209 protein-coding genes, 7 tRNA genes and 4 pseudogenes (2 of these 220 running past the window's edge) are annotated in these 227,596 nt (G+C 66.7%); 107 read left to right on the forward strand and 113 right to left on the reverse strand.

Annotated elements, in window-relative coordinates; translation table 11 throughout:
* A protein-coding gene (locus tag ACW7G2_RS02320) for an efflux RND transporter periplasmic adaptor subunit (protein WP_456972329.1) crosses the window boundary here: on the reverse strand, positions 1-506 show its start. The gene continues 625 nt to the left of window position 1, outside the view; the window shows 506 of its 1,131 coding nt (coding positions 1-506); the start codon lies at positions 504-506; its stop codon lies off the left edge, out of view.
* 274 nt (positions 507-780) lie between these two features.
* Here ACW7G2_RS02320 and ACW7G2_RS02325 point away from each other — a divergent pair, with 274 nt between their 5' ends.
* Positions 781-1,125: a c-type cytochrome gene (locus ACW7G2_RS02325; protein WP_456972820.1), complete on the forward strand. Its 345-nt coding sequence runs from the start codon at positions 781-783 to the stop codon at positions 1,123-1,125.
* 8 nt (positions 1,126-1,133) lie between these two features.
* Positions 1,134-1,538, forward strand: a complete 405-nt coding sequence (locus ACW7G2_RS02330; RefSeq protein ID WP_456972331.1) for a c-type cytochrome — start codon at positions 1,134-1,136, stop codon at positions 1,536-1,538.
* Between the two features lie 232 nt (positions 1,539-1,770).
* Here ACW7G2_RS02330 and ACW7G2_RS02335 read toward each other — a convergent pair whose 3' ends face one another.
* Together ACW7G2_RS02335 and ACW7G2_RS02340 are read right to left on the reverse strand one after the other, a co-directional pair.
* The gene (locus ACW7G2_RS02335; RefSeq protein WP_456972333.1) at positions 1,771-3,348 is read right to left on the reverse strand and encodes a hypothetical protein; all 1,578 of its coding nucleotides are present in this window, start codon (positions 3,346-3,348) and stop codon (positions 1,771-1,773) included.
* A gap of 16 nt (positions 3,349-3,364) precedes the next feature.
* Positions 3,365-3,958 (reverse strand): NfuA family Fe-S biogenesis protein, encoded by a 594-nt coding sequence (locus ACW7G2_RS02340; protein ID WP_456972335.1) that lies wholly within the window; start codon positions 3,956-3,958, stop codon positions 3,365-3,367.
* An 84-nt stretch (positions 3,959-4,042) separates the two neighbouring features.
* Between ACW7G2_RS02340 and ACW7G2_RS02345 the strand changes: the two genes are divergently transcribed.
* Positions 4,043-4,384 carry a 4a-hydroxytetrahydrobiopterin dehydratase gene (locus ACW7G2_RS02345; RefSeq protein ID WP_456972337.1) on the forward strand — a complete coding sequence of 114 codons (342 nt, stop codon included), beginning with the start codon at positions 4,043-4,045 and terminating at the stop codon, positions 4,382-4,384.
* A 59-nt stretch (positions 4,385-4,443) separates the two neighbouring features.
* Here ACW7G2_RS02345 and ACW7G2_RS02350 read toward each other — a convergent pair whose 3' ends face one another.
* Complete coding sequence (locus ACW7G2_RS02350; protein ID WP_456972339.1) at positions 4,444-5,421, reverse strand: RluA family pseudouridine synthase; 978 nt, start codon at positions 5,419-5,421, stop codon at positions 4,444-4,446.
* A 499-nt stretch (positions 5,422-5,920) separates the two neighbouring features.
* On the opposite strand from ACW7G2_RS02350, the gene ACW7G2_RS02355 reads away from it, so the two are divergent.
* Positions 5,921-9,040, forward strand: a complete 3,120-nt coding sequence (locus ACW7G2_RS02355) for an Rne/Rng family ribonuclease (protein ID WP_456972341.1) — start codon at positions 5,921-5,923, stop codon at positions 9,038-9,040.
* 33 nt (positions 9,041-9,073) lie between these two features.
* On the opposite strand, the gene ACW7G2_RS02360 is transcribed toward ACW7G2_RS02355, so the two are convergent.
* From ACW7G2_RS02360 to serS, 5 genes are all read right to left on the reverse strand, one after another.
* The gene (locus ACW7G2_RS02360) at positions 9,074-9,721 is read right to left on the reverse strand and encodes a response regulator (RefSeq protein WP_456972343.1); all 648 of its coding nucleotides are present in this window, start codon (positions 9,719-9,721) and stop codon (positions 9,074-9,076) included.
* A gap of 85 nt (positions 9,722-9,806) precedes the next feature.
* Positions 9,807-10,673, reverse strand: a complete 867-nt coding sequence (locus ACW7G2_RS02365; protein ID WP_456972345.1) for a universal stress protein — start codon at positions 10,671-10,673, stop codon at positions 9,807-9,809.
* Positions 10,674-10,748: 75 nt separating this feature from the next.
* A tRNA-Ser gene (locus ACW7G2_RS02370) sits at positions 10,749-10,836 on the reverse strand.
* A gap of 92 nt (positions 10,837-10,928) precedes the next feature.
* Positions 10,929-11,870, reverse strand: a complete 942-nt coding sequence (locus tag ACW7G2_RS02375) for a LysR family transcriptional regulator (RefSeq protein WP_456972347.1) — start codon at positions 11,868-11,870, stop codon at positions 10,929-10,931.
* 89 nt (positions 11,871-11,959) lie between these two features.
* A complete protein-coding gene (gene serS / locus ACW7G2_RS02380; RefSeq protein ID WP_456972349.1) occupies positions 11,960-13,240 on the reverse strand; it encodes a serine--tRNA ligase in 1,281 nt (426 codons plus the stop codon).
* Positions 13,241-13,353: 113 nt separating this feature from the next.
* On the opposite strand from serS, the gene ACW7G2_RS02385 reads away from it, so the two are divergent.
* Both ACW7G2_RS02385 and ACW7G2_RS02390 read left to right on the forward strand, forming a co-directional pair.
* The gene (locus tag ACW7G2_RS02385) at positions 13,354-14,004 is read left to right on the forward strand and encodes an energy transducer TonB (RefSeq protein WP_456972351.1); all 651 of its coding nucleotides are present in this window, start codon (positions 13,354-13,356) and stop codon (positions 14,002-14,004) included.
* A gap of 101 nt (positions 14,005-14,105) precedes the next feature.
* Positions 14,106-14,675: a TonB family protein gene (locus ACW7G2_RS02390; protein WP_456972353.1), complete on the forward strand. Its 570-nt coding sequence runs from the start codon at positions 14,106-14,108 to the stop codon at positions 14,673-14,675.
* Here the strand turns inward: ACW7G2_RS02390 and aroA are convergent.
* From aroA to serC, 3 genes are read right to left on the reverse strand one after another with little or no spacing between them, the layout of a single operon-like run.
* The gene (aroA, locus tag ACW7G2_RS02395) at positions 14,656-15,984 is read right to left on the reverse strand and encodes a 3-phosphoshikimate 1-carboxyvinyltransferase (RefSeq protein WP_456972355.1); all 1,329 of its coding nucleotides are present in this window, start codon (positions 15,982-15,984) and stop codon (positions 14,656-14,658) included. The two genes, ACW7G2_RS02390 and aroA, sit on opposite strands and share 20 nt — an antisense overlap.
* Positions 15,981-17,099, reverse strand: coding sequence for a prephenate dehydratase (pheA, locus tag ACW7G2_RS02400; protein ID WP_456972357.1), 1,119 nt, complete (start codon positions 17,097-17,099; stop codon positions 15,981-15,983). Before pheA ends, aroA begins: the two co-directional genes overlap by 4 nt.
* A gap of 9 nt (positions 17,100-17,108) precedes the next feature.
* On the reverse strand, positions 17,109-18,194 hold the full coding sequence (serC, locus tag ACW7G2_RS02405) for a phosphoserine transaminase (RefSeq protein ID WP_456972359.1): 1,086 nt from the start codon (positions 18,192-18,194) through the stop codon (positions 17,109-17,111).
* A gap of 126 nt (positions 18,195-18,320) precedes the next feature.
* Here serC and msrP point away from each other — a divergent pair, with 126 nt between their 5' ends.
* Together msrP and ACW7G2_RS02415 are read left to right on the forward strand one after the other, a co-directional pair.
* Positions 18,321-19,289, forward strand: coding sequence for a protein-methionine-sulfoxide reductase catalytic subunit MsrP (msrP, locus tag ACW7G2_RS02410; RefSeq protein WP_456972361.1), 969 nt, complete (start codon positions 18,321-18,323; stop codon positions 19,287-19,289).
* Positions 19,286-19,948 carry a protein-methionine-sulfoxide reductase heme-binding subunit MsrQ gene (locus ACW7G2_RS02415; protein WP_456972822.1) on the forward strand — a complete coding sequence of 221 codons (663 nt, stop codon included), beginning with the start codon at positions 19,286-19,288 and terminating at the stop codon, positions 19,946-19,948. The genes msrP and ACW7G2_RS02415 overlap by 4 nt, the downstream gene beginning before the upstream one ends.
* Here the strand turns inward: ACW7G2_RS02415 and ACW7G2_RS02420 are convergent.
* On the reverse strand, positions 19,933-20,733 hold the full coding sequence (locus ACW7G2_RS02420; RefSeq protein WP_456972363.1) for an FHA domain-containing protein: 801 nt from the start codon (positions 20,731-20,733) through the stop codon (positions 19,933-19,935). The genes ACW7G2_RS02415 and ACW7G2_RS02420 overlap by 16 nt on opposite strands.
* Positions 20,734-20,810: 77 nt before the next feature.
* On the opposite strand from ACW7G2_RS02420, the gene ACW7G2_RS02425 reads away from it, so the two are divergent.
* From ACW7G2_RS02425 to ACW7G2_RS02435, 3 genes are all read left to right on the forward strand, one after another.
* Complete coding sequence (locus ACW7G2_RS02425; protein WP_456972365.1) at positions 20,811-21,089, forward strand: polyhydroxyalkanoic acid system family protein; 279 nt, start codon at positions 20,811-20,813, stop codon at positions 21,087-21,089.
* A 29-nt stretch (positions 21,090-21,118) separates the two neighbouring features.
* Positions 21,119-21,709 (forward strand): phasin family protein, encoded by a 591-nt coding sequence (locus ACW7G2_RS02430; RefSeq protein WP_456972367.1) that lies wholly within the window; start codon positions 21,119-21,121, stop codon positions 21,707-21,709.
* A gap of 154 nt (positions 21,710-21,863) precedes the next feature.
* Positions 21,864-22,760 carry a restriction endonuclease gene (locus ACW7G2_RS02435; protein ID WP_456972369.1) on the forward strand — a complete coding sequence of 299 codons (897 nt, stop codon included), beginning with the start codon at positions 21,864-21,866 and terminating at the stop codon, positions 22,758-22,760.
* A 46-nt stretch (positions 22,761-22,806) separates the two neighbouring features.
* Here the strand turns inward: ACW7G2_RS02435 and ACW7G2_RS02440 are convergent, their stop codons facing one another.
* Complete coding sequence (locus ACW7G2_RS02440; RefSeq protein ID WP_456972371.1) at positions 22,807-25,053, reverse strand: TonB-dependent receptor; 2,247 nt, start codon at positions 25,051-25,053, stop codon at positions 22,807-22,809.
* A gap of 179 nt (positions 25,054-25,232) precedes the next feature.
* Here ACW7G2_RS02440 and ACW7G2_RS02445 point away from each other — a divergent pair, with 179 nt between their 5' ends.
* Entirely contained in the window at positions 25,233-26,630 is a 1,398-nt protein-coding gene (locus tag ACW7G2_RS02445) for a GntP family permease (RefSeq protein WP_456972373.1), read from the forward strand.
* A gap of 21 nt (positions 26,631-26,651) precedes the next feature.
* On the opposite strand, the gene ACW7G2_RS02450 is transcribed toward ACW7G2_RS02445, so the two are convergent.
* The 6 genes from ACW7G2_RS02450 to truB form a co-directional block, all read right to left on the reverse strand.
* On the reverse strand, positions 26,652-27,269 hold the full coding sequence (locus tag ACW7G2_RS02450; RefSeq protein WP_456972375.1) for a hypothetical protein: 618 nt from the start codon (positions 27,267-27,269) through the stop codon (positions 26,652-26,654).
* Between the two features lie 454 nt (positions 27,270-27,723).
* A complete protein-coding gene (locus ACW7G2_RS02455; RefSeq protein ID WP_456972377.1) occupies positions 27,724-27,882 on the reverse strand; it encodes a YadA-like family protein in 159 nt (52 codons plus the stop codon).
* Positions 27,842-31,192 carry a hypothetical protein gene (locus tag ACW7G2_RS02460; RefSeq protein WP_456972379.1) on the reverse strand — a complete coding sequence of 1,117 codons (3,351 nt, stop codon included), beginning with the start codon at positions 31,190-31,192 and terminating at the stop codon, positions 27,842-27,844. Before ACW7G2_RS02460 ends, ACW7G2_RS02455 begins: the two co-directional genes overlap by 41 nt.
* 18 nt (positions 31,193-31,210) lie before the next feature.
* Complete coding sequence (pnp, locus tag ACW7G2_RS02465; protein ID WP_456972381.1) at positions 31,211-33,316, reverse strand: polyribonucleotide nucleotidyltransferase; 2,106 nt, start codon at positions 33,314-33,316, stop codon at positions 31,211-31,213.
* A 141-nt stretch (positions 33,317-33,457) separates the two neighbouring features.
* Complete coding sequence (gene rpsO, locus ACW7G2_RS02470; RefSeq protein ID WP_456972382.1) at positions 33,458-33,718, reverse strand: 30S ribosomal protein S15; 261 nt, start codon at positions 33,716-33,718, stop codon at positions 33,458-33,460.
* Between the two features lie 173 nt (positions 33,719-33,891).
* On the reverse strand, positions 33,892-34,851 hold the full coding sequence (truB, locus tag ACW7G2_RS02475) for a tRNA pseudouridine(55) synthase TruB (RefSeq protein WP_456972384.1): 960 nt from the start codon (positions 34,849-34,851) through the stop codon (positions 33,892-33,894).
* A 97-nt stretch (positions 34,852-34,948) separates the two neighbouring features.
* On the opposite strand from truB, the gene ACW7G2_RS02480 reads away from it, so the two are divergent.
* Positions 34,949-35,302 carry a hexameric tyrosine-coordinated heme protein gene (locus tag ACW7G2_RS02480; protein WP_456972386.1) on the forward strand — a complete coding sequence of 118 codons (354 nt, stop codon included), beginning with the start codon at positions 34,949-34,951 and terminating at the stop codon, positions 35,300-35,302.
* Between the two features lie 9 nt (positions 35,303-35,311).
* Here ACW7G2_RS02480 and rbfA read toward each other — a convergent pair whose 3' ends face one another.
* The 33 genes from rbfA to prmB all read right to left on the reverse strand — a co-directional run bounded on the left by rbfA (position 35,312) and on the right by prmB (position 69,273).
* Positions 35,312-35,680, reverse strand: a complete 369-nt coding sequence (rbfA, locus tag ACW7G2_RS02485) for a 30S ribosome-binding factor RbfA (protein WP_456972824.1) — start codon at positions 35,678-35,680, stop codon at positions 35,312-35,314.
* 11 nt (positions 35,681-35,691) lie between these two features.
* Entirely contained in the window at positions 35,692-38,274 is a 2,583-nt protein-coding gene (gene infB / locus ACW7G2_RS02490; RefSeq protein WP_456972388.1) for a translation initiation factor IF-2, read from the reverse strand.
* Positions 38,275-38,410: 136 nt separating this feature from the next.
* Positions 38,411-39,922, reverse strand: coding sequence for a transcription termination factor NusA (gene nusA, locus ACW7G2_RS02495; RefSeq protein WP_456972390.1), 1,512 nt, complete (start codon positions 39,920-39,922; stop codon positions 38,411-38,413).
* 28 nt (positions 39,923-39,950) lie between these two features.
* A complete protein-coding gene (rimP, locus tag ACW7G2_RS02500) occupies positions 39,951-40,508 on the reverse strand; it encodes a ribosome maturation factor RimP (RefSeq protein ID WP_456972392.1) in 558 nt (185 codons plus the stop codon).
* A gap of 181 nt (positions 40,509-40,689) precedes the next feature.
* Positions 40,690-40,766 (reverse strand) — tRNA-Met (locus ACW7G2_RS02505).
* Between the two features lie 83 nt (positions 40,767-40,849).
* Entirely contained in the window at positions 40,850-42,307 is a 1,458-nt protein-coding gene (gene nuoN / locus ACW7G2_RS02510; RefSeq protein WP_456972394.1) for an NADH-quinone oxidoreductase subunit NuoN, read from the reverse strand.
* A gap of 13 nt (positions 42,308-42,320) precedes the next feature.
* A complete protein-coding gene (locus tag ACW7G2_RS02515) occupies positions 42,321-43,829 on the reverse strand; it encodes an NADH-quinone oxidoreductase subunit M (RefSeq protein ID WP_456972396.1) in 1,509 nt (502 codons plus the stop codon).
* Between the two features lie 13 nt (positions 43,830-43,842).
* Positions 43,843-45,888 (reverse strand): NADH-quinone oxidoreductase subunit L, encoded by a 2,046-nt coding sequence (nuoL, locus tag ACW7G2_RS02520; RefSeq protein WP_456972398.1) that lies wholly within the window; start codon positions 45,886-45,888, stop codon positions 43,843-43,845.
* Between the two features lie 7 nt (positions 45,889-45,895).
* The gene (nuoK, locus tag ACW7G2_RS02525; RefSeq protein ID WP_343256860.1) at positions 45,896-46,219 is read right to left on the reverse strand and encodes an NADH-quinone oxidoreductase subunit NuoK; all 324 of its coding nucleotides are present in this window, start codon (positions 46,217-46,219) and stop codon (positions 45,896-45,898) included.
* Positions 46,216-46,869 (reverse strand): NADH-quinone oxidoreductase subunit J, encoded by a 654-nt coding sequence (locus ACW7G2_RS02530; protein WP_456972400.1) that lies wholly within the window; start codon positions 46,867-46,869, stop codon positions 46,216-46,218. Before ACW7G2_RS02530 ends, nuoK begins: the two co-directional genes overlap by 4 nt.
* 4 nt (positions 46,870-46,873) lie before the next feature.
* A complete protein-coding gene (gene nuoI, locus ACW7G2_RS02535; protein ID WP_456972402.1) occupies positions 46,874-47,362 on the reverse strand; it encodes an NADH-quinone oxidoreductase subunit NuoI in 489 nt (162 codons plus the stop codon).
* Complete coding sequence (gene nuoH / locus ACW7G2_RS02540) at positions 47,359-48,456, reverse strand: NADH-quinone oxidoreductase subunit NuoH (RefSeq protein ID WP_456972404.1); 1,098 nt, start codon at positions 48,454-48,456, stop codon at positions 47,359-47,361. Before nuoH ends, nuoI begins: the two co-directional genes overlap by 4 nt.
* Complete coding sequence (gene nuoG, locus ACW7G2_RS02545; RefSeq protein ID WP_456972406.1) at positions 48,453-50,699, reverse strand: NADH-quinone oxidoreductase subunit NuoG; 2,247 nt, start codon at positions 50,697-50,699, stop codon at positions 48,453-48,455. Before nuoG ends, nuoH begins: the two co-directional genes overlap by 4 nt.
* A complete protein-coding gene (gene nuoF, locus ACW7G2_RS02550) occupies positions 50,696-52,066 on the reverse strand; it encodes an NADH-quinone oxidoreductase subunit NuoF (protein WP_456972826.1) in 1,371 nt (456 codons plus the stop codon). The genes nuoG and nuoF overlap by 4 nt, the downstream gene beginning before the upstream one ends.
* Before the next feature lie 11 nt (positions 52,067-52,077).
* Positions 52,078-52,605 (reverse strand): NADH-quinone oxidoreductase subunit NuoE, encoded by a 528-nt coding sequence (gene nuoE, locus ACW7G2_RS02555; RefSeq protein WP_456972408.1) that lies wholly within the window; start codon positions 52,603-52,605, stop codon positions 52,078-52,080.
* Positions 52,606-52,610: 5 nt separating this feature from the next.
* Entirely contained in the window at positions 52,611-53,840 is a 1,230-nt protein-coding gene (locus tag ACW7G2_RS02560; RefSeq protein ID WP_456972828.1) for an NADH-quinone oxidoreductase subunit D, read from the reverse strand.
* 77 nt (positions 53,841-53,917) lie between these two features.
* Positions 53,918-54,706 carry an NADH-quinone oxidoreductase subunit C gene (locus ACW7G2_RS02565; RefSeq protein ID WP_456972410.1) on the reverse strand — a complete coding sequence of 263 codons (789 nt, stop codon included), beginning with the start codon at positions 54,704-54,706 and terminating at the stop codon, positions 53,918-53,920.
* Positions 54,699-55,286 carry a NuoB/complex I 20 kDa subunit family protein gene (locus ACW7G2_RS02570; protein ID WP_456972412.1) on the reverse strand — a complete coding sequence of 196 codons (588 nt, stop codon included), beginning with the start codon at positions 55,284-55,286 and terminating at the stop codon, positions 54,699-54,701. The genes ACW7G2_RS02565 and ACW7G2_RS02570 overlap by 8 nt, the downstream gene beginning before the upstream one ends.
* Positions 55,277-55,633: an NADH-quinone oxidoreductase subunit A gene (locus ACW7G2_RS02575; protein WP_456972415.1), complete on the reverse strand. Its 357-nt coding sequence runs from the start codon at positions 55,631-55,633 to the stop codon at positions 55,277-55,279. The genes ACW7G2_RS02570 and ACW7G2_RS02575 overlap by 10 nt, the downstream gene beginning before the upstream one ends.
* Positions 55,634-55,877: 244 nt before the next feature.
* Positions 55,878-55,962, reverse strand: a tRNA-Leu gene (locus tag ACW7G2_RS02580).
* Positions 55,963-56,010: 48 nt separating this feature from the next.
* The gene (secG, locus tag ACW7G2_RS02585) at positions 56,011-56,433 is read right to left on the reverse strand and encodes a preprotein translocase subunit SecG (RefSeq protein ID WP_456972417.1); all 423 of its coding nucleotides are present in this window, start codon (positions 56,431-56,433) and stop codon (positions 56,011-56,013) included.
* A 17-nt stretch (positions 56,434-56,450) separates the two neighbouring features.
* Positions 56,451-57,203, reverse strand: coding sequence for a triose-phosphate isomerase (gene tpiA / locus ACW7G2_RS02590; protein ID WP_456972831.1), 753 nt, complete (start codon positions 57,201-57,203; stop codon positions 56,451-56,453).
* 78 nt (positions 57,204-57,281) lie between these two features.
* The gene (locus ACW7G2_RS02595; protein ID WP_456972419.1) at positions 57,282-58,220 is read right to left on the reverse strand and encodes an isopenicillin N synthase family dioxygenase; all 939 of its coding nucleotides are present in this window, start codon (positions 58,218-58,220) and stop codon (positions 57,282-57,284) included.
* Positions 58,221-58,239: 19 nt separating this feature from the next.
* A complete protein-coding gene (glmM, locus tag ACW7G2_RS02600; protein ID WP_456972421.1) occupies positions 58,240-59,589 on the reverse strand; it encodes a phosphoglucosamine mutase in 1,350 nt (449 codons plus the stop codon).
* The gene (gene accD, locus ACW7G2_RS02605; RefSeq protein WP_456972423.1) at positions 59,586-60,476 is read right to left on the reverse strand and encodes an acetyl-CoA carboxylase, carboxyltransferase subunit beta; all 891 of its coding nucleotides are present in this window, start codon (positions 60,474-60,476) and stop codon (positions 59,586-59,588) included. Before accD ends, glmM begins: the two co-directional genes overlap by 4 nt.
* Positions 60,477-60,622: 146 nt before the next feature.
* A complete protein-coding gene (trpA, locus tag ACW7G2_RS02610) occupies positions 60,623-61,426 on the reverse strand; it encodes a tryptophan synthase subunit alpha (RefSeq protein ID WP_456972425.1) in 804 nt (267 codons plus the stop codon).
* On the reverse strand, positions 61,423-62,634 hold the full coding sequence (trpB, locus tag ACW7G2_RS02615; protein WP_456972427.1) for a tryptophan synthase subunit beta: 1,212 nt from the start codon (positions 62,632-62,634) through the stop codon (positions 61,423-61,425). Before trpB ends, trpA begins: the two co-directional genes overlap by 4 nt.
* The gene (locus ACW7G2_RS02620; protein ID WP_456972429.1) at positions 62,627-63,310 is read right to left on the reverse strand and encodes a phosphoribosylanthranilate isomerase; all 684 of its coding nucleotides are present in this window, start codon (positions 63,308-63,310) and stop codon (positions 62,627-62,629) included. Before ACW7G2_RS02620 ends, trpB begins: the two co-directional genes overlap by 8 nt.
* Positions 63,307-64,089 (reverse strand): tRNA pseudouridine(38-40) synthase TruA, encoded by a 783-nt coding sequence (gene truA, locus ACW7G2_RS02625; protein WP_456972431.1) that lies wholly within the window; start codon positions 64,087-64,089, stop codon positions 63,307-63,309. Before truA ends, ACW7G2_RS02620 begins: the two co-directional genes overlap by 4 nt.
* Positions 64,090-64,124: 35 nt before the next feature.
* The gene (locus ACW7G2_RS02630) at positions 64,125-66,086 is read right to left on the reverse strand and encodes a FimV/HubP family polar landmark protein (protein ID WP_456972433.1); all 1,962 of its coding nucleotides are present in this window, start codon (positions 66,084-66,086) and stop codon (positions 64,125-64,127) included.
* A gap of 65 nt (positions 66,087-66,151) precedes the next feature.
* Entirely contained in the window at positions 66,152-67,198 is a 1,047-nt protein-coding gene (locus ACW7G2_RS02635) for an aspartate-semialdehyde dehydrogenase (protein ID WP_456972435.1), read from the reverse strand.
* Positions 67,191-68,306, reverse strand: coding sequence for a chorismate synthase (gene aroC / locus ACW7G2_RS02640; RefSeq protein WP_456972437.1), 1,116 nt, complete (start codon positions 68,304-68,306; stop codon positions 67,191-67,193). The genes ACW7G2_RS02635 and aroC overlap by 8 nt, the downstream gene beginning before the upstream one ends.
* Positions 68,307-68,310: 4 nt before the next feature.
* Positions 68,311-69,273, reverse strand: a complete 963-nt coding sequence (prmB, locus tag ACW7G2_RS02645) for a 50S ribosomal protein L3 N(5)-glutamine methyltransferase (RefSeq protein WP_456972439.1) — start codon at positions 69,271-69,273, stop codon at positions 68,311-68,313.
* 84 nt (positions 69,274-69,357) lie between these two features.
* On the opposite strand from prmB, the gene ACW7G2_RS02650 reads away from it, so the two are divergent.
* The gene (locus ACW7G2_RS02650) at positions 69,358-70,008 is read left to right on the forward strand and encodes an SCO family protein (protein WP_456972442.1); all 651 of its coding nucleotides are present in this window, start codon (positions 69,358-69,360) and stop codon (positions 70,006-70,008) included.
* A 14-nt stretch (positions 70,009-70,022) separates the two neighbouring features.
* Complete coding sequence (gene asd, locus ACW7G2_RS02655) at positions 70,023-70,880, forward strand: archaetidylserine decarboxylase (RefSeq protein WP_456972444.1); 858 nt, start codon at positions 70,023-70,025, stop codon at positions 70,878-70,880.
* Between the two features lie 120 nt (positions 70,881-71,000).
* On the opposite strand, the gene ACW7G2_RS02660 is transcribed toward asd, so the two are convergent.
* On the reverse strand, positions 71,001-72,503 hold the full coding sequence (locus tag ACW7G2_RS02660; RefSeq protein WP_456972446.1) for a transglycosylase SLT domain-containing protein: 1,503 nt from the start codon (positions 72,501-72,503) through the stop codon (positions 71,001-71,003).
* A gap of 166 nt (positions 72,504-72,669) precedes the next feature.
* Here ACW7G2_RS02660 and ACW7G2_RS02665 point away from each other — a divergent pair, with 166 nt between their 5' ends.
* From ACW7G2_RS02665 to phoU, 10 genes are all read left to right on the forward strand, one after another.
* Entirely contained in the window at positions 72,670-74,178 is a 1,509-nt protein-coding gene (locus ACW7G2_RS02665) for a helicase HerA-like domain-containing protein (RefSeq protein WP_456972448.1), read from the forward strand.
* Between the two features lie 13 nt (positions 74,179-74,191).
* Positions 74,192-74,698 carry a transcription elongation factor GreB gene (gene greB, locus ACW7G2_RS02670; RefSeq protein ID WP_456972450.1) on the forward strand — a complete coding sequence of 169 codons (507 nt, stop codon included), beginning with the start codon at positions 74,192-74,194 and terminating at the stop codon, positions 74,696-74,698.
* Positions 74,699-74,769: 71 nt separating this feature from the next.
* A complete protein-coding gene (locus ACW7G2_RS02675; RefSeq protein WP_456972452.1) occupies positions 74,770-76,224 on the forward strand; it encodes a cytochrome ubiquinol oxidase subunit I in 1,455 nt (484 codons plus the stop codon).
* A 4-nt stretch (positions 76,225-76,228) separates the two neighbouring features.
* Positions 76,229-77,230 carry a cytochrome d ubiquinol oxidase subunit II gene (gene cydB / locus ACW7G2_RS02680; protein WP_456972454.1) on the forward strand — a complete coding sequence of 334 codons (1,002 nt, stop codon included), beginning with the start codon at positions 76,229-76,231 and terminating at the stop codon, positions 77,228-77,230.
* A complete protein-coding gene (locus ACW7G2_RS02685; RefSeq protein WP_456972456.1) occupies positions 77,227-77,346 on the forward strand; it encodes a DUF2474 family protein in 120 nt (39 codons plus the stop codon). The genes cydB and ACW7G2_RS02685 overlap by 4 nt, the downstream gene beginning before the upstream one ends.
* Positions 77,347-77,494: 148 nt before the next feature.
* Positions 77,495-78,565, forward strand: a complete 1,071-nt coding sequence (pstS, locus tag ACW7G2_RS02690) for a phosphate ABC transporter substrate-binding protein PstS (RefSeq protein ID WP_456972458.1) — start codon at positions 77,495-77,497, stop codon at positions 78,563-78,565.
* A 22-nt stretch (positions 78,566-78,587) separates the two neighbouring features.
* Positions 78,588-79,556, forward strand: coding sequence for a phosphate ABC transporter permease subunit PstC (gene pstC, locus ACW7G2_RS02695; RefSeq protein WP_456972460.1), 969 nt, complete (start codon positions 78,588-78,590; stop codon positions 79,554-79,556).
* Positions 79,556-80,455 carry a phosphate ABC transporter permease PstA gene (pstA, locus tag ACW7G2_RS02700; protein WP_456972462.1) on the forward strand — a complete coding sequence of 300 codons (900 nt, stop codon included), beginning with the start codon at positions 79,556-79,558 and terminating at the stop codon, positions 80,453-80,455. Before pstC ends, pstA begins: the two co-directional genes overlap by 1 nt.
* Complete coding sequence (gene pstB / locus ACW7G2_RS02705) at positions 80,448-81,305, forward strand: phosphate ABC transporter ATP-binding protein PstB (RefSeq protein ID WP_456972464.1); 858 nt, start codon at positions 80,448-80,450, stop codon at positions 81,303-81,305. The genes pstA and pstB overlap by 8 nt, the downstream gene beginning before the upstream one ends.
* A 1-nt stretch (position 81,306) precedes the next feature.
* Positions 81,307-82,014, forward strand: coding sequence for a phosphate signaling complex protein PhoU (phoU, locus tag ACW7G2_RS02710; RefSeq protein ID WP_456972466.1), 708 nt, complete (start codon positions 81,307-81,309; stop codon positions 82,012-82,014).
* A 4-nt stretch (positions 82,015-82,018) separates the two neighbouring features.
* On the opposite strand, the gene ACW7G2_RS02715 is transcribed toward phoU, so the two are convergent.
* Positions 82,019-82,609 carry an NUDIX hydrolase gene (locus tag ACW7G2_RS02715; RefSeq protein WP_456972468.1) on the reverse strand — a complete coding sequence of 197 codons (591 nt, stop codon included), beginning with the start codon at positions 82,607-82,609 and terminating at the stop codon, positions 82,019-82,021.
* A 170-nt stretch (positions 82,610-82,779) separates the two neighbouring features.
* On the opposite strand from ACW7G2_RS02715, the gene nhaC reads away from it, so the two are divergent.
* The 5 genes from nhaC to ACW7G2_RS02740 are packed head-to-tail and all read left to right on the forward strand — an operon-like array spanning position 82,780 to position 87,220.
* On the forward strand, positions 82,780-84,318 hold the full coding sequence (nhaC, locus tag ACW7G2_RS02720) for a Na+/H+ antiporter NhaC (protein WP_456972470.1): 1,539 nt from the start codon (positions 82,780-82,782) through the stop codon (positions 84,316-84,318).
* A gap of 48 nt (positions 84,319-84,366) precedes the next feature.
* Positions 84,367-85,038 (forward strand): methylthioribulose 1-phosphate dehydratase, encoded by a 672-nt coding sequence (locus ACW7G2_RS02725; RefSeq protein ID WP_456972472.1) that lies wholly within the window; start codon positions 84,367-84,369, stop codon positions 85,036-85,038.
* Between the two features lie 36 nt (positions 85,039-85,074).
* Positions 85,075-85,623: a 1,2-dihydroxy-3-keto-5-methylthiopentene dioxygenase gene (locus tag ACW7G2_RS02730; protein ID WP_456972475.1), complete on the forward strand. Its 549-nt coding sequence runs from the start codon at positions 85,075-85,077 to the stop codon at positions 85,621-85,623.
* Positions 85,624-85,641: 18 nt separating this feature from the next.
* Entirely contained in the window at positions 85,642-86,334 is a 693-nt protein-coding gene (gene mtnC, locus ACW7G2_RS02735) for an acireductone synthase (RefSeq protein WP_456972477.1), read from the forward strand.
* Between the two features lie 19 nt (positions 86,335-86,353).
* Positions 86,354-87,220, forward strand: a complete 867-nt coding sequence (locus tag ACW7G2_RS02740) for a C13 family peptidase (protein WP_456972479.1) — start codon at positions 86,354-86,356, stop codon at positions 87,218-87,220.
* A gap of 33 nt (positions 87,221-87,253) precedes the next feature.
* On the opposite strand, the gene ACW7G2_RS02745 is transcribed toward ACW7G2_RS02740, so the two are convergent.
* Complete coding sequence (locus tag ACW7G2_RS02745) at positions 87,254-88,798, reverse strand: calcineurin-like phosphoesterase C-terminal domain-containing protein (protein ID WP_456972481.1); 1,545 nt, start codon at positions 88,796-88,798, stop codon at positions 87,254-87,256.
* A gap of 105 nt (positions 88,799-88,903) precedes the next feature.
* Here ACW7G2_RS02745 and ACW7G2_RS02750 point away from each other — a divergent pair, with 105 nt between their 5' ends.
* Complete coding sequence (locus tag ACW7G2_RS02750; protein WP_456972483.1) at positions 88,904-90,739, forward strand: sensor domain-containing diguanylate cyclase; 1,836 nt, start codon at positions 88,904-88,906, stop codon at positions 90,737-90,739.
* 27 nt (positions 90,740-90,766) lie between these two features.
* On the opposite strand, the gene hisIE is transcribed toward ACW7G2_RS02750, so the two are convergent.
* The 8 genes from hisIE to ACW7G2_RS02790 all read right to left on the reverse strand — a co-directional run bounded on the left by hisIE (position 90,767) and on the right by ACW7G2_RS02790 (position 97,711).
* Positions 90,767-91,387, reverse strand: a complete 621-nt coding sequence (gene hisIE, locus ACW7G2_RS02755; protein WP_456972485.1) for a bifunctional phosphoribosyl-AMP cyclohydrolase/phosphoribosyl-ATP diphosphatase HisIE — start codon at positions 91,385-91,387, stop codon at positions 90,767-90,769.
* Between the two features lie 4 nt (positions 91,388-91,391).
* On the reverse strand, positions 91,392-92,165 hold the full coding sequence (hisF, locus tag ACW7G2_RS02760) for an imidazole glycerol phosphate synthase subunit HisF (protein ID WP_456972487.1): 774 nt from the start codon (positions 92,163-92,165) through the stop codon (positions 91,392-91,394).
* Complete coding sequence (gene hisA, locus ACW7G2_RS02765; RefSeq protein WP_456972489.1) at positions 92,159-92,908, reverse strand: 1-(5-phosphoribosyl)-5-[(5-phosphoribosylamino)methylideneamino]imidazole-4-carboxamide isomerase; 750 nt, start codon at positions 92,906-92,908, stop codon at positions 92,159-92,161. Before hisA ends, hisF begins: the two co-directional genes overlap by 7 nt.
* 85 nt (positions 92,909-92,993) lie before the next feature.
* Entirely contained in the window at positions 92,994-94,070 is a 1,077-nt protein-coding gene (gene hisB / locus ACW7G2_RS02770) for a bifunctional histidinol-phosphatase/imidazoleglycerol-phosphate dehydratase HisB (RefSeq protein ID WP_456972491.1), read from the reverse strand.
* Positions 94,067-95,155 carry a histidinol-phosphate transaminase gene (hisC, locus tag ACW7G2_RS02775; RefSeq protein ID WP_456972493.1) on the reverse strand — a complete coding sequence of 363 codons (1,089 nt, stop codon included), beginning with the start codon at positions 95,153-95,155 and terminating at the stop codon, positions 94,067-94,069. Before hisC ends, hisB begins: the two co-directional genes overlap by 4 nt.
* A complete protein-coding gene (gene hisD, locus ACW7G2_RS02780; RefSeq protein ID WP_456972833.1) occupies positions 95,152-96,447 on the reverse strand; it encodes a histidinol dehydrogenase in 1,296 nt (431 codons plus the stop codon). The genes hisC and hisD overlap by 4 nt, the downstream gene beginning before the upstream one ends.
* A gap of 11 nt (positions 96,448-96,458) precedes the next feature.
* Positions 96,459-97,373: an ATP phosphoribosyltransferase gene (gene hisG / locus ACW7G2_RS02785; RefSeq protein WP_456972495.1), complete on the reverse strand. Its 915-nt coding sequence runs from the start codon at positions 97,371-97,373 to the stop codon at positions 96,459-96,461.
* Positions 97,374-97,384: 11 nt separating this feature from the next.
* Positions 97,385-97,711, reverse strand: a complete 327-nt coding sequence (locus ACW7G2_RS02790) for a YerC/YecD family TrpR-related protein (RefSeq protein ID WP_456972497.1) — start codon at positions 97,709-97,711, stop codon at positions 97,385-97,387.
* 114 nt (positions 97,712-97,825) lie between these two features.
* Here ACW7G2_RS02790 and ACW7G2_RS02795 point away from each other — a divergent pair, with 114 nt between their 5' ends.
* Positions 97,826-99,058, forward strand: coding sequence for a hypothetical protein (locus tag ACW7G2_RS02795; protein ID WP_456972499.1), 1,233 nt, complete (start codon positions 97,826-97,828; stop codon positions 99,056-99,058).
* 48 nt (positions 99,059-99,106) lie between these two features.
* Here the strand turns inward: ACW7G2_RS02795 and ACW7G2_RS02800 are convergent, their stop codons facing one another.
* The 10 genes from ACW7G2_RS02800 to ACW7G2_RS02845 form a co-directional block, all read right to left on the reverse strand.
* Entirely contained in the window at positions 99,107-101,011 is a 1,905-nt protein-coding gene (locus tag ACW7G2_RS02800; protein ID WP_456972501.1) for an HAL/PAL/TAL family ammonia-lyase, read from the reverse strand.
* Entirely contained in the window at positions 101,008-102,405 is a 1,398-nt protein-coding gene (hisS, locus tag ACW7G2_RS02805) for a histidine--tRNA ligase (protein ID WP_456972503.1), read from the reverse strand. The genes ACW7G2_RS02800 and hisS overlap by 4 nt, the downstream gene beginning before the upstream one ends.
* 129 nt (positions 102,406-102,534) lie before the next feature.
* Positions 102,535-102,611: transfer RNA gene (locus tag ACW7G2_RS02810), tRNA-Pro, on the reverse strand.
* 94 nt (positions 102,612-102,705) lie between these two features.
* Positions 102,706-104,004: an argininosuccinate lyase gene (argH, locus tag ACW7G2_RS02815; RefSeq protein ID WP_456972505.1), complete on the reverse strand. Its 1,299-nt coding sequence runs from the start codon at positions 104,002-104,004 to the stop codon at positions 102,706-102,708.
* Between the two features lie 58 nt (positions 104,005-104,062).
* Positions 104,063-105,010, reverse strand: a complete 948-nt coding sequence (gene argC / locus ACW7G2_RS02820; protein ID WP_456972507.1) for an N-acetyl-gamma-glutamyl-phosphate reductase — start codon at positions 105,008-105,010, stop codon at positions 104,063-104,065.
* Positions 105,007-106,332 carry an acetylglutamate kinase gene (locus ACW7G2_RS02825; RefSeq protein ID WP_456972509.1) on the reverse strand — a complete coding sequence of 442 codons (1,326 nt, stop codon included), beginning with the start codon at positions 106,330-106,332 and terminating at the stop codon, positions 105,007-105,009. Before ACW7G2_RS02825 ends, argC begins: the two co-directional genes overlap by 4 nt.
* Before the next feature lie 15 nt (positions 106,333-106,347).
* Positions 106,348-107,448, reverse strand: coding sequence for an acetylornithine deacetylase (locus tag ACW7G2_RS02830; protein WP_456972835.1), 1,101 nt, complete (start codon positions 107,446-107,448; stop codon positions 106,348-106,350).
* Positions 107,449-107,456: 8 nt separating this feature from the next.
* Positions 107,457-108,659 carry an argininosuccinate synthase gene (locus tag ACW7G2_RS02835; RefSeq protein ID WP_456972511.1) on the reverse strand — a complete coding sequence of 401 codons (1,203 nt, stop codon included), beginning with the start codon at positions 108,657-108,659 and terminating at the stop codon, positions 107,457-107,459.
* Positions 108,660-108,717: 58 nt separating this feature from the next.
* Complete coding sequence (locus ACW7G2_RS02840; RefSeq protein WP_456972513.1) at positions 108,718-109,737, reverse strand: N-acetylornithine carbamoyltransferase; 1,020 nt, start codon at positions 109,735-109,737, stop codon at positions 108,718-108,720.
* Positions 109,738-110,007: 270 nt separating this feature from the next.
* The gene (locus ACW7G2_RS02845) at positions 110,008-110,520 is read right to left on the reverse strand and encodes a hypothetical protein (protein ID WP_456972515.1); all 513 of its coding nucleotides are present in this window, start codon (positions 110,518-110,520) and stop codon (positions 110,008-110,010) included.
* A gap of 135 nt (positions 110,521-110,655) precedes the next feature.
* Between ACW7G2_RS02845 and cysS the strand changes: the two genes are divergently transcribed.
* The 3 genes from cysS to ACW7G2_RS02860 all read left to right on the forward strand — a co-directional run bounded on the left by cysS (position 110,656) and on the right by ACW7G2_RS02860 (position 113,828).
* On the forward strand, positions 110,656-112,029 hold the full coding sequence (gene cysS / locus ACW7G2_RS02850) for a cysteine--tRNA ligase (protein WP_456972517.1): 1,374 nt from the start codon (positions 110,656-110,658) through the stop codon (positions 112,027-112,029).
* A gap of 114 nt (positions 112,030-112,143) precedes the next feature.
* Positions 112,144-112,587, forward strand: coding sequence for a SufE family protein (locus tag ACW7G2_RS02855; RefSeq protein WP_456972519.1), 444 nt, complete (start codon positions 112,144-112,146; stop codon positions 112,585-112,587).
* A gap of 65 nt (positions 112,588-112,652) precedes the next feature.
* Entirely contained in the window at positions 112,653-113,828 is a 1,176-nt protein-coding gene (locus ACW7G2_RS02860; RefSeq protein WP_456972837.1) for an MFS transporter, read from the forward strand.
* 89 nt (positions 113,829-113,917) lie between these two features.
* Here the strand turns inward: ACW7G2_RS02860 and dksA are convergent, their stop codons facing one another.
* Positions 113,918-114,844, reverse strand: a complete 927-nt coding sequence (dksA, locus tag ACW7G2_RS02865; protein WP_456972521.1) for an RNA polymerase-binding protein DksA — start codon at positions 114,842-114,844, stop codon at positions 113,918-113,920.
* Positions 114,845-114,953: 109 nt separating this feature from the next.
* Here dksA and yidD point away from each other — a divergent pair, with 109 nt between their 5' ends.
* From yidD to ACW7G2_RS02880, 3 genes and pseudogenes are all read left to right on the forward strand, one after another.
* Positions 114,954-115,199 (forward strand): membrane protein insertion efficiency factor YidD, encoded by a 246-nt coding sequence (gene yidD / locus ACW7G2_RS02870; protein ID WP_456972523.1) that lies wholly within the window; start codon positions 114,954-114,956, stop codon positions 115,197-115,199.
* Positions 115,196-116,545 (forward strand): dihydroorotase, encoded by a 1,350-nt coding sequence (locus ACW7G2_RS02875; RefSeq protein ID WP_456972525.1) that lies wholly within the window; start codon positions 115,196-115,198, stop codon positions 116,543-116,545. The genes yidD and ACW7G2_RS02875 overlap by 4 nt, the downstream gene beginning before the upstream one ends.
* Positions 116,545-117,368 (forward strand): annotated as a pseudogene (locus ACW7G2_RS02880) (M23 family metallopeptidase). Before ACW7G2_RS02875 ends, ACW7G2_RS02880 begins: the two are co-directional and overlap by 1 nt.
* Before the next feature lie 39 nt (positions 117,369-117,407).
* Here ACW7G2_RS02880 and folE2 read toward each other — a convergent pair.
* From folE2 to efp, 6 genes are all read right to left on the reverse strand, one after another.
* Entirely contained in the window at positions 117,408-118,319 is a 912-nt protein-coding gene (gene folE2, locus ACW7G2_RS02885; protein ID WP_456972527.1) for a GTP cyclohydrolase FolE2, read from the reverse strand.
* Between the two features lie 120 nt (positions 118,320-118,439).
* Positions 118,440-119,108, reverse strand: coding sequence for a phytoene/squalene synthase family protein (locus ACW7G2_RS02890; protein WP_456972529.1), 669 nt, complete (start codon positions 119,106-119,108; stop codon positions 118,440-118,442).
* Between the two features lie 2 nt (positions 119,109-119,110).
* Complete coding sequence (locus tag ACW7G2_RS02895; RefSeq protein ID WP_456972531.1) at positions 119,111-119,797, reverse strand: phosphoglycolate phosphatase; 687 nt, start codon at positions 119,795-119,797, stop codon at positions 119,111-119,113.
* On the reverse strand, positions 119,790-120,545 hold the full coding sequence (gene ubiG / locus ACW7G2_RS02900; protein ID WP_456972534.1) for a bifunctional 2-polyprenyl-6-hydroxyphenol methylase/3-demethylubiquinol 3-O-methyltransferase UbiG: 756 nt from the start codon (positions 120,543-120,545) through the stop codon (positions 119,790-119,792). The genes ACW7G2_RS02895 and ubiG overlap by 8 nt, the downstream gene beginning before the upstream one ends.
* Positions 120,503-121,849: a TRZ/ATZ family hydrolase gene (locus tag ACW7G2_RS02905; protein WP_456972536.1), complete on the reverse strand. Its 1,347-nt coding sequence runs from the start codon at positions 121,847-121,849 to the stop codon at positions 120,503-120,505. The genes ubiG and ACW7G2_RS02905 overlap by 43 nt, the downstream gene beginning before the upstream one ends.
* 16 nt (positions 121,850-121,865) lie before the next feature.
* Positions 121,866-122,432: an elongation factor P gene (efp, locus tag ACW7G2_RS02910; RefSeq protein WP_456972538.1), complete on the reverse strand. Its 567-nt coding sequence runs from the start codon at positions 122,430-122,432 to the stop codon at positions 121,866-121,868.
* 89 nt (positions 122,433-122,521) lie between these two features.
* Here efp and epmB point away from each other — a divergent pair, with 89 nt between their 5' ends.
* Together epmB and ACW7G2_RS02920 are read left to right on the forward strand one after the other, a co-directional pair.
* On the forward strand, positions 122,522-123,526 hold the full coding sequence (gene epmB, locus ACW7G2_RS02915) for an EF-P beta-lysylation protein EpmB (RefSeq protein ID WP_456972540.1): 1,005 nt from the start codon (positions 122,522-122,524) through the stop codon (positions 123,524-123,526).
* 65 nt (positions 123,527-123,591) lie between these two features.
* Entirely contained in the window at positions 123,592-125,670 is a 2,079-nt protein-coding gene (locus ACW7G2_RS02920) for an EAL domain-containing protein (protein WP_456972542.1), read from the forward strand.
* Positions 125,671-125,739: 69 nt separating this feature from the next.
* Here ACW7G2_RS02920 and htpX read toward each other — a convergent pair whose 3' ends face one another.
* Entirely contained in the window at positions 125,740-126,636 is an 897-nt protein-coding gene (gene htpX / locus ACW7G2_RS02925) for a protease HtpX (protein ID WP_456972544.1), read from the reverse strand.
* Between the two features lie 232 nt (positions 126,637-126,868).
* Between htpX and phbB (ACW7G2_RS02930) the strand changes: the two genes are divergently transcribed.
* From phbB (ACW7G2_RS02930) to phbB (ACW7G2_RS02940), 3 genes are all read left to right on the forward strand, one after another.
* The gene (gene phbB, locus ACW7G2_RS02930) at positions 126,869-127,609 is read left to right on the forward strand and encodes an acetoacetyl-CoA reductase (RefSeq protein WP_456972546.1); all 741 of its coding nucleotides are present in this window, start codon (positions 126,869-126,871) and stop codon (positions 127,607-127,609) included.
* A gap of 120 nt (positions 127,610-127,729) precedes the next feature.
* Positions 127,730-128,221, forward strand: coding sequence for a polyhydroxyalkanoate synthesis repressor PhaR (phaR, locus tag ACW7G2_RS02935; RefSeq protein ID WP_456972548.1), 492 nt, complete (start codon positions 127,730-127,732; stop codon positions 128,219-128,221).
* Positions 128,222-128,233: 12 nt separating this feature from the next.
* Positions 128,234-128,974, forward strand: coding sequence for an acetoacetyl-CoA reductase (phbB, locus tag ACW7G2_RS02940; RefSeq protein ID WP_456972550.1), 741 nt, complete (start codon positions 128,234-128,236; stop codon positions 128,972-128,974).
* On the opposite strand, the gene ACW7G2_RS02945 is transcribed toward phbB (ACW7G2_RS02940), so the two are convergent.
* Together ACW7G2_RS02945 and ACW7G2_RS02950 are read right to left on the reverse strand one after the other, a co-directional pair.
* Positions 128,971-129,921 carry a M48 family metallopeptidase gene (locus ACW7G2_RS02945; RefSeq protein ID WP_456972552.1) on the reverse strand — a complete coding sequence of 317 codons (951 nt, stop codon included), beginning with the start codon at positions 129,919-129,921 and terminating at the stop codon, positions 128,971-128,973. The two genes, phbB (ACW7G2_RS02940) and ACW7G2_RS02945, sit on opposite strands and share 4 nt — an antisense overlap.
* 45 nt (positions 129,922-129,966) lie before the next feature.
* Positions 129,967-131,784, reverse strand: a complete 1,818-nt coding sequence (locus tag ACW7G2_RS02950) for an SUMF1/EgtB/PvdO family nonheme iron enzyme (protein ID WP_456972839.1) — start codon at positions 131,782-131,784, stop codon at positions 129,967-129,969.
* 139 nt (positions 131,785-131,923) lie between these two features.
* Here ACW7G2_RS02950 and rnd point away from each other — a divergent pair, with 139 nt between their 5' ends.
* The 8 genes from rnd to ACW7G2_RS02990 all read left to right on the forward strand — a co-directional run bounded on the left by rnd (position 131,924) and on the right by ACW7G2_RS02990 (position 138,418).
* Positions 131,924-133,036 carry a ribonuclease D gene (rnd, locus tag ACW7G2_RS02955; protein ID WP_456972554.1) on the forward strand — a complete coding sequence of 371 codons (1,113 nt, stop codon included), beginning with the start codon at positions 131,924-131,926 and terminating at the stop codon, positions 133,034-133,036.
* Positions 133,037-133,061: 25 nt separating this feature from the next.
* Positions 133,062-133,137, forward strand: a tRNA-Ala gene (locus ACW7G2_RS02960).
* A gap of 197 nt (positions 133,138-133,334) precedes the next feature.
* Positions 133,335-133,411, forward strand: a tRNA-Arg gene (locus tag ACW7G2_RS02965).
* A 107-nt stretch (positions 133,412-133,518) separates the two neighbouring features.
* On the forward strand, positions 133,519-135,054 hold the full coding sequence (amaB, locus tag ACW7G2_RS02970) for an L-piperidine-6-carboxylate dehydrogenase (protein WP_456972556.1): 1,536 nt from the start codon (positions 133,519-133,521) through the stop codon (positions 135,052-135,054).
* A 63-nt stretch (positions 135,055-135,117) separates the two neighbouring features.
* A complete protein-coding gene (locus ACW7G2_RS02975; protein WP_456972558.1) occupies positions 135,118-135,399 on the forward strand; it encodes a DUF4190 domain-containing protein in 282 nt (93 codons plus the stop codon).
* A gap of 1 nt (position 135,400) precedes the next feature.
* The gene (locus ACW7G2_RS02980; RefSeq protein ID WP_456972560.1) at positions 135,401-136,459 is read left to right on the forward strand and encodes a quinone-dependent dihydroorotate dehydrogenase; all 1,059 of its coding nucleotides are present in this window, start codon (positions 135,401-135,403) and stop codon (positions 136,457-136,459) included.
* 7 nt (positions 136,460-136,466) lie between these two features.
* Entirely contained in the window at positions 136,467-137,507 is a 1,041-nt protein-coding gene (gene murB / locus ACW7G2_RS02985; protein WP_456972562.1) for a UDP-N-acetylmuramate dehydrogenase, read from the forward strand.
* Positions 137,501-138,418, forward strand: coding sequence for a DMT family transporter (locus tag ACW7G2_RS02990; RefSeq protein ID WP_456972841.1), 918 nt, complete (start codon positions 137,501-137,503; stop codon positions 138,416-138,418). Before murB ends, ACW7G2_RS02990 begins: the two co-directional genes overlap by 7 nt.
* A 58-nt stretch (positions 138,419-138,476) precedes the next feature.
* Here ACW7G2_RS02990 and ispG read toward each other — a convergent pair whose 3' ends face one another.
* Positions 138,477-139,769, reverse strand: coding sequence for a flavodoxin-dependent (E)-4-hydroxy-3-methylbut-2-enyl-diphosphate synthase (gene ispG, locus ACW7G2_RS02995; protein WP_456972564.1), 1,293 nt, complete (start codon positions 139,767-139,769; stop codon positions 138,477-138,479).
* 89 nt (positions 139,770-139,858) lie between these two features.
* Complete coding sequence (locus ACW7G2_RS03000) at positions 139,859-140,416, reverse strand: copper chaperone PCu(A)C (RefSeq protein ID WP_456972566.1); 558 nt, start codon at positions 140,414-140,416, stop codon at positions 139,859-139,861.
* Between the two features lie 91 nt (positions 140,417-140,507).
* Between ACW7G2_RS03000 and xseA the strand changes: the two genes are divergently transcribed.
* From xseA to ACW7G2_RS03020, 4 genes are all read left to right on the forward strand, one after another.
* A complete protein-coding gene (xseA, locus tag ACW7G2_RS03005) occupies positions 140,508-141,839 on the forward strand; it encodes an exodeoxyribonuclease VII large subunit (protein ID WP_456972568.1) in 1,332 nt (443 codons plus the stop codon).
* Between the two features lie 194 nt (positions 141,840-142,033).
* A complete protein-coding gene (locus ACW7G2_RS03010; protein ID WP_456972570.1) occupies positions 142,034-143,680 on the forward strand; it encodes an acetolactate synthase large subunit in 1,647 nt (548 codons plus the stop codon).
* Between the two features lie 175 nt (positions 143,681-143,855).
* On the forward strand, positions 143,856-145,322 hold the full coding sequence (locus tag ACW7G2_RS03015; RefSeq protein ID WP_456972572.1) for an aldehyde dehydrogenase family protein: 1,467 nt from the start codon (positions 143,856-143,858) through the stop codon (positions 145,320-145,322).
* Between the two features lie 96 nt (positions 145,323-145,418).
* Complete coding sequence (locus ACW7G2_RS03020) at positions 145,419-147,119, forward strand: vWA domain-containing protein (RefSeq protein ID WP_456972574.1); 1,701 nt, start codon at positions 145,419-145,421, stop codon at positions 147,117-147,119.
* Between the two features lie 15 nt (positions 147,120-147,134).
* On the opposite strand, the gene ACW7G2_RS03025 is transcribed toward ACW7G2_RS03020, so the two are convergent.
* Positions 147,135-149,999, reverse strand: a complete 2,865-nt coding sequence (locus ACW7G2_RS03025; RefSeq protein ID WP_456972576.1) for a bifunctional diguanylate cyclase/phosphodiesterase — start codon at positions 149,997-149,999, stop codon at positions 147,135-147,137.
* A gap of 183 nt (positions 150,000-150,182) precedes the next feature.
* Between ACW7G2_RS03025 and ACW7G2_RS03030 the strand changes: the two genes are divergently transcribed.
* The 4 genes from ACW7G2_RS03030 (at position 150,183) to ACW7G2_RS03045 (ending at position 154,109) form a co-directional block, all read left to right on the forward strand.
* Entirely contained in the window at positions 150,183-150,701 is a 519-nt protein-coding gene (locus tag ACW7G2_RS03030; protein WP_456972843.1) for an RNA polymerase sigma factor, read from the forward strand.
* A complete protein-coding gene (locus ACW7G2_RS03035; protein WP_456972579.1) occupies positions 150,698-151,672 on the forward strand; it encodes a hypothetical protein in 975 nt (324 codons plus the stop codon). The genes ACW7G2_RS03030 and ACW7G2_RS03035 overlap by 4 nt, the downstream gene beginning before the upstream one ends.
* The gene (locus ACW7G2_RS03040; protein ID WP_456972581.1) at positions 151,669-152,256 is read left to right on the forward strand and encodes an IMPACT family protein; all 588 of its coding nucleotides are present in this window, start codon (positions 151,669-151,671) and stop codon (positions 152,254-152,256) included. Before ACW7G2_RS03035 ends, ACW7G2_RS03040 begins: the two co-directional genes overlap by 4 nt.
* A 62-nt stretch (positions 152,257-152,318) precedes the next feature.
* Positions 152,319-154,109 carry an ABC transporter transmembrane domain-containing protein gene (locus ACW7G2_RS03045; RefSeq protein WP_456972583.1) on the forward strand — a complete coding sequence of 597 codons (1,791 nt, stop codon included), beginning with the start codon at positions 152,319-152,321 and terminating at the stop codon, positions 154,107-154,109.
* A gap of 239 nt (positions 154,110-154,348) precedes the next feature.
* Here the strand turns inward: ACW7G2_RS03045 and ACW7G2_RS03050 are convergent, their stop codons facing one another.
* Positions 154,349-155,866, reverse strand: coding sequence for a fumarate hydratase (locus ACW7G2_RS03050; RefSeq protein WP_456972845.1), 1,518 nt, complete (start codon positions 155,864-155,866; stop codon positions 154,349-154,351).
* A 130-nt stretch (positions 155,867-155,996) separates the two neighbouring features.
* On the opposite strand from ACW7G2_RS03050, the gene zwf reads away from it, so the two are divergent.
* From zwf to ACW7G2_RS03070, 4 genes are all read left to right on the forward strand, one after another.
* The gene (gene zwf / locus ACW7G2_RS03055) at positions 155,997-157,418 is read left to right on the forward strand and encodes a glucose-6-phosphate dehydrogenase (protein ID WP_456972585.1); all 1,422 of its coding nucleotides are present in this window, start codon (positions 155,997-155,999) and stop codon (positions 157,416-157,418) included.
* Positions 157,415-158,422: a glucokinase gene (gene glk, locus ACW7G2_RS03060; RefSeq protein WP_456972587.1), complete on the forward strand. Its 1,008-nt coding sequence runs from the start codon at positions 157,415-157,417 to the stop codon at positions 158,420-158,422. Before zwf ends, glk begins: the two co-directional genes overlap by 4 nt.
* 44 nt (positions 158,423-158,466) lie before the next feature.
* The gene (gene pgl / locus ACW7G2_RS03065) at positions 158,467-159,159 is read left to right on the forward strand and encodes a 6-phosphogluconolactonase (RefSeq protein ID WP_456972848.1); all 693 of its coding nucleotides are present in this window, start codon (positions 158,467-158,469) and stop codon (positions 159,157-159,159) included.
* Positions 159,160-159,281: 122 nt separating this feature from the next.
* Positions 159,282-160,172, forward strand: a complete 891-nt coding sequence (locus tag ACW7G2_RS03070; protein WP_456972589.1) for a cation diffusion facilitator family transporter — start codon at positions 159,282-159,284, stop codon at positions 160,170-160,172.
* A gap of 12 nt (positions 160,173-160,184) precedes the next feature.
* Here the strand turns inward: ACW7G2_RS03070 and ACW7G2_RS03075 are convergent, their stop codons facing one another.
* Positions 160,185-160,484 carry a YciI family protein gene (locus tag ACW7G2_RS03075; protein ID WP_456972591.1) on the reverse strand — a complete coding sequence of 100 codons (300 nt, stop codon included), beginning with the start codon at positions 160,482-160,484 and terminating at the stop codon, positions 160,185-160,187.
* A gap of 393 nt (positions 160,485-160,877) precedes the next feature.
* On the opposite strand from ACW7G2_RS03075, the gene ACW7G2_RS03080 reads away from it, so the two are divergent.
* From ACW7G2_RS03080 to ACW7G2_RS03090, 3 genes and pseudogenes are all read left to right on the forward strand, one after another.
* Complete coding sequence (locus ACW7G2_RS03080; protein ID WP_456972850.1) at positions 160,878-161,786, forward strand: segregation and condensation protein A; 909 nt, start codon at positions 160,878-160,880, stop codon at positions 161,784-161,786.
* 49 nt (positions 161,787-161,835) lie between these two features.
* Positions 161,836-162,618 (forward strand): annotated as a pseudogene (gene scpB, locus ACW7G2_RS03085) (SMC-Scp complex subunit ScpB); the annotation flags it as partial.
* The gene (locus ACW7G2_RS03090) at positions 162,618-164,075 is read left to right on the forward strand and encodes a pseudouridine synthase (RefSeq protein ID WP_456972593.1); all 1,458 of its coding nucleotides are present in this window, start codon (positions 162,618-162,620) and stop codon (positions 164,073-164,075) included. The pseudogene scpB and the gene ACW7G2_RS03090, both read left to right, overlap by 1 nt.
* Positions 164,076-164,102: 27 nt before the next feature.
* Here the strand turns inward: ACW7G2_RS03090 and ACW7G2_RS03095 are convergent, their stop codons facing one another.
* The 5 genes from ACW7G2_RS03095 to ACW7G2_RS03115 all read right to left on the reverse strand — a co-directional run bounded on the left by ACW7G2_RS03095 (position 164,103) and on the right by ACW7G2_RS03115 (position 168,771).
* The gene (locus ACW7G2_RS03095) at positions 164,103-164,432 is read right to left on the reverse strand and encodes a DUF3247 family protein (RefSeq protein ID WP_456972595.1); all 330 of its coding nucleotides are present in this window, start codon (positions 164,430-164,432) and stop codon (positions 164,103-164,105) included.
* Positions 164,433-164,434: 2 nt separating this feature from the next.
* Positions 164,435-165,211, reverse strand: coding sequence for a slipin family protein (locus ACW7G2_RS03100; protein ID WP_456972597.1), 777 nt, complete (start codon positions 165,209-165,211; stop codon positions 164,435-164,437).
* Positions 165,208-166,659: an NfeD family protein gene (locus ACW7G2_RS03105; RefSeq protein ID WP_456972599.1), complete on the reverse strand. Its 1,452-nt coding sequence runs from the start codon at positions 166,657-166,659 to the stop codon at positions 165,208-165,210. Before ACW7G2_RS03105 ends, ACW7G2_RS03100 begins: the two co-directional genes overlap by 4 nt.
* A gap of 70 nt (positions 166,660-166,729) precedes the next feature.
* Positions 166,730-167,527 (reverse strand): amidohydrolase, encoded by a 798-nt coding sequence (locus ACW7G2_RS03110; protein ID WP_456972601.1) that lies wholly within the window; start codon positions 167,525-167,527, stop codon positions 166,730-166,732.
* A 95-nt stretch (positions 167,528-167,622) separates the two neighbouring features.
* Positions 167,623-168,771 (reverse strand): pyridoxal phosphate-dependent aminotransferase, encoded by a 1,149-nt coding sequence (locus ACW7G2_RS03115; RefSeq protein WP_456972603.1) that lies wholly within the window; start codon positions 168,769-168,771, stop codon positions 167,623-167,625.
* A gap of 226 nt (positions 168,772-168,997) precedes the next feature.
* Here ACW7G2_RS03115 and ccmA point away from each other — a divergent pair, with 226 nt between their 5' ends.
* The 10 genes from ccmA to metX are packed head-to-tail and all read left to right on the forward strand — an operon-like array spanning position 168,998 to position 176,975.
* Complete coding sequence (gene ccmA / locus ACW7G2_RS03120) at positions 168,998-169,657, forward strand: heme ABC exporter ATP-binding protein CcmA (RefSeq protein WP_456972605.1); 660 nt, start codon at positions 168,998-169,000, stop codon at positions 169,655-169,657.
* Positions 169,654-170,337: a heme exporter protein CcmB gene (gene ccmB / locus ACW7G2_RS03125; protein ID WP_456972607.1), complete on the forward strand. Its 684-nt coding sequence runs from the start codon at positions 169,654-169,656 to the stop codon at positions 170,335-170,337. The genes ccmA and ccmB overlap by 4 nt, the downstream gene beginning before the upstream one ends.
* A gap of 60 nt (positions 170,338-170,397) precedes the next feature.
* Entirely contained in the window at positions 170,398-171,147 is a 750-nt protein-coding gene (locus ACW7G2_RS03130) for a heme ABC transporter permease (protein ID WP_456972609.1), read from the forward strand.
* On the forward strand, positions 171,144-171,308 hold the full coding sequence (gene ccmD, locus ACW7G2_RS03135) for a heme exporter protein CcmD (protein ID WP_456972611.1): 165 nt from the start codon (positions 171,144-171,146) through the stop codon (positions 171,306-171,308). Before ACW7G2_RS03130 ends, ccmD begins: the two co-directional genes overlap by 4 nt.
* The gene (gene ccmE, locus ACW7G2_RS03140; RefSeq protein ID WP_456972613.1) at positions 171,305-171,787 is read left to right on the forward strand and encodes a cytochrome c maturation protein CcmE; all 483 of its coding nucleotides are present in this window, start codon (positions 171,305-171,307) and stop codon (positions 171,785-171,787) included. The genes ccmD and ccmE overlap by 4 nt, the downstream gene beginning before the upstream one ends.
* Positions 171,788-171,835: 48 nt before the next feature.
* A complete protein-coding gene (locus ACW7G2_RS03145) occupies positions 171,836-173,791 on the forward strand; it encodes a heme lyase CcmF/NrfE family subunit (protein ID WP_456972615.1) in 1,956 nt (651 codons plus the stop codon).
* Entirely contained in the window at positions 173,788-174,342 is a 555-nt protein-coding gene (locus ACW7G2_RS03150; RefSeq protein ID WP_456972617.1) for a DsbE family thiol:disulfide interchange protein, read from the forward strand. The genes ACW7G2_RS03145 and ACW7G2_RS03150 overlap by 4 nt, the downstream gene beginning before the upstream one ends.
* Positions 174,339-174,785 (forward strand): cytochrome c-type biogenesis protein, encoded by a 447-nt coding sequence (locus ACW7G2_RS03155; protein WP_456972619.1) that lies wholly within the window; start codon positions 174,339-174,341, stop codon positions 174,783-174,785. The genes ACW7G2_RS03150 and ACW7G2_RS03155 overlap by 4 nt, the downstream gene beginning before the upstream one ends.
* Complete coding sequence (locus ACW7G2_RS03160; protein WP_456972621.1) at positions 174,785-175,801, forward strand: tetratricopeptide repeat protein; 1,017 nt, start codon at positions 174,785-174,787, stop codon at positions 175,799-175,801. The genes ACW7G2_RS03155 and ACW7G2_RS03160 overlap by 1 nt, the downstream gene beginning before the upstream one ends.
* Before the next feature lie 58 nt (positions 175,802-175,859).
* A complete protein-coding gene (gene metX, locus ACW7G2_RS03165) occupies positions 175,860-176,975 on the forward strand; it encodes a homoserine O-acetyltransferase MetX (protein ID WP_456972623.1) in 1,116 nt (371 codons plus the stop codon).
* A 267-nt stretch (positions 176,976-177,242) separates the two neighbouring features.
* Here metX and ACW7G2_RS03170 read toward each other — a convergent pair whose 3' ends face one another.
* The 5 genes from ACW7G2_RS03170 to ACW7G2_RS03190 form a co-directional block, all read right to left on the reverse strand.
* Positions 177,243-177,995, reverse strand: a complete 753-nt coding sequence (locus tag ACW7G2_RS03170) for an OmpA family protein (protein WP_456972625.1) — start codon at positions 177,993-177,995, stop codon at positions 177,243-177,245.
* Positions 177,996-177,998: 3 nt separating this feature from the next.
* Complete coding sequence (gene tagF, locus ACW7G2_RS03175; protein WP_456972627.1) at positions 177,999-178,982, reverse strand: type VI secretion system-associated protein TagF; 984 nt, start codon at positions 178,980-178,982, stop codon at positions 177,999-178,001.
* A complete protein-coding gene (gene tssM / locus ACW7G2_RS03180; protein ID WP_456972629.1) occupies positions 178,979-182,689 on the reverse strand; it encodes a type VI secretion system membrane subunit TssM in 3,711 nt (1,236 codons plus the stop codon). The genes tagF and tssM overlap by 4 nt, the downstream gene beginning before the upstream one ends.
* A 26-nt stretch (positions 182,690-182,715) precedes the next feature.
* A complete protein-coding gene (locus ACW7G2_RS03185; protein ID WP_456972631.1) occupies positions 182,716-184,167 on the reverse strand; it encodes a hypothetical protein in 1,452 nt (483 codons plus the stop codon).
* Between the two features lie 144 nt (positions 184,168-184,311).
* Positions 184,312-185,172 (reverse strand): M15 family metallopeptidase, encoded by an 861-nt coding sequence (locus ACW7G2_RS03190; RefSeq protein ID WP_456972633.1) that lies wholly within the window; start codon positions 185,170-185,172, stop codon positions 184,312-184,314.
* A 447-nt stretch (positions 185,173-185,619) separates the two neighbouring features.
* Here ACW7G2_RS03190 and ACW7G2_RS03195 point away from each other — a divergent pair, with 447 nt between their 5' ends.
* Positions 185,620-186,180, forward strand: a complete 561-nt coding sequence (locus ACW7G2_RS03195; protein ID WP_456972635.1) for a hypothetical protein — start codon at positions 185,620-185,622, stop codon at positions 186,178-186,180.
* 3 nt (positions 186,181-186,183) lie between these two features.
* Here the strand turns inward: ACW7G2_RS03195 and ACW7G2_RS03200 are convergent, their stop codons facing one another.
* Complete coding sequence (locus ACW7G2_RS03200) at positions 186,184-186,990, reverse strand: fused MFS/spermidine synthase (RefSeq protein ID WP_456972637.1); 807 nt, start codon at positions 186,988-186,990, stop codon at positions 186,184-186,186.
* A gap of 152 nt (positions 186,991-187,142) precedes the next feature.
* On the opposite strand from ACW7G2_RS03200, the gene ACW7G2_RS03205 reads away from it, so the two are divergent.
* Both ACW7G2_RS03205 and ACW7G2_RS03210 read left to right on the forward strand, forming a co-directional pair.
* Positions 187,143-187,886 carry a creatininase family protein gene (locus ACW7G2_RS03205; protein ID WP_456972639.1) on the forward strand — a complete coding sequence of 248 codons (744 nt, stop codon included), beginning with the start codon at positions 187,143-187,145 and terminating at the stop codon, positions 187,884-187,886.
* Positions 187,887-188,010: 124 nt separating this feature from the next.
* On the forward strand, positions 188,011-189,384 hold the full coding sequence (locus ACW7G2_RS03210) for an alanine/glycine:cation symporter family protein (protein ID WP_456972641.1): 1,374 nt from the start codon (positions 188,011-188,013) through the stop codon (positions 189,382-189,384).
* A gap of 64 nt (positions 189,385-189,448) precedes the next feature.
* Here ACW7G2_RS03210 and ACW7G2_RS03215 read toward each other — a convergent pair whose 3' ends face one another.
* Entirely contained in the window at positions 189,449-189,715 is a 267-nt protein-coding gene (locus tag ACW7G2_RS03215) for a DksA/TraR family C4-type zinc finger protein (RefSeq protein ID WP_456972643.1), read from the reverse strand.
* A 168-nt stretch (positions 189,716-189,883) separates the two neighbouring features.
* Between ACW7G2_RS03215 and ACW7G2_RS03220 the strand changes: the two genes are divergently transcribed.
* From ACW7G2_RS03220 to ACW7G2_RS03295, 16 genes are all read left to right on the forward strand, one after another.
* Positions 189,884-190,204, forward strand: coding sequence for a DUF2388 domain-containing protein (locus ACW7G2_RS03220; protein ID WP_456972645.1), 321 nt, complete (start codon positions 189,884-189,886; stop codon positions 190,202-190,204).
* Between the two features lie 10 nt (positions 190,205-190,214).
* On the forward strand, positions 190,215-192,041 hold the full coding sequence (locus tag ACW7G2_RS03225) for a DUF7844 domain-containing protein (RefSeq protein ID WP_456972647.1): 1,827 nt from the start codon (positions 190,215-190,217) through the stop codon (positions 192,039-192,041).
* 70 nt (positions 192,042-192,111) lie between these two features.
* Positions 192,112-193,161, forward strand: a complete 1,050-nt coding sequence (gene tssA, locus ACW7G2_RS03230; protein ID WP_456972649.1) for a type VI secretion system protein TssA — start codon at positions 192,112-192,114, stop codon at positions 193,159-193,161.
* Between the two features lie 87 nt (positions 193,162-193,248).
* Complete coding sequence (locus ACW7G2_RS03235) at positions 193,249-193,842, forward strand: cysteine dioxygenase (RefSeq protein WP_456972651.1); 594 nt, start codon at positions 193,249-193,251, stop codon at positions 193,840-193,842.
* Positions 193,843-193,874: 32 nt separating this feature from the next.
* Positions 193,875-193,961 (forward strand) — tRNA-Leu (locus ACW7G2_RS03240).
* Positions 193,962-194,122: 161 nt separating this feature from the next.
* Positions 194,123-195,361 (forward strand): tyrosine-type recombinase/integrase, encoded by a 1,239-nt coding sequence (locus ACW7G2_RS03245; RefSeq protein ID WP_456972653.1) that lies wholly within the window; start codon positions 194,123-194,125, stop codon positions 195,359-195,361.
* Positions 195,358-195,609: a hypothetical protein gene (locus tag ACW7G2_RS03250; RefSeq protein ID WP_456972655.1), complete on the forward strand. Its 252-nt coding sequence runs from the start codon at positions 195,358-195,360 to the stop codon at positions 195,607-195,609. The genes ACW7G2_RS03245 and ACW7G2_RS03250 overlap by 4 nt, the downstream gene beginning before the upstream one ends.
* A gap of 130 nt (positions 195,610-195,739) precedes the next feature.
* Positions 195,740-196,024 (forward strand): helix-turn-helix transcriptional regulator, encoded by a 285-nt coding sequence (locus ACW7G2_RS03255; protein ID WP_456972657.1) that lies wholly within the window; start codon positions 195,740-195,742, stop codon positions 196,022-196,024.
* Positions 196,021-196,458, forward strand: coding sequence for a hypothetical protein (locus tag ACW7G2_RS03260; RefSeq protein WP_456972659.1), 438 nt, complete (start codon positions 196,021-196,023; stop codon positions 196,456-196,458). The genes ACW7G2_RS03255 and ACW7G2_RS03260 overlap by 4 nt, the downstream gene beginning before the upstream one ends.
* Entirely contained in the window at positions 196,448-196,831 is a 384-nt protein-coding gene (locus ACW7G2_RS03265) for a hypothetical protein (protein ID WP_456972661.1), read from the forward strand. Before ACW7G2_RS03260 ends, ACW7G2_RS03265 begins: the two co-directional genes overlap by 11 nt.
* Positions 196,831-198,750, forward strand: coding sequence for an AAA family ATPase (locus ACW7G2_RS03270; RefSeq protein ID WP_456972663.1), 1,920 nt, complete (start codon positions 196,831-196,833; stop codon positions 198,748-198,750). Before ACW7G2_RS03265 ends, ACW7G2_RS03270 begins: the two co-directional genes overlap by 1 nt.
* The gene (locus ACW7G2_RS03275; RefSeq protein WP_456972665.1) at positions 198,731-198,964 is read left to right on the forward strand and encodes a hypothetical protein; all 234 of its coding nucleotides are present in this window, start codon (positions 198,731-198,733) and stop codon (positions 198,962-198,964) included. Before ACW7G2_RS03270 ends, ACW7G2_RS03275 begins: the two co-directional genes overlap by 20 nt.
* Before the next feature lie 2 nt (positions 198,965-198,966).
* Entirely contained in the window at positions 198,967-199,533 is a 567-nt protein-coding gene (locus ACW7G2_RS03280) for a hypothetical protein (RefSeq protein WP_456972667.1), read from the forward strand.
* Positions 199,534-199,681: 148 nt separating this feature from the next.
* Positions 199,682-200,668, forward strand: a complete 987-nt coding sequence (locus ACW7G2_RS03285) for a major capsid protein (protein WP_456972669.1) — start codon at positions 199,682-199,684, stop codon at positions 200,666-200,668.
* 50 nt (positions 200,669-200,718) lie between these two features.
* Positions 200,719-201,207 (forward strand): hypothetical protein, encoded by a 489-nt coding sequence (locus ACW7G2_RS03290; protein WP_456972671.1) that lies wholly within the window; start codon positions 200,719-200,721, stop codon positions 201,205-201,207.
* Positions 201,200-202,570, forward strand: a complete 1,371-nt coding sequence (locus ACW7G2_RS03295) for a phage terminase large subunit (RefSeq protein WP_456972673.1) — start codon at positions 201,200-201,202, stop codon at positions 202,568-202,570. The genes ACW7G2_RS03290 and ACW7G2_RS03295 overlap by 8 nt, the downstream gene beginning before the upstream one ends.
* 147 nt (positions 202,571-202,717) lie before the next feature.
* On the opposite strand, the gene ACW7G2_RS03300 is transcribed toward ACW7G2_RS03295, so the two are convergent.
* Positions 202,718-203,029, reverse strand: coding sequence for a hypothetical protein (locus ACW7G2_RS03300; RefSeq protein WP_456972675.1), 312 nt, complete (start codon positions 203,027-203,029; stop codon positions 202,718-202,720).
* Between the two features lie 1,077 nt (positions 203,030-204,106).
* On the reverse strand, positions 204,107-204,811 hold the full coding sequence (locus ACW7G2_RS03305) for a winged helix-turn-helix transcriptional regulator (protein ID WP_456972677.1): 705 nt from the start codon (positions 204,809-204,811) through the stop codon (positions 204,107-204,109).
* A 119-nt stretch (positions 204,812-204,930) separates the two neighbouring features.
* On the opposite strand from ACW7G2_RS03305, the pseudogene ACW7G2_RS03310 reads away from it, so the two are divergent.
* The 6 genes and pseudogenes from ACW7G2_RS03310 to ACW7G2_RS03335 form a co-directional block, all read left to right on the forward strand.
* Positions 204,931-205,281: pseudogene (locus ACW7G2_RS03310) on the forward strand (DUF1428 domain-containing protein); the annotation flags it as partial.
* Complete coding sequence (locus tag ACW7G2_RS03315) at positions 205,267-205,641, forward strand: DUF1428 domain-containing protein (protein ID WP_456972852.1); 375 nt, start codon at positions 205,267-205,269, stop codon at positions 205,639-205,641. The pseudogene ACW7G2_RS03310 and the gene ACW7G2_RS03315, both read left to right, overlap by 15 nt.
* Positions 205,642-205,651: 10 nt before the next feature.
* Positions 205,652-206,143 carry a VOC family protein gene (locus ACW7G2_RS03320; RefSeq protein ID WP_456972679.1) on the forward strand — a complete coding sequence of 164 codons (492 nt, stop codon included), beginning with the start codon at positions 205,652-205,654 and terminating at the stop codon, positions 206,141-206,143.
* Entirely contained in the window at positions 206,140-206,601 is a 462-nt protein-coding gene (locus tag ACW7G2_RS03325) for an SRPBCC family protein (RefSeq protein ID WP_456972681.1), read from the forward strand. Before ACW7G2_RS03320 ends, ACW7G2_RS03325 begins: the two co-directional genes overlap by 4 nt.
* A gap of 60 nt (positions 206,602-206,661) precedes the next feature.
* Entirely contained in the window at positions 206,662-207,462 is an 801-nt protein-coding gene (locus ACW7G2_RS03330) for an NRDE family protein (protein ID WP_456972683.1), read from the forward strand.
* Positions 207,459-208,907, forward strand: coding sequence for an alpha/beta hydrolase family protein (locus ACW7G2_RS03335; RefSeq protein WP_456972685.1), 1,449 nt, complete (start codon positions 207,459-207,461; stop codon positions 208,905-208,907). The genes ACW7G2_RS03330 and ACW7G2_RS03335 overlap by 4 nt, the downstream gene beginning before the upstream one ends.
* 170 nt (positions 208,908-209,077) lie before the next feature.
* On the opposite strand, the gene ACW7G2_RS03340 is transcribed toward ACW7G2_RS03335, so the two are convergent.
* The 5 genes from ACW7G2_RS03340 to ACW7G2_RS03360 form a co-directional block, all read right to left on the reverse strand.
* Complete coding sequence (locus ACW7G2_RS03340; RefSeq protein WP_456972687.1) at positions 209,078-209,518, reverse strand: hypothetical protein; 441 nt, start codon at positions 209,516-209,518, stop codon at positions 209,078-209,080.
* 8 nt (positions 209,519-209,526) lie between these two features.
* Positions 209,527-209,721, reverse strand: a complete 195-nt coding sequence (locus ACW7G2_RS03345) for a PspC domain-containing protein (protein WP_456972689.1) — start codon at positions 209,719-209,721, stop codon at positions 209,527-209,529.
* 17 nt (positions 209,722-209,738) lie between these two features.
* The gene (locus tag ACW7G2_RS03350) at positions 209,739-210,806 is read right to left on the reverse strand and encodes a class III poly(R)-hydroxyalkanoic acid synthase subunit PhaC (RefSeq protein ID WP_456972691.1); all 1,068 of its coding nucleotides are present in this window, start codon (positions 210,804-210,806) and stop codon (positions 209,739-209,741) included.
* Between the two features lies 1 nt (position 210,807).
* Complete coding sequence (gene phaE, locus ACW7G2_RS03355) at positions 210,808-211,887, reverse strand: class III poly(R)-hydroxyalkanoic acid synthase subunit PhaE (RefSeq protein ID WP_456972693.1); 1,080 nt, start codon at positions 211,885-211,887, stop codon at positions 210,808-210,810.
* A 78-nt stretch (positions 211,888-211,965) separates the two neighbouring features.
* Positions 211,966-213,786, reverse strand: a complete 1,821-nt coding sequence (locus ACW7G2_RS03360; RefSeq protein WP_456972695.1) for a 3-hydroxybutyrate oligomer hydrolase family protein — start codon at positions 213,784-213,786, stop codon at positions 211,966-211,968.
* Positions 213,787-213,871: 85 nt separating this feature from the next.
* On the opposite strand from ACW7G2_RS03360, the gene ACW7G2_RS03365 reads away from it, so the two are divergent.
* Positions 213,872-214,537: a response regulator transcription factor gene (locus ACW7G2_RS03365; protein WP_456972697.1), complete on the forward strand. Its 666-nt coding sequence runs from the start codon at positions 213,872-213,874 to the stop codon at positions 214,535-214,537.
* 66 nt (positions 214,538-214,603) lie between these two features.
* Here the strand turns inward: ACW7G2_RS03365 and ACW7G2_RS03370 are convergent, their stop codons facing one another.
* The 3 genes from ACW7G2_RS03370 to ACW7G2_RS03380 all read right to left on the reverse strand — a co-directional run bounded on the left by ACW7G2_RS03370 (position 214,604) and on the right by ACW7G2_RS03380 (position 219,099).
* A complete protein-coding gene (locus tag ACW7G2_RS03370; protein WP_456972699.1) occupies positions 214,604-215,104 on the reverse strand; it encodes a hypothetical protein in 501 nt (166 codons plus the stop codon).
* Positions 215,105-215,228: 124 nt separating this feature from the next.
* Entirely contained in the window at positions 215,229-215,717 is a 489-nt protein-coding gene (locus ACW7G2_RS03375; RefSeq protein WP_456972701.1) for an NUDIX hydrolase, read from the reverse strand.
* Between the two features lie 55 nt (positions 215,718-215,772).
* A complete protein-coding gene (locus tag ACW7G2_RS03380; protein ID WP_456972703.1) occupies positions 215,773-219,099 on the reverse strand; it encodes a hybrid sensor histidine kinase/response regulator in 3,327 nt (1,108 codons plus the stop codon).
* Positions 219,100-219,252: 153 nt separating this feature from the next.
* Between ACW7G2_RS03380 and ACW7G2_RS03385 the strand changes: the two genes are divergently transcribed.
* Complete coding sequence (locus ACW7G2_RS03385; RefSeq protein ID WP_456972705.1) at positions 219,253-219,681, forward strand: HIT domain-containing protein; 429 nt, start codon at positions 219,253-219,255, stop codon at positions 219,679-219,681.
* 9 nt (positions 219,682-219,690) lie between these two features.
* Here the strand turns inward: ACW7G2_RS03385 and dcd are convergent, their stop codons facing one another.
* Positions 219,691-220,269 (reverse strand): dCTP deaminase, encoded by a 579-nt coding sequence (gene dcd, locus ACW7G2_RS03390; RefSeq protein ID WP_456972707.1) that lies wholly within the window; start codon positions 220,267-220,269, stop codon positions 219,691-219,693.
* An 80-nt stretch (positions 220,270-220,349) separates the two neighbouring features.
* On the reverse strand, positions 220,350-221,285 hold the full coding sequence (gene apbC / locus ACW7G2_RS03395; RefSeq protein WP_456972709.1) for an iron-sulfur cluster carrier protein ApbC: 936 nt from the start codon (positions 221,283-221,285) through the stop codon (positions 220,350-220,352).
* Between the two features lie 93 nt (positions 221,286-221,378).
* Here apbC and ACW7G2_RS03400 point away from each other — a divergent pair, with 93 nt between their 5' ends.
* From ACW7G2_RS03400 to metG, 4 genes and pseudogenes are all read left to right on the forward strand, one after another.
* Positions 221,379-224,249, forward strand: coding sequence for a TonB-dependent receptor domain-containing protein (locus ACW7G2_RS03400; RefSeq protein ID WP_456972711.1), 2,871 nt, complete (start codon positions 221,379-221,381; stop codon positions 224,247-224,249).
* A gap of 96 nt (positions 224,250-224,345) precedes the next feature.
* Positions 224,346-226,301 (forward strand): S9 family peptidase, encoded by a 1,956-nt coding sequence (locus ACW7G2_RS03405; RefSeq protein ID WP_456972713.1) that lies wholly within the window; start codon positions 224,346-224,348, stop codon positions 226,299-226,301.
* A 20-nt stretch (positions 226,302-226,321) separates the two neighbouring features.
* Positions 226,322-226,751, forward strand: a pseudogene (locus ACW7G2_RS03410) (DUF2147 domain-containing protein).
* A gap of 127 nt (positions 226,752-226,878) precedes the next feature.
* Positions 226,879-227,596 carry the start of a methionine--tRNA ligase gene (gene metG / locus ACW7G2_RS03415; protein ID WP_456972715.1) on the forward strand. Its footprint extends 1,343 nt past the window's final position, so the window shows 718 of its 2,061 coding nt (coding positions 1-718); its start codon is at positions 226,879-226,881; the stop codon falls past the right edge of the window.

The raw sequence follows: 227,596 nt of genomic DNA on the forward strand, positions 1-227,596 counted from the left end.
ACCGTGGTGTATGACAGTTCCAGGCGCGCGAGGTTGTAGGACGCGCGCGCATTTTCCAGGTCATAGCGCATCTGGTCGTGTTCGCCGGCGCTGATCAGCTGCTGCGCCGCCAGCTGTTCGGCACGGCGGTAGTTGCTTTCCAGCTTGCGCATCTGGGCCTCGATCTGCGCCACCGCGAGGCGCGCGCGATCCGGGTCCAGACGCACCAGTGCCTGGCCTGCCTTCACTGCCTGGCCTTCTTCCACCAGCACCTGAAGCGCCACCCCGGAGGTCTTGGCCACCACTTGGGCTTCTGCCAGCGGCTCCAGTGAAGCGGTGCCGGTATAGCTCGCGGCGATGGTGCGCGGAGCAGCCTCCACCACCTCCACCGGCACGGCCTGTTCCTGTTCGCTGTTGCCGGCCTGGGCATCGCCCTGCGGCCGGCTGCAGGCAGCCAGTACCGTCAGCGCGGCAATCAACAACAGCGACCACAGGCGGTGGCCACTCCTGGAAGAAGTTGCAAGCATGGGAGGTGACTCTGTTTGGTGTTGTAGTTATGTATATCACCGGACCGGTAAGCGCAAATCCGCCAAAGGTCATGGTGGTCCTGGCAAAGCCTGCAATTGCGCGGGAAAAGCGCTCCCCATCCGCATCCAGCCGCCTCCTTGCAGGGAGCTGGGGCAGCGATTGTACGGCAGGCTATACTGCGCCGATGGAGCGCCGAGGGGGATGATGTCAGCGGCGCCCATATGGCAGTCAGTCACGCTACATCCAGCCAACAAAAACGCGGGAAAATACATGATGCGACCGCTGCACCTTGCCGCTTGCCTTGCTCTCGCCGCGCTTCCTTTCGCGGCTTTCACCCAGGAACTGGACGCTACTGCACCGACGGAAGGCTCCGTCGAGGAAGGCCGCATGCTGGGCTATACCTGCATGGGCTGCCACGGCATCCCGGAGTACCGGAATGCCTATCCCGCCTACCGGGTGCCGAAGATCGGCGGGCAGTCGAAGGAATACCTCACCAACGCGCTGACCGAATACAAGCGTGGCACGCGGCGCCATCCGACCATGGAAGCCCAGGCCAAGAGCTTTTCCGATCAGGACATCGCCGCCCTGGCAGCCTTCCTGTCCAGCGTGAACAAGTGAGGGACGCCATGATCAAGTCGAAAAACGCCGTGTTCGTTTCCCTCTTCGTCGCCGCCGCGGCGCTGACCGCCTGCGCTCCGGCCGACGGTGAAAGCTCGTCGGCGGGACTGCCGAAGGGTCGCGTCGAGGCCGGTGAGCTGCAGGCCAGCGTCAAGGGTGAGGCTACCGGCCAGACCTGCGTGGACTGCCATGGCGCGGACGGCAACCAGCCGCTGGATCCGACCTATCCGAAGATCGGTGGTCAATACGAGGATTACCTGGGCCATGCCCTGCAGCAGTACCGCAGCGGCCGGCGCGACCATTCGCTGATGTCCAACCAGGCCCAGGGGCTGACCGACCAGCAGATTGCGGACCTGGCGGCGTTCTTCGCCTCCCAGCCCTCCCAGCTGACCGACCTCAGCGGCGCGTACTGACCGCCCCGGCCGGCCCAGCGGGCCGGCCTGTCCTGCTGCCCGCACGCCGCCATGCGGCGATCGTCGGTGCCTCCACCTCTCCGATGCAGGAGCGCGCCATGCGCGCGAAGCCGCGTGAATCATGGCTTGCGGAGGAGCTTCGGTGAGTGCCTTGGGGTCGAAACTGCGCGGCGCCGATTAACGTCACGCGGTTTCGCGCGCGCGGCGCGCTCCTACTGTAGAGGCCGGGAGCTCAATTCCACACGTCGTCGCTGAGGCCTTCCTGGTCCTCGTGCAGCTCCGGACGGAAAGGCACATCCGGCGGAGGCCGCGCAGAAGCCGGCTTGTCCTGCAGGTTCGGATCGACAATGCTGCAGCCACCGGCCAGGGCCAGGGTGACGATATCGCAGCGGATTGATTTGCTGGTGCCCGGGATCGGGATCAGCACCGTGCGTACGCTGCGCCGCACCCATTCCTCCAGCAGGTTTTCATCGGGTACCCAGAAGCGGTCCAGGCTGGTCGGTTCGTAATCGGTGGGCGGCCGCTTGAGCCAGGTTCCCATGCGGTCGATGCGTTCGTAATCCTCGGTAATGGTGCCCGGAGGGAGCCCTCCTCCCACGCGCCCATCGCCCGGCAGCCGCGGGCTGCCATCGGGGTTGAACAGGCTGGCCGTTCCTTCCTGGCCACCCGCGCGCTCCTGGCTGGAGTCGCCCCAGTCATCATCCCGCCGCGGGCTGGACCAGGCCCCTTCCTGCACCGCGGGAGCCGGTCCGCGCCCCGGGTCGGCCTGCTCGGTGGAAGTCGTGGACGCACTCTCCGACGCGGTCGGTTCCGCGACAGCATCGCCGGCAACTGCCGGTGCCGGTGCCGGCTCAGGCGCCGGCGGCATGGGTACGTCGCGGATCCGGGCTGAGCGGACTGGCTGTTCCAGCGTGGGCGTAGCGATCTGCGGCGCGGCAATATCCGGGACCGGCAGTGCCTGTGTCTGCGGCGGCAGAACGACCTCCCGCTCACGGATCCTGACCTCCGGCTGCGCAAGTTCGCGCGGCGGGACATCAACCGTGGCGATCACCGGCGCGGCCAGCTCCCGCGGCTGCGCCAGCTCGATATCGCGGCTGCGCGGCGCGATCTCCACCGCACGCACAGGGGGCGCCTCGATATCAACGGGTGGAATGGGCGGCAGCAGGAACGGGCCGTCCGGCTGGTCTGTTTCGGTGACTGCCAGCGGCTGTTCCGCCACCGGCGGGAGCTCGATCGGGGGCGATGGCTCGGGAACGCTCTCCGCCACGTCAGGCGGTGCAGGTTCCTGCGGTTGAGGCGGAGGCGACACAGGATCGGCTTCCGGCTCCGGGACGGCATCGGCCTGCGCGGGCTCTGCGCCTCCGCCCTCCTCTTCCGGCGTGCCACTGCCGATGAACTGGACTTCGATCACGTGCTCACCGCGCTGGGTGTCCGCATCCGGCGCCAGCACGAACCGGGCGTGCATCAGCCAGGCCAGCGCCAGCACCAATACCAGGTGCAACAGGAAGGAAAACGTGCGCGCCAGTATGCGCAGGCCCCGCTCATCGCGTCGGGGCGGCTCCCAGCCCCTCAGCCAGCCTGGCGTGAGTGACCACCACAACCCTCCGGTTTCCACCGACGGCAGCCGGCCGCGCGCGACTGCAGCCGCAATGAGTTCACGCGACTTGCGGCCGTCATTGGGGTCGAGGCGCCCTCGCGCCTGGTCCAGCCATTCCTGCCAGCCGGGTGGCAGGCCATCTCCGCCCCGCCGGGGACGGATGGAGCGGAGCTGCCGCCGCCGCAGCGCATCGATGAATTCCGCCGGGGTCAACACCCGCGGCGTCCGCTCAGCCCGAGCTGCGTTTGATGTAGGGCGCCGTCCCGGTGTCGTGATCGGTGGCGTCACGCACCGCGGTCACGCCCGGAACCTTCTGCACCAGGGTCTTCTCGATCCCCTGTTTAAGGGTCACGTCGGCCATGCCGCAGCCGTGGCAGCCGCCGCCAAAGCGCAGGACCACCACGCCTTCAGCGGTGACTTCCTGCAGGGACACGTGGCCACCGTGGCTGGCGAGCTGCGGATTGATTTCGTGCTCGATCAGCCAGCGCACGCGTTCCACCAGAGAAGCACCAGCTTCCGGCGCCTCTCCCTTGATCTTCGGCGCGCGAATCTGCAGCTGGCCACCGGTGGCCTGCGTGGTGTAGTCGATGTCCGCACCGTCGAGGAACTTCACGCTGTCGGCATCCAGCCACAAGGTGAAGCCTTCGCAGTCCACCGCCCACTCATCGCCTTTCAGGTCGGAGGGTTCGGTGAACTCCAGGCGCACGTCAGCCTGGGCGGTGCCGGGATGGACAGCCGCAAGGCGCACGCCAAGGCCGGGCAGGTCCTCGCGTTCGATCAGCTTGCGGAAGTGGGTTTGGGCGTTCTCTGAGATCTGGATCATGCGGGTATTCTATCCGTCCTGCTCCCGGTATTCCGAACACCAGTCGACCGGGGGCCCTGCCGTCGACGTCCCAGGAGTCCTGCCATGCCAGACCTCACCCCTCTTGCCCAGGCCGATTGCGTGCCCCGCAGCGGACCGGAACACCGCCTCAGCGAGGCCCGGGTGCGCGAACTCCTGCCGCAGCTGGCGGATTGGGAGCTGGCCGAACAAGGCCAGGCCCTGGTGCGGACCTTCCGCTTCAAGGACTACTACCGGACCATGGCCTTCGTGAACGCGCTGGCATTCATGGCCCACGCCCAGGACCACCACCCTGACCTCGGCGTGCACTACGATCGCTGCGTGGTCCGCTATTCCACCCACGACGTGGGCGGCCTGTCCGAGAATGATTTCATCTGCGCAGCCAAGGCTGACGCGCTGGCCGGATAATCCTGGCCCTGGCAGCGCTGACCACATTGCCATGCGCTGCGGGTTCGGGCCGGGGCTGTTCAGGCCAGGGCGTCCAGCACCTGTGAAAGCTCCGGCGCCAGCGGCGCGTGCAGTAGATAGGGGGCTTTCCCCCCATCGAGCGAAAACTCCAGCGATGCCGCGTGCAGGAACAGGCGCCTGAGTCCAACCTTGTCGCGCAGGCGCCGGTTGATCACCGGGTCGCCGTATTTGTCGTCGCCGGCCACCGGGTAGCCGATGTGCTGCGCGTGCACCCGGATCTGGTGGGTACGGCCGGTTTCAATCTGGATTTCGCAGTAAGAATGCCCTCCGCGCCGCTCCAGCAGGCGGAAATGGCTCAGCGACTGCTTGCCGGCCTCGTTGACCTGTACGTGGCGTTCTCCGCCCTGGCGCAGGCCCACGTGCAACGGCGCGTCCACGCTCATGGTGCCATCGGGCATCCGCCCCGCCAGCAGGGCCAGATAGCGTTTGGAAATGCCGCTGCGCGCATCACCATCAGCTTCGCGCAGCAGCGCCTGCAGCTGGGTCAGCGCGGAGCGCTTTTTGGCGAACAACAAAATACCGGAGGTGTCGCGGTCGAGCCGGTGCACCAGTTCAAGTGACTGGTCCGGCCGCAGCGCCCGCAGGGTCTCGATGGCACCAAATCCGATCCCGCTGCCTCCGTGGCTGGCCACTCCAGTCGGCTTGTTGAGCGCCAGCAGCCGCTCGTCTTCGAATACGATTCCCTCCTCCAGTGCCTTCATCAGCCCTTTCGGCGGCGTTCCGCGGTCACCTGATTCCTCCAGCCGCACCGGCGGAATCCGCACCTCGTCGCCCTCCACCAGGCGACGGTCGGCTTTGACCCTGCCCCCGTTCACCCGGACCTGTCCGGAACGCACCAGTTTGTAGACCAGGCTGCGTGGCGCACCCTTGAGCTGGCCCAGCAGGAAATTGTCCAACCGCTGGCCATCGCGGTCCTCTGAAACCCGCACCATGTGGGCGCCGCGGGAGGGTGGAACGGTACTGTCCGGATGGCTCATGCGTGCCTCTTGATCTGCTACACTCGCGGCGCGATATAAGGGTTTGATTTCGCAGGGAGTTGCGCTGGTATCGCCTCGGCGATGCCAGAACAGGAAAACCGGGCCGAAAACCCGCTCCCTTGATCCCGATTGCAGTACGCGGCCACCGCCCTCGGGGCGGACATGTTAGCGGCTCATCGGCAAGCCCGGCCATCGTCCGTTCCAACGGGACATCCTATCGGTCATCCCCTGGAATGGTGCTGAACATGCCCCGTGCGGCGCCTCCCGGCTCAGCTGGAAGTCGCCGCCGGTCCTGTAACGACGAACAGTAAAACAACAAGCGCTCCCGCGGCTTGCCGTGGTGTCGTAGCGCTGGAACAACCTGACGGCCGCGCCGCGGCGCGGGACGATTATCGTCCCGGCAAGCGGATCCACAGCTCCCGCTGGCGCAGCCTGAAGCCACACCAGACGAAACGCTCCACGGCGTTCCGCGCGGTAGCAGCGCGCGAGGAACGCAACAATGAAACGCATGTTGATCAATGCCACGCAGGCCGAAGAACTGCGCGTGGCGATCGTGGATGGACAGACCCTGTACGACATCGATATCGAGCAGCCGTCCCAGGAACAGAAAAAATCCAACATCTACAAAGGCCGCATCACCCGTCTGGAGCCCTCGCTCGAGGCTGCCTTCGTTGAATACGGCGGCAACCGTCACGGCTTCCTGCCGCTGAAAGAAATTTCCCGCGACTACTACCAGGCGGGTGTCGACCACAAGGCTGGTATCCGCGAGCTGCTGCGTGAGGGCCAGGAAGTCGTGGTCCAGGTGGACAAGGAAGAGCGCGGCACCAAGGGTGCGGCCCTGACCACGTTCATCTCCCTGGCCGGCCGCTACATGGTGCTGATGCCGAACTCGCCCACCGCGGGCGGCGTTTCGCGCCGCATCGAGGGTGATGACCGCGTCGCGCTCAAGCAGGCCATGGATTCGCTCGCCATCCCTGACGAAATGGGCGTGATCATCCGCACCGCCGGCGTCGGCCGCGATGCCGAAGAGCTGCAGTGGGACCTGGACTATCTGCTGGGCATCTGGAAGGCGATTTGTGACGCGGCGCTGAGCAAGCCTGCCCCGTTCCTGATCTACCAGGAGTCGCAGCTGATCACCCGTGCGCTGCGCGATTACATGCGTGCAGACATCGGCGAGATCCTGGTCGATACCCCGGAAATGTTTGAAGAGGCGAAGGAGTTCGTCGAGCAGGTGATGCCGCACAACCTGCGCAAGCTCAAGCATTACACCGACGACACTCCCCTGTTCAACCGCTACCAGATCGAGTCGCAGATCGAGAACGCCTACGAGCGCACCATCCGCCTGCCCTCCGGTGGCGCGCTGGTGATCGACCAGACCGAGGCCCTGACCGCGATCGACGTGAACTCGGCCCGCGCCACCCGCGGCGGCGATATCGAGGAAACTGCGTTCCACACCAATCTGGAAGCCGCCGATGAAGTGGCCCGCCAGCTGCGCCTGCGTGACCTGGGCGGCCTGGTGGTGATCGACTTCATCGACATGTCCTCCAACAAGAACCAGAGGGAGGTGGAGAACCGCCTGCAGGGCGCGCTCAAGTACGACCGCGCGCGCGTGCAGCTGGGCCGCATCTCCAAGTTCGGCCTGCTGGAAATGAGCCGCCAGCGGCTGCGCGCCTCACTGGGCGAATCCAGCCAGATCGTGTGTCCGCGCTGCGAAGGCCACGGCCGCATGCGCAGCGTCGAGTCGTTGAGCCTGTCGATCATCCGCGTGGCCGAAGAGCACGCGATGAAAGACAACACCGGGCAGATCCTGGTGCATGCACCGCTGGATATCGCCAACTACCTGCTCAACGAGAAGCGCGCCGCACTGGCCGAAATCGAAGGCCGGCACACCGCCCCGATCGTGATCGTTGCCGACCGCTACCTGCAGACCCCGCACTACGAGGTCTCCCGGATCCGCGACAACGAGCTGGGTGAGGAAACCAGCCGCCCAAGCTATCAGCGTGGTACGCCCCGCAAGCTCTCCACCATTGCGCTGAGCAAGGCCAATCTGAACGTGCCGCCGGCCGCCGCGATCAAGAATGTCCGCCCGGCGCAGCCTGCCCCGGTGCGCGAACCGCGCGAGGAAACACCGGCTCCAGCTCCCGCTCCCGCAGCGGCTCCAGCACCAACGCCCGCCGCGCCTGCAGCTGGCGGACTGGTCGCCTGGGTCAAGAGCCTGTTCGGTCCGGCTCCCGCTCCAGAGCCGGAGCAGCCTGCGCGCCGCGAGCGTGATCGTGATTCCGCCGGCAAGGGTTCCGAGCGCGGCGGCCAGCAGCGCCGCTCCAGCGGCCGCCAGGGTCGCAACGGCGAGCGCCGCGGCGGCAACAACGAGCGTCGCGAAGACCAGCAGCAGCGTAGGGGCCGCAAACAGGCCCAGGCGAAAGAAGACGGAAACCAGCAGGGACGCGGGCAGCCGGACGCGGAGCAGTCGGATCGGGAGCAGCAGGGTCGCGGCAACCGCGCCCAGAAGCAGTCCCAGTCCAGCCGCGGACAGCGCCAGAGGCAGGGTGCTGAAAAGCAGACCCCTGAAAACCAGGGTCGCGAAGGCGGCCTGACCCAGGCGGGCGAAGAAACCGCCGCAGCGGTAGTCGCAGCCGGTGCAGTTGCTGCGACCCAGGCTGATACACCTGTCCCGCTCACGCAACCCGAGGCTGACAACGCTCCGGCCGTGATCGCCAGCCAAGCGGCTGAAGGCGCCGCCAGTGCCCAGGCATCCGCTGAACACAACGATGAGACCACCCCGGCCGACGACGGGACGCCGCGCAGGCGCCGGGGCCGTCGTGGCGGCCGGCGTCGTCGCAGGGGCGGTGCGAACGCCGAAACTTCGGTAGACGCGCTGGACGACTCTTCGGAAGATGTTGAGGCGGCGGCCGAGGTCATTGCCGCCCAGGCAAGCCAGCCGGAATTCGATTTCGAGGACGCTTCGAGCGCAGCCGATCCGTCTGAGCCGGAACGGGAAAAGGCTCCCCGCCCCCAACGCCGGAGCCGCAAGGCTTCCGCGCCTGTCGTTGCAGCAACGGCAGACGCAGTGGATCAGTCGCAGAAGACCGACGAGCCGACCACAGCGGCCACTGGCATGGAGGAAAAATCTTCCACCCCGGCCCCTGTGGAGCCCGAAACTGACCGTGATCCAGCCCCAGTAGCCGCTCTTTCGCAGCCTGAGGCGGCGGCTACCGCTGCCGACAGCAACGCCGCGACGGAGGCCAGCCAGGCTGTCGTTGCCGAAGCGAACGTGGAAGCGCCGGCACCGGTCGGGCGAGAAAGCCCCGGTCCGGTCACCCCAGCTCCTGCGACCGTTGCCCAGACTGAAATGCCGGTCACGGAGCCAGCGACGGAAGCTGCGGACGCAGTGACGGCGGATGCGCAGGAAGTCGCAGCAGCTCCAGCCCCGGCACCGGAGCAGGAGCAGGAGCACGGGACGCAGGTCTCCGCGGCTGCGGAACACCCTGCTCCGGCACCTGTGGACGCGCCGGCACCCGAACCTGCGCCGCTTGCCGCCACCGAAGACGAGCCTGAGGAACAGGCTGCCGACGGCGACGTTGCAGCGACCAAGGACGAAGACCAGCCGCGCAGCGCCTGACCGGCCTGCGCACGACCAGCGCGGACGCTGTTGCTACAGCGTCTGCGCTGGATCGATCACTCCGTACTGGCTGGCCAGGCGCGCCAGCGAAATCATGTCGGTGATCTGCAGCTTTTCAAACAGCCGCGACTTGTGGGTGTTGATGGTCTTCGCACTCAGGCTCAGGTGCCTGGCCACCTGTTCCTGGCGCAGGCCCTGGATCAGGAGCATCGCGATTTCCATCTCCCGCGGTGTCAGCGCATCGAAGGGGCTCTCTCCCCCGGTCAGGCCGGCCAGCGCCAGGTTCTGGGCGATGCTGCTGGCCAGGTAGCGCTTGCCACCGGCCACCGTGCGCACCGCCCGGATCAGCTCGCTGGCGTCGCCACCCTTGCCCACGTAGCCGGAAGCACCGGCTTCGATCAGGCGCTTTGGCATCGGACCATCTTCAAGCACGGACACCACGATCACGCGCGAACCGTAGTCTCCACGGACGATCCGTTCGGTGACTTCCAATCCACTGACCCCGGGCAGGTGCAGGTCGCACAGGACCACGTCCGGTTTCAGCTTGCGGATCAACGGCAGGGCATCTTCGCCGCAGTCCGCTTCTCCAACGACTTCGATATCACTTTCAGTGGCAAGAATCATGCGCAATCCAGTGCGCACCAGAGCATGGTCATCGACCATGAAAACCCTGATCATCATCCCTGTATCCCCCTCTCAATTCCCCCCTCGGGGCTCAGGCTATCGCTGCCATCCCGGCGGCGCAAGCAAACCCGGTTGCCGCAGCTCATCGTCCAACCAGTACATCGCAACCTGCTTCCGACAGCAGTCGGCGGGTCACGTGTCCCAATAACGCGCCGCGCACTGCGCCGCGTCCATCTGCTCCAACCGCCATCAGGTCGGCCCTCGGGCCCTTGCTCATCTTGAGCAGGGCCGCGCCCGGCTCGTTCTTCATCACCCGCGTGACCACCCTGCCCTGCAACTCCAGCGTCACGACCAGGGCTGCAAGATCGGCTCGCGCCTTGTTGTAAAGGCCAGTGCGGAAGGACTCCATATCAGCGTGGGAAGCCCCCGCCCGCAGCATGGCCTGCTGGAACGGATCGGGCACATGCACCACGTTCACCAGGCGCAGCGCGGCTGACGGCGCCAGCCTGCGTGCGGCCTGCAACGCCGCCGTCGACTGCGGGGAAAAGTCCACCGCAACGGTCAGCCGCCGGTAGGGCAGCTCGGGCAGGCTGCGCACCACCAGCAGCGACACCGGAAGGCTGCGCACCACACGATCGACGGTGGTGCCCAGCGCCCGGCCCTTGAGCATGCGCGCCCGCGCGCCCGGCCCCATGACCACCAAGTCGGCGCCAATCGCTTCGGCCACGTCCACGATGACCACGTGTGCAGGACCGAACTCCACCTGCAGTTCCGGATCGGCAATGCCATCAAGCAGGTTGCCGAGCGCCTCGCGCCCCTGGCGCTGCAGCAGCCCGCGCAGGCCATCCTCGGCGCAGCCGTAGGCTGCGGCAGCTTCCCCAAGGGCATCGGCTTCCAGCACGTGCAACAGCACCAGGCGTGCCGAATGCGCCTGCGCAAGCTGCAGCGCGCGCATCAACACCGCTTCGCTGTCACCTTCCAGGTCCAGCGCAGCCAGGATCGTATCCATGCTTGGAAATCCCCATGCCCCTGAGCGGGTCAGGGGATCATTGTGGCACTGGCCGATCGGGGCGGACGGTGGAACTGGCGGAGAGAGTGGGATTCGAACCCACGAACGGTTTCCCGTTGCCGGTTTTCAAGACCGGTGCCTTCAACCACTCGGCCATCTCTCCGATTGTCCTGCCCCTGCCCCTGTCCCAACGGCCCGTGCCATGCCGGTTGCCGACGCTGAGCGCGGCTATTGTCGCACGACAGCGCAGTTTTTCTACGCGGCTTTTTCCTGCTCGCCCTTGCAGTTGAGACTGGACTGCTCGATCAGGCCCGGCATGTATTCGGCGAGGTGATCAATGAACACGCGCACCGCCGGCAGCAGGCCCCGGCGCGAAGCGAACACCGCGTGGGCGATGCCCTGGGGAAGGCGCCACTCGGGCAGCACCACTTCCAGCTCGCCGCTGTGGACCGCGTCCGCGCACACCGTTTCCGGCAGCATGGTGACTCCCAGGCCCTGCTTGGCCAGGCTCATAAGCATGGGAAAGTCGAAGCCGGAGATGCGCGGCTTGAGGTCGATCCGCCGGGTCTCGCCGTTGCGCTGCAGTTCCCAGCGCTGGCGCACTTCATCCTCGGCCATGGTCATGGTGGTGTGCTCGGCAAGGTCTTCCGGCTCGTCCGGTCGCCCTGCCCCGTCCAGATAGCGGGGGCTGGCCACCAGCAGCTCCTGGATCGGGCCGAAGCTGCGCATGATCAGGCTGCCGTCGTCGTCGAACTTCGTGCGCACCCGGATGGCTATGTCAAAGCCCTCGTTGATCAGGTCCACGCGCCGGTTGTTCACGTGCATCTGCACGCGCACCTGCGGATTGCGTGCCAGGAAGTCCGGCAGCACCTTGGGCATCAGCTGCTGGGCGATATTGACCGGAACGCTGGCGCGAACCACGCCGCGGGGCTCGGCGCTGAGCCGGTCGACCACTTCGCGCGCGGCCTGGGCCTCGGCCAGCATCGACTGGGTATGGCGATAGACGCTCTGGCCCACGTCGGTGACCGCAAAGCGGCGGGTGGAGCGCTGCAGCAGGCGGACACCCAGCTCGCTTTCGAGCTGGCTGATCCGCCGGCTCAGACGCGATTTTGGAATGCCCGTGGCGCGCTCGGCGGCGGCGAAGCCGCCATGGTCCACCACGACGGAGAAGTAATAAAGATCATTCAGATCCTGCATGGCGAGCCCTTTAATAGAACGATGCGCCTACTTTAAAGGTTTTTGTCCCGCTTTTACAGCACGCGGCGGCCTTGAGCGCTTTGCCGCCTTCAGGCAATGCGTTCCTGCCCGCCCATGTAGGGACGCAACGCTTCCGGCACCTCGATGCTGCCGTCAGCCTGCTGATAGTTTTCCATTACTGCCACCAGGGCGCGGCCCACGGCGACGCCGGAGCCATTGAGCGTATGCACAGGCTCGGGGCGCCCGGTATCCGGGTTGCGCCAGCGCGCCTGCATGCGCCGGGCCTGGAAGTCACCGCAGTTGGAAACCGACGAGATCTCGCGGTACTTCTCCTGCGAAGGCAGCCAGACTTCCAGATCCCAGGTCTTGCGCGCGGAAAAGCCCATGTCGCCGCTGCACAGCAGCATCCGGCGGTACGGCAGGCCCAGCTTCTCCAGCACCACTTCGGCGCAGCGCACCATGTGTTCGTGTTCGGCCTGGCTCGTTTCCGGCGTTGAAATCGCCACCAGTTCCACCTTCTCGAACTGGTGCTGGCGGATCATCCCGCGCACGTCGCGCCCGTGGCTACCGGCTTCGGCGCGAAAGCACATGGAGTGGGCGGTCATGCGCAGTGGCAGGCGGTCCGCTTCCACGATGTCATCGCGCACGATATTGGTCAGCGGCACCTCGGCGGTAGGCACCAGGTAGCGTTTGGCCTCCCCCACCGAGGTAGCGAACAGGTCATCCTCGAACTTGGGCAGCTGGCCGGTTCCGGTCATGGACTCGGCATTGACGATCACCGGCACGTTGGTTTCTTCGTAACCGTGTTCGCCGGTGTGCAGGTCAAGCATGAACTGCGACAGGGCCCGGTGCAGGCGCGCCAGCTGGCCGCGCAGCACGGTGAAGCGCGCGCCGGAAAGCTTGGCTGCGGTATCGCCGTCCAGCCAGCCATTCCGCGCGCCGAGATCAACATGGTCGCGGACCGGGAAGTCGAACTGGCGCGGGGTCCCCCAGCAATGCTCTTCAACGTTGCCGTCTTCGTCGGCACCCTCGGGCACGTCGTCGGCGGGCAGATTGGGGATTTCCAGGGCGATCCGTTCGATCGCATCGCGCTTGGCCTGCAGCGCCTGCTCGTTGGCTTTCAGCTCCTCGCCGAAGCCTGCGACCTCGGCCATCAGGGCAGCAACGTCGCCGCCCTGCGCCTTGACCTTGCCAATCTCCTTGCTGCGGGTGTTGCGCTGGTTCTGCAGCTCCTGGGTCCGGACCTGCAGCTGCTTGCGCTCCGCCTCCAGTGACTCGAGTGCACCCGCGTCAAGAGTGAAGCCGCGCGAGCGCTGCAGGCGTTCGGCAAGTGCGGGGAGGTCGTTGCGCAGCAGGTTGGGATCGAGCATGGCGTTGAGGTATTGATGCAGGGCCGGGCATTATCGCCCGAGAGCGGCCGCGGTGCCGAACGGCCCACACGGCCTGTGCCAGAATCGCGGCATCATCCGATTGCGATCTGCCCATGCCCGATCCAGCAACCAGTTCTTCCTCTGCACCGCGCCGACGACCGAGCCCGTGGCTGATCGTGCCTGCAGCGGTAGTGGCCGGGCTGATGCTGTTTGTTCTGGTGTGGCTGGTCCAGCGCGAACCGACGGATACCGATGATCCGGCCCTGGCGGCGGACACCGCGGGCGAACAGGCCGCCGCCGGCCCTACCCTTCCGGCGCCGCAAATTCCGGAAGAGATGTCTGCAGATACTGGCGATGGCGACGGCGATGGCGGCGTGTTCATCCTGCCTCCCGCACCAGCGGAGCCGCCCCGCGGCATCGCCGGTGAGCCGCCCCCGTTGCCTGCACCCCAGCTGGAACAACAGGATGTTGTCCCTCCAGTTGCGGGCGATGCCCGCGTCAGTGGCCCCCGCCCAATCCACAGTCCTGCGCCAACCTATCCGCGGTCGGCGCTGCGCAGGGGGCACTCCGGAGAAGTGCTGGTACGGGCACTGGTAGGCGTGGATGGTCGGCCAAGGCAGGTAGAGGTGATAGGCAGCAGCTCCCATCGGGCCCTGGACCAGGCCGCACTGCGGGCGGTGCGCAACTGGCGCTTCCAGCCGGCCATGCAGGACGGACAGCCGGTGGCGGAACCGGTGGAGATTCCGGTCGAGTTCAATCCCTGAGCCGACCTGGAGCAACACCTGCCACCCGGCCGGCGTCGTGACACGATCACGACATCTGCTGTGAAAAGCTGCGGCGATGTGCGCTCAACTGCAATCACGCCGTGCCCCAGCCGCCTGAGCCCGCCCCGGAAGCCCCGGGACCACAGCGCGCTGGCCAGACATCCAGCAGCACCCGCTCACTGGTCTGGCTATTGCTGCTGATCGCGGTGCTTGCCGCGCTCTGGTATGTCTACGGCCGCTCGGAACAGGAGCCGGAAGTGCTTCCGGCCGAAACCGTCCTGACGACTCCCGACACCGGCGAGGACAGCAGCGAAGCTGAAGAGACTCCTGCGGACGAGCCGGCTGCTCCATCGGTTCCCCAACCAACCGCTGCCCCGTCCGCGCCATCTTTGCCCGATCGCCCCGCCCAGCCCACCCTGCAGGTACAGCCGGCCTATCCGCCGGCGGCGCTGCGCGTGCGCGAGGAAGGCACGGTACTGCTGCGGGTTGAGGTGGATGCGCAAGGACGGCCCACGGCGGTGGAGATCCAGCGCAGCAGCCGCTCTCGCGACCTGGACCGCGCGGCCCGGGAGGCCGTGGGCCAGTGGACCTTCCAGCCCGCTGTCGAGAACGGCCAGCCGGTGGCATCCACGGTTACCGTGCCCGTGGATTTCAGGATCGGGGATCGGTAACGAGGCCGAATCCGGAGGCCGTGGCCATCCGGACAAAGCCGGGGAAAGACGTCGCCACGTTGGCGGTATCGCTGATGTGCACCGGTCCCTTCGCAACCTGCCCGGCCACTGCGAACGCCATCGCCACACGATGATCGCCGTGGGCGTCCACGCTCCCACCGCTGATGGGCCCACCGTGGATGCTGGCCCCATCGGGGGTTTCATCCACCTGGATGCCAAGCGTACGCAGCCCCTCCGCCATCACCGCGATGCGGTCGGATTCCTTGACCCGCAGCTCCGTCGCATCGCGCACCGTGGTGCGACCGCTGGCACTGGCAGCGGCGATGAACAGCACCGGGAACTCATCGATCATGTCGGCCACGTGCTCGGGCGGCACCTCGATGCCGTGCAGCGGCGCATGACGGATCTGCAGATCAGCCACCGGCTCCCCGCCCTGCTCGCCCGCCGGCACTTCAACAATGTTGGCGCCCATGGCGCGCAGCACGTGCAGCAGCCCGGTGCGCCGCGGATTCATGCCGACGCGGCGAAGGCGCAGGTTGGAGCCCGGCACCAGCGTGGCCGCCACGATGAAAAACGCTGCCGAAGAAAAGTCGGCGGGCACCGCCACATCGGTCGCGTGCAGGCGGTGGCCACCGGTCAGGCTCGCCTGCCCAGGCTGGAATTCCACCGGCCAGCCAAACGCGGCCAGCATGCGCTCGGTGTAGTCGCGGGTGGGCCGTGGCTCCAGGACCCGGGTGGTTCCGGTGGCATAAAGTCCTGCCAGCAGGATCGCCGATTTCACCTGCGCGCTGGCAACATCCGGCTCAATATCAATACCTTGAATCCTATTGTTACCGTAGATACTCAGCGGAGGGAGATCGCCAACAACGGCGTCGATGCGCGCCCCCATGCGCTCCAGCGGTGCAGTCACCCGGCGCATCGGACGTTGGGAGAGCGAGGCATCTCCGCTCAATACGGTGTCAAACCGCTGACCGGCAAGCAGCCCGGCCAACAGCCGCATGGCGGTGCCCGAGTTGCCGCAATCCAGCACTTGCTGCGGTTGCTGCAATCCCTCGATACCGACGCCGTGGACCACGCGCACGCCTTCGCTGGGGGCCTCGATCCGTGCCCCCATCGCGCGGAAGATCTCCTCGGTGGCCCGCGCATCCTCACTTTCCAGGAAGCCGCTGATCCGCGAGCTTCCATCAGCCAGCGCCGCCAGCATGATTGCCCGATGCGATATCGATTTGTCCCCGGGCACGTCGAGCACGCCGCGCAGCGGCCCGCCGGCTTCCGCCACCCAGCGCTGCAGGCCGGCAGGCGCGCTCAAGGCACGGCTACCGGGTAGGAGCCGAGCACGCGGACTTCGCCGGCGAAGGAGTCGATCTCATCCAGCGCATCGCGAAGCGGCGATTCATCCGCATGTCCGGATACCTCGATGAAGAACGCGTACTGCCACAGCGCCCCATGTGCCGGGCGTGACTCGATCCGGTTCATGCTGATCCCGTGCCGCGCCAGCGGCTCCAGGATCTGGTAGAGCGCACCGGGCTGGTCGCGGATGAAGACCAGCAGCGAGGTCCGGTCGTTGCCGGAAGGCGGGAACGACGCGCGGCCGATCACCAGGAACCGCGTGGTGTTGTCATCTCGATCCTCGATCGGACCGGCGACCACTTTGAGTCCGTATACGTGGGCCGCGTTCTCGCCTGCGATCGCAGCCGCATCGTCCGCATTGCGCGCGCGCCTTGCAGCCTCGGCGTTGCTGGCCACGGCTTGCTTCTCGGTCTCCGGCAGATGCTGGCGCAGCCAGCCCTTGCACTGTGCAAGTGAAAGACCATGCGAGTACACCCGCTCCACGTCCTCGATCCTGCCGCTGCGCGACAGCAGGTACTGATGCACGCGCAGCTCCACCTCCCCGCAGATCTTCAGCGGCGAAGTGAGGAACAGGTCCAGGGTGGACTGGATGGTGCCCTGCCCGGAATTTTCCACCGGCACCACGCCGAAGTCGGCGTGGCCCTCGGCCACCTCGTCGAACACCTCTTCAACGCTGGCCATGGGCAGGCCCTTGGCCGAGTGGCCAAAATTCTTGTGCACTGCCTGCTGCGAGAAGGTGCCTTCCGGGCCCAGATAGCCGATCTTCAGCGGCTCCTGCTGGGCCAGGCAGGCGGACATGATTTCGCGGAACAGGCGCACCAGCACCTCGTCCGACAGCGGCCCCTCGTTGCGATCCACCACGCGTCTGAGCACCTGTGCCTCGCGTTCCGGACGGTAGTAATCCACCGCCGCCGCGAGCTTGCCCTTGGCCTTGCCCACCTGACGAGCCCACAGCGCACGTTCGGCAATCAGCGTCTGGATCTCGCGGTCGATGCCATCGATCTGCTCGCGTACCGTGGTCAGGTCGCCCTTCCCGGGCTTGTCCGCAGCCGCTTTTCCGGTGTTGTCGGTCATGGCGTTCGCTTACCCGCGGCGCTGCTGGAAATCACGCATGAAGTCCACCAGCGCCTGCGCGCCCTCCACCGGCATCGCGTTGTACATCGAAGCGCGCATGCCGCCGAGCACCCGGTGTCCCTTGAGCGAGATCAGGCCTGCTTCGCGCGCTTCGTCCAGGAAGGCCTGCTCCAGCGCCTCGTCGTGCAGGAAGAATGCCACGTTCATGCGCGAGCGCACGGCCGGTTGCACATGGTTGAGGTAGAAGCCGTCCGAGCCGTCGATCGCGTCGTAGACCAGCCGGGCCTTGGCCTGGCTGCGGCGGGCGAACTCCTCCACCCCGCCTTCGTCGAGCATCCAGCGGACGGTCAGGCCCAGCAGGTACCAGTTCCAGGTGGGCGGCGTGTTGAGCATGGACTCGGCCGCAAGCTGCTTGCGGTAGTCGAAGATATCGGCCCGCGGCTGACCGGCACGCTCGAGCAGATCAGGACGGACGATGACCACGCCGACGCCCACGGGCCCCAGGTTCTTCTGCGCGCCGGCATAGATCAGGCCGTACTTGGATACATCCAGCGGCTCGGAGGCGATCGAGGAGCTGAAGTCGGCGAACAGCGGCACATCGCCAACATCCGGCGTGTCGCGGAATTCCACGCCGTGGATGGTTTCGTTGGCGGTGATGTGCACGTAGGCAGCGTCCGGGGACAGGCGCCAGCTGTCACGCGCGGGGATCGAGCGGAAGCCGTCCTCCTCGCTGCTGGCCGCAATCCTCAGGTCGATATAAGGCGCGGCCTGCTTGAGCGAGATCTGCCCCCAGTGGCCGGTCACCACGTAGTCGGCCGGTTGGCCGCGGGAGGCGAAATTCAGCGCCATCAGCGCCTGCTGGGTGGTCGCACCGCCGGCCGTGAACAGCACCGCGTAGTCGTCCGGGATGCCCACCAGCTTGCGCAATTCACGTTCGGTGGTTGCCGCCACCTCCATGAATTCGGGGCCACGGTGGCTCAGCTCCACGATGGACGCCCCGGCGCCGCGGAAGTCGAGCATTTCCCGCTGCGCCTGTTCCAATACCGGTTGGGGCAGTGCGGCGGGGCCGGCGCTGAAGTTGTAGGCACGGGTCATGGTTTCTCCTTCGCTGGGACTGAACATTGGCTTGGTTAGTATGCCGCAGTGCAACAGATGCGCCATGGCACCTGCAGCATGGTGACGGCGCACATGGTGGCGCCCACATGAAAATCGGACATCAAGATGAACCTGCGAAACGCTCTGAGTATTCCCGCCAGCAAGATCACCGATGAAGCCGTCTGGTTGCAGCGACGCCGGATCGTCACGGGTCTCGCCGCCCTTCCCGCACTCTCGCTGGCCGGATACAGCAGGGCCGAACCTCCACCCCCGGCTGCACCGGTGCCCACGGCGGATCAGGTCAGCGAAGGCTTTTCCACCAGCGAGGAGCTGACCCGCTGGGAAGATGCCACCGGTTTCAACAATTTCTACGAGTTCGGCACCGACAAGCTTGATCCCTCGCGCGCCGCGCGCACCCTGCGGACTTCACCGTGGCAGGTGGAAGTGGCCGGCGAATGCGAGCGGCCCGGCGTGCTTGATCTGGACGGGCTGCTGCAGGGCCTGCTGCCCGAGGAGCGCATCTACCGCCTGCGCTGCGTGGAAGGCTGGTCGATGGTGATCCCCTGGCTGGGCGTGCCGCTGGCCAACGTGCTGCGCCGCTTCGCCCCCACCTCCCGCGCCCGGTACGTGGCGTTCACCACGCTGGCCGATCGCGAGCAGATGCCCGGCATCCAGCGGCGCGTCCTGCGCTGGCCCTACCGCGAAGGACTGCGCATTGACGAGGCAATGCACCCTCTCACCTTCCTAACCACCGGCATGTACGGACGACCGCTGCCGCAGCAGAACGGAGCGCCGCTGCGCCTGGTGGTGCCGTGGAAGTACGGCTTCAAGAGCATCAAGTCGATTGTTGAGATCCGCTTCACCGAAGACATGCCGGAGACCGCGTGGAACCGGATGCAACCGCGTGAGTACGGATTCTTCGCCAACGTCAATCCGGAGGTGGATCATCCGCGCTGGAGCCAGGCCAGCGAGCGCCGCATCGCCGGCACCACCTCGCGGCTGATCGCCAACCGGATCGACACCCGGCCGTTCAATGGCTATGCGGAACAAGTGGCTTCGATGTACTCGGGCATGGATCTGCACAAGTGGTATTGAGGCCGGGTCGGGCCAGGAGCACCAGCAGGACCCCATTTTCCATCGTCACTGCCAAGGCGCTGGTGCATGCGCTTGCGCTGGCGCCGCTGGCTGTGTTGCTGTGGCAGGCCTGGCTGGTGGCCAACGGCGCGGATATCGACGCGCTCGGCGCCGATCCAGTGGTGGAAATCGAGCACCGCACCGGCACCTGGGCGTTGCGCATACTGCTGATCACCCTGGCAATCACCCCGTTGCGGCAGGCCACCGGGCTGGTTGCGCTCATGCGCTTCAGGCGCATGCTCGGGCTGTACGCATTTTTCTACGCGAGCCTGCATCTGACCGCATTCCTGATCCTGGATCTGCGCGGCTGGTGGGCGACGGTGTTCGAAGAAATCCTGCGCCGGCCTTACATCACGGTCGGCTTCCTTGCATGGCTGTCGCTGCTGCCGCTGGCGATCACCTCCACCAGGGGCTGGATGCGGCGACTTGGCCGCGCATGGACCCGGCTGCACCGGCTGGTCTACGCCGCGGCGGTGTTGGCCGTGCTGCACTTCTGGTGGATCGTCAAATCCGACCTGCGCGAGCCGCTGATCTACGCCAGCATCCTTGCCGTGCTGCTGGGGTGGCGGCTGTGGCGCCGACACGCCCGACGCCGGGGCGGAATTCAGCCCGCGCCATAGAGCAGCAGCAGGGCGAGCAGGCCGGCGATCAGCAGCGCGGCCAGCAGTACCAGGGGCAGGCGCCACAGCGAACGCTGGCTGTCATTGCCGCTGGGAGGCGGAGCCGCTTCAAGGGCTCCGCCTATCAACAACGGCTCCTGGGGAGCATCGCGCATCGGCGCCTCGACGACGAAACGGTACTGGTTGTCGAACACCACCTGGTCGCCCGGCTGCAGCACCGCATCGTGCACGCATTCACCGTTCACCAGGCTGCCTTCTTCCGTGCCCAGGTCGCGCAGCCACACCTGCCCCTCGACCATCTCCAGCCTGGCATGGCGCTCGGCGAAGGCCGGATCATCGATCTGGATGTCGGCTCCCGGCACGCGGCCGACCAGCCGCGGCACATCGAGGGTGAAGCTGCGTCCATGGTGGCGCCCACCGAGCCCGCGCAACACCATCCTCGGGTCCGGGGATCCGCCCCGGGCAGGCGGCCCATCGCGTGGCGGCTCCTCGGGTGGATGCGCACCCACCAGACGCACCTCATGGCCGTCCACGAACACCGAATCGCCAATGCGGAGCATCGCCAGGCGGCTGATCTCGCGGCCATTCACATGCACGCCGCGCCTGCCATCCCCCACGGTAAGCCACACCCCGCGCCGGTCCACGCACAGGCAGACGATCGCCTCATCACCCTCGGGCACCGTGCCAAGTCCGGTACCGACCCGACCCAGGTGGTGCATGCCGACCCCCAGCGGAAGGTCCGGCACTGCGTCGGATGAGATGAATCGAAGTCTGGTTGCGCTCATGCGGGCAGAATCTATCACGCCACTTGCGCATCGGATCGATAGAATGCGGGATCAGACAGGAAGCTTTGGAAAAACGCATGGGCGATATCGATATCCGTCACCCCCATTCCCTGCCGATGCCGCGTGCACACGCGGCGCTTGAGGAGGCGATGACCCGTCTGTCGGAGAAATTCGACATCACATATGCATGGGATGGCGATGCGGTTGATTTCAGCCGGTCCGGGCTGGATGGGCGTATCCAGCTGGCAGCCGACGAGTTGCACCTGACCGCGAAGCTCGGCTTCCTGCTTTCGGCAATGAAAGGCCCGATCGAGAGCGAAGTCCGTCGGGTATTGGCGGAGCGTTTCACCGCCTGAATCCACCACGCAGCAACGCAGGAGGAGTCATGGCTACCTACAAGAAGCCCGAAAAAAGGACCATCGGTGGTACCGGCCACCCGGACAGCGCCGATGCCGGCACCGTTGAGCAGGCAGAGCGCCTGGCACGAAGCCTGGGAGAGTCCGCCCAGCAGGTGTGGCTGGCAGGGATCGGGGCCCTCGGGCGCGCACAGTCCGAGGGCAGCAAGCTGTTTGATGCCCTGGTTGCAGAAGGCGAGCAGCTGGAGCAGCGGACGCGCCAGACCGCTGGCGAGCACGCGAGCGAGGTCAAGGGAGCTGTTGAGAGCAGCGTGGATGGCATGCGCGACCTTGCCACCGGTACTTGGGACCGGTGGGAAAAGACCTTCGACAATCGCATGCAGCGCGCCCTGGTGCGACTGGGAGTACCCAGCCGCGGCGACATCGCCGAACTCAACCAGCGCGTGGAAGAACTGACCGCGGAACTGCGCCGCCGGCTTCCCGCCGCCGCACCCCGCAAGCGGGCAAGTCGCAAAGCCGCCGCGCCCAGGAAGGCCGCCGTGACCGGGGCGGGTGCAGCAGCCACTTCCACACCGCCCACGCCCACCCCCCACGCGCCGCCTCCGGATCCGGACGACTGACCCACAGGCAGGGCGTCCGCCGCGCCGACCGGCGCTTCACTGACTGCCGGTCCTCGTCGGGCTGGCGCAACCGTATGCGTTATTCTTCCCGCCTGGAAGAACAGGGGATGGAATAGTGGGAGGAATCGCACACTGGTTTGTGTCCGTGCTTGTGATGCTGCTGATCGGAGGCATCGGCACGGCCCTCATGTGGGGAGTGCTGCGCCCCCGGGACGAGACAGCCGCCGGCATCCGGGCGCTGGCAGCGACTTCCTGGCGCGAGTTCATCAACATGGTGCTGGCAGCCTTGGCGCAGCGAGGCTACAGCCGGGTCGTGGACCATGAAACCGCTTCCGGCGACACCGACTTCACCCTGGAGCGCGACGGCTCCCACTGGCTGCTTTCCTGCAAGCATGGCAGCGCATACGTACTGGGCAAACCGGCTGTGGCCGCGTTGGCCAATGACATCCGCATGGCCAATGCCGGCGGCGGGTTCCTGGTGACCCAGGGCCGGATCCTGGACGAAGCCCGCAGGCCGGCTGCCAAGGCCAATATCGAACTGCTGGACGGAACAGCCCTGTGGCCGGGGTTGCGTGAGCGGATCGGTGCGGAGCAGCTGTCCGCCATTCGCAGTGCCACCACAGCCCGCGCCCGGCAGCGCGTGCTGGCTTGCTGGCTGGTCGGCCTGCTGGCCGGCGTTGCCACGTTCATGTTCCTGCCCGAGCCGCAGCCACAGGCAAGGGCGGCGGCGCCGATTCCAGCCGCTTCCCGGGCTGCGGATACCGGGGCCGCCGAGGCGCCTGTCACCGAAACCCTGGAAACCCGGCTTCCCATCCAGGAGCAGCGCGATACCGTGATGAGGGCAGCAGCCACGCTGCCCATGGTCAGCCACGCCCTGTGGTCCACCCAATCCACCCTGGAACTGCAGCTCCTTGATGCCAGCGAGGACGCGATGCCGAGCATCTGCCAACTGCTGGAACGCTTCCCGGAGCTGGCCACCTCCCGTATCCAGCTCACGCCCCCGGCTGGAAGCGGCCTTCCGGTCCGCTTCCGCCAGTGCCGCACTTACTGAGCTGGATCATCCGGTCCGGCCTCCAAGAGCCGGATCGGTCAACGCCTCAGAAGTTGTAACGCAGCGACAGGTACCAGTTGCGCTCCCAGCCGTAGTACGCGGTCTGGATGTTGCCCACGCTGGAAAACTCCTGCCCTTCCACCTTGTAGACCTTGTCAGTCAGGTTGCGCACGCCCGCGCGCACTTGCCAGGCATAGCTGGGTGAATCCCATACGCTGTACAGGCCCACCAGCGTATAGGCGTCCTGGCTGAGCACCTCGCGGTTGTCGACCGACAGCCACGTATCCCCGCGGTAGGACACATCACCACCAACGCTGATCATGCCGCCGTTGGCCAGCGGGAAGCCGTGCTGCAGGGCCACCCGCGCGGTCCAATCCGGCGAGAACGGCACGTGGTCATGGGTCAGGGTCGGGTCGTACAGCGGATAGGCGGGATCCATGCGGAAGTCCTGGAAATCCGTGTACTGGGCATCCAGCCAACCGAGCTGCGCACTCAGAGTGGTTGTGTCGCCAAGCAGCGCCACGCCTTCGAATTCAATGCCCTTGATCTCCAGCTCCGCTGCATTGAGCACCGGGAACGTGCTGGCGTCCTGCGTCACCCGCGCCTGGAAGTCCGAATAGTCACTCCAGAACGCCGCCACGCTGCCGCGCAGGCGGTTGTCAGCCGAACTGGCCTTCACGCCCGCTTCGTACGTCCAGACGAACTCGGGATCAAAGATCGGGTTGGCCGCATCCAGCGCCGAGTTGGCACGCCCGTTGAAGCCACCGGACTTGAAGCCGCGGTTGGCCGACACGTAACCCATCAGATTGTCGTTGAACTGCTTCTGCAGGCTGACCGACGGCGTCCAGGCCGACCACGAAGCCTTGTCATCGACGGTGGATTCCGGATCGAGACTGATGGCCTCGAACGGCGCGCCCCAGAAGGTGCTGGTGGTCCGCCAGTAATCCTTGGTGTCCTTGGAGTAACGCAGCCCGAGCGCCAACGTCCACGTGGGCACGAACTCCCAGTTCACATGCGCGAATGCGGCGATGCTCTCGGTGGAGAGGTCGTCCTCGATGGTGCGCAGGAAGCTGATCGGCGTACCGACCAGGGCAAACAGGTGATCCGCATAGGCTTCCTGGTAGGACGGCACGTCTTCCTGCATGTAGTACGCGCCGAACGTGGCCTGCAGGTTGGAGCCGTTGTCGAACTGCAGCTGGAACTCCTGGCTCAGCTGCTCCTGGTCGATCGCCACCAGCACATCACCCAGTTGGTATTCCGATGCGTCGATGTCGATGAACGAGTTGGTCTTCAGCTTGCGCCAGGCACTGATGCTTTTGAACAGCCACTGGCTGTTGATATCCCACTCCAGCGTCGCCGAGGCACCGGTGTGCTCCATTGACTGGCCCTGGTCGGGACGGAAGGACGTTTCCGCGGTGTAGTCGAACTCGCCGCTGGCGGGCGGCAGCAACTCCACAATGGTGCCCAGTCCGAGATCGGTCTGCCGCAGCGGCGCCATCGGTCGGCCCATCGACAGGGCGGCCTTCTGTCGCGTGTGGTCGAGTGAGAAGGTGCCGCGGAAGGTGTCGCTGGGACGGAAGGCAAGCTTGGCCCGGACCGCCTTGGTGTCGTCGTTGTTGAAGTCACGCTGGCCGGCACGGTCATCTATGAAGCCGTCATGGGTCAGCCACGCACCGGCCAGGCTACCGGCAACCACGTCATTGAGCTCGCCACCCACGTAGAAGCGCCCTTCGGCACGGCCATGCGAACCACCGGTCAACTCGATCGCGCCGCCGGTGTCGTCAAACGGATTGCGGGTGGTCAGCTTGATCGCGCCGCCGGTGGAGTTCTTGCCGTACAGCGTGCCCTGCGGGCCGCGCAGCACTTCCACCTGCTGGATGTCGAACAGCGAAAACAGCGCACCGTTGATGCGCGAGTAGTACACGTCATCCACGTACATACCCACGCCCGGGTCGAAGGTCTGCAGCGCGTCCGGCTGGCCGATGCCGCGGATGAACACGTTGACGCTGTTGGCCGAGCCGCGGCCCTGGACGATGTTCATGTTGGGCACGGCGCCCTGCAGTCCGCTGACGTCGCTGGCCTGCAGGTTCTGCAGTTCGTCCTCGCTGAAAGCACTGACGGCGACCGGAACGTCCTGGATGGACTCCGCACGCCGGCGTGCGGTCACCGTGATCTTGTCCAGCGTGGTCGCATCCGCCTGCTGCCCACCGGGCGCCGCGGCCTGCTCCTGCGCGAGCACCGGGAACGATGCCATGCCCAACACGATCGCCGCGCTCAGTATGCTGCGTTTCATCAAGTCTCTCCCCACGAATCTGCAGATATGGCGTCCCGACGGGACGCGCCCAGGCCCCTCGGCCACGCTGACAAGACTATGGGCGCGCCCGCAAGGCGGCACTTGTACCTTCGGACAATGGGAGCGCAAGCGGCTCACGGTGACACTGGCCATCGCCATTTCCGCACCGGAAGAGATCCATGTCCCTGCTGATCGTGCTCGGCGCGCTGAGCTTCCTGATGTTTGTGGCCTACCGCGGCCACAGCGTGATCCTGTTTGCACCCGTTGCAGCGATGGGCGCCGTGCTGCTGACCGACCCGGAGCTGGTCGCGCCCATGTTCACCGGCCTGTTCATGGACCGGATGGTCGGCTTCCTGAAGCTGTATTTTCCGGTGTTCCTGCTGGGTGCGGTGTTCGGCAAGCTGATCGAGATCTCGGGCTTTTCCAAGTCCATCGTGGCCGCCGTCATCCGCCTGTTCGGACCGCAGCGGGCGATGCTGTCGATCGTGACCGTCTGCGCCCTGCTCACCTACGGCGGGGTGTCACTGTTTGTGGTGGTGTTCGCGGTATATCCCTTCGCGGCCGAGCTGTTCCGCCAGGCGGCCATTCCCAAGCGCCTGATTCCCGGCACGATCGCGCTGGGTGCTTTCACCTTCACCATGATGGCGCTGCCGGGCACGCCGCAGATCCAGAACATCATTCCCACGGCCTTCTTCGGCACCGACTCCTGGGCGGCGCCGGTGCTGGGCACGATCGGATCGGTGCTGATCCTGGCCGGGGGCATCACCTACCTGGAGTGGCGCCGGCGCAGGGCCGCGGCGGCCGGGGAAGGCTACGGCGAAAATCTGCTCAACGAACCCGAAGCGTTCGTCGGTGACCGGCTGGCCCATCCGCTGGTGGCGCTGCTGCCACTGGTGCTGGTGGGGGTGTCGAACAAGCTGTTCACCGATCTGATCCCGCACCTGTACGGCGGCAGCCACAGCTTCAATCCTTCTTCCATGGGCAATGCGGAGCCCATCGTGCAGGAGGTTTCGCGCGTAGCTGCGATCTGGGCGGTGCAGGGCGCGCTGCTGGTGGGCATCCTGGCGGTACTGTTCCTGGCCTGGCGGCCGGTGACCACGAAGTTCGCCGAGGGCACCCGGGCGGCGATCGGCGGCGCCCTGCTGGCCTCGATGAACACCGCGTCCGAGTACGGCTTTGGCGCGGTGATCGCGGCGCTGCCCGGCTTCATGCTGGTCGCCAACACCCTCAACGCCATTCCCGATCCGCTGATCAATGAAGCGGTGACGGTCACCGCTCTGGCCGGCATCACCGGCTCGGCTTCCGGTGGCATGAGCATTGCGCTTGCAGCGATGGCCGACAGCTTCATTGCCAACGCGGAAGCGGCGGGCATTCCAATGGACGTGCTCCACCGGATTGCCGCCATGGCTTCCGGCGGCATGGACACCCTGCCCCACAACGGCGCGGTGATCACCCTGCTGGCCGTCACCGGCCTCACCCACCGGCAGTCCTACGGCGACATCTTCGCCATCACCGTCATCGGCACCTCGGTGGTGTTCGTGATGATCGGGCTGTATTACCTGACCGGCTGGGTCTGAGCGTTTCGCCGGTACGCCGGATCAGCTTTCCGGCAGCACCCGCACGGCCAGCACACGACGGAACTGGATCCGCAGCAGATCGCCAACCTGCAGTCGCGGCAGCGCCTCGCGATGGCGCGGCTCTTCAACTTCCAGCACGTGGATGCTGCCGTTGGGGGACTGCACCGACAGGGTATTGGCGTCGGTATCGATCGCCACCAGCGGTGAAAGCACTACCACCACTTCGCGGTCGACGACCCCGGGCCTGACCGGGTCCGGATGCTGCTCGTCCTCCCAGATATACGCGCCCGGCTCCGCGCTTCCGGCGGGCTGCATATCGAATACCAGTCCCCGACGGTAGTACACCTGCACCCGGTCGCCCACCTGCATCTGCTCCAGGCGCTGGACCTGTTCTTCGATCCTGAGCGTGCGCTCCGTGCCATCGGCGTCGCGTACGGAGACCAGCCGCTCGTCGGCGTCCAGCGCCGTTACCTGGCCTTCCCAGGCGACCTCGGCCTCCAGTACCCGCTCCTGCGCACCCTGCTCCGACCCTGCCAACCTGGCCGGGTCCTGCATGGGGGCCGGGCCCGCACATGCGGAGAACGACAGTGCCAGTCCCAACGCGAGGATTGACGATGCACAGGCAGGGGACGGCTTCATGGCTTCTCCAAAGAAGGGTGACGGGGTGGCGGGAGTATACCGCCGGCGCTCCAGCCCCACCCGGTTGCCGCAGTCGGCAGTCACCTGAACGCCGGCACCTCCCACCAGTGGCAATAATTCGCCTATTCAGGTACAATTAAACCCTTAAATTCAATCACTTACAAAAGGAGTCTATAAAAACTGATGCAGTTATTTCTTACCCCCCTTCACGCCAACGCTGCTTCCACTTCCACTTCCACCCAGCCCACCAACCGTCCTTCCGAACGCCGCCGCACGGCGCGCAGCTATCTGCGCAGCTACGCTGCGAATGCGCGGACGAGGCGCTTCCGGGTCCGTTGACCAGGCCGGTGCCGCGTCCAGGGACGCATCGTTGCGCCCATCAGCGAATGATCACCAAATACAAGAAAGGCGGGCTTTGGCCCGCCTTTCTCTTTTTCCGATCATCGGCACGTACTTACCAGCTGAAGCCGGCACCCGCGGATACACTCTTCTCGCTGCCGGCAAGGGCACCGCCCAGCGACACGCTGGCGCGGTTGCCGATGGCGCGACGGTAACCGATCGCCAGCGCCTGCTCACCGCCCTGCGATCCCACGCCTACGCCGATGTTGTTCATGCCGCCCAGGCCGGCCGTGTTGGCCGCCCAGGCCGGCCGTGTTGGCCGCCAAGCCAGCGTAGGCCGCGGTGGTGGCGCCGAGCCGGTCGATCCGGCGATCCACCCGGTGGAACCGCTGGTCCATTTCGCCTCGGACCTGATCCAGTCCCTGGCTGAACGCCGCAACCTGCTGGTCGGTATAGCGGTTGGCAGAGTTCAGCGTCGCCGTATCGCCGCTGTTGGCGTGGGCCTTGGCCTCTGCCAAGGTCTGTGCCGTACCGGTGTCGGTGTAGGCTTTGGACTCTGCCAGCGTCTGCGCCGTTCCAGTGTCGGTGTAGGCCTTGGATTCTGCCAGCGTCTGCGCATCACCAGTGTCGGCAATGGCCTGCACCTGCGTCTCGGTGATGCTGCCAGCCGAAATCACCTGGGCATCGATATAAGCCTTCGCATCGGCGAGCGACTGTGCCGTTCCGGTGTCGGTATAGGCATTGGCGTCTGTCAGGACCTGGGCTGCACCGGTATCCGCATGCGCCTTGGCGTCGGCAAGCGTTTGCGCATCGCCGGCATCAGCATACGCACTGGCATCCACCAGGGTTTGCGCATCACCCGCATCGGCAATTTCCTGCACCTGGGTTTCGGTGATGCTGCCCGCTGCGATCACCTGGGCGTCGGTATAGGCCTGAGCATCGGCCAGGGTCTGTGCATCACCCGCATCGGCAATGGTTTGCACCTGCGCTTCGGTGACTCCTCCGCCAACGACCGCCTGCAACTGCCTCAGATTAACCGCGTCGGTTGCCTGTGTGGCATCGGCCACGTTGACGATCTGCCGCTCCGCGCCGGTGCTGCCCACCGACACTGCGTTGGCGCGATCGGCCACCGAATCAGCCCCCAGCGCCACGCTGTCGGCGAATTCGGCCACGGCACCGGCACCGATCGCACTGCTGCGGTCGCCGGCAGCCTGTGCACCGCTGCCAAAAGCAGCCGCTTGGTCGCCTTCGGCGCGAGCGCCCTCGTCCGCATCCACCACACCATCGCCATTGCGGTCGTACCAGCCTCCTACCGCAACGCTGCCGGTCCCCTCGGCCAATGATCCGACCCCGATCGCCGCGCTGGAGTCGCCATCGGCCCAGTTGCCGACACCGAGCGCAGCGCTTTGCGCGCCAATGGCCCTGTTGAGAGTGCCAATAGAGGAGCTGACTATGCCGGAGCTCGTATTTCCGTATCCGAACGCAGCGCTATACCTGCCCGTGGCCACGTTGTCGAATCCGAACGCACTGGACTCGTCCCCGCTGGCCAGGTTGTGAAGACCCACCGCCGTACTGCGCTCGCCGAGTGCCTGAGAGGCACTACCGAACGCGACGGAGAAATCACCCTCGGTGAGGTTGGATACACCGACCGCGGCGCTGGCATCGCCGGTGGCTGTATTCATATAGCCAAACGCACTGCTGCCGTCGCCGACGGCCTGGTTGGCTACACCGACCGCGGCGCTAACAACGCCGGTGGCTGTATTCATATAGCCAAACGCACTGCTGCCGTCGCCGACGGCCTGGTTGCTGTTGCCAAACGCCGAGCTGCTCCGGTCACTGGCTTGATTGTTGTCGCCCACCGCACTGCTGCGCAGTCCGCTGGCCAAGTTCTCGACTCCAACAGCACTGCTTACGCCGCCGCTGGCGATGTTGAAGATGCCGAGCGCGCTGCTCATCTCATTGCTGGCCTCGTTTTGATAGCCAACAGCAATGCTCGCCACGCCGCTGGCAAGAGAGGCTGCACCAAACGCGGCACTAGAATCGCCCGTGGCCTGCGAGTCACTGCCAAATGCGCTGGCGTTGGCGCCGCTCGCGAGGTTGTTAAAGCCTACTGCCGTGCTGCTATCGCCCAGCGCCTGCGCGTTGATGCCGAACGCGGCGGAATACTCACCAGCGGCGACTGTCCTTTCGTTGGCATCGATGCTGAGGTCGCCATTGCGGTCGTACCAGCTGCCCATGGCCAGGCTGCCGGTCCCGCTGGCAAGAACTGCTGAACCGAACGCGACGGAGTGATCGCCCTCAGCACGGTTGAATATGCCGGACGCGGCGCTGAGATCGCCGCTGGCCAGGCTGGCAAGACCCGCCGCCGTACTGCGCTCGCCGAGTGCCTGAGAGGAAATACCGAACGCGACGGAGTAATCTCCCTCGGCGAGGTTGGCTGCACCGACCGCGGCGCTGGCATCGCCGGTGGCTGTATTCAAATAGCCAAACGCACTGCTGCTGTCGCCGACGGCCTGGTTGCTGTTGCCCACCGCACTGCTGAGCGATCCGCTGGCCAAGTTATCGGCTCCAACGGCACTGCTTCCGGCGCCGCTGGCGAGATTGGAAACGCCTACTGCCGTGCTGTAATCACCCGTGGCCTGCGAGCCACTGCCAAATGCGCTGGCGTTGGTGCCGCTGGCAAGGGTGACTTCGTCGGTATCCCTGACGCCGTCGTTATTGGCATCCAGCCAGCCGCCTACCGCAACGCTGTCGGGGCCGCTGGCGACACTTCGATAGCCCACGGCAGTGGACCTGTGGCCAGTGGCGGTGTTCGTATTGCCAAACGCGCTGCTGTCGTCACCATTCGCAAAGCTGAAATGGCCGAATGCGCTGCTGGATGTGCCAGCGGCCTGGTTGAAGCTGCCGAGTGCATTGCTAAAGCGGCCGATGCTGGTGTTGCCCCTACCAAAGGCGTTGCTGCCAAACCCCGAGGAAGTGTTTTGGGAGCCAAATGCATTGCTGTCCTCACCGTTGGCTTCGTTGAACCTGCCGAACGCGTTGCTGCGGGCTGCGGTGATCGTGTTGTCGGCGCCAAACGCACTGCTGCCGCCGGCATGGACCGTGTTCTTGAAACCGAACGCGCTGCTGGCGCCACCCGTGACGTTATTCCCTTGGCCAAATGCACTGGCTCCCGGAGAGCAGGTGGAGTTGTCGTGGCCAGGGTTTTCCGCGCCCTGGTCAGTGCCGGCGCCAGGGTTCGGCGTACCGTCAGGATTGAGGCAGATCGGATCGGCCGCCATCGCCGCCATCGGTGCGCCCAGCATCAGCAACAGGGCCAGTGCAACCGGGGTGCGGCGGAAATTGCGGAGGACGGGGGGTGGGGTGTTGCTGGTGTGGCAAACAAGGGCAAAACGCATGCTGGGATATCTCCTTCGGTCCATCGGGGGCGGATGTCTCGACATCCGCGCGAACGTCACCTGGCACCTTTCCTGCAGGAAATGCTGGAATCGGTGGCCAACCCCTATAGACGCCCGACGGGCTGGGTAGCGGACATTTCCGAAAGACGCCCACAAAAAAGGCGGGCCGAAGCCCGCCTTTTTCAACAACCTGGAACGCGCGGATTACTCCGTCACGCCCTCGCCGTCTTCCACTGCCTTCATCGACAGACGGATGCGGCCCTGCTTGTCGACTTCCAGCACCTTGACCTTGACCACGTCGCCTTCCTTGAGCACGTCGCTGACCTTCTCGACGCGTTCGTTGGAGATCTGCGACACGTGCACCAGGCCGTCCTTGCCGGGGGAGATGGTCACGAACGCACCGAAGTCCATCAGCTTGACCACCTTGCCCTCGTAGATCCGGCCCGGCTCGACGTCCGAGGTGATCTGCTCGATGCGGTCCTTGGCGGCCTTGCCGGCGGCGGCATCGACCGATGCGATGGTGATCGTGCCGTCGTCCTGGATGTCGATCTGGGTGCCGGTTTCCTTGGTGATCGCCTGGATGACCGAACCGCCCTTGCCGATGACCTCACGGATCTTGTCGGGGTGGATCTTGATGGTGATCAGGCGCGGCGCGAACTCGCTCAGCTCCGAGCGCGGAGCGGTCAGCGCAGCTTCCATTTCGTTCAGGATGTGCAGGCGGCCCTGCTTCGCCTGGGCCAGCGCGGCCTTCATGATGTCTTCGGTGATGCCCTGGATCTTGATGTCCATCTGCAGCGCCGAGATGCCATTGCTGGTACCGGCAACCTTGAAGTCCATGTCGCCCAGGTGATCTTCGTCACCGAGGATGTCGGACAGCACAACGTAGTCGTCGCCTTCCTTCACCAGGCCCATGGCGATACCGGCCACCGGTGCCTTGATCGGCACGCCCGCGTCCATCATCGCCAGCGAGGCGCCACAGACCGACGCCATCGAGGACGAACCGTTGGATTCGGTGATCTCCGCCACCACGCGGATGGTGTAAGGGAACTCTTCCATCGTCGGCATCACGGCGAGCACGCCGCGCTTGGCAAGGCGGCCGTGGCCGATCTCGCGACGCTTCGGACCCATCATGCGGCCGGCTTCACCCACCGAGTAGGGGGGGAAGTTGTAGTGGAACAGGAAGTGTTCCTTGTACTCGCCGCCCACGGCGTCGATGATCTGGCCATCGCGGGCGGTGCCCAGCGTGACCGCGACGATCGCCTGGGTCTCGCCACGGGTGAACAGCGAGGAGCCGTGCACGCGCGGCAGGATGCCGACCTTGGAAGCGATCGGACGCACGGTGTCGGGCGCGCGACCGTCGATGCGCACCTTGGTCGACAGCACCGACTTGCGCATGGTCTGGTATTCCTGCTCGCTGAACTCCTTGGAAAGCTCGCCCGTGTTCCAGGCCTTGGCTTCTGCTTCCGGAGCCAGCGCCTCCAGGATCGACTTCTTCAGCTGCGAGATGGCGTCCTTGCGCTCGAGCTTGTCGCTCACCTGGAAGGCACCGGCGAGTCGATCGCCGATCGCGTTGGTCAGCGCACTGACAATGCCTTCGTCGGCGGCGGGCGCGCTCCAGGTCCACTTCGGCTTGCCGGCTTCGGCAACCAGCTCGTTGATGGTGTCGATGGCGACCTGCATCTGCTGGTGGCCGAACATCACCGCACCCAGCATCACGTCTTCCGACAGTTCCTTCGCCTCGGACTCAACCATCAGCACCGCGTTGGCGGTACCGGCAACGATGAGTTCCAGGTCCGAATCCAGCAGCTCCGACACGGTCGGGTTGAGCAGGTACTCGCCGTCCTTGTAGCCGACCTTTGCGGCACCGATCGGGCCGTCAAAGGGCGCGCCCGACAGCGACAGCGCGGCCGAGGCGCCGATCAGGGCCAGGATGTCTCCGTCCACCTCGGGGTTCATCGACATCACGGTGGCGATGATCTGCACTTCGTTGCGGAAGCCATCAGGGAATAGCGGGCGGATCGGGCGGTCGATCAGGCGCGAGGTCAGCGTTTCCTTCTCGGTCTGGCGACCCTCACGCTTGAAGAAACCACCGGGAATGCGGCCACCGGCGTAGAACTTCTCCTGGTAGTCGACGGTGAGCGGGAAGAAGTCCTGTCCTTCGCGTGCGGTCTTGTTGGCGACCGCGCTGACCAGCAGCGTCGTGCCCTCGCAGGAGATCATGACTGCGCCGCCAGCCTGCCGGGCGACCTCGCCGGTCTCGATGGTGACCGTACGACTACCGTACTGGAAGCTCTTGGTAACTTTCGACACGTTGGAATTCCCTTGAAACTCTTGCGATGAACCGCAACGGACCCCTGCCCGGTACGGGTGGCCGCGACTTGCAGCGGCGCGGAAAGTTGGTGCAAAAAAACAAGCCGCGGCGCATCTCTGCGCCGCGGCGGTAAAACTGGATCAGCGACGCAGGCCGAGCTTCTCGATCAGCTCGCGGTAGCGCTTGGCATCCTTGCCGTGCAGATAGTCGAGCAGACGGCGCCTGCGGTTGACCATCTGCAGCAGGCCGCGCCGGCTGTGGTGATCTTTCTTGTGGGTCTTGAAGTGCTCCGTCAGGTGCGCGATGCGTGCACTGAGCAGGGCCACCTGGACCTCGGGAGAACCGGTATCGTTTTCGCCACGCTGGTGCTCGGCGATGATCTTGCTGTTGTCGATTGACATGGTTTTGCCTCTTGACGCGCGGCCCGCAGGAACGGAGTCGGATAAACCCTTTCGGGGAATCGACGACGCACCACAAGGCCCGCCGCTTGCTGAAGTGCCACCGCCCGGGCGGACGGTGGATTTGCTTGAAAAAGCTGTGAAATTGTAGCCGCTATGCGGCCTGACAACAAGGATCAGGCCCTATCGCCGGCTTGCGGGCCGGCCCAGGAAAACAGCCTGCGCGGGCGCAGTCCGCCGCCTTCATCCACGGTTCCCAGGCCCAGTGCCCGCCCGTCCGGATTGAACATTGCCACCTCCGCGCAGGGTCCAAAGTCGCCTTCCACCGCCTGACCGAATGCCAGCCGCCGCGCCTGAGCGGCATCCACGGCAACCCGCGGCCATCCCGCCATCCCTGCCTCGACCGGCAGCAGGCAGGCTTCCAGCTGCCCAAGGCCACCCTCGGCGAGCTGCTCCAGCTCTTCCATTGTCCACATCCTGGGCCGCGTGAAGGGCTCGACCCACAGCCTGCGCAGCTCGGCCACATGGGCCCCGCATCCAAGGGCTTCGCCAAGGTCGCGCGCCAGGCTGCGTACATAGGTGCCTGAGCCGCACTCGACCCGCAGCCGCAGCAATGGCCCGTCGCCGCTGAACAGCTCACTGCCAGGGAGCAGCTGGAAGGAGACAACCTCCACTTCGCGGGGCTCCACCTCCACTACTTCGCCCCGCCGCGCCTTGGCGTACAGCGGTTCACCGCCGCGCTTGAGCGCGGAATAGATCGGCGGGCGCTGCTGCAGTCGCCCCGTCAGCGCCGCGAGCGCGGATTCAATGGTGGCCACGGACAGGTCCGGCACCGGACGCTCGCGCAGCGGCTGTCCCATCGCATCGTCGGTGTCGGTCACCACCCCCAGCCGGGCGACGGTGTCATACGCCTTGTGGGCGCCGAGCAGGCCGCCGGCGAGCTTGGTGGCCTCGCCGAAGCACAGTGGCAGCAAGCCTGTGGCCAGTGGGTCCAGACTGCCCGTATGGCCGCCCTTCTCAGCCTGAAACAGGCGCCGTGCACGCTGCAGGGCCTGGTTGGAACTGGGGCCCTGCGGCTTGTCGAGCAGCAGGATGCCGTCGAGCTTCCGGAATTTGATTCGTGGGGGTCGTGACATGTGTGGATTGTAGGCGTTCAGCCCTTGACCTGGATCAGGACCATTGCGCGTCCGACAGAGCCATACTGGGGGCCCTCGACGCTGGGAGGTTCCGATGATGAAAACGTACGCACTGGCTGCCGTCCTGCTGGGCTGCGCGGCTGCCCAGCCGGGCTCCGCTGTCGCCGGCGACACTCCGTCCATGCAGGCCACGGCGCAGGAAGACTACGTGCCCAGCCTGATCACGGAAACCCCATTACAGGGCCGCCAGCTGGCGATCACCCTGGTGCGCAAGACCATCGGCTCGATCCAGCGCGATGACGACGCCAAGCGGCGGGTCCGGGAGAAATACGAAGAGGATCCGGAAATGCTGATGCAGGCGGCTGCCATGGTGACCGCCGAGTTCCGGATCATTGCCGAGGCGAACAATTATTGGCGCGATCGCCAGCCGGCAGCCACGCCGGGCGACTGACGCCCGCCGCTATTCGTCCGGCTGATCGTCCGCCGGACGCACTTCGCGCAACAGCTCGTTGATCCTTTCGCCACGATCGACCGAGTCGTCGTAGTGAAAGTGCAGCTCCGGCACGTGCCGGAGCTTGACCTGGCGTGCCAGGCGGTAGCGGATCTCGCCAGCCAGCCCACGCAAGCCCTTGATGGCCTCCTCGGAGCGTTCGGCCTGCAGAGCGGTCACGAACACCTTGGCATGGGCCAGGTCGCGGGTGACCTCCACGTCCGACACGCTGACCGACGGCAGACGATGTTCGTCCACCGCCGCGCGCACCAGGGTGCCCAGCTCACGGCGGAGCTGGGCGGAGATGCGATCGGTGCGATTGAATGACTTCATATGGATGACTACAGCGGTTACAGCGTCCGCTGTACCTCGATGCGCTCGAAGCACTCGATCTTGTCGCCCGGCTGCACATCGTTGTAGGCCTTCACGCCGATACCGCACTCTGTGTTCTCGCGCACTTCGTCCACGTCTTCCTTGAACCGGCGCAGCGATTCCAGCTCGCCTTCGAAGATGACGGTGTCGTCGCGCAGCACGCGGATCGGCTTGTTCCGCCGGACCACGCCTTCCACGACCATGGAGCCCGCCACGGCGCCGAACCTGGAGCTGCGGAAAACCTCGCGAACCTCGGCTGTGCCGATGATCTCTTCGCGGATCTCCACGCCCAGGATGCCCGAGGCCACCTGCTTCACCTGGTCGATCACGTCGTAGATGATCGAGAAGTAGCGCAGGTCGAGGTTGCTGGTTTCGATCACCTTGCGCGCGGACGCGTCGGCACGCACGTTGAAGCCGATGATGGTCGCCTTGGCGGTGGCCGCGGCGTTGGCATCGGACTCGTTGATGCCACCCACGCCGGAAACAATGATGTTGATCCGGATGTGCTCGTTGGACAGCGCCGTCAGCGCCTGCTTCAGCGCCTCCACCGAACCCTGCACATCGGCCTTGATGACCAGGTTCAGCTGCAGCTGCTCCGCCTGGCCCATCTGCGCCATGATGTCTTCCATGCGGCTGCCGGCGGTCTGCACCAGACGGCTTTCGCGCTGGCGCTGTTCGCGCTCCTGGGCCACTTCACGCGCCAGGCGCTCATCCTCGACCACCGCGAAGTCGTCACCCGCATCGGGCACGCCGGACAGGCCAAGCAACTGGACTGGAATCGACGGGCCGGCATTTTCCACGTTCTGCCCGGTCTCGTCGAACAGGGCACGGACCCGGCCGAAATGAACACCGCAGACCAGGAAGTCGCCAACGCCAAGCTGGCCCTGCTGCACCAGGACGGTGGCCACCGGGCCACGCCCCTTGTCGAGCGAGGATTCGATCACTGTACCAACGGCCCGGCCTTCGCCAACCGCGGTCAGCTCCAGCAGTTCGGCCTGCAGCAGGATTGCGTCCAGCAGATCGTCGATGCCCAGCCCGGTCTTGGCGGAGATCTCCACCATCTGGATATCGCCACCGAACTCTTCGGAGACCACCTCGTGTTCCAACAGCTCGTTCTTGATCCGGCTGGGATCCGCGGTGGACTTGTCGATCTTGTTGATCGCGATGATCAGCGGCACCTCGGCAGCACGCGCGTGCTGGATGGCTTCGACCGTTTGCGGCATCACGCCATCGTCGGCGGCGACCACGATCACCACGATATCGGTCAGCTTGGCACCACGGGCGCGCATCGACGAGAACGCCGCGTGACCCGGGGTGTCCAGGAAGCTGACCACGCCCTTGTCGGTTTCCACGTGGTAAGCGCCGATGTGCTGGGTGATCCCGCCGGCCTCGCCGGTGGCGATGCGCGTGCTGCGAATGTGATCGAGCAGCGACGTCTTGCCGTGATCAACGTGGCCCATGATGGTGACCACCGGCGGACGCGCTACCGCGTCGCCGTGAACTTCACCCACGTGGGCAAGCAGTTCGCTCTCGGCGTCATCAAGACCGGCGCGCACAGCCACGTGGCCCAGTTCCTCGGTGACCAGCACCGCGGTGTCATGGTCGATGGACTGGTTGATGGTGGCCATCACACCCATCTTGAACAGGGTCTTGACCACATCGCCGCCCTTCATGGCCAGCTGTTGCGCCAATTCCGCGACAGTGATGGCATCGCCCACTTCCACTTCACGCACGACCGGCGCTGTGGGCCTTTCGAATCCGTGTGGCCCGGCACCTGAGCGGGCCTGGCCAACCTGACGGCGCGGACGGCCCTTGCGGGCGGTCGAGCGACGGGCGCGATCGTCCGCGCTCAGGTGCATCTGGCCGGCAAAGCGGGCTGCGCCCCCTTCCTTCTCGCCACCGCGACCCTTGGTGTGCGCAGCACGCGGGGGCCGCTGGCTGGCCCGATCCTCACGTGCAGGCGCAGGCTTGCCGTGCACAGGCTTGCGGACAGGCGCCTCCTCTTCGGCAGGCGGCGGAGCCGCGGCTTCTTCAGCCTCCTTGCGCACGCGTTCGACCTCGGCGGCCTCTTCCTGGCGCTTGCGCTCGGCATCTTCAACCCGGCGCTGGTCCTCTTCGGCCAGACGCTGCTGTTCCTGAAGGTTCTGCTGCCTGGATTCCTCGAGCTTGCGAAGGATCTCCGCACGCTCGTCATCCCCGCCAGCGGCCGCCACGGCCGCGGCTGCGGCGGCAGTCTGCTGCTCGGTAGGCTTGACCAGGGTGACCTTCTTGCGCACGACCACGTCGACGGTCTGGCGGTTACGCCCGCCGCCCACGGTCAGTTCCTGCTTGCGGCTGCGGTTGAGCGTGATTTTTTTCGGCGCGGCAGCAGTACTGCTGCTCTGCGCACCGGCGCCTTGGGTGCGCCGGAGAAAGCCGAGCAGCTTCACCTTCTCGGTGCTGGTCACGACCTGGTCGGGATCGCTGAACTCCATGCCGGCCTCGGCCAGCTGTTCCAGCAGTTTCTCGACCGGTGTATTCACCAGGGCGGCCAGCTTTCGGATGGTGGTTTGTTGCGACATTCGGATTCCGTGTCCAGGGCGACGGCGTTCTGCCACCGCGGGATGGTTCAATTCTAACGGTTGCCGGGAGAATCTTCCGGTTCCCGCCCTTGGGGCGGGTCCGGTGCAATCCCGGTTGCCACGGGCGGTCGGCTGATCAGCCTTCAGCCTCCAATCGAGCGATTTCGTCGGCGCGGGCGGAAAGGATCAGCGCACCTGCGCGCTCCTCGTCCAGGCCCTCGACGCCGAAGTCGAGCAATTCATCGGTGCCCAGCTCCGACAGGTCTTCCACGGTACGCACGCCGTGCGAGGCCAGTCCGTAGGCAACCGCCTCTTCCATGCCCTCCAGCGCCAGAAGCTCTTCGGAGGGTCCGTTCTCGCTCAACTCGGCCTCAAAAGCCAGGGCATCGTTGAGCAGCGACTCGCGGGCGCGGGCGCGCAGTTCCTCGACGATATCCTCGTCGAAGCCCTCGATCGCCAGCAGCTCCCCGACCGGCACGTAGGCGATTTCCTCCACCGTGCCGAAACCTTCGGCCACCAGGATTCCGGCGATTTCCTCGTCCACTTCCAGCTTTTCCTGGAACAGCTCACGGGCAACGGTCTGCTCGGCTTCGGACTTGGCGACCACCTGGTCCTGGGTCATCACGTTGAGCTGCCAGCCGGTCAGGCGGCTGGCCAGGCGCACGTTCTGGCCGCCCTTGCCGATCGCCTTGGCCAACAGCTCCTCAGCCACCGCCAGGTCCATGGAGTGCTTGTCCTCGTCAACGACAATGGACTGCACTTCCGCCGGGGCCATGGCGTTGATCACGAACTGCGGCGGGTTGTCCGACCACAGCACGATGTCCACGCGCTCACCGTTGAGCTCATTGGACACCGCCTGGACGCGCGAGCCGCGCATGCCGATGCACGCGCCGATCGGGTCGGTGCGATTGTCATAGGCGATCACGGCGATCTTGGCACGGTCACCAGGGTCGCGGGCGCAGGCCTTGATCTCGACCAGGCCCTGGCCGACTTCCGGCACTTCCAGCTTGAACAGCTCGATCATGAACTCGGGCGCGGCGCGGCTGATGAACAGCTGCGGGCCGCGCGGCTCGCTGCGCACGTCGTAGAGATAGCCGCGGATGCGGTCGCCGGCGCGAACCACGTCACGCGGGATCGCCTTGTCCTTGGGAATGAAGGCCTCGGCGTTGCCACCCAGGTCCACGAACACATTGCCGCGCTCGACGCGCTTGACCACGCCGGTCACCAGCTCGCCAACCCGATCCTTCCACGCGTCCACAACCTGCGCACGCTCCGCTTCGCGGACGCGCTGCACGATCACCTGCTTGGCAGCCTGGGCGGCGATGCGACCGAACTCGGCGTTCTCGACCTGCTCTTCGATGTAATCGCCCACTTCGACGCCTTCGGCCTCGTCGAGCGCGTCCATCAGCCTGAGCTGGCGATCGGGCGACTCCATCACTTCATCGTCTGCAACCACTTCCCAGCGGCGGAACGTCTCGTAGCTGCCATCCTTGGGATCGACCGACACCCGGGTCAGGACATCCTGCTCGGGGAAGCGCTTCTTGGCGGCAGTGGCCAGCGCAGCTTCGATCGCCTCCAGGATCACCGATTCCGGTACGCCTTTCTCGCTGGCGACGGCGTCGATGACCATCAACAGTTCCTTGCTCATTCTGTTACGCCTCTGACTATCTCGGGATTCAGTGTTTGCGCTTTCCGGGACGCCTGCCGCGCCCGGGCCTGTTGTTTTCAGGTACGGCCAGTCCCAGCGCCGCCCAGTCGGGCACCAACCGTGCCCGCTCGATGTTTCCAAATGCGACTTCGAACGGTTGACCGTCAACCTCAAGCTGTACGGTCTGCTCATCCGCAGCCACGACCTTCCCCTGCAACCTGCGGCGCCCCTCATGGGGAAGCTTCAGGGTGACCTTCACCGCTTCGCCCAGGAAACGCTCGAAGTGGGCAGGGGTGAACAGCGGCCGATCCACGCCGGGAGAAGAGACCTCCAGCGTGTAATTGCCGGTGATCGGATCTTCAACGTCCAGCTGCGCCGATACTTCACGGCTGACCGCCTCGCAGTCATCCACGGTCACGCCCTGCCCTTCCATCTCCGCACCGGCCTCAGCGCCCGGCTTGTCGATATATAGACGCACCAGCGAGCCACCCGGCGTAGGCAGATATTCAATGCCCAGCAGCTCAAGCCCCAGCGCCTCCACTGTGGGCGCCAGCAGCTGTGTGATCGTGCTTGCCTTGTCGGCCAAAGGCCAGTCCTCCGGGTGTTGTTCGAATGCCGGAAAAGACAAAGGGCCCGGCGGGCCCCTTGTCCGATACCACAGGATTTCGGTATCACAGCACGAGCAGGTGCGCTGTGACTCAACCCATCCGCGTTTGGATCAAACCGGATAACTCCTTTGAGGAAGCTATCCACCAATCGCGAAAAGCTGGTAGCGGGGGCAGGATTTGAACCTGCGACCTTCGGGTTATGAGCCCGACGAGCTGCCAGACTGCTCCACCCCGCAACAGAAGAACTATTATGAAGGCGTTTAACTTTTATTGCAAGCCTTTAGGGCCAGTAGGACCCAAACATCAGACCCCACTTCCGTCAGCCCGCGAACGCCTGTTGGCACAGGGCCATCAGCGGGCTCCAGAACAGGCCCAGGCCCAGCAGTGCGAGCGCATTGATCGCAAATACGGTACGTAGTGTACCACCCTGCCTCTGTGCCAGCGGCTCCCCTGCCGGCTCATCAAAGTACATGACCTTGACCACCCGCAGGTAGTAGAACGCGCCGATCACAGCGAACACCACACCGACGATCGCCAGCCACATGAAGTCGCCTGCCAGTGCAGCTTGCAGCACCGCCAGCTTGGCCCAGAAGCCCAGCAGCGGAGGTACGCCGGCCAGCGACACCATGATCACCAGCACCAGGGCGGCCATCCATGGGCTGCGCGCGTTCAGACCCTTGTAGTCCTCGATCTCGTCCGCCTCGAAGCCCTTGTTCGACAGCATCACGATGGCCCCGAACGCCGCTGCCGACATGATCGCGTAGACAATGGCGTAGAACATCGCTGCAGCGAAACCTTCGGGCCCGCCGCCGGCAATTCCAAGGAACAGGAAGCCCACGTGCGAAACGGTTGAATAGGCCAGCATCCGCTTCAGGTTGGTCTGCGCGATGGCGACCAGGTTACCGATCGCCAGCGACAGCGCGGCGAGCAGTGCCAGGAGCAGCTGCCAGTTGTCCGACATCGGGCCCAGGCCCTGCTCGAACAGGCGCCAGGCCAGACCGAACGCGGCCAGCTTGGGCGCCGAACCGATAAACAACGTGATCGGTGTGGAAGCGCCGTGGTAGGTATCCGGAAGCCACATGTGGAACGGTGCCGCACCGAACTTGAAGGCCACACCGACCACCGAGAACACCAGACCCGCCAGCAGCAGGGTGCGGTCTTCACCGGTCACCGTCGCAGCGGCAGCGTTGATCGCGTCCAGATACAGCGTGCCGGTTGCGCCGTAGATCAGCGACAGGCCGTAGAGCAGCAACCCGGAGGAAAGCGAGCCCAGCACGAAGTACTTCATGCCCGCTTCGGTCGCCAGCTTGCTGTTGCGATCCACCGCAACCAGTGCGTACGAGCACAGCGCCAGCAGCTCAAGGCCCAGGTAGATCATGGTCAGGTTGCCGGCCGAAACCAGCAGCATCATGCCGATCACGGCAAACAGCACCAGGATCGAGATCTCACCGCGGTACAACCCCCGCTCGCGCATGAATGGCCACAGGTACACCAGTGCCAGCGCGGAAATCAGCAGGGTGACGAACTTGAGCGCGTCCGAGGCGGTGTCACGTATGAACAGGCCATCCATCACCTCGCCCTGCCCGCCTACCCCCGTGGCAATGAAAGCCGCGGCAATAAGCAGGGTGGCGACGGACAGCGCGTGGGTAATCACGCGACGGCGCTCGTCGAGGAAAAGATCCAGCATCAGCAGTCCGAACGCGCCGGCGACCACCGTCAGCTCGGGGAGCAGCGGTGCGAATTCGGCGAAGGTGCGGACTGGGGCTACGAACGTCATCGCGACATCATCCTCAAAGCTTGGTGGCGGTCAACAGTTCCGCCAGTTGCGCGATGGATGGCTCCATCAGGTTGGTCAGTGGCATCGGCCAGACGCCGATCCCCAGCACGCCAGCGGCAAAGACGCCCAGCACCAGGGCCTCGCGGCCATTGATGTCCTTCAGTCCTGCCACGTGGGCGTTTGAAACCTCGCCGTAGAAGATCCGCTTGACCAGCCACAGCGAGTACGAGGCGCCGATGATCAGGGTCAGCGCGGCTGCAAAAGCGATCAGCGGGCTGGCCTGGAACGAGGCCATGATCACCATGAACTCGCCGACGAAACCGGACGTGCCCGGCAGGCCGGAGTTGGCCATGCTGAACAGCACGAAGAATGCGGCGAACCAGGGCATCACGGTGGCTACCCCGCCGTAATCGCGGATCCGCCGGGTATGCATTCGGTCATAGAGGATGCCAACGCAGCTGAACATGGCGCCGGAAATGAAGCCGTGGCTGATCATCTGCACCATCGCGCCCTGCAGGCCCAAACGGGCCGCGTCGGCGTCACCGCTTCGCACCAGGATGAACGCCAGGAAGATACCCAGGGTCACGAAGCCCATGTGCGACACGGAGGAATAGGCGATCAGCTTCTTCATGTCGTCCTGTACCAGGGCGACCAGGCCAACATAGACCACTGCGATCAGCGACAGCAGGATCATCAGCCATGCCCATTCCTGGCCGGCGTCCGGCACGATCGGCAGCGAGAAACGGATGAAGCCGTAGCCACCGATCTTCAGCATGATCGCGGCCAGGATCACCGAGCCGCCGGTCGGCGCTTCCACGTGCGCGTCCGGAAGCCAGGTGTGCACGGGGAACATCGGGATCTTGATCGCGAAGCCGGCCATGAAGGCGAAGAACAGCCACATCTGCTCGGTTGCGGTCAGCGGCAGCGCGTACAGGTCGGGAAGCTGCCAGCTGCCGCCCTTCTGGTACAGGTAGATCAGGCCGATCAGCATGAAGATCGAGCCCAGGAACGTGTACAGGAAGAACTTGATCGTGGCGTAGACGCGCCGCGGCCCGCCCCAGACACCGATGATGATGAACATCGGGATCAGCATGGCCTCGAAGAACACGTAAAACAGCATCGCGTCCACGGCCGAAAACACGCCGATCATCATGCCTTCCAGGATCAGCATGGCAGCAAAGTACTGGCTGACCCGGGTGTTGATCGAAGTCCAGGCGCCAATGAGCACCAGCGCCGTGGTCAGCGTGGTCAGCACGATCAGCGCTGCCGAAATCCCGTCGGCACCCAGGTGGTACTGGATGTCGAACGCGGGAATCCACTCCCTGCGTTCCAGGAATTGCAGCCCGGGAGCGGCGAAATCGAATCCGGTCAGCAGCAGGAGGCTGATCAGGAAGATCACCACTGCCGACCCGAGTGCGACCCAACGGGCAGCGCCCGGTCGTGCGTTGCCGCACGCCAGAGTAAACAGGCCGCCCAGGATGGGGAGCCAGATCAGAAGACTTAGAAGAGGCCAGTTCGACACGTATCTGTTTCCGTCAGCGCCAGTGGCGGATAAGCACGGCCAGGAGCAACACCAGGCCAATGATCATCACGAATGCGTAGTGGTAAAGGAGACCGGTCTGAGCGCGGCGCGACACCGAGGCCACCAGGCCAACAATGCGCACCGCACCATTCACGATCAGACCGTCGATCACTTTCTCGTCGATCCAGCGGGACACCCTGCCCAGCTGAAGGCTGCCACCGGCAAAGCCCTTGATCCACAGATCGTCAGCCCAGTACTTGTTTTCAAGCACCTTGACCGGCAGGCGCAGGGCCTGCCTGGCGCGGTCAGCCAGCTCCGGCCGCCACCAGTACATCGCGGTAGCCAATGCGAAGCCGAGCGCGGTCAGCCAGAACACCGGGGTGACAAACCCATGCAGCGCGAATGCCACCGGGCCGTGCCAGAGCTGCTCGCCCAGCAGGGCCACCGTATCGCGGGCCGCGGCCAGGTCGATCGCGCCGGTGAAGAACGGCACCTGCTCGATCGTGCCCGCCCAGTTGGTGCCGAACAGCATCGGCCCGGCGGTGAAGAAACCGATCGCGATGGACGGGATGGCCAGCAGCACCAGCGGCAGGGTCACCACCCAAGGCGACTCGCGTGGCTCAACCGGCCCATGGTGTTCATCGTGCCCGTCATCGGCGTGCGGGGCCGCATCGCGGAAACGCTCCTTGCCGAAGAAGGTCAGGTACAGCAGGCGGAAACTGTAGAAGCTGGTAATGAACGCACCCGCCAGCACAGCCCAGTATCCGTAGGTGCCTACCCAACCCATCCGCTCGGCAGCATGGCCGGCCGCTTCGATGATGGTGTCCTTGGAGTAGAAGCCGGAGAAGAACGGCGTGCCGATCAGGGCCAGGGTGCCGATCACCATGGTCCAGAACGTCACCGGCATGTACTTGCGCAGGCCACCCATGCGGCGCATGTCCTGCTCATGGTGCATGGCGATGATCACCGAGCCCGCGCCCAGGAACAGCAGCGCCTTGAAGAACGCGTGCGTCATCAGGTGGAACACCGCCGCCGAGTAGGCCGACACGCCCAGCGCCACGGTCATGTACCCCAGCTGCGACAACGTCGAGTAAGCCACCACGCGTTTGATGTCGCTCTGCACGATGCCGATCAGGCCGGTGAAGAATGCCGTCGTTGCACCAATGAACAGCACGAACGCCAGCGCCGCATCGCTCAGTTCGAACAGCGGCGACATGCGCGCAACCAGGAAGATACCCGCAGTGACCATGGTAGCCGCGTGGATCAGCGCCGAAATCGGGGTCGGGCCTTCCATCGAGTCCGGCAACCACACGTGCAGCGGCACCTGCGCGGATTTGCCCATGGCGCCGATGAACAGCAGCACGCAGATCACCGTGGCCGCGGACCACTCGACGCCCGGAAGGAACTCGAGGATCTGGCCGCCGCCCACCGTGGCGTCGGCATTGGCGAACACGGTCGCGTAATCGAGCGTGCCGAACATGTAGACCACGGCGCCGATGCCGAGCAGGAAGCCGAAGTCACCCACGCGGTTGACCAGGAACGCCTTCATGTTGGCGAACACCGCGGAAGGCTTCTTGAACCAGAAGCCGATCAGCAGATACGACACCAGGCCGACCGCTTCCCAGCCGAAGAACAGCTGCAGGAAGTTGTTGCTCATCACCAGCATGAGCATGGAGAAGGTGAACAGCGAAATGTAGCTGAAGAACCGCTGGTAGCCCGGGTCATCCTTCATGTAACCGATGGTGTAGACGTGCACCAGCAGCGACACGAAGGTCACCACCACCATCATCATTGCGGTCAGGCGGTCCACCATGAACCCGACGTGGGCGGAGAAACTGCCCACCTCGAAGTAGGTGTACACGTTCTGGTTATAAGACGCGGCGCCCTGCACCAGCTGCCAGAGCACCCAGCCCGAAAGCGCGCAGCTGATCGCCACGCCCAGGATGGTGACGGTATGCGCGCCGGCGCGGCCTACCTGGCGTCCGAACAGGCCCGCGATGATCGCGCCCAGCAGCGGTGCCAGGACGATGACCAGCAGGTGGGTTGTTGAAAGTTCCATTGCCCGCCTACCCCTTCAGCAGATCGATGTCGGCGACGTTGATGGTCTGCCGGTTGCGGAACAGCGCGACCAGGATTGCCAGGCCGATCGCCGCCTCGGCGGCCGCCACCGTCAAGATGAAAAACACGAACACCTGGCCGGATGCTTCCCCGAGCTCGCGGGAGAACGCGACGAAGTTGATGTTGACCGACAGCAGCATCAGTTCGATCGACATCAGCAGCACGATCACGTTCTTCCGGTTGAGGAAGATGCCGGCAACGCTGATGCAGAACAGCACCGCACCCAGCGCCAGGTAGTGGCCCAGGGCCAGGCCCTCGCCAAGGAAACTCATCGCTTGTCCTCCCCGTCCGGAGCCTGTCCATCCGCGGGCACATCGCCCGTGCCGCGGGTCGGGCCCGCCTTCATGCTGACCAGGCGTACGCGATCAGCGGCCTGCACCCTCGACTGCTCGCCCAGATTCTGGCGCTTGGTGCCTTCCCGGCGGGTCAGCGTCAGGGTCACCGCGGCGATCACCGCCACGGTCAGGATCAGCGCCGCGATTTCAAACGGCAGCAGGTAATCGGTGAACAGCGTGTAGGCCACCCAGGCGGTATTGCCGGCTTCGGCCCCTTCCGGCTGCGCCGGGAACGGCACGCTGCGGGCGTGCAGCCCCAACACGGTCAGGATCTGGATGAGCATGGTCACCGCCACCACCAGCCCGACGGGCAAGTAGCGCACGTAGCCTTCCCGCAGTGGCGCGATATTGATGTCCAGCATCATCACCACGAACAGGAACAGCACCATGATGGCGCCGACATAGACCAGCACCAGGGCAACGCCGAGGAACTCGGCCCCGATGAGGATCCAGGTGCAGGCGACCGAGAAGAAGGTCAGCACCAGGAACAACACCGAATGCACCGGGTTGCGGACGCTGATCACCCCCACCGCGGCCATGACGGCAATGGCGGCAAACGCGAAAAATGCGAGCGTTACGAAGTCCATCGTCTTACCTGTATGCGGAGTCGGCGGTGCGGCGTTCTGCGATCTCGGCCTCGAGCCGATCGCCGATCGCCAGCAGCTGTTGCTTCTGGACCACGTTCTCACCGCGGTTTTCAAAGTGGTATTCGTGCACGTGGGTCAGCACGATCGAATCGACGGGGCACGATTCCTCGCAGAACCCGCAATAGATGCACTTGAACAGGTCAATGTCGTAGCGCGTGGTCCGGCGCGTGTTGTCATCGCGCTTTTCCGAATCGATGGTGATCGCCAGCGCCGGGCACACCGCCTCGCACAGCTTGCAGGCAATACAGCGCTCTTCCCCGTTGGGGTAGCGGCGCAGTGCGTGCAGCCCGCGGAAACGGGGTGACTGGGGCACCTTCTCCATCGGGTACATCAGCGTGTACTTCGGCCGCCACAGGTACTTGAACGTCAACGCCAGGCCGCGGAGCATTTCCAGCAGGAACAGGCTCCGGAACCAGCTAGCAAAACGGTTCATCGCTGCACTCCTTCCAGGATGCCGAAGTAGGCCATCAGCGCGGTCACCACGATCCAGGCGATGCTGATCGGGATGAACACCCGCCAGCCAAGGCGCATGATCTGGTCATAGCGATAACGTGGGAACGAGGCCCGGAACCACACGAAACAGCTGGCAAAGAAGAACGCCTTGGCAAACAGCCACCACCAGCCGTCTCCCAGCAGCACCGAAAGCACCGGCACCTCGGGGATCCACGACGCGGGGAGCGGCGACAGCCAGCCACCGAGGAAGAACGTAGCGGTCAGGAAGCTGATCAACAGCATGTTGGCGTACTCGGCCAGGAAGAACAGCGCGAACGCCGACCCGGAGTACTCCACCATGTGCCCGGCCACAATCTCCGACTCGCCCTCGACCACGTCGAACGGCAGGCGGTTGGTCTCGGCCAGGCCGGAGACGAAATAGATCACGAACAGCGGTGCAAGCGGCAGCCAGAACCAGCTGAACAAGCCTGCCCCACCCTGCTGCGCCATCACGATGTCGCTCAGGTTCAGGCTGCCGGCGGCGATCAGCACGCCCACCAGCGAGAAGCCCATCGGGATCTCGTAGCTGACCATCTGTGCGGCGGCACGCATGCCGCCAAGGAAGGCGTACTTCGAGTTCGACGCCCAACCCGCGAGGATCACGCCGTAGACGCCCAGCGCGGTCATCGCCAGCAGGTACAGCAGTCCGGCGTTGGCGTTGGACAGCACCAGCTGCACGTCGAACGGCACCACGGCCCAAGCCGCGAAGGCCGGTACCAAGGTGATCAACGGAGCCAGGAAGAACAGCACCGGGTTGGCCCGCGTGGGCCGGATCACTTCCTTGAACAGGAGCTTGAAGACGTCGGCGAACGTCTGCAGGATCCCGAAGCCAACGTACTTGGGCCCATGACGGATGTGCATCCAGCCCATGAGCTTGCGCTCCCACCAGACGTAGAACGCCACAGCAAGGATCACCGGCACGGCGATGGCCAGGATCTTGAGCACGATCCAGATGACCACGCCGATGGCCCCAAGCCCGAGCAGGAATTCGTGCAGCGGTGCCAGCCACTGGGTCAGAACTTGCGCGGTGTTCATGCCGGCAGCACCTCCACGCGACCGGCCGCCAGGGCAGCGGTTGCACCGTAGCCGCTTTCAGCCCAGACAGAACCGGCAGCAACGCGCTCGCTGACCGATGCCTTCAGGGTCGCGGTGCCGGCATGGTTGGAAACCTTCACCATGGCGTCGTTGGACACTCCAATGCGTTGGGCATCATCAGGATTGATGCTGATTTGAGGACCAAGGGTGAGTGGGTGCGCCTGCAGCGCCGCCGCCCTGCGGACCACCGCATCGCTGCGGTAGATGGCCGGGGAAATAGCCAGCTCGAAGCCGTTGTTGCCAGCGTCCACGCTGGCACCGACGGCCTTCGACCTGTCGTGCTGCGGGGCCCCAGCGGCCTTGATCCCGGCGCGAAGGCCGGCAAGATCGGTGAACTCGAAGCCCGGAAGCTCCAGGCTTCCACCCAAGGCGCGCAGCACGCGCCAGCCGGGACGGGCATCGCCCGGCAGCTTGGCTCCGGCGACGGCCTGCTGTTCGCGGCCGTCGAGATTGGTCAGGGTCGCGTCGATCTCGGGCAGTGCGCCCACCGGCAGGATCACGTCGGCCACAGCGCGGGTGGATTCGCAGGCGAAATGGCTGAACGCAACCACCTGGCCAGCCTTCAGTGCCTGCAGCGCAGGCGCCTGGTCGGCGAAATCCAGCCCGGGCTCGATCCCGTACAGCACGTAGGCAGAGCGCGGCTCCACCAGCATGGTGCAGGCATCGCGAGAAGCCGGCAGCACGCCCGCATTGGCCAGGCCAAGCGCGTTCGCGCCCTGCGGGATCCGGCACAGCGCGGCGCCGGTGGCACCGGTCAGCGCGGCAACCGCAGAACGGATGGCGGCTGCGTGCGGGCCGGACTCGGCCAGTGCGCCAACAATCACCGCGGCGCGGTCGGCATTGCGCAGGATCCCGGCGAGTTCGCCGGATTCGAGCGCGTCGGCAATGCGCGACGGAGCGACGATCCGCTTGCTGGCGATATCGAAGGTGAATTCGAAATCGACCGGGTTGATCACATGTACCTGGGCGCCCTTGCGCCACGCCTGGCGCACGCGCTGGTGCAGCAATGGCACTTCGTGCCGCAGGTTGCTGCCCACGATCACCACCACGTCGGCGGTGGAAACATCGGCTACCGGCATGGCGAACGGTTCGGCCGCCCCGGCACCTGCAGCATCCACCTGCCCGATCCGGTGATCGATGTTGGCGGTTCCCAGGCCCTGTGCGAGCCGCGCCAACAGCGCGCCCTCTTCGTTCGAGGTCGCCGGATGCACCAGGATGCCCAGGTCATCAGCGGCGTTGTCGCGCAGGATCTGTGCGGCGCGGGCCAGTGCCTCGTCCCAGGACGCTTCGCGCCAGGTATCGCCGTCGCGCAGCATCGGCACGGTGGCGCGATCTGCGGCGTACAGGCCCTGGTGCGAGTAGCGGTCGCGGTCGGACAGCCAGCATTCGTTGACTTCTTCGTTGTCGCGCGGAACCACGCGCATGGCTTCGCCACGGCGCAGGTGCACGAACAGGTTGCTGCCCAGCGGGTCGTGATAGCCCAGCGACTCCTTGGCAATCATTTCCCACGGGCGTGCGCGGAACTGGAACACCTTGTTGGTCAGCGCGCCCACCGGGCAGACGTCGATCACGTTGCCGGACAGTTCGGTGGTCAGCGGCTTGCCGTCATAGGTGCCGATCTGGCGGTTCTCACCTCGGTACATCGTGCCCAGCTCATGCGTGCCAGCGATTTCCTCGGTCACCCGCACGCAGCGGGTGCAGTGGATGCAGCGGGTCATCTCGCTGGCAACCAGCGGCCCGAGGTTCTCGTCGGCCACGGTGCGCTTGCGCTCGACGAAGCGGCTCACCGAGCGGCCGTAGCCCATCGACAGATCCTGCAGCTCGCACTCGCCGCCCTGGTCACAGACCGGGCAATCCAGCGGATGGTTGATCAGCAGGAATTCCATCACGTTGCGCTGTGACTTGAGCGCCTTTTCGCTGCGCGTGGAGATCTTCATGCCATCCATGACAGGCGTGGCACACGCTGGCGCCGGCTTGGGCATCTTTTCCACTTCAACCAGGCACATGCGGCAGTTGGCCGCGATCGCCAGCTTGTCGTGATAGCAGAAACGGGGGATCTGGATCCCGGCCTTGTCGGCGGCCTGGATGATCATCGAACCCTTCGGCGCCGCCATTTCCACGCCGTCGATGAAGACGGTGACGTGGTCCGGGGGAAGGTTCGGATTGACTGGCTGGGCGCTCATGCCACTACCGCCTTGGGCACCACGGTGCCGTTGCGTTCGTCATCGACCAGGAAGCGGCCGTTGACGATCCTGTATTCGAATTCGTCCCAGTAGTGGCGCAGGAAACCCTGCACCGGCCAGGCCGCGGCTTCACCGAAGGCACAGATGGTGTGACCTTCGATCTGCCCGGCCGCTGCACGCAGGACATGCAGGTCGTCGACCGTTGCCAGACCGTCCACCACGCGGGTGATCATGCGGTGCATCCAGCCGGTGCCTTCGCGGCACGGGGTGCACTGGCCACAGCTTTCCATCATGTAGAAGCGGGCGATGCGCTGGCAGGCACGCACCATGCAGGTGGTGTCGTCCATCACGATCACGGCGCCCGAGCCGAGGCCGGAGCCGGCCTTCTGGATGCTGTCGTAATCCATGGTCAGGTCCATCATGGTCTCGCCCGGCAGTACCGGCATCGAGGAGCCACCCGGGATCACGCCCTTGAGCTTGCGCCCCGGCGGCACTCCTCCCGCGATCTCCAGAAGTTCGCTGAACGGGGTACCCATGCGGATTTCGTAGTTGCCCGGCTTTTGCACGTGCCCGGACACCGAGAAGATCTTTGAGCCGCCGTTGTTCGGCTTGCCCAGGTTGAGGAACCATTCCGGCCCGTTGCGCAGGATCGCCGGTACCGAAGCAAAGGTCTCGGTGTTGTTGATCGTGGTCGGCTTGCCGTACAGGCCGAAGTTGGCCGGGAACGGCGGCTTGAACCGCGGCAGGCCCATCTTGCCTTCCAGCGACTCCATCAGCGCGGTTTCCTCACCGCAGATGTAGGCGCCCGCGCCCAGCGCGTTGATGATGTCGATGTCCACGCCCGAGCCAAGGATGTCCTTGCCCAGCCAGCCGTTGGCGTAGGCCTCGGCCAGTGCCTCTTCGACGTGGTCGAAAGGCTCGTGGTGGAACTCGCCGCGCATGTAGTTGTAGCCCACGGTGGAACCGGTGGCATAGCAGGCGATCGCCATGCCCTCGATCACCGAATGCGGGTTGTAGCGCAGGATGTCGCGGTCCTTGCAGGTGCCCGGCTCGGACTCGTCCGAATTGCACAGGATGTACTTCTGCATGCCCGAATCCTTGGGCATGAAGCTCCACTTCAGCCCGGTCGGGAAGCCTGCGCCGCCACGACCACGCAGGCCCGACTGCTTGACCATCTCGATCACGTCGGCCGGCGGGATTTTCTCTTCCAGCACCTTGCGCAGCGCGCTGTATCCGCCGGTCTTGAGATAGTTCTCATAGGACCAGGGCTTGTCGAAGTGCAGCGTCGTGTAGACAGCCTGATGCTCCGTGGGAGCCGGACCAACCGGTCCGCGACCCTCGGAAACCTTGTTGAAGTAATGCGCCATCGTGCTTCGACTCACTTCAGTCCGTCGAGCAGCTCGTCCACCTTCGCGGTGGTGAGCTTCTCGTGGTAATGGCCGTTGATGAGGAGTACCGGCGCGCCGCAGCAAGCGGCCACGCACTCCTCCTCACGCTTGAGGAACACGCGACCATCGGCCGTGCTCTCGCCCAGCTTGCAGCCCAGCTTCTTTTCGGCGTGGGCAACCAGCGCATCGGCGCCGTTGAGCCAGCAGCTGATGTTGGTGCAGAAGGCCACGTTGTTGCGGCCGACTTCGCCGATGATGAACATCGAGTAGAAGCTGGCCACCTCGTAAGCCCATACCGGAGGCAGATCAAGGTACCGGGCCACCGCGGCGATGATCTCGTCGCTCAGCCAGCCCCCGTTCTGCTCCTGGGCAGCGAACAGCGCCTGGATCACCGCCGAGCGCTTGCGGTCCGCGGGAAAACGGCCCACCCAATGGTCAATCGTCGCGCGGGTGTCGTCACTGAGCGCCACCATCGGGTCGACGTTGCGCGCCTTCTCGAAATTGCCTGTCGCTTTCATCGTCCTTACCTGTCGATCTCGCCGAACACGACGTCATAGGTGCCGATCATGGCCACCACGTCGGACAGCATGTGTCCCCTGACCACCGTGTCCATGGACGACAGGTGGGCGAAGCCCGGCGCGCGCAGGTGCACGCGGAATGGCTTGTTGGCGCCGTCGGAAACCAGATAGCAACCGAACTCGCCCTTGGGCGCCTCCACTGCCTGGTAAGTCTCGCCCGCCGGCACGCTGTAGCCTTCGCTGAACAGCTTGAAGTGGTGGATCAGCGCTTCCATGTCGTCCTTCATCTCCTCGCGGGAGGGAGGCGCAACCTTGTAGTTGTCGACCATCACCGGGCCGGGGTTGGCCTTCAGCCAGGCCACGCACTGCTCGACGATCCGGATCGACTGGCGCATCTCGGCCATGCGCACCAGGTAACGGTCGTAGCAGTCGCCCTCGGTGCCCACTGCAATGTCGAAGTCGACTTCCGCGTACTTGGCATAGGGCTGGGTCTTGCGTAGATCCCATTCCACACCGGAGCCGCGCAGCATCGGGCCGGTCATGCCCCAGGCCAGCGCCTGTTCCGGCGGAATCACGCCAATGCCGACGGTGCGCTGCTTCCAGATGCGGTTGTCGGTGAGCAGGGTCTCGTATTCGTCAACGCGGCCCGGGAAGTCCTTCGCAAAGGCTTCCAGGAAGTCCAGCATCGAGCCCTCGCGCCACTCGTTGAAACGCTTGAGCTTGGCACCCTTGCGCCACGGCGACTCGCGGTACTTCGGCATCGCATCCGGCAGGTCGCGGTACACGCCGCCGGGACGGTAGTAGGACGCGTGCATGCGCGCGCCGCTGACCGCCTCATACACGTCCATCAGCTCCTCGCGTTCGCGGAACGCGTAGAGCATGACCGCCATCGCACCCAGATCCAGCGCGTTGCCGCCCAGCCACATGAGGTGGTTGAGGATGCGGGTGATTTCGTCGAACAGCGTCCGGATCCACTGCGCGCGCTCGGGCGCCTCGATCCCCATCAGGGTCTCGATGGAGCGAACGTATGCGTGCTCGTTACACATCATCGACACGTAGTCGAGGCGGTCCATGTAGCCGATCGAATGGTTGAACGGCTTGGACTCGGCCAGCTTCTCGGTGGCGCGGTGCAACAGGCCCACGTGCGGATCGGCGCGCAGCACCGTCTCGCCTTCCATTTCCAGGATCAGGCGCAGCACGCCGTGCGCGGACGGATGCTGGGGACCAAAGTTCATCGTGTAGCTGCGGATCTCCCGGTCGGGGGAGTCGATGTTCACGTCAGCAGCTCCAGTTCCAGGGTTGGGAACCGCACTCATTTCACTGCTCCTGCATCGGCCGGGCCGATACCGGTGGTCGGGCTGTAATCAACCTGCTCACCGGCCGAAGTGGCGTAGCGGGCGTCGTCGCGGATCACCTTGGGCACGGTCACACGCGGCTCCACCGAGGTCACCGGCTCGTACACCACGCGCTTGCGCTCCGGGTCGTAGCGGACCTCGACGTTGCCGATCAGCGGGAAGTCCTTGCGGAACGGATGGCCGACGAAACCGTAGTCGGTCAGGATCCGGCGCAGGTCCGGGTGGCCCTGGAACACGATGCCGAACAGGTCGAACGCCTCGCGCTCGAACCAGTTGGCCACCGGCCAGATACCGGTCAGCGACTCCAGCATCGGCACTTCTTCATCCGGGGCGAACGCCGTCACCCGCAGGCGCAGGTTGTGCTGTACGGACAGCAGCTGCACCACCGCGGCAAAGCGCCGCTCGGGCACCGGCACGGCGCCCTCGCCCGCCGGCTGCGCCAGCTGCTGGGTATGGGTCTGGCCGAAAGCGAAACGCCCGGGGCCGCGACCGACAACGCCGCGGCTGTACCCATGCGAGGACACGCCGGTGTCCCACTCGTCGGTGCCGTACCCCAGGGTGTCCACGCCGCACAGGTCGATCAGCTGCTCGAAGCCGAACTCGTCGCGCAGCGCCTGGCAAGCGGCCAGCCACTGGTCGGCCTGCAACATGATTCCAGCTTCCGCGCGCGAGCCGGTCACGCTGACCTCGGCTCCGGCGAAGCGTTCACGCAGGCGATCCGCCAGCGCCATATGCCGATCAGCCATTGCGCTGCCCCGTCGGCTCATCACCAAAGTTGCTGGCGCGGCGGATCTTGCGCTGCAGCTGCAGGATGCCGTAGACCAGCGCCTCGGCGGTCGGCGGGCAGCCAGGCACGTACACGTCAACCGGGATCACCCGGTCACAGCCGCGCACCACCGAATAGGAATAGTGGTAGTAACCGCCGCCATTGGCGCAGCTGCCCATGGAAATCACCCACTTGGGGTCGGGCATCTGGTCGTAGACCTTGCGCAGCGCGGGGGCCATCTTGTTGACCAGCGTTCCCGCCACGATCATCACGTCGGCCTGTCGCGGCGACGGGCGGAAGATCACGCCGTAGCGGTCCATGTCCATGCGCGCGGCGCCGGCGTGCATCATTTCCACAGCGCAGCAGGCCAGGCCGAACGTGACCGGCCACATCGAGCCGGTACGCGCCCAGTTCAACAGGGTGTCCGCGTTGGTGGTGACGAATCCGCGCTCCAGCAGCGGGTTGTCATCCCCAGGGCGCAGGATGTCATCCAGCCGCGCCTCCGGTTCCGGATTGCTGGCCATGTCAGCAATCTTGCGGATTGTCTGCGTCACTCCCATTCCAGGGCTCCCTTCTTCCAAACATAAATGAAGCCCAGCAGCAGCAGGCCCACGAAGATGCCCATCTCCACCAGTCCCACCATGCCGAGGTCGCGGAAGACCGTGGCCCAGGGGAGGATGAAGATGATTTCAAGGTCGAAGACGATGAACTGGATCGCGATCAGGTAATAACGCACATCGAACTGCATGCGCGCATCTTCGAAAGCTTCGAAACCCGATTCGTACGGCGACAGCTTCTCTGCGTTCGGGCTTCTTGGCCCGAGCAGCCGACCGATGATCAGCAGGGCGACGCCAATGCCTGTGGCGACGATCAGGAACAGCAAAGTGGGCAGGTATTCGGCCAGCACGCGTTGTTCTCTCGGCTAGCGGCCGCATCGCGGCCGTCGCTGGGCGCTTTCGCGCCGGGAGACCATCCTTCGCAATGATGGAAGGTCAAAAAAAACGGGACCCGAAACAACCGGATCCACCTGTTCAATTGTAACCAATCCTGTACCGGTGAGTAAAGGATTGTAAATGTCTACGCACGGACAAAATACCCCGCGCTGGGCGGGGCCGCGATATTGGCGCGATTAATCGCGCCGGCGTGGTTGTTGGTGCCCAAGAGGGGACTCGAACCCCTACGACTCTCGTCGCTACCACCTCAAGGTAGTGCGTCTACCAATTCCGCCACCTGGGCATTGAAACCGCTTTGAAACCCTGCGCAACCCGGGGATTGTACCCCCTGTCAGTTGTCTCCCGTCTCCTGCTCGGGGACTTCCGCCGGTGCCTGGGGGACGGTGGGCACGGAGGCCTCTCCGGCCGGCGGCGTGACCGCGGGCGCCTGGGGCACGGCGGGATCAGCCACGGGCGCCTGCGGCACCGTCGGGATCGAACCCATGATGCCCATGTCCTGCTGCAGCTGGCCCTGGTTGGCGCTGCGGGTGGCGAACCAGGCCATGGCCAGGGTGACGGCGAAAAACGCAATCGCCAGCCATTTGGTCGCCTTGGTCAGGAAACTGGCCGAGCCACGTGCGCCGAAGACGGTCGCCGAAGCGCCACCGCCGAAACCGGAGCCGGCCGCGGCGCCGGAGCCGCGCTGCATGAGGATCAGCACCACCATGGAAATGGCGATGAGCACGAACAGGATGTTGAGTACGTACAGCAGCATCGGATCGGGTCCGTTGGTCAGCGCGCCGCAGCGGCGATGATGGCGAGGAAATCCGCGGCCGCCAGGGAGGCGCCGCCAATCAACCCACCGTCTACGTCCGGCTGCGAAAACAGCGCGGGGGCGTTGTCGGGTTTGCAACTGCCGCCATAGAGGATCGGCAGCGAGCCGGCGATTGTAGCATCGTGCCTGCCCGCCTCGCTACGGATGAACGCGTGGACTTCCTGCGCCTGTTCCGTGGTTGCGGTACGCCCGGTACCGATGGCCCAGACCGGCTCGTAGGCAACGATGGCCCCGTCCAGCGCCTGCGCGCCGCCAATTTCGAACACGGGAGCCAGCTGGCTGCCGATCACGGCCTGGGTATTGCCCGCCTCGCGGTCCTCAAGGGTCTCGCCAACGCACAGGATCGGCACCAGGCCGGCCGACTTGGCCGCCATGAACTTGCGCGCCACCACGGCGCTGTCCTCACCGTGGTACTGACGGCGTTCCGAATGACCCACCAGAGTATGCGTGGCCCCTACGTCGGCCAGCATGGCCGCGGAGGTTTCACCGGTGTAGGCACCGTTGGGGTGTTCGCTCACATCCTGGGCACCGAAGGAGAAACCGCGCCCCTTCCAGTTGCCAACCAGCTCCGGCAGGTAGGGATACGGCGGCAGCACGATGGCCTGCACGCCTTCAGCCACGCCCACGGCAGTCATGCCCTGCAACAGCGCGTTGGCAAACGCGCGATCACCGTTGAGCTTCCAGTTTCCTGCCACGATCCGTGGGCGCATATCGTCTCCAGATGAAGTCATGAGGGGTATCAATTCTATCCGCCGGCGCCGGACGCGATCCGGCGCCGGTGGCGGTGCTTATTTGAGCTTGATTTCCTTCAGCCGCTCGTCCAGGAAGCCCTGGGCGGTGATCGGCTCGGGGTAGCGGCTCGGGTTGTCGGCGCTGATGCACGAGGGCAGCACGTCGATCAGGAAGTCCGGGTTCGGATGCAGGAAGAACGGCACCGAATAGCGCGGATTGCGCGCCTGCTCCCCCGGCGGGTTCACCACACGGTGGATCGTCGACGGGTACGTGTGGTTGGTCAGGCGCTCAAGCATGTCGCCGATATTGACCACGATCGTGTCGGCCTCGGAAGTGAACGGCACCCATTCACCCTGCTTCGACAACACCTCCAGCCCGGCCGCGCTGGCACCGACCAGCAAGGTGATGAAGTTGATGTCGCCATGCGCGCCTGCGCGCACGTTGGGGATGTCGTCGGCGGTAATCGGCGGATAGTGGATCGGCCGCAGGATCGAGTTGCCGAAGTTGGTCTTGTCGGCGAAGAACTCCTCCGCCAGGCCAATGTGCAGCGCCAGGGCGCCCAGCACCCGCGAACCCAGCGCATCAAGCGCCTGGTACAGGCCGTATCCGTGCTCGCGGAACCCGGGCACTTCCTCCGGCCACTGGTTCGGCGGCATCACATCGCGGTACTTCGAATCGTCGGGAATCTCGCGGCCGATGTGCCAGAACTCCTTGAGGTCGAAGTGCTTGGAGCCCTTTGCGGTCTCCACGCCGAACGGGGTGTAGCCGCGCGCGCCGCCACCGCCGGGCACGTGGTATTTCATCTTGGCTTCTTCGGGCAGCGCGAAGAACGTCTTGAAGGCCCCGTAGGCGGCGTCGATGTCGGCCTGTGGAATGCCGTGGCCGTTGATGCCGGCGAAGCCCCACTCGCGGTAGGCGGCGCCCAGTTCGGCCACGAAGGCGTCACGGTCGCTGTCGAAACGCCGGATATCCAGCGTGGGAATGCGTGAAGACATTTCGATCTCCGTCAATTGTTCAGGCCGCGGCCGCGCGCACCACCGCGGCCAGGGAATCAAGGGTCTGCTGCATCAGCGCATCGTCGTCGGCTTCCACCGTCACCCGCACCACTGGCTCGGTGCCGGACGGCCGCAGGAAGGCGCGGCCCCTGCCCTCCACCGCGGACTGGGCGCTGGCCAGGGCCTGGTGTACTTCAGGCGCGTCCACCGGCAGTTTGCCGTTTTCATAGCGCACGTTCACGGTCTTCTGCGGGACCTTTTCCAGGCCCTGCAGTGCCTGCTGCAGGCTGATTCCACGCCGCTTGAGCACCTCCAGCACCTGCAGCGCGGCAACGATCCCGTCACCCGTGCTGGCGCGATCCAGGCACAGCAGGTGCCCGGATGCTTCGCCACCCAGCACGCCATCGTGCTCGAGCAGCGCCTGGTGCACGTGGCGGTCGCCCACCTTCGCGCGGATGAAGCCGATGCCACGTTCACCCACGGCCCGTTCGAAGCCGTAGTTGGTCATCAGGGTGCCCACTACCGGCCCCGTAAGGCGCCCGGTCTCCTGCCAGTCGCAGGCAAGAATGTAGAGCAGGTCGTCACCGTCGACGATGCGCCCGTCCGGCGCGACGAACATGACCCGGTCGCCGTCGCCGTCGAAGGCGATGCCCAGGTCCGCGCCCGTTGCCTCAACGTGCTTCACCAGCGCGTCGGGATGGGTAGTACCCACGCCGTCGTTGATGTTCAACCCGTTCGGGTCCGCACCGATGGCGTTCACACGGGCACCCAGCTCGCGCAGCACCAGCGGGCCGACCTTGTAGGTGGCGCCATTGGCGCAGTCCATGGCCACGTGCATGCCATTGAGATCGAAGCCACGGGGCAGCGACGCCTTGCAGGCTTCCAGATAACGGCCCACCGCATCGCGGGTACGTACGGTCTTGCCGATCCTGTCCGAGTCCACGGTGCGGAACGGCTGCTCCAGCGCGGACTCGATCGCCAGCTCGGTGGCATCGTCCAGCTTTTCGCCTTCGTGGGAGAAAAACTTGATGCCGTTGTCGTGGTGCGGGTTGTGCGAGGCCGAGATCACGATCCCGCCATCGGCGCGCAGCGAACGGGTCAGGTGCGCGACAGCCGGCGTCGGCATCGGCCCCATCAGCTGCACGTTCACCCCGGCCGCGACCAGGCCGGCCTCGAGCGCCGCCTCGAACATGTAGTTGGAGATGCGGGTGTCCTTGCCGATCACCACCAGCGGCTTGCGGCTCCCTTCCCTGCTTTCCACCAGCGCATGACCATATGCGTTGCCCAGGCGCAGCACGAAGTCCGCGGAAATCGGCGACTGCCCGACGCGGCCGCGGATGCCATCCGTGCCGAAGTACTTCCGGCTCACGCAGCCACCTCGGGATCAGGTGCGGGCTGCGGCTGCTTCATCATCATTGCCAGCAGGCGGGAGATGCGGTCGCGAAGCTCGCGCCGGTCGCAGATTTGGTCGATCGCACCGTGCTCAACCAGGAACTCGCTGCGCTGGAACCCTTCCGGCAGGGTCTCGCGCACGGTCTGCTCGATCACCCGCGGCCCGGCAAAGCCGATCAGCGCTTCCGGTTCGGCCATGTTGATGTCACCCAGCATGGCGAACGACGCGGAGACGCCGCCGGTGGTCGGATGGGTCATGACCGAGATGTAGGGCAGCCCGGCCGCACGCAGGCGCCCAAGCGCGGCCGACGTCTTGGCCATCTGCATCAGCGAGAACAGGCTCTCCTGCATGCGCGCTCCGCCGCTCGCGGCAAAACAGACGAACGGGCACCCCAGCTCCAGGGCGCGCTCGACACCGAGGGCGAAACGCTCGCCGACCACCGAACCCATCGAACCGCCCATGAAGGCGAAGTCGAAGGCGGCGGCCACGATCGGCTGCTGCTTGAGCGTGCCTTCCAGCACCACCAGCGCGTCGCGCTCACCCGTGGCTTTCTGCGCGGCCTTGATGCGATCGCTGTAGCGCTTCTGGTCGCGGAAACGGAGCACATCGGTTGGACCAAGCTCGGCGCCGATCTCGGTGCCGGCGCCCGGATCAAGGAAGCCGCGCAGCCGTGCACGCGCGCGGATGGCGCGGTGGGCATTGCACTTCGGGCAGACCTCGAGGTTCTGCTCCAGCTCCGGGCGATACAGGATCGCGCCGCAGCGGTCGCATTTTTCCCACAGACCCTCGGGCACGTTGCGTTTGCGCGGAGCACCGGTTTCGGTGCGGATGGCACCGGGCATCAGTTTTTTCAGCCAACTCAATTCGTTTTCGTCCGTTGTGATGATCGACGGCGGCGCGCCGGAAACATCCGGCAGCGCGGATGCGCAAGTCTAGCAGGCGGCCCGCCGGACCAGCACCTGTGGCCCGGTGTGCACAACCGCCTGCAAGCTGTTGATCAGATAAGTATTCAGGCGTCCAGCGCGGCCCGCAGCGGGGCCAGGAAGGCACCTGCGGCTGCCGCTGCGGCATCAGGACTATCAGCTTCTTCCATCGCCGAAACCAGCGCGCTGCCGACTACCACGCCATCGGCGTCGGCTCCCATCGCCCGGGCGCTGTCGGCATCGCGGATGCCAAAGCCCACCACCACTGGTACGCCCGCCCGCTCGCGGATCACACGCAGGCGTTCACCTGCCGCGCCAGCGTCCAGGCGGCCCGAGTCCCCAGTGACCCCGGCGAAACTGACGTAGTAGAGATAGCCGTTGGCCAGCGCGCACAGTTTCTCCAGCCGCTCCGGACCCGTGGTCGGCGAGAGCAGCAGGATCAGCGCAACGCCGGCCTGTCCGAACGCATCGCGGTATTCATCTGCCTCTTCCGGCGGCAGGTCCACCAGCAGCACGCCGTCCACGCCGGCCTCCGCGGCCTGGCGGGCATAGCGCTCCGGCCCGCGGATCTCCACCGGATTCAGATAGCCCATCAGCACCACCGGGGTGTCCGGATCGCGCTCGCGGAAGGTCCGCACGGCGTCGAACACGTAGTCCGGGCCCGCTCCCCGCGCCAATGCACGCTCGGAGGCGCGCTGGATCACCGGGCCGTCCGCCATGGGGTCTGAAAATGGCATGCCGAGTTCGATCACGTTCGCGCCGGCGGCAACCGAGGCGTGCATCACCGGCACCAGCGCCTCAAGCGAGGGATCGCCAGCAGTGATGAAGGGAATCAATGCCTTGCGGCCAGTTCCTGCCAGTTGCGCAAAGCGGCGGTCCAGGCGGCTCATACCTCCACCCCTTCGCGTGCGGCGATGGTATGCACGTCCTTGTCGCCGCGACCGGACAGGTTGCACAGCACGATCCCGTCGCGCGGCAGCTCCCGCGCCAGCTTGATTGCCTGCGCCACCGCATGGCTGGATTCCAGTGCGGGCAGGATGCCCTCGGTGCGGGCCAGCGTGTGGAAGGCGGCCAACGCCTCGTCATCGGTCACGCCCACGTATTCGGCGCGCCCGGTGTCCTTGAGGAACGCGTGCTCCGGGCCCACGCCCGGATAGTCCAGGCCCGCCGATATCGAATGGGTGTGGCTGATCTGGCCATCGTCATCGCACAGCAGGTAGGTGCGGTTGCCATGCAGCACGCCCGGCCGGCCTGCGGACAGTGACGCCGCGTGGCGGCCCGTGGAAATGCCCTCGCCCGCCGCTTCGGCACCGACGATGCGCACATCGCGGTCATTGAGGAACGCGTGAAAAATTCCGATCGCATTACTGCCACCGCCCACGCAAGCGGTAATCACATCCGGCAGGCGGCCATACTGCTCCAGCACCTGGGCACGGGCCTCGCGCCCGACAACGGCGTTGAAATCGCGCACCATGCGCGGATACGGATCAGGCCCGGCCACGGTGCCGATGATGTAGAAGGTATCGACCACGTTGGTCACCCAGTCGCGCATGGCTTCGTTGAGCGCGTCCTTCAGGGTGGCCGAGCCGGACGTCACCGGCACCACCTCGGCGCCCAGCAGCTTCATCCGGTAGACGTTGATCTTCTGCCGCTCGATGTCGGTAGCGCCCATGTAGACCACGCACTGCAGCCCGAGCCGCGCGGCCACCGTGGCTGTGGCCACGCCGTGCTGTCCGGCACCGGTCTCGGCGATGATCCGGCGCTTGCCCATGCGGGTCGCCAGCAGCGCCTGGCCGATGGTGTTGTTGATCTTGTGCGCGCCGGTATGGTTCAGGTCTTCGCGCTTGAGCAGGATGCGCGCGCCGCCCGTCTCTTCACTCAGCTGGCGGGCGTGATAGATGGGGCTTTCACGGCCCACGTAGTGCTTCAGGTCCTGCTCGAATGCCTCGATGAACTCCGGATCCACGCGGGCGGCGTCATAGGCCGCGGCCAATTCTTCCAGCGGGCCGATCAGGGTCTCGGCCACGAAGCGGCCACCAAAACGGCCGAAGCGGCCGTTTGCATCGGGCCATGCCCGGTAATCGATTGTTTCAGTCATTCCCGTTCCGCGGCTCGTCGCCGATCTCCTGGCAGTCTGCGCGGCGTACCTGTTCAACGAACCGTCGCATCAGTTCGCCGTCCTTGATGCCCGGCGCGCTTTCAATTCCACTGGCCACGTCCACTCCCCAGGGCAGGGTCGCCAACGCAGCCTCATAAATATTGTCAGGGTCCAGCCCGCCGGCCAGCAGGAACGGAATTTCGCTTCCCGTCGGCAACCGCGACCAGTCAAAGCCGCGGCCGCTGCCCGGCTCGACGTCTCCACCGTGGGCATCGAACAGGAAGCCCACGCCCGAAGGCCATCGCAACCGCAGCTGGTCCATATCCACGCGGCCGGCACCATCGGCCATCGCCACGGCCTTGATATAGGGTACGCCGAAGCTGCGGCAGAAGCTTTCCTCCTCGTCGCCGTGGAACTGCAGCAGAGTGGGCCGCACCTGGCGCACCGCCTCGCGCACCTCGCGCTGGCTGTTGTCGCGGAACACCGCCACTGCGCTGACCATCGGGGCCAGCGCGACGCGAAGGGCACGCGCTTCCTCCGGCTCCAGCCTGCGCGAGCTGCCCTGGGCGAAAACGAAACCGACGGCATCCACCCCCAGCTCGCCCGCCAGGCGGACATCGCCTGCCCGGGTCATGCCGCAGAACTTGATCCTGGTACGGAACAGGGTCCGTTTCACTGGCTTACTTCTCCGGGAAGGTTCCATTGCGCAGGGTACAGCGGGCCGAGAAAGGTCAGGCCCGCCGCGCGGGCGGTGGGACCGGCCACGGTCCGGTCGCGGGCGGCCAGCACCTCGCCGATCCAGCCCTGCTCACGCTCGCCCGCCCCCACTTCCAGCAGCGAGCCGACGATGTTGCGGACCATGTGGTGCAGGAACGCATTGGCCTGCACATCTACCAGCACCTCATCGCCACTGCGCCGAACGCTGATGGATTGCAGCTCGCGCCGGGCGTGTTCGGCCTGGCAATGCACGGTGCGGAAGCTGGAAAAATCCTGCTCGCCCAGCAGCAGCTGGGCAGCGCGGTGCATGGCGTCGGCATCCAGCGGCCTGCGCTCCCAAGCCAGGTACTGCCTCTGCAGCGCGGCACGCACCGGCCGGTTGATGATGCGGTAGCGGTAGCGGCGCGCACGGGCAGAGAACCGGGCGCTGAAATCATCGGCCACGGGCACGCACCAGCGCACGGCAACGGAGGGCGGAAGATTTCCGGTTGTGCCCAGCACCCAGGCGCGCGTCGGGCGCGGCACATCGCTGTCGAAATGGGCCACCTGGCAGATGGCATGCACGCCTGCGTCTGTGCGTCCGGCACACACGGTGGCCACCGGAGAGTCCGCCACCCGCGACAATGCCTGCTCCAGCGCACTCTGGATCGTTGCAGGCCCGGGCTCGCCGGGCTGGCTCAGTCGCTGCCAGCCATGGAACTCACTGCCGTCGTATTCAACGCCTATCGCAAAACGCATGGTGGCAGTTCCGGGCCCGGTCGCAGCCGCGGCGGTCAGGCCAGCTCGACCAGCAGGCGCTCGGCTTCGGCAGCTTCAATCGGGTTGCCGGATCCGACCACCTCCCCCAACAGGTCGCGGGCGGTGTCGATATCACCCAGTTCCACGTATGCCTTGGCCAGCTCCAGCCGCTCCCCGGCGCCGGCAAGCAGGTCGTGGGCAGAGGGCTCGTCCAGGTCTGCGGCCAGCGACGGAGTCTGGGCCGGGACAGGTTCGGGCTCCGGTACGGGCACGGGCGCGGCTGGGGGAAGCGGGTCTTCCACGATTGACCCGGGGACCTCGGCCTGCCACGACCCAGCTGCCGGGACAGGCTCGCCAGGCCCGTCGTCTGTTTCGACCGCGACGACGGGCCCGTCGGGTTCATGGCCTGCATCCATGGCTGCAGGCGCGCCATCCTCAGTGGACAAAGCGCCCCCTGCCGTGACGCCTGCGGCCACGCCGGCGCTGCCCGCGTGCCAGGCAGGCGTGGCGGTGGCTCGGCGGCGGCCACCCGCCCCGGTCGGCCCGCTGGATGATTCACCGTCGCGCCGGCTCCTGAGCCAGACCACGGCGGCGGCGAGGATCAGCACCACGCCCAACCCGATCCACAGCCAGGCGCCGCTGCCGCCCTGGGCCGTCTCCGGCGCACCGGCGCCAGATTCGTTGGCCTGGGCCAGGCTGGGCGAGAACTGCTGATTGGACTCGGCCAGGCGCTGCTGCACCGCGGCCAGCTCGCTGTCCTTGAGTTCGATCAGCTGCTGCTGCTTGCCCTGCAGCTGCTCCAGATCGGCCAGCCGCATCTTGAGCTCGTCGACCTCCGCATCGCGCGCGGCCAGCGTTTCCCGGGTTTCCTGCAGTTCCTGTCGCAACATCTCACCCTCGCCACCGGCGGCAATGCCGGATCGTGTTCCCGCCTGACCGCCATCCGCTGAGGACGACGGTGCGATTTCAAGCCGCGCATCGGCTGTCTGGGTGCCGCGCTGCGCCTGCGCAGCTTCGGCGATTTCGTCCGCAGCCTGGTCCGTCGCCGTGCCTGGAGCAGTCGCCGGATCCATCGGCTGGGGCTGGGGGGCGGACATTTCACGCCAGCGGGCCACGTGGCTCCGCACTTCGGCGGTTGCCTGGGCCGTCGACTGCTGCAACACATCGTCACGGTCGGGAACGCGCAGCACCGCACCCTCGCGCAGCAGGTTGATATTGCCGCCGATGAAAGCGCCCGGATTGGTGCGCAGCAGCGCAAGCATCATCTGGTTGGTGGTCACGCCCTCCTCGCTGGCAAGGCGCTGGGCGATGGTGCTGAGGGTGTCACCGGCCTGGACCGGGGCAAGCTCGCCGCCTACGGCTGCAGCAGCCGGCGGCGGGGTCGCAGCAATCGGAGCAGGAGCCGGCGCGGGAGCCGGATCCGGTTGCACGGGCGCGGCATCGTCCGCCCCGACCACGGTTTCAGGCGCCGGTGCGGCCTGGGGTTCCGCCGCTTTCTGTCCGTCCGCAGCTGCCGACTCAGCCGCTGGCTGCGCAGGCCGGATGATCCTGTCACCGGACTCGACCACGGGCGCCTGGATGGATGGCTGCGCGGGCGCGGCGATGGCGTCCGGGGCGTCCAGCAGCGCCGAGTACTCACGCACCAGGCGTCCCTGCCCCCAGTCGGCCTCGATCAGGAAAGTCAGCAGCGACTGGTCAACCGGCGCGCTGCTGGTGACCCGCACCACGGGCCGGCCGGAAGCGTCCAGGGCCACGTTGAACTGCAGGTTGCGCACCACTCCCTGCGGCGGCTGCAATCCGATGCGGGCGAACGTTTCGGGCGAAGCCAAACCCACACGCAGCTGGCGCAGCTCATTGGGATCGCTGGAAACGATCGGGATTTCCGCGAGCAGCGGCTCCCCGTGCTGGGAGCGCACCTGGATCTGACCCAGCCCAAGTGCGAACGCGGGGCTGGCCATAAGCACCAGCACCAGCGTCCACGCGAATCTCCATCTCATCAGCATGCCTGTCCCCCTTTTGCGCGTTCCGACTCTAGCCGCCTGCAGCGCCGGTCCGCAATGTTTCACAGCCGCGCGGCAACCAGTTCGGCAATCTGCACCGCATTCAGGGCGGCGCCCTTGCGGATGTTGTCGGACACGATCCACAGATTGAGCCCGCGCGGATGCGACAGGTCCTCGCGGATCCGCCCGACGTAGACCTGATCGTCTCCGGATGCGTGGCTGACCGGCGTGGGGTAGCCACCCGGCGCACGTTCGTCCACGACGGTGACCCCGGGCGCGGCCTCCAGCAGTTCGCGGGCCCTTGCAGCATCGATTTTGTCGCGGGTCTCGATGTGTACCGCCTCCGAGTGCCCATAGAACACCGGCACACGCACCGCGGTGGCGTTCACCTGGATGGAGTCGTCGCCGAGGATCCTGCGGGTTTCCCACACCAGCTTCATCTCCTCGCGGGTGTAGCCGTTGTCCAGGAACTCATCGATGTGCGGGATCAGGTTGAACGCGATCTGCACCGGGAACCGCTCCGGCACCGCGCCCTGGAAGTTCAGCAGGGCGCTCGTCTGCCGTCCCAGCTCCTCCATGGCCGCACGCCCGGCTCCGGACACGGACTGGTAGGTCGCCACGTTGATGCGCTTGATGCCCACCGCGCGGTGGATCGGCGCCAGGGCCACCATCATCTGCATGGTAGAGCAGTTGGGGTTGGCGATGATCCCGCGCGGCCGATGGGCCAAATCTCCGGGATTGACCTCGGCCACCACCAGGGGCACGTCCGGGTGCTGGCGGAAGGCGGAGGAGTTGTCGATCACCACTGCACCAGCGGCCGCGAACCGCGGCGCGTGCTCCTGCGACACCGTCCCGCCGGCCGCAAAAAAAGCGATATCGATGCCTGCCGGATCAAATGTCGCGAGGTCCTGCAGAACGACCTCATCGTCAAAGCCGAAATCGACCGTTCCGCCCGCAGAGCGCTCGCTGGCCAGGGCCACCAGCCCTGCGAGCGGGAACCTCCGCTCGGCCAGGATCGAGAGGATCGTTTCACCCACGGCGCCGGTTGCGCCAACCACCGCCACCTTCAGCGGCCTTGCCGTTTGCTGATTGCCGGTCTGCTCACTCATTTCCATCAACCTCCGGGACCGAAGCCGCGATCCGCGGCGCCATCCCGTCCACATCACCGCACTGCGCCCGGTGGCGCAGCGCCTGGTCCATCAATTCCAGCGCCATCATCGCTTCGCAGATAGGCGTGGCGCGGATACCGACGCAAGGGTCATGACGGCCCGTGGTGACGATATCCACCACCTCGCCCGCTTCATCCAGACCTTCCACCGGCAGACGCAGGCTGGAGGTGGGCTTGAACGCCACGCTGCACTCCACCTGCTGGCCGCTGCTGATGCCGCCCAGCACGCCGCCGGCGTGGTTGGAGCGGAAGCCTTCGGGCGTCATCACATCGCGGTGCTCGCTGCCCTTCTGGGTCACCGAGTCGAAACCGGCGCCGATCTCCACGCCCTTGACCGCGTTGATCGACATCATCGCTGCGGCCAGGCCGGCATCGAGCTTGCCGTAGACCGGTGCGCCCCAGCCGGGCGGCACGCCGTCGGCCACGACCCGGACCTTGCCACCCACCGAGTCGCCGGACTTGCGCAGCGCGTCCATGAAGGCTTCCAGCTCCGGTACCTGCGAGGCATCCGGCCAGAAGAATGGATTGGTCTCGACGGCTGCCCAGTCGTGGCTGTGCGGAACAACTTCGCCGATCTGCGCCAGGTGGCCGCGCACGCGCACGCCATGGCGCTCGGCCAGCCACTTCTTCGCGATCACCGCGGCGGCCACACGCATGGTGGTCTCGCGCGCCGAGGCGCGTCCGCCGCCGCGCGGATCGCGGATGCCGTATTTATGCCAGTAGACATAGTCCGCATGCCCGGGCCGGAACTGCCCGGTGATGCGGTCGTAATCCTTGCTGCGCGCGTCCGTGTTGCGGATCAGCAGCGCCAGCGGCGTCCCCGTGGTCCGGCCTTCATGCACGCCTGACAGGATTTCCACCGCATCGTCCTCGCGGCGCGCCGAGGTGTGGCGGCTGCGCCCGGTGGCGCGACGCGCCAGATCGGCCGTGAAATCCTCCGACGCGATTGCGATGCCCGGCGGGCAGCCATCGATCACGCAGCCGATCGCCGGCCCGTGTGATTCACCGAAGGTGGTGACCCGTAGCAGTTGGCCGAAGGTATTGGACACCGGCTCAGAACAAGTCGGAGCCGGCGTTCGTCGAGGCGCGGACCGCGCCCGGCTCACGCGCAGCGGCCAGCTCGCTGATCCGCGCATTGTGATGCACCAGGTCACGCCGTTCGGCAACAAACACGCCCATCTGTCCGACCTTGAAATCGACCCAGGCCAACGGCAGTTCCGGCAGCAGCGCCGCCAGGGCGCGCTCGGAATCGCCCACCTCGCATACCAGCATGCCGTCCTCGCTCAGGTGCAGCGGGGCGTCACGCAGGATCTTCAGCACCAGGTCAAGGCCATCGTCACCGGCGCGCAGGCCGAGTTCGGGTTCGTGCACGTACTCCGGCGGCAGCGCGTCGGCTTCATCGTTGGTGACGTAGGGCGGGTTGGTGACGATCAGGTCATAGCGCTCGCCGTGCAGCCCTTCGAACAGGTCCGATTGCAGCAGGCGGATGTTGTCCACGTTCTGGGCGGCCACGTTCTCATGCGCCAGCGACAGCGCCTCCGGGCTCAGGTCCGCCCCGTCCACGTGCCAGTCCGGGTTGTAATGGGCCATGGCGATGGCGATGCAGCCCGAACCGGTGCACAGGTCCAGCGCCCGGCGCACGTCGCGCCCGCCCAGCCACGGCTCGAACCCCTCAAGGATCAGTTCGGCGATCGGCGAGCGCGGCACCAGGGCCCGCTCGTCGGACTTGAACGACAGGCCGGCAAACCAGGCTTCGCCGGTCAGGTAGGCGGCGGGCACGCGCTCTTCGATCCGGCGCAGGAACAGCGCCAGCACATCTTCCTTCTCGGCCAGGGTCACCCGCGACTGGCCGTACACCGGCGACAGGTCGTGCGGCAGATGCAGGGCGTGCAGGGTGAGCTGGGTGGCTTCGTCCAGGGCGTTGTCGTAACTGTGTCCGAACGTCAGCCCGGCCGCGTTGAAGCGGCTGGCGCCGTAGCGGATCAGGTCGATGATGGTACGGAGTTCATCGGTCATGGCAGCGTGGTCCGCGGCGGCAATGGAACAGGGAAGTATATCGGCCACGCGGGTATGATGGACGCGGCCCAAGTGGAATGAACAATGTTCAATCGCACCACGCTCATCATCCTCGTTGTTGCCCTCGCCGCTGGCCTGGGCCTGCTCGCAGCACAGAAGATCCTCTCCGGCCCCGGGAGCACGGGCGCCCAGCCTGAAACCCGGGCAATCAGCCTGTTTCCGCAGCCGCGCGAACTGCCCGATTTCGCCATGCAACAGTCGGATGGCACCCAGCTGCTGCCGGGCGAGCTGCACGGGCACTGGACCATCGTGTTCATCGGCTTCACCTTCTGCCCCGACGTGTGCCCGATGACCCTGACCCAGCTGGGCCAGGCCCAGCGCCAGTGGGAAGACATCCCCGACGGCGTGCGCCCACGCGTGCTGTTTGTTTCGGTCGACCCCGAGCGCGACACCCCGGATCGGATCGGCGACTACATTTCGGCCTTCCACCGCGACACCTTGGGCGCAACGGCCGATATTCCAGCGCTGGAAGAATTCACCCGTTCGCTGTCGCTGGTGTTCATGAAGGTGCCGGCGCCGGACGGCGTGCCGGAAGACCAGTACAGCATTGACCACTCGTCGGCGATGGCCATCCTCGACCCGCAGGCCCGCATGGCCGGCGTGCTGCAGGGCCCGCTGGACCCCGAGGCGATTGCCGCCGATCTGCGCATGCTCACCGAAGCCTCGCGCAACTGACACCAGGCCTTTTGATGGATCCGATTACCGCGCTCACCTGGGTGCTGCCGCACCGGTTGCTGTCCTCGCTTGCCCGGCGCATGGCCTATTCGCAGAGCCCGCGCACCAGCCGCTGGCTGATCGATACCGTGGTGCGGCGCTTCGACGTGGATCTGTCCGAAGCCGCCGACTCCGATCCGCGCGCTTATCCCAGTTTCAATGCCTTCTTCACCCGTGCACTGCGCCCCGACGCGCGCACCCCGGATCCGGACCCTTCCGCCCTGCTGATGCCGGCCGACGGGCGCATCAGCCAGTGCGGACCGATCGGCCATGTGGATGAAGCGGGACGGATCTTCCAGGCCAAGGGCCAGTCGTTCACCGCCGCGGAACTGCTGGGTGATGCCGCAGCCGCGGAGATTTTCGACGGCGGATCGTTCGCCACCGTGTACCTGTCGCCACGCGACTACCATCGCGTGCACATGCCGTGGACCGGCACCCTGCGCGAAACCGTGCACGTACCCGGCCGGCTGTTCAGCGTCGGCCCCGCCGCCGTGCGCCATGTTCCGCGCCTGTTTGCCCGCAACGAGCGCCTGGTCTGCCACTTCGACACGGACTTTGGGCCGATGGCGGTGGTGATGGTGGGCGCGCTGCTGGTGTCGGGCGTAGAAACCGTGTGGGCCGGCGAGGAGATCCCCGCCTACGGCAAGCGGATCACCCGCAAGGACTATCGTGGCAAGGGCATCGCGCTCGAGCGCTTCGCGGAAATGGCCCGCTTCAACTACGGCTCCACCGTAGTCGTGCTGCTGCCGCCGGGCGTTGCGGAACTGTCTGAGGAACTGGGCCCGGAAACCCCGGTCCGCCTGGGTCAGCGCCTGGCCACCAGGCGCGGCTGAGCCGCGTAGGCATCGTCTGCTTGCCTGATGGGCCGGCAGGTTATTTCACCCACGTCCCGGACACGCCCTGCCCGTGTGCTCACCCGCCGGCCTGATGATTCGGGCGGCGGACCGGATGAGCTATCTGCAGGATTCCAGCGAGAGCCGCTGACCTGCCCTCAACGCATACGCAGGGGCACGCAGGTTGTTGCTGCGCGCCAGCGCCCGCAAATCGCAGCCGTATTGATCGGCGATGCGCCCCAGGTTTTCGCCCCTACCCACCCGATGCTCACGAGGCACCGCGGCCGCTGCCGCACGGGGCGCCTGCGGCGGCGGGCCCGAACGCACCACGGCGCTGCCCGGATCACTGCTGACCAGCTCGCGCGCGATGTCGGCCCTCGCACTGCGGGTGCACCAGCGGCCGTACAGACGCGCCACGTCGGCGGTGGCGTTGAGGGTGGTGCCAGCCGGGATCACGTCATCGGCACGGTAACGGGGGTTGAGATTGCGCAGCATGCGCATGAAGCCATAGCGCGTACCGCCGTTGCCCAGACAAATGGTCAGTTCGTAGATCGAGGTATCCCGCTCCAACTGAAGCAGCTCGGGACGCGCGTTGATCTTCGGGAACTCCAGGCCGTAGCGGCGCGGATGCAGGTAGAGCCAGGCCGCGGCGATCACCATCGGCACGTAGTCACGGGTTTCCGGCGGGAACTGGCTGTAGACCGACTCGTCCCAGAAGCTGCGCCCGCCATTCTCGCGGTGGATCCGGCGCGCGCGCCCTTCCCCGCCGTTGTAGCCGGCCAGGGCCAGCTCGATGTCGTTGTTGAGTTCGGCCAGGCGCTCATTGAGGTAGGCCGCACTGGCTTCAGCCGAGGCATAGGGGTCGTAGCGGGTGTCGAAGCCGGTGCTGTCCTGGCCGAGGCCAAAGCGCCGGCCGGTGGCGGGCATGAACTGCAGCGGCCCGGCGGCACCGGCGCGCGAGGTTGAATGCACTCGGCCGGTGGATTCCTTGGCCAGGATGCCGAACAGCAGCGCTTCGGGCAGGCCGGCGCGCTCGAAGTTCGGCCACATCACGTGACGCATGTACTGGTAGTTCTCGTGGCTGACGATCAGCGAGTGGCGCATGTCGGTGAGCCAGCGGCGGATGCCCTCCTGCACCGCCGGGTTGAACTGCACCATCTCCACGAACCGGCGCCCATCGCTGAGCAGGGCCGCGGCACGGGCGGCCTCTGGCACATCCGCGGCCACGCCTTCGGCCAACATGCCGTCCGGATCCGGGTCGAACGGATCCACGTCGTCGCCCGGGTCGGCCGAGGCTTCGTCGGCCTCGGCCTTGAGCAGGCGCTTAAAGGTAGTGACGAACCCGGCGGGCTCGCAGCCGCGCAGCTTTCCGCATTCCACCATCACGTCTTCCATATCTTCCAGCGCGGCATCGCTTGCCGCCACCGCATCCGGTTCGTGGTTGCGCGCGCGCACCAGGGCCTCGCGATAGCGGACCTCGGCCTGCTCCATGCGCTGCTGCAACGCCTCGGCGGCCTCCCGGTCTCGGCGCGACTGCGCATCGGCCGCTTGGGGAAACAGCAGGGCCAGCCCCAGGACAGCAATGGCGGACAGGCGGACAGCGGACACGGCAGGCAGGGTCATGGCAGGGACGGTTCGGGGCGGACGCGCAGGTTAGCCGCCCCCACCACGCGTGGGCAAACCCCTTTCGTCCGGCCAGCCGGTTCCGGCATTGCCCCCCACCTGCGCCCGAGGTCCGACCGGCTCGGCATGGCCTAGAATCCTGTGCATTCAATCGTCAGGACAGACCATGCAGCCGGATCCCATCCTCGTCGGCCGTTCCGTCACCACGCCGCAGAGCGGCAACGTGCACCTGTTGCCCCGCTACGGCAATCGCCACGGCCTGGTGGCCGGCGCCACCGGCACCGGCAAGACAGTCACCCTGATGATGCTGGCCGAGTCCTTCTCTCGCGCCGGCGTACCGGTGTTCATGGCCGACATGAAGGGCGACGTGGCCGGCCTGGCGGTCCCCGGCACGATGAACGAGGGCCTGCAGAAGCGCGCCGACCTGATGGGCATCGACGGCTTCACCGTGGAAGGCAGTCCCACCATCCTTTGGGACCTGTACGGCAAGCTCGGCCACCCGGTGCGGACCACGGTGACCGAGATGGGTCCGACCCTGCTGGGCCGGATCCTGGAGCTCAACGACACCCAGTCCGGCGTGCTCGACATCGTGTTCAAGCTGGCCGATGACCGCGGCCTGCTGCTGCTGGACCTGGCCGACCTGCGCGCCCTGCTGGCGCTGGTCATCGAAGAACGCAAGGCGGTCTCGGCCGAGTACGGCCTGGTGAACTCCCAGTCTGTGGGCGCGATCCAGCGGGCGCTGCTGCGGCTGGAACAGGACGGCGGCGGGCAGTTTTTCGGCGAGCCCGCGCTGGAACTCTCCGACCTGATGCGCACGACCACCAGCGGCCGCGGCGTGATCGGCATCCTTGCCGCCGACCAGCTGCTGCTGCGTCCCCGGCTGTATTCCAGTTTCCTGCTGTGGCTGCTGTCGGAACTGTTCGAAACCCTGCCCGAGGTGGGCGACCTGGACAAGCCGAAGCTGGTGTTCGTGTTCGACGAGGCCCACCTGCTGTTCAAGGATGCGCCGACGGCGCTGCGCCAGCGGATCGAGCAGGTGGTGCGCCTGATCCGCTCCAAGGGCGTGGGCGTGTACTTCTGCTCGCAGTTCCCCGATGACGTGCCCGATGAAATCCTCGGCCAGCTTGGCAACCGGGTGCAGCACGCCCTGCGTGCCTTCACACCGCGCGACCAGAAGGCGGTGCGCACTGCCGCCCAGACCTTCGTGGGCAATCCCGACCTTGACGTGGTGGACACGATTTCCCGACTGGGCACCGGCGAAGCCCTGGTGTCCACGTTGCAGGACGTATCTGATAGAGGCCGGGGCATCCCCATGCCAGTTGAGCACACGGTGATTGCGCCCCCGCGCTGCCGCATGGGCGCCATCACCGGCGAGGAGCGTGCGCGGATCCGCGCCGGCAGCCCGGTGGGGGCCAAGTACGACACGGCGATCAACCGGGAGTCGGCGGCAGAGATCCTGGCGAAACGCGCCGCGGAGATGCCTGCACAGGCCAACGCGCCTGAGGCCAAAGCCAAGGCCGCTGATGAGGGCGGCGGCATCGGCCGCATGGTCAGCGAGTTCCTGTTCGGCACCTCCCGCCGACAGGGCGTGGTCCAGGCGGCCGGCAAACAGGCTGCACGCACGGTCACCAACCGCGTTGTGCGCAATATCCTCGGCAGCATCCGGATCCGGTGAGCAGGCAACCCACATGAGCCGCTGGCGCCCGCCCCCACCCAAGAGCACGGCCCTGATCACGCCCGAGGGCCACGCCCGCCTGAAGGCCGAGCTGGACGACCTGTGGCGCGTGCAGCGCCCGGAAGTGGTGCGCGCCCTGGCCGCGGCCGCCGCCGAGGGCGACCGGTCCGAAAACGCGGAATACACCTACCGCAAGAAGCAGCTTGGCGGCATCGACCGCCGGGTGCGCTACCTGAGCAAGCGGCTGCAGACGCTGCGGGTGGTCGACACCGTGCCGTCGAACCCGGAAGCGGTGTTCTTTGGCGCTACCGTGGAGCTTGAAGACCAGGACAGCGGCGACACCGTTCGCTACCGCGTGGTCGGCCCGGATGAGACCGACGCGCCCAAGGGCTGGATCAGCATCGATTCCCCGTTGGCGCGGGCGATGCTCAAGAAGCGGCTTGACGATGAGTTCCAGGCGGAACTGCCGGGCGGCACCGTCTCGTTCGTCATCATCGACGTCCAATACGAATTGGATTAACCGCGCCCCCGAGGAAAGTGACCCGGATGTGAACGCCACGCTGACATCGAGGGTGCTAGCGTCGCCTCGCCATGTTCGAAAACTTTGACGCCGTGTTCCTGGCGCGACTCCAGTTCGCGTTCACGATCAGCTTCCACTTCATCTTTCCAGCCTTCACCATCGGGCTGGCAAGTTTCCTCGCCGTGCTCGAGTGGCGCTGGCTGCGTACGAAGAAACAGGTGTATCTGGACCTGTTCCGCTTCTGGGTAAAGATCTTCGCGGTCGCCTTCGCCATGGGCGTGGTCTCGGGCATCGTGATGACCTACCAGTTCGGCACCAACTGGGCGGTGTTCTCCGACCGTGCCGGACCGATCATCGGGCCGTTGATGGCCTACGAGGTCATGACCGCGTTCTTCCTCGAAGCCGGGTTCCTCGGGGTGATGCTGTTCGGCATGAACCGGGTCGGCCCGCGCCTGCACTTCATGGCCACCCTGCTGGTGGCGTTCGGCACGTTCCTGTCGGCGTTCTGGATCCTCAGCGCCAACAGCTGGATGCACACGCCCACGGGTTTCAGCATCAATGATGTCGGCCAGTTCGTCCCGGACAGCTGGTGGGAGGTGATCTTCAATCCCAGCTTCCCGTACCGGCTCGCACATACCCTGACCGGTGCCTATCTGACCACGGCGTTCGCGGTAGGCGGCGTGGGCGCCTGGCACCTGCTCAAGCAGCGTCGGGCCGGGACGCGCCTGGATGGCGATGACCCCGCGGCCACCAGCTCCCTGGCCGGGGCGCGCACGATGTTCTCAATGGCGATGTGGATGGCCGCGATCGTGGCGCCGATGCAGCTGTTGATCGGCGATTTCCACGGGCTCAACACGCTTGAACACCAGCCAGCCAAGATCATGGCCATCGAGGGCCACTACCAGAGCTATCCGGACGGCGCGCCCCTGATCCTGTTCGGGATCCCCGATACCGAGGCGGGCGAGGTGCGCTACGCACTGCAGGTTCCCGGGATGGGTTCGCTTATCCTCCAGCACGACCCCAGCGCGCCGATGGATGGCCTGGAGACGATCCCCGAGGAATCCCGGCCGCCGGTGGGGCCGGTGTTCTGGTCGTTCCGGGTGATGGTCGGCATCGGAATGCTGATGATCGCCCTGGGCGCGTGGAGCCTGTACGCGCGCTGGCGAAAACGGCTGTATGACTGGCCGGCCCTGCACCGGGCGGCCGTCCTGATGGCCCCGACCGGTTTCGTGGCGGTGATCGCCGGCTGGATCACCACCGAGGTCGGCCGCCAGCCGTACACGGTCTACAACTTCATGACCACGCGCGAAAGCGCCTCCGCGCTGGACGCCTCCGCAGTGGGCACATCGCTGATCGCCTTCATCATCGTTTACTTCATCGTCTTCGGCCTGGGCACGCTGTACATCCTGCGTCTGATGGCCAAGGGCGTGCAGCCGTCCGAGCGGCCGATGGACGAAGACGAAGCCACGATCCGCACGGCCGGCATCACCCCGGGACCGGCGATGAAAATGGCCGGGGAGGACTGACGCCATGGAACTCGACCTTGCCCTGGTCTGGGCCCTGATCCTGCTGTTCGCGGTGTTCGCCTACGTGGTGATGGACGGCTTCGACCTCGGGATCGGCATCATCCTGCCGGCGCTCGGGATCGGCAGCGAGCGTGATCAGGCGATCAACACCGTCGCGCCGGTGTGGGACGGCAACGAAACCTGGCTGGTGCTCGGCGGGGGCGGCCTGATGGCCGCGTTCCCGCTCGCGTTCGGGGTGATCATGACCGCGGTCTACCCGCTGGTGATAGCGATGGTGCTGGCACTGGTGTTCCGCGGTGTGGCGTTCGAGGCGCGCGGACGCGACCCCGCGCATCGGGCGTGGTGGGACGGTGCCTTCAACGGCGGCTCCACGGTGGCGGCAATGGCCCAGGGCATGATCCTCGGCGCCCTGATCCAGGGCATCGAGGTCGACGGGCGTGAATACGGTGGGGGCTGGTGGGACTGGCTGACGCCGTTCACCGTGCTCACCGGGCTCAGCGTGGTGGCCGGCTACGCGCTGCTGGGCGCCACCTGGCTGGTGCTCAAGACCGAGGGCGAGCTGCAGGCGAAAGTCCGCCGCTACGCCTCGCGCCTGGGCGTGGTCATGCTGGCCGGCATCGCGCTGGTGAGCCTGGCAACCGTGGGGCTGGACTACGACTACCACCACCGGTGGACCACCACGCCAACGGTCTTCCTGGCCGCGCAGGTGCCGCTGCTGACGGTGGTGATGGCCTATGCGTTCTGGCGCACGCTGCGCCGGGGCCGCGAACTGGCGCCGTTCCTGCTCACGCTTGCCCTGTTTGCGCTGACCTTCGTGGGCCTGGGCATCAGCGTATTCCCGTACGTGGTGCCTCAGGCGTTGACCATCCATGACGCGGCCTCACCGGATTCGAGCCTGGTCTTCATGCTGGTGGGCGCCGTGGTGTTGATCCCGATCATCCTCACCTATACCGGATGGTCCTATTGGGTCTTCCGCGGCAAGGTCCGTGACCAGGGTTACCATTGAGCACCACCGGTCCCGGCCCCCTGTGGAAACGGCTGGCCTGGCTGTTCGCCCTCTGGGTCGCTGGGCTGGCAACGGTGGGAACCGTGGCCTGGTTCCTGCGCCTGTGGATCGGCTGAGTCCATGTCACGTTCAGGCTCAAGCACGCAACAGCGCCCGACTACGCCTTCGATGACAGTATTTCGTCGTGGTGTCATCAAGCTGTAACAAAAACATCATTTCATGGTGTCATCCGCCGGCAACGCCGGCACTCCTCCTGGAGCACGCATGAAACTGCAGCCGGTTCGTCTTGCCATTCTCTCCCTGTCCCTGCCGCTGGTGTTCGGACTGTCCGCATGCCAACCGTCGAGCGATGATGGCCAGCCGGGCGCCGCGTCCTCCAGCGAAATCTCCGGCGCGGGCGCGTCGTTCGTGTATCCGCTGATGTCGCGCTGGTCGGCCGATTACAACGCAGCCACCGGCCACCGGGTCAATTACCAATCGATCGGATCGGGTGGCGGCATTGCCCAGATCAAGGCCGCCACCGTGGATTTCGGTTCGTCCGACGCGCCGCTATCCAGTGAAGAACTGGCTGAAGCGGGGCTGGGCCAGTTCCCCTCCACCATCGGCGGCGTGGTTCCGGTGTTCAACCTGGAAGGCATCGAGCCGGGCGAGCTGCGCCTGACCGGCGGCATCCTGGCCGATATCTTCCTTGGCGAAGTCAGCAACTGGAACGATCCGGCCATCGCCGGGCTCAATCCGGACATTGATCTGCCGGAAGTTGAGATCAACATCGTGCACCGCTCCGATGGATCGGGCACCACGTTCAACTTCAGCAACTACCTGTCCAAGGTCAGCAGCAGCTGGAAGGACCGGATCGGCGAAGGCACCCAGCTGCAGTGGCCGAGCGGCGTTGGCGGCAAGGGCAACGAAGGCGTGGCCTCGTACGTGAAGCAGATCCGCGGCTCGATCGGCTACGTCGAACTGGCCTACGCGCTGCAGAACGACATGCCCTACGCGTCATTGCAGAATGCCGCCGGCAACTGGGTCGGACCGAGTGAGGAGACGTTCTCCGCCGCCGCTGCCACCGCCGACTGGGCAGGCGCTTCGGACTTCAACCTGGTGATCACCAATGCCCCGGGCGAGAACGCCTGGCCGATCACTGCCACCAACTTCATCCTGATGCCGAAACAGCCTGCCGATGCTGCACGCTCGCAGGCCGCCCTCGGGTTCTTCAACTGGGCCCTCAAGGACGGCACTTCGCAGGCAAGCGCCCTGCACTACGTGCCGCTGCCCGCAGACCTGGTGACCCAGGTAGAGGCCTACTGGGCCAGCGAATTCGGCTTCAGCGCCGACTGACACCGGACCGGTCGGCTCCAGGATGAATACCACCGTTATTCCAGCGGGCCCCAAGGCCCGCCACGACCAGCGCGACACCCGCAACGACCGGCTGTTCCGGCTGGTGCTGGGCGGCACCGTGGTACTGGTGATGCTGGCCCTGGCGGCAGCCGCCCTGTCCATGTTGTGGGGCGGTCGCGACGCGCTGGTGTCACAGGGCTGGAGGTTCTTCCTCACCTCCGACTGGAACCCGGTTGAAAACCGCTACGGCGCCCTGGCGCCGATCTACGGCACGATTGTCACCGCGGTGATCGCAATGATCATCGCGGTGCCGATCAGCTTCGGCATCGCCTTCTTCCTGACCGAAGTGGCGCCGCGCTGGATCCGTGGCCCCGTCGCCAGCGCCATCGAACTGCTGGCAGCAATTCCCTCGATCATCTACGGCATGTGGGGCCTGTTCGTGCTGGTACCGGTGATGACGGAGTACGTCACCCCCTGGCTCAACCAGTACCTGGGCGCCATTCCCGGCTTCGGCATCCTGTTCCGCGGCCCGCCGCTGGGCATCGGCACGCTCACCGCGGGCTTCGTGCTGGCGATCATGGTGATCCCGTTCATCACCTCGGTGATGCGCGAGGTGTTCCTGACGGTCCCTACCCGGCTCAAGGAATCGGCCTACGCGCTCGGCTCCACCAAGTGGGAAGTGAGCTGGGACATTGTGCTGCCCTACACCCGCTCCGCGGTGATCGGCGGCATCTTCCTGGGTCTTGGCCGTGCGCTGGGCGAGACCATGGCGGTCGCGTTCGTGATCGGCAACAGCGTGCGCCTGTCGCCGTCCCTGCTCGAGCCGGGCACCACCATCGCCGCGCTGATCGCCAATGACTTCGGCGAGGCCACTGAAACCTACCGCTCGGCACTGCTGCTGCTCGGCTTCGTGCTGTTCCTGGTGACCTTCGTGGTGCTGGCAATCGCCCGTCTGATGCTGATGCGCCTGTCGCGCAAGGAAGGCAACTGATGTCGACCCCGACTGTCATCAATGCCGGCGCCGGGGCCGCCGTCGCCAACCGCCTGTATCGCAGGCGCCGGGTCGGCAACGTCGCTGCAATTGTGATCTCCTGCCTGGCGGCCGCGTTCGGCCTGTTCTTCCTGGGCTGGATCCTGTTCACGCTGGTGAGCAAGGCCGCCGGTGGCATCAACCTTGATCTGTTCACCCAGATGACCCCGCCGCCGATGCAGGAAGGCGGTGGCCTGCTCAACGCCTTCTTCGGCAGCGCGGTGATGTGTGCGCTGGCGATCGCCATCGGCACCCCGCTGGGCGTGGCCGCGGGCACGTGGCTGTCGGAGTACGGCGCCGCCCGCAAGACCGGTACCGTGGTGCGGTTCGTCAACGACATCCTGCTGTCGGCACCGTCGATCGTGCTGGGCCTGTTCGTCTACACCCTGATCGTGATGCAGACCGGCGGCCGGTTCTCGGCGCTGGCCGGCGCGATCGCCCTGGCCTTCATCGTGCTGCCGGTGGTGATACGCACCACCGATGAAATGCTGCGCCTGGTGCCGGTGCAGATGCGCGAGGCGGCGCTCTCGCTGGGGGTGCCGCAGTGGAAAGTGATCGTGCAGGTGCTCTACCGCAGCGCCTCGGCCGGCATCGTCACCGGCATCCTGCTTGCTCTTGCCAGGATTTCCGGCGAGACCGCCCCGCTGCTGTTCACCGCGTTCGGCAACCAGTACTGGAACTCCGACATCATGCGCCCGATGGCCAGCGTGCCGGTGGTGATGTACCAGTACGCCGGCAGCCCCTATGAATCCTGGCAGCAGCTTGCCTGGGCTGGCGCCCTGGTGCTGACCACCTTTGTGCTGCTGATAAGCATTGGCGCCCGCGCCCTGCTGGTGCGCAAGAGGATCTCCCATGACTGACCTTGCAACGGAACCGGCCATGACCGATACCCCGATCACCGGTGCCACGCAGCGGATTTCGCTGGCCACCAGCCATCGCGAAGCCCAGCCGCAGGCACCGGTAAAGATCTCCACCCGTGGTCTGGATTTTCATTACGACCGCTTCCACGCGCTGAAGGGGATCAACCTGGACATCCCGGAGAAGCGGGTGACCGCGCTGATCGGCCCCTCGGGCTGCGGCAAGTCCACCCTGCTGCGCGTCTACAACCGCATCTACTCGCTGTACCCCAAGCAGGAGGCCAGCGGCGAAGTGCTGCTGGACGGGGAAAACGTGCTGGGACCCAAATACCCGCTCAACCGCCTGCGCAGCAAGGTGGGCATGGTGTTCCAGAAGCCGGTGCCGTTCCCGATGACGATCTACGAGAACATCGCCTACGCCATCCGCCACCACGAAAAGCTCTCGAAGAAGAAGATGGAAGAGCGCGTGGAGCACGCCCTGGGCCAGGCGGCGCTGTGGGACGAGGTGAAGGACAAGCTGGGCCAGAGCGCGCTGGGCCTGTCCGGCGGCCAGCAGCAGCGGCTGTGCATCGCCCGCGCGGTGGCCCTGCGTCCCGACGTGCTGTTGCTGGACGAGCCCACCTCGGCCCTGGATCCGATCTCGACCAGCCGCATCGAGCAGCTCATTGCGGAGCTCAAGCACGAATACACCATCGTGATCGTGACCCACAACATGCAGCAGGCGGCCCGTGTGTCCGACTTCACCGCCTTCATGTACCTGGGCGACCTGATCGAGCACGATGAGACCCACACCATTTTCTCCAACCCCTCGAAGCAGCAGACCGAGGATTACATCACCGGGAGATTCGGCTGACATGCCCAACCAACAGCACGAACACATCGTCCACAGCTACGACGAAGAGCGCGAACGCCTCACCGGCGAAATCATGCGCATGGGCAACATGGCGGCAGCCCAGTTGGAAGCCGCCCTGGACGTGGTGGAGCGTCGCGACGATTCCGCCGCCCGCCGCGTGATCGACAACGACGACGCCATCGACGCGCTGGAAAAGGAAATCAGCGAAGACGTGATGAAGCTCGCCCTGCGCGGCCCCATGGCCCGCGACCTGCGCGAGATCCTCGCCGCGCTGAAAGTCTCATCCGACATCGAACGCATCGGCGACTACGCGGCCAACGTGGCCAAGCGCTCGCTGGCCCTGAACCAGTCACCAGCGCTGCCGATCACCCGCGGGCTCAAGGGCCTGTCGCGGATCGCCGCCCGCCAGCTGCGCGAAGTGCTGGTGGCCTACCAGGCGGGTGACGCCGAAGCCGCGCAGCAGATCCGCGAGAACGACGCCGAGCTGGACCAGATGTACACGGGGCTGTTCCGCGAACTGCTGACCTACATGATGGAAGACGCGCGCTCGATCACCCCCTGCACCCACCTGCTGTTCATGGCCAAGAACATCGAGCGGATCGGCGACCACGTGACCAACATCGCCGAGAACATCTGGTTCCTGGTGCACGGTGACGACGCCCTGCCGCCGCGCGAAAAGCGCGACGAGACCAATACCGCGACCACCTGACCGGTCAGTTGCCGGACAGGCCGGACGGATGGCGTGCAAGCCACTTGCGCGCCATCCGGCGCAGGGACACATCCATGGCGGGGTCGGCGGCAACCGCCTCGATTCCGCGCCACGCCAGCGCGTGCGATTCCTCGCTGACCACGTAGCTTTCATCTCCACCGGCCTGCACCACGTAGCGCACGTCGTAGTGCCAGTGCGCCGGCACGCCCTTGTGCTCCGGGATCCAGTGCCGGTCCAGGTCGAAGATCCCCGACCAGATCCCCGCTCCGAGCGCGAGGCCGGTCAGGCCTGACTCTTCCTCCGCCTCGCGCAGCGCCACCCGCGCCAGATTGCGGTCGCCATCCGCATGCCCACCCGGTTGCACCCACAGCCCCAGCTTGCGGTGGTGGGTGAGCAGGGTGCGGTCGCCATCGGCGCTGACCAGCCACGACGACGCGGTGAAGTGTCCTTCCAGCCGCTCACGCACGTAGGGATCGCCCGGATCGGCGGCCAGCGCGGCGAACTGGTCCACGCAGGCGGCCTCTTCGGGCCACTGCCGACGGTACTCGGTGAGCGCCGCGACAAAGTCATCGCGGGCTGTTTCCAGGTCAGTCATGCTGCATTGCGCCAATCAGGAACCGGGGGTCGCCAATTATCGGTCATCCGCCGGTCCATCCGGCTACCGTGCCTTCCGGCGCTTGTGAACATTGGCCTGCTTTGGCAAGGTACGGCGGCCGTTGCGCTGTCATCCTGCGCGTCGTCATGATGTCTAACGGAAGTGAAGCAATGACGCCCGAACCATCCCGCGAGCAGCCTCGCGAGCCCAGCCTGCTGCAGGCCTTCACCCCGCTGCTGTTCCTGGTCGCCACGCTGATCTGCGCGGTGTACCTGTACGCCGATGACGCCTCGTTCGGCGCCAACCAGGTCGGGCTCATGCTGGCCAGCGGCGTGGCCGCCCTGGTGGGGCTGCGCAACCGGCTGCCGTGGCACACGATCCAGGACAGTCTGGTCCACGGCGTGGCCCTGGCGGTGGTGCCGATCTTTATCCTGCTGTCGGTGGGCGCGCTGATCGGCACCTGGATCCTCAGCGGCACCGTGCCGATGCTGATTGTCTACGGGATGCAGCTGATGCACCCGGCTTATTTCTATCCGGCAGCGTGCGTGGTCTGCGCCATCGTGGCGCTGTCCATCGGCAGCTCCTGGACGGTGGCGGGCACCTTGGGCGTGGCTCTGATCGGCGTGGCTCAGGGCATGGACATGTCGCTGCCCATCACTGCTGGCGCGATCATTTCCGGCGCCTATTTCGGTGACAAGATGTCGCCGATCTCGGACACCACCATCATTGCTCCGGCCGCCGCCGGCGCCGAGCTGTTCGCCCATATCCGTCACCTGACCTGGACCACCTTCCCCAGCATGGCGATCGCGCTGGTGCTGTTCACGATAGTGGGCCTGAGCGAGACCGGCGGGTCGGGCAATACAGAGTTTGGCAATTTGCCCGAACTGCTGGGCGAGCACTACAACCTGGGCTGGTACCTGCTGATCCCGATGGTGGTGCTGTTCGCGCTGGCAGTGCTCCGGTTCCCGGCCTATCCGGCGATCCTGCTCAGCGCGATCCTCGGCGGCGTGTTCGCGGTGGTGTTCCAGCCGGAGCTGGTGCTGGCCCTCGCAGACCGTTCGGACATTCCGCGCCCGATGGCCCTGCTGGCGGGCGCCTGGCAGGCCCTGTTCGAGGGTTACCAGGCCAACACCGGCAATGCAGACGTGGATGAGCTTCTCAGCCGCGGCGGCATGATCAGCATGCTCAATACGGTATGGCTGATCATGTGCGCCCTGGGCTTCGGCGCGGTGATGGAAAAGACCGGGCTACTGGAGCGCATGATCCGCAGCGTGCTGGCACGGGTGAAGTCGGCCGGCTCGCTGATCGCCGCCACCATCGCCACTGCGTTCGGCACCAACGTGGTCGCCGCTGACCAGTACATGGCACTGGTGCTCCCGGGGCGTCTGTACCAGCCCGAGTTCCGCCGCCGTGGCCTGGCCCCCGTGAACCTGTCCAGGGCGCTCGAGGACGGCGCCACCATCACCTCGCCACTGGTGCCCTGGAACACCTGCGGCGCCTACATGGCCGCCACCCTGGGCGTGGCGACGCTGGACTACCTGCCCTACGCGTTCTTCAACCTGGTCGGGCCGGTGGTCGCCCTGGTCATGGCTTACACCGGCTTCAAGATCCTGCGCCTGTCCCCGGAAGAGATGCCGGGTACAGACCCGGAGGCCAATCGGGACGCCATCTTGCACCCCGAACCAGCCCCGGCCGCGGTCAGGGACTGACGGGTATAGTGCCCCGCCATTTCGCAGCCAGCAGCAGCCATCCCCAACATGACCACCCTGCCCTACGACCAGCACCGGTTCCACGAGGCGTGCGCTGAGCTCGCAGCCAATGTGCGCGAATTGGCGGCCCGCGGCTGGACCCCGGCCACCAGCAGCAACTTCTCCCGCCGGATCGATGGCGGCCACGCGGCCATCACCATCTCCGGCCGCGACAAGGGCAAGCTGGGCGAATCGGACCTGATGGTGGTCGATATGTACGGCCGCGCGGTTGGCAGTGACCACCGGCCTTCGGCGGAAACCCTGCTGCACACCCAGCTGTACCGGCGCTTTGCCGACGTGGGCTGCGTGCTGCACACCCACTCGCGCAACCAGACGGTGGCCTCGCGGCTGTTTGCCGCTGCAGGTGGCGTCAGGCTTGCGGGCTATGAGCTGCTGAAGGCCTTCGCCGGCAACAGCACCCATGAAACGGCGATCACGGTGCCGGTACTGCCCAACAGCCAGAACATGCCCACCCTCGCCGCCCAGGTTGAAGCGCTGCTGGACCAGGGGCCGATATGGGGCTACCTGATCGATGGGCACGGGCTGTACGCCTGGGGCCGCGATGTGGCCGAGGCTCGCCGCCACCTGGAGGCGTTCGAGTTCCTGCTCGGCTGCGAGCTGGAGCTGTACAGGCTGACCGGTGGCCCCACGGTGTTCCATCCGGACGCACCCGCAGGCTGATATTCTGGGGATCCCTGCGGATTCCCCACGAAAATGATGAGCCGACTGCGCGTCTTCGCCAACGATTCACCTGACACGCCCCTGCTGGTCACCGAGGATGGCGACCGGATCGCCAGCGAGCTGGGCGCGATCGGCGTGACCTTCGAGCGCTGGCAGGCCGCGCACCCGGTGGAGCCTGGGGCAAGCCAGGAAGAAGTGCTGGCCGCCTATCGCCAGGACGTGGACCGGCTGGTGGCCGAGCGCGGCTTCACCAGTGTGGATGTGATCAGCATCGCCCCCGACAATCCGGAGCGCGATGAGATCCGCCGCAAGTTCCTGGACGAGCACTACCACCGCGAGGACGAAGTGCGCTTCTTCGTGGCCGGTTCCGGTCTGTTCACCCTGCACGTGGACGGCAAGGTGTACGAGATCGAGTGCGTCAAGGATGACCTGATCGCGGTGCCGGACGGCACCACCCACTGGTTCGACATGGGCCCGCGCCCCAATTTCGTGGCCATCCGGTTTTTCCAGCAGCCCGACGGCTGGGTCGGATATTTCACCGGTACCGACATCGCCCAGCGCTTCCCGCGCTACGGCGAGGCCTGAGTCCACCAAGGAGACCCGATGTCCCGCATCATCCTGACCGATATCGAAGGCACCACCAGCAGCATCGCTTTCGTCAAGGAAGTCCTCTTCCCCTATGCACGCCGGGAAATGCCGCGCTTCGTGCGCGTGCGTGGCCAGGATCCGGAGGTCCGGCGCTGGCTGGACGAAGTGGCCACCGAACTTGGCGGCGTCTGCCAGGACGGCATGATCGCGGAGACGCTGCAGGGCTGGATCGACCAGGACCTCAAGCACACCGCGCTCAAGGCCCTGCAGGGCATGCTGTGGGCCGACGGCTACCGCAACGGTGACTTCGCCGCACCGGTCTATCCTGACGCGGTGGAACGGCTGCGGCAGTGGCACGGCGAAGGTCATACCCTGGCGGTCTATTCGTCCGGTTCCGTCCCCGCCCAGGTGCTGCTGTTCTCCCACACTGACGCCGGCGACCTGAGCCCGCTGTTTTCCGCCTGGTTCGACACCGAGGTCGGCGGCAAGCGCGAGGCCGAAAGCTATGCGCGTATCAGCCGGCGCCTGGACGTGCCTGCCGAAGACGTGCTGTTCCTGTCCGATGTGGTGGAAGAGCTGGACGCAGCCCGCGCCGCCGGCATGGCGACCACCCTGGTCGACCGCCGCCAGGACTACCCGCAGCCGCGCACCGGCGCCGCCACCGGTAACCACGCCCGGGTGGAGTCCTTCGATGGGATTGTTCCGTAAAGCCCGGCATGGCCGGCGCATGGCACTGGCACTAGTCCTGGCAGGGCTGTTTGCCGCGGCTCCGGTCCTGTCCGGGGTCCCGGAAGATGAAACGCTTCCCGAGCGCGATCAGCGCCTGATCGCCACGGCGCTGGAAGCCATGCCGGCGCAGCAGCCCGGCAAGCCCGACCTGTACGTGGTCGGGTTCGCCGGCGACGGCACCGAAGACGTATTCCGCAACGAGGTGCTGTACCTGGAGCAGCTGATGAGCGCGCGCTTCCAGGCCGACGGCCGGGTCATCGGCCTGGTCAACCATCCCGATAGCCTGGACGAGGACGCGCCGCGACCGCTGGCAACGCTCGACAACCTCCACCAGACCCTGGCCGGCGTGGGCGCGGCAATGGACCCGGACGAGGATCTGCTGCTGCTGTTCATCACCACCCATGGCAGCGAGGAGCACGAGCTGGTGGTGGACCTGCCGCCGATGCTGGAAGAAGAGATCACCGTTGAGCAGCTGGCCGGCGCCCTGGCCGATTCCGGCATCCGCAACCGGGTGGTGGTGGTTTCGGCCTGCTATTCCGGCGGTTTCCTGCCGGCGCTGCGCAGCCCTACCGGCGTCACCATCACCGCGGCCCGCAAGGACCGCACCTCCTTTGGCTGTGGCGCGGCTTCCCAGGTGACCTATTTCGGCCAGGCCTGGCTGGTGGATGCGCTCAACCAGCACGATGACTTCATTGCCGCGTTCCGGGACGCGCGCAAACGGGTCGCTGCGCGCGAGGTGGAGGGCGAGTACACACCCTCGCTGCCGCAGATCCACGTGGGTGCGCAGATCGAACCGGTGCTGGACGCGTGGCGCAAATCGTTCCAGCCGGGCCCGCCAGTTCCCTATCCGCACCCCGTTCCCTAGGTCCGGCGTCGCAACCGACGAGCCGTTCTGTCGCTACTCGTTCGGCGGCGCTTTCTCTATCAGCCGGTAATCCGTCCACGCCCGCTGTTCGCCATGCCAGCGGTCGAACGCACGCACATCGATGCGGTGTTCGCCCACGTCCAGATCTGTGGGCAACGCACCTCGCCACAGATGTGTGGATGGCTGCGCCTCGGGCGAGCGGTCGAAGCCCCGCAGCTCGGTGGCCAGATCATCGCGAACGTTTTCCACCACCAGCCGCGGGTCGGGCGCCGACACGCGGCGCATCGACTGCCATTCGCCCTCGCCCACCCGGAACTCCACCCGGGTGTCCTCCAGCCCCATGTACACGTTGGCGTACACGCCCCACGCCGGATAGGCACCGCCGCGCAGCGTGCGCGGCGCATGCAGCGCCATCGCATCGGTGAAGCCGGGATCGCCGTCACCATGGTGCCCGCCACGGTGCCAGGACAGACGGTAGCCGCCCTCGCGATCGATCACCAGCCGTGCATACCCGCTGGGCGTGCCGTCGGCCATGGTCGAGTCCGGCACGCCGTCGCTGCCTGCCACGCCGGACCAGAAAGCGCCGCTGGCGGCACCCACGTTGAACTCGTGCAGCGGCTCGGCGCCGTGCCAGCCGGACTCCGGGCCGTGGAACACGTGCTGCAGCGTATGCCGATGCCCGCTGAGCACCAGCAGCTTCGGGAAGCGCTGCAGCAGCGCGAACAGCCGCTCGCGGTCCGCGTGGCGGAAGGTTTCACGGCCAGGCGCAGTGTCGAACAGGGGCATGTGCACCATCAGCACCAGCAGGCGGTTGGTGGAGAGCGCAGGCAGCCAGGACTCGAGGAATTCAAACTGGTCCGGACGCAATCCGCCGATGTAGGCCGGGCGTTCCCCCGGCTGGTAGATCACGTTGTCCAGGCCGACGAAAACGGCCTCGTCCTCTTCCCAGGCAAACGTGTCGGGCCCGTATACCCCGCGGAACGAGCGTAGCGAATCCCGGTCGTGCCCGACTTCGAAATCCAGATCGTGGTTGCCCGGCACGTGCAGCCAGGGCACGCCCAGGCTCGCGGTGACTTCGTTCAGCGCCGGATAGAGCGAGGGCACATCGTTGGTCACGTCGCCCAGGGTCACTCCCAGGCGGGCACCGTGCCTGCCACGCAGTGGGGCCACGATTGAATCGCGGTAATAGCCCACCTCGCGCAGGTTGGCGGTCTGCGGATCGCTGAATACCAGCACTTCCAGACTGTCGTCTCCAGCACCTTCCGGATCAGCCGGCAGCAGTTCGAAGTCGCAGCCCTGGGGCTCAACTCCGCTGCGCCAGAAGTCCGGCAGTCCATCCGCTCGCGCCGGCAGCACGTATCCGGGTGGCTTGATCACGAACACGGCGCCGGCTGGTGCCGAGGCCAGGGTCCACTGCCCTTCCGGCCCGCTGGCGACCACCTGTCGTCCGTCGGACACGGCAACCCCGGCCAAGCCGCCGCCTCCGGACACCCGTACGGTGCCCTGCAGGCAGCCGCCCTCCCCGGCGTGGGCGGGCAAAGCGAGCAGCAACAGCAGGCACAACCAGGCAGAACGCATGTGGATTCCATGAAACGGAGGGGAGCCTGATTATGCCGCTCCCCGATGCAAACCGCGCCGCGCTGGTCTAGTCTCCACGCTGGGGCCGGGGCCCCGGGAAAAGCCATGGCTGGCAGGTCCGTCACATCCGCGATCGGGGCATACGTCTGGGCGGCCTTGCTGGTGGCGTGTCTGTGGTCGGGCATGCCCGCGGCCGCCGCACCCGTCGAGCTGCCTGCAGATGCTGATCAGCTCAGCCTCACCCCGCATCTGACTTACCGGCACGACGAGCCATCGGCCGATCGCATGGAGGACGCCTTTGCGCACCTCCAGGCCGGACGGTTCGAACCGGTCCCGGGTGACAACGCGGCGTTCGGCTTCCAGCGCGGCGCCTTCTGGTTCCACGTCGGCCTGGTGAACCGCAACCCGTCGGAACAGCGCTGGCTGCTGGTGCAGGAGTATCCGCTCAGCGACCGGCTGGACATCTACGTGCGCCATGCCGACGGCGGGATCCTGCACCAGTCGGGCGGGGACCACCTGCCCTTCGATGTGCGCAGCGTGCGCTACCGGCACCCCAACTTCCAGCTGGAGCTGCCCGTGGACCAGCCGGTGGAACTGCTGGTGCGGGTGCAGAGCGAGAGCTCCATGCAGGTGCCGCTGGAGCTGTACACGCCCGCGGCCTTCACCGAACTTTCCCGCGATGCGCAGCTGGCCATCGGCCTCTACTACGGAATCCTGCTGGCGCTGTTTTTCTACAACCTCGTGCTTTGGATTTCGCTCCGCGACGCGAGCTATTTCTGGTACCTGTTCCACATCACCGCCTTCGGCCTGGTGCTGTTCACCCTCAATGGGCTGGGATTCGAATACCTGTGGCCCAACTGGCCCTGGCTGGCGGACAAGTCCGTACCGCTGTCGATCTGCCTGGCGCTGATCGGCATGAACCAGTTCACCCGCACGTTCCTCGAGTTGCCCCAGCGCTGGCCGGTGGGCAACGCCGTCAGTCTGACAGTGATCGGCTTCTTCCTGTTTTTCGGCATCGCCTCGTTCTGCCTTCCGTACCGCATCGCCACGCCGGTGGCGGCGCTGGCGGTACTGGTGGGGATTGTCTGGATCGTGACCGCCACCATCCACGTGGTCCGGCTCGGCTACCAGCCTGCTCGCCTGCTGTTGCTGGCGTGGGGCATGTTCCTGCTGGGCACGGCTGTGTTCACCCTGCTGGCCTTCGGCCTGCTGCCGAAGAACTTCTTCACCGAGTACGGCGTGCAGATCGGCTCGGCCCTGGAAATGCTGCTGCTTTCGATCGCGCTCGGCTATCGCTATGCCGGGCTGCGCAACGAGAACGAGCGCATTGCCAGGGAGGCCAACATGATGCTGGAACGCAAGGTGGCCCAGCGCACCCGGGAAGTACGCAATGCGCTGATGCAGCTGGAGGAAGTGCACGACAGGCTGCGCGAATCCAGCCGCCGCGACGGCCTGACCGGCCTGTACAACCGCACCTGGTTCCACGAGTCGTTCGGCCGCATGGTGCGCGAAGCCCGCGACAGCGGTCGCCCGGTATCTCTGCTGATGGTGGACATGGATCACTTCAAGGCCATCAATGATCGCTACGGCCATCTGGTTGGTGACGAGTGCCTGCGCTGGGTTGCCGGCCGGATCAGCAGCGCGACGGGAGACGATGCGCTGCTGGCGCGCTTTGGCGGCGAGGAGTTCGTGGTAGCCCTGCCGCACCATGACCGCTCAAGGGCTGTGGCCGTGGCCGAAGCAATCCGCCAGGCGCTCAACGCTGAGCCCTGTCCTGCCGGCCCGGAGCCCATCCGGGTGACGGCAAGCATCGGCGTGCACACGCTTGGCCCGGAAGATCCGGACGATGTTACCCAGGCTCTGGAAGTCGCCGACAAGGCCATGTACGTGGCCAAGGCGCAGGGCCGCGACCGCGTGCACAGTTCCGCCTCGATGGCCTGAGCAGCGCGGTCCGCGCGGCGCGGCAGCTCAGCTTTCGCCCTGTGAGCGGGCCTCCAGCCTGCGCTCCAGATCGGCCAGCCCCAGCCCGCGGGCGCGCAGCAGCACCAGCAGGTGGTAGACGAGATCGGCAGCTTCGCCGACGAGCGCTGCATCGTCCTCGGCCACCGCTGCCAGCGCAGTCTCCACACCCTCTTCGCCCACCTTCTGGGCGATCCGCCGCACACCACTTTCGAACAGACGCGTGGTGTAGCTGCTTTCGGGCCGCTCCGCCTCGCGTTCGGCGACCAGCGCGTCCAGCGTTGCCAACACGCCAGCGCCGGGAGCTCCGGCAAAACAGCTGGGCCGCTGCAGGTGGCAGGTCGGCCCGTGTGGACGGGCCAGCACCAGCAGCGCATCGCCATCGCAATCGGCCTGCACGGACACCAGCTCGAGCACGTGTCCTGAACTCTCGCCCTTGGTCCACAGCCGGCGCTTGCTGCGGCTGAAGAAGGTCACCAGCCGCAGTTCCAGCGTGGCGGCCAGCGCGGTGCGGTCCATGTAACCCAGCATCAGCACGCGCAGGCTTTCGGCATCCTGGACGATGACCGGCAGCAGGCCGCCGGCCTTGTCCCAGTCCAGGGTATTGGCATCGGGGGCTTGTGGGGTCAAACAATCATTCACTGCGTACCTCGATCCCCTGCGTGCGCAGGGCGGCCTTGAGTTCGGGAATACTGATCGTGCCGCTGTGAAATACGCTGGCAGCCAGCGCGCCGTCAACATCGGCCTGCTCGAATGCCTCGATGAAGTGCTCCATCGTGCCCGCACCGCCGGAGGCGATCAGCGGCACGCTGCAGACCTCACGCACGGCGGAGAGCTGGGCGATATCGTAGCCGCGGCGCACGCCGTCGCTGTCCATGCAGTTGAGTACGATCTCACCCGCGCCCAGGCGCTGCGCCTCGATTACCCAGTCCAGCGTGCGCAGCCCCAGCGCCCGGGTCCGGTCGGGGTCACCGGTATGGCTGCGAACGCGCCACTCGCCATCCGGTTCACGGATCGAATCGATTCCCACCACCACGCAATGAACCCCGAAGGCTTCGGCCAGCTCACCAATCAGCGCCGGACGCTCCAGCGCGGGCGTGTTGATGGAGACCTTGTCGGCACCCGCATTGAGCACCGCCCGGGCCGTGGCCACGTCGCGGATGCCGCCGGCCACGCAGAACGGGATGTCCAGCAGCGCGGAGACGCGCTCGACCCAGCGGTAATCCACCGAGCGTCCCTCGGGGCTGGCGCCGATGTCGTAGAACACCAGCTCGTCCGCACCCTGGTCGCGGTAGCGCAGCGCCAGTTCGGCGATGTCGCCCATGTCGACGTGATCGCGGAAGCGCACACCCTTCACCACCCGGCCGTCGCGCACGTCCAGGCAGGGAATGATCCGGCGGCTCAGCATCCCGCCGCCTCCAGCGCCTGCGACAGTCGGAAGCGTCCGTCCAGTAGCGCCCGCCCCAGCACGATGCCTGCGCAGCCCGCATCCCGCGCTGCGATCACGTCTTCCACCGCTGACACGCCGCCCGAAGCCTGCACTTCCAGTCCGGGTGCAATGGCCCGCAGGTGGGCGTAAAGCGCCAGGCTGGGGCCGGTGAGCATGCCGTCGCGGACGATGTCGGTGCTCAGCAGGTGACGCAGACCGGCCTGCCGGTAGCGATCGGCAAGCTCGTCCAGGGTCTGCGCGCCGGTCTCGGTCCACCCGTGTACGGGCAGGCGCCAGACACCTTCGTCGTCGAGACGTGCGTCCAGCGCGACGGTGATGCGCTGTGCGCCGAACTCTTCGATCCAGCCGAGCACCAGCTCGGGCTCGCGCACCGCCAGCGATCCGATCACAACCCTTGAAGCACCCGCCTCCAGCAGCTGGACGACGTCGTCGCGACTGCGCACGCCGCCGCCGGTCTGCACCTTCAACCGTCCCTCCACGGCAAGTGTCTGCAGCAGCGGCTGCAGCGTGTAGCCGCCGCTGCGTGCCGCATCCAGGTCCACCAGATGCAACCACTGCGCGCCCTCGTCGGCATAGCCCTGAGCTACGCCCAGGGGGTCATCTCCGTAACGGGTCTCACGGGCATAGTCGCCCTGGGCCAGCCGCACCACGCGCCCTTCGCGCACGTCGATCGCCGGATAAAGGATGAATCCTGAACTCATGTTCCCGCCTCGATGAAGTTCTGCCACAGGCGCCCACCGGCGCGTGGGGAGCGTTCCGGATGGAGCTGGCCCCCGGCCACGCGCACTACAGCGCGCCTTTGGTGCTGGGGAGCTCCTTGCCCTCGCGCCGGATTGCCTGGCGCAGCGCACGCGCCAGGGCCTTGAAGGCGGCTTCGATCTTGTGGTGATCGTTGTCGCCGCGTACCGACAGGTGCAGGTTAAGCCTCGCGGCGTCGCTCAACGAGCGGAAGAAATGCGGCACCAGCTCGGTCGGCAGGTCGCCTACCTTCTCGCGGCGGAACTCGCCTTCGAACACCAGCCACGGCCGGCCGCTGAAATCCAGCGCCACGCTGGCCAGGGCCTCGTCCATTGGCAGGGTGAATCCATACCGGCCGATACCGCGCTTGTCGCCCAAGGCTTCGCGCAGCGCTTGGCCCAGCGCCAGTGCGGTGTCCTCGACGGTGTGGTGCTCGTCGATGTGCAGGTCGCCGGTGGTTTCCACCTCCAGCGCGAATCCGCCATGCTTGCCGATCTGCTCCAGCATGTGATCGTAGAACGGCAGGCCGGTGCTGACCCTCGGTTCGGCCACCAGGTCCAGGTCAACACGGATGCGCACCTGCGTCTCGCGGGTATCCCGCCGCACTTCGGCCCGGCGCGGCGCATCCGCCAGCTCATGGGCAATGCCGGCCCAGTCCCACTCGCCGCCGAACTGCTCCGTGCGCAGCTGGAAGCCGCGGATGCCCATGTTGGCGGCGAAGGCGTTGTCGGTATCGCGGTCGCCCACCATCGCCGAGCGCCCGGGATCAAAGAGCCGCTCGCGCAGGTAGTGCAGTGCCAGACCGATCCCGGGCTTGCGCGTTGGCAGGTTGTCCTCCGGCCAGCTGGTATCGATCAGCACTTCGCGGAACGTGATGCCCTGGCTCTCCAACACCTGCATCATCAGCGCGTGCGGTCCATCGAAATCGGCCTGCGGATAGCTTTCGCTGCCCAGGCCATCCTGGTTGCTGACCATCACGAACTCGTATCCGGCGTCGCGCAGCTTCAGCAGCGCCGGGATCACCCCCGGTACAAAGCGCAGCTTGTGATACGCGTCGATCTGGAAGTCCTCGGGCTCCTCGATCAGGGTGCCGTCGCGGTCGATAAAAAGGATCGGGGTACTCATGGGGTGGGCTCGGTACAAGACGACGAAAGGATTTCCAGAACGCGCTCGTTCTGATCGGGGGTACCTACGGTGATCCGCAACGCATCGTCCAGCTGGCAGGCGGCGCGCTGGTCCCGTACCACCACCCCGGCTTCCAGGAGCGCCCGAAACGCACGGTCGGCATCGGCAAGGCGGACCAGCAGGAAGTTGCCTTCCGACCGATAGACCCGGCGCACGCCCGGGAGCGCCGCCAATGCCTGGCGCAGGCGCTCGCGTTCGCTGCGCACCATTTCGACATGCTTCGTCGTGTATTCCAGTGCTTCCGGCGTCAAGGCGGCCAGCGCAATGTCCACGCAGGGCGCCGGCACCGGATAAGGCGCCTGGCAGCGGCGCAGTACGGCGATCAGCTCGGGCGCGGCAATGACCGCTCCAACCCGCGCCCCGGCCAGGGCATGTGCCTTGGACAAGGTACGCAGCACCGCGAGATTGGGGTGGCTTGCCATCAGGCTGATCGCCGAAGGCCGGGAGGAAAACTCGCCGTACGCTTCGTCAATCACCAGCAGGGCTCGGCCCTCCAGCCGGCGCGCAAGCGATGCAATTGCCTGCAGGGACACCGGATTGCCGGTGGGGTTGCCCGGCGAGCACAGGAACACCAGCTTCGCGCCAGCCGCGATGGATCCTTCGGCCAGCGCATCAAAGTCGGGAGCGAAGCCATCCTCGCCGTCCACCAGCGGCACTTCCAACAGCGGTGCGCCCTGCAGTCGGGCGCTGACCGCATACATGCCGAACACCGGCGGCGTCACCGCCACCGCGTCGCGTCCGGGCGCACACAGGGCACGCACCAGCAGGTCAATGGCTTCGTCACTGCCGCGGCCAACCAGGAGCTGCTCCGGCGCACAGCCATAGACGCGCGCCAATGCCGCGGTCAGTTCCGGCGGCTGCGGCTCTGGATAGCGCCGACACGTTCCGGCTGGATCACCTGCGCCCGCCCAGGCCGATTCGTTGGCATTGAGCCAGACCTCTCCCTGCAGACGGTCGCTGCGCGCCGAACCGTATCCGGCGAAGTCGCGCAGATCTTCGCGCACCAGTTCCAGCACGCTGCTCATGCGGCCTCTCCCAGCCGCAGCCGCACCGCATTGGCATGGGCTTCAAGCCCCTCGGCCTGCGCCAAGGTGATAGCACAGGGGCCGATCGCCGCGATGCCCTCCGGCGTTGCCGCCTGGACGCTGATGAATGTCTGGAAGCTGGCCACCGACACCCCGCTCCACGCGCGCGCGGCGCCGTTGGTGGGCAGTACATGGTTGGTGCCGCTGCAGTAGTCGCCCAGGGCTTCGGGAGTGTGATCACCCAGGAAGACGGAACCTGCTGCCTGCACCCGCTCCAGCCAGGCTCGCGACTCGCGCAGCGCCAGGATCAGGTGCTCGGGCGCGTAGGCGTTGCTGATCCGGAAGGCCTCTTCCAGCCCGTCGACGATAATCAGGCGAGACCGCGAGAGTGCCTGGGCCGCGATCGTGGCACGCGGCAAGGCCGCCATCTGCCGGGCCAGTTCGCGCTCCACCGCCTGCACCAGGGCTTCGCTGTCGGACAGCAGCAGCACCTGCGAGTCCGGACCGTGCTCGGCCTGCGACAGCAGATCGGCGGCGACCCAGGCGGCATTGGCCCCGGCATCGGCGATCACCAGCACCTCGGATGGTCCGGCGGGCATGTCGATGGCCACGTTGCCCGACTGCGCAAGCTGCTGCTTGGCTTCGGTCACCCACGCATTGCCGGGCCCGAACAGCTTGTCGCAGGCAGGCACGCTGCCGGTGCCGAGCCCCATGGCCGCGATCGCCTGCGCGCCGCCCAGCTTGAATACCCGCGCCACGCCGGTCATCCGCGCTGCCACCAGCACTGCCGGATTGACGCTGCCATCTGCACGGGGCGGCGTACAGAGCACCACCTCGGCACACCCAGCCAGGCGTGACGGCACGCCCAGCATCAGGGCAGTCGAGGGCAGCGGTGCGCTGCCGGCTGGCACATACAGCCCAACCCGGCGGATCGGTCGCACCACCCGCTCGCACACCACGCCCGGTGCGGTTTCCAGTGCGTAGGGCTGGGTCATGCCGGCGCGGTGAAAGGCTTCAATCCGACCGGCCGCCTCGGCCATGGCGTCCCGCAGTCTCCGGGGCAGCGCGGCTTCGGCGGCGGAAAATTCGGCTTCGTTCACCTCCAGGCTGTCCAGCGCAACGCCGTCCAGTCGCGAAGTAATGGCACGCAGCGCAACGTCACCGCCGGTGCGGACTTCATGGATAAGAGCGGAGACGGTGTCGCGTACTTCAGCGGCGACGGCCTGTACCGGCCGTGCCAGCGCGTCACGACGTGCATCCGCGTCCAGCGACGACCAGCGCAACCGCTGGATGGACAGCTGGCTCATGCCAGGCTCCTTTCAACCGGCAGCACCATCAGGCTGCGCGCGCCGGCCCTGCGCAGTTCCTCCAGCCGCTGCCAGGTCATCTCGCCGCGGCACAGCGTCTGCAGCGCCAGGGTGTCCTCGCCATCCAGCTGCATCACCGTGGGGCGGTCCGCATCGGGCAGCAGCTTGAGTACATCGTCCACCCGCGCCCGGTCCGCCTGGAACATCAGCAGGCGGCTGTCCTTGAGCCGCAGCACGCCATCCATGCGTCGCAGCAACAGCTGCAGCAGGTCGGCACGCACATCGGCAAACGCCTGCACCGGGGCGGCCAGCACCGATTCGCTCTGCAGCAGGGTAAGCACCGGCTTGAGCTGGTTGGCAGCCAGCGTGGCGCCGCTGGAGACCAGGTCGCAGATCAGGTCCGCCTGTCCGAGCCGGGGCGCGATCTCCACCGAGCCGGAGAGGAACACCACATCGGCCTCGATGCCCTGCCCGTCCAGCCATTGGCGGACCAGTTGGGGGTAGCTGGTGGCAATGCGGCTGCCGCGCAGCTGTTCCGGCCCCTGCCAGTCCCACGTGTCGGGTACGGCCAGGTCCAGGCGGCAGCCGCCGAAGCCAAGCGCACGGATCTCCTGCGCCACCTGCGGGGTGCCTGCCAGGGCCCGCTCCGCAGTCTGTTCGGCCAGCACGTTGCGCCCGACGATGCCGAGGTCGCACACGCCGTCGGCGAGCAGGCCGGGAATGTCGTCGTCGCGAACCAGCAGCAGATCGATCGGCAGCGATTCGCCGTAGCAGAACAGGCGGTCGCGGCTTTCGCGCCAGTCCAGGCCGCAGGATTTCAACAGAGCGCGCGAAGGCTCGCCGAGGCGGCCGGACTTCTGGATGGCAATGCGCAGGCGGTCACGCGCCGCGCCAGTGACAGGTGGACTCATGGCGGGCAGGCTCAGTGGGAAGGAGCGAGATGGGGGTATTGCTTGCTCACGGCCGCGGCATAGCCGTCTTCGCCGTACTCGATGGTGCGGGCGACCCGGCCAACGGTGGTCACGCTGACGCCGGTACGCTCGTGGATCTCCCGGTACGGGACGCCTTCCAGCAGCAGGGGCACCACGCGCCAGCGATCGGCCATGGCCTCCAGCTCGGCGGGCGTGCACAGGTCGCGCAGGAAAGCGGCGACCTCTTCCGGGCTGTCCAGGGCGGCCAGCGCTTCGGCCAACGCCCGGAACGGGGCATCGGCTTCCTTCTTTTGACGCGGGGCGGCACGTTGTTTCACCGCGCTAATGTAATAGCGCGTTATTACATTGTCAAATGCCGCGCCGATGGCATTTGGATCCCGGGGTACCCTTGGACTGACAGCTGCGGGGCCGCCCGCACGCCGGAGAACGAAATGGATGTCCGACTCTTCACCCTGATGCTGTGTTTTTTCCTTGCCGTTCCGCACAGCTCAGCCGCGCCCGGGGACGGCTGTAGCCTTCCTCCGGATGGCGGGCCAGTCAGCTCGCGCGCGGCACTGGATGCCTGGCTGCAGCGCTGCCCTTCCCCGCTCCGGCATATGACACCGGGCGCGCGGGGGCGCTTTCTGGATTCACTTGATTTCAACGAACGTGGCGTCACCCGGCTGCCCATCGGCGACCTGTCCAGTGAGCTGACCCGCGAAGAGATCGGGCAGGTTTTCGCGCTGCTCGGCCTGCCAGCTGCAGGCGCACCCGCCGGCATCAGCCCGAAGGAGGCAGCATGGCTGCGGAACGACGCCCGCCAGGCGGCGCGCAGCGGCGGCGCGAGCGATACGGAGCTGCGTTTCAACGCCCTGTATTACGCAGAGCTGGGCGCTCCCGGTGACGGGTCCGGCACGACCATTGCCGCGCTCTATGACGCCCTCTTTCCCGCCGAATCTTTCCCGGAGGATATCTCCGGGGCCTCCATCCATGACGTCAGGCTGATGTACCGGGCCGCGTTGCTGGCGTCATGGAACGGCTATCGCGCCACCCACGTTACCGCGGCGACGCAAGCACTGGCTGAACTGGAGAATCACGGTGTCGCCACGACGGAAGAACTGACATCGATGCATGAGGTGCTGGTACGAGCCGGACAGCTGGAAGAAGCCCGGCACTTCGCCGTCCGCCACGCCGCGGCCGGCCTGGAGCCGCTGCCGCCGTTCCACGAACCGGTTCCGGTTGCCAATGACGTCCCCAGCATTCTCCGGCTGTCGGCGGACGGGGATGGGCTGATGCACGAAGCCGTGGAACTGGAATCCGTGCGGATCGTGGTGGTGGCCGGCCCGGGCTGCCGCTACAGCCATGCCGCCGCCCGTGCGATTGCACAGGATCCCGAGCTCGGCCCCGTCTTCCGGGACCATGCACTGTGGCTGGCCTCGCCCAGCCAGCTGGACAACATCCGGGCGCTGCAACGCTGGAATGACGCACATTCAGGTGCTCCGCTCGTGATCGCGGCGTCGCACGAACGCTGGCCGATGCTCGACCTCGACACCGTGCCGCAGTTCCACGTCTTCCGGGACGGTCAGCTGGCAGCCAGCGTCACCTCGGGATGGCCGCTGGAAGAAGGCAACCGCGAAGCGGTGCTGGCGGCCCTGCGCAGTGCGGGGCTGGCGGCGGACCGGTAAGGTCCGCGCGCCAGCCGCATGGCAGCTCCGGCCAGCCCGGCCGGGCTGTCAGCCCTCGCCGGCCTCGGCCCGGCGCGCGGCTTCCAGCAGGCTGCCACTGGCCACCAGCCGCACGGCCTCGGCCACTTCACCATCCATGGCACGGTCGCGCTCAAGGAAGGCAATGCGCTCGCGCAGGGCGTCGTGGGCTGCAGAAACCGCAACGCCCGGATGATAGGGCTCGGATGCGGCGAGCTCGACGCGCAGCGCGTCCACTTCTTCCAGGAATCGCTCGCGGTCCGGGTGATCAGGGGCTGGAGCGCCCTGCACCTTGGCGGCGAACCCGGCTGCATCGGTGCTGCGTGCCAGCTCGCGCGCGGCGTTGATCATGTCGCGGCGCAGGTCCAGCGCCTGGGCGGCGGTGTACAACTCCAGCCCCAGTACCTTGCCCAGGTCGTCGGCCATGGCCAGCACGTGACGCGCCTCGTTGGCGCCCATGGATACGTGGTCTTCGGCGTTGGCGCTGGTGGGTATGGAGTAGACGCTGGCCGGATGCGCCCTCGTGGCCAGGTCGTTGACGATCGCGGCCGCCGTGTACTGCACGATCATGTGTCCTGACTCGGTACCGTCTTCGTTGCCGATCAGGAACGCCGGCAGACCGTCGCTGGTAGCCGGATCGACCAGCTTGTTGAGGCGGCGCTCGGAGATCGAGGCCAGCACCGGGATTGCCGCCTTCACGTAGCTCAGCGCCAGCGCCAGCGGCATGCCGTGGAAATGGCCGGCGGAGATGACCTGCTCTTCCACGTGCTCGGCCAGCTGGTCCGGGAACACCAGCGGATTGTCAGTGACCGCGTTGAGCTCCACATCCAGCACCCGGCACGCCTGGGCCAGCGCGTCGCGCACCGCCCCGTGGACCTGCGGTATGCAGCGCAGCGAATAGCTGTCCTGCGGCTGGTGCTTCTTGCCGCCGCGGAAGGGCTTGAAGCGCTGGTAGAACTTTTCCCGTCCGTGGCGCTGGCTGGCCGGCACCCAGTCCCAGCCGATGTCAAAGCTCAGGGCCTGGGCCTGCCCGCCTTCCCAGCTGTCGGGGAGCCACTGCCGGAATCGGGGCACCAGGTGATAGGAAATGTCCGCCAGTGTGGAGCCCTGCAGCAGCGCCCGCAGGCGCGCTGCCACTTCCACCTGCCCCGGATGCGGGCGCAGCGCGTGCACCTGTTCGGCAAAGGCACCCAGCCGCCCGGCGAAGGCGTCCAGGGTCATGGCTGCGGCCAGGTCGGCGGTATCGGCCAGCCGTTCCAGCCGGTCCAGGGCCAGTACGCCCATGGCCAGCATCTGCGCGGTGCCGTTGTTCAGCGCCAGGCCTTCCTTGTAGGACAAGGTGACCGGTTCCAGCCCCGCGCGGCGCAGGGCTTCGGCCCCCGGAATGCGCTCGCCCTGATAGAAGGCTTCGCCACCGCCCAGCAGCACGATCGCCAGGTGCGAGAGCGGCGCCAGATCGCCCGACGCGCCGACCGAACCCAGTTCCGGCACCACCGGCACAATGCCGGCGTTGAGCATCGCGGTCAGCGCCTGCAGCGTCTGCACCCGGATGCCCGAGTGCCCCTTGAGCAGGGTGTTGATGCGGATGCAAAGCATCGCCCGCACCACTTCCGGTGACATCGGTTCGCCGATGCACACCGCGTGGGTGAGGATCAGGTTCTGCTGCAGCTCCGCGTGCAGCGAGCGCCCGGACGGCTTCGCACCGGGCAGCTTGTCGCGCAGTGGGTGCGCGCCGAGCAGCTTGTCGGCATTGCTGCCGAACCCGGTGGAAACGCCATAGATGGGTTCCTCACGGCGCACCTGCTCGGCGAGGAAGTCGGCGGCGCGGGCAACCTTCTCCAGCGCGCCGGGATCAAGCTCGACCGACGCACCGTTGGCGATCATCACCAGCTGGCCGCGGGTCAGCGAAGCGCCATCCAGACAGATATGTTTCATGCACCTTCCCCGTTGCTACCCAGTGCGCCCGGGATGCGCAGCTGTTCGCGCTCCACCCGCAGCGCGCTGGCCACTTCGTCTTCCGCCACTTCGAACTGTTCGCCGCGGCGCAGGTCTTTCACGGCCACCACGCCGCGGGCAGCCTCGTCCTCGCCGCGGACCACTACGAAGCGGATGCCCGCCCGGTCCGCATACTGGAACTGGCGGCCCAGTTTGCGCGGCTCCATCTGGGTTTCCACGTTCAACCCGGCGGCGCGCAGGCGCTGGGAGAGGGCCAGCGCGTGATCCAGGCCCGCGTCGTCCATCAGGGTGACCAGCACATCCACGGTGCTGTCGGCCATGTCGACCAGGCCGGCATCGCGCAGCTGCCAGAACAGCCGGGTCAGCCCGATCGAGATGCCAACGCCGGGCAGCTTCGACTTCGTGTAGTGGCTGGCCAGGTCGTCGTAGCGGCCGCCGGAGCAGATCGAACCGATCTGCGGGTAATCATCCAGCGTGGTCTCGTAGACCATGCCGGTGTAGTAATCCAGGCCGCGCGCGATCGACAGGTTGATCGCGTAGTCGGACTCCGGCACGCCCATCGAACGCAGGCGCTCCAGCGCCTCGCGCAGTTCCGCCCTGCCCTCTTCGAACAGCGGCGTGCCCGAGCCCAGCGCATCCAGCCTGGCCAGCGCGTCATCGTGGCCGCTGGAGCGGACCTGTGAGAACGCCATCAGCTTCGCAACCGCATCCTCGCCCAGGTTGAAGCCTTCGCCGCGTAGGGTGTCACGCACGGCATCGGCGCCGCGCTTGTCGAGCTTGTCCAGCTCGCGCAGCACCGCCAGCTGCTGGTCACCCTCGATGCCCAGGCCCTCGAACCAGCCGCGCAGCAGCTTGCGATGGTTCATCCAGATGGTGAGCCCGCCCAGCCCCAACGCCTTGAACACGGAATGGATCACCGCCGGGATCTCGGCGTCATAGCGCGGCGACAGCGCGTCCTTGCCAATCACGTCGATATCGCACTGGTAGAACTCGCGGAAGCGCCCGCGCTGGGCGCGCTCGCCGCGGTACACGCGCTGCATCTGGTAGCGGCGGAATGGGAATGCCAGGTCGTGCTCGTGTTCGGCCACATAGCGGGCCAGCGGTACGGTGAGGTCGAAGCGCAGCGCCATGTCCGGCCGCCCTTCGTCGCCCTTTTCCAGCGCGCCGGTGGACTGGACGAAATACACCTGGCGCTCGGTCTCGCCGCCGGACTTGGTCAGCAGCACATCGGACAGTTCAAACACGGGCGTCTCGATCGGCAGGAAGCCGAAGCCCTCGAAACTGCGGCGGATGGTGTCGAGCATGCGCTGGAACGCGATCTGCTCGCGCGGCAGCAGCTCCATGACCCCGGGCGGGGTACGCGGCTTGATCAATTCGGTCTCCGGATGGTGCGGCGGAAAAGAGACACAGTTTAGCCGTTTGGGCCGTTGGCCCGGTCCTTCCGCCGATATACAGACAACAAAAAACCGGCGCTGGGCCGGTTTCTTGATTCGCCAATATTTTGGTCGGGGAGACAGGATTCGAACCTGCGACCTCTACGTCCCGAACGTAGCGCTCTACCAGGCTGAGCTACACCCCGACGGCGAGCCGGTAATTATAGGTAGCAATTGCCGGGCAGGCAAGAGGTGAATCCACCGTGGCAGGAACTCCTGCTGCCAACCCCCGGCACCGGACTATTTTTCCAGGGCCTGCAGGCGACCACGAAGCTCATCAAGCCGCAGCGCTGCGGCGGCCCCAGGCGATACGCGGGCCTGCAGGCTGGACTCCGGGCTGCGTCCGTCACCTGCACTGTCCACCGATTCGGCTGCCGCCCGGTAGGCATCACGGAACGGCACGCCTGCAGCCGCCTGCTCCACGGCCACGTCGGTCGCGTACATCCCGGCATCGATGGCCGCCCGCATCCTTTCCGGCTGCCAGTCCAGGTTCTCCAGCAGCGCGGGCAGCAGCTCCAGCCCGGCCAGTCCGCGGCCGAAGCCGTGGAAGATCGCGCCCTTGCTGGTCTGCAGGTCGCGGTGGTAGCCCGAAGGCAGCGACAGCAGCTGTTCGATCTCGGTGCGCGCCGCTGCCACGCTGGCGTGCACGGCGCGCATCAGCTCGATCACGTCAGGATTGCGCTTGTTGGGCATGATCGAGCTGCCGGTGGTGTACTGCGCCGGCAGGCTGACAAAGCCGAACTCGGCGCTGGTGAACAGCGACAGGTCCCAGGCCAGGCGGCGCAGGTCCAGCGTGGCCGAGCCCAGCGCTTCCAGCGCGGCCAGCTCGAACTTGCCACGCGACAGCTGAGCGTAGAGGGGGCTGACCTGCATGCGGGAAAAGCCCAGCGCGGCCGTGGTGTGGTCGCGGTCCAGCGGCAGGTTCACGCCGTAGCCAGCGGCGGTGCCCAGCGGGTTGCAGTCCACCAGCGACAAGGTGTCGGCGGCGCGACGGGCGTTGTCGATGAAGGCTTCCGCCCAGCCGGCCCACCACATGCCGGCCGAAGACACCACGGCGCGCTGCAGGTGGGTATAGCCCGGCAGCGGCAGCGCGGCCTCCGCTTCAGCGCGCTCAAGCGCAATGCGGGCAACGTCGCGGCACAGTTCCGCCGTGCGGGCCAGCTTTTCCTTCAGCCACAGGCGCGTGGCCACCAGCACCTGGTCGTTGCGGCTGCGGCCGGTGTGGATCTTCTTGCCGGTGTCACCCAGCCGCTCCACCAGCCGCGCCTCGATCGCCGAGTGTCCATCTTCGTAGCGTTCGTCGAGCACGAAGTCGCCGCTGGAAAAGTCCTCCGCCAGCGCATCCAGCTCCCGCTCAAGATTGGCCAGCTCGTCGGCCGATAGGATCCCGATCCGCTCCAGCCCCTGCGCGTGGGCACGGCTGGCGCGGATGTCATGGAGGAAGAACTCCCGGTCCAGGAGCACATCATCGCCGGCCAGGAAGGCCTGGATCCGTGCATCGACGGTGACACCGGGCTTTTGCCACAGCAGGTCGGACATCTGATTCTCCTGTCGTTGATCTTTGTAGGAGCGCGCCGTGCGCGCGCTTGGCGCGCTCCTACAGGGGGATGCTTTTGAATTCTTCGAAGCCGAGGGCGAGGTTGAGGTTCTGCATGGCCTGGGTGGCGGCCCCCTTGAGCAGGTTGTCGAGCGTGGCCACCACCACCACCCGGCGCCCGCCCGGCGCCACGGTAAAGCCGCCGATCTGCACGCCGTGGCGGCCGGCGATGCGGCTGACCCAGGGGGCATCTTCCAGCACTTCGATCAGCGGCTCGTTGGCGTAGCGGCGGCGATAGGTGCGCTCCACGGCCTCTGCCTCCCACGGCTCGCCCAGCCACAGGTTCACGGTCATGGTGATGCCGCGGAAATGTGGCGCCACGTGCGGCATGAACTCCACCGGCACCCCAAGGTGCGCGGTGACCTCGCGCTCGTGGATGTGATTGGCCAGCGCATACGGCATCAGGTTGTCGCGCAGCAGCTCGGGATTGTTGCGATCCGACGGCGTGGTGCCGGCACCGGAATAGCCCGACACGCCGAAGCACTGCGGCGGCCCTGCCAGCTGGTCCAGCAGCGGCGCGATGGCCAGCTGCATCGCCGTGGCATAGCAACCGGGATTGGCGATGCGGCGGGCGCCGCGGAGCCTGTCCCGACCGAGTTCCGGCAGGCCGTAGGCCCAGGCGGGATCGAACCGGCGGTCGGCCGACAGGTCCACGATCACGCTGTCCGGCGAGCCCGCCTCGATCGCCTCGACAAACGGCGCGCCCTTGTCGTTGGGCAGCGCCAGCACCAGAGCGTCGACGCCCTCGCCCGCCGCCGCTTCAGGAGACCAGTTCCCGTAGCGAAGCTCGCCCTCGTAACCCGGCACATGCTCGGCCACCGACTGCCCGTCCAGTTCGCGAGAGGACACGAACCCCAGTTCCAGCGACGGATGCGCCGCCACCAGCCGGATCAGCTCCGCGCCGGTATGCCCGCGCGCGCCGATGATGCCGATGCTCTTCCTGCTCATGTCTTTGCCTCCATCAGGGTCGCCGGCCGCTGCATGCTGTGCTTCACGCAGGCGCGGATCACGTCGAAATCATCCAGCCCGTACCAGAAGGTCCGCCACGGCTGATGGCGGATGCAGCCATCGGATTCGGCGTGATAGAACTGGTTGACGCCGTTGCCCAGGCGCGAACGCCAGAACAGCTGCGGCGTCTGCTCACGCATCACCTGCCATACCGCCCGCCCCAGGCCTTCGCCCTGGGCTTCATCCAGCACGGCGAACTTGTCCAGGTACGGTACGCCGTCGACCTCCGTCAGGATGACCGCGGTGCGGTAGTTCTCGCTCACGTAGGCGCGCAGCAGGGGGGTGTTTTCAAAGTAGTCCGGCACCAGTTCACGGCCGAAGCTGGATTCGATCAGGTCGCGCAGGCGTGGCAGGTCCAGCTCGTCCCAGCTGCCCGCCTGCAGCACCCGCTCGCCGCGCCGCACCAGGGTGCCGGAGCCGCGGTGGGTGAACAGTTCGCGGGCCAGTTCGGCCGGCCGGGTGATGGAGACCGATGACGACAGCGGCAGCCCATCCAGCAGGTCCTTGATCTGCTGCAACTTCAGCCGCATGCCGCCGTTGATCCACTCCTGTGCCATCAGGTGCTCGTACTCGGTGGACAGGTTGATCGAGTCGATCACCTTGCCGGCCTCATCAAGCAGCCCGCCGGTGCCGGTGAGGAAGATGATCTTGTACGGGCGCAGCACCCGCACCAGCTCGTTGGCCGATACGTCGGCATTGACGTTGAGGATCTGGCCGGTGGAGGTTTCACCCAGGCTGGCGATAACCGGAATGGAACCGGCCCGCAGGCTGGCCTCGATCGGCGCCAGGTTGACCTGCCTCACCTCGCCCACAAGGCCGAGGCGCTCACGGTCCAGGTAGTCGGCTTCCAGCACGCCGCCGGTGATCGATGTCGCCCGCGCGCCTGCCTGCTGCAGGGCTTCCACCAGGCTCAGGTTGGAGGCCTGGAACACCTGGCGCACGATCGCCAGCGCCTCCGGCGTGGTGACCCGCAATCCGTCCACGGTCTGCTTTTCGATGCCTGCCGCGGACAGCTCGGTATCCAGCTGCGGGCCGGCGCCGTGGATCACGATCGGGGTCAGGCCTACCTGCTGCAGGAAGGTCAGCGAGGAGGTCAGTGCTTCCAGGTCGTCGCGAAGCACCGCGCCACCCACCTTCACCACGGCGAAGCGCTTGGCATCCAGCTGCGAAAAGCGCTTCAGGTACTGGTCGATCTCGCGCGCGCTGGCCATGGAGGACAGCAGGCGGATGATGGTCTGGCGGGTCTGGAGATGAGGCTGCATGGCGTGCACGGTCGGTCAGGCGGAACGGCCTTGGCCGTTGAGGATGTCGGTGATGGTGGTGGCGTAGGTCTCCAGCTGGTCCAGCGCCACCCATTCGTCGGCGGTGTGGGCCTCGGCGATGTCACCAGGGCCAAACACCAGCGCGGTCATGCCAGCGTGGGAGAACAGCGAGGCTTCGGTCCAGAAATCCACCGCGTTGCCGATTGGCAGGCCCAGCGCATCGGCCAGATCGCGCGCCTGCAGCCTGTGCTCCTCGGCCTCGGCGATGCCGCCGGCCGGCAGCGGCGGGCCGCGGAAGGTTTCCTCGTAGTGTTCCAGCTCGCCGGCGCCGGCAAAGCCGCGGAATCCTTCGTGCAGGGCATCGATGTCATGGGACGGCAGCGGCCGGAAGCCGAAGCGGACCTCGGCCTGCGGGGCAATGACGTTGGCCTTGATCCCGCCCTCGACCCGGCCGATGTTGAAGCGCAGCCCGGTCAGGCCACCAAAGCGCTGGTGGGCCTGGCCGGCGGCGAAATCCAGCGCCCGGGTGCCCCAGCGCATGGCCCGGTGCAGGGCGCTGGCGTCCAGCGCAGCGGCGCCCGAGGCATGCCCGGCCTCGCCACGGAAGCGGGCCAGCACCGAGGAGATGCCGCGATGGGCCAGCACCGCCTCGCAGTTGGTCGGCTCGGCCACCACCACTTCATCAAACGGCAGCCCGCGGGCGAGGAACGCCGGAATGCAGCGCGCATCGTTGGCCTCCTCGTCGCTGGAAAACAGGAACGCCGCTTCGCCATCGCTCTGACCTGCCGCGGCGATCAGCCCGGCCGCCGCGCCCTTGATGTCGCAGGCCCCAAGACCGATCGCCCTGCCCTGTTCCACCCGCAGGGTGAGCGGGTCGGCGCTCCAGTGCGGCGAGTCCGGCACCGTGTCCAGGTGCACGTTGAACAGCCGCTTCGGCTGCCCTCGCACGGCCAGCAGCGACACCGCGCCGGCGCCATGGTCGGTCACCTCGATGCGAAAGTCCGGCAGCTGCACGCGGATGTAATCGAAGATGCCGCCAGTATCGATAGCCCGCGGCGGATTGCGGGTATCAAACGACACCAGCGCCTCAAGGTGCGCCAGCGTGCTGTCGAGCAGGCTGCTGCTCACCGGTTCACCCTGGCCCACAGCGTGCTGCTCATGCCGAACAGCTTGATGAAGCCCTCGGCTTCCTCCACGCCCCAGTCGGCCGACTGCGCGTAGGTGGCGCCAGCGGCGATCAGCAGGTTCGGCGAGCGCACCGCCACCGCGTCCACGCGGCCGCCGGTGGTCTGCAGCACCACTTCTCCATCGACCTTCTCCTGCGAGGAGGCCAGGAACGCTTCGAGATCGGTCTTCAGCGGATCATGGAAGAAGCCTTCGTACACCAGCTCCACCCACTTGCGCGCCACGTCCGGCTTGAAGCGGTTCTGCTGCTTGCTCAGCACCGCCTCCTCAAGCGCCCGGTGGGCGGTGAGCAGGGCCACCAGGCCCGGCGCTTCGTACACGATCCGGCCCTTCAGGCCGATCACGGTGTCACCGGTGTACATGCCGCGGCCCACGCCGTAGGAGGCGAACAGCCGGTTCAGGCCGGCGAGGATCTCCTCGCCCGGCAGGCGCTTGCCGTCCAGCGCCACCGCCTCGCCGCCTTCGAACTCGACCAGTACGGTCAGCGGCTCCTCCGGCCACGCGCTGCGCGGCGCGCACCAGCCGCGCGCGCCCTTGCCCGGCACGTCCCATTCGTCGATCTCCCCGCCGGACATGGTCACGCCCAGCAGGTTCTCGTTGATGGTGTAGGCCCTCTGCTTGGCCTGCACGCCGAACCCACGCTCGGCCAGGTAGGCCTGCTCGTAAGCGCGGGTCTGGGTGTGTTCCTTCTGGATCTCGCGGATCGGCGCCACGATGCGCCAGTCACCCTGCGCCATGACCGCCAGGTCGAAGCGCACCTGGTCGTTGCCCATGCCGGTGCAGCCGTGGGCGATCACGTTGGTGCCCAGTTCCTTCGCCCGGGCCAGGGCCGCGTCCACGATCAGGTAGCGATCGGACACCAGCAACGGGTACTGGCCCTGGTAGCCCTCGCCCGCCCACACGAACGGTTTGACGAAATCGCTCCAGATCGCTGGCCCACCATCCACCGTCACGTGCGAGGCCACGCCCAGTTCCTCCGCGCGATCTTCAATCGCCTTGCGCTCGGCAGCGTCCACCCCGCCGGTATCTGCGAACACGGTGTGCACTGTCCAGCCCTGCTCCTGCAGGTAGGGCACGCAGAAACTGGTGTCCAGGCCGCCGGAAAAGGCGAGGACGATGTCTTTGGATTCGGAAGCGGTCATGTCGTTGTTCTCATGCGCGGCGTGGGGCCGCCGGTGGGGGTTTTGGGGATCAGGAGAGTCAGGAGCGCCCGCGCATCAGCTCGGCCATGATCGCCTTCTGCACGTGCAGGCGGTTTTCTGCTTCGTTGATGGCGATGCAGGCGGGCGAGTCCATCACCGCGTCGGTGGCCTTCACGTTGCGGCGCAGCGGCAGGCAGTGGCTGAAGACAGCGCTGTTGGTCCGCGCCATCTTGACCTCATCGACCATGAAGTGCCGGTACTGGTCGCGGATCGGCTTCTCCGGCGCCCAGTTGCCGAAGTACGGCAGCGCGCCCCAGCTCTTGGCATAGACCACGTCGGCACCGGCATAGGCAGCTTCAATGTCGTGGCTGACGGCGAGCGAGCCGCCGCTTTCGGCCACATTGGCCTCCGCCCAGCCCATGTAGCGCTCATCCAGCACGTACTCGGGCGTCGGGCACAGCAGGGTGACATCCATGCCCATGCGGGTGGCGATGGTCAGGGCCGAGTTGGCCACGGCGGTATTGAGCGGCTTGGGGTGGTAGGTCCAGGTGAGCACATACTTCTTGCCGCGCAGGTCCGTGGTGCCGAAGTGCTCCTGCAGCGCCAACGCGTGGGCCAGCTCCTGGCAGGGGTGGGTGATGGTTTCCATGTTGATCACCGGCACCGGCGAGTACCGGGCGAACGCCTTGAGCACCTTGTCCTGCCGGTCTTCGCTCCAGTCGACGAACTTGGGGAACGCGCGCACCCCGATCATGTCCACGTAGCGACCCAGCACCTGCGCCACCTCGGCGATGTGCTCCTCGCTGTCGCCGTCCATCACCGTGCCCAGGTCGAACTCGATCGGCCACGCGTCCTTGCCCGGCTGCAGCACGATCGCGTGTCCGCCCAGCTGGAACGCGCCCAGCTCGAAGCTGGTGCGGGTGCGCATGGACGGGTTGAAGAACACCAGCGCGATCGAGCGCCCCTTCAGGGCATCTCCCATGCGCTCACGCTTGAAGCGGGCGGCATCGGCCAGCAGCGCATCCAGGTCGGGACGCGACCAGTCCTGGGTATTGAGGAAATGGCGGGAAACGGTCATGGCGCGATAAACCCCTGGAAGCTTTGGAACGGACAAGGAAAACAGCAGGCCTGAAAGCAGAAAACCCGGCGCCGGGGCCGGGTTTTCGCGTGAAACTCAAAGTAAAACGGGTACCGGCTACCCAGCGCGTTGGCAAGGCTCCGGTCGGTGCGCACGCGAGGTCATGCCAGCCGCCATGCGGGCGGAGGTCAGGATCAGGGCGTCGGCACGGAAATTCATCATCGGGGCGCATCGTCGCATGCGGCGGGGGCCGCGGCAAGCTGTTCCAGGCTATTCGCCGCTCACCACCGGGGTGACCGATACCCGCACCCGGACCCGGTTGCCGGGGTCGTAAGGCATGCGTGAGCGGTACTTCACGCCGCGGTGCACGTAATCAACGTCAAAACCGATCGGCCGCCGGAATTCGCGTTCCACCGGCACCATGCGGCACTCCCCGCCCGCCGAGGCGTCCACTTCCTCCACCTTGTCGTCGGAGGACAGCACATCGCGCACTGCGCCCACCACCCGCTGCAGGCCACGACGCTCGCCATCCTCGGCCACCGGGCTGGCAGCCTCGCAGCGCTCCACCATGCTGGTGGCGCGCAGGATCTGGTGGACGGGCTCGGCAGCCAGGACCCGGGCGAACTCGATCCGCACGTTCTCCTGCGCGCCCGGCACGGGAGGCGCCGGCAAGCCGGCCATCCCCTGGTCCGCCTGCTGCCCCCGCTCCTGCGCCACCACGGCGGGTGCCGCGCTCAACGCGGCACAGAGGAGGATCGGCAGGGTCGGGAAAGATCGGAGCATCGGACCTTTGCGGGGATTGAGGGCAAGCTTGCCCAAGGAGAAGTTTAGGCGCTGCGCGCGTTCACCTCCTGAACCGGCGCTGTCGTGAACCTGCCCCGCCCGATAGAATCCGGTCTCCCTGACCGTACTGAACAGATGACCCTGCGCCTTTACAACAGCCTGACCCGCCGCATCGAGCCTTTCCAGCCGCTCGATCCCGCCTGCCCGACCATGTACGTGTGCGGCCCCACCGTGTACGACTACGTGCACATCGGCAACGCCCGTGGACCGGTGGTGTTCGGCGTGCTGGCCGCCCTGCTGCGCCGCCGCTACGGCGCGCTGCGCTACGCCCGCAACATCACCGACGTGGACGACAAGATCAACGCCGCCGCCAGCCAGGCAGGCGTGCCGATCTCCGACATCACCGGTCGTTTCGCCGCCGCCTACCGCGAAGACATGGCCGCGCTTGGCGTGGCGCCGCCCGATATCGAACCGGAAGCCACCGCCCACATCGGCGAGATCATCGCCATGATCGAACGCCTGATCGAAGCCGGTCACGCCTACGCAGCCGAGGGCCACGTGCTGTTTGCGGTGGACAGCTACCCGGACTACGGCAAGCTCTCGCGCCGGGATACCGAGCAGATGCTGGCTGGTGCCCGGGTGGACGTGGCGCCGTACAAGCGCAGCCCCGGCGACTTCGTGCTGTGGAAGCCTTCCACGCCGGACCTGCCCGGCTGGGATTCCCCGTGGGGCCTTGGCCGTCCGGGCTGGCATATCGAGTGCTCGGCCATGGCTGCCGCGCATTTGGGCGAAACCATCGACATCCATGCCGGCGGCGTCGATCTGCAGTTCCCGCATCATGAGAACGAAATCGCCCAGAGCGAGTGCGCCCACGGTGGCCGCACCTTTGCCCGCTTCTGGCTGCACAACGGCATGCTCAACCTGTCCGGCGCCAAGATGTCGAAGTCGGTGGGCAACATCGCCAAGGTGCGCGACCTGCTGGCCGAGCACCCGCCCGAGGCGCTGCGCTACGCGCTGCTGTCGGCCCACTACCGGCAGCCGCTGGATTGGTCCGACGGGCTGGTGGAACAGTCCCTGCGTACGCTGGATCGGCTTTACGCCACCTTGCGCGATCTGGCCGACGTTGCCGCGGAGCCCCTTATCCCCGACTCGATCGAGGCTACGCTGGCCGAAGACCTCAACACCCCGCAGGCACTGGCCGAGCTGGCCCGCCTGGCCGGCGAAGCACGCAAGGCCGGCGATGACGAGGCCCGCGCCACGGCCAAGGCGCGCCTGCTCGGCGCCGGCCTGGCCCTGGGGCTGCTGCAGCAGGATCCGCAGGTCTGGTTTGCCCGCGGCGCGGCGGCCGATGACGACGCCCGCATCCAGACCCTGGTGGACGAGCGCACCGCGGCCAAGGACAGCCGGGACTTCGCCCGCGCCGATGCCATCCGCGACCAGCTCGCCGGCGAAGGCATCGTGCTTGAAGACACACCCCAGGGCGTGCGCTGGGTGCGCAAGCGCGCCTGAGCCGCGGCCTGGGCGGCTTGGATCGTCCTGGCCGGGCCCCGTAGGGGATGATGAGCCGGTTTCTGCGACAATAGCGGGCTGATCCGAACCGCGGCCATCCGGCCGCCTGCTGCTGTGTCCAACACCCCTTTTCCGCTCGAACCCACCCCCGGTGCCGCCCAGGCCGCGATCCGTGACGAATTCGCCTTCTTCGGCGACTGGTCAGAACGCTACCAGTACCTGATCGACCTGGGTCGCAAACTGCCGCCCTTCCCCGAAGAATGGAAGACAGATGAGCACCGCCTGCACGGCTGCCAGTCGATGGTGTGGATCGTGCCCTCCGGCGACGCCACCCGCCTTGATTTCGCCGCTGTCAGCGATTCAGCCATCGTCTCCGGCCTGATCTACCTGGCCCTGCGGGTCTATTCCGGCCGCAGCGCCGCCGAGATCATTGCCACCGGGCCGGATTACATCGGCGACATCGGCCTGGCCAAGCACCTGTCTCCCACCCGCAACAACGGGTTGGCCGCGCTGCTGGCATATATCCGCGAACAGGCCGAGCGCGCCTCTACAGGGTGAACGCGGCCGCCGCCACCGCCGCCACGCCAACTCCGCCACTGCGAAATCCCAACTTCCGGGCCCTGATGGGCTATCGGATCTGCACCATCCTGTCCTATCAGATGGTCGCGGTCACGGTGGGTTGGCACGTGTACGAGCTGACCCGCAATCCGTGGATGCTGGGCCTGATCGGATTGGCCGAGGTGCTGCCTTATTTCTGCGTGGCGCCGTTTGCCGGCTATCTGGTCGACCACCTGCCCCGGCGCAGGCTGGGCATGGTGGCCTGCGCCGGCCTGGCGATCACCCCGCTGCTGCTGGTGGCGATCACCCTGGGCTGGTTCGGCGAGGGCGTGTGGAAGATCTACGCGGCGGTGATCCTGACCGGCGCGGTGCGCTCCTTTCTTGGTCCGGTCTACAACGCGCTGTTTGCGCGGGTGCTGGTGCGCGAGCAGTTCGTCCGCGGCGCCAGCCTGGGCAGCATCGTGTTCCAGTCCGCCCTGGTGGTGGGGCCGGCGCTGGGCGGCGTGCTGGTGGGCTGGGCCGGCATGGGGGTCGCCTACGGACTCGCCGCCGGTTTCGCCGCCGCAGCGATCCTGGCCTTGGCGCGGATGGAAGTGACCGAACCCGCACCACAGCTGCAGCGCGGGCCGGTGTTTGCCAGCATTGCCGAAGGCGCCCGGTTTGTGTTCGGGCACCAGATCCTGCTGGCGGCCCTGGCGCTGGACATGTTCGCGGTGCTGTTTGGCGGAGCGATTTCCCTGGCCCCGGCCTTCATCCGCGAGATCCTGCACTACGGGCCGGAAGGCCTGGGGATCCTGCGCGCGTCGCCGGCGCTGGGCGCGGTGGCGGTCGGCATCTGGTTGGCGCGACGCCCGATCCAGCGCAACGCCGGACGGATACTGCTGATCGCCGTGGCCTGCTTCGGCCTGTGCATCATCGGCTTCGGCCTGTCCAGGCTGTTCTGGCTGTCGGCCTTCTTCCTGCTGCTGTCCGGCATGTGTGACGGGGTTTCGGTGGTGCTGCGCTCGACCATCATGCAGCTGGCCACGCCGGACGAGATGCGCGGCCGGGTCTCTTCCATCAACGGGCTGTTCGTGGGCTCTTCCAACGAGCTGGGCGCCTTCTACGCCGGCTCAATGGGCCGCCTGCTGGGGCTGGTGCCGGCCGTGGTCCTGGGAGGCTGCGTGACCATGGGCGTGGTCGTGACCACCGCACTGAAAGCGCCGAAGCTGCGCCGGCTGGACCTTCGCGACCTGCGCTAGGGCAGCGCTGAAAGACCAGGGGCCTGCTCGGCCCATGAAAAAACCCCGCCGGAGCGGGGTTTTCTGTTCAGCCGTGCTGGAACCCGGGCTCAGTCGCCCATCTGCTTGCGCAGGTGTTCCCAGCGTTCCTGCGCGTCGATCGTGCGCTCGGCTTCGGGGCGGGCTTCAAGCCGCTCCAGGCCGATCTCTTCGCCCGTCTCCACGCAGTAGCCGTAATCACCCTCGTCGACCCGGCGGATGATGCTCTCGATCTTGCTGATCAGCTTGCGGTAGCGGTCGCGGGTGCGAAGCTCCAGCGCGTTCTCGGTTTCCCGGCTCGCGCGCTCGGCCTCATCGCCCACGTCGCGCACTTCACCGCGCAGGTTCTGGATGGTCTGCCTGGACTCATCCACCAGCTCTTCCCGGCGGGAAAGCAGCTTGTAGCGGAAATACTCGAGCTGCAGAGGACTCATGTACTCCTCGTCCACGCCGGGCTTGTAGCCCTTGGGGATGATCGGGCGGCCGGTGGCCTTGTCCACGTCGTGTTCCACCACCTTGTACTTGGTCTTGACCGCGGGAGCCGACTGGCGCGCGGTCACTGCGACGGCCACCTTGCCGCGCGAACGGACGGGAGTCGGCCGGGTGGCCTTCTTGGCCGCCGCCTTCTTGGCCGCCGCCTTCTTCACGACTGCCTTTTTTGCGACAGCCTTCTTTGCAGCCGCCTTCTTGACGGCCGCCTTCTTCGCTGGGGCCTGCTTTGCAGGAGCCTTGGTCGCGGCGGCTTTCTTCGCCGCGGTCTTCACTGGAGCTTTCTTCACTGCCACCTTCTTTGTTGCCGACTTCTTCACTGCGGCTTTCTTGACCGCGGCCTTCTTGGCCGCCGCCTTCTTGACTGGAGTCTTTACAGCCACCTTGCTGGTGGCTGCGGTCTTCTTCGCAGCGGCCTTTTTCGCCACCGTCGAGGCCGCCTTCTTCACAGGCGCCTTGGCGGCAGATCCCTTGCTGACGGACTTCTTGACGGTTTTCTTGGTAGCCACTGCGATATCCCCGACTGCGGATTCCCTTGGTGTGGGAAGGCGCGCTGTTATACCCTGCCACGGCCCCAGCGGCAAGTTCAGCCGCCGGATTTACAGCAGTTCCCGGACCGTGATCGACCGTTTCCTCATCGCCCTGCTGCGCCTGTACAAACGGCTGATCAGCCCTCTTCTCGGACCCCGCTGCCGGTTTGTGCCCAGCTGTTCGGAATACGCGATGACGGCGATCGGGCGCTACGGCGCCTTCAGGGGCGGCTGGATGGCCCTGCGCCGGCTGGGCCGCTGCCACCCGCTGCATCCCGGCGGTCATGACCCTGTGCCAGAGCCACCCCCACATAGTACGGAACCCAAGCAATGACCGACACCCTGATTGTCAACGCCCGCCTCGTGAATGAAGGCCGCGAGTTCGACGGCGACCTGCGCATCCAGGACGGACGCATCGCCCAAATCGGAACCGGCCTGGCCGCGCGCGGCAACGAGCGCGTGGTGGACGCCGCCGGCCGCCGCCTGCTGCCGGGGATGATTGACGACCAGGTGCACTTCCGCGAGCCCGGCATGGAGTACAAGGCCGACATCGCCACCGAGTCGGCCGCGGCGGTGGCCGGCGGCCTGACCAGCTTCATGGACATGCCCAATACCAGCCCGCCCACGCTCGACCGGGAGGCGCTGGAGGACAAATACGCCCGCTCCGCAGGCCGCGCGCATGCCAATTTCGGGTTCTACTTCGGCGCCAGCAACGACAACCTGGAGGCGGTGCGCGGGCTGGACCCCAGGACCGCTCCCGGGGTGAAGGTGTTCATGGGGGCCTCCACCGGCAACATGCTGGTGGACAATCCCGAGATCCTCGACGGCATCTTCCGCGACACCCCGGTTCCGATCATCACCCACTGCGAAGACACCCCGATGATCGATGCCGAACTGGCCCGCTACCGGGAGAAGTACGGCGACGATATCCCCGCCCGCTGCCACCCCGACATCCGCTCGCGCGAAGCCTGCATCAAATCCACGCGCCTGGCGCTGGAACTCGCGCGGCGCCACGACACCCGCCTGCATGTGCTGCACATCTCGACCGCCGACGAGCTGGCCCTGTTCGAAGCCGGCCCGCTTGTGGATGCCGACGGCAAGGTGCGCAAGCGCATCACCGCCGAAACCTGCATCCACTTCCTGCGCTTTGCCCGCGAGGACTACGACCGCCTGGGCCACCAGATCAAGTGCAATCCGGCGATCAAGGAAGCCTCGGACCGCGACGCCCTGCTGCGCGCCCTCGCCGAAGACGTGATCGACGTGCTGGCCACCGACCATGCACCCCACACCCTGCAGGAAAAACAGGCTCCTTACGTACGCGCTCCCAGCGGCCTGCCGCTGGTGCAGTTCGCGCTCAACGCCGCGCTGGAATGCGTGCACGAGGGACACTTCGATACCGCCAAGGTGGTGCAGAAGTTCGCCCACGCCCCGGCGCAGCTGTTCGACGTGGCCGGCCGTGGCTTCCTGCGCGAGGGCTACTGGGCCGACCTGGTGCTGGTGGAGGACACCCCTTTCACCGTGACACGCGAACAGGTGTTGTCACGCTGCGGCTGGTCTCCCTTCGAAGGCACCACTTTCCGCAGCCGCATCGCCTCGACCTGGGTCAACGGCGAGCTGGCGTGGGACGGAGAGAAGCTGGTGGGTAACCCGCAGGGCCGACGCCTGGAGTTCGCCCGCTGATGCGCGCCCTGCTCCATCTGCTGCTTGCAGCCGTGCTGGGCTGCGTCGCGTCCGCCACCATGGCCGGCGACCAGCGCATCGTATTTCCCACCGAAGTCCAGCAGGGTGCGATGGTGATCGGCAAGGTGCCGCCTGGCAGCCAGGTCGAGCATGCCGGTCGCAACCTGCGCGTGACCGGCTATGGCAGCGTGGTATTCGGCATCGGCCGTGACCACAGCGGCCCGGCCGAGGTGCGCGTGACCGGTCCGGATGGCGCGGTGGAAACCATCCGCATCGCCGTCGGCACCCGCGACTGGCCGCTGCAGCGGGTCGATGGAGTACCTGCGGCTACCGTGGATCCACCACCGGCCATCGCCGAACGTATCCGCCGCGAACAGGCCCGGGTGGGGGCCGCGCGTACCCGCGATGACGCGCGCACGGGCTTTGCCCAGCACTTCATCTGGCCGGTCGAAGGCCGCATCAGCGGCCGCTTCGGGCGCGCCCGGGTCTACAACGGCAAGCCCGGCTCCCCGCATTCGGGCATGGACATCGCCGCACCGCAGGGCACCCTGATCAAGGCCCCCGCCGCGGGCCTGGTGACCTTTGCCGATGCCGACCTGTATCTCACCGGGGGCACCGTGCTGATCGACCATGCCACGGCATCAGCTCCAACTTCCTGCACCTGTCCCGGCTGGACGTGCAGGAGGGAGACACAGTTGAACAGGGCCAGGTGATCGGCGCGGTGGGCGCCACCGGGCGCGCCACCGGCCCGCACCTGCACTGGGGCATGAACTGGCTCAACGTGCGGATTGACCCGCAGCTGGTGCTGGAACGGGCTCTCTGAGTATCGCCGGGCGGCAAGCCCGGCCGGTGGCCGGCCCGATCAGCCGGTGACGCGGGCCACGGCGTCGTGGGCGTGCAGGCTTTCGTAATGAGCCACGCGGGCGTCGAACTTTTCCACGCGCTCATCCGCGGCCAGCACCGCGGCCACGCGGCGGGCGGCATCCTCGCAGAACATCAGGTTCTCGGCGTTGAGCCGGGCAAAGGCCTGCTCGTCCTCGCGCTTGACCGCGGTCTGCACCGGCGTGCCCAGGGCCGCCTCGATGGCATCCACCATCGCCGCCAACGGGATCTCATCAAACGCGGGCCGCAGTTCCACCTTCACCTGGGCGCTGCTGCGCTGGGCATGCGGAGTGGCGGCCAGGCCGCGCTCCGAAGCCAGCCATTCCTCGACCACCGCCGCCGACAGCGGGCGGGCCGCGGCGAAATCGGCGGCAAAACGCTCCGAGTTGGCCTGGCGTGACAGTGCCGCCGAGGCCGGGCAGGTGCTGGAGTACTCGACTGAAAACGCCAGCGCCAGGCGGAAATGGCCATCGACGATCGTGGCCTCCAGCTCCACCGGATAGTTCTTCCAGCCGGCGTTGTCGCTGGCCAGCGCGGCACGCTTGAGCATGTGCTCGTAACGCAGCACCAGGCGCGCGGAAGACGACAGCCCGCGCTGGGACTCGACCAGGTCCTGCAGGATCCTGCGCAGGCCGGCCACGGTCATGGTCTCGCTGGCGAACGCATCCTGCAGCCGCAGGTACAGGCGCGACATGTGGATGCCACGGGTGTCGGGCTTGCGCAGGTCCACGAACACGTCCACGGAAGCCGGGACCTGGAGCGCACCTCCGTCACCATCAGCCACGCGCAACGGCAGCGCGATCCTCTCCATACCGACCCAGTCCAGGGCGCGGGCGGCAAAGGCGGCGTCGTCGGCGACGTCGGGCAGGGTCTGGGCGGGAGATTGGCTCATTGCGTGGGGGGCCTTTACGGCAACGGGAATCAAGGCTGGATAGTGTAACGGGAGGCTGCGCAACGCCCCTGAAACGCTGCGTCCGGCCACTTGGGGCTGGTTCGGGGCTGGAGACTGGCCTCAGCTGCCGCGTACTGCGCTCCAGGACGCCCCCAGGACCCGCCAGCCGGACAGCTGCTGCTCGCGCCTGCCTGCCTGCAGCGCCAGCAACCTGGCACGCAGCAGGGCGCGATGGAGGCGTCCCGGCCGCGATCCACTCGCGCCCCGTGGCCAGCGCTCCAGCAACCAGCCGGCATCCTCACGCGAACCGGTAAGGAGGGCGCGCGCGGCCAGTAATGCCGACGTAGTTGCATCCGCAGCCGGCTCACCCCTGTCTTCAGCCTCTCCGAACAGGCCCGCCTCGCATACGTCCAGCGCGTCTGCCAGGTTGGCCAGGACGGGTTGCGCGGTGGCCGCGTCCTGCCCGCGCGTGGATGGAAGAACCGACAGGGCCCTCGCCAGTCCGGTCCAGGGCGCCGGCAGGCGCTGCAGCGATGCGCCCAATGGATGGCGACGGCCGCCCTTGGCCCAGCCTTCCAGCTCTTCATGCCACCAGGCCAGCTTGGCGAGACCCGGGGTCGGGTCTTCGCCGCCCCACGCAGCTTCCGCCAGCTCGTTCTGCAACGACAGCCAGGCCAGCGCTATTTCGCGCTGGGATGCAGGCACGAAAGCTTCGGCAATGCCCCATTCCGGCCAGCGTCGTCGCCATTTGGCAGTGAAGTCTTCCGCTGCCGGGTCTTGCTGGGCCACGGTCAACCCACCGCCGGCCAGGCGGCCGGGTCAAGCAGGTCATGCGGCGCGTCGACCATCACGTCGCCGCGCCAGGCGATCGGATCATCACCGTCCAGGCGGTAGCCCCACAGGGCCACCACGGAGGGCATCCTCGCGGCCTGGGCGGCCACGATGTCACGCTCGTCGTCTCCCACGTAGACGCACTGGCCGGCGGGCATCCCCAGCGCCTCGGCCGCATGCAGCAGCGGCAAGGGATGCGGCTTGCGCTCGGCCAGGGTATCGCCGCCCACCAGCACGGCGCAGCGCGACTGCCAGCCCAGCTGCGGAACCACTTCGCGGGCGAGATATTCAGGTTTGTTGGTCACGATGCCCCAGACGGTGCCGGCCTGCTCCAGCGCGGCCAGCATCTCTTCCACGCCTTCGAAGGCATGGCTGTGGCGACCCAGCTCCTGGCGGTAGATATCGAGGAACTCCGGCACCAGTGCGGCGATTTCTTCCGCCGACAGGTCCGGAAACGCCACCGCGGACATCGCCCGCGCGCCCTTGGATACGGTGGGGCGCAGCGCCGTCAGGCCGAGCGGCGGCATTCCGCGGGTATCGCGCATGCGGTTCACGGTGGCCAGCATGTCCGGCGCGCTGTCGAGCAGCGTGCCATCCAGGTCAAACAGTACGGCGGGCGGGAAGCGGCCCGCCACGGCCTCAGTCATTGCCGCCACCCGGCTTGCGCGCTGCGGTCAGGTAGTTGACCCCGGTACGTCGCGACAGGCGTGCGGAATTCCGCCACGGCTCGTAGATCATGCCGCTGACGTCATCCAGCTGCATGCCGGCGCCACGCAGCCACGCAGCCAGCTCCGAAGGCTTGATGAAGTCCTCGTACCTGTGCGTGCCCCTGGGCAGCAGCCGGGCCACGTATTCGGCTCCAACGATCGCCAGCGCAAACGCCTGCGGCGTGCGGTTGAGCGTGGAAACGAACAGCATGCCGCCCGGCTTCAGCAGCGTGGCGCAGGCCTGCAGGATCGCCGCCGGATCCGGCACGTGCTCCAGCATTTCCATGCAGGTGACCACGTCGAAGCTGCCCGGTTGGTCCGCAGCCAGTGCTTCCACCGGGGTCACCTGATACTCCACCTGCGCGGCGGACTCCAGGGCATGCAGCCGGGCAACCCTGACAAGCTCTTCGGCCAGGTCGATGCCGGTCACCTCTGCGCCATCGCGCGCCATCGCCTCGCTCAGCAGGCCGCCGCCACAGCCCACGTCCAGCACCCGCGCACCGCGCAGCGGGGCGCGTCGGGCCACGTAGTCCAAGCGCACGGGGTTGAGGGCGTGCAGGGGCTTTTGCGGGCCGTCCGGGTCCCACCAGCGGCTGGCAAGGGCGGCGAACTTGTCGAGTTCCGCCTGGCGGAAGTTGTCAGTGCTCACGGAGTACGTCCATGGAGGCTGGCAATGCGTCCACGCCATTGCCTGGCATTTGCAATCACGGCGTCCTCGTCCATGTCCACCAGCTTGCGCGAGGCCAGCTTTGCCTGACCGGCGATCCATACGTCGCTCACCTGGTGGCGGCCGGTGGCGTACACCAGCTGCGAGAGCACGTTGTGCAGCGGCTGGGACTCCAGCGCGGACAGGTCCACGCAGGCCAGGTCGGCCTGTTTGCCGGGCTCGATCGAGCCGACCAGGTGATCGAAGCCGATCGCCTTCGCACCGCCAAGGGTGGCCGCGCGCAGCGCCGTCGCGGCGTCGAAGCCTGCGGCGTCATTGGCCACTGCCTTGGCCAACTGGGCAGCGGTGCGGGTCTCCCCGAACATGTCCAGGTCATTGTTGCTGGCGCAGCCGTCGGTGCCGATCGCCAGGTTCACGCCGGCACGCTCCAGCGCGCACACCGGGCAGAAACCGGAGGCGAGCTTGAGGTTGGATTCCGGACAGTGCACCACCGACACCCCGCGCTCGGCGCACAGCTCGATCTCGGCCTGGGTCAGCTGGGTCATGTGCACGGCGATCAGGCGGTCGTTGATCAGCCCGAGCCGGTCCAGGCGGGCGATCGGCCGCTGGCCGTACTGCTTCTGCGACTCCTCCACCTCCTGCGCGGTCTCGTGCAGGTGCAGATGCACGGGCACGTCCAGCTGGTCGGCCAGCATGCGGATGCGCTCGAAGCTGGCGTCCTTGACCGTGTACGGCGCATGCGGGACGAAGGCGGTGTCGATCAGCGCATCGCCGCGCCACTGGTCGTGGACCTCGCCGGCCTTGTCGAAGTATTCGTCGTCACTCTTCGCCCAGGCGGTGGGGAAGTCGATGACCGGCAGGCCGACCCGGGCGCGGAAGCCGTGGCGCCGATAGGTGGCGGCCTGCACATCAGGGAAGAAGTAGTTCTCGTTGACGCAGGTGGTGCCGCCGCGAAGCATCTCCGCGATCGCCAGCTCCACGCCGTCGGCCACGAACTCCGGCCCGATCACCGCCGCTTCCACCGGCCAGATGTGCTCCTGCAGCCACACCATCAGCGGCAGGTCGTCGGCAATGCCGCGCAACAGGGTCATCGGGTTGTGGGTATGGGCGTTGACCAGCCCCGGAATCAGCGCGCCTTGGGGGCGCGACACCGTTTCCCTGGCCGTGAACCGGGCACGCGCCTGGGCGGCGGGGAGCACGGCCACGATGGCGCCGTCGCGCACGGCAACGGCATGGTCTTCCAGCACGACACCGTGCGGCTCGATCGGGACTACGTAACCGGCTTCAATCAGCAGGTCAACGGTTTCTGGAGCTGATTCAGTCAAAGGGGCGCCCGCCACGTCATTTCACCCGGGAAACGTACTCGCCGGAACGGGTATCGACCTTGATGACTTCATCCTGGCCCACAAACAGCGGCACGCGGACCACGGCGCCGGTCTCCAGGGTGGCCGGCTTGCCGCCGCCGCCCGAGGTATCACCGCGCACACCGGGGTCGGTCTGGGCGATCTGCAGTTCGACAAAATTGGGCGGGGTGACCTGGATCGGGGTGCCGTTCCACAGGGTCACCACGCACTCCTCCTCACCCTTGAGCCACTTTTCGGCGCCGCCCATGCCGGTCGCATCGGCCTGCACCTGCTCGAAGGATTCCGGATTCATGAAGTGCCAGTACTCGCCGTCGCTGTACAGGTACTGCATATCGGTATCCAGCACGTCGGCCGCTTCCACCGTGTCGGTCGACTTCATGGTCACTTCCTGCACCCGGCCGGTGCGGATCTGGCGGTACTTGACCCGGGTGAAGGCCTGGCCCTTGCCGGGCTTGACGAAGTCGGTGTCGGTAATGACCGCCGGTTCGCCGTTGACCAGGATCTTCATCCCATTCTTGACGTCGTTCATGCCGTGGTTGGCCATCGGTTGCTCCTGCGGTGTCCGCCGCGCGGGCGGATTAGAATGTGGGGGGTCCGGCCCAACCTTCCGGGCCGGACGGAAACTGACCATTCATGATACCTGCAGCCCCCCTATCCATGCAGCACCGGCGCTGGCAACAGGCCTGGCGCGAAGCAGTACGCGACCCGCGCGAGCTGCTCGCGCTGCTCGGGCTCGAGCAGGCGGCCGGCGCGGTATCCGCTGCCGCCGCGGCGCAATTCCCGCTTCGCGTGCCGCGCAGCTTCGTGGCCCGGATGCGCCACGGCGACCTGAACGACCCGCTGCTGCGCCAGGTGTTGCCCCTGGATGATGAAATGCGCCCGGTCCCGGGGTTTGACATCGACGCCGTCGGCGACGGCGCCGCCCGCGCCGGTCGCGGCCTGATCCGCAAGTACAACGGCCGCGCCCTGCTGGTGTCCACCGGCAGCTGCGCGGTCCACTGCCGCTATTGCTTCCGCCGCCACTTTCCCTACGCCGAGGAAACCGCCGCCGCCGGGGGCTGGCGCGAGGCGGCAGCCGCCATCGCGGCGGATCCGGGCATCGATGAGGTGATCCTGTCCGGCGGCGACCCGCTGTCGCTGGCCACATCCAAGCTGGCGGAGCTGACCGACGCCCTGGTCGCGGTCCCGCACCTGCGACGGCTGCGCATCCACAGCCGGCTGCCAATCGTGCTGCCGGAACGGGTGGATGATGAACTCATCGGCTGGCTGGCCGCCCTGCCCTGGCCAACCACCGTGGTGGTGCACGCCAATCACGGCAACGAATTCGATACCCACGTGGATGCCGCCATGACGCGACTGCGCGATGCCGGCGCCACCCTGCTCAACCAGGCCGTGCTGCTGCGCGGGGTGAACGACAGCGAGCAGGCGCTCGCCGATCTGTGCGAGCGCGGCTTTGAGGCGGGCGTGCTGCCCTACTACCTGCACCAGCTGGACCGGGTAGCCGGCGCGGCGCATTTCGAGGTGCCTGACGCAACGGCCATGGCCCTGCACCGCGCCCTGCTCCACCGCCTGCCGGGCTATCTGGTTCCAAAGCTCGTGCGCGAGGTCGCCGGAGACGCGTCCAAGCGCCCACTTTGAGGCATCTTGAATGGACTCGGCCGGGGGTGCGTGGCATAACCCGTGAGCACTTTAGGGGAGGTTGAATGGCGGCACATCAAGACAACGCGCTTCGGCTGATGGTCATCGACGACAGCATGGAAGAGGCCGAGGCGATCGTGAGCGCGCTGCGCAACGCCGGCATCGCCGTGCGTCCGCTGCGCCCCGCTTCGCTGGAAGAGCTGGAAGGCATGTTCTCGGGCCAGGGGATCGACCTGATCCTGGCAGCGCTGGCCTCCAGTGCCATCACCCTGGAAGACGTCGCCCGGCTGGTCCAGGCCAGCGGCAAGGACGTCCCCCTGCTGGCCGTGGCCGACAGCATCGACCGCGATTGCTTCATCAGCGCCCACGCCCATGGCGTGCGCCGCATCGTCCTGCGCGACAACGACCAGTTGCTGCTGAACGCCGTGCGCGATGAGCGCAACGACCTCAACGCCCGCCGCATGCTGCGGCTGCTTGAAGGCCGGGTGCGGGAGACCGAACGCCGCTGCGACGCGCTGATCGATTCCTCGCGCGATCCGATCGCCTACATCCATGAAGGCATGCACATCCGCGCCAATTCGGCCTACCTGGAAATGTTCGGCTACGACTCGTTCGAAGACGTGGAAGGAATGTCGCTGCTGGACATGGTGGCGCCCCAGCACGTGGAGGAGTTCAAGGACCTGCTCAAGCGCCTGGCCCGAGGCGAATCACCGCCCGATCGCTATGACCTGGAAGCGCGCGACATCGAAGGAAACGGCTTCCCCGCCTCGATGGAATTCACCCCGGCCCAGTACGAAGGCGAGGCCTGCCTGCAGGTGATCTTCCGCCGCGAGGAGGTGGACCCCGAGCTTGCCCGCCAGCTGGAAGAGCTGCGCAAGCGCGACCAGGTGACCGGACTGCTCAACCGCCCCACGTTCCTGCGCCGACTGGAAGACGCGGTTGCCAACGCCGCCCAGGGCGGGGGCCGCCACGGCCTGTTGATGATCGAGCCGGACCACTACCAGCGGCTGCTGCAGGAGATCGGCCTGGATGCAGCCGACGACATGCTGGCCGCACTCGCACAGCGCCTGCAGGCCTGCGTGGGCGATGACGCCATCCCGGCACGCTACGCCGAGCATCGCCTGGCCGTCCTGATCCCCGACGCCGATTACGACGCCACCAAGGCGATGGCCCGACGCCTTGCCGAGGGGTTCGCGGCGGACGTGTTCCAGATCGGCACCCATTCAAGCGTGGTGACGATCAGCATCGGCGGCGTGCAGATTGGCGAAAAGATCGCCAGTGTCAGCCAGGTGCTGGCCAAGGCGGACGAAGGTATCCGCACCGCTCTTGACGTGGGCGGCAACCGCTTCGAGATCTTCGATCCCGGCGCGGTCGACCGGGCCGAGGAAGAGCACGTGCAGGCCTGGGTGGCGCGGCTTCGCGATGCCCTGGACAACAACGGCTTCGTGCTGCACTACCAGCCGGTGATCAGCCTGCATGGGGATACCGGGGCCGTCTACGAAAGCCTGCTGCGGCTGGACGACGGCGAAGGCGAGCTGGTCAAACCGCTGGAGTTCCTGCAGATCGCCGAAGAGCAGGGGCTGCTGTGGGAGATCGACCACCACGTGGTGGGACGCGCCATTGCCTGCATCGGCGAGCGCATGCAGGCCAACAAGCCCACCACCCTGCTGGTCAAGATCAGCCAGGCCGCCCTGCATGACGACAGCCTGGTGCGCTATATCGGCGAACAGCTGGCCAGGCACGGCGTGCCGGGTGAATACCTGGTGCTGGAACTGCCTGAGGCCAAGGTGTTCACCCACCTCAAGGCGGCGCAGGACTTCGCCGCGGCCATTGGCAAGTTCGACTGTCGCCTGGCACTGACCCAGTTCGGCTCGGGGCTGGATTCATTCCAGCTGCTGAGCCACCTGCAGCCGCAGCTGCTCAAGCTCGACCGGAGCTTCAGCGAAGACCTGCCACAGAACCAGGAGAGCCAGCAGCGGGTGTCCGAGATCGCCGGAAAGGCCCGCGAACTGGGAATCCGCACCGTGGCCGAATACATCCAGGATGCGGCGAGCATGTCGATCCTGTTCGCCGCCGGCATCGATTACGCCCAGGGCAGTTTCCTGGCCCAGGCCGGGCCCGACATGAGCTACGAATTCGATTAGGCAAAGCGCGCCAGAGCCGCGAAGCGGCACTGCCGTGGCCCGGACCGGCTCCGGGCCACGGTGCAGGATTCAGACGCGGATCGTCATGCCCGACTTGACCGAAGCGTTGCGCAGCGTGGCAATGCGCTCTTCCAGCGGCGGATGGCTCATCAGCAGTTTCTTCAGACCGCCGCCAACGCTGCCGCTGATGCCGAACGCAGCCACCTGCTTGGGCAGGGTGTTCTGGCCGTAGGTCTGGTTCAGCCGCTCCAGTGCGGCGATCATCTTTTCCCGCCCGGCCAGCTCGGCGCCACCGGCATCGGCGCGGAACTCGCGACGCCGCGAAAACCACATGGCAATCATGCTGGCGAACAGGCCAAAGACCATGTCCAGCACGAACACAATCGCGAAATAGCCGATCCCGCCGCCGCCCGAGTCGCGGTTGCCGCTCAGATAGCTGTCGATTGCCCGGCCAACGATCCGTGCCAGGAAAATCACGAACGTATTGAGCACCCCCTGCAGCAACGCCATCGTGACCATGTCGCCGTTGGCAACGTGGGCGACCTCGTGGGCCAGCACCGCTTCGGCTTCATCACGGGTCATCGAGCGCAGCAGGCCGGTGGACACCGCCACCAGCGCGCTGTTGCGCCGCGCGCCGGTGGCGAAGGCGTTGATCTCCGGCGCGTCGTAGATGGCAACCTCGGGCATACCGATACCGGCATCGCGGGCCTGCCGCTGCACCGTGGACAGCAGCCACTGCTCCATCTCGCCCCGCGGCTGGGTGATCACCTGCGCGCCGGTGGACCGCTTGGCAGTCCATTTCGACAGGGCCAGGGAGATGAAGGACCCACCAAAGCCGAAGATCGCGGCGAACATCAACAGGCCGGCATTGGTCGCCGGATCGATGCCGAAAATCGCCATGACCACGCTGACCAGGGCCAGCACGGCAAGGTTGGTGGCAAGAAACAGGAAGACGCGCTTGAACATCGGACTGAAGGCTCCAGGGATTGAATGACTGCTGGCGGCTCCGGCCACCAACACATGGTCGTGAAGTATGAGCGCACGCGGTGGAAATCAAGTGGCCCGCATGCTCTTTTCGCATTCGATCCGGAGCGCTTCGCCGCAGCGCACAACACGCAAGTCATCGGCCATGCATAGAATCAGACAGAGCACGCGCGATCCCGCGCGCCTGCCAGCAGCCCTATCGGAGACAAGCATCATGACAACGCGCGTGGCATTGGTAACCGGGGGTACCGGCGGTATCGGCACCGCAATCTGCAAGCGCCTGTCCGACGCGGGCCACAAGGTGGCGACCAATTACCGCAACGAGGAACGCACCCAGGCCTGGCTGGCACAGATGAAGCAGGGCGGCTACGACATCACCGCCGTGTCCGGCGATGTCACCTGCCCCGAGCAGTCCGCTTCCATGGTGAAAGAAGTGGAGGACAGGCTCGGGCCGGTGGACATCCTGATCAACAACGCCGGGATCACCCGCGACGGCACCTTCCACAAGATGGTGCCCGAGCAGTGGCAGGAGGTGATCAACACCAACCTGGGCTCGGTGTTCAACGTCACCCGCCCGGTGATCAATGGCATGCGCGATCGCAAATGGGGCCGGATCGTGCAGATCAGCTCGATCAATGGCCAGAAGGGACAGTACGGCCAGGCCAACTACGCCGCCGCCAAGGCCGGCATGCACGGCTTCACGATCTCGCTGGCGCAGGAAAACGCCCGTTACGGCATTACCGTCAACACGGTCTGCCCGGGCTACATCGGCACCGACATGGTGATGGCCGTGCCGGAGGAAGTGCGCGAGAAGATCATTGCCCAGATTCCTACCGGGCGGCTCGGGACGCCCGAGGAAATCGCCTACGCGGTGTCCTTCTTCATGCCCGAAGAAGCATCCTGGATCACCGGCGCCAACCTTGCCGCCAATGGCGGCCAGTACATGGGCTGGTAGCCGGCCGAAGGCGCCCTTCCGCGCTGCGGCGAGCGCGCCGGTTGCCCTTTGGCGCAGCTTGCAAGGCCTGTCCTGCTGCGCCATGCTGCAAGGCAACAGGGATCTGTGAGTGCTTGTTCAATGAGCTCCACCCGTGTCATCAAGAAGTACCCCAATCGGCGTCTCTATGACACCGAGATTTCCAGTTACATCACCATCGAGGATGTCCGCCAGCTGATCGTGGATGGCGAGGATTTCGAAGTGGTCGACGCCCGCAGCGGCGCCGACCTGACCCGCCAGGTGCTGCTGCAGATCATCTCCGAGCACGAACAGGACGGCACGCCGATCCTGTCCACCGAACTGCTCAGCCAGATCATCCGTTTCTACGGCGACTCGCTGCAGGGATTCATGGGCACCTACCTGGAACGCTCGATGCACTCGTTCCTGGAACAGCAGCACCAGCTGCGCAAGCAGATGGACGGGCTGGTTGACCAGACGCCGTGGGCCATGATGAACAAGCTCACCGAGCGCAACATGGAGATGTGGCAGGAATTCCAGAAGAACCTGACCGGCAGCCTTGGCCAGAAACCTTCCGGCGGACGCGAGCGCCCCGGCGACAAGCGCGAACGCTGAAGGATCCGCTGCATGAGCAAGAGAATTGCCGTCGTGACCGGCGGCATTGGCGGCCTTGGGAGCGCAATCTGCGTGGCCCTGGCCCAGGCGGGCCGTACCGTGATTGCAACGGACCTGGCGGACGATGGGGAACGCATTGCCGCCTTCAACCTGCGGGTGGAAGGCCTCGACATCGGCTTTGCCGCGCTGGACGTGACTGATCACGATGCCTGCGCAGCCTTCGTTACGACCGTTGAACAGGAGCACGGCTCGCTGGACATCCTGGTCAATGGCGCCGGCATCACCCGCGACGTGACCCTGCGCAAGATGGACCGCCAGCAGTGGCAGCAGGTGATCGACGTGAACCTGGGCGGCGTATTCAACATGTGCCAGCCCGCGATCGAAGGCATGTCCGCGCGCGGCTTCGGACGGGTGGTGAACATCAGCTCGGTCAATGGCCAGACCGGGCAGTTCGGCCAGGCCAACTATTCAGCGGCCAAGGCCGGCATGCACGGATTCACCATGGCCATGGCCCGGGAGGGCGCACGCAAGGGCGTTACCGTGAACTCCGTGTCTCCCGGGTATTGCGAAACCGCGCTGGTGATGGCGATGCCGCAGCAGGTGCGGGACGACATCGTCTCCAGGGTACCGGCCGGCCGCCTCGGCCAGCCGGAAGAGATCGCGCGGGCGGTGGAATTCCTCACCGCCGATGAAGCCGGCTTCATCACCGGCGCCAATCTGCCGGTCAACGGCGGACTGTTCATCAGCTTCTAGCCGTCCGTTGTGGGCCTGGCGTCACGCGGCTTCGCGCGCACGGCGCGCTCCTGCATGGGGAGCGCGTCCTCTTCGCAGAAGCGGGCGCGGTATTCCAGCGCCTTCGGCAACAGCGCTTCCAGGTTCTGGATGCGCGTACCGGGATTGGGATGGGTGGAAGCGAACTCGGGCGGCGCCTCGCCCCCGCTGGCCTGACCCATACGCTCCCACAACGGTACCGATTCGTGCGGGTCGAAACAGGCCGCAGCCGCCAGCATCAGGCCCACCTCATCCGCTTCGGTTTCATGCTTGCGCGCATAAGGCAGCAGATAGCCGTAGCCCATGGCCGCCATCACCATCTGTTGCTGCTGGGGATCCATGCCGCTGAAGGCGCCCGCTGCCTGGCCGATCTGGCTCAGGCGCTGCTGGGCCATCCGCTGCGCCCCATGGCGCAGCAGCGCGTGGGCGATCTCATGGCCCATCACCACCGCCAACGCGTCTTCATTCTGCGCAACCGGTACCAGGCCGGTGTAGACCGCCATCTTCCCACCCGGCAGGCAGAACGCGTTGGCCTGCTCGGACTCGATCACGTTGACCTCCCACTCGAAGGACTCGGAAAACCGCGAGGGCTCCAGGCCGTGCTCGGCGGCAAGCGCAGCTTCCACGACATCCACTTTGGAAAGCAGGCGCTCGGCAATATTGCGTACCTGGCGCGAGATCGGCGCATCAGGATCAACCGGCTGCTCCTGGGCCAGGATCTGCTCGTACGCCTGCAGACCCAGGGATTTTTCATCCTCCGCGGAAAGCGAGCGGTCGATGAGCACGCTCTCCCCGGTCACTGGATCCACGCTCTGGTTGGAAAACCAGTACCAGGCGCCGTAGCCGATGAAGGCCACCAGCACCCATATCCTCAGCCCGCCGCCCCGCCGCCGTGCGGGCCGCTGGCCTGCATCCCGTCGCTGTCCCATGAGCTCTCCTCCGCTGGCAATGACGCCCCATGGGCGCCGGCTAAATCAAAGGTCCCGCACTACCCTGAAGCCGATCCGCGCATTGGTGGTGTCGCGCTCCGCTGGCGCGCGCCAGGCGGACCGGGTCTGCTCCGGCGAGCTGGCCCAAGCACCGCCCCGGATCACCTGCATGCGGCAGCCCGGATTGACCCAGGGGGCGGCGTCGCGCGGCGCCCGCCGATAGCTGTCGTGCCAGCAGTCGGCCACCCACTCGCTGACGTTGCCGGCAAGATCGTGCAGGCCCCAGGGATTGGCGGAGAAGCTGCCCACGGGCGCGGGCCCCCAGTAGCCATCATCGTATCCCCTGAAGGCGTTGCTCCAGCTGCGCTGACCCGATGAGCGGTCCCGGTCACCGGTAAAATTGCCGCTGCCTTCAGGCGGCGCGCCATCGCCCCAGGGGAACGCAGTGCCCGTGCCCACACGCAGCGCATATTCGAACTCGGCCTCACTCGGCAGCCGGTAGCGGCGCCCGGTCTGCTGCGACAGCCAGTCGGCATAGGCCTGGGCGTCCTCCGCGCTCACATGGATCACCGGCATGTCACTGCCGGCCCGGCCACCTGCGAACCCGGACCGCCAGTCCACCCCGCTGCTGCGCACGAAGTTGCCGCTGCGCTCGTCCCATGCCATGGAAAATCCCCGCCGTACCGCCCGCGGCTGGAATCCGGTGGCATTGATGAAGCGTCGGAACTCGCCCACGCTGACCTCGGTGACCGCCATCGCGAAACCGCGGTCGAAGCGGATATTGCGCTGCGGCCGCTCATGATCCGTGGACCCGCGCTCGCTTTCCGGAGCTCCCATGGTGAAAGCACCGTGGGGCACCACCACCATGCGTGGCCCGCGCCCCCCGGTTTCCAGGGCGTCGGTGAATACCTGGCCCGGCCGGAACAGGCCGTAGTGCACCGCCAAGTCAATGCGCTCGCGCAGCTCCGCCGCCGCCGGATCGCCGGGCTCGGCAATGCGCAGCAGCTCCGCCAGCAACGTGCGCGCCTTCGCAATGCCGTCGAACTCAGCCAGCACGGACACGCCCTGGTCACGCAGCTGGGCGATGCGCACCGTACGCTGGCGCTCGATCCGCTGCCGCGCATCCGGCACCGTGCTGGCTTCCGGCCGGATTGTGGCGGCGCGATCCAGCCACGTTCCGGCGGTGTCGAAATCATCTTCGTCTGCTGCCGTTTCGGCGTCCCGGATCAGGGCACTCTCCACCGCGGCCACGTTCTGCATGGCCCGCGGCTGCCCCGGACTGAGTTCCAGCACCTCGCGCAGCACGGCCAGTGCGCCGCCGCTGCCGGACTCCCCGTAATTGCCGGCGGCAATCCGGTCTTCCGCCTCGCTGTTGAGCTGCCAAAGCCGTTCGGCCAGGTCCACCTGCTGGAGGTAGGATTCGACCTCTCCGTCGTCCGGCCACACCCCCCGCGCCACCGCTGCCACGCGCCGCGCATCGCGCAGGGCCACCGCGTCGTCGCCTGCCTCGCCCAGCGCCTGCGACCCCAGCTCGAGCAGCCGCTGCCTGGCCCGCTCCAGACCGGCCCTGGCATCCTCGTTGTCCGCGTCGCGGTCCAGCAGGGCCAGGTACAACGGGATCGCGGCATCGCCGTCGTCGTACAGCCGGTCCTCTTCCAACGCCGCGCCCGCCTGTTCCCGGGCCTGTTCGGTGCCCTCCTCGTCCAGCGTCACCTGCGGACGCTTCCAGGTCAGGCTGCCTGCCTGGCTGTCATCGCCGCTGATGGTCACGCTGCCCGAGACGGCCTCCGCCGCTTCCTCCGCCACGGGTGCGTCGGCGTCCGACTTCCTGCCGCAGCTGGCGCACAGCACCGCGATCAGCATGGCAATGAGAAGGGACTGGATACGCAAACGGATCCTCCAGGATCGGAACGGTCAAACCGCGACGGTAGGGCGCGCTGCGGAGAGCGTCAATCCATCCGCGCGCCGGTTCAGGTCCGGGCTGACCTGCTAGGCTCGCCCCATGTCTGCATCCAACCCGATCTGGGTCACCGACCCCACCGTTCTCAGCAACCGTCTGGCCAGCCGTCCGCAACACGTCGGACTGGATACCGAATTCATCCGCGAGCGCACGTTCTGGCCGCAACTGGCGCTGGTACAGCTTGCCATTGACGACGACATCCTGCTGCTTGACCCCCTCGCCCCGGGCATCCTGGACGCGCTGCGCCCGCTGCTGCTGGATCAGTCCATCGTCAAGGTCATGCACAGCGCCGGCGAAGACCTGGTCGCCTTCAGCCACTCATGTGACGCCGCGCCCACGCCGCTGTTCGACACCCAGGTGGCGGCAGCGCTGACCGGGATAGCGGCTGGCATCGGCTACCAGCGCCTGGTGGCCGACCTGCTGGGCGTGGAGCTGGCCAAGGGCCAGACCCGTTCCGACTGGCTCAAGCGCCCACTCAGTGACGCCCAGCTGGAATACGCCGCCGACGACGTGCGTTACCTCGGTGGCCTGTACGACCAGCTGTCCGCGCGACTGGACGCGCTCGGCCGGCGCGACTGGTTCGAAGACGACTGCGCGCGCCAGGTCAGCGCTGCCGGCAGCGAGCCGGAGCCCTGGCCACACCTTTCGGCCCGCGGCGCCCAGCATGTGGATGGCCCTTCCCGCATCCGCCTGCTGCGCCTGCTGCGTTGGCGCGAGGCCCGCGCGCGCAGCCACGACCGCCCGCGCAACTGGGTGCTGGACAACGAGCTGGCCTTCGAACTCGCCCGCAGGCCGCCGGAGAACCAGGACCAGCTGCAACGCCGCCTCGACGCCCACCCCAAGGCGCCGCGCAAGCTGGCCGCGCAGATCTGGAGCGCGCTGGAAACGCCGCTGGCCGATGAAGCCGAGGCTCCCGAGCCACCTGCGGTGGAGGCGGACCGCAAGACCGTGCGCCAGATGCAGGAGGCCGTCTCGGCCCTCGGCGCAAGCCTGGGCATCCCCGATGGCGTGCTGGCATCGCGCAAGCGCCTGGAGCAGCTGCTGGAGACCGGCCGCTGGCCCGACGCCCTGTCCGGCTGGCGCCGCGAACAGCTGGAACCCGTGCTGGCACCGCTGATGGCGGAGCAGTTGCCGTCCGCCGACCCGGCCGTATAATGCCGGCCGTCGATGTGGTATCCGTGGGGCGGTAGCTCAGCTGGGAGAGCGTCGCGTTCGCAACGCGAAGGTCGGGAGTTCGATCCTCCTCCGCTCCACCATTTCCACTGCGTTCGAACCCGGACGCATCCGGCCCATGCAGATCAAGCACGCACGCAGTTTGCTGTTGCCGGGCACCTGCTGAATCGCCCCATCCCGCTCTTTCATCCCGTCCTGCCGCCACTTCGGTCGCAGCTGCGACGGTGTTCGCCAACGCGGTTGGGAAACTCTCCGCTCCATGCGAAAATGGCGCGATCATGGCCCCGTAGCTCAGCTGGATAGAGCGTTCCCCTCCTAAGGGAAAGGTCGCACGTTCGAATCGTGCCGGGGTCGCCAATCCACGGATCCGGTCGCCGCCAAGGCTGTTGCAGCCGCCCGCCTCGTGCGCGGGGCAGGCCCACAGGTCGCGCCGCTTCAACCCTCTACCCTCCAGGAGTTGTCCAATGCCCCATCCCGTCCTCACCGCCCTCGGCCTGACTGATACCGAATCCGGCACCTATCTCGGCCGTGGTGAATGGTCGCAGGCGTCTGGCGCCGGCGTGATCGAGCCGGTCAATCCAAGCAACGGCGAGGTGCTGGCGAAGGTGCAGGCAACCACCGCCGAGGATTACGAGACCATCGTCAAACGCGCCCAGGAGTCCTTCCAGGTCTGGCGCACCACCCCGGCTCCCCGCCGCGGTGAAGCGATCCGCCTGTGTGCCAACGCCCTGCGCGAACACAAGGACGCCCTGGGTTCGCTGGTTGCCCTGGAAATGGGCAAGTCCAAGCCGGAGGGCGACGGCGAAGTACAGGAAATGATCGACATCGGCGACTTCGCCGTTGGCCTGTCCCGCCAGCTCTACGGCCTGACCATGCACTCCGAGCGCCCGGGCCACCGCATGTACGAGCAGTGGCACCCGCTTGGCCTGGTGGGCATCATCAGCGCGTTCAACTTCCCGGTCGCGGTGTGGTCGTGGAACGCTTTCGTGGCCGCCGTCTGCGGCGACATCTGCATCTGGAAGCCCTCGCCGAAGACCCCGCTGTCGGCGATCGCCTCGATGAAGATCTGCAACGAGGCCCTGCGCGAAGCAGGCTTCCCCGACATCTTCTTCCTGATCAACGACGCCGGCACCGAGCTGGCCGAGAAGTTCGTTGACGACAAGCGCATCCCGCTGATCAGCTTCACCGGTTCCACCAAGGTAGGCCGCACCGTGGGCGAGCGCCTGGCCAAGCGCCTGGGCCGTTCGCTGCTGGAGCTGGGCGGCAACAACGCCATGATCGTCGACGAGAGCGCCGACCTGAAGCTGGCAATCCCGGCCATCGTGTTCGGCGCGGTCGGTACCGCCGGCCAGCGCTGCACCAGCACCCGCCGCGTGTTCGTGCACGAGTCGATCCACGACGATGTTCTGGAGAAGCTGGTCGCCGGCTACAAGCAGGTGGAAAAGAAGATCGGTGACCCGACCGACCCGGCCAACCTGATGGGTCCGCTCAACAGCGCAGAAGGCGTGCAGGGCTACCTGGCCGCAATCGAGAAGGCCAAGGCTTCGGGCGGCACGGTTGCCACCGGCGGCCAGGCGTTGACCGACCGCAAGGGCAACTTCGTCCTGCCCACGATCATCACCGGCCTGTCCGCTGATGCTGAAATCGTCCAGACCGAGACCTTCGCCCCGATCCTCTACGTGATGAAGTTCAAGGACCTTGAAGAAGCCATCCACATGCAGAACGACGTGCCGCAGGGCCTGTCGTCGTCGATCTTCACCCAGAACCTGAAGGCTGCGGAAAAGTTCCTGTCCGCTGCCGGCTCGGACTGCGGTATCGCCAACGTCAACATCGGCACTTCCGGCGCCGAGATCGGTGGCGCTTTCGGTGGCGAAAAGGAAACCGGTGGCGGTCGTGAGTCCGGCTCGGACGCATGGCGTGCCTACATGCGCCGCCAGACCAACACCATCAACTACTCCGATGAAATGCCGCTGGCCCAGGGCATCAAGTTCGACCTGTAACCGAACGGCGCGCGGCTTCCGGGCCGCGCGCCGTCCTTTTCCTGTCAATGCAGGGCCTTGCCCATGAGCGTCCCGCCCCGGCAGTACAGCGTCCTGGCCGTCATCAGCCTGGTCAGCGGCATCCTTGGGGTGTTTCCAATTCCCGTGCTGGCCAGCGTGATCGCGGTTGTCACCGGACATCTGGCCCGGGCCGAAATCCGCCGGGCTCCGGAACGCTTTGACGGTGACGGCATGGCCGTTGCCGGCCTGGTGCTGGGCTACCTCATGATCGCCCTTTGGACCCTCGGCATCCTGGTGATTTTCGGCCTGCTGGGCAGCGCGATCCTGTTCGGGATGGCCAGCTGACATGTATCCCCTTCTGAGACCCCTGCTGTTCCGCGTGGATGCCGAAAAGGCCCATGGCCTTGGCCTGTCAGCCCTGCAGGCGGCATGGCGTTGCGGCGCAGGGCCGCTGCTTGCCCGCCGCAGCCCGGACATGCCGGTGCAGGCTTTTGGCCTGCAGTTCCCCAATCCGGTTGGTCTGGCCGCAGGGCTCGACAAGAACGGCGCCCATATCGATGCCCTGTTCGCGCTGGGATTTGGATCCGTGGAGGTCGGCACGGTGACGCCCAAGCCGCAGGAAGGCAATCCAAAACCGCGGATGTTCCGCCTGCCCCGGCACCGCGCGGTCATCAACCGCCTGGGCTTCAACAACGCCGGGGTCGATGCGCTGGTCCGCAACGTGGAGCGCGCGCGCCGCAGCGGGCCCGGCCTGCTGGGCATCAACATCGGCAAGAACAAGGACACGCCGAACGAGTCGGCGCACCTGGATTATGTGCACTGCATGGAGCGGGTGTACCCACTGGCCGACTACCTCACCGTCAATATCTCCTCGCCCAATACCGCGGGCCTGCGCGAGCTGCAGGAAGAACAGGCGCTGCGGCACCTGATCGGCCACCTGCGCGAGGCACAGGAGCGGCTGGGCGCCCGGCACGGCAAGCGGGTGCCCATGCTGGTCAAGGTGGCGCCGGACCTGGACGACGATGACGTGGAAGCCGCCTCGCGCGTGCTCTCCGAGCTGCAGGTGGACGGCGTGATTGCCACCAACACCACCATCTCCCGGATCGAGGTCAAGGACGATCCACACGCCGGACAGAGCGGGGGCCTGTCCGGCGCACCGCTGATGGCCAAGTCCACCACCGTGCTGCGCATGCTGCGCACGCGACTGCCGTCTTCCATCCCCCTTGTGGGGGTGGGCGGGATCCTGTCCGGCGCCGACGCGGTGCAGAAAGTCGCCGCGGGCGCCACCCTGGTGCAGTGCTATACGGGCCTGGTCTATCGCGGCCCTGCCCTGATCGGAGAGTGCGTGGAAGCAATCCGGCGGCGCCGGGAAGCGCCCAGCCGCGGTCCCCTGCCACCCCTGTGAGGGATCGATGAGTCCTGCCTGGCGATTGGCTGAGCGCGCACCGCTGCGCGCCCGCAACACCTTTGGCGTGCAGGCGCATGCCGACCTGCTGCTGGAAGTGCGGGACGCGGCCGCCCTGCCGGAGCTGTTCACCAATGCCGCGCTGCGCGAGGGCCCGGTGCTGGTACTGGGCGGCGGCAGCAACCTGCTCTTCGCCGCTGATCCGCCCGGTGTGGTCCTGACCCTCACTGGCCAGGACATCCACATCACCGATGACGATGGCGACACCGTGCTGGTCCGTGCAGAGGCCGGCGTGGAATGGCACGACTTGGTGCTCTGGACCCTCGGCCACGGCCTGGCGGGCCTGGAGAACCTGGCGCTGATCCCGGGCACGGTGGGGGCTGCCCCGATCCAGAACATCGGCGCCTACGGCGTGGAAGCGGGCGAGCACATCCATGCGGTGGAAGCCTTCGACCGCGACACCGGCAGCCTCCTGCAGCTGAGCGGCGCCGAATGCGGCTTCGCCTACCGCGACAGCCGCTTCAAGCACGAGCCGCAACGCTGGGTGATCACCGCGGTGACTTTCCAGCTGTCGCGCACGGCAGACCTGCGGTTGGGCTATGCCGGCATCAGCGGCGAACTGGACCGCGCCGGCATCACCGCACCCACAGCTTCACAGGTGGCCGAGGCGGTGTGCCGGGTCCGACGCAGCAAGCTGCCCGATCCCGCCGTGCAGGGCAATGCCGGCAGCTTCTTCAAGAACCCGATCGTGCCAGCGGTACTGGCCGAAGAGCTGCTGCAGCTGCATCCCCAGCTGCCGATTTTCCCGGGTGCTGATGCGGACAGCCGCAAGCTGTCGGCCGCCTGGCTGATTGACGCCTGCGGCTGGAAGGGTCACCGGGATGGAGACGCAGCCGTCTCCGACCGGCACGCCCTGGTGCTGGTCAACCACGGTGATGCCACGGGCGGTCAGCTATTGGCGTTGGCACGACGCATTGCCGCTTCGGTCAACGAACGCTTCGGGGTGATGCTGGAGCCCGAGCCGCGGATCATCGGAGCGGACTGGTGAGCCGTCCGGTGCCGGTGCAGGCGGCCCTGCTGATGCTCTCCAGCACGGTGCTGTTCGCGCTGATGGTGCTGACGATCCGACTGGCCTCCGAACAGCTGCACGCGTTCGAAGTGGCGTTTTTCCGCTCCTTCTTCGGCATGCTCGCCGCCCTGCCGCTGCTGCGGCTGCACGGCATCGGGCTGCTGCGCACCACCCAGCTGCCGCGCTACGTGTTCCGCTGCGTGCTCGGCACCCTGGCCATGCTGTGCGGCTTCTGGGCGATCGCCAACCTGCCGCTGGCCCACGCGGTTTCGCTGTCGTACTCCTCGCCGCTGTTCGTGACCATCGCCGCCGCGCTGTGGCTGGGCGAGCAGGTGCGCGCCCGGCGCTGGAGCGCGGTGCTGGCCGGGTTCATCGGCGTGCTGGTGATCGTACGGCCGGGCTCGGACGGCTTCAGCTGGGGCAGCATGGTGGCGGTCACCGGCGCGGTCATCAGCGCCGCGGTGGCAATCCAGATCAAGCAGCTCACCCGCAGCGAGCCGGCTGACCGTGTGGTGCTGTGGACCACCATCCTGTGGGTGCCGATGTCGCTGCTGCCGGCGCTGGCGGTGTGGCAGGGGCCACAGGGCATCACCTGGCTATGGGTGATCGCGGCCGGCGTGCTGGGCACTGCCGGGCACATGTTCTGGACCCGCGCGCTGAACATCGGCGACGTCAGCGCACTGTCGCCGATCAGCTTCCTGCAGCTGCCAATCGTGGCCCTGCTCGGCTGGCTGCTGTTTGCCGAGGCGCTGGATGGATGGACCATCGCCGGCGCGGCGATCATTCTGGCCGCCAACGGCTACATCGCCCACCGCGAGGCGGTGATCGCCCGACGCGAACGGCGCCAGGTGACCGGCGCCACGCCGGCGGCCAACAAGCCGCCGGAATAGGACCGCAAACAGACGGGCGATAACGCCGGCGCCGCGAGGAGCCGCGATGGGCGCCGATTCAGTCCGTTGCCGCCGTGCCCGCGGTGCCGTAGTGGCGATCCACGTAGCTGTCGATCAGGCCGACGAACTCCCCGGCAATGCCCTCACCACGCAGGGTGACGGTTTTCTTGCCGTCCTCGAACACCGGCGCGGCCGGCGCCTCCCCGGTGCCCGGCAGGGAAATCCCGATATTGGCGTGACGTGATTCACCCGGCCCGTTCACAATGCAGCCCATCACCGCCAGGGTCATGTTCTCCGCGCCCGGATGGCTGATCTTCCACTCCGGCATCTTGGCCCGCACGTGCTCCTGCACCACCTGGGCCAGCTCCTGGAAGAACTCGCTGGTGGTGCGCCCGCAGCCCGGACAAGCGGTGACCATCGGGGTGAAGGCCCGCAGTCCCAGCGTCTGCAGCAGCTCCTGGGCCACCACCACCTCGGTGGTACGGGCCTGTCCCGGCTCTGGCGTAAGCGAGATGCGGATGGTGTCGCCGATGCCTTCCTGCATCAGCACCGCCAGCGCCGCGCTGGAAGCGACGATGCCCTTGCTGCCGATCCCGGCCTCGGTCAGGCCCAGGTGCAGGGCGAAGTCCGAGCGTGCTGCGAGGTCGCGGTACACCGCGATCAGCTCCTGCACGCCGCTGACCTTGGCGCTGAGCACGATGTTCTCGCGCGCCAGACCCAGCTCCACGGCCCGCTCAGCCGAGTCCAGTGCCGAACGGATCAGCGCCTCGCGCAGTACCCGCCCGGCGTCCCAGGGCTCGGCGCGCTTTGCGTTCTCATCCATCAGCACCGCGGCCAGCGACTGGTCCAGCGACCCCCAGTTCGCGCCGATGCGCACCGGCTTTCCATAGCGGATCGCAAACTCGATCAGCTGGGCAAACTGGGTGTCGCGCTTCTTGCCGAAGCCGACGTTGCCGGGGTTGATCCGGTACTTGGCCAGCGCCTCGGCGCAGGCCGGCTCGGCCGCCAGCAGCTGGTGGCCGTTGTAGTGGAAGTCGCCAATGATCGGCACTTCCAGCCCCTGCATGGCCAGGCGCTCCACGATCCGCGGCACGGCGGCCGCGGACTCGGGATTGTTCACAGTGATCCGCACCAGCTCCGAGCCGGCGCGCCACAGTTCGGCGATCTGCTTCGCGGTACCCGCCACATCGGCGGTGTCGGTATTGGTCATCGACTGCACCACCACCGGAGCGTCGCCGCCCACAAGGACGTTGCCAATGCGCACCTGGCGCGTGGCACGGCGCGGCACCGGTCCGTAGGCGGGCGCCGGATCGGCGTGGCAGGGGGGAATGGATTCAGGCTGAGCGGACATGGCGGCATTTTACCGGGCGCAGCCCAACCGCGCATGACGCCGGGTGGCCGGCCGGGCGGGACCGGCCCGGCCCCGTCCCTGCGGGCACATTAGTGGCCGTGGCCGTCCCCGTGATCGTCGCCATGGGCGTGGTCGTGCGATTCCGCCGCCCCATCGACCGGGCGCACGTTGAAGACCACCGGCACCTCGCCTGCACGCTCGAACACCAGCGTCGCCTCCAGCTGCTGGCCGGCAGCCAGGCCCTCGCGCGGCTCCATCAGCATCAGGTGGTAGCCACCCGGCATCAGCTCCACATGGCCGGCGGCCGGCACTTCCAGCCCGCCCTTCACTTCACGCATGCGCATGATCCCGTCCACTTCCTCCATTTCGTGGATCTCAACCCGTGTCGCTGCTTGCGTTTCCACTGCCAGCAGCCGGTCGGCTTCTGCACCGGGATTGTCGATGCGCATGTAGCCCGCGGCGACCCGGGCGGACGGAGGCGGCTGCCGCACCCAGGGCTCCTGGATCGAGATTTCCTGCGATTGCACCCTGGCAGTCGTTTCCACGGAGGTCCCCGCATCTTCTTCGACCGCCTGGGGAGCTGGGCTGCAGGCGGTGATAGCCAGGGCGATCAGGCTGCACTTCAGGGCTGGCGCGATACGTTTCATGCATGGTCTTCCCGGATTGGCTGTGTCGGCATTGTAGGGAAGGCAGCAAGCGGCCGGGCCCCTGCCCCGACCGGCGCGATATCCTGTGCGGATGAATGATGCGGTCACCGGCGAAATCCTTACCCCTTCACAGCTCAACACCCTCGCGCGCAGCCTGCTGGAAGACACCTTCCCGCTGGTGCTGGTGGAAGGCGAGCTGGGCAACGTGGCGCGGCCGGCTTCGGGGCACCTGTATTTCACCCTCAAGGATGCGCGCGCGCAGGTGCGCTGCGCGATGTTTCGGCCCAAGAGCACGTGGCTGAAGTTCCAGCCGCGGGAAGGACTCAAGGTGCTGGCCCGCGGGCGGCTGACGCTGTACGAGGCCCGGGGCGACTACCAGCTGGTGATCGACTCGCTGGAGGAAGCCGGTGAGGGCGCGCTGAGGCGCGCGTTCGAAGAGCTGAAGGCCAGGCTGCAGGCCGAAGGCCTGTTCGACCCGGAGCGCAAGCGCCCCCTGCCCGCGCTCGTACAGCGGCTGGCGGTGATCACCTCCCCCAGCGGCGCTGCGGTGCGCGACGTGCTCAGCGTCATCGGTCGGCGCTTCCCGCTGCTGGAAGTCGATGTGTTGCCCGTGCCCGTACAGGGGGAAGGCGCCGCCGCGCAGGTCACAAGCATGCTGCAGCGCGCCGGCGCCAGCGGCCGTTATGACGCCCTGCTGCTGACCCGCGGTGGCGGCTCGCTGGAAGACCTGTGGGCGTTCAACGATGAAGCCCTGGCCCGCGCGGTGGCCGCATCTCCGGTCCCGGTAGTGGCGGCGATCGGCCACGAAACCGACTTCAGCCTGGCCGAGTTCGCTGCCGACCTGAGAGCCCCCACTCCTTCGGCGGCGGCCGAACTGCTGGTGCCCGACCGCACCGATCTGCTGGCCGGCCTGCGCGCCCAGCACCGGCGCCTGGTCACTCTTGGCACGCACCAGCTGCGCCAGGCCGCGCAACAGGCGGACCGTGCCGCCCTGCGCCTGCACGCCCTGCGTCCGCAGGCCCGCCTGGATGCGCTGCGCCAGCGCAAGCTGCAGGCACTCCGTCGGCTGCAGGCGGCCTTCGCTATCCAGCACGAGCGCCGCCAGGCAGCCCTGCGCCACGCCCAGGGGGTGCTGCGCGCGCAGTCGCCCAGCCGCCAGTTGGAGATGCTGGGTGCGCGGCTGCAGGAGCTTCAACCGCGCCTGCACGCCATCGTGCCGCGCCGCCTGCGGCACGAATCCCTGCGCCTGTCGGGCGTTGCCCGTGCGCTTGAAGCAGTCAGCCCCCTGGCCACGGTGGCCCGCGGCTACGCGATCGTGCGCCGCGAAGACGGCCAGGTTGTCCGCAGTGTCAGTGACGTGCAGTCCGGCGAGCGCGTGAGCGCCCGCCTGCAGAACGGCGAGCTCCACCTCGAAGTCATGTAGGAGCGCGCCATGCGCGCGAAACCGCGTGAATCCGGATTCGCAGCGGGGCTTCGGATTCTGTGTCGTTGACGGAGCTTTGGCAGTTGCCAGATGTCACGCGGCTTCGCGCGCATGGCGCGCTCCTACAAAAAGGGCCGTCGCCTGGTGATCACGGAACGCGGCTTATGGTCGGGGTTTCTCAACGGGACCATCCCATGGCCAAAGCCTCCGACCTGTTCGTCGCCGCGCTGGAAGCAGAAGGGATCGAATACGTGTTCGGGATACCGGGTGAGGAAAATCTCGACCTGATCGAATCCCTGCGCGAGTCGAAGATCCAGCTGGTGTTGACCCGCCACGAACAGGCCGCCGGCTTCATGGCCGCCACCGTGGGACGCCTGACCGGCACGGCCGGTGCCTGCCTGGCCACGCTGGGCCCCGGCGCCGCCAACCTGGTCACCGCCGCCGCCTATGCCCAGCTTGGCGCCATGCCGATGCTGATGATCACCGGCCAGAAGCCGATCCGCAGCAGCCGCCAGGGCCACTTCCAGATCGTGGACGTGGTGGCGATGATGAGGCCGCTGACCAAGTTCACCCGTCAGCTTGTTTCAGCCGACATCATTCCCGCCCGGGTGCGCGAGGCGGTCCGGCGGGCCGAGGAGGAGCGCCCCGGCGCGGCCCATCTGGAGCTGCCGCAGGACGTTGCCGGCGATCAGACCGATGCCCGTCTGATCCCGCCATCGCATTCGCGCCGACCGCTGGCCGAACACAAGGCGATCGAGCGCGCTGCAGCGGCAATCCGCGACGCCCGGCGCCCGCTGCTGATGGTCGGCGCCGGCGCCAACCGCAAGACCACCGCGCGCACGCTTGCCGCCTTCATCGACAAGCTCGGCATCCCGTTCTTCAGCACCCAGATGGGCAAGGGCGTGCTGGACGAGACCGGGCCGCTGTGGATGGGCACGGCGGCCCTGTCCGACGGCGACTTCGTGCACCGCGCCATCGATCAGGCCGACTGCATCATCAACATCGGCCACGACGTGATCGAGAAGCCGCCGTTCTTCATGCGCGAAGGCAAGCGTACGGTCATCCACGTCAATTACTCGGGCGCGGTGGTGGACCCGGTGTATTTCCCCCAGGTGGAAGTGGTCGGCGACATCGCCAACGCCGTATGGCAGCTGGCCGAGGCGCTGGAGCCGCAGGATCATTGGGACTTCAGCTGTTTCGACCGTGCCCGCAGCGCACTGCTGGAACACCTGCAGGACCGAGCGGACGACGCGCGCTTCCCCATGGTCAGCCAGCGCCTGGTGGCCGACATGGCCGCGGTACTCGCGCCCGAGGACATCATTTCCCTGGACAACGGCCTGTACAAGCTGTGGTTCGCGCGCAACCACCGCTGCCAGCGCCCCAATACCCTGCTGCTGGACAACGCGCTGGCCACCATGGGCGCCGGCCTGCCCGTCGCCATGGCCGCGCGCATGGTGCATCCGGATCGCAAGGTGGTGGCGGTGTGCGGTGATGGCGGTTTCATGATGAATTCGCAGGAGCTGGAGACCGCCGTGCGCCTGAAGCTGGACCTGGTGGTGATCGTGCTGCGCGACGACGCCTACGGCATGATCAAGTGGAAGCAGAGCCACGAGGACTACCCGACCTTCGGCATGGACTATGGCAACCCGGATTTCGTGAAGTACGCCGAGAGCTACGGCGCCCGGGGGCATCGGGTCGACTCCGCCGAAGCGTTCGCCCCGCTGCTGCGCGATGTGCTGGAAAGGCCGGGCGTGGACCTGATCGAGCTTCCGATTGACTATTCCGACGACGATCGCATCCTCAACGAGGACATCCCCCGCATGAGCGCCGCAGTCAAATGACCCGCCCCCCCGTAGGAGCGCGCCATGCGCGCGAAACCGCGTGACATCGATCGGCGCTGCGTGGCTTCGGACCCAACGCATTCACCGAAGCGTCTCCGCGAACCATGATTCACGCGGCTTCGCGCGCATGGCGCGCTCCTGCAACTGGCGAACGCTCTGATACGAGGCCAATGCAATGACCAGCAAGAAGACCACATCCAAACGCGTGCGCGGCAGCCTTGCCGCCAGCTATCCGTACTACATCGCCAACCAGGCCGTAGCGGCCAATACGGATCTGGAAGTGCGCAACAAGTACACCGGACGCATCGCCACCCGCGTCGCATTCGCCGATACCGCAGCGGTGCGCAAAGCGATCGCCGCTGCCAGCCGCGCCCGCCGACCAATGCAGGAATTCACCCCCGACGCGCGCCGCGATGTGCTGGAACACTGCGTGCGCCGCTTCCGCGAGCGCTACGACGAGCTGGCGCTGGCGCTTTGCATCGAGGCCGGCAAGCCGATCAGTGACTCCCGTGGCGAGGTGGACCGGCTGATCGATACCTTCCGCATCGCCGCCGCCGAAGCCACCCGGATCGAAGGCGAGACCGTGGAGCTGCAGATCTCCGAGCGCAGCCGCGGCTATCGCGGCATGGTCAAGCGGGTGCCGATCGGCGTGTGCAGCTTCATCACCCCGTTCAACTTCCCGCTCAACCTGGTGGCACACAAGGTGGCGCCCGCCATCGCCGCCGGCTGTCCGTTCGTGCTCAAGCCCGCCGCCAAGACTCCGGTCGGGGCGCTGATCATCGGCGAGATCCTGGCCGAAACCGATCTGCCCAGGGGTGCGTTTTCAATCCTGCCCTGCAGCAACGACGACGCCTCGCTGCTGGTCGAGGACGAGCGCATCCAGCTGCTCAGCTTCACCGGCGGGCTGATCGGCTGGGACCTGAAAGCCCGGGCCGGTCGCAAGAAGGTGACCCTGGAGCTGGGCGGCAACGCAGCCTGCATCGTCGACGCCGACCCGGGAGCCAGCCTGGACCATGTGGTCGACCGGCTCGCTTTCGGGGCCTACTACCAGTCCGGCCAGAGCTGCATCGGCGTGCAGCACATCCTGGTTCACCGGGACCTGTACGAACCGCTGCGCAGGAAGCTGAAGAAGAAAGTGGCTGCCCTGCCCATGGGCGATCCGCGCGAGGAAAACACCTTCATTGGCCCGGTGATCGACGAGGACGCAGCCCAGCGGATCGAATCCTGGGTCGAGGACGCCATCAAGGGCGGGGCAAAGCGCCTCGCAGGCGGTCCGCGCAAGGACAATATGGTTCCGGCGACGCTGATGGAGCAGGTGCCACCCGACAGCGACCTGTACCGCCAGGAGGTGTTCGGCCCCGTGGCATGCCTGCAGCCCTTTGATGATTTCGACGAGGCGCTTGCCACCGTCAACGCCGGCGATTTCGGCCTGCAGACCGGCGTGTTCACCGCCAGCCTGGCGCACGCCATGCGGGCCTGGGATGAGCTGGAAGTCGGCGGCGTGATCGTGGGCGACATCCCCAGCTTCCGCGTCGACAACATGCCCTACGGCGGGGTCAAACAGTCCGGACTGGGCCGGGAGGGCGTCCGCTACGCGATCGAGGACATGACCGAGCCGCGCCTGCTGGTGATCCGCGGCTGAGCCCTCTGCCGAGAGCGCCTCCGGGCGTTCCGCAGCTTGCAACCCCTTTCACCCTCCCCGTACGTTGGCAGCCAGGACCATCACACGGAGAGTGCCATGCAACGCCCCATCCTGACCGCCCTGCTGCTCGGCAGCCTTGCCCTGTCCGCCTGCCAGAGCGCCCCGGACACCCGCGTCGCGGGGGAATCCAAGGTTGCACCTGGAGCGGCTGACAACCCGCCTGTCGTGTTCGATGCGCCACCACCCGCGCCGCCAGCGCCTCCTGCGCCGCCATCACCGCCGCTCTACATGGAAGCTGTGCTCCCGTTGCGCTCCGCTGTGTCCGCCGCGGGCGAGCGGCTCCTGCCTCCTCCCCTGACCAATACCGAACGTTACGACGAGCGCAGCGACAACCCGGTGCAGCGGACCAGCGAACAGCCGGTGTCCACCTTCTCCGTCGATGTCGACACCGGCAGCTACAGCAACGTGCGCAGGATGCTCCGCAACGGCATCCGCCCGCCGGCAGACGCGGTGCGTGCCGAGGAGTTCATCAACTATTTTTCCTATGGCCACCCCGCGCCCGACTCACGTGACGTCCCGTTCCGGGTCACCACAGAGCTGGCACCCGCACCGTGGAACGCAAACCGCCACCTGCTCATGATCGGCATCAAGGGTTACGACGTGCCGAAGCTGGAGCTGCCGCCGGCCAACCTGGTGTTCCTGATCGACACCTCGGGCTCGATGAACAGCCACGACAAACTGCCCCTGCTCAAGCAGGCCTTTGCGGAGCTGGTAAACCAGCTGCGCCCGCAGGACCGCGTCTCGATCGTCGCCTATGCGGGCAGCGCCGGCGTGGTCCTGCCACCCACGCCCGGCGACCGCCACGACGAGATCAACGCCGCGATTGAACGCCTGCAGGCCCATGGCAGCACCAATGGCGGCGACGGCCTGCGGGTGGCCTACAACATGGCGCGGCAGGCGTTCGCGGAGAACGGCGTGAACCGGGTAATCCTGGCCAGCGATGGCGATTTCAACGTTGGCAACATCGACGGCGGCACCCTGGAAACCCTGGCCGCCGACCGCCGCAAGGAAGGCATCGCCCTGACCGTGCTCGGCTTCGGCCAGGGCAACTACAACGATGCACTGGCCCAGCGGCTGGCCCAGGCCGGCGACGGCAAGCTGGCCTATATCGACACCCTGCGCGAGGCCCGCAAGGTACTGGTTGAGGAGATGTCGGCCACGCTGCTGACCATCGCCCATGACGTCAAGATCCAGGTCGAGTTCAATCCAGCCGAAGTGGCCGAATACCGCCTGATCGGCTACGAAAACCGGCTGCTGCAGCGCGAGGACTTCGACAATGACCGCGTCGATGCCGGAGACATCGGTGCCGGCCACGAAGTCACCGCCCTGTATGAGGTGGCGCTTGTGGGGTCGGGTGGCGAGCGGCTGCCGCCGCTGCGCTACGGCACGGCTTCCAGGGCCACCGATGGACCCGGCGGGGAGCTTGCCCACCTGCGCCTGCGCTACAAGCTCCCCGGTCATGACAACAGCAGGCTGATTGAAACCCCGGTGACCCGCCAGGCAATGCGCAGCCGTCCAAGTGAACAGCTGCGCTTTGCAGCGGCGGTGGCGGCATATGCCGATGCCCTGCGCGGCGGAGCGCAGAGCGATGGTTGGAGCTGGGATGAGATCGAGGGCAGCGCGCGCGCATCCGTCGGTGACGACCCCTGGCAGCTGCGCGCCGAGCTGGTGGATCTGATCGGCGAGGCGCGCAGGCAGGTGCGGGCTGCGGAGCCGGGGCGTGTGTCGACCCGCTGAGCCCAGCCTGCGCGGTCAGCTGACCATGGCCTCGAACGGCTGCGGGCTTCCGTACAGGAAGCCCTGCCCGTACTCGCATCCCAGGCGCAGCAGCACGTCCCGCTGCCGCTCCGTTTCCACGCCTTCACCGACGGTCTCGATGCCGATGGTTCCCGCCAGCGCCAGGATCGCGCGCACCAGGGCGTGGCTTTCCGTGCGCACCTCGCCCTCGAGCCCGGCGACGAAGCTCTGGTCGATCTTCAGCGACTGGATCGGAAACCGATGCAGGTAGGACAGCGCCGAAAAGCCGGTGCCGAAGTCGTCCAACAGGGCAACCACCCCGCGCTCGCGCAGCATGTTGAGCATGCGCAGGGCCCGAGGGGCATCGTCGAGCAGGGCCACTTCGGTGATCTCGATCCGCAGCCGCGCGGGATCCACCTTCTCCATGTCCAGCAGCGACAGCAGCCGGTTGGCGAAATCATCGGAATGGAAATGCCGCGGCGACACGTTGATGGAGATATAGCCTTCGCCCGGCACGCGCAGCTGTCTGGCCACGTCCTGGTACAACAGCCAGTCCACCTGCTCGATCAGCCCGCTGTCCTCGCCCACGCCGATGAAATCCACCGGCGTCAGGATCCCGCGGATCTCATGGTTCCAGCGCAGCAGCGCCTCATGTCCCACCACCTTGCCGTCGGACAGGCGCACGATCGGCTGGAAATACGGTTCGAACGCCTTCTTGTTGATCGCCCGGCGCAGGTCGGCCTCCAGATCCAGCAGGCGCGTGGCCTCGGCGCGCATGGCCTCATCGAAGACAGCGCTGCGGGCCCGGCCCCGCTCCTTGGCGCGGTACATGGCCGCGTCGGCGTCGCGGATCATCTCCTCGCCATAGCGGTAGCGCGGCTGCCACACGGAAATGCCGATGCTGGCCGACGGGAAAAGTTCGCGGCCTGCGATCCACACCGGCCGCGACAGCTCACGCAGAAGGCGCGCCGCCACCCCCTCGGCCGCATGGACCGTGGCCACGTTCTCCAGCAGCACCGCAAACTCGTCACCGCCCAGTCGCGCCACCGTGTCGTTGGCGTTCAACGCGCGCCGCACCCGGCGCCCGGCTTCGATCAGCATGTCGTCGCCGGCCGCATGGCCGACGCTGTCATTGACCAGCTTGAACCGGTCCAGATCCATGAACAGCACGGCGAAGGGAATCGACCCCGGTTCGTGCATGCGGCTGATCGCCGCGTCCAGCTTTTCCAGCAGATGGGCCCGGTTCGGCAGCCCGGTCAGGTCATCGTGCCGCGCCTGGTCAAGCAGCCGCTGCTCTGCCCGCATCCGCTCTCCGACCTGGGCCCGCAGCTCGCGGTTGGCCTCCTTGAGTTCGCGGGTGCGGGTTTCCACCCGCGACTCCAGCTGGGCGTGTGCGGCCCGCAGCGAGTCCTGCGCGCGCTTGCGCGACAGGGCAATGCCGATGTGCTGGGCCACGAAGGTCAGCAATTCCTGGTCGCGCCGTCCGAAGTGGATCTTCGCCGAGTGGCTCTGCACGGCGATCACTCCCACCACTTCGCCGTCCAGTTCCAGCGGTACGCCCAGCCAGCTGTGGGCCAACGTGCCGTAGTTGACCAGATCTCCGCTGGTCTCCAGCCCGGCGATCGCCTCCCGGTCGGCCAACAGCGCGCGCCCGCTGTTGATCACGTATTCGGTCAGTCCCCTGGTCAGCGGCCGGGACTCCCTGACCGGATCGCGCTCATCCACCGAGTAGGGAAACTCGATGCGCTGCCCGTCCGCCGACAGCATGGCCACATAGAAGTTCTTCGCGTAGAGCAGGCCGTCCACCAGCTCGTGTACATCGGCATAGAAACGCTCCAGGCTGACCGCGGTCACCGACAGTTCGCTGATGCGGAACAGCGCCCGTTGCAGCTGCTCCGAATGCTGGCGTTCGATGATCTCCGCCTGCAACACGGCATTGGCCTGCTGCAGTTCCAGGGTACGTTCGGCCACCCGGCGCTCCAGCTCGCAACGGGCCATGCGCCGATCCACGGCCGTCAGGATGTGCTGGGCGACGTATTCGAGCAGCGCGCGGTCCTCGTCCGAGTAGGCCTCCGCCTGCTCGTAGCTCTGCACCACGACCGCACCGCTGATCGCCCCCTCGCGGTGCATGGGGACGCCCAGCCAGTCAACGCTGTCCGGCCCCAGGCTGGGATCCCGCGCCACGTTCAGCTCCCTGCACACCGTTTCCGACGGGCCACGCCAGGCCCGGCCATCGCGCAGCAGCGCTGCCGTCAGACTGGTGGGAATCTGCTCCAGCACGATCTCCTCGCGTGGATCGCACTGCCAGGGATCGTTCTGATCCACGAAATAGAGGAACCTGGCGACTTCGCGCGCCGGGTCGTACAGCACGATGTACAGGTTGTCCGCGGACATCAGCGAAGCCACCACCGCGTGGATGCGCTCAAGCATCTCCTCCATTTCAAGCTGCGAGCCGGACAGGTCGGCGATGCCGTACAGGGCCTGTTGCAGGCGTTCGGACTTGCGCAGCGCTCGCACCTGCCCGGCTTCGCCTTCCGCGCGCATGAAGGTCCTGACCATCCACGGTGCCAGCCGCTGCCAGCGGGCCACCCCCTCCGCCTCCATGCCCCTACCCGGATCGGCCGCGACCGCGATCCGGCTGTCTCCTTCAGGGCAGGAAATGTCCAGCGGCCACTCATCGCGCCCGTCCTCGCCCTCGGCTGCAAGTCGCTGCACGGCGCGGGCCTGCAAGCGCGGATCGTATGGGCCGCAGGCCACGCAGTTCTGCGCGCCGCCCTCGCCCCAGGACAATGCCACGGCGCTGCCAGCCGGCAGCAGCGCGGCGAGCATCTCGACCAGCGCACCCGCAGCCTCCACCCTTGTCCAGGGCCCGTCCGTCATAAGCCCCACTCCGTCCACGCCAATGCCCGATCCCCTTGCCCTTCCCCACTCCAACGGCAAAGAGCGCCGGAACAGGCAACCCCCGCTGGCTTCCCGTTCACACCGGCAGCGCTTAACCTGCCAACGGTGAAGGACTCGCTCGCCCCAGCCCAGGTCATCGAAGCGCCCAGCGATGAGGCGCTGATGCAGGCCTATGCCAACGGCGAAATGGGCGCATTCGAACAGCTGTACGCCCGCCACCGCCAGCGCCTGCACCGGTTCCTGCTGGCCCAGCTGCGCGACTCCGCGCTGGCCGATGAAGTGTTCCAGGATGTGTGGCAGAGGATCATCGGCGCCCGCGATGGCTGGAGCCCGGAGGCCGGCTTTGCATCCTGGCTTTACCGGATTGCCCGCAACCGCGTCGCCGACCACTGGCGTGCGCGCCGGCACCGCCCCCCGCCGCCCGGTGATGCCAACGAGCGCGTTGCGCAGATGACTGACGAGCAGACGCCCGAACACAGCCTGTCCGAGTTCGAGCGGCGGCGTCATCTGCAGCTGGCGCTGGACGACCTGCCGCCGGAACAGCGCGAAGTGCTCCTGCTGCGCCTCGATCAGGAGCTGACCCTGGAGGAAATCGGCGAAGTCACCGGGGTGGGCCGGGAAACGGTGAAGTCGCGGCTTCGCTATGCAATGGACAAGCTGCGCGCGAGACTTGTGCCATGAGCCACGATCAGGATCCCCTGAGCCCGGAAGAACGCGCCATGGCCGATGCCCTGGCGCGGGCCATTCCGCACGGCGGTCCACCCCCGGGGGTGGACGCCGCGGTGCTGGCCAGCGCCCGCGCGGCGCTGTCGGGGCAGGCGGCGCGGCTGGCGCCTCGTTCCCGCAGGCGTTGGCCTGCGGCACTCGGCATTGCCGCCTCGCTGGTTTTCGCCGTTGGCATTGCCTGGCAGCTGCGTCCGGCTCCCGGGGACGGGATTCCGGCGATCGCCGAAGGGTCTGTACCGGCCCGTCAGGGCCGGGCGGCGTCCGAAACGACGGCGGTCCGTCCTGTATCCGCTCCCGAAGCAGCATCGGCGACATCGCTCCGAACTGTTCCGGCTCCAGCCGATTCCGCCCTGGCAGCAGGCGAAGAGACCCGTCCCGTGGAACCCGCACCGCCGGCCACCGCGCGCATCAAAAGCTCCCCGCCGCCGGCTGCTGCCAGTGAGCACGACCAGGAGGCTGCAGACAGCGCTCCGGCGACGCGGGATGCCTCCAGACCAGTGGAGGACACCGGTCCCGTCCGCGCGCAGCCGCAGGAAGCGTCCGCGTCGCAGGCTACTGCCCGCGAATCCGAACCGGCCCAGCAACCCACCCCGCGGCCGGCGCCCACCCGCCAGCGGGCCATGGCGCCACCTCCGGCCCCTCCGGCGCCGCCTGCTCCCCCCTCCCCGCCGGCAACCGTCGAGATCCAGGCGGACAAGGCTGCCGACTCAGCCCATGGCCACATCCTGTTCGAAGACGATGACCTCCACGGCGACCCCCCGGCCACGGTGGATTCCCCTGCATTCCAGCGCCTGTGGCTCGACCGGATTCGCGAATTGCGCGATGCCGGCGAACTCGACGTGGCACGCGAAAGCCTGCGCGAGTACCGGCGCCGCTATCCTTCCCAGTCTCTGCCCGACGATCTTGACGGCCTGCTGGACGAATGACGCTCGACACCCTTGCCGCACCCGCCTCGCACGAAATCGAGGTCAAGCACAGCCGCTTCCTGGCTCGCGCCGTATCCGTTGGCGGGGCGGCCGAGGCAGCGGCGTGGCTCGAATCGGTCCGCGTTCCCGATGCCACCCACAACTGCTGGGCCTGGCGGATCGGCGACGACTACCGCTCAAGCGATGACGGGGAACCGGCGGGCACCGCCGGCCGTCCGATCCTGGCCGCCATCGATGGCCAGGGCTATGACCGCGTGGTGGTGGTGGTGACCCGCTGGTACGGGGGCATCAAGCTCGGCGCCGGTGGCCTGGTGCGCGCCTACGGCGGGTCCGCAGCGGAGTGTCTGCGCCAGGCCGAGCGCAGTCCGCTGGTGGAATATGCGCAAGTCGCACTGCACGTCCCGTTTGAAGACCTCGGCTCCGTTCACGCCGCGCTTGAGCCGTTCGAGGCGGAGAAGGTCGATGAACAGTTCGACGCCGCCGGCGCCCGCTTCCAGCTGCGCCTGCCAGCCGCGCTGGTGGATGCGCTGCGGATCCACCTGCGCGATGCCAGTCGCGACCGGATCCGGTTCGAAGACGCCTGAGGGTCCGGCCTTCTACAATGGGCGGCTTGCGCGCCCAGCCCTGCCGGACCCTGCCCTCGCCGATGAACGAAGCCACCGACCCGTCCCCCGCTGCCGCTGACGCAGCCGCCCCCTCCGCCAAGGCGCGGATTGGGGTACTGCGCACGCTGCTGCCCTTCCTCGGGCGCCAGCGCGGGCTGGTGGCCGCGTGGCTGCTGGCTCTCGCCGCCTCGTCCACGGCCACCCTGAGCCTGCCGGTCGCGGTGCGAATAATGATCGACCGCGGCTTCAGCGATGCCAGCAACATCAACGCCGCCTTCGCGGTGCTGTTCGTGGTGGCCCTGGGACTGGCGCTGGCCACCGCCGCGCGGTTTTACTTCGTCTCCCTGCTGGGCGAGCGGGTGATCGCCGACCTGCGCACACGGCTGTACGGGCACCTGGTCGGGCTGGACCAGGCGTTCTTCGAGCGCAGCCGCAGCGGCGAGCTGGTCTCGCGCCTGTCGGCAGACACCGAGCTGCTGCGTGGGGTGATCGGCTCCGGCATGTCGGTGGCCCTGCGCAGCGTGGTGATGGTGGTGGGCAGCCTGGCCATGATGGTGATCACCAGCCCGCGGCTGGCGGCCTGGACCCTGATCGGCATCCCGGTGTTCGTGCTGCCGATTGTGCTCGGCGGACGCCGGCTGCAGAAGATCTCCCGCGCCAGCCAGGACCGCGTGGCCGATGCCAATACCCTCGCCGCCGAGACCCTGGGCGCAATCCATACCGTGCAGGCCCACGCCCGCGAAGCCTGGGAGCGCAGCCGGTTCTCCGAGGCCGTGGCCCTGTCGGTCGCGACCGCCCGTCGGCGCATCAGCACCCAGGCGATGGTTACGGCGGTGGCGATCACCGCCATCTTCGGCGCCATCACCATCGTGCTCTGGTCCGGCGCCCAGGACGTTGTGGCAGGCCGCCTCAGCCCCGGCACGCTGGGCCAGTTTGTCCTGTACGCGCTGCTGGGCGGCGGCTCGGTGGGCGCACTGGCGGAAGTGTGGAACGAGCTGCAGCGCGCGTCCGGCGGCATGGGCCGGATCAACGAACTGCTGGTGGAATCCCCGCAGCTGACGGCGCCGGCCCAGCCGCGCAGCCTGCTCCGGCCGGTGCAGGGTGAGATCGTCCTGGACCGGCTGGGCTTCCACTACCCCTCCCGCCCGGATACGCCTGCGCTGCAGGACTTTTCCCTCCACGTGCGCCCCGGCGAGACCGTTGCCCTGGTTGGGCCTTCGGGCGCCGGCAAGAGCACCGTGCTGGGGCTGCTGCTGCGCTTCCACGATCCGCAGCAGGGCGCTGTGCGCGTTGATGGAGTGGACCTGCGTGAGCTGGACCCGGTCGAACTGCGCGAACAAATCGCCCTGGTACCGCAGCACCCAACCATCTTCGCCGCCAGCGCCCGCGACAACATCCGCTACGGTCGCCTGGAGGCCAGCGATGCGGAGGTCGAGGCCGCGGCCCGCATGGCCGAGGCGGATGAGTTCATCGCCGCCCTGCCCAACGGTTACGACGAGCAGCTGGGTGAGCGCGGCACGCGCCTCTCAGGCGGCCAGCAGCAGCGCGTGGCGATTGCCCGGGCGCTGCTGCGCGATGCGCCGATCCTGCTGCTGGACGAGGCCACATCGGCCCTGGACGCGCAAAGCGAGCGGGCCGTGCAGCAGGCGCTGGAACACCTCATGCGCGGGCGCACCACCCTGGTCATCGCCCATCGCCTGGCCACGGTGCTCAAGGCCGACCGGATCGTGGTGATGGACCAGGGCCGCATAGTGGCCGAAGGCACCCACGACGAACTGCTGGCCCAGGGCGGCCTGTACGCCGAACTGGCCCGTCTCCAGTTCCTGCACTGACCGCAGCCACCCCTGAACCGGTACCTGCACTCACCGCGCCATCCCTCAGCAGTAGGAGCGCGCCATGCGCGCGAAGCCGCGTGAATCATGTGTGCCTGTGCAAGCGGACCGCCGGGCGGCTCCGCAGCCCCGAAACGTGAGGGGCCGGCGGGACCACAACGGATGTCACGCGGCTTCGCGCGCATGGCGCGCTCCTACCCGGGCCGACCTGACTGGGCCGGTCGGGTTGGAGGCGCGTGTCAGGCGGGGTCGATCACCGCCAGCGGGATCTTGCCGATCCGCGCCTGCCACTCGCGCGGGCCGGTTTCGTGCACCGATTCACCGGTGGAATCCACGGCCACCGTCACCGGCATGTCCTGCACGGTGAATTCGTGGATCGCTTCCATGCCCAGGTCCTCGAACGCCACTACCCGCGAGGCGCGGATGGCCTTGGACACCAGGTACGCCGAGCCGCCCACCGCCATCAGGTAGACCGCACGGTGATCGCGGATCGCCTCGATGGCTTCCGGGCCGCGCTCGGCCTTGCCGACCATGCCCAGCAGGCCGGTTTCCAGCATCCGGCGGGTGAACTTGTCCATACGGGTGGCCGTGGTCGGGCCGGCCGGACCCACCGCTTCCTCGCGCACCGGATCCACCGGACCCACGTAGTAGATGAAACGGTTGCGGAAATCGACCGGCAGCTCCTCGCCGCGGTTCAGCATGTCCACCATGCGCTTGTGTGCGGCGTCGCGGCCGGTCAGCAGCTTGCCGCTGAGCAGCAGGGCTTCTCCCGGCTGCCACGAGGCCACTTCCTCCGGGGTGATGGTGTCCAGGTTCACCCGACGGCCGTTGGAGGCGTCGCGGGTGATCTCCGGCCAGTCTTCGAGCGACGGCGGATCCAGCGCCACCGGGCCACTTCCGTCCAGGGTGAAGTGCGCATGGCGGGTGGCCGCGCAGTTGGGGATCATCGCCACCGGCAGGTTGGCCGCGTGGGTCGGGTAATCCTTGATCTTGATGTCCAGCACCGTGGTCAGCCCGCCAAGGCCCTGAGCACCGATGCCCAGCGCGTTGACCTTGTCGAAGATCTCCAGGCGCATTTCCTCCAGCCGGCTGGCCGGGCCGCGGGCCTTGAGATCAACGATGTCGATCGGTTCCATCAGCGATTCCTTGGCCAGCAGCATCGCCTTCTCCGCCGTGCCGCCAATGCCGATCCCGAGCATGCCCGGCGGGCACCAGCCCGCGCCCATGGTCGGCACCATCTCCAGCACCCAATCGACCACCGAGTCGGACGGGTTGAGCATGGCGAACTTCGCCTTCGCCTCCGAACCGCCGCCCTTGGCCGCCACGATCACGTCCACCTTGTTGCCCGGCACCGTCTTCATGTTGACGATCGCGGGGGTGTTGTCGCCGGTATTGCGGCGCGCGCCGGCCGGGTCGGCCAGCACCGAGGCGCGCAGCTTGTTGTCCGGGTGCGCATAAGCGCGACGCACGCCTTCGTTGACCATGTCCTCCACGCCCATGGTGGCGTCGTCCCAGCGCACGTCCATGCCGATCTCGAGGAACACGGTGACGATGCCGGTGTCCTGGCAGATCGGCCGGTGGCCCTCGGCGCACATGCGCGAGTTGATCAGGATCTGCGCCATCGCGTCCTTGGCCGCCGGGGATTCCTCGCGCTCGTACGCCGCGGCGAGGTTCCGGATGTAATCCACCGGGTGGTAATAGCTGATGTACTGCAGCGCGTCGGCGACGGACTGGATGAAATCTTCTTGCCGGATCACGGCGGGGGCGGTCTTGCTCACGAACTGTCCAAGGCTGGCGGAAACAGCCTCGCATTTTAGCCCGCCTGCCGGAAGCGGTTTGGTATCGTCATCCACCGCGCCGGCCCTGCCCCTGCCCGAAGGAGTAGTGATGCACGACACCCTGCTGCTGTTTGGCGCCACGGGCGACCTGGCACGGCGCTATCTGTTCCCTTCCCTGCACCACCTGCTGCGCGACCGCCTGCTCCCCGACAGCTTCCGCGTGATCGCGGTGGGGCGCAGTGACCATGACGATGCCAGCTTCCGCAGCTGGCTGCGCGAACAGATGGAGGGCGAAGACGTCACATCGGCGTCCCTTGATCGCCTGCTGGAACGCATCCACTACCACCCCGTGGACCTCACGGACGGCGCCGCCATGGCCGCCACCCTGTCACGCTACGCGGACCGCCCCGCGGTGAGCTACCTCGCGGTGCCGCCGGATCTGTTCGGTCCCGCCTGCATGGGCCTGAAGGCGGCCGGCCTGCTGGAAGACCCCTCGCGCCTGGTGCTCGAGAAACCGATCGGCCATGACCTCGCCTCGGCGCGGGAAATCAACGCCATCCTCGGCGACGCGCTGGATGAGTCACGCACCTTCCGCATCGACCACTACCTGGGCAAGGCGCCGGTGCAGAACCTGATGGCCCTGCGCCTGGGCAATACGCTGCTGGAGGCGGTGTGGCAGCGGCAGTGGATCGAGTCGGTGGACATCATCGTGGCCGAGACCACCGGCGTGGACGGCCGCGAGGGCTACTACGCCGGCTACGGCGCCCTGCGCGACATGGTCCAGAACCACATGCTGCAGCTGCTGGCACTGATCGCGATGGAGCCGCCCGCCTCGCTCGACCCCGACAGCGTGCGCGATGAAAAACGCAAGGTCCTGCACGCCTTGCGGCCGATGACCCCCACCGAAGCCGCCGCCGACAGCGTCCGCGGCCGCTACGCCGACGGCGTGGTGGAGGGCCGCGCCGCACAGGGATTCCGCCACGCGGGCGATGTGGAAACCTTTGTCGCCGTGCGCGCCTGGATCGACAATTGGCGCTGGGCCGGGGTGCCTTTCCGGCTGGTGACCGGCAAGCGCATGGCCCGGCGCATGACCGAGGTGGTGGTGTCGTTCCGGCCGGTATCGCACTGGGTGTTCGACCGCCCCAGCGCCGAACGCGCCACCTCCAACCGCCTTCGGGTGCGCCTGCAGCCGGAGGAAACCATCGAGTTGGGGCTGATGGGCAGCCTGGCCGCTCCGGAATGGGGCGCTACCGAGCTGCAGCCGATGATGCTGGACCTGTCGATGGCGCCCACGCCCACGCGTCGCATCGCCTACGAACGGCTGATGATCGACGCCCTCAAGGGCGACCAGACGCTGTTCGTCCGCGATGATGAGGTCGAAGCCGCATGGCGCTGGATCGACAGCATCAGTCGATCGTGGGAGCAGGCCGGCATCCGGGCGGAAGAATATCCCGCAGGATCCTGGGGGCCTGAGGCGGCTGCAGGGTTTCTCCCGTCCACCGTGCCAGGTCGCGGAGCCCGGCGACCGTGACCGGCGCATACACCCTGCTCGCCGATATCGGCGGCACCAACGCCCGGTTCGCCCTGGCCGATCCCGCCGCCCCGATGCCGCTGGTGCCCGACAGCGTCCGTGCGTATCCAGTCGCGTCTTCCGGCTCACCGGAAGACGCTGCCCGACGTTACCTGCAGGAAACCGGCGCGCGGGTGGATCGCGCCGTGTTCGCCATCGCCGCGCGCATCTCCGGCGACCAGGCCCGCATGCTCAACCACCCCTGGGTGGTCTCCGGCAGCGGGCTGCGTGCGCAGCTGGGCCTGGCGGAAGCGGTGCTTGTGAACGATTTCACCGCCCAGGCCATGGCCGTGCCGCTGCTCGGCCCGGACGACTATGCGGTGATCGGCCCGGCCCCGTGGCAACCGCTGCAGGGTCATGTCCGTGAAATGCAGGCCGATAAGGTGCTGGCCGTTGTCGGACCAGGCACCGGGCTCGGCGTGGGCGGCCTGGTGGTGCGCGATGGCCGGCCGCATCCGCTGGACAGCGAAGGCGGACACGTGAGCTTCGCCCCCGGCTCGGCGCTGGAGCTGGCAATCCTCGAACACCTCTCCACCCGCTTCAACCGCGTGTCGAACGAGCGCCTGGTCTGCGGACCGGGCCTGGTCAACATCCACCGGGCCCTGGCCGAAATGGCGGGCGAAGATCCCGGCTCGCCGGAGCCCGCGGACATTACCGCCGCGGCCACCGCCGGCGACCCGCACAGCGCGCAGGCGGTGGAGGTGTTCTGCAACGTATTCGGCGCGATCGCCGGCGATCTGGTGCTGACCCTTGGCGCCTGGCAGGGCGTGTTCCTGACCGGCGGCATGGTGCCGAGGCTGCTTGAACAGCTGCGCCGCTCCGGATTCCGCGAGCGCTTCGAACACAAGGGACGGTTTTCGGCCACCATGGCCCGGGTACCATCCGTGGCAGTGTTGCATCGCCATCCGGGCCTGTTGGGCGCGGCCACGATCGCAGGCCAGCAGCAGGGGAGAGAACCACGATGAGCCAGCAGCAGACCGTTGTGGACGGCACTCGCGCCGGCGTGCCCATGCATCTGCATACCTACGACTCGCCGACCCAGTGGGCCTGGGGCGCGGCGGTGGCATTGTCTGCGGAACTGCAGCAGGCGCTGGATGGCAAGCTGCGCGCGCGGCTGCTGCTGTCAGGCGGCAGCACGCCCGGGCCGGTGTATTCGGCCCTGGCCAAGGCGCCACTGGACTGGAACCGCGTGGATGTGGCGCTGGTAGACGAGCGCTGGCTGCAGCCCGATGACCAGGACAGCAACGCGCGGCTGGTGCGCGAATCGCTGCTGCGCCACCAGGCGGCGGCAGCGCGCCTTGAAACCCTGACCCAGCCCGGACGCGGGATCGAGGAAGCGGTCGCAGTGGCCAACATCCACGCCCGCACCCCGGCCGACGTGGTGGTACTGGGCATGGGTGAAGACGGACATACGGCTTCACTGTTCCCGCGGATGATCGGGCTGGAGCAGGCGCTGTCCAGCCCCGCGGCCTACGTGGCGGTAGACGCCAGCGGCTGCTCCGGTGCCGGACGCTGGCTGCGGCGCATCAGCCTGACACCGGCGGGCCTACAGCCGGCCCGGTCCCGGATGTTGCTGATCCGCGGGGCCAAAAAACGCGCCCTGTTGGAAAAAATCGTCGCCGGTGACGACCCGCTGGAATACCCGGCCCGCATCGCCTTGCTGACCCCGGGGGCACCGCTGCACGTGCACTGGTGCCCCTGAGCCTCCCCAAGCTGCTGCTCAACGCAACTGACCGCCCGGCGAACGTCTTTGGATAGCTGAGCCGTTTCATGGCCGGGAAGTACCATATGGTCATGGAACGGACCGGAAAACCGACAGCAGGCGTGCCAGATCTGAGGAAGTACGCCTGGCTGGCAATCGGGACCGCGGTGGTCACGGTCCTGCTCAAGGGCAGCGCCTGGGCCATTACCGGCTCGGTGGGCCTGCTGTCGGACGCCGCCGAATCCATGGTCAACCTGGTGGCCGCCATTGCTGCCCTCGTCGCCCTGACCGTCGCTGCCAGGCCGGCCGATGACAACCACCACTTCGGTCACACCAAGGCCGAATATTTCTCCGCGGCTCTGGAAGGGGTCATGGTGTTCATCGCTGCGGCCTCGATCATCTATCTGGGTATCGACCGGCTGGTGAACCCGCGCCCGCTGGAGTCGATCGGCATCGGCATGGTGATCTCACTGGTGGCCGCGCTGCTCAACGGCGTTGTCGGCCGGATCCTGATCAAGGTCGGCACCCGCCACCGCTCGGTGACGCTGCGCGCCGACGGCAGGCACCTGATGACCGACGTCTACACCTCGGTCGGCGTTGTGCTGGGCCTGCTGCTGGTCTGGCTGACCGGCTGGGAATGGCTCGACCCGGTGGTTGCCATCCTGGTGGGGGTGAACATCCTCGTCACCGGTTACAGACTCATCTCCGAGTCGGCCGCCGGCCTGATGGATGTGTCGCTGTCGCCAGAAGACAACGCCAGGATCCTCGCCATCCTGGAGGTACACACCGAGAAAGGCAGGATCGAATTCCACGCCGTGCGCACCCGCGAGTCCGCCGCCCGCCAGTTCATGGAAATGCACATGCTGGTTCCCGGCGACTGGACCGTGCTGCGTGGCCACGACGCCATGGAAGACCTGATCGAGAAGATCGTGGCCGAGTTCCCGGCCATGCGCGTGACCGGCCACCTGGAGCCGATTTCAGACCCGCGCAGCTACGAGGACATCAGCCTGTAACGGAGCGCAGGGTCAGGGAAGCACCGGCTTGAACGGCCGCACCTCGACCCGCTCGTATACCCCGGCGTCCACATAGGGATCCGTATCCGCCCATTCGCGTGCCGCCTGCAGCGATTCGAACTGCGCCACCACCGCGCTGCCGCTGAAACCTGCCGGGCCGGGATCCGCGGCGTCGATCGCCGGGCATGGCCCGGCCAACAGCAGCCGGCCGGCGTCACGCAACGCCACCAGCCGTTCCATATGCGCCGGTCGTGCGGCCGCACGCCGCTCCAGTCCCTGCGGACCGTCATATCCTTCGATCAGATACCACATGCCATTCCCCAGCCCGACCCAACGCCGGGCACGGATGAATTGTAGCCAAGGCCGGTGCTGGACAGCGGCCCAGCCTGCCCGTACTCTGGGCACGTGTTTAAGGCCGGACAGCAGCGGCCGTCGCCCCCGCAACGCCATATCGCTGCCTCCAACCGGCCCCGCCCTACGCCTCCGCCAGCTCCCCTGTCGCCGTCCCCGGCTGCGACCGGCGGCTCGCGCCGCGCCCCGGGCAGATCTCCGCAGGTCACCAGGCTCCCGGCCCCGCCGGTCCTGTGCACCCGGAGCTGGATATAAGAACATTCCGCGCGCAATCATGCCGCAACCCACAGATCACTGCCGGCCCGGAGGGGGCCGCAACGCATGACACAACCCGGACCCGACGCCTCCATCCCGATGGAGACCGCACAGCCCATGAGCGTCCATCCGCTACAGCAGGAAATACCGCTGGCGGTGGTGCACGGGCAGCCGGTGCTGCAGATCCCGCAGGATCTGTACATCCCGCCGGATGCGCTGGAAGTGATCCTGGAAGCGTTCGAGGGCCCACTGGACCTGCTGCTGTACCTGATCCGCCGGCAGAACCTGGACATCCTGGATGTTCCGGTGGCCGAGATCACACGCCAGTACGTCAACTACATCGGGGTGATGCAGGAGCTGCGGTTCGAACTGGCCGCCGAGTACCTGGTCATGGCGGCGATCCTGGCCGAGATCAAATCACGGATGCTGCTGCCGCGGCCTCCACTTGATGAAAATGAGGAAGACGATCCCCGCGCCGACCTTGTCCGCCGGTTGCAGGAGTACGAACGCTTCAAACAGGCTGCGGAAGATCTGGACACCCTGCCGCGCATGGAGCGCGACACTGCACCGGTATCGGCCCACGTGCCGGACCGTGCCGAAGTCCGGCTGCCGCCACCGGTGGAGTTGCGCGAGATGCTGCTGGCGCTGCACGATGTGCTCAAGCGCGCCGAGCTGTTCACCGGCCATGCAATCCGGCGCGACGCACTCAGCGTTCGCCAGCGCATGGGTGAAGTGCTGACGCGGCTGGATGACGGCAGCTTCCACCGTTTTGAAACCCTGTTCGAGCCGCGCGAAGGCAAGCTCGGCGTGGTGGTGACGCTTCTGGCGCTGCTTGAATTGGCCAAGGAACGGCTGCTGGACATCGTCCAGGAAGACTGGGAAGACGCCGTTCCCGAGCAGCCACCACCGCCGATCTACGTTAAATCGCTGGCCACGCGCGACGGCGACACCGCGCTGGAACTGTCCAGCGAGTTCGATGATGAACCCACCGCCGCCAACGACCTCTGACGCCGCGTGCTTCGCGCCGTCCTTTTCCACTAGCTGACACCCCGCCGCCATGGACCAGTCACTGATCAACCGCATCGTCGAGGCCGCCCTGCTCGCCGCCAGCCAGCCGCTGACGGTGGTCCAGCTGCGCGGGCTGTTTCCGCTGGATGAGCCCGCGCCCGATGACAGCATCGAAAAGGCCCTGGAGTTCCTGCAGGCCGGCTGCGCCGAACGCGGCGTTGAGCTGATTGAAGTCGCCACCGGCTGGCGCTTCCAGGTGAAGACCGAAGTGCACCCCTGGGTCGCCCGGCTGTGGACCGAACGCCAGACCCGCTACACCCGCGCCACTTTGGAAACCCTGGCCCTGATCGCCTACCGCCAGCCGATCACCCGCGGCGAGATCGAACAGGTGCGCGGCGTGGCGGTCAACAGCAACATCATCCGCGCCCTGGAAGAGCGGGAATGGATCCGGGTGGTTGGCCATCGTGATGTGCCCGGTCGCCCGGAGCTGCTCGGCACCACCAGGGGTTTCCTGGATTACTTCGGCCTCAAACGCCTGGATGAACTGCCACCGCTGTCCGAACTCAAGGATTTCGGCGACCTGGAGCCGCAGTTGCGGCTCAATGGTGATGAATCAGCCGGCGACGAAGCCCTGCCGGTGGGCGACACGCCCCTCGACGCAGGCAGCGAATCCAGCGGACCCGACAGCGATGCCCGATCCACTACCGACACCCCCACTACCGACACCCCGGCCGGCCCGGTGACCACTGGCGCCGACCCCACTTCCCATCCACAACAACCACACCATGACAGCGCCCTCGCCGAAGAAGGCGACAGCGACCGGAGCATTCAATGAACGACCGCAACACCCAGCCCGCAAAGGGCACCCGCAAACTTTCACTCAAGCGCGATGGCGAAGATTCCGCCGCGCCGCGGCTGGAGGAACGTCTGCACAAGGTCCTGGCCCAGGCCGGGCTCGGCTCGCGACGCGCGCTTGAACAGCGCATTGCCGATGGCCTGATACAGGTCAACGGCGAGACCGCGCAGGTCGGCATGAGCGTGCGCGGCGGAGACCGTATCGCACTGGACGGCAAGACCTTCGTCGCCAGTGCGCTGACCGAACCGGCCCGCGTGCTGATCTACAACAAGCCCGAGGGTGAAGTGACCACCCGCGAGGACCCCGAAGGCCGCCCGACCATCTTCGACTCCCTGCCCGCCCTCAAGGGTGCGCGCTGGATCGCGATCGGTCGTCTGGACATCAATACCACCGGCCTGCTGCTGCTCACCACCGACGGCGAGCTGGCCAACTCGATGATGCACCCCTCGTTCGAGATCGAACGGGAATACGTGTGCCGGGTCCGTGCCCCCGAGGGCGAGGAAACCGTGTCGGAGAAGATCATCGAGCGGCTGGCCCGCGGCGTCGCCCTTGAAGACGGCCCGGCGAAGTTCGACAGGATCGAGCGGATCGGCGGTACCGATTCGCACGACTGGTTCAAGGTGGTGGTCACCGAAGGCCGCAACCGCGAAGTCCGCAGGCTGTGGGAATCGCAGGGCTGCCAGGTGAGCCGCCTCAAGCGCGTGCGCTACGGCGGCGTGTCCCTGCCCCAGCCGCTGCTGCGCGGCCAGTCGCAGGAACTGCCCACCGCCCAGGTGGAAGAACTGCGGCGCGAACTGAAGCTCGAGGAAGGCCCGCCTCCCGCACTGACGCTGCTGCCGGTGATCGGCCAGCGCAAGGCGGCCAAATCCACCGTGCACGTGGGCGGCCAGCATCGCTCGGCCGGCTACGTCGGCGGTCATACCACGGCCGACGAAGGCCGCGAGCTGCGCCGCTTCGACAATATGCGCGAAGACCGCGGCCGCCGCGGTGGACGCAAGCCGCACGGCGGCCTGACCGTCAGCGGCGAAGCCGCTGCCAACCAATCGCAGAAGCCCTTCAAGCAGCGCCGTGACAAGAGCGCGCGGGCACTGCCGGAGGGCAATCCGGCCGCTTTCCGCAGCTGGTACGTGCCCGACGGCGTGGATACCGGCCCCAGCGGTCATCGCAACGCTGACGGCCGCGGCCCGAAGAAGCCGCCGGCCAAGAAGGGCGGACCGGGCCGTCCGCAGGCCAGAGGCCCGGGCACGGCCAAGAAGCGCAGCGCGCGCCCCTATGGTCATCCCGACAGTGCCCCGAACTTTCCTTCCGATCACGCCACCCCGGGCGCTCGCACTGCCGGCCCGCGCGGACCCCGTCCGCCGGCTGGCGGCGGCAACCGCCGTCCGGCCCCGCGCGGGCCGCGTGGTGGACCCCGTGGTGGTGGCGGTCGCTGATACCGACCGCTGACCACTGCCGCGGCGCTATCCCTCCCGGGGCGGCGACCGCGGCGGCGGCATGGGGTCGGCGATAGGATCGAGACGACGCACCTCGCGGATCACATCCAGCCATATCAGATGCGAGCGCGCCGGATCACCGGCGTCATCCACCCTCAACCTGCCGTTGATGCCTTCTGACCCGTCGGGGCCGCGGAAGGTCTGCACGGTGGGGCGCACCACCACCGCGCCGGTGATGCTGCTCCCATCGGCCAGCAGCAGTTCCACCCGCGCCTCATCCGGCAACTGCTGCACCAGCGCCTCCAGCCGGGCGATGTCGGCATCGGAGGTATACACACGTTCGGCATTCTGGCCCATGGTCAGTCTCCCCGGTCCGGCTTGCGGTCCAGCAGCCTGCTGCTGAGCGATTCGATGAAGTCGATCGGCAGCGGGAACACGATGGTCGAACTCTTGTCGCCGGCGATCTCGGTCAGCGTGGACAGATAGCGCAGCTGGATCGCACGCGGGTCCTGGCTCATCAGCTTGGCCGCCTCGACCAGCTTTTCAGCGGCCTGCTGCTCACCCTCGGCGTGGATGATCTTGGCCCGACGCTGGCGCTCCGCTTCGGCCTGCCGGGCGATCGCGCGGACCATGGTCTCGTTGAGGTCCACATCCTTGATCTCGACGTTGGCGACCTTGATACCCCAGGCATCGGTCTGCTCGTCGAGGATTGCGCGGATCTGGCCGTTGAGCTTGTCGCGCTCGGCCAGCATCTCGTCCAGTTCGTGCTGGCCGAGCACCGAGCGCAGCGTGGTCTGGGCCAGCTGGCTGGTGGCTTCGTAGTAGCGTTCGACGTTGATGATCGCCTTCTGCGGATCGACCACCCGGAAATACACCACCGCGTTGACCTTCACCGACACGTTGTCGCGCGAGATCAGGTCCTGCGGCGGGATATCCATGACGATGGTGCGCATGTCCACCCGCTCCATGGTCTGCAGCACCGGGATCAGGAAAATCAGGCCCGGCCCCTTGACCTTCCAGAACCGGCCCAGCTGGAATACAACCGCACGCTCATACTCGCGCAGGATCTTGATTGCACTGAACAGCGCCAGCGCGATCGCGATCAGGATCGGCAGGAGAAACACGGTGAAATTCATGGCATAACCTCCGGACTGCGATTGATGGGTTCATGCGGGTGGCCACCGTCGAGCGGCGAAACGCGAAGCACCAGGCCCTTCCTGGACAACACCCGCACACGCTGTCCGGCCACCAGTGGGGCATCCGACGCCGCCTGCCACAGCTCGCCGCGGATCCGCACCTGGCCGCGGCCTTCAAAGCTGCCCGCCACGACAGCCTCATGGCCCAGCATCTCCTCGGCGCCGCCGCCCACCGGCCTTCGCCGCGCCCGCATCGCCAGCCACAGCATGAACATGAAGCCGGCACCGCTGGCGATGCCGATCCCGGCCAGCAGCCAGTTGGACACCGCGAAACCCGGCACATGGTCAAACAGGATCACCGAACCGAACACCAGGGCTACCAGGCCGCCGATGCCCAGCACGCCGAAACTGGGCGTGGCCAGCTCCACCGCCATCAGGATGATGCCCAGCGCGATCAGCGCCAGTCCCGCATAGTTCACCGGCAGTACCTGCAACGCGTACAGGGCCAGCAGCAGGCAGATCGCGCCGACCACGCCCGGGAGCACCGCACCCGGGCTGTAACCCTCAAGCAGCAGGCCATACATGCCCACCAGCAGCAGCATGTAGGCGAAGGTGGGGTCGGTCAGTACCGACAGCAGGCGTACCCTCCAGTTGGGTGCAAGCTCGGTCACCGTCCGGCCTGCCACTGCCAGAGTCCGCGTCTCGCCCGCCACCGTCACCTCACGGCCATCGGCCTGCTCGAGCAGCGACTCCAGGCTGGCGGCCACCACCTCCACCACGCCGCGCTCAAGCGCCTCACCCGCGGTCAGGGTTGCCGCATCGCGCACGGCCTCTTCGGCAAAGGCCACATCGCGCCCGCGCAGAGTGGCCAGGCCGCGCAGATAAGCGACGGAATCGTTGACCGCCTTGCGCTCCGAAGCGCTTCCGGTACCCCGCTGGGTGTCTGCGCTATCGCCGTTCTGATCACTTTCGTCTCCATCACCATCGTCGGACTGCCGCCCCCCACCCGGGGCTCCGCCGATTGACACCGGCGTCGCCGCGCCCAGCGAGGTAGCCGGCGCCATTGCCGCCAGATGGCTGGCGTAGACGATGTAGGTGCCCGCGCTGGCCGCCCGTGCGCCGTTGGGTGCCACCCAGGCGATCACCGGCACCGGCGATGCCAGGATGTCCTGGTTGATGTCGCGGGTGGCGGCGTCCAGCCCGCCCGGTGTATCGATGCGCAGCACCAGGGCACGCGCATCCTCGCTCGCGGCACGCTCGATGCCATTGCGTATGTGGTCGCGGGTGGCAGGACCGATCCCGCCCTTGATATCCACCAGCAGTACACCGCCGCCCGCTGTCGCCGGCTCCTGGGCCCATGCCGGGGACACCACGAGTACGGACAGCGCTGCTGCAAGCGCCCACAGGCACATCAGCCATCGCGTGCCGATTCGGGATGTGATGGTCATTGCTACCCCAGCGCTATGACCGGTCGGGCAGCCAGTAGACACCAGCCGCCGTAAAGAAAATGTGCCCCCGTCAGCGCAGCTCGAACCGGTCGCCGTCAAGCATTGCCGGGAAACGCTCACGATGCGACGCCAGTTCGGCCGCCAGCAGCGTGGTGGTACTCACCACTTCGTTCTCACCGCACTCGCTGGCGGCATCACCGACAAAGTCGATCACCGCGCTGTCGCCGGAGTAATCGATGCCGTTGCCATCGGTGCCAACGCGGTTGAGCCCGGCCACGTAGCACAGGTTCTCGATCGCCCTCGCCCGCAGCAGGGTTTTCCATGCATGCGCGCGCGCGGCCGGCCAATTGGCGACAAAAATCTGCAGATCGAAATCCAGTGCTTCGGGGCGCTCCACGTCATAGCGGTTGCGGGCAAACACCGGGAAGCGCAGGTCGTAGCAGACCAGCGGGCAGATCCGCCAGCCCTTCCACTCCACGGTGAGCCGGTCGCGTCCGGGTGCATAGCGCTCGTGTTCTCCGGCATACCGGAACAGATGCCGTTTGTCGTAATGCTGCACCTTGCCGTCGGGGGTGGCCCAGAACATCCGGTTGAAGACGTCCGCGCCGTCCCGGATCTGGATGCTGCCCGTCACTGCGGCATCAATCGCGGCGGCATGGTCGCGCATCCAGGCCACGGTGGGGCCGTCCATGGTTTCCGCATTTTCGATGGCATCGTTGGAGAAGCCGCTGGTGAATGTTTCCGGCAGGATCACCAAGTCGGTGATGCCCTTGAGCGAGGAGATCATCTCGCCGTAGTAGTCACGGTTGCCGGCTGGATCGTGCCAGCGGGTCTCACCCTGGACCAGGGAAATACGCAGATTGTTCATGCCCCAATCCTACCCCGTCCGTACGCCACACGGGCCCGACGGTCGGGTCATCGCTCCGGTCGGGGCGGGGCCACGACGCCTCCGCCCCGGTCAAGTCACAGTCGCTTAAGACGCTCGATCGCCGCATCCAGGGTCTCCTGGTTCTTGGCGAAACACAGCCGCGCAAGGCGCTGGCCGACGGGCGGGGTTTCGTAGAACGGCGACAGCGGGATCGCCGCCACGCCGTGTTCGGTGGTCAGCCAGCGACAGAAAGCTGCGTCATCCAGATCGCTGACCGCGGAATAGTCCACCAGCTGGAAGTACCCGCCCGGTACCGGCAGCGGAACCAGTCGGGTTTCCAGCAGCTGCTCGCGGAAGCGGTCACGTTTGGCCTGATAGAACGCACCCAGTTGTTCATCATGTTCCGGCTCCTCGCGCAGCATTTCGGCGAATGCATGCTGCGCCGGGCCGAAAGTGCAGAACACGTTGTACTGATGCACCTTGCGCAGCTCGGCAGACAGTGCCGGGGGCGCGATGCAGTAGCCCACCTTCCAGCCCGTGCAGTGGTAGGTCTTGCCGAAGCTGGACACCACGAACGCGCGCTCGCGCAGGGTAGGGTGGCGAAGCACCGTTTCGTGCCGGACACCATCGAACACGATGTGCTCGTACACCTCATCCGACAGCAGCCAAATGCCGGTGCCCTCCAGCAGCCTTTCCAGCTCCTCCAGATCATCCGGCGTCAACATCGCCCCGGACGGATTGTGCGGGGAGTTGATGATCAGCATCCGCGTCTGCGGCGTCACGGCGGCACGGATCCGTTCCCAGTCCGGCGCGAACGTACGCGGATCCAGCGGCACGTGCACGGCGCGCGCGCCGGCCAGCTCGATCGCCGGCTCGTAGCAGTCGTAGGCCGGATCAAGCACGATCACCTCCTCGCCCGCCCGCACCACCGCGTGCACCGCGTTGAAGATCGCCTCGGTGGCGCCGCTGGTCACCGTGACCTCGCCCTGCGGATCCACCTGCACCCCGTATACGCGCTGCACCTTGGCTGCGATCGCCTCGCACAGCGCCGGCACCCCGGTCATCGGCGCGTACTGGTTGTGGCCGTCGCGCATGGCCCGGGCCAGGGCGTCCACCAGCCGCTGCGGCACCGCAAAGTCAGGGAACCCCTGCCCCAGGTTGACCGCAGCGTGGCGCGCCGCCAGCTGCGACATGACGGTGAAAATGGTGGTACCAACGCGGGGCAGCTTGCTTTCGGGAATCATCTGTCGTCCTTACCCATCTGCATCCAGGGAATCCACCCGTCCGACGCGGCGCCCGAGTGTAAGCCGCCCCGTGGCGCCGCGGCCATGCCCTCCCTGCCCCCTGTCGCACCTGTCCCGGGCGCGTTCCAGGCATGTGAACGCGGGCGAATCGGGCCGCAGCCGCACCTCGACTGGATACAATAGCGCCTGTGTTCAGCCGGCCCCCTGCCGGCACGCCAGGAACTGGATGTACGACCCCCAGCTCGCCACGCCCATGCTCAGCGCGCGCGGCCTGCGCTTCACGCGCAACGACAATCCGGTGTTCGGCCCGCTCGACTTCGCGGTCGAGGGCGGCGAGGCCCTGCTGGTGCGCGGTGGAAATGGTTCCGGCAAGACCACCCTGCTACGCGTGCTGGCCGGTTTGCTGCGCGCCGACGAAGGCACGGTCGAGATCGACGGCGAGCCCACCCGCGCTCAGCTGCGCTCGCGGATCATGGCCTACCTGGGCCACCTTCCCGGCTTGAAGGCCGATCTCAGCGTGCTGGAAAACCTGGATTTCCTGTGTGGCCTGCACGGTCGCCGCCGCGGCCAGGCGCCCGAGGCGGCGCTGGCCATGGTCGGCCTGGCCGGCTACGAAGACACCCCCGTGCGGCAACTGTCCGCAGGCCAGAAAAAACGCCTCTCGCTGGCCCGGCTGTGGCTGTCGCCAGCGGCGCTGTGGCTGCTGGACGAGCCCTACGCCAACCTCGATCTGGGCGGGATCGAGCTGGTGAACCGGCTGGTGCAGGCGCATTTGCGCAACGGCGGCGCCGCGCTGGTCACCACCCATGGTGCCTATGCCGCGCCCCCGGTCCGCACGCGTGAACTTCTGCTCGGCGGCCAGGTCGAACCGGTGCCTGCGCCATGACCCGGCCCGGATTGCTGCAGGCAGCCTCGGCGCTGGCCGTCCGCGATCTGCGCCTGCTCTGGCGCCGACGTGGCGATGCCCTGCAGCCGGCGCTGTTCGCGGTGCTGGTGGTGGTGCTGTTTTCGCTGGCCCTGGGCGGGGATGCCGAACTGCTGGCGCGCGTGGCCGCCGCGGTGCTGTGGGTGGCCGTGTTGCTGTCGGGCCTGCTGGCCCTGGACACCCTGTTCCGCGGCGATGCCGAGGACGGCTCGCTGGAGCAGTGGATGCTGGCGCCGGTGCCGCTGGCCTGGCTGGTGCTGGTGCGCACCGTGTTGCACTGGGCCACCACCGCCCTGCCCCTGCTGGTGGCCACGCCGCTGCTGGCCGAGCTGCTGCAGCTGCCGCGCGAACAGCTTCCGGCCATGCTGGCGGGGCTGGCACTGGGCACGCCGCTGCTCAGCCTGATCGGCGCGGTGGTGGCGGCGTTAACCGTCGGCATGCGCCGGTCCGGTATCCTGTTGGCGCTGCTGGCCCTGCCTCTGTACGTACCGGTGCTGGTGTTCGGCGCAGGCAGCGTCGCACTGGCCGCGCAGGGCCTGGACCCGGTCGGCGGCCTGCTGATGCTCGGTGCCGGCCTGGTGCTGGCACTGGTACTTGCCCCGGTGACCGCCGCCACCGCGATCCGGATTGCGCTCAATTGACATGACTTCCCATCAGCGAAACCCTTCGCCGCCCGCGCACGCGGCAGGTAGCAGCCAAGAATGAATCCCGCCCTCCTCTGGTTCCACAAACTCGGTTCGCCCCCCTACTTCGACCGCTTCGCAGCCCGCTGGGCGCCGTGGTGCTACGGGCTGGGGGTGCTGATCATGGGCGTGGGCGTGTACCTGGCGCTGTTTTCGGTGCCGCCCGACTACCAGCAGGGCGACAGTTTCCGCATCCTGTATATCCACGTGCCGGCGGCCTGGATGAGCCTGCTGATCTATGCCCTGATGGCGCTGTACGCGGCCATTGCCCTGATCTGGCGGATCAAGCTGTGCGAGATCCTGGCCATGGCCTGCGCACCGATCGGTGCGGCCTTCACCTTCATCACCCTGGCGACCGGCAGCATCTGGGGCAAGCCCATGTGGGGCACTTGGTGGGACTGGGATCCGCGCCTGACCACCCAGCTGATCCTGCTGTTCATGTATCTGGGCGTGATCGGCCTGTACCACGCCATCGACGACCGCCGCGCGGCCGCCCGGGTGGCCTCGCTGCTGGCCATTGTCGGCGTGGCGCTGCTACCGGTGATCCGCTACTCGGTGGTGTGGTGGAACTCCCTGCACCAGGGCCAGACCATCCGCGTGTTCGGCGAGTCCAGCATGGATCCGAGCATGATGCCGCCGCTGGTGTGGATGGTGATCGGCACCAAATTCTGGTTCGTTGGCTCGCTGCTGGCCCGTGCCCGCGCCGACAACCTGTATCGCGAAGCTGGCAAGGACTGGGTCCGCCGCCTGACCGGGGCCAAGTCATGACCTACGCCGGCTACGTGCTTGCTTCCTACCTGGTATTCACCGCGGTGCTGCTGTGGGACTTCGTGGCCCCGCGCATCCGCACGCGGCAGTTCCTGCGCGCGGCCCGCCTGCTGGCGGCCCGGCGCGCGGCCGCAGCAAAAATGGAGAGTGATCCCCAATGAATCCGATCCGACGCAGACGCCTCTGGTTTGTCCTGGCGCTGGTGGCCGCCGCCGCCGTGGCCACCGCTCTGGTGGCGATGGCCCTGCAGCGCAACGTGGCCTACCTCTACACCCCGGCCGAAGTGCTGGACGGCCGCGCCGGTGAGGCAGTGGCCTCCGGCCAGGCGCGCTTCCGCCTCGGCGGCATGGTCGCCGCCGGCTCCTTCAACCGTGAATCCGGCTCAATCGACTCCCACTTCATGGTCACCGACGGCGATGCCCAGCTGCCCGTGGTCTACACCGGGATCCTGCCCGACCTGTTCCGCGAGGACCAGGCGGTGATCGCCACCGGCCAGATGCAGGGCGACACCTTCGTTGCCGAGCAGGTCCTGGCCCGGCATGACGAAACCTACGTGCCGAAGGAAGTGGCGGACAAAATGGGCCTGGCTCACGAAAAACATGGGGTGGAGACGCCCGCCGACGAGGCCATCCGCAAGTGATTCCGACCCCCTGCACTCCCCTGATTGCCAATAACGGAGGCAAGCCCGATGCTGCCTGAACTCGGCCAGATTGCGCTGCTCCTGGCCCTGGTGGCGGCCGTCATCCAGGCAGTGCTGCCGCTGGCAGGCGCCCAGCGTGGACTGCATTCGTGGATGGCGGTGGCCCGTCCCGCAGCCTGGCTGCAGCTGGCGCTGATCGGCATTGCCTATGCGCTGTTGACCTGGGCGTTCATCAGCCAGGATTTTTCGGTGCGCTATGTGGCCGAAAACTCCAACACGCTGCTGCCCATGATCTACCGCATCACCGCGGTGTGGGGTGGGCATGAGGGCTCGCTGCTGCTGTGGGTGCTGATCATTGCCCTGTGGAACGCTGCGGTGGCGCGCTGGTCGCAGTCACTGCCGCCGCAAGTCAGCGCACGCGTGCTTGGAGTAATGGGCGCGGTCGCGCTGGGCTTCCTCGCCTTCACGATCTTCACCAGCAATCCCTTTGACCGGCTGCTGCCCGCCGCGCTGGAAGGGCGCGATCTGAATCCGCTGCTGCAGGATCCGGGCATGATCGTGCATCCACCCATGCTGTACGTGGGCTACGCGGGCTTCATCGTGCCGTTTGCGTTCGCCATCGCCGCCCTGCTGGACGGCAAGGTGGATGCCCGCTGGCTGCGCTGGAGCAGGCCGTGGACCAACGTGGCCTGGTCGTTCCTGACCATCGGCATCGCGCTTGGCTCGTGGTGGGCCTATGCGGAGCTGGGCTGGGGCGGCTGGTGGTTCTGGGATCCGGTGGAGAACGCCAGCTTCATGCCGTGGCTGGCCGGCGCGGCGCTGATCCATTCACAGGCGGTCACCGAAAAGCGCGGCAGCTTCCACGGCTGGACCCTGCTGCTGGCCATCGCCACGTTCTCGCTGTCCCTGCTGGGCGCGTTCCTGGTGCGCTCAGGCGTGCTGACCAGCGTGCACAGTTTTGCCGCCGATCCGGAACGCGGGCTGTTCATCCTGCTGTTCCTGGGCATCACCGTGGGCGCGTCGCTGCTGCTGTATGCCCTGCGCTCGCCGGACAACGAAGCCGGGCGACCATTTGCCGCTGCTTCGCGCGAGACCCTGCTGCTGCTCAACAACCTGCTGCTGGTGGCGGCCACCGCGATGGTGCTGCTGGGCACGCTGTACCCGCTGCTGGCCGATGCGCTGGACATGGGCAAAATCTCGGTTGGCCCACCCTATTTCGGCCTGCTGTTCGTCATCCTCATGGCGCCCCTGGTGCTGCTGTTGCCGTTCGGGCCGCTGACCCGCTGGCAGCGCGAAGAGCCAGGCAAGCCGCTGCGGATGCTGGCGCCGTGGTTCGTGCTGGCGCTGGTGGGCGGAGCGATCGCCTTCTTCCTCGCGCCGCAGGCGCCGTGGAAGATCGCCGCCGCGATAGGCGGAGGCCTCTGGGTCGGTTTCGGGACCCTGCGCTTCGTGTGGTCGCGGCTGCGCTCGGCCAGCGGACGCATGTCACTGGAAATGTGGGGCATGAGCCTGGCCCACTTCGGCGTGGCCCTGTTCGTGGTGGGCGCGCTGATGGTGAGCGCGCTGGACGCCGAGCGGGAAATGGCCATGCAGCCCGGCCAAGTGGTTGAAGTGGACGGGATGGAATTCCGCTTCGATGGCGTGGAGCGCGTGCAGGGGCCCAACTACATCGCCGACCGTGGCAGGGTGATGCTGCTGCGCGACGGCCGCGAGATCAAACTGCTGACGCCCGAGAAACGGCACTTCGCCAGCGGCGGCCAGGTCATGACCGAAGCCGCGATCCACACCGGCTTCTTCGGCGATGTCTACGCCGCCATGGGCGAGCCGCTGGGCGACGGCGCCTGGGCCGTGCGCGTGCACATCAAGCCGTTCGTGCGCTGGATCTGGGCCGGTGCCGCGCTGATGGCGCTGGGCGGGTTCGTAACCGCAGCCGATCGCCGCTTCCGTCGCAGGCAGTCCCCGCGAGCAGGGACTGGGCAGACCGGGCGGAGGGCCGCCGAATGAGTGCTGCCGCCCCCCGGTCACGCTGGCTGCCGCTGGTCGTGTTCGGCCTGATTGCCGCCCTGCTTGCCGCGGGCGTCTGGCTCAGCCGCGACCCGGATCGTGACGCGCTGCCCTCGCCGCTGATCAACCGCCCCGCGCCGGAGTTCGAACTGCCGGTACTGCATGCGCCGGACTACCTGGTCACTGCAGAGGACCTGCGCGGCGCGCCTTACGTGCTCAATGTCTGGGGCAGCTGGTGCCCGGGCTGCCGCGACGAGCATCCGGTGCTCACCGACTTCGCCGAAACACGGCGCGTGCGTCTGGTGGGCTACAACTGGAAGGACGAGCCGGATGACGCCCTGCGCTGGCTGGAGCAGTTCGGCAATCCGTACTGGCTGGTGGTGACCGATTACGAAGGCCGCTACGCCATCGACTGGGGCATCTACGGCGCACCGGAGACATTCCTGGTCGACGCCGACGGCATCGTGCGCTGGAAGCACGTGGGCCCGCTGACCGAAGAAAGCCTGCGCACCGGCCTGCTGCCGGCGCTGGATGAGGTGGAAGGCGGATGAGAACCCTGCTGCTCGCATTGCTGTTGGCATTTATCCCCACGACCGTCCTGGCCCAGGCGGCCCAGGACCCGACCCCGCTCGAGTTCCGCGACGCGGCCGAGGAAGACCGCTTCCGCCAGCTGGTGGTGGAGCTTCGCTGCGTGATGTGCCAGAACCAGTCGCTGGCCGATTCCAATGCCCAGATCGCCCATGACCTGCGCCGCGAGGTGCTCTCATTGATGCGCCAGGGCATGAATGACAACGAGGTCCGGGATTTCCTGGTGGCCCGCTACGGCGAGTTCGTGCTGTACCGGCCGCGCGTGTCGGCCAATACCTGGCTGCTGTGGTTTGGCCCCGGCGTGCTGCTGCTGGCCGGCGCGGTGGTGGTGGTGCGCACCGTGCGCAAGCGCAGCAGCGCCGTGGCCGGCGAAGAAGTGCCGGTCGATGACGGACAGGAGTGGTAATGGTTGCTTTCATCATTCTTTCGGCGCTGCTTGCAGTAGCCGCGGCCATGGTTCTGGCCGGGCCACTGCGCGGTCAATCCCGGCGCACGGCAATCGCCGTCGCGCTGTCGGTTCCATTGCTTGCCACCGGCCTGTACCTGCTGGTGGGCACCCCGGACGGACTCGACCCGGGGCAGCGCCAGGCGCCGACCACCATGGAAGAAGCGGTTGCCCTGCTCGAGGCGGACCTGGAGCGTGACCCGCTGCAGGGCGAAGGCTGGCGCCTGCTTGGCCGGGCCTACGCCGAGATGGGACGCTACGAAGATGCCCGCGATGCGCTCGGCCGCGCCGCGCGCCTGGATCCGGAAAACCCCGGCATCCTGACCGAGCACGCCGAGGCAATTGCCTCCGTGGAAGCGGCGGGTGGTTTCACTGCGGAGGCCAGGGCGCTGCTGGAGCGGGCGTTGCAGATTGATCCGTCCTACCAGCGCGCGCGGCTGTTTCTTGGCATCGCCCAGCGTCAGGCCGGCGAAGATGCTCTTGCGGCGGAAACATGGGAGCCGCTGCTGACGGTACTTGGGCCCCAGGCTGCCGCCGGCCTGCTGCAACAGATCAACGCGGCGCGCGGCGATGCCGGCATGGAGCCGCTTGCCGATATCCCGCAGGCGGCCGACGCTCCGTCGTCGCCCAACGCGGTCCGGGTGCGGGTTACGGTTGACCCCGAGTTCGCTGCCATGGTGCGGCTGGATCCCGACGCAGTGGTGTTCGTGGCCGCACGGGTGCCGGGCGGATCGCCCATGCCGGTCGCCGCCCAGCGCCGGCTGGTGCGCGACCTGCCGCTGGAGCTGACCCTCGACGACAGCGACGCGGTAATGCCTACCCAGGCCCTGTCGACGGTAGAGGAAGTGGAACTGGTGGCACGCATTTCCAGCACCGGCACCGCGTCTGCCCAGGAGGGCGATATCACCTCGACACCGGTACGGATCAAGCTCCCCGCGGACGGTCCGGTGGAACTGGTGCTGGGCGCACTCGACTGAGGCGCTCTGCGCCCACGGACGGTTACGGCCGGTTGCCGCCAACGTTAAACTGGCGGCCATGACCGAATTCATCCCCCAGGGCACCCGCTTTCTGGCCCTTCCCGAATCCTTCCCGATGAAACGCGGCGGCGAGCTGCGCGACGGACGGCTCGCCTACGAAACCTGGGGCCGGCTGGACCCGGACCGCAGCAATGCCGTGCTGATCCTTCCCGGCCTCTCACCCAACGCCCACGCCGCCGCCAATCCGGACAACCCGGAGCCCGGCTGGTGGGAAGAGATGGTTGGCCCCGGCCGACCCATCGATACGGACCGCTGGTTCGTGGTGTGCATCAACCCGCTGGGCAGCTGCAAGGGCTCCAGCGGCCCCGCCTCGCCCCATCCTGACGACGGACGGCCGTGGGGGCTGCGTTTTCCCGAACTTTCGGTTGAGGACATCGCCGATTCGGCCGCCCACCTGGTGCGTGCGCTGGACATCGGCAGGCTGGCCTGCGTGGTGGGAAATTCGATGGGCGGCATGTGCGGGCTGGCGTTCCTGCAGCGCTACCCCGGCATGACCCGGAGCCATGTGAACATCTCCGGCGCGGCACAGGCGCTGCCGTTCTCGATCGCCATCCGCTCACTGCAACGCGAAGCGATCCGCCTGGATCCGAACTGGAACGGCGGCGACTTCGATGATGAACGCTATCCGGAAGCAGGCATGCGCATGGCCCGCAAGCTGGGAGTGATCACCTACCGCTCGGCGCTGGAATGGGATGGACGCTTTGGCCGGGTGCGGCTGGAGTCCGACCGGCGCGATGACGAGGATCCGTTCGGCATGGAGTTCCAGGTGGAAAGCTACCTGGAGGCCCATGCGCGCAAGTTTGTGCGCCACTTCGATCCCAACAGCTACCTCTACCTGAGCCGGTGCATGGACTGGTACGACATCGGCGACTGTGCCGGCGGTGACATCGACGCCGGGCTCGCCTCCATCCGGGTGGAGAAGGCGATGACGATCGGCGTGCACACCGACATCCTGTTTCCGATCCAGCAGCAGCGCCAGATCGCCGACGGCCTGCGTGCCGGCGGCGCCACTTCAACCTTCGTGCCGCTGGAGTCGCCGCAGGGACACGATGCCTTCCTGGTCGATTTCGACCGCTTCGGCCCACCCGTCCGCGAATTCCTCACCGGCCTGTAGGAGCGCGCCATGCGCGCGAAGCCGCGTGACGTCAGGTTTCGCGGGCGTCGCCGGGGCTTTCACAGGCGGGCCGGCGGGGCTGCCCTGGGCGAGACCCGCCGTAAACCCATCCATGGGGGCTTGTCGGCGCCGTCCATGGCGCCGACAGTCCCGCCCAGGGCAGCCCCGCCGGCCCCTCACGTTTGGTGGCGCCCGAAGCATCGTGCTGGACCAGGATTCACGCGGCTTCGCGCGCATGGCGCGCTCCTACAGTCTCCGGATTGTGCGTTACAGGATCTGGAACTGGATGCGGCGGTTGCGCGCGCGGCCGTCGTCGGTGTCGTTGTCGGCCACCGGCTCGTCCGGTCCCTTGCCCAGCACCGCCAGGTTCGCGCGCGGCACGCCCAGCGACTCCAGGTGGTCACGTACCGATTCGGCCCTGGCATGGCTGAGCGCCAGGTTCGCCTGACGATTACCCACGTCGTCGGTATGGCCCACCACCTGCACCCGGGCATCACCGATCTCGATCATGCTGGCGGCCATTTCAGCGAGGATGTCCTCGCCCAGCTGGGTCAACCGCGCGCTGCCACTTTCAAACTCGATGATGCGATCACCCAGGGTCGCATCCAGAAGCCCCTGGCCGGAGCCGCCGGTCTGCAGCGCATTGGTGACCGTGTAGGTGCTGTTGCTGGCCAGGCTCAACTCGCTGGCCACCTGCTGGCGCTGCGCCTCGTTCACCACTTGCCCGCTGACCCGCACGCTCTGGCCGTTGATGTCCAGCTGGCCGGTCGAGATGCGCTGCAGGCCCGGCGTGATCATGCCGGCCACGTAGCTGCCCCAGTTGGGTGGAGTCGGAATCGATTCCACCTGAATCCGGTCAACCACCCGGTCCCGGCCATAGACCTCACGCAGCTGGTCCAGGATTTGCGCCTTGGTGGTCTGGTCGGGCACCACGCCCTCGGCAACAACCGGTTGCTGGTCCTCCTGCGCGGTCGCCGCGAAAGCGGTCAGCAGGAGCGCGGCAAGGATTGGAACTCGCATGGTTCAGGCTCCCAGGAAGGTTTCGCCGAAGACCGCACGGGCGGCCTTCAGGGACAGATCATCGCGATCCACGTAGCTGGCCAGCTTGTTGAGCGCGTAATCGGCTGCAAGCTGGTCCTCCACCCAGTCGGCCGCGTCGATCCTTATCAGGTGTTCCCCGGCTGCCTGCGGATCAATCAGCGCGCGCAGTGATTCGTGGTCGGCGCCGTTGAACCCGAGCACCATCCGCGGCGCTGCGGCGGCGCTGATCAGCACCGCCAGTTCAAAGTCCCCGCGCGACACGAATCCGGAAACGATATCCAGCCAGAACGCCGCTACCAGCGGCTGGTACAGCGGATCCCGGGGCAAGGGAAGTTCCAGGCCCTTGTCGATGCTGACCCCGCCTCCGGTCAACACCGGCTGCAGCAACAGGCCCAGCGCCGGCATCGCATGGCGCAGCTGCAGCTGGGGATGACCTGATTCGCGCAGCAGTTGCTGCAGCGAACCGATGGTTTGCGTTTCCAGGAAGTCGTTGAAAGGGGCCGCATAGGCAGCCGGATCAGGGCTCAGCTCATAGCGGGCTTCACCCAGCGCCTGCAGCGGCGCGGACGGATCTTCCGCCGTGGCTGCCTCCTGCGACAGCCGCGACAGCCCGCTCCATACCCGGTTCAGGGCCATCGGGCTGCGGCCGATGAACCCGAGCGGGTTGGCCACCTCCATGCGGATGGCCGAAAGCAGCGGGAAACGCCGCTCCGAAGCATCCCGGCTGGGCCGCAGGTGACCACAGACCACCAGCCGGCTGCGCGAGCCCAGGAACGCAAAATGCACCGGGGCCGCTCCGTCATACAGCCGCTTCCAGTCCGGATTGCGGCTCAGCAATTCGATCCCGCCGCCCGCCCAGCGGTCCAGCAGCGCCATGAGCTGGTGGTTGCCCGCCGCCCGCACGAAGTCCCCTCGCGCGGGTACCTTGCCGAAATAGCCGACCTCCGCCGTCATCGTCTGCGTCATGCCCCGTCCTCCGCTTCCTGCGTCCCTTCCCCTGCCACTGACGACACCGCCGCCTGCTGCCCCACCACAACCGCGGGCAGGCGCAGCCCCCCCTGCCAGTCCCCACCGCCGCCCGAGTGCCCCTGGGTGCGCATATCAACCGTGACCGACACGTTCTGCACGTTCCAGGTCAACGTGCTGCTGTCCTCACGCTGCTGCACCTGGGCCAGCTGCATCATCCTGGCGAAACCGTTGGCCCCCGGGGCATCCACCACGTCCACGGTGCGCCCGTCACTGGTCACCGCGGTGATCTTCGCGCCCGGTATCGCGCCTGGATTGGGCCACTGGAAGCTTTCCCACACCGGCGGCGTGTTGCGATAACGCAGGCTCTGGCCATCGATCACCAGGGTGTACTCGATCGCCCCCGTTGCCGGCTCGGGCCGGATCTGGAAGACGGTGATCTCCTGCCCCTCGGCCCCTGCCGCCTGGCCGCTGACCCAGTCGCCGTAGCCGGCCACCAGCTGCGGCGCCAGAGCAACACCAAGCCCTGCCCACCGGCGCGGCTCGAGCAGGTTCCCACGCTGGATCACCAGCGAGCCCAGCGCATCCCGGTTGAATTCAGCCACTGCGCCCGACGGACCAAAAATACGGGCGATATCCGCCGCCGCCGCATCGACATCGGCGTTCTGGTCAAACGGGTAGCGACGCCCGATACCGGTGCTGTATGGCTCATGCACCTGCGCAGCCCAGATGCGGTTGATCTCCGCTTCCGTCACTGGCACCAGGGCTGCGAAGGTCTCGGTCAGCGGCCGCAGCAACAGGCTGCGCAGCGCCGCACGCTGGGCCTCGTCCAGCCCCGACAGCAGCTGCTCATCCACCAGCGCCAGCGCGGTGTTCAGTTCGGAGCCTTCATTGCTGAGCGTGTCGCGCATCAGCCGGGCCGCGCCCGGCCCCGGCTCACCTTCGGTCTGGATGGCATTGAGCCTGCTACGCAGACCGCCCAGGGTCTGGAAGTAGTTGTCGATCAGCGGCGCGTTGCCGTCACGCGGCGCAACCAGCCGGGCGAAGCCTTCGAACGCCTTGCCGATTGGCCCCATGGGCGCCGGCCCCGACTCGCCATCCGGGCCGGTCTGGGCGCCGGGTGAGGGCGATCGGCGCAGGATCACCCGCTGGAACCAGGCCACGAAGCCGCCCTCCTTCCCGCCCTGGGAGCGCATGGCACCCGGGTTGTCCCAGATGGTCTGTTCGTTGACCGTCTCAAGCAGCGCCCGCAGCGGCGAGCTGCGCGGATCGCCGATCGCATTCATCCGCGCAATGGCCGCATCGAAGTTGGCGAAACCCGACATGCCCACGCCCTGCAGGAACTTCTGCCATTCCTGCGCGTATTCCTGCTTGTACAGGGCCACCATTTCGCGGGCGATATGCTCGGGACTGCCCGCCAGCGACAGGTCGCTGCGCTCGGTCGTGTCCAGCACCCAGTCGGTGGTGCTCAACTCGGTATTGGCAGCCTCGTTGATCGCCCCTTGGATGTAGTCCTCCCAGGCCTTGCGGGTGAAGGCGCCGGAAATGGCATAGCTGCCGGTAATGATGTCGTTGTTGGCTTCCTCACCGATCAGGGTATTGACCGTCACCGTCGGGAAGCGCGTGGCCGCGCGCGCCTTGACCTGTGCATACACCCGGCTGATGGCCGGCTCACCACGGGTAGCCTGGGTCAGGGCGGCACGGGCATCGGAGACCAGTGACACCTTGCCGTCGATCTGCGGCCAGCCCGGTGCATCGGCACGGGCCACGTGGAAACTCATCAGCCGCTCAGCGGCGCGGGCCACGTCCTCGCGCGACATCTGCCCGCGGTTGGCTTCCAGCCATCCGCGCCAGAAACGGGTCAGCTGGTGCGCAAGGTGGGCCTGCTCCACGCGCTCGCTGTTGCCCAGCATCAGGTAGGTCTTGAGCGCGTTGTAGGCATCATCCGCGTCGGTCGGGGACGGCTCCTGATACAGCCCCTGGCCGCGCTCATCGTCACCGGGGCCGGCCTGGGAAAGGTCTGCCCCATGCGCCACCACCTGTCCAAGATAGGCTTCCAGGCGGGCATTGGTCGGCGCCAGCATCACCTGACGCATGCCATTGAAATACTCGTGCTGGAGCTTGGTCTCGATCCGGTCACGCTGGTACAGGCCCAGGCGCGCAACGACTCCCCGTTGCTGGCGGTGGCGGGACAGCTGTTCCAACCGGTCCTGCAGCAACAGCAGCGCGTCGATCCGCGATTCCAGGTCCACCCGTTCGTCCTGCAGCCTCACTGCCTGCTCCAGGTCGCGGGTGGCATTGGCCACCAGTTGGCGGTTGGTGGTGTAGGACCAGGTCCACAGGCCGACCACCAGCGCCAGCGCGGCCACCGCACCCAGGAACACCGCATAGCGCAGCCGCGTCCTGTGCGGACTGGAGTACTGGCGCACCAGGTCGCGGTCGGCAAAGACCACCTTGCGGAACAGGTCCTTGAGGAAGTGCGCGGTCTGCCCGGCAGGTTCGCTCGCCTCCCGTCCGGGCTTGGCCTGCAGGCTGAACTCGCGCCCCACCCGCTCGGAGGCGTAGTGCACCGAATGGCCTTCCTGCAGCGCGCTGGTGAAGTAGAAGCCGCGGAACACCGGCTGGTACTGGTAGGGGTTGTCCTCGAACAGGGTCGCGATGAAGGTGCGCAGCGCCGGCTTGATACCGGTGAACTCCAGCGGCAGGGTCAGCAGGCCGGGCGACACCTCCCGCCCGCGCGCCATGGCCATCTGCGCCAGGCTCATCTCGCGCAGCCCCTCGGCCAGTTCATCAAAGTGCTTGTCGAAGCTTGCCAGCGCGTCGGTTGCCGCACCTGGCTCGAACGGCAGCGTCGCACCCCAGACGTTCTCGCGCTCGGCCGGATCCAGCCCGCGGAAGAACTCGGTGAAACCGGCGATCAGGTCGGCCTTGGTGAACACCACGTACACCGGTGCGAACACTTCCAGCCGCTCGGTGACCTCCTGCACCCGCTGGCGCAGGTTCTTGGCCAGTTCGATGGCGAACTCCGGCTTGCTGCCCGACAGTTCGGCGATGCTGGCCGCAATGATGATGCCGTTGACCGGCGCACGCGGCCGGTTCTTCTTCAGCAGGTCCAGGAAGGTCAACCACTCCAGCCGGTCCTCGACGCTGACCGAGTAGCGGCCGGCGGTGTCGAGCACGATGCCCTCGGTGGTGAAGTACCAGTCGCAGTTGCGGGTGCCGCCAATGCCCTGGATGACGTTGCTGCGATTGTCCTCGAACGGGAACTTGAGCCCGGAATTGAGGATGGCCGAACTCTTGCCGGCCGCCGGGTTGCCGATGATCACGTACCAGGGCAGCTCGTACAGGGCGGCTTTGCCCTTGAGCACGCCGATGCGCGATGACTTGATCGCCTTGACCGCCTCCAGCATGCGTTCGCGCAGCGCCTCGGTATCGGCACGCGCGGCAGGCGCCGCGGCAGCGACGGCACGGCCGGTCTCTTCCTCGACCATGTCATCAAGTTTGCCGGCCGCCCGCCGGCCCTGGACCCTGCGCACGATCCACAGCAATGCCCAGACCAGAGCGACGAGCACGATCAGGGCAACCACCCACACGCCCAAGGTCGCGAGCCCATCGCTGCCGAAATACATCAGCGCGGCGGCGGAAACGATCCCGGCCACCGCCAGCACGCGGTAGTCGGTGAGGTAGTACCTGAGTCTGTAGAACATCGAGAACATCGGCGGCAACTTCCGTATCAGGCGGCAGGGTCCGGCTTGGGGCCGGCATCACTGGACAGGGGTTCATTGGCTACGGCAGCGCTGCCAAGCAGCGCCGCGTAGCGCATATGCGCGGGTTCCACCGACAGCGCCAGCACCGGGGCATCAGCCTTACGGGCGGCGGCGGCAGCGAGGGCAAGCAGCGCCAGCGGCCCTGCATGGCCCAGGTAGCCGCTGGCATTGCCCAGCGCCGGACATTGGACTGCGGGATCAAGTTCGGGACACGCGCTGGCTGCAGCCACGGCGGCCTCCACCGAGCGGCTTGGCCGCTGGTCGGCATCGGTGAGCACCATGGCGACCGACTCTGCGGGGAGCGCGGCCGAATCCAGCAATTCCTGCAGCAGCCGGGCGGTGGCATTCGCGGCCTGGCGCGGGGTCCCCCCCCCCGCGGCCGCCTGCTTTCGCAGGGCAAGCAGTTCAATTCCGGTCTCGCCGCTGTCCTGCAGCAGCGCGGCACCGGCCGGGCGCAACAGCACGCCCGCCGCGCCTTCCCCGGGCACCACGCCTTCGACATTGCGGCCTGATGCCAGCCCGCCCCCGGCAGCCAGGGCCTGCACTCCCCGCTCCCCGATCAGCGAGGCCGCAGTCAGCAGCAGGTGCCAGTCGCCCTGGTTGGGAGCCTGTCCGGCAAGCAACAACCGGATCCGTTCCCATACCGCCGCCGCGTCCGCCACGGCGACTATTTCGAACGTGCTCCGGCGCGGGTCCAGCCCGGCATCTGCGGCCAGACCGTGCAACCAGCCCACGCTGGCATCGCGCAGGGTGGATGTCATGTCCTGCGGCAGCAGCGCCAGCACATGCACGCTGCCGCTGTTGCGTGGTGCGGATTCCACCCGGCGCCGCAGCCCTGCCACCACCCGCTCTTCCACTTCGGGAAGCGGCGGCAGCAGGCGTTGGGCTGCTGCAAACAGGTCCAGGGCCACCGGCTCAAGTAGCGCGAGCGCGCGCAGGTGTTCTTCCGGCGAGCGCCGATCGGAACCGCTGCGCACCTGGTCTTCGATCAGCGTGGTATCCAGCTCCTTGCAGAAAGCCGCCAGCACGGGCAGACCATCACGGTCGCGCAGTGTGGGATGCAGGCCCGGGCGGCGAAGCTCCCCCAGTCGCGGAGCCAGCACGGCGGCATCATCGCCACAGGGAAGGTTGATCGCCTGGGCCAGGACGCCCAGTGGGGGCGTGTCTGGAAGGGTTTCCTCATCTGCCGGCAGTGCTTCGACAGACGGTTCGGCATCGGAGCCTGCCCTCGCGCGGCGGCGCAGTCGCACTGCAAACCAGAGGGTGGCCAGGACCGCCAGCGGCACCAGCACCAGCCAGCCGAACATCGCAGCGCCGCCGGGCGCGGCACCGCTGGAACGCCACCACAGGATCGCGCACGCCCAAGCCGCTGCGAACACCGCCAGCACCACCAGACCCACACGCAAGATCCCCGACACCCTCACATCCCGCTCCCTGCGCATACCGCTTCCGCGGTTTTCCCTGCGTCGCGCCGAAGCGCGCAATCCATGGCATCCATCTTTGCCGTTCCCGGCCGCCATCAGCGACCGGTCCGGAAAGATAGCAGGACTTGGGGCTGGATATCACCCGGCGCGGCGGCGCGCTTCGCGTGCAGCCAGGCAGGCCTGGCGCATCTCCACGTGGCCGAAGTCCCCCCAGCTCCAGCTGCCGCCCCAGACCAGGCCGGCCTCCTCGGCCAGTTCGCCATAGAGGAAATACGCGCGCTTGGTCCACGGATCCCCCATGTCCCACTGCAGCTTTCCGTCGCGCATGGGCGCGCTGTCCAGGGCCAGGCCGTACTGGTGGCAGCTCTGCCATGCGCCGGCCCGGGTCACCCGGCCTTCGCGGTACAGCTCGGCCTGGCGCTCAGGACTGCGATAGCCCTGCACCAGCACCATGCGGATGCCGTGCTCCTGGGCCAGCACCCGGTAGATCGCCAACACGCGCTGCTGCAGGTCCGGATCCAGGCGTTCCCAGCGGCGATCGGCGGTGGCGATCTCCGGCATTGCCCGCTGCGCTTCGGCGGTGGTGAACACTTCCGGCGGCGGCGCGGGCGGCGGCACCAGCCGCTCCCCCCGCATCAGCACGGCAATCGTGGATCGCGATACAGACAGGTCCTCGCCCGCAAAGCCTTCCAGCACCACCTGCTGGCGCAGCACGAGGATCAGCACCGGCGGCACGCACAACACCAGTGCCGCGACCACCAGCACCACGCGGTGGCGCCGCATCGCCGCTGCCGTGCCGGAACCGCCAGAGCGTACTGCCCTTCCTGATTCGCCTACCCGGCGCGCGACCCGGCCGCTTCCGGCAGCAGCCCTTCCCGCCAGTGCCCGCCAGGCGCGTGCCGCCATCGCTGCCAGTCGTTCCCCCGCTTCCGGAAACACCAGCAGCCAGGTCACCACGCACACGCCAAGGAACCCCAGCGCGATCCATGCCAGGATCATTCCCGCGGCTCCCGTCTGCTCGACCACGTTGACGCGCACGGGGCCACGGCTAGAATGCGGAAAAGGACTTTCTCCGGCGCCTGCCGGTCAAGAGCGGGATTGCACTTGAATATCGAAGGATCGAACCGTCCAAGTCTGGTCGCGGGGAACAGCGCCAGCGCATCGAACCAGGGATCCGCCAGCCGGATCCTTGCCGACATGGAAAATCGCAAACCAGGCACCGGCGACGCCGTACCCCGGGGCGGCACGCATCGTCTGCGATGGCTGCTGGCTGGTGCTGTCCTTGTCATCGCTCTCATCCTTGTTGCCGCCGCGCGCCTGTCCGGTTCCACCGGGGCTGACCCCTGGCGGGCCGACGGGGCAGGAACTGTCGGCCAAGCAACCCCCGCGGTGCAAGCACCTGGCAAAGATGCAGCCGCCAGGACCGCCTCGCAGCCGGCGCGGATCGTGGATGAGCGCGCTGATATCCCGGATCCGGAGTTGCGCCAGAATCCGCTCAGCCGCCTGCAGGTGCCCTCCTCGGATAGAAGCGCCACGGATGGAAGCGTGGCGGCCGGTCCGCAGGGTCAAGCAGCGTCTGCTGACGACAGGATTGCCGCGCCAGCTGTTGCGACGCGTGCCGCCTCCGCGCAAGGGCGACCCACTGGTTCGGCCCGGTCATCCCGACGCGGCCCCGAGACCACCACCCAATCAGGCAACGACCTGCTCTCGACCCTGCTCGGCATCATCAGACAGGACAGCCCTGCCACTGCCACGAGCAGCCCGATGGATGACCTCATCGCCCAGGTGCTCACCGAGAACGAGCGGACCTACAACGAAACCAGCGCCGCGCTTGCTTCGCTGGGCCAGCCGCAGTCCGCCCAGACGGAGTCAAAGCCCGTCCGCCTGAGTCGTGCCCAGCGGGCCCTGCAGTCCTGCCCGGCCGCCAACACCGTCCAGGGCATCAACTGCCGCGACCGCGTCTGCGCGCGATGGGCCGGCCGCGACCCCGCCTGCCCGGGGCGCTGACTACTACTGGTCCAAGTGCTGCTCCAACGCCTGCTCCAGGCGCGCGAACGCGGGGCCAAGCTGGCGGCGGGCAGCGTCCGGCAGGTGTCGCAACGCAGCGCCCGGCTCCAGTTCCCCTGGCCGCAGATCGTCGAGCCACGCGAACGCCACCCGGTTGCTCATCTTCGGCTCCTCCAGCATCACCACGCGGTCGCCAAAGCTTTGTTCCAGCAGATCCGCATGCCCCGCCGCATCGGTACTGAACAGGTTCACCGCCATCACCCCGCCTGGGGCCAGTGCGGCGCGACAGTCCTCATAGAAAGCCAGGGTGGATAACGCCTGCGGGATCCCGCGCTCGTCGTATCCGTCCACCAGCAGAACGTCGTAACAACCCTGCCGCGTGCGCAGGAACTGGGCGCCATCGCCGAGATGCACCTGCAGGTGCTCGTCATCGTCGGGAATCGAAAACTCGCGGCGCAGGGCAATCACCGCCGGGTTGTTCTCCACTACTTCCACCCGCGACTGCGGCAGGTGGCGATGGCAGAATTTCGCCTGGGAGCCCCCACCCAGCCCAACCATGCCGATGCGGACCGGCTCCGGCTGCAACAGCAGGGCCGCCATCATGGTCCGGGTGTAGTCGATCAGCAGAGCATCAGGATCTGCACTGAGCATCCGGCTCTGGGTCTGGGAACGGCTGAACTGCAGCGAGGTATAGCGGCCGTGCCTGCGCACGAACGGCCGCGGCAGGTCGCCGGGCTTGCGGACACCGAACAGGAGCGCCAGGCGCGCGGCCAGGCCAGTGCCGGCCCTCTTCCCGTCCTTTCCACCCATCGTCGATACACACCGCGCAGCTGCCAGCAGGCCAGCGTAACGCACCGGCAAGGGCCGCGTCACCGTTGCCGCGCGTCCAGCTGCAGGGCCGCTGCGCCCGGCCTGCCATCCGCGTTAAGCTGATTGATTACCCGAACCACAGTGATTTCAACATGCGTCTTCAACTTTGCACCTGGCCGGAAGTCGAGGCCCGCCTGGCCCGCTCGACCGGCATCATCGTCCCGATCGGCTCCACCGAGCAGCACGGTCCCAACGGCCTGATCGGCACCGACGCGATCTGTCCGGAAGTGGTGGCGGAGGCCGCGGCCGAACGCATCGATGCACTCGTGGCACCGACCATTTCCATTGGCATGGCCCAGCACCACCTGGCCTTCCCCGGCACGATCTCCCTGCGCCCGGACACGCTGATCGCGGTAGTCCGTGACGTGGTGCAATCGCTTGCCCGCCATGGCTTCCGCGAGATCTACTTCCTCAATGGCCACGGCGGCAACGTGGCCACCGTGCAGGCGGCCTTCGCCCAGTTCCATGCCGAAGCCAGCTTCGCCGGCACGGACGGCCCAGCCCCGCGGCTGAAGATCGCCAACTGGTTCGCCGGCCGGCGGGTGGCCGCGCTGTCGCAGGAGCTGTTCGGCGAGGCGGAAGGCAGCCATGCAACACCGTCGGAAATCTCACTCACCTGGCATGCCTACCCCGATCGCGCCCGGCCCATGCAGATGGAACCCAAGCTTGCGCCCAAGGGGGCATTCGGTGACGCGTTCGATTACCGGCGCAGGTTCCCGGATGGGCGCATCGGTTCGGATCCGTCGCTGTCCAGCGTTCAAGCCGGCACCCGGCTGTTCGAGGCCAGCGTCGACGACACGATCGAGGATTACGGCGCCTTCGCCGCCGGCCACTGAGCCATGTCCCTGACATCCCCCCGCCCGTGCCATTGGGGGGATGTCGCCCCGGCGACGACATTGCTAAGGTGCAGGCCGTTGCGGCAGCCGCCCGGCAGCCAGTCAAACTTGGGGAACCGCGTCGATGGAGCAACTGCAAGCCACCCTGGACCAGATCAGCTCATTCGTCTGGGGGCCGTTTCTCCTCATCCCGCTGCTGCTGCTGACCGGCCTGTACCTGACCATCCGCCTGCGCGGCCTGCAGTTCCGCGTGCTCGGCCACGCCCTGTGGCTGGCACTGGTGCGGCGCAAGGAATCCGCCGCGTGCGCCGGTGACGTTTCCCATTACCAGGCGCTGGCCACCGCCATGGCGGCGACCATCGGCGTGGGCAACATTGCCGGCGTGGCCACCGCCATCGGAATCGGCGGCCCGGGCGCGCTGTTCTGGATGTGGATGACCGGTCTGGTCGGCATGGCCACCAAGTACGCCGAGGGCCTGCTGGGAGTGAAGTACCGGCAGTTGGACGCCAAGGGTGAACAGAGCGGCGGCCCGATGTACTACCTGACCAACGGGATTGGCGGTTTCTGGGGCAAGGCCTTGGGCATCTCGTTCGCGGTGTTCGGCGCCATCGCCGCATTCGGCATCGGCAACATGGTCCAGGCCAACACCGCCGCTGGCCAGCTGCAGGCCACGTGGGACATCCCGCCAGCCTGGAGCGGCATGGCCATGGCGGTCTGCGCCGCGGCGGTGATCCTGGGCGGGATCAAGAGCATCGCCCGGGTCGCGGCCGGCGTGGTGCCGCTGATGTGCGTGATGTTCATCGGCGCCAACCTGCTGGTGCTGGTGGTGTTCGCCGACCAGCTGCCCGCCGCGATCGCGCTGATATTCACCGATGCGTTCAGCGGCAGCGCGGCTGCGGGCGGCTTCGCCGGCTCTGCCGTGATCCTGGCGATCCAGATGGGCGTGGCGCGCGGCATCTTCTCCAATGAATCGGGTCTGGGCACCGGCGCCATTGCCGCTGCCTCCGCGATCACCGATCAGCCGGTACGACAGGCCATGGTGTCCATGACCCAGACCTTCATCGACACCCTGATCATGGTCACCCTGACCGCGCTGGCAATCATCGTCACCGGCGCCTGGACCCAGGAGGGCCTGGCCGGAGCGCCAATGACCGCGTGGGCGCTGGAGCAGGCAATGGGCGGCGGCTGGGGCAACGTGACAATTGCGCTCGGGGTGCTGGTGTTCTCGTTCACCACCATCCTGGGCTGGTGCTACTACGGCGAACGCTGCATCGAGCGCCTGGTCGGCCGCCGCGGGGTGATTCCCTACCGGCTGGTGTTCTCGGTGGTGGTGTACTTCGGCGCGGTGCTGTCGCTGGAGCTGGTGTGGACGTTCTCCGATATCGCCAACGGCCTGATGGCCCTGCCCAACCTGGTCGGACTGCTGTTGCTGTCTGGCGTCGTGGTGAACGAAACCCGCAAGTACTTCGCCAACCCCAACTGGCGCGACGCCTCGTAGGTCGGCCCTGCGTGGCCGACGTGCGCGGTGGCCGGAGCCAGGATGTCGGGGGCGTAGCCCCGACCTACCGCAGCTGGCTGTCCTTGCTGCCGCGGCGGTTGTAGCCGCTGTCCAGGGCTTCGCGCGCGTCTTCCTGCTCCTGGCAGGCCACGCACAGCCGCACCCCTGGCACCGCCTGGCGGCGCGCCTCGGGGATCGGGGCTTCACAGTCTTCACACTGCGTCAGCCCCGGACCCTGGCGGAGCTGGCTGCGGGCACGATCGATACCGTCCTTCACCGTGGCGTCGATCTGATCCTGGACAGCCCCATCACCTGCCCATCCGGTTGCCATTGCGTTACCTCCACAAAACTGTCACCGCAGCACCGTGCCACGGCCTGACTGAATATCGGGTCGATGAGGCTGCCGCACAAGTCCCTGCAATCAGGATGGGTTAGGCTTGCTGCCGGCCTGCGCTGATGCCCGCGCGGCCGCTGCCCATTGCACCTTCCGGACACCATCATGCTGCGACTGTTTCTTACCTCCACCCTGCTTGTCCTTGCCACTGCTCCGGCCATGGCCAGCAGCTTCGCCGGCACCACCGCGGGCTCCGCGGCCGGCGGCTCTTCAGCGTCCAGTGGGGCGACCTCGGGCTCCACGTCAGGCAATGACAAGGTAGTGCTGCAGGCGCGTGAGGATGCCGCCGGGTTCGTGGCCAGCGAGGGCCGCGTCCGCGGCGCCTATCTGGAGGCCGCCCTGCGTCACCTGCGCGAGCGCAGCGACGACCCGCAGGTGCTGCAGGCCAGCGACATGGCCCTGGCAAAGGCCATCCTGGCCCTGTGAACCAGCCGTTGTGAACCAGCGGCGCCGCTGGCGCCCGCTGCGCTGGCTTGCCACCTGCCTGCTTGCCTGCGCGGCAGGCGCTGCGTCAGCAGACCCCACACCATTCGAGCTGGACACCTCCAGCCTGCGCGCCGAAGAAATCCAGGCCACCCGACGCCTGCTCGATGACGCCTGGTCGCGATTGCCTGCAACCTGGACGCGCTCGCTGGAATCGCCCATCCGGGTGCAGTGGCGCAGCGACCTGCCCAGTCACGTGCACGGGCGCGTTCGTGGCCAATCCATGCGCCTGCAGCGCACCCTGCTTGACGACTGGATGCGCGATGGCGACCCCGCCGCGCTTTCGGCAGTCATCCATGAATTGGCACACCTGCATGACCGGTCCGCCGCCGGCGGGCTGTCGCGTGATCCCCGCCTGCTTGACCTCGCCGGCTGGCAGGTGCGCCCGTTCCGGCTGCTGCCCCGGCTGGGCCGGAATGCTTTCGGCGATCGCAGCCCCGATTCTTACGAACTGGAGAGCCCGGCCGAATTCGTTGCAGTGAACCTGGAGCACTTCGTGCTCGACGCCAGCTACGCCTGTCGGCGGCCGGCACTCGCCGGTCACTTCGCCCACCACTTTGAAGTCGCGCTGGATACGGGACGCTGCGCACCCGGCCTGCCTTTCCTGGCGCCCGGCGAGACCGGCGCCGCCCAGTCACTGCTGCAGCTGGATCCGGACCGGGTGTACCAGGTCGACTACCTGCTGGCCGAGGGCAACGAGCGCCTGATGAGCCGCTGGGGTCACAGCATGCTGCGACTGGTGGTCTGCGCTCCCGACCGCCCGCCGGGGCCTGATTGCCGGCTGGATCTGGACCATCACCTGGTGCTCTCATTCCGCGCATTCGTGGGCGACGTTCAGATTTCCAACTGGCGCGGGCTCACCGGCTCATATCCATCGCGGCTGTTCGTGTTGCCCCTTGACCAGGTCGTAGAGGAGTACACCCGGACCGAGTTGCGCGGACTGCTCTCATTGCCGCTCCAGCTGGAACGGCCGGAAGTCTCATCCCTGTTGCAACGCGCCGCGCAGCTGCACTGGAGCTACGACGGCCGCTACCGCTTCATCGGCAACAACTGCGCGGTCGAAACCTTCAAGCTGCTCCACGATGGCGTGCCCCGGCTGGCCGCGGAAGATCTGGCCAGCATCACTCCCACCGGCCTGCAAAAACGGCTGGAGCGGGCCGGGATGCTCGATGTGTCCGTACTTGAAAATGCGGATGAAGCCACCCGTCTGGGCTACTACTTCCCGCCGCTGAGTGCGCACTACGCCGAACTGTTTGACACCGCGCGCGACGCTCTTGGCCTGCCCTACCAGCATCTTGAGCATTGGCTGGACCTTGCTCCAGAAGAGCGCGCAGGCTGGCTCACCCAGACCAGCCTGCGCGCCGGTGCAGCCCTGCTGCTGCTGGAACAGGCTGCCCTGCGCCGGAAAGAACTGATGGCCCGGGATGAACTCAAGCGCCGCTTCCTCAACCCGTCCAGCGTTGACGGGACAGCGGCCGTGGAAACTCGTGCGGCACTGGACGAACTGCTGCAGCTGGAAGACTTCCTGACCCGCCCGGCGTCACTGCTTCCCGAGTCGGGCTACGGGCTGCCACAGCAGGCGGAGCGGGCTGCGCTGGAACACGCGGCACAAGAGCACATGGAGCGGCTGAGCGAGGGCAGCCTGCAGCTGCGGGACCAGGCCCGGCGCTGGCTGCCGCCACAGCGGCGCGCCACGCTGGAGGGCATCGAAGCCAATCTGGGCCTGCTCGGCGCGCACCTGCGCAACCTGCACCGGAAGCAGGACGGCCTGCGCCTGTAGCGCTGCATCGCCGCCCTGCGCGCCGTCCTGTGTAAGATTCCCACCTCAATCGACAACCCGAGTACCCGCCATGCTGGAACTGGATGACCTGCTGGCCCCGATCTCCCCAGATCACCCCGCAGGCGAAGATCTTTCTTTCTCCGCCGAATTCGACGCGATCCAGGAAGCCCGTCGCGCCGACGACCCGACCCTCGACCAGGGGGAGTGGATCACCGATATCAAGTACGCCGACTGGCCGACCGTTGCCCGGATCTGCGACGAACTGCTGCGTGCCCGCACCAAGGATCTGCGCGTGGCGGCCTGGCACACCGAGGCCAGCGCCCAGCTGCGCGGATTCCCCGGGCTGGCTGCCGGCCTGCGCGCGGTGGCCGGGCTGTGTGAACAGCACTGGGACCATGTGCATCCCCAGGACCACGACGCCGGCCACGAAGAGCGCATCGGCAATCTCGGCTGGCTGCTGGCCAATGCCGCGCAGTGGGTGCGAACGCTGCCGATCACCCAGGCGCCGCAGGGCAGCTTCGGCCTGGGCGACTTCGAAGCCGCCCACGCACGCGGCGGCGACGGCGGGGACAACCCCGACGGCCAACCCGGCCTGGAAGTGCTGGAAGCTGCCAGGCGCGGGACTTCGCACGGGTTCTACACCCAGCTGCTGGCCGACCTGCCCGACTGCAGGGCAGCGCTGGAACAGCTGCGCGACGCGGTTGATGTGCGCCTGGGCGCCGACGGCCCCAGCTTCAGCGCGCTGTTCGACCAGCTCGAACACCTGCACCACACCGTGGCCCGTTCCGCCCGCGAGGCGGGACTGCTGGTTGACGGCACCGAAGCAGCCGACGACACACCGGCAACCGCCGGCGCAACGGAAAGCGGCGCCCCTGCACCCGGCAATGGCGGCCCCATCGCCTCACGCCGGCAGGCGCTTGCCCAGCTGCGCGAAGTGGCCGAATTCTTCCGCCGCACCGAGCCGCACAGCCCGGTGGCCTACCTCGCCGACAAGGCCGCCAGCTGGGGAGAAATGCCCCTGCACGTGTGGCTCAAGCGGGTGATCAAGGACGACAGCACGCTCTCCCAGGTGCAGGAGCTGCTGGACGTAGCCGAAAACCAGGAGTCACTTGGCGGCTGAGGACGCCGGGCTCATGGCAGCCGCAGCTGGCACCACCGCTGCGGCAATGCAACATCACCCTGCTCTGGGGCGACGTAGAATGCCCCCATGAGCACTCCCAACCTGCCGGACATTCCTTTTCAGGGCCGCGACAAACTGGTCGACGCGGTGGACGAGGCTGTTGCCGGTGAAGATGTTCACGCCATTACCGCGGCGCTGCGCGGCGCCATGTGCGAGCTGATCCGCGACCCCGCGGTACAGCTGCCCGATTGCGTGCATCAGCCCATCCAGCACCACTACGCCCGCCGCGAGCTGTACCGCAGCCCGGAGCATGGCTACAGCATCGTCGCGATGACCTGGGGCCCCGGCCAAGGCACGCCCATCCACGATCATTGCGGCCTGTGGTGCGTGGAAGGCGTCTGGGACGGCGAGCTGGAAATCACCCAGTACGAACTGCTGGAAAACCTGGGCGAGCGCTGCCGTTTCCGCCCCGCCGGCGGCCTGCGGGCGGGTCCCGGCAGCGCGGGCAGTCTGATTCCGCCGCACGAATACCACACCATCCGCAACGCCAGCGACGACCGCGTGGCCATCTCCCTGCATGTCTACAAAGGGCCGATGGACCGCTGCTGCACTTACCAGCCCGAGGAGGGCGAGTGGTACCGGCGCGCCGATGCGACGCTCAGCCTGGACAGCGTCGCCTGATCCGCTGCGGGTCCGTTATAATCCACGACCGCGCCGGAATGGCGGAATCGGTAGACGCAACGGATTCAAAATCCGTCGCCCTTAAAAGCGTGAGGGTTCGAGTCCCTCTTCCGGCACCATAGCGACATATCAGCAAGTCTCAAAACGTCTCTAAGTGGCTGATTGGCAAGGGATACCCTCCCCCTATGCCTCTCACCACGTTTCAGCGCGTCTCTTTGCATCCCGTCTTTCTAGGCGGTAACTTCAGCGGTAACAGACCTACCGCCCCGGAGTTACCGTCATGACGCTTACCGCTACCGCCATCCGCCAGAGTCGCCCCGGACCGTCCCCGCAGAAGCTGCGCGACGGTGGCGGCCTGTACCTGCTGATTCCGGCTGCCAAGCCCGGCGCACCTGCTCCTGCCCCTGCTGCCGTCTCGCGCTGGTGGCGACTGGACTACCGCCGGCCAGTGACCGGGAAGCGGAACACGCTATCGCTTGGCACCTTCCCCGACGTATCGCTAGCGGATGCCCGCCGCAAGCGCGATGACGCCCGCAAGCTGCTAGCGGAAGGCGTAGACCCCGGTGCAGCCCGTAAGACCGGCCAGCGCGAAGCCGTGACCGCAGCGGCCAACACGTTCGGGGCAGTCGCTGCCGAATGGATGGAAATGCAGCGTAAGAAATACGCGCCGCGTACCTACATCAAATCGCAATGGCTGCTGCAACAGGCCACCGGCTTGGACGCTATGCCAATCCGCGAAATTACGCCGCCGGACGTGCTGGACGAACTGCGCAAGATCGAAGCGAAGGGCCACCACGAAACAGCGCACCGCGTTAAAACGAAGGTGTCGCAGGTGATCCGCTATGCCATCGCTACGGGCCGGGCCGTCCGCGATCCGACCGCAGACCTGCGTGGGGCGTTGGCTCCGGTGGTGACGACCTCTCACGCCGCCGTGACCGATCCGGCGGACGTGGCGGACCTGCTGCGCGGCATAGACGGCTACATCGGCCAGCCGACCACGCAAGCCGCGCTAAAGCTGGCCCCGCTGCTGTTCCTGCGGCCCGGCGAGTTGCGCGGCATGGAATGGGGCGAACTAGACCTGGACGACGCCGCGCCAACGCTCCGAATCCGGGGCGAGCGCATGAAGATGCGCGAGGGGCACGTGGTCCCGCTGTCACGGCAGGCGGTGGCGATCCTGCGCGAGTTGCAGCCCGGGACCGGCTCCGGTCCCTACGTGTTCCCCAGCCTGCAAGGCCGCAGCCGCTACATGAGCGAGAACACGATCAATACCGCGCTGCGGCGGATGGGTTATGACGGGCAGACCATGACCGGCCACGGCTTCCGGGCAATGGCTTCCACGCGGTTGAACGAAATGGGCTACCCGACCGACGTAATCGAACGCCAGCTGGCCCACGCCGAACGCAACAAGGTTAAGGCCGCCTATAACCGGGCGCAGTACATGGACGACCGCCGCAAGATGATGCAGGAATGGGCGGATTACTTGGACGCGTTGAAGGCGGAAAAGAAGGCCGCAGCATGAGCCATCGCTTTCCAATTGATAATGACAAACCGATGCCGCCGCCCGACAAGGGCGGCAGGCCGCCTGTGGTTCGCAAGATCGCAGCGAAGTACGCCGCAGACTTAGCCGCAGGCAAGTACGCAAGCGTAGACGAAGCCGCCGCCGCATACATGGCGGAACATAAGCCGCAGATTAGCGCGACACGCGAAGCCGACGCGGCGAACTATCGGGCACATATGTCGCGATTCATTGAACTAATGTCGCAATAGTTATCGGACCAGATAGCGTATCGCTATACCGTATCGATACAACGTATCGTATAACGTAGAGGTTATTATCCTAGACCTCTCCGAACGCGGCGGATAATGTCGGTTGCAAGCTAATACCTTGTGAGACGACATGAATACCCCGAAGACGCTGCCCCAAGATAACCCGCCGCTGGTGGGCCGGGTCCGAATCGCGCAGGTCGTGCCCGTGGTCGGGCTTTCTCGCCCCACGATTTACCGGATGATTGAACGCGGCGAGTTTCCCCGTCCGCAGCGAATCAGCGCCCGCGCCAGTTTGTATGACGCGGCGGAAGTCTGCGATTGGCTGCGCGATCCACTCGCCTGGGCAGCACGTAACAAGGCCGCGCAGGCCACCCCGACCGCCCCAACCGCCGCCGATGGCTGGGGGCAGGCATGAATACCGAAGCCGAACTTACCGCGATGCTTCGCGCCGGTGCCGATGCGCCGTGCGGACCGGAACAGCGTGCCGGCATCATCGCGCTGGCCGTCATGATCTTTTGGCACCCCCAAGCCGGAGACATGCCGGAGAATCCGGCAGCCCGTTACGCCCTTGTCGGGCAGCTTGCGAGCAACCCAAGGGCGTGGGTTGTCGCATCGCGTCCCGATCATGTTTGCGCCTTCATCCGACCGCCCATCTATGCGGCCAAAGATGCCCGCCCGATCTTCGGAATGAAGTCTATCGACTTCCGCCAGTGGGACACGATCAAAGACGTGATCGACGCCGGCTTAAGGGTTGACGGCCATGAAGTCCCTGCCGCCGTGAAGCCCGCCATCCGCGACGCCTACGAAGTGTGGCGCAAGGCGCAATGGGGGCCACGCGATGACGGATAAAGACGTTGCCGCCGCCCTTGCCGCCGCCCTTAGCGTCGAAGTGATTACCGGCGTTGCAAAGCTGCTGCATGAATTCGCCGGAGCGATACCGGAAGCATTGTTGCCGCCGAACCGTGCCCACGTATTCGCGCAGCTTGTCGCCGGTGCCGATAGCTGGCGCATTGTGTCGCACCCCGGCCACCGCTGGCCGGTAGTACGCTCGCCGTATACGGCGGATAAAACGCCGTTTGTTTGTTCGGTTGATCTAACGACGCTGACGCCTGAAGGCGGCGACGCGATGCGCTATGCCGTGCCGGCCCATATCGTCGCCAAGCTGGTGGAATTGGGGCACGGGTATCGCCTATGGCACGCCGATGCCAAGGGCAACGCGTAATGATGGCCCCGGACGCTGCGCCCTTCGCGTGGGCAAGTGCCGGCGAGGCCGCACGGTTCCTAGCTGTCCTTGATCCTGCCGACGGCTTCCACTTCCGCACCTTTAGCGAACCGACCAAAGGCAATGGGGCGAAGTACGCCGGCCCGCTGTCGGAAGTGTTCGACACGCTGGAACGCGCTAATGCTAACGGGCATGGCGTCTTTGTCGTGGTCAATGAAGGTGGACAGGATCAAACGGCGATTACGCGAGTCCGTGCCGTGTTCGCAGATATGGATGATGCGCCGCTTGATCCGGTGTTGGCTTGCACCCTTGCCCCTTCGCTTGTCGTGCAGTCGTCGCCTAACCGCTTCCATGCTTATTGGCTGCTGTCCGATGCGCTGCCGCTAGACGAATTCAAGCCGGTTCAAAAGGCCATCGCCGCAAGGTTCGGCGGTGATCCTGTTGTGTGCGACCTGCCCCGCGTGATGCGGCTGCCCGGCTTCCATAACCGCAAGGGCGAACCCTACCCGGTTGCGATGCGTGACGACCTTAGCAGCGGCCAGCGTTACAGCGCCGATGCCATCCGCCGCGAGTTTCCGCCGAACGTCCACCACTTGCCCACGGCGGCAGGAACGGCAACGGCAGGAACACCGCCAGCGGTCGCAGGACCGCCACCCGGCCCCGGCAGCCACGCTACGCTTCCGGCCATCTTCGACGCCGCCAGCAACGCGCCGGCCTTGGATATCGCAGCGGTCGGCGCCGCGCTGCGCCACCTGGACGCCGGCAATAGCGAACAGTGGCGCATGGTCGCCTGTTCGCTACGCGCCTTCCCGGAAGGATGGGGGCTGCTGGATGCGTGGTCACAGACCGCACCGGCCCACTACAGCGAGGGTCGCAACCGGGCCGCATGGTCGAAGCTGACGCCGTTTGACGGCGGTGCCGCCGTCCTGTTCGCCGCCGCGATGAAAGCCGGTTGGACCAATACCGCTACCGCCCCTGCCGTTGCCGTTCCTGCCGCCCGCCCGCTGACCTTTTCCCGCGTTGGCGAACTGTTGAACGAACCGCCGCCGGAATACTTGATTGATGGCTGGCTGGTGGTCGATACGCTCGCCGGCATGATTGGCCGCAGCGGAAGCGGCAAGTCTTTCTGTGCCCTAACGATGGCGCTTTGCATTGCAACCGGAAAGGACTTTTTCGGATGCGAAGTCAAAGCCGGCAGCGCCTTCATGCTCGCCGGAGAAGGCCGCGCAGGACTCACGCGCCGGGCGAAGGCGTGGGCCACGGTAAACGGTGCGGCGCTTGATGCCGTCCCGCTGTTCATTGCCGACCGTCTGCCGCCGCTTACTGAAAACGTCGGGGCGATCATCGCCGCCATCGGCACGCTGCTGGCGGAACATGGCCCGCCGCGCTTGATCGTGATTGACACGCTAGCCCGCGCCTTTAATGGCGAGGATGAAAATAGCGCCGCTGCAATGTCGCAGTTTGTCGCGGCGCTAGACCGTATGCGCGCCGAACTGCAAGGCGTGACGGTGCTGATTATTCACCATACCGGCCATGACGGCACAAGGGCGCGCGGTTCATCCGCTTACTACGCGGCGCTAGATATTGAAATCATGATCGAACGCGACAAGCACGACCGCGTAAGCATGAATAACACGAAGTCGAAAGACGCCGCACCGCCGGACCCAATGATTTTTGAATTGGAGCCTGTCGAATTAGACGACGGTCCGGCATCCGCTGCCCTACGGCTTCCGCATGACCCGGCGGCAGCCGTGCAAGAGCAATGGATCAATCAAATCATTCTGGAGCCTGCCGCAGTTGGCAATGGTTACAAGCTAAGCGAGCGCGAAGCCGTCGCGACGTTAACCGGAATGAATATCGAAATCAGCCGCCAAGCAATCGGCAAACGTAGGAGGAAACATGAAAATGAAACCGGATAATTTTACTGACACCCTTTCCCGCGCCGAACTCGTGGAGGAAGTCGAGCGACTGCGCACGCATAACCGCCGCTTGTTTCAAGAGACAAAGCGAGCCAAGCATAACGCGATGGTTTTAGCCGAGGTTGTCCAAGGGATGCGCAACAAGGAATCCCCACGCAATCGCGGCCTGTTGGACAAGCTGGCCGAAAATCTCACCTTTCCAAGGAATAGATAACCATGACCGATAAGACCGTAGACCCCGAAGCCCTGCAATCCGAAGTCGAAAGACTGCGGAAACATTCGGAATCGCTGCTAGAAGAAAAGCGAGCAGAGAAACGCGCAAAGGATGAAGCCCTTGCGAAGCTGTCGGCAGTAGAAGCGGAGCGCGACAAGCTGGCCGGCGACTTGCAGGCCATCAGGCTGGACGGCCCGGTTGAACGGTTGATCGAGGAAACCGCCGCCGATCCCGTGATATTCAGCGCCCTGTTCGATCGCGCCGGCTACCGCTTCGCCCTGGACGACGGCCGCCCGTGCCTGCTGGACAGCGAGGGCGAGCGGCTGACGACCACGGGCACCGACGGCAAGGCGGAGCCAGTCCCGTTTGAGCCTGCCGCGCTGGCTGCGTACCTATTACCGCCAGACAAGCCCCGCAGCGAGTGGACAGCGGACGAAACCCGATGGGCCGGCGTGCTGAATGGCAGCCGGGCTAGTGGCAGCGGTGCGACCGTGCATCGCAGTGCCGGTGCCACGGCAAAAGGCGAGCCGGAAAAGCCGCAGGCTTCCCAATCGTTTGGCTTGAAATAGGATTATCCGGTATATTCGACGTGCGACCCGCTGCGCGTAGTAACTCGCAAACGGTCCGCGTCTTTCCCCGCGTAGTCACGCGGCGGCATAACGCCACGTCCCGGCGGTTGCCGAATCAAACATTCCCTTTGATTCGGAGCAATACATCATGGCTACTACTCGCCTTTCCGACGTTATCGTACCGTCGGCCTTCACCCCTTACATTATCGAGAACACCTTTGAACTGTCCGCGCTGGTGCAATCCGGCGTTGCGGCTCGCAATGCGGTAATTGATACGCAGCTTGCCGCCGGTTCCGATGCGTTTGCCGTTCCGTTCTGGCGTGACCTGGGGAACGACGAGGCTGATCTGTCCAACGATGACCCGGAAGATCACAGCACCCCGCGCAAGCTGTCCGCCGGTTCGCAGCGCGTCCGCAAGTCCTATCTCCACGCGTCATGGTCAAGCATGAACCTTGCCAGCGAACTGGCCGGGGCCGATGCCATCGCACGGATTCAAGATCGCGTTACCGCCTACTGGGACCGCCAGTTGCAGCGCCGCATTGTCGCGAGCCTTCAGGGCGTCATGGCAGACAACATCGCGAATGATTCCGGCGACATGGTGCATGACATTTCCGCAGAGACCGGCGACGCCGGCAACTTCAGCGCGGAAGCCGTCATTGATGCCGCCGGCACGATGGGCGACAACATGGACGCTGTAACCGGCATCGCCATGCACAGCGACAAGTACCGGGCCGCGCTGAAGTCGGACCTTATCGACTTCATCCAGCCGTCGCAGGGCGGACGTATTGCCCTGTATCGCGGCCTTGCGGTGATCGTGGATGACGCTCTCTCTGCCGACGGTGGCGTTTATACGTCAATCCTGTTCGGTGGTGGTGCGCTTGGCTACGGCATGGCGGAACCGACCGTTGCCGACGGCACGGAAATCGAGTCGATTCCGTCCGCAGGTAACGGCGGTGGCATGTCGGTCCTGCACAGCCGCCAGAACGTCGCAGTTCACCCCGCCGGCTTCAGCTGGGTCGAAGGCACGCTTGTGGAAATGTCGCCCTCCCTTGCCGACCTGCGCGGCGCGACCCACTGGGACCGCGTGGCAGCCGAGCGTAAGGCCGTACCGCTGGCCTTCCTGCTGTCCAAGTGACGCAACGCCGGGGCGGTGCAACGCCGCCCCGGTTTTCAAGGGTGACGACAATGACCGAACCGAAGAAAAAGCGCATGGGAAGGCCGAAGAAACAGCCGCCGCCCAATGCAGCCGAACGTATCCGCGAACTAGCCGCCGAAGGCCATACGAAACGCGGCATTGCAATCATGCTGGGAACGCACTTTGAAGCGTTCAACCGCTGGTTGCATGAAAACCCGGACTTGCAAGAAGCGTTCAACGCCGGACGCGAGAAAGAACACCACGCGCTGTTTAATTCGTTGTTTGTGCAAGCCACGAAGAAAGGCCACGTAACCGCCGCAATCTTCCTGTTGAAGGCGCGTCACGGCTACCGCGAGGGCGATCAGTCCGACACCGCAAACAAGGTGCAGATCAATTTCCAGCTTCCCGGCGCTATGCCGATGGAACAATTCAAGGGCGCATTAGAAGCGACTGTCGGCAGCAAGGGCAAGGGCGCAAAGGATCAAGAGCGCGGCGCGGATGGCTGGCCGGTTGTGAAGGTGGGCCACGACCATGACTAGCGAAACGATCGCGCTAAGCGAGTTTCAGAATCAGGTCATGGCGCTACCTGAAGAACTGGACGTATTTCTAGGCGGCGGACGTGGCGGCGGTAAATCGTACCTGCTGGCGCTGTTGGCCCTGCGCCATATCGAGCAATATGGCAAACATGCGCGGATTCTTTACATCCGAAAGACCTACAAAGGACTGTCGGACTTTGAACTAATCACGCGTGAGATATTCGGCAATATTTACGCCACCGCAGCGCGGTACAACGCAGCGGAACACGTATGGCGTATGCCCAACGGCGGTTATATGGAGTTGGGCCAGCTTGAAAGCCATTCGGACTATGCCAAGTATCAAGGGCGTAGCTTTACCCTACTGCTAGTGGACGAAGCTGGGCAGTTTGCATCGCCGGACCTGTTGGACATCCTGCGGTCAAACCTACGTGGCCCGGCCAACGTGCCAATCCGAATGGTGATGGCAGCGAATCCCGGCGGCGTGGGGCACCATTGGCTAGCGCGGCGCTACGTGTTCGCTTCCGGCCCGTGGCTGCCGTTCGATGAAGAAAAATCCAAACGGCAATGGGTTTATGCGCCATCGACGTTCGACGGCAACGCCTTCATTGATCGCGAGCAGTACCGTAGTCAATTGGAGTCGGCCTGTCCCGGTGATCCCGAATTGTTGCGGGCTTGGATCAGCGGAGATTGGGCCGTAAACCGTGGCGCATACTTTGCCCACGTCCTAGACGAAGACCGCAACGCGGTAGACCCGTGGCCGGAACTGCCGCCGGGTTGGGATTGCTACCTTGCCCACGATTTCGGATCGTCCGCCCCGTCGGCGACTTACGTCTTCGCGATCAGTCCAGGCGACACGGGACCGGATGGCCGATGGTATCCGCGTGACAGCCTTGTTGTGGTGGACGAACTCGCCACCACGCGGGGCGACAGTTTGGATCAGGGCAACGGCTGGACGGTGCCTGTACTGGCCGAGGCCATCCGGGCGCTGGCGGCTCGCTGGAGCGTGGAACCGTCCGGCGTGGCAGACGACGCGATCTTTGCCCGGACCGGCCACGGTGCCGGCAGCATTGCCGACGAATTCAAGCTGGCCGGCGTCCACTTTGAGCCGGCCCGCAAGGCGGATCGCCTGTCGGGCTGGAACCGGATGCGGCGGCTACTACAGGACGCCGGCAAGCCCGACCGGCCCGGCCTGTATGTGTCGCGAGCCTGCGAATACTTTTGGGCGACCGTGCCCTATCTCACCCGTGACGCGAAGCGGATTGAGGATCTGGACAGCACCGGCCCCGACCACGGGGCGGACGCCATCCGCTATGGCTGTCTGCGCAAGGCATGGGCCACGTCAGTGGCGGTGAAGTGGATGCAATAGCCGCCCTGCGCCCTCCCTGCCCCTGCCGCCTGCCGTGTAGAAGGGGCCACGGTCGCCACGTCGTCCGCCTAGGTACATTCCCAGCCTAGGCGGTGGCCCGTGGTCCCTCCTAGACGGCAGGAAGGGCAGGACAGGGCTTGCAGGGCGCTAGGCGTCGCCCTTAGCCGGCCATCCGTCCCACGTGTCGCCGGCTGCGGCCGCTAGAAGTATCTGCAACAGTACGAATGCGTGGGCGTTATCGAACGGCTTTTCGATTAACGTCCGCTTCCCATGCTCATCGGCGGTTTCTCCTACTACCGTGGGGCGGTACAGGAACGTTGTTCGCTCGCGTTGTCGCCTATCGTAGTTTTCCATGATGCGTTGGCCTATGGCTTCGCGTGCGTCGCCGCGGCAATCCTCCAATTCCTGCGCCAATTCTTTTGCAGCTTCCGTGATCGCTTCAATGCGTTCGCTTGTCATGGTCAATCCTTGCGGTATGGGTTGCGGTTTGACTATGCGGGATTAGGTGATGGGTCGCTAATTGGTGGTGATGGCGATGGGATGTCCTGTTTCCCTACCCTCCCTAACGTTAAAAAAGCGTTGGCTACCAGTGGCTACCTAGGGGGCCGCAGTGGCTACCGGTTTTGGCTACCACTTGGCTACCGTGGCTACCGGGTGGCTACCTAGGCCAATTGCCAAAAACGGCGCTATATCAACGTTTCTAGCCCTAAGTGGCTACCAGTGGCTACCACGTGGCTACCGCCGCCGCCCGTAGTGGCTACCACTGCCCCACCCCTATAGGGGTGGGCGGTAGCCACGGTAGCCAGCGGCCACGGGTAGCCGGGCAAGATCAATTCAAAAATCAAGATCATCAACCGGACCGGAAGCGGTCGCCCTGCCCTACTCGCTAGGCCGCACCTGTCGCGCCCTGCTGCCCCTGCTGTTCCTGCCGACCCATCGTTACCGCCGCGCCTTGCGACGGCCTAGGGCAACCGCAGTGGCGGCGCTAGGGGCAAGCCGCGACGGTAGGGACACTGGCCGGCACCGCTGCCGGTCCGTACCGTTGGCCGGCGATGCTGTCGCTACTGGCGGCGCTGTCGTGGCGCTGCTGCTGCTGTCCATGCTCGCCGCTGTTGTCGCTGTCATGGCCCTTGTGTCAGCACTGGCCGGCCAGCCTAGCCGTACCGCGTAGGACAGCCGTAGCGGCGGCCTGTAGCCCGGCAACCCTAGGGGCGACTTGCCTACGCTGCGGACGTTGGCGGCGAACCTGTCGCGTCACGCTGCGCGCTTGCGGCTGTTGGGCGGTCATGGCTCCCTGCGGCGTGATCGCTGTCGCGCTGCCAGCCTGTAGCGAGTCGCTAGCGTTCGCGCTAAGGTGGCGCTGTTGCGCGTCCTGGCGTCCGGTGAATCGAACCCGGCCACCGCCGTTTAGCTGGCGGTAAGTTTGGCGGTAACTTACCTAACCCACAACGAAATAACCCTTATATATCAATGGGTTATGCCGTGCTTGTGATGCCCCCTTCCGGCACCAATGACCCGTCCCAGCCAGATCACGGCCTACGCTCCGGCAGCCCCGGACAGCTTGGCCGGCAGCGCAAAGCATTCCACGAACCGGCGCGCCAGCCGGCGGTCGCCTCCCAGCCGCAGCGCGCCCTCCTCTTCGGCCTGCTTGAACGGCCGCTTGCCGTAGACCAGGGTCACGAAGGTGGTGGTGTCGGTGTCGAATGTCACATCGGCTTCCTCCGCCTCGCCGCGCTCGATCTCCAGCCCCTCCGCCGTAAGCCGGCCCACGAACGCGTTGCCGGGGAAGCGGAACGCCACGCTCATCGACAGCGGCTTGCGATCAGCACGCAGCGTGGTCCGCAGCGAGAGCATGGCCGAGACCGCCGACAACGGCCGCATCGGGTCGTGCAGCGGCGAGCGCATCGCCCAGCGACCCAGCGTCTGGAAGATCGGCTCAGCCTCCAGGCCCCATTCAGTCAGCTCGTAGACCTGCACGCTGGCCGGCGGAGGCAGCTTGCGCCTGCGCACGATCCCCGATCGCTCCAGTCCCGCCAGCCGCTGGGTCAGGACGTTGGCACTGATTCCAGTGAGATCGGCCCTGAGCTCGGAGAAGCGGCGCGGGCCCAGCATCAGCTCGCGCATGACCAGCAGCGACCAGCGCTCGCCGACGAATTCAAGCGCGAGCGCGGTCCCACAGGCGTCGTCGTACCAGCGCCTGGGAACGGGCCCACCACCTTCACTAATTTTTTCTAACTTCATAGTTGTTTTTTATAACTCATAGGCGCAGGATCTTCAACGAGTCCCGACGTGAGACCGCCCTCGCATCCTGTCAACGGACACGGGGAACACACAACCCGAGAGCAAGAGGAGCAAATCCAATGACCTATATCCAAGGCTTTGTTGCCGCCGTGCCAAGCGCGAACCGGGAGGCCTATCTTGATCACGCACGCAACACGCTGCCTCTGTTCAAGGAGTTCGGTGCCGCTCGAATGGTCGAGGCGTGGGGGGACGACGTGCCACCGGGCAAGCAGAACGATTTCCAGGGCGCAGTGCTGGCAACCGCAGAGGAAACCGTGGTGTTCAGCTGGATGGAGTACCCGGACAAGGCCGCGCGCGATGCCGCATTCGAGAAGATGATGGCCGATCCGCGCATGCAGGAGATGCCGCAGATGCCTTTCGACGGCAAGCGCATGATCTTCGCCGGCTTCGATGCGCTGGTCGACGCCGGCAGCGGGCGTGGCGGCTACTTCGACGGCTACCTGCTGCCGGTGCCGGCCAGCAATCACGAGGCCTATCGGGAAATGGCACGCAAGGCCGCCGAGGTGATCCTCGAATACGGTGCCCTGCGCGTGGTCGAAGCCTGGGGCGACGACGTGCCAGAGGGCAAGCTCACCGATTTCCGCCGCGCGGTCCTGCTCGAGGATGGGGAAAATGTGGTGTTTTCCTGGATCGAGTGGCCCTCCCGGCAGGTGCGTGACGAAGCCTGGCCGAAGCTCAGCGAAGACCCTCGCATGAAGCCGGCAGGCGACATGCCTTTCGACGGCAAGCGCATGATCTACGGCGGCTTCGCGCCGCTGCTGGACGACTGAGGAGACGACGATGAGCGAAATGATCACTTGCCTGTGGTTCGACCACGGCCAGGCCCATAAGGCGGCGGAATTCTACGCCGCCACCTTCCCCGACAGCCACGTCGGCGAGGCCATGCGTGCGCCCGTCGACTATCCCGGCGGCGAACGCGGCAAGGAACTGACCGTGGACTTCACCGTGCTGGGCCGGAAGTTCCTCGGCCTCAACGGTGGCCCGGGGATCAAGCCGAACGAGGCGGTCAGCTTCATGGTCCTGACCGGAGACCAGGCTGACACCGACCGCTATTGGAATGCCATCGTCAACAGCGGCGGCAGCGAGAGCGAGTGCGGCTGGTGCAAGGACCGCTGGGGATTTTCCTGGCAGATCACCCCGCGGGCGCTGATGGAGGCGATGACCGATCCGGATCGCGAGGCCGCCGGACGCGCCATGCAGGCGATGATGACGATGAAGAAGATCGACATCGCCGCGATCGAGGCGGCGCACAGAGGAGAACAGACACCATGAGCAATGCCGGACACTCCCTGTCGATAGAACGCCGCATGGCCGCGCCGCCCGAAGCGGTCTGGCGCGCTTGGACGGAACACCTGACCGAGTGGTTTGCACCTGCGCCCTGGAAAACGGCCGAAGCGGAACTCGACCTCCGCCCCGGCGGCCGCTTCCGAGCGGTAATGGAAGGCCCCAACGGCGAACGCGCCGATGAGGGCGCTGGCGTGTTCCTGGAAGTGGTGCCGGAGCGGCGCATCGTATTCACCGACGCACTGGGACCGGACTGGATGCCGCGCAAGCCGTTCATGGTCGCGATCATCGAACTGATCCCCGACGGCGCGGGCACCCTGTACCGCGCAACCGTCCGTCATTGGGACGCTGAATCCAGGCAGCGCCACGAGGAGATGGGCTTTCAGCCGGGTTGGAGCAAGGTGGCGGAGCAGCTTGAGGCGGTTGCCGTGCGCCTTGGCAGGTAGAACACCGTCCCTGCCGGCGCCTACTGCCCGTCCCGGCGCGTGGCTGATACAGTTCTGCGCATGTGCCTGATCGCCCTGGCCTGGAAGGTCCACCCCCGCTACCCGCTGGCGCTGATCGCAAACCGCGACGAGCTGCACGCGCGGCCCACCGCACCCGCCGGATTCGATCCCGAGGCGCCGCATGTTTATGGCGGTCGGGACCTGGTCGCCGGCGGCGGCTGGCTGCAGGCGTCCACGCGCGGGCGGCTTGCGGCGGTGACCAACGTGCGCAACGGCCTCTCGCAGGAGCAAGCACCGCGCTCGCGCGGAGCGCTGGTACGCGACTTCGTGCGGGGCAACGACGGCGCAATGGAGGCGGCGCGCGTGGTGGAAAGCAGGGCCGCCGAGTTCGGCCCCTTCAACCTGCTGCTGTGGGACAGCCGCGACCTCGCCTTCGCCAGCAACCAGTCTCAGGCCCAGCACGCGCCGGTGACGCCGGGCGTCCACGCCATGTCCAACGGCGCCTTTGACGCGCCCTGGCCCAAGAGCAACTTGGCCACGCGCGCACTTGAATCATGGATCGAATCGCTGCCGGATAGCGAAACCACCACGAACGACCCGCCGGACATCAACCCGCTGTTCGCCGCCCTTGCCGACAGAGCCATTGCGCCCGACCACGCTCTGCCAGACACCGGCGTGGGTATCGATCTCGAACGCAGGCTATCCCCGCCATTCGTCGTGGACGACGAGTACGGCACCCGCTGCAGCAGCGTGGTGTTGGTTGGCGGTAACGGCATCCTGTTTGCAGAACGCAGCTTTGGCCCGGGTGGTGCTCCCACGGGCCATTCCTCCACGACGCTGACGAACCGGAGTCGCCGATGAACCAGCACCAGTCCAGCGACCGCCCGATGGCCGCTGCCCTCGCCGCCGCTGTCCTCGTTGCCGCTCTCCTTGGCGCCTGCTCCAGCGACGATCCACCACCGCCATGGCTGGCCGAGCTTGCCTGTCATACGGGCGCATGGCGCTTCGACAGTGGCGAGACGTTGGTGCTCACCCCCGTCGACAACGGGCTGCGCTACCGCCTGCTCGATGGTCGCAGCGGCCGGTTCGAGCCCGGGGATGACGGGCGTCTGGAAGCCCGCGAAGGCTGGCGCAGCGAAGGACCGGTGGTTGCAATGGCGACTCCTGGACCCTGTCGCTCCAACACCCTCGGGTTCCAGCTCGAAGGCGGGCCGTCCGGAACCGCCACCCGCTTGGAGCTTCCGGTCACCGAGACCACCTTCGGCAGCGGTGACCTGACCCTGCGCGGTCGCCTGGTGATGCCGGCGCAGGCCAACGGGCCGGTGCCGCTGGCGGTTCTGGTGCACGGCTCGGAGGATTATTCAGCCGTCGACATCTATCCCAAGCAATACCTGCTGCCGGCCCAGGGCGTGGCGGTGTTCGTCTACGACAAGCGCGGCACCGGCGGATCGGAAGGCGAATACACCCAGGACTTCCACGTGCTGGCCGATGATGCCATCGCGGCGCTGGACACGGCGCGGCGCCTGCGCCCGGACGCATTCTCGCGTGCCGGCTTCATCGGCAGCAGCCAGGGCGGCTGGATCGCCCCGCTGGCGGCGTCACAGGCAGATGTGGATTACGTGGTGGTCGAATACGGCTTGGCCGACACCGCCTTGGCCGAGGATCGCGAGCAGGTGATAGACGACCTGCGTGCAGCCGGCCACGACGACAAGGTGCTGGCGAAAGCACGTGAGGTCACGGATGCCACCGCCCTGCTGATCACATCCGGCTTCACCCGCGGCTTCGATGAACTTGATGACGTGCGCCGCAGCTACGGCGAAGAACCATGGTTTGCCGACATCCGCGGCGAATTTACCGGCATGATCCTGGACAAGCCGGCCTGGCTGCCGCAGTGGTTGATGCGCGCCGGCTTCGCCCGCCTGGATGTGCAGACAAGCTGGGAATATGAACCGATACCGGTGCTTGAAGCGCTGCCCATGCCGCAGCTCTGGATCATCGCCGGCGAGGACCTGGAGGCGCCCAACAGCGAAACGCTGAGACGCATCCGCATGCTGCAGTCGCAAGGTCTTGACATAGACCTGGCGGTGTTCCCCGATACCGACCACGGCATTTACGAGTTCGTCGAGCAGGACGGCTCGCGCACGATGCTGCGGCATCCGGACGGGTACCTGCGACTGCTGGCGCAGTGGGCCGCGGGGTCAGGCCTGCACGGCAATTACGGCAGCGCGCAGCTCGAGCCTGCACGGCCAAGGAGCGCGGGACCTGCCCCGTTTGAAACCACTACTGCAGCCTCGCTGGACCCATAAAGCAGAAGGCCCAGTCTGCCGGGTTTGACCCCGGACGGCTGAGCCTTCCTTTGTCGAAGCTGTTGCGTTCCGGCTTTCGCCTTCCCGCTTTTTCTTCGACAGTTGGAGGTTGCCACAGGCTTCGTTAGTACGGCGTCAAATCGGATGACCGTTCGTCGGCAAGCCCGTGCTCAATCCCAAGGCCACCAGCCGCGGCCGGTGAGTGCGTAGCGATCCGCCGCACGCTCGAACCGGTTACGCACGCTGATCCCGCCGCACAGCAGGTACAGCGGCAGGAACAACGGACCCAGCAGCATGTACTGATGGACGTGGGCGCGCTCATGGTCGCCCAAGCGCATCGGCGGCTCCTGGCATTGCCCAGCCCGGTGCGCATAGCTCATGCAGCGTGCGTCCAGCGACACTCCGGTGTGGATGATCACATTGCCGAATGTGATCGCACCGCCCGGCCCCCAGGGCCAGCGATTGAACACCACGGCGAGCTCGCCGCGATCCAGGTGCATGCGCGCGCCAAACGGAAGGCCTGCCGCGCCAAGCATCAGCCCGAGCACCGTGTTGGGTAGCGTCCAAGCCATCCCCAGCACTCGCAGCACGGACAGACCGAACCGGCCCATGCCGCCGCTCAGTCGCCCTCGGGCATCAGCAGCCACAGGATCAGGTAGACCAGGATCCCCGGGAAAGCGGCCGAGAGCACCGAAGCGACGACGTACACAACGCGCAGCATGGTGGAGCTCCAGCCGAAGCGGCGGGCAATGCCGCCGATCACCCCGGCGAGCACGCGATCATCTGTGGAGCGGGACAGGGTGAGTTTGGCCATGGTGGCGATTCCCTTGCTTACGACCTTTCGGCCAGCCATTGATGAATTGCACTGGGCACTTCCTTCTGCGCCCGGCCGGACACGTAGATGCCGATATGCCCGCCGCGGAATGACAGTTCGGAATAATCCCGGCTGCCCACCACGTCCTTCAGCGCGCGCGACGCGTCGGGCGGCACCAGGTGGTCATGCTCGGCATAGATATTGAGCACCGGCATCTCCACCAGGCCAAGGTGCACTTCATCATCACCAATGGTGATGCCGCCGTTGATGAAACCGTTGCCCTGGTAGAACTGCTTGATGAACTGGCGGAAGGCTTCGCCGGCCTGGTCGGGTGAATCGAAGATCCACTTCTCCATGCGCAGGAAATCCTCAAGCGCCTTGCTGTCGTCGAGGATGTCCACCAGCCCCACATACTTCTGCACGAACAGCCGCCAGGGCTTCAGGGTGAGGTAGGTGAAATTCATCAGGTCCGCCGGCACGTTGCCAAGCGTGTCGACGAACAGGTCCACGTCCAGATCCCGGGTCCAGTTGGACAGCATGTTGTCCGGGGTATGGAAGTCGACCGGCGTGACCATGGTGATGAGGTTCTGCACCTTCTCCGGATGCAGCGCCGCGTAGCACAGCGAAAACGCCCCGCCCTGGCAGATGCCGAGCAGGTTGATCGCGTCCAGCCCGGAGGTTTGGCGCAGGTGGTCGACCGCGCCGCCGATGAAGCGCTGGATGTAATCCTCCAGGGTCAGGAACCGGTCCGAGCGGTCCGGGTAACCCCAGTCGATGATGTACACATCCTCGCCCCGCTCCAGCAGGCCCTTGACGATCGAGCGGTCGGCCTGCAGGTCGACCATGTACGGCCGGTTGACCAGCGCGTAGCTCATCAGCAGCGGCACCTTGGCGGTCGGGGCCTTCTCGCCAATGAAGCGGTACAGCACCACCTTGCCGTCACGCCAGACTTCCTGCTTCGGGGTTGCGCCGTAGTCGAAGTCCTCCACCTCGCGCAGGGTCTGCAGGCCTGCGCCGAGCTTGCGCTGCATGCGCGCGGCGTCTTCCACGATCCGGTCCATGCCGATGTTGAGCGGTCCGGCCATCTCAACCCTCCGTCCGTTTGGTGGTGGCCTTGCGCGCCAGGGCTGTCTTCTTTGCAGCCTTGGCGACAGCCTTCTTCACGGTTTTCTTCGTGGCCGCCTTCTTCGCCGCTGTCTTCTTGGTTACCTTCCTTGCCGGTGCCGCCGACTGCCCGGCCTCGACCAGGTCGCGCAGCCGACGCACTGCGCGCTCCAGCTCGACGATCTTGCGGTGGGCGCCGTCCAGCTCGCTGCGGGTCGGCAGATCAAACTGGCGACTGGCCTGCTCTATCTGGGCCTGGATGCCCGCGCGCAGGCGCATCTGGGCGTTGGCCAGTCCGGCATAGGCCTTGCGGAACTCCACTGACAGCGCGACCTCGGCATACGCCTCTTCGGCGGCATCGATCCACAGGTCGAACAGCGCCCGCGGCGATTCAATCTGCCGCCCCGGCTCCTCATGCTCAACCAGTTTGCGTTCGAAGATGTCGAATGCGGACCGGGAGGCCTTGCGCATCAGCGCGTTGTAGACGCTGTCAGCTTCCTGGTATTCCATGTGCGCCTGCGCCAGCTGCTGCAGCCGCTCCTGGTGTTCGCGGGTGACGCCGAAGGCAGGCAGGCCCAACCAGGCCTTGCCCTCCCGCAGGGTGGCGTCCAGGTAGGGCGCGGCGCTCTCCATCCACTGGTCGATGCCCTTGAGTCCCTCGCCACGCATGCTGCGCAGCATCCCCGCAAACACGTCTTCGCCGCCTGTCCGCAGCGATTCGCGCCAGGCGGAGGCGACGTCGCGCGCAGCGTGGTCGCGGCCGGCAAACTGCGCGGCGATATCCTGCATCTGGCCGAACCATGCCCGCGCCTGGCTGTTGAAACGTCCGACCACGTCGTCGGCGCCGCTGCTGTTTCCGCGAGCCTGGCGGCTCCACCAGTCGATCGCATCCTGCCAGGCCTGCATGCCTGCGGCCGGGCCCGCGGGGGCGCCACCGTGGGCTGCGCCTGAACCCGACGCTGCACTGCGCATCGTCTCCGCCCACGCGCCCCAATACTGCTGTGCCAGCTGCTCGAAATCAGCCGGGCTCCATGGCCCGTGCTGCCACCTCTTGTCCGCCATCACGCTCTCCCGGGATACCGCCCGATCATAGCAACGGCCCATGCACCACAGTGCGACCGGTTGCACCCGGCAATGCGGCTATGGGATCGAAAGCTGCGCCCGGGTCGGCACGGCTGCACCTTCACGGCTGGCGGGCCTGATGTCCGCATCCACCGGAAGCGGAGCTTCACCGTCGAGATGAGCCGTCACCTGGTCCAGCGCCGCATGCACATAGGGAATCAGCGGCACATAGCGCGCTGCGTAATCGGGCAGCACCAGGAAGCCGTCGAAATGCTGCGCTCCATGCACCCGCCACAGCGAGACGTCGCGGCCCGCGGCCCGAGCCCATGCAACGTAGGGATCGCTGGTGAAAGCAATCGGGATCAGGCCGTCGTCGACGCCGTGGACCAGCACCACCGGCAGTCCGGGCTGCGGCAGCCCAGTGCGCGTGGCGGCCACGCCCTCGCCTACCCGGCGCGCCGCCTCGCTGCCGCCCTCGGCCAATGCCCGCAGGCATTGCACCCCGGCCAGGGTGGGATCCGGCATCGCGGCCTGCGGATCAATGATGCCCACGCCGTTGCCGGGGGGAATGCCGCTGGCGTCGCTCCACCATGCGGCACGCTCGACCGCCGTGGTTGGACGCGGACTGAAGTCGGTGTTCTGGGCGGCGAACCCGAAGCCGCAGGGGTGTTCGCCGGCGCGATAGCGGCCATAGGCCGAGGCGTAGGTCACCGCCACCGAGCGCCACAGGTCGAAATCCACCGACAGCGCTCCGGCGCGCAGCGCCTCCTCGCTCCAGCCCGCATCGCGCAGCTGCTGCCATGCCGAAGCCGCCTGCTGTTCAATGTCCGCGCCTTCCACCAGGCCGGCCGCGGCCAGCGAGGCGCAGCGTGCCGCGCGCAGCGGCGCGGAAACCGGCGACAACGGCGACATGGGCAGGTCTTCGCGACCAGCCAGGGCACAGGACATCAGCAGGGCCGCTTCGGTGGTGTAGTCATACAGGCTCCGCGAGCCTTCGCCCGGCGAATAGACGCTGGGCTCCCCGGCCACCACTGCATCCAGCCAGTCGCCCTCCAGCTCGGCGGCCCGCAGGACTGCGCCGCCACCGTTGGAAATGCCCACGGCGATGATGCGGGTGTTGTCGAAAGTGAAAGGCCCCTGCTCCGGCAGGACGTCGCCCAGGGTGTGCAGGGCGAACTCGGCGGCCTGGCGCACATGCCGGCCCCAGTCCGCTTCCGGGTTGTCCTGGGAGTGCGCATGGGCAAATGCCACGCCGGATGCGTCGGCGGCGGCATCGGGGGCAAACACCGCCGCGCCACGGTTGGCGCCGGACTGGCCGGCGGCATCGATGCCCATGCCCAGATCCAGGTCGAAATAATCGCTGCCCGCGCCCTTGTCGGTATAAGCCACCGCGCACCCGCGCGGCAGGCCCCAGCCGCCGGCGACGGCGATCGATCCGTAGATGCCGCGTGAGCCGGAGGAAGCCGTCACCACCAGGCAGGGACGGCTGGCATCGAACGCGTCGGGAAGCTGCACCATCACCCGGTGCGGATGGCTTGCATCCGGCAACCGCGCCAGCGCGTGGAACTCGCGCCCGGGTACCGGATCCAGGCTGCCGTACTCGTCGCCCACTCCACCCGGCCTCAGGTCGGCGATGCCACGCCAGCTGGTCCACAGCGCCCGCCGGCGGAGCTCTTCAGCGGCAGGCCGTTCCGGATCGGCGAATGCCGGGGCGACCGGCGTGCGCAGCCCAGCCACGCCCAGCCCGGCGCTGAGCAGGTCGTCGCCATCACGATGGACGCTGTTGCGATGGTCGGTGAATGTCATTGCCTGCGGAGCCGCCGGGCCGGCGCCGGAAGCGCAGGCCACCAGCAGCGTTGCCAGCGCGAGAGTGGGGATACGGACGGATTCTGCCTTCATGCGCCGACGATATCAGCCACTGCCCGAAGCAGCATCGTACCTTCGTACAGCCAGCACACCCTGCAGAGGCCCCTACAATCAGACCATGCCCACCCTGTTGATCGCCGACGACCACCCCCTGTTCCGCGCCGCATTGCGGGGTGCGGCGCTGGAAGCCGTGCCGGACACGATGGCCTGCGAGGCGGACTCGTTCGCCGGCGTCATCGAACTGCTCGAGACGCACGCGGAGATCGACCTGGTGCTGCTGGACCTGCACATGCCCGGCAACCACGGCCTTGCAGGGCTCGCCGCCATCCGCGCACAGTTCCCGGCGGTGGCGGTGGTGCTGGTCTCGGCCAACGAGGATCCGCAGGTGATCCGCCGCGCCCTGGACCACGGCGCCGCCGGCTACATTCCCAAAAGCGCGGGCCTGGACGAGATGCGCGAAGCCATCCGCACCGTGCTCGCCTGCGAGCAGTGGCTGCCGCAGGCGCTGCGCGGTGCGGTGGAGCGCGCCGATTCGCTGCCCGGCGATGCCGACTTGGCGGGGCGCCTGGCCAGCCTGACTCCGCAGCAGTTCCGGGTGCTGACCCTGGTGGCCGAGGGCCTGCTCAACAAGCAGATCGCCGACCGCCTGGACGTGCAGGAACGCACGGTGAAGGCGCATCTGTCAGCCATCTTCGAGAAGCTGGGCGTGCGCAACCGCACCCATGCCAGCGTGGTGCTGCGCGAGCTGGAGATCGGCGACCCCGCGCGCCAGCTGAATTCCTGACTGCACGACAAGTCCAATATCAGATCATCTGCTGTCTATCTCAGCGCCCCAGCTACACGACGCTGCTCAATTGCAGGTCGGATCGTCCATGTCAATCACTCCACCAGTACCGGTTTCATGACACGTAAACCTGACTCCTCGAGTAAGACAAATGGAACTGATTCCCGTCGGCTTACCGTCCCGATACATCTTGCCGTTGTTGCATGTCAACTCAATGGCACCATCGTGATCATCTACTGGTATATCAGACACCAGATGCGTGGCTGGCAGGAAAAGTGGTCCAGAAGCATGAATTACCCTGGACCCCGGGAAATGAATTCCCTCCGCAATGCCTATCACCCCTTCAGTCCCGGTCTCCAGTACCGCGTCCTCGAAAGACACCACCGGCTCCATATCCTCAAAGTAAAGCACCGACGCTTGCTCTGCGACGATTCTTGCGTCTCCGCCAGCGGCAACGACCTCTTTATTACCGACTACCAAGCGTTCGCCGATCGCTGCCGACTGCGCCAACACACTTCCTGTGACGACGACACCTGCGAGACAAACCAACCCAAGAAGACGTTTCATCCCTGACCTCGCCTGTAAGCATTTTCTCGACCGTAGCCCAATCATCTACGCACTTCAACTCCGACCCGCCTTTAGCGGGTTCTCCTCTGAGCAATCCTGACGATCAAGCAAAGTTTGCTCACTCTCAGATCCGCGAGTAGTTCCAGGACAGCATGCGCCCGTCGCGGTACGGCATCACCCCGTGGAAGGCGCGCGGGTCGGCGTCGAACACCAGCGGCAGGAACTCGCGGTCCCCCTCCCAAAGCGGCAACTCCATGATCCGGTCCACCGCCACCCATTCCAGGGTGCCTTCCGGATTGGATGTGTACGGCGTGCCGCTGAAGCGGTCGATCACGAATACGAAGCCCAGCCAGTCCTCGCCGTTCTTGCCAAAGCCGGGCCAGCTGATGGTGCCGCGCAGGCGCAGTTCGTCGCACTCGATCCCCGCCTCTTCGCGGATCTCGCGGCGCATGCCGGCGACCACATCCTCGTCAGCCTCGATCTTGCCGCCCAGACCGTTGTACTTGCCCAGGTGCTGGTCGTCCTTGCGGGCATTGCGGTGGATCAGGAGCGCTTTGCTGCCATCGGGCGAGAGCACATAGCCAAGCGTGGCGACGATCGGTGTGTAAGGCATCCCGCCATTGTATCCACCGATCGATGTCACGCGGCTTCGCGCGCATGGCGCGCTCCTACAGCTGGGCGGCGAGCATGCGGTCGAGGACGGATTTGAGCGCCAGCGGCCGCACCGGCTTGGACAGCAGCGCCAGCCCGATGTCGAGCGTTTCGCGGCGCACCTCGGCGGTCCCGTCCGCGCTCAGGATCAGCGTGGGCCGCGCCCCGAACCGCTCCATCAACCGTGCGTGCAGCGCCACCCCGGTATCGCCGTCGTCGAGGTGGTAATCGAACAGCCACAGCGCACAGGGGCGCGATTCGAGCACCGCGGCGGCCTGTTCGCCATCGGCCACGGCTTCCACCTCGCAGCCCCATCCCCGCAGCACACCCGCCAGTGCCTCCAAAGCCACGGGATCGTTGTCCACTGCCAGGATCCTGGTCCCTGCCAGCTGCGCACGGGGCGCCGCAGGCGCGGCAACCCGGGCCCCGGGCGCGCGCGGCAGCAGCAGGCTGAACGTGGTGCCCCGGCCCACCGTGCTGCTGACCCGCAGCGGTGCATCCAGCAGCCCCGCGATGCGCTCAGCGATCGCCAGGCCCAAGCCAAGCCCCTGCCCGGCCGCACCTTCACCACGACGGAACTCCTCGAAGATCGAAGCCAGTTGCGTCGCCTCGATCCCCGGCCCGGTGTCATGCACTTCGATGCGCAGCCGTGCGCCCTCCGACCGTACCCCCAGCAGCACCCGGCCGCTGTGCGTGTAACGCACCGCGTTGGCCAGGAAGTTCTGCAGCACCCGTCGCAGCAGCTGTGGATCGCTGCTGGTCCAGGCGTGGCTGGGGCGATAGCGGAACATAAGCCCGCGCGCCGCGGCCAGCGCGCCGAATTCGGATGCCAACGGATCAAGCACCTCGGCCAGGGGGAACCGGCGCGGCTGCGCCACCAGTCCCCCGGCTTCCAGCCGCGACATGTCGAACAGACCGGTCAGCAGATCGCTGGTCGAATCCAGCGCACCGCGGATCTGCCCCAGCTGCTCGTGCTGTGGGCCGCCCGGCAGCTGTCGGCTCAGCGAATCGGTGAACAGCTGCGCCGCGTGCAACGGCTGCATCAGATCGTGCCCCACTGCGGTCAGGAACCGGCTCTTGGCGTCGTTCGCACGCTCCGCCTCGCGCCGGGCCTGGTCCAGGCTGGCGGTGCGATCGGCCACCCGCTGCTCCAGCGTTTCATTGGCCTGGCGCAAGGCTTCTTCGCTGCGCCGGAACGCAGTCACGTCGGTGAAGGTGGCCACGAATCCGCCGCCCGGCATCGGATTGCCGCGGATCTCGATGATCGCCCCATCCGGAAACCTGCGCTCGGTCACATACGGCGTACCCATGCGCATGTGGGCCAGGCGCTTGTCCACCTCCATCTGCACATTGCCCGCTTCCACCAGCCCGGCGCCCACGTTGTGGCCCACCAGCTCGGCCACCGGCACGCCCACCCGCAGCAGCTCAGGCGGATAGTCGAACAGCTCGGCATACGGCGTGTTCCACGCCACCAGCCGCAGGTCGTAGTCCACCACGCTGATGCCCTGGCTCATGTTTTCCAGCGCGGCCTCCAGCACCCGCTGGTTGAAGCGCAGGTCCTGCGATGCCTCGCCAACGATCGTGGCCACGGTATCCAGGTCCGGCCCGGCTTCCCGCCGGGCGGCGTCCAGCAACAGGCGGGCCGAGGCGCTGCCGAGCACCGCCGAGAGCTCACGCTCCAGGCGTGCTTCGATCGCCGCCGGCACCGGTCCGCTGGCCGGCGCCTGTTCCAGCACCTGGTCCACCAGCGCCGGCGGGAGGAACCGCCGCCCGGCCCGACGCAGCGTCTGCCAGTCGGCCGTACCGGAGCGGCGATCCCCTTCACGATGCTCGGCCAGCCCCACCAGCACCGTCACCAGCGTGCCAACAAACAGCGTCGCCCCGACCGCACGTCCCAGCCGGCTCCATCCGGTGAGCCCGAACAGCCCATCCGGCGACAGCCACCCCAATCCCAATGGTCCCTGCACCAGCCACGTCGAGTCGATGCCTGCCAGCGCTGGCACCAGCATCACCCATGCCCAGACCGCGAATGCGGCCAGCACGCCGGCGGTGGCCGCCCGCGGCGGCGTATGCGGCCGCCAGACAGCGAATCCGAGGGCCGGCGCCAGTGTGGCCAGCGCGGAGAACGACACCGCGCCGATATCGGCCAGCATTTCGCTCTCGCCCACCACCCGGCCGTAGGCCCAGGCCAGCAGCATGATTGCCAGGATCCCGGCGCGCCGCAGCAGCAGCAGGCCGCCGCGGTGGTCCCGCTCCCCCGCACCGCTCCGCGACCAGGCCCCGCGCAGCAGCCCCGGCGCGAACCAGTGGTTGCCGATCATCAGGCTCAGGGTGAGCGTACTCACGATCACCATGCCGGTGGCCGCGCTGAGGCCGCCGAGGAACGCGAACAGCGCGATCCCGTTCGCCCCCTGCGACAGCGGCACCGCCAGCGCGTACATGTCCGACGGCACGCTGTCGCCCAGCAGCGCCATGCCCGCCTTCGCCAGCGGCAGGCCCGGTATCGCGATCAGCAGCAGGTACAGCGGGAACTGCCAGCGCGCCGTACGCACGTGCGCCTCATCGCGGCACTCCACCACCGCCACGTGGAACTGGTGCGGCAGGATGAACATGGCCAGCCCGCCCAGCAGCACCAGCGGCACCAGGCCGCCAGTGGACGCCGCCACCGGCGCCGGCGGCACTTCCGGCAGCGGCCCCAGCGCCAGCCAGACGAACGCGCCCAGCGCCAGCATCGCTCCCAGCTTGAACAGCGACTCGAACGCCAGCGCCAGCACCAGTCCGCGATTGTGCCCGGCCGCACTGACCCGGCGGGTGCCGAACAGCATGGTGAACAGCGCCATCGCCAGGGCCACGTACAGGGCACTGTCACGCCACGGCGGCACCTGGGCCACGTCCACCACCACGGCCCCGGTCAGCGTGCCGAAGCTCATGGTCACCGCTTTCAGCTGCAGGGCGATATAGGGAACCAGCCCCAGCGCCGCCACCAGGGTGACGGTGGCGGCCAGCCACGCATCCTTGCCAAGCCGGGTGGCGATCAGGTCGGCCAGCGAGGTCGAATTGCTTTCCCGCGCCAGCCGCACCAGGCGCATCATGAATGCAAAAGCCAGCGTGTAGAACAGGATCGCGCCGAGGAAGGTCGGCGGCAGCGGCCATCCATGCCGGGTGGCCTGGGTGATGGTTCCGTAGAAGGTCCACGAGGTGCAGTGCACCGCCAGCGACAGCACATACACGTGCCGCCAGTGCCGGGCAAAGGCCTGCGGATGGCGCTCGCCGAACAGCGCCGCGGCAAACAGCACCCCCAGCCACAGCAGCGCCGCCAATCCCACCGCACCCACGCTCAACATGCGCGGCCAACCCCATTCTTCTGCTGTGTCCCCATGCTGCCCGTGCCGCCCATGCCCGCGATCGCGACCTTGCCGAGCATAGCGCAGCCATCACGCCCGCCGCGTACCCTGAAGTTCCTCGAGCAGCCTTGGGCCAAAGCCCGGAGAGGCGTCATGGCAAGACACACAGACCCCGGTCCCTACGCCCTGGACGAGCGCCTGGCCACGGACTCACATCCCGTCCACGTGCTGCCGCTGTGCGAGCTGCGGCTGATGGACGATGCCAACTACCCGTGGCTGGTACTGGTGCCCCGCGTCGCCGGCGCACGCGAAATGATCGACCTGGATCCCGCCCAGCGCCTGGAACTGTCAGACGAAATAGACCTGGCCCAGCACTTGTTGAAGGAAGGATTCCGCCCGCACAAGCTCAACGTCGCCGCACTCGGCAACCTGGTGCCACAGCTGCACGTGCACGTGATCGCCCGGTTCGAGCACGACCCTGCATGGCCCGCCCCGGTATGGGGACGGGTGACCGCGCGGCCCTATTCGCCCGAAGCGCTGGTGGAACGGATCCGGCTGCTGCAGGGAGCCCTGCTGGGATGAGCCCGGCGCTCAGGTGCGCGGCAAGGTGACCCCGGTCTGGCCCTGGTACTTGCCGCCACGATCCTTGTACGAGGTCTCGCAGACGTCGTCCGCGGCCGCCTGGAAAAACAGCATCTGCGCCACGCCCTCGTTGGCGTAGATGCGTGCCGGCAACGGCGTGGTGTTGCTGAACTCCAGCGTCACGTGGCCTTCCCACTCCGGCTCGAGCGGGGTCACGTTGACGATGATCCCGCAGCGCGCGTAGGTGCTCTTGCCCAGGCACACCACCAGCACATCGCGGGGGATGCGAAAAAACTCCACCGTGCGCGCGAGCGCAAACGAGTTGGGCGGGATGATGCACACGTCATCCACCACGTCCACGAAGCTCTTCGGGTCGAAGTTCTTCGGATCGACGATGGTGGAATTGATGTTGGTGAACACCTTGAACTCGCGCGAGCAGCGCACGTCATAGCCGTAGCTGGAAGTGCCGTAGCTGACGATCCGCTCGCCATCAGCCGCGTGCTTCACCTGGCCGGGCTCGAACGGCTCGATCATGCCGCCGGGAACCTCGGACACGCGCCGGATCCAGCGGTCGCTCTTGATGCTCATGCAGTGATATTCCTCAGCAGGCGGGCGGTGAGCCGCGCATTGTAGCCGTCACCGTGCACGGCGACGGCCCCCTACGACGCTTACAGCAGCGATGCGGAAATCGAGACTTTTGCCCGTGGACGCTTCTCCAGTTCTTCCACCAGTCGCTGCGCCACTTCCCGATAGGCTTGCGCGGCCGACGAGTCCGGCTGCGCCGCCACCAGCGGCGTGCCCACGTCGCCCTGCTCGCGGATCCGTGCTTCCAGCGGCAGCGATCCAAGCAGGGGCACGCCGTACTTTTCAGCCATCTGCATCGCGCCGCCCTGGCCGAACAGGTGTTCCACGTGGCCACAGTTGCTGCACACATGCTGGGCCATGTTCTCAACCAGCCCCAGGGTGGCGATATCCACCTTCTCGAACATCTTCAGCGCCTTGCGCGCATCCAGCGTGGCCACTTCCTGCGGCGTGGTCACGATCACCGCACCGGCTACAGGGATCTTCTGCGCCAGGGTCAGCTGGATGTCGCCAGTACCCGGCGGCAGGTCCACGATCAGGTAATCCAGGCCTTCCTCGCCGCCCCAGCGGGTATCGGCCAGCAGCTGGCTGAGCGCCGAGGTGGCCATCGGCCCGCGCCAGATCATTGGCGTATCGGACTCCACCAGCAGGCCGATCGACATTGCTTCCAGCCCGTGCGCGCGCAGCGGGATAATCGACTTGTTGTCCGGACTCTCCGGCCGGCCCGAGATCCCTAGCATGGTGGGAATGCTTGGCCCATAGATGTCGGCGTCCAGCACTCCTACCCGTGCTCCGGTAGCTGCCAGAGCCAGAGCCAGGTTGACCGAGGTGGTGGACTTGCCGACTCCGCCCTTGCCGGAGCCGACCGCGATGATGTTGCGGATGTTGGGGAGGGGGGTCAGTTCACCCTGAACTGCACGGGCATGGGTACGCAAGGCTGGGGGCTCCTTAAATCTAATGAGTGCTTCCGGACTCCCAATTCTACCCGGGTCCCCAGGACCCACTGGAGGGAGGCGTTGCATCCGGGAATCAACTATGGCATATGTTACGCACCTGTTAATTCATGTTGGCTTCATTTATCCAGGCTTCATCTCACTCTCAGGGGAATCCACCGTATGACTACCCAGCTCCGGAAATCACTGCGCCTCAGCCCGCTCAGCCTGGCGCTGGCCAGCACTATCTTTGCCGTCAGCGGCTTTGCAGCCGCCCAGGACACGCAGGACGAAGCCACTGCCCAGGAAACCCAGACGCAGTCGAGCACGGCGCAGACGCTTGACACGGTCACGGTCGTCGGATCCCGCATCAAGCGCGCCGAGATCGAAGGCCCGGCCCCCGTCACCGTCATCACCCGGGCGGACATCGACCGCGAAGGCTTCCAGACCGTTGGCGACATGCTGCAGTCGCTCACCCAGCAGAGTACCGCCAACTTCACCGGCGACCTGGCGGTTACCGGCTTCACACCCAACGCCCAGGTGGTCAACCTGCGCGGCATGGGTCCGGGCTACACCCTGACCCTGATCAACGGCCGCCGTCCTCCGGACTACCCGCAGCCGTACAACCGCGACAACAACGTGGTCAACGTGCGTGCGATCCCGAGCGCAATCGTTGAGCGCATCGAAGTCCTGACCGGCGGCGCCTCGGCCATCTACGGCTCCGACGCCGTGGCCGGCGTGGTCAACATCGTGACCCGCCAGAACTTTGACGGAAACCAGATCCGCGCCACCGTGGGCACCACCCAGGATGGCGGCGGCGACAGCGTGAACCTGGAATACACCGGCGGCACCACCGGCGACCGCTGGAGCCTGCTCTACGCGCTCCAGTACAACGCCAACGAACCGGTCTTTGCCAGCCAGCGCGATTACCTGGCTGATACCCGCAACAATCCCTACGGCATCGACGTGAACCCGGGATTGTCGCTGGTCGCATTGAGCCTGACCGGCCGTGCCGCGCCGGGCAATCACAACGCCATCTACGACTCCGCGGCGTGTGACGCCTTCGGCTATACCACCGTCACCACCCCGGCCCGCGGCCTGTACTGCGGCAGCTACAACAGCTCCGCGTCGCGCTCCATCTCCAACTCGCAGGAGATCTGGGCCGGTTACCTTGCCGGTACGTTCGACATCACCAACTCCACCCAGCTGTTCGGCAGCATGACCCTCTACGACGCCGAAGCGAAGTCCTCGGGCGGTACGGAGTTCTGGGGCACCGCGGGTGACCGTTTTACTTCCAGCGCGTCCGGCGCCGCAACCGGCTATTACTGGGATACCAATTACCAGGATGTCTTCCAGCTGCAACGCGTGTTCATGCCGTTCGAACTGGGCGGCAATGAGGCTGCGAGCACGCTTTACGATGAGCGCAGCTACAGCTTCACCGTCGGTGCGACCGGCCCCCTCGGCGACCGCTTCGACTGGGAAGCCAGTGCCAACTACGGCAAGTACGAGTACGAGATGGACATGCCGCGCCTGCTCGCCAAGTCTGTGCACGACTACTTCCTGGGTGACCTGCAGGGTTACGACCCGGTCTACGGCGCACCGATGTACGCGCTGGACCTGAACCGATGGAACACGCCCATCACCCCGGATATCTACCGGTCGTTCGCCACCCGGGTGTCCAACGTTGCGGAAACAAGCTCGGCCACGGTCAACTTCAACATCTCCGGCGACCTGTTCGAGCTGCCCGCTGGCGCGGTTGGTGTTGCAGCCGTGCTTGAAGGCACCCGCCAGAAGATGGAACTGTCCAGTGACTGGCGCACCGATCAGATCCGTCCGATCGACGAGCACACCATCTACAACCTGACCAGCTCCGGAGCCACAGACGGCACCCGCGACCGCTATGCGCTGGGCGTCGAGTTCCGCGTGCCGATCCTGGACAGCCTGACCGCCAACCTCGCTGGCCGCTGGGACAAGTACGACGATATCACCGCAGTGGGTGATGCCTACACCACCAACTTCGGCCTGGAATGGCGTCCGTTCTCGAACCTGCTGCTGCGTGGTTCCTACGCCACCAGCTTCCGGGCTCCCGACATGCAGCTGGTGTATGCGCAGGGCGCAGCCTCTTATTCATCCATCCTGGATGAATACGCCTGCCGCTCGGGTGACTACCTTGGCCAAGACGGTGGCGGGCGCATCGTGTCGGACTGCAACCAGTCCGGCGACGTGACCCTTTATCAGACCCAGAGCCTCATCGCCGGCAACCCGCTGCTGAAGGAAGAGGAAGGCGAGAGCTGGGGCTACGGGTTCGTCTGGGACATCATTGATGACATGTCGCTGACGGTCGATTACTACCGGATCCGCCTGGAAGACAGGGCCGCGTCGCTCACCGCAGGCTATATCCTGCAGAACGAGGCCAACTGCCGCCTGGGCGTCACCCGCGACGGAACTCCGTTCGAGCACGGGGCCGACTCGGCTTTCTGCCAGAACATCATGTCGCTGGTCACCCGTACCGACGCCCCCGAGGGCAGCGCGCTTGACGGCCGGATCCAGAGGCTCAATACCGCGTACATCAACCGTGCGTACCAGGAAGTGAGCGGCATCGACGCCAACTTCCGCTACAGGTTCGACACGGATCGCTGGGGCCGCTTCCTGGTTGACCTGGGTTACACCCTCCGCCTGACCGACAAGTCCAGGCAGTTCGAAGACGACGAGCTGGTGGATTACCGGGACCAGTGGGATTACGACCCGCGCTCGCGGGTACGTGGTTCGCTGGGCTGGACCCGCGACGACTGGTCGGTCACCCTGTTCGGCTCGCGCTTGGGTGCCAACATGAACTGGGACGAGACCGATCGCCTGAAGCCGTACATCACGTACAACCTGCAGGTGGGTCGCCAGATGGGTCCGAACACCAAGGTGGAAGCCACCATCGTCAACCTGACGGACAACCAGTTCCGCTACGACGAGACCTATACGGCCTACCCGTACTTCTACAACTACATCGGCGCAGACCCGCTGGGTCGTCGCTTCTTCGTGTCGCTGACGCACCGCTTCTGATTTCCGGTGCAGTGGTAGACAAAGCCCGGCGAAAGCCGGGCTTTGTCCTTTAACCGGCTGTATATACCGTTCAATCAACCATCAAGTGAGACTTCCATGCTCAGACTGAAGCACGCCATCTACGCGATCGCCCTGTTGCTGCCCGGTGCAGCGCTTGCCCTTCCCCCGGTGGAAGACTTCGTCAAACGGGCCTCCTACGGGACCGTGCGCATCTCGCCCACTGGCGAATACCTGGCCCTCACCGTGGACCGCGGCGAACAGGATGTGCTCACCGTGCTGCGCACCGCCGACCTGCAGCCGGTCAAGATCAATATCCTTCCTGACAACAAGAGCATCGGCCAGTTCCGTTGGATCTCGGACAACCGCCTGATGTTCAACGCGGTCAAGAAGATGGGCGGCTATGCCCAGCCATTCCTGCTGGGCGAGTGGTACGCGGTCAACGCGGATGGCAGCCAAGCCACGCCGGTCATCTTCCGCGGTACCCGCGGCGCCACCCAGCGCTCGCAGGCCGTGGGGAGCGAAAGTTTTTCCCTGCTCGATCCACTGCTGGACGACCCGCGCAACGTGATCATGCAGTCCCGCTTCCCGCGTTCGTCTGAAGGTTCGTCCACTCAGGTGGTGCGCGTAGACACCGTTACCGGGCGCCGCCAGGTGCTCGCCACCGCCCCCAAGGCCAACTGCTCGGTATCCCTGGATGCGGACAAGGAGCCGCGCTTTGCGGTGTGCTCGTCCTCACGCAACGAAGCCGGCGAGTTCGAGGAACGCACCGAGCTGTACAGGCGCAATGGCATGAGCTGGGACCTGATCAACGCTTCCCAGTCGGGCGGCAAGCATCTGTGGGTGGAGCACACCACGCCGGACGGCAAGGTCTACGCTGTGCAGAGCGATCAAAACCCCGGGGCCATTGGCACCTTGGACACCGATACCGGTGAATTCAGTCCGCTGTTCCAGGATGATGCGGCCGACATCTCCCGCTATCTCTGGTCTACCGACGAATCCGCCTTGATTGCGGTCATCACCGCGGCCGGCGCCCCCAAGGTCACTCTTATCGACGAGGACCACCCGGAATCGCTGCTTTATCAGTCGCTGGCCGCCGCCTTCCCGGGTAAGTTCGTCCACTTCGACAGCCATACCGCCGACGGCAAGCAGGTCATCGTTTCGGTTTTCAGCGACACTGATCCGGGCGAGCTCTATCTTTATGACCAGAATTCTGGACAGGCCCGCTTCCTCATGCGCAGCCGCGACTGGGTGGATCCGGACATGTCGGCATCGATCCAGCCGTTCCACCTCAAGTCCCGCGACGGACTGGACCTTTACGGCTATCTGACCATTCCCAACAGCTCGGATGGCAGGAACCTGCCGCTGATCGTCAATCCCCACGGCGGCCCGATCGGACCCCGCGACTATTGGGGCTACAACGGCGAGGCCCAGCTGTTCGCCAGCCGCGGATATGCGGTGCTGCAGGTGAACTTCCGCGGTTCCGGCGGCTATGGCAAGGGGTTTGAGGACGCCGGCCACATGCAGTGGGGCCAGGGCATCCAGAATGACATCATTGACGCCACCCGCTGGGCCATCGAGCAGGGCCACGCCGATCCGGAGCGGGTCTGTATCTACGGTGGCAGCTTTGGCGGCTACTCCGCGCTGATGGCACCGATCCGCGAGCCGGGCATGTTCAAGTGCACCTTCGGCTACGTGGGCGTCTATGACGTGGACATGATGTTCAACCGCGGCGACATCCCGCGCAGCCAGATGGGCCAGCGCTTCCTGCGCCGCACCCACGGTACCGACTCGAAGGTGTGGGCCGAGAACTCTCCTGCCAAACGGGCGGGCGAGGTGAACATTCCCGTCTACCTGGCCGCAGGTGCCCGCGACGAGCGCACGCCCCCCGAGCAGACGGAGCTGATGAACCGCGCCCTGATCGCAGCGGGCAATCCTCCCGAAGGGATGATCATCCAGTCGGGGGAAATGCACGGCTTCTATGACGTGGACAACCGCGTCAAGCTGTACACCGAAATGCTCGACTTCTTCGACCGCCATATCGGCGGGCACTGAGCCCGCTCCAGGAGACTCCGATGACGCAACCGATCCGTATGCTGCTTCTGGCCGTCCTTTGTTTTCCACTGGCCGCGTTGGCGGCTGGCCCCGAAGGCCGCTGGAAGACCATCGACGACGAAACCGGCCAGGCCAAGTCGATCGTGGAAATCAGCCGCGCGGCCGATGGCTCACTGTCGGGGACCGTGGTTGAAATCCTGCAATCGGACAGCGGTCCCGATCCGGTCTGCAACAAGTGCTCTGGCGAGCGCAAGGACCAGCCGATCAAGGGCATGACGATCCTTCTGGGGCCTGGAGCAGGACGGGGACGCGTGGAGCGGCGGCACGATCCTGGACCCCGCCAAGGGCAGGACCTACAAGTCCAAAGCGCAGATGCTCGATGACGACCGTCTCGGCGTCTCCGGCTGTGTGGCCTTCATCTGCCGCGAGCAGGTGTGGCAGCGCGAATAGGCTGCTCTGGCATCCGCGGCCCATGACGGCCCGGCCTTTGCCGGGCCGTTTCTTTTGCGGCGCGGCGGCCGGGCGGCATCGCGCGGCCCGCATGCGATAATCCCCTGCCCTTCAAATACTGCCTGCCATGTCCCGCACTGCGATTGTCTCTACTGCCCTGCCCTACGCCAACGGCCCGCTGCACCTGGGCCACCTGGTCGGCTATATCCAGGCCGACATCTGGGTACGGGCACAGCGAATGGCCGGCAGCACGGTGCACTTCGTCTGCGCCGATGACACCCACGGCACGCCGATCATGCTGGCGGCGGAGAAGGCCGGGACCACTCCGGAGGAGTTCATCGCCGGCGTCCAGGCCGGGCACGAGCGCGACTTCGCCGATTTCGGCGTCGCCTTCGACCATTACGACTCCACCCACTCACCGCGCCATCGGGCCCTGACCGAGGCGTTCTACGCCCGCCTGGAAGCCAACGGCCACATCAGCCGGCGCTCGGTGGAGCAGTTCTATGACCCGGCCAAGGGCATGTTCCTGCCCGACCGCTACGTGAAAGGCACCTGCCCGCGCTGCGACACGCCTGACCAGTACGGCGACAACTGCGAGCACTGCGGCGCCACCTATGCTTCCACCGAGCTGAAGAACCCCTACTCGGTCCTGTCCGGCGCGGCGCCGGAGCTGCGCGAGTCCGAACATTTCTTCTTCGAGCTGGGCCACTTCGAGGGTTTCCTGCGCGAATGGCTGCGCGGCGATGTCGCCGTTCCGGGGGTCAAGGCCAAGCTGCAGGAATGGCTGGACGGCGAAGGCGGCCTGCGCGCCTGGGACATCTCCCGCGACGCGCCCTACTTCGGCT

Source organism: Luteimonas sp. A277 (assembly GCF_054052045.1).

Coding starts and splice junctions, on each gene's coding strand:
- msrP (WP_456972361.1), top strand. CDS start 18,321: ATGAACCTGCGAAACGCTCTGAGTATTCCCGCCAGCAAGATCACCGAT.
- ACW7G2_RS02440 (WP_456972371.1), bottom strand. CDS start 25,053: ATGAAACGCAGCATACTGAGCGCGGCGATCGTGTTGGGCATGGCATCG.
- ACW7G2_RS03020 (WP_456972574.1), top strand. CDS start 145,419: ATGCAACGCCCCATCCTGACCGCCCTGCTGCTCGGCAGCCTTGCCCTG.
- apbC (WP_456972709.1), bottom strand. CDS start 221,285: ATGCAACGCCTCCCTCCAGTGGGTCCTGGGGACCCGGGTAGAATTGGG.
- tpiA (WP_456972831.1), bottom strand. CDS start 57,203: ATGCGCCCACGGATCGTGGCAGGAAACTGGAAGCTCAACGGTGATCGC.
- asd (WP_456972444.1), top strand. CDS start 70,023: ATGGATCCGATTACCGCGCTCACCTGGGTGCTGCCGCACCGGTTGCTG.
- nuoL (WP_456972398.1), bottom strand. CDS start 45,888: ATGGAACTTTCAACAACCCACCTGCTGGTCATCGTCCTGGCACCGCTG.
- ACW7G2_RS03115 (WP_456972603.1), bottom strand. CDS start 168,771: ATGATTCCCGAAAGCAAGCTGCCCCGCGTTGGTACCACCATTTTCACC.
- ACW7G2_RS02975 (WP_456972558.1), top strand. CDS start 135,118: ATGAGCGTCCCGCCCCGGCAGTACAGCGTCCTGGCCGTCATCAGCCTG.
- ACW7G2_RS02840 (WP_456972513.1), bottom strand. CDS start 109,737: ATGACCGTTTCCCGCCATTTCCTCAATACCCAGGACTGGTCGCGTCCC.
- ACW7G2_RS02650 (WP_456972442.1), top strand. CDS start 69,358: ATGTTCAATCGCACCACGCTCATCATCCTCGTTGTTGCCCTCGCCGCT.
- dcd (WP_456972707.1), bottom strand. CDS start 220,269: ATGAGCATCAAGAGCGACCGCTGGATCCGGCGCGTGTCCGAGGTTCCC.
- ACW7G2_RS03265 (WP_456972661.1), top strand. CDS start 196,448: ATGACGGATAAAGACGTTGCCGCCGCCCTTGCCGCCGCCCTTAGCGTC.
- ACW7G2_RS02420 (WP_456972363.1), bottom strand. CDS start 20,733: ATGAGCGCAACCAGACTTCGATTCATCTCATCCGACGCAGTGCCGGAC.
- ACW7G2_RS03075 (WP_456972591.1), bottom strand. CDS start 160,484: ATGTGGTATCTGATCGAAGGATATGACGGTCCGCAGGGACTGGAGCGG.
- nuoE (WP_456972408.1), bottom strand. CDS start 52,605: ATGAAAGCGACAGGCAATTTCGAGAAGGCGCGCAACGTCGACCCGATG.
- phaE (WP_456972693.1), bottom strand. CDS start 211,887: ATGGCGGACAAGAGGTGGCAGCACGGGCCATGGAGCCCGGCTGATTTC.
- ACW7G2_RS02825 (WP_456972509.1), bottom strand. CDS start 106,332: ATGCAGCCTCATCTCCAGACCCGCCAGACCATCATCCGCCTGCTGTCC.
- ACW7G2_RS02845 (WP_456972515.1), bottom strand. CDS start 110,520: ATGCTCCGATCTTTCCCGACCCTGCCGATCCTCCTCTGTGCCGCGTTG.
- ACW7G2_RS03000 (WP_456972566.1), bottom strand. CDS start 140,416: ATGAAACGTATCGCGCCAGCCCTGAAGTGCAGCCTGATCGCCCTGGCT.
- argH (WP_456972505.1), bottom strand. CDS start 104,004: ATGTCCGACCTGCTGTGGCAAAAGCCCGGTGTCACCGTCGATGCACGG.
- ACW7G2_RS03105 (WP_456972599.1), bottom strand. CDS start 166,659: ATGACCATCACATCCCGAATCGGCACGCGATGGCTGATGTGCCTGTGG.
- ACW7G2_RS03255 (WP_456972657.1), top strand. CDS start 195,740: ATGAATACCCCGAAGACGCTGCCCCAAGATAACCCGCCGCTGGTGGGC.
- nuoH (WP_456972404.1), bottom strand. CDS start 48,456: ATGAACACCGCGCAAGTTCTGACCCAGTGGCTGGCACCGCTGCACGAA.
- cysS (WP_456972517.1), top strand. CDS start 110,656: ATGACCCTGCGCCTTTACAACAGCCTGACCCGCCGCATCGAGCCTTTC.
- nuoG (WP_456972406.1), bottom strand. CDS start 50,699: ATGAGCGCCCAGCCAGTCAATCCGAACCTTCCCCCGGACCACGTCACC.
- phbB (WP_456972550.1), top strand. CDS start 128,234: ATGAGCAAGAGAATTGCCGTCGTGACCGGCGGCATTGGCGGCCTTGGG.
- nuoK (WP_343256860.1), bottom strand. CDS start 46,219: ATGAGTTTCCTTGGCGAGGGCCTGGCCCTGGGCCACTACCTGGCGCTG.
- tssA (WP_456972649.1), top strand. CDS start 192,112: ATGCTGGAACTGGATGACCTGCTGGCCCCGATCTCCCCAGATCACCCC.
- hisB (WP_456972491.1), bottom strand. CDS start 94,070: ATGAGTACCCCGATCCTTTTTATCGACCGCGACGGCACCCTGATCGAG.
- mtnC (WP_456972477.1), top strand. CDS start 85,642: ATGTCCCGCATCATCCTGACCGATATCGAAGGCACCACCAGCAGCATC.
- ACW7G2_RS02450 (WP_456972375.1), bottom strand. CDS start 27,269: ATGAAGCCGTCCCCTGCCTGTGCATCGTCAATCCTCGCGTTGGGACTG.
- ccmA (WP_456972605.1), top strand. CDS start 168,998: ATGTACGACCCCCAGCTCGCCACGCCCATGCTCAGCGCGCGCGGCCTG.
- ACW7G2_RS02630 (WP_456972433.1), bottom strand. CDS start 66,086: ATGAGATGGAGATTCGCGTGGACGCTGGTGCTGGTGCTTATGGCCAGC.
- tssM (WP_456972629.1), bottom strand. CDS start 182,689: ATGTTCTACAGACTCAGGTACTACCTCACCGACTACCGCGTGCTGGCG.
- ACW7G2_RS03145 (WP_456972615.1), top strand. CDS start 171,836: ATGCTGCCTGAACTCGGCCAGATTGCGCTGCTCCTGGCCCTGGTGGCG.
- ACW7G2_RS03385 (WP_456972705.1), top strand. CDS start 219,253: ATGGCAAGACACACAGACCCCGGTCCCTACGCCCTGGACGAGCGCCTG.
- ACW7G2_RS02675 (WP_456972452.1), top strand. CDS start 74,770: ATGTTCGAAAACTTTGACGCCGTGTTCCTGGCGCGACTCCAGTTCGCG.
- metX (WP_456972623.1), top strand. CDS start 175,860: ATGACCGAATTCATCCCCCAGGGCACCCGCTTTCTGGCCCTTCCCGAA.
- ACW7G2_RS02385 (WP_456972351.1), top strand. CDS start 13,354: ATGCCCGATCCAGCAACCAGTTCTTCCTCTGCACCGCGCCGACGACCG.
- ACW7G2_RS02360 (WP_456972343.1), bottom strand. CDS start 9,721: ATGATGATCAGGGTTTTCATGGTCGATGACCATGCTCTGGTGCGCACT.
- infB (WP_456972388.1), bottom strand. CDS start 38,274: ATGTCGCAACAAACCACCATCCGAAAGCTGGCCGCCCTGGTGAATACA.
- ACW7G2_RS02740 (WP_456972479.1), top strand. CDS start 86,354: ATGGCACTGGCACTAGTCCTGGCAGGGCTGTTTGCCGCGGCTCCGGTC.
- ACW7G2_RS03040 (WP_456972581.1), top strand. CDS start 151,669: ATGACGCTCGACACCCTTGCCGCACCCGCCTCGCACGAAATCGAGGTC.
- ACW7G2_RS02365 (WP_456972345.1), bottom strand. CDS start 10,673: ATGGATACGATCCTGGCTGCGCTGGACCTGGAAGGTGACAGCGAAGCG.
- ACW7G2_RS03340 (WP_456972687.1), bottom strand. CDS start 209,518: ATGGGCCGGTTCGGTCTGTCCGTGCTGCGAGTGCTGGGGATGGCTTGG.
- tagF (WP_456972627.1), bottom strand. CDS start 178,982: ATGACGCAGACGATGACGGCGGAGGTCGGCTATTTCGGCAAGGTACCC.
- ACW7G2_RS02795 (WP_456972499.1), top strand. CDS start 97,826: ATGGATGTCCGACTCTTCACCCTGATGCTGTGTTTTTTCCTTGCCGTT.
- ACW7G2_RS02565 (WP_456972410.1), bottom strand. CDS start 54,706: ATGGCTGATCGGCATATGGCGCTGGCGGATCGCCTGCGTGAACGCTTC.
- ACW7G2_RS03365 (WP_456972697.1), top strand. CDS start 213,872: ATGCCCACCCTGTTGATCGCCGACGACCACCCCCTGTTCCGCGCCGCA.
- ACW7G2_RS03260 (WP_456972659.1), top strand. CDS start 196,021: ATGAATACCGAAGCCGAACTTACCGCGATGCTTCGCGCCGGTGCCGAT.
- ACW7G2_RS02345 (WP_456972337.1), top strand. CDS start 4,043: ATGCCAGACCTCACCCCTCTTGCCCAGGCCGATTGCGTGCCCCGCAGC.
- ACW7G2_RS02340 (WP_456972335.1), bottom strand. CDS start 3,958: ATGATCCAGATCTCAGAGAACGCCCAAACCCACTTCCGCAAGCTGATC.
- ACW7G2_RS02665 (WP_456972448.1), top strand. CDS start 72,670: ATGCAGCCGGATCCCATCCTCGTCGGCCGTTCCGTCACCACGCCGCAG.
- ACW7G2_RS02950 (WP_456972839.1), bottom strand. CDS start 131,784: ATGCTGATCGCGGTGCTGTGCGCCAGCTGCGGCAGGAAGTCGGACGCC.
- ACW7G2_RS03205 (WP_456972639.1), top strand. CDS start 187,143: ATGCGTCTTCAACTTTGCACCTGGCCGGAAGTCGAGGCCCGCCTGGCC.
- ACW7G2_RS02875 (WP_456972525.1), top strand. CDS start 115,196: ATGACCGACACCCTGATTGTCAACGCCCGCCTCGTGAATGAAGGCCGC.
- ccmE (WP_456972613.1), top strand. CDS start 171,305: ATGAATCCGATCCGACGCAGACGCCTCTGGTTTGTCCTGGCGCTGGTG.
- ACW7G2_RS02730 (WP_456972475.1), top strand. CDS start 85,075: ATGAGCCGACTGCGCGTCTTCGCCAACGATTCACCTGACACGCCCCTG.
- secG (WP_456972417.1), bottom strand. CDS start 56,433: ATGCTGCTGTACGTACTCAACATCCTGTTCGTGCTCATCGCCATTTCC.
- pstC (WP_456972460.1), top strand. CDS start 78,588: ATGAATACCACCGTTATTCCAGCGGGCCCCAAGGCCCGCCACGACCAG.
- nuoI (WP_456972402.1), bottom strand. CDS start 47,362: ATGAACCGTTTTGCTAGCTGGTTCCGGAGCCTGTTCCTGCTGGAAATG.
- ispG (WP_456972564.1), bottom strand. CDS start 139,769: ATGTCCGCTCAGCCTGAATCCATTCCCCCCTGCCACGCCGATCCGGCG.
- phbB (WP_456972546.1), top strand. CDS start 126,869: ATGACAACGCGCGTGGCATTGGTAACCGGGGGTACCGGCGGTATCGGC.
- ACW7G2_RS02455 (WP_456972377.1), bottom strand. CDS start 27,882: ATGAACAACATCGGCGTAGGCGTGGGATCGCAGGGCGGTGAGCAGGCG.
- ACW7G2_RS02330 (WP_456972331.1), top strand. CDS start 1,134: ATGATCAAGTCGAAAAACGCCGTGTTCGTTTCCCTCTTCGTCGCCGCC.
- hisG (WP_456972495.1), bottom strand. CDS start 97,373: ATGAGTCCACCTGTCACTGGCGCGGCGCGTGACCGCCTGCGCATTGCC.
- ACW7G2_RS02660 (WP_456972446.1), bottom strand. CDS start 72,503: ATGACCCTGCCTGCCGTGTCCGCTGTCCGCCTGTCCGCCATTGCTGTC.
- ACW7G2_RS03155 (WP_456972619.1), top strand. CDS start 174,339: ATGAGAACCCTGCTGCTCGCATTGCTGTTGGCATTTATCCCCACGACC.
- ACW7G2_RS02835 (WP_456972511.1), bottom strand. CDS start 108,659: ATGACCGCTTCCGAATCCAAAGACATCGTCCTCGCCTTTTCCGGCGGC.
- ACW7G2_RS03295 (WP_456972673.1), top strand. CDS start 201,200: ATGACTAGCGAAACGATCGCGCTAAGCGAGTTTCAGAATCAGGTCATG.
- ACW7G2_RS02425 (WP_456972365.1), top strand. CDS start 20,811: ATGGGCGATATCGATATCCGTCACCCCCATTCCCTGCCGATGCCGCGT.
- ACW7G2_RS02745 (WP_456972481.1), bottom strand. CDS start 88,798: ATGCGTTCTGCCTGGTTGTGCCTGCTGTTGCTGCTCGCTTTGCCCGCC.
- hisC (WP_456972493.1), bottom strand. CDS start 95,155: ATGAGCAGCGTGCTGGAACTGGTGCGCGAAGATCTGCGCGACTTCGCC.
- folE2 (WP_456972527.1), bottom strand. CDS start 118,319: ATGAGCCAATCTCCCGCCCAGACCCTGCCCGACGTCGCCGACGACGCC.
- ACW7G2_RS02530 (WP_456972400.1), bottom strand. CDS start 46,869: ATGGACTTCGTAACGCTCGCATTTTTCGCGTTTGCCGCCATTGCCGTC.
- ACW7G2_RS03025 (WP_456972576.1), bottom strand. CDS start 149,999: ATGACGGACGGGCCCTGGACAAGGGTGGAGGCTGCGGGTGCGCTGGTC.
- ACW7G2_RS03400 (WP_456972711.1), top strand. CDS start 221,379: ATGACTACCCAGCTCCGGAAATCACTGCGCCTCAGCCCGCTCAGCCTG.
- ACW7G2_RS02895 (WP_456972531.1), bottom strand. CDS start 119,797: ATGACTGAGGCCGTGGCGGGCCGCTTCCCGCCCGCCGTACTGTTTGAC.
- ACW7G2_RS03250 (WP_456972655.1), top strand. CDS start 195,358: ATGAGCCATCGCTTTCCAATTGATAATGACAAACCGATGCCGCCGCCC.
- argC (WP_456972507.1), bottom strand. CDS start 105,010: ATGAGCAGGAAGAGCATCGGCATCATCGGCGCGCGCGGGCATACCGGC.
- ACW7G2_RS02445 (WP_456972373.1), top strand. CDS start 25,233: ATGTCCCTGCTGATCGTGCTCGGCGCGCTGAGCTTCCTGATGTTTGTG.
- ACW7G2_RS02325 (WP_456972820.1), top strand. CDS start 781: ATGCGACCGCTGCACCTTGCCGCTTGCCTTGCTCTCGCCGCGCTTCCT.
- pgl (WP_456972848.1), top strand. CDS start 158,467: ATGCATCTGCATACCTACGACTCGCCGACCCAGTGGGCCTGGGGCGCG.
- ACW7G2_RS02480 (WP_456972386.1), top strand. CDS start 34,949: ATGAAAACGTACGCACTGGCTGCCGTCCTGCTGGGCTGCGCGGCTGCC.
- ACW7G2_RS03190 (WP_456972633.1), bottom strand. CDS start 185,172: ATGATCCTGGCATGGATCGCGCTGGGGTTCCTTGGCGTGTGCGTGGTG.
- ACW7G2_RS03275 (WP_456972665.1), top strand. CDS start 198,731: ATGAAAATGAAACCGGATAATTTTACTGACACCCTTTCCCGCGCCGAA.
- ACW7G2_RS02595 (WP_456972419.1), bottom strand. CDS start 58,220: ATGTCTTCACGCATTCCCACGCTGGATATCCGGCGTTTCGACAGCGAC.
- ACW7G2_RS03305 (WP_456972677.1), bottom strand. CDS start 204,811: ATGAAGTTAGAAAAAATTAGTGAAGGTGGTGGGCCCGTTCCCAGGCGC.
- ACW7G2_RS02350 (WP_456972339.1), bottom strand. CDS start 5,421: ATGAGCCATCCGGACAGTACCGTTCCACCCTCCCGCGGCGCCCACATG.
- ACW7G2_RS02375 (WP_456972347.1), bottom strand. CDS start 11,870: ATGCAGGATCTGAATGATCTTTATTACTTCTCCGTCGTGGTGGACCAT.
- epmB (WP_456972540.1), top strand. CDS start 122,522: ATGATACCTGCAGCCCCCCTATCCATGCAGCACCGGCGCTGGCAACAG.
- ubiG (WP_456972534.1), bottom strand. CDS start 120,545: ATGGCGTGGACGCATTGCCAGCCTCCATGGACGTACTCCGTGAGCACT.
- ACW7G2_RS03150 (WP_456972617.1), top strand. CDS start 173,788: ATGAGTGCTGCCGCCCCCCGGTCACGCTGGCTGCCGCTGGTCGTGTTC.
- nhaC (WP_456972470.1), top strand. CDS start 82,780: ATGACGCCCGAACCATCCCGCGAGCAGCCTCGCGAGCCCAGCCTGCTG.
- trpA (WP_456972425.1), bottom strand. CDS start 61,426: ATGAGCCGCCTGGACCGCCGCTTTGCGCAACTGGCAGGAACTGGCCGC.
- ACW7G2_RS02430 (WP_456972367.1), top strand. CDS start 21,119: ATGGCTACCTACAAGAAGCCCGAAAAAAGGACCATCGGTGGTACCGGC.
- ACW7G2_RS03335 (WP_456972685.1), top strand. CDS start 207,459: ATGAACCAGCACCAGTCCAGCGACCGCCCGATGGCCGCTGCCCTCGCC.
- ACW7G2_RS02980 (WP_456972560.1), top strand. CDS start 135,401: ATGTATCCCCTTCTGAGACCCCTGCTGTTCCGCGTGGATGCCGAAAAG.
- truB (WP_456972384.1), bottom strand. CDS start 34,851: ATGTCACGACCCCCACGAATCAAATTCCGGAAGCTCGACGGCATCCTG.
- ACW7G2_RS03300 (WP_456972675.1), bottom strand. CDS start 203,029: ATGACAAGCGAACGCATTGAAGCGATCACGGAAGCTGCAAAAGAATTG.
- ACW7G2_RS03080 (WP_456972850.1), top strand. CDS start 160,878: ATGGAGACCGCACAGCCCATGAGCGTCCATCCGCTACAGCAGGAAATA.
- htpX (WP_456972544.1), bottom strand. CDS start 126,636: ATGTTCAAGCGCGTCTTCCTGTTTCTTGCCACCAACCTTGCCGTGCTG.
- ACW7G2_RS02750 (WP_456972483.1), top strand. CDS start 88,904: ATGGCTGGCAGGTCCGTCACATCCGCGATCGGGGCATACGTCTGGGCG.
- ACW7G2_RS02800 (WP_456972501.1), bottom strand. CDS start 101,011: ATGAAACATATCTGTCTGGATGGCGCTTCGCTGACCCGCGGCCAGCTG.
- ACW7G2_RS02435 (WP_456972369.1), top strand. CDS start 21,864: ATGCTGCTGATCGGAGGCATCGGCACGGCCCTCATGTGGGGAGTGCTG.
- greB (WP_456972450.1), top strand. CDS start 74,192: ATGAGCCGCTGGCGCCCGCCCCCACCCAAGAGCACGGCCCTGATCACG.
- ACW7G2_RS03325 (WP_456972681.1), top strand. CDS start 206,140: ATGAGCAATGCCGGACACTCCCTGTCGATAGAACGCCGCATGGCCGCG.
- pstS (WP_456972458.1), top strand. CDS start 77,495: ATGAAACTGCAGCCGGTTCGTCTTGCCATTCTCTCCCTGTCCCTGCCG.
- ccmD (WP_456972611.1), top strand. CDS start 171,144: ATGACCTACGCCGGCTACGTGCTTGCTTCCTACCTGGTATTCACCGCG.
- ACW7G2_RS03010 (WP_456972570.1), top strand. CDS start 142,034: ATGGCCAAAGCCTCCGACCTGTTCGTCGCCGCGCTGGAAGCAGAAGGG.
- nusA (WP_456972390.1), bottom strand. CDS start 39,922: ATGAGCAAGGAACTGTTGATGGTCATCGACGCCGTCGCCAGCGAGAAA.
- hisA (WP_456972489.1), bottom strand. CDS start 92,908: ATGAGTTCAGGATTCATCCTTTATCCGGCGATCGACGTGCGCGAAGGG.
- ACW7G2_RS03375 (WP_456972701.1), bottom strand. CDS start 215,717: ATGCCTTACACACCGATCGTCGCCACGCTTGGCTATGTGCTCTCGCCC.
- pheA (WP_456972357.1), bottom strand. CDS start 17,099: ATGACCGACAACACCGGAAAAGCGGCTGCGGACAAGCCCGGGAAGGGC.
- phaR (WP_456972548.1), top strand. CDS start 127,730: ATGAGCTCCACCCGTGTCATCAAGAAGTACCCCAATCGGCGTCTCTAT.
- prmB (WP_456972439.1), bottom strand. CDS start 69,273: ATGACCGATGAACTCCGTACCATCATCGACCTGATCCGCTACGGCGCC.
- trpB (WP_456972427.1), bottom strand. CDS start 62,634: ATGACTGAAACAATCGATTACCGGGCATGGCCCGATGCAAACGGCCGC.
- ACW7G2_RS03035 (WP_456972579.1), top strand. CDS start 150,698: ATGAGCCACGATCAGGATCCCCTGAGCCCGGAAGAACGCGCCATGGCC.
- ACW7G2_RS02725 (WP_456972472.1), top strand. CDS start 84,367: ATGACCACCCTGCCCTACGACCAGCACCGGTTCCACGAGGCGTGCGCT.
- efp (WP_456972538.1), bottom strand. CDS start 122,432: ATGGCCAACCACGGCATGAACGACGTCAAGAATGGGATGAAGATCCTG.
- ACW7G2_RS03130 (WP_456972609.1), top strand. CDS start 170,398: ATGAATCCCGCCCTCCTCTGGTTCCACAAACTCGGTTCGCCCCCCTAC.
- ACW7G2_RS03200 (WP_456972637.1), bottom strand. CDS start 186,990: ATGGGTGGAAAGGACGGGAAGAGGGCCGGCACTGGCCTGGCCGCGCGC.
- ACW7G2_RS02715 (WP_456972468.1), bottom strand. CDS start 82,609: ATGACTGACCTGGAAACAGCCCGCGATGACTTTGTCGCGGCGCTCACC.
- murB (WP_456972562.1), top strand. CDS start 136,467: ATGAGTCCTGCCTGGCGATTGGCTGAGCGCGCACCGCTGCGCGCCCGC.
- ACW7G2_RS03045 (WP_456972583.1), top strand. CDS start 152,319: ATGAACGAAGCCACCGACCCGTCCCCCGCTGCCGCTGACGCAGCCGCC.
- ACW7G2_RS03170 (WP_456972625.1), bottom strand. CDS start 177,995: ATGCGAGTTCCAATCCTTGCCGCGCTCCTGCTGACCGCTTTCGCGGCG.
- phoU (WP_456972466.1), top strand. CDS start 81,307: ATGCCCAACCAACAGCACGAACACATCGTCCACAGCTACGACGAAGAG.
- ACW7G2_RS03235 (WP_456972651.1), top strand. CDS start 193,249: ATGAGCACTCCCAACCTGCCGGACATTCCTTTTCAGGGCCGCGACAAA.
- hisF (WP_456972487.1), bottom strand. CDS start 92,165: ATGCTGAGCCGCCGGATCATTCCCTGCCTGGACGTGCGCGACGGCCGG.
- ACW7G2_RS02635 (WP_456972435.1), bottom strand. CDS start 67,198: ATGAGTGAGCAGACCGGCAATCAGCAAACGGCAAGGCCGCTGAAGGTG.
- ACW7G2_RS02860 (WP_456972837.1), top strand. CDS start 112,653: ATGGGCTATCGGATCTGCACCATCCTGTCCTATCAGATGGTCGCGGTC.
- ACW7G2_RS03030 (WP_456972843.1), top strand. CDS start 150,183: ATGCAGGCCTATGCCAACGGCGAAATGGGCGCATTCGAACAGCTGTAC.
- ACW7G2_RS03095 (WP_456972595.1), bottom strand. CDS start 164,432: ATGGGCCAGAATGCCGAACGTGTGTATACCTCCGATGCCGACATCGCC.
- amaB (WP_456972556.1), top strand. CDS start 133,519: ATGCCCCATCCCGTCCTCACCGCCCTCGGCCTGACTGATACCGAATCC.
- xseA (WP_456972568.1), top strand. CDS start 140,508: ATGAATGATGCGGTCACCGGCGAAATCCTTACCCCTTCACAGCTCAAC.
- zwf (WP_456972585.1), top strand. CDS start 155,997: ATGCACGACACCCTGCTGCTGTTTGGCGCCACGGGCGACCTGGCACGG.
- ACW7G2_RS02945 (WP_456972552.1), bottom strand. CDS start 129,921: ATGGGACAGCGACGGGATGCAGGCCAGCGGCCCGCACGGCGGCGGGGC.
- ACW7G2_RS03270 (WP_456972663.1), top strand. CDS start 196,831: ATGATGGCCCCGGACGCTGCGCCCTTCGCGTGGGCAAGTGCCGGCGAG.
- ACW7G2_RS03280 (WP_456972667.1), top strand. CDS start 198,967: ATGACCGATAAGACCGTAGACCCCGAAGCCCTGCAATCCGAAGTCGAA.
- ACW7G2_RS03210 (WP_456972641.1), top strand. CDS start 188,011: ATGGAGCAACTGCAAGCCACCCTGGACCAGATCAGCTCATTCGTCTGG.
- ACW7G2_RS03370 (WP_456972699.1), bottom strand. CDS start 215,104: ATGAAACGTCTTCTTGGGTTGGTTTGTCTCGCAGGTGTCGTCGTCACA.
- ACW7G2_RS03110 (WP_456972601.1), bottom strand. CDS start 167,527: ATGAACAATCTGCGTATTTCCCTGGTCCAGGGTGAGACCCGCTGGCAC.
- ACW7G2_RS03380 (WP_456972703.1), bottom strand. CDS start 219,099: ATGTTGAGCGTGGGTGCGGTGGGATTGGCGGCGCTGCTGTGGCTGGGG.
- ACW7G2_RS03320 (WP_456972679.1), top strand. CDS start 205,652: ATGAGCGAAATGATCACTTGCCTGTGGTTCGACCACGGCCAGGCCCAT.
- ACW7G2_RS03215 (WP_456972643.1), bottom strand. CDS start 189,715: ATGGCAACCGGATGGGCAGGTGATGGGGCTGTCCAGGATCAGATCGAC.
- ACW7G2_RS03405 (WP_456972713.1), top strand. CDS start 224,346: ATGCTCAGACTGAAGCACGCCATCTACGCGATCGCCCTGTTGCTGCCC.
- nuoF (WP_456972826.1), bottom strand. CDS start 52,066: ATGGCGCATTACTTCAACAAGGTTTCCGAGGGTCGCGGACCGGTTGGT.
- ACW7G2_RS02355 (WP_456972341.1), top strand. CDS start 5,921: ATGAAACGCATGTTGATCAATGCCACGCAGGCCGAAGAACTGCGCGTG.
- rpsO (WP_456972382.1), bottom strand. CDS start 33,718: ATGTCAATCGACAACAGCAAGATCATCGCCGAGCACCAGCGTGGCGAA.
- ACW7G2_RS03100 (WP_456972597.1), bottom strand. CDS start 165,211: ATGAATTTCACCGTGTTTCTCCTGCCGATCCTGATCGCGATCGCGCTG.
- ACW7G2_RS03015 (WP_456972572.1), top strand. CDS start 143,856: ATGACCAGCAAGAAGACCACATCCAAACGCGTGCGCGGCAGCCTTGCC.
- nuoN (WP_456972394.1), bottom strand. CDS start 42,307: ATGACGTTCGTAGCCCCAGTCCGCACCTTCGCCGAATTCGCACCGCTG.
- serS (WP_456972349.1), bottom strand. CDS start 13,240: ATGCTCGATCCCAACCTGCTGCGCAACGACCTCCCCGCACTTGCCGAA.
- pstB (WP_456972464.1), top strand. CDS start 80,448: ATGACTGACCTTGCAACGGAACCGGCCATGACCGATACCCCGATCACC.
- ACW7G2_RS03090 (WP_456972593.1), top strand. CDS start 162,618: ATGAACGACCGCAACACCCAGCCCGCAAAGGGCACCCGCAAACTTTCA.
- ACW7G2_RS03360 (WP_456972695.1), bottom strand. CDS start 213,786: ATGAAGGCAGAATCCGTCCGTATCCCCACTCTCGCGCTGGCAACGCTG.
- ccmB (WP_456972607.1), top strand. CDS start 169,654: ATGACCCGGCCCGGATTGCTGCAGGCAGCCTCGGCGCTGGCCGTCCGC.
- ACW7G2_RS02920 (WP_456972542.1), top strand. CDS start 123,592: ATGGCGGCACATCAAGACAACGCGCTTCGGCTGATGGTCATCGACGAC.
- ACW7G2_RS03290 (WP_456972671.1), top strand. CDS start 200,719: ATGACCGAACCGAAGAAAAAGCGCATGGGAAGGCCGAAGAAACAGCCG.
- truA (WP_456972431.1), bottom strand. CDS start 64,089: ATGCGTTTTGCGATAGGCGTTGAATACGACGGCAGTGAGTTCCATGGC.
- pstA (WP_456972462.1), top strand. CDS start 79,556: ATGTCGACCCCGACTGTCATCAATGCCGGCGCCGGGGCCGCCGTCGCC.
- ACW7G2_RS03345 (WP_456972689.1), bottom strand. CDS start 209,721: ATGGCCAAACTCACCCTGTCCCGCTCCACAGATGATCGCGTGCTCGCC.
- ACW7G2_RS03330 (WP_456972683.1), top strand. CDS start 206,662: ATGTGCCTGATCGCCCTGGCCTGGAAGGTCCACCCCCGCTACCCGCTG.
- ACW7G2_RS03220 (WP_456972645.1), top strand. CDS start 189,884: ATGCTGCGACTGTTTCTTACCTCCACCCTGCTTGTCCTTGCCACTGCT.
- ACW7G2_RS03245 (WP_456972653.1), top strand. CDS start 194,123: ATGACGCTTACCGCTACCGCCATCCGCCAGAGTCGCCCCGGACCGTCC.
- ACW7G2_RS03160 (WP_456972621.1), top strand. CDS start 174,785: ATGGTTGCTTTCATCATTCTTTCGGCGCTGCTTGCAGTAGCCGCGGCC.
- ACW7G2_RS02560 (WP_456972828.1), bottom strand. CDS start 53,840: ATGAACTTTGGTCCCCAGCATCCGTCCGCGCACGGCGTGCTGCGCCTG.
- ACW7G2_RS03285 (WP_456972669.1), top strand. CDS start 199,682: ATGGCTACTACTCGCCTTTCCGACGTTATCGTACCGTCGGCCTTCACC.
- ACW7G2_RS02570 (WP_456972412.1), bottom strand. CDS start 55,286: ATGGGAGTGACGCAGACAATCCGCAAGATTGCTGACATGGCCAGCAAT.
- cydB (WP_456972454.1), top strand. CDS start 76,229: ATGGAACTCGACCTTGCCCTGGTCTGGGCCCTGATCCTGCTGTTCGCG.
- ACW7G2_RS03350 (WP_456972691.1), bottom strand. CDS start 210,806: ATGGCCGGACCGCTCAACATCGGCATGGACCGGATCGTGGAAGACGCC.
- rnd (WP_456972554.1), top strand. CDS start 131,924: ATGTCTGCATCCAACCCGATCTGGGTCACCGACCCCACCGTTCTCAGC.
- serC (WP_456972359.1), bottom strand. CDS start 18,194: ATGACCCGTGCCTACAACTTCAGCGCCGGCCCCGCCGCACTGCCCCAA.